This is a genomic window from Serratia sp. 121840015-1, from assembly GCF_053627655.1.
Genome location: NZ_JBSEYF010000003.1, coordinates 109,929 through 339,619 on the forward strand (window position 1 = coordinate 109,929; position 229,691 = coordinate 339,619).

At 60.0% G+C, this 229,691-nt stretch carries 209 protein-coding genes, 1 tRNA gene, 1 other RNA gene, 1 pseudogene, 1 riboswitch and 1 other annotated feature (2 of these 214 cut by a window edge); of the genes and pseudogenes, 111 read left to right on the plus strand and 101 right to left on the minus strand.

Annotation, left to right across the window (positions count from 1 at the left end):
* The 3 genes from ACUXAC_RS16815 to ppnP all read left to right on the plus strand — a co-directional run.
* On the plus strand, positions 1-888 hold the 3' portion of the coding sequence (locus ACUXAC_RS16815; RefSeq protein WP_387443413.1) for a DUF1177 domain-containing protein. 42 nt of this gene lie to the left of the window's left edge; the window shows 888 of its 930 coding nt (coding positions 43-930); its start codon lies off the left edge, out of view; its stop codon occupies positions 886-888.
* Positions 889-892: 4 nt separating this feature from the next.
* Entirely contained in the window at positions 893-1,570 is a 678-nt protein-coding gene (locus ACUXAC_RS16820; protein WP_197862280.1) for an AroM family protein, read from the plus strand.
* A 211-nt stretch (positions 1,571-1,781) separates the two neighbouring features.
* Positions 1,782-2,072 (plus strand): pyrimidine/purine nucleoside phosphorylase, encoded by a 291-nt coding sequence (ppnP, locus tag ACUXAC_RS16825; RefSeq protein WP_004940463.1) that lies wholly within the window; start codon positions 1,782-1,784, stop codon positions 2,070-2,072.
* Positions 2,073-2,137: 65 nt separating this feature from the next.
* On the opposite strand, the gene rdgC is transcribed toward ppnP, so the two are convergent.
* Positions 2,138-3,049, minus strand: coding sequence for a recombination-associated protein RdgC (gene rdgC, locus ACUXAC_RS16830; protein ID WP_004940461.1), 912 nt, complete (start codon positions 3,047-3,049; stop codon positions 2,138-2,140).
* Between the two features lie 216 nt (positions 3,050-3,265).
* Between rdgC and mak the strand changes: the two genes are divergently transcribed.
* The 3 genes from mak to ACUXAC_RS16845 all read left to right on the plus strand — a co-directional run bounded on the left by mak (position 3,266) and on the right by ACUXAC_RS16845 (position 4,899).
* The gene (gene mak, locus ACUXAC_RS16835; protein ID WP_421115127.1) at positions 3,266-4,180 is read left to right on the plus strand and encodes a fructokinase; all 915 of its coding nucleotides are present in this window, start codon (positions 3,266-3,268) and stop codon (positions 4,178-4,180) included.
* A gap of 102 nt (positions 4,181-4,282) precedes the next feature.
* Positions 4,283-4,516, plus strand: coding sequence for a type II toxin-antitoxin system Phd/YefM family antitoxin (locus tag ACUXAC_RS16840; protein ID WP_107227174.1), 234 nt, complete (start codon positions 4,283-4,285; stop codon positions 4,514-4,516).
* Complete coding sequence (locus ACUXAC_RS16845) at positions 4,513-4,899, plus strand: type II toxin-antitoxin system VapC family toxin (protein WP_038873221.1); 387 nt, start codon at positions 4,513-4,515, stop codon at positions 4,897-4,899. Before ACUXAC_RS16840 ends, ACUXAC_RS16845 begins: the two co-directional genes overlap by 4 nt.
* On the opposite strand, the gene licT is transcribed toward ACUXAC_RS16845, so the two are convergent.
* From licT to sbcD, 3 genes are all read right to left on the minus strand, one after another.
* A complete protein-coding gene (licT, locus tag ACUXAC_RS16850; RefSeq protein WP_049270780.1) occupies positions 4,896-5,744 on the minus strand; it encodes a BglG family transcription antiterminator LicT in 849 nt (282 codons plus the stop codon). The genes ACUXAC_RS16845 and licT overlap by 4 nt on opposite strands.
* 231 nt (positions 5,745-5,975) lie before the next feature.
* Positions 5,976-9,227: an exonuclease subunit SbcC gene (gene sbcC / locus ACUXAC_RS16855; protein ID WP_387443426.1), complete on the minus strand. Its 3,252-nt coding sequence runs from the start codon at positions 9,225-9,227 to the stop codon at positions 5,976-5,978.
* Positions 9,224-10,456, minus strand: coding sequence for an exonuclease subunit SbcD (gene sbcD / locus ACUXAC_RS16860; RefSeq protein ID WP_060440586.1), 1,233 nt, complete (start codon positions 10,454-10,456; stop codon positions 9,224-9,226). The genes sbcC and sbcD overlap by 4 nt, the downstream gene beginning before the upstream one ends.
* A 215-nt stretch (positions 10,457-10,671) precedes the next feature.
* Here sbcD and phoB point away from each other — a divergent pair, with 215 nt between their 5' ends.
* From phoB to proY, 5 genes are all read left to right on the plus strand, one after another.
* The gene (gene phoB, locus ACUXAC_RS16865; RefSeq protein WP_004940438.1) at positions 10,672-11,361 is read left to right on the plus strand and encodes a phosphate response regulator transcription factor PhoB; all 690 of its coding nucleotides are present in this window, start codon (positions 10,672-10,674) and stop codon (positions 11,359-11,361) included.
* A 24-nt stretch (positions 11,362-11,385) separates the two neighbouring features.
* The gene (phoR, locus tag ACUXAC_RS16870; RefSeq protein ID WP_004940434.1) at positions 11,386-12,702 is read left to right on the plus strand and encodes a phosphate regulon sensor histidine kinase PhoR; all 1,317 of its coding nucleotides are present in this window, start codon (positions 11,386-11,388) and stop codon (positions 12,700-12,702) included.
* A 14-nt stretch (positions 12,703-12,716) separates the two neighbouring features.
* On the plus strand, positions 12,717-13,679 hold the full coding sequence (locus ACUXAC_RS16875) for a PstS family phosphate ABC transporter substrate-binding protein (RefSeq protein ID WP_049199839.1): 963 nt from the start codon (positions 12,717-12,719) through the stop codon (positions 13,677-13,679).
* A 485-nt stretch (positions 13,680-14,164) separates the two neighbouring features.
* Positions 14,165-15,481: a branched-chain amino acid transport system II carrier protein gene (brnQ, locus tag ACUXAC_RS16880; protein WP_038873241.1), complete on the plus strand. Its 1,317-nt coding sequence runs from the start codon at positions 14,165-14,167 to the stop codon at positions 15,479-15,481.
* A 73-nt stretch (positions 15,482-15,554) separates the two neighbouring features.
* Positions 15,555-16,961: a proline-specific permease ProY gene (gene proY, locus ACUXAC_RS16885; protein WP_019454218.1), complete on the plus strand. Its 1,407-nt coding sequence runs from the start codon at positions 15,555-15,557 to the stop codon at positions 16,959-16,961.
* A gap of 32 nt (positions 16,962-16,993) precedes the next feature.
* Here the strand turns inward: proY and ACUXAC_RS16890 are convergent, their stop codons facing one another.
* The gene (locus ACUXAC_RS16890; protein ID WP_038873243.1) at positions 16,994-17,257 is read right to left on the minus strand and encodes a hypothetical protein; all 264 of its coding nucleotides are present in this window, start codon (positions 17,255-17,257) and stop codon (positions 16,994-16,996) included.
* Between the two features lie 132 nt (positions 17,258-17,389).
* The gene (locus tag ACUXAC_RS16895) at positions 17,390-18,646 is read right to left on the minus strand and encodes a mechanosensitive ion channel family protein (protein WP_454266789.1); all 1,257 of its coding nucleotides are present in this window, start codon (positions 18,644-18,646) and stop codon (positions 17,390-17,392) included.
* A gap of 247 nt (positions 18,647-18,893) precedes the next feature.
* On the opposite strand from ACUXAC_RS16895, the gene malZ reads away from it, so the two are divergent.
* Positions 18,894-20,717: a maltodextrin glucosidase gene (gene malZ / locus ACUXAC_RS16900; RefSeq protein ID WP_060423330.1), complete on the plus strand. Its 1,824-nt coding sequence runs from the start codon at positions 18,894-18,896 to the stop codon at positions 20,715-20,717.
* A 53-nt stretch (positions 20,718-20,770) separates the two neighbouring features.
* Here malZ and ggt read toward each other — a convergent pair whose 3' ends face one another.
* The 3 genes from ggt to ACUXAC_RS16915 all read right to left on the minus strand — a co-directional run bounded on the left by ggt (position 20,771) and on the right by ACUXAC_RS16915 (position 24,182).
* Positions 20,771-22,534, minus strand: a complete 1,764-nt coding sequence (gene ggt, locus ACUXAC_RS16905) for a gamma-glutamyltransferase (RefSeq protein WP_060423334.1) — start codon at positions 22,532-22,534, stop codon at positions 20,771-20,773.
* Between the two features lie 234 nt (positions 22,535-22,768).
* The gene (locus ACUXAC_RS16910; RefSeq protein WP_019454212.1) at positions 22,769-23,371 is read right to left on the minus strand and encodes a peroxiredoxin C; all 603 of its coding nucleotides are present in this window, start codon (positions 23,369-23,371) and stop codon (positions 22,769-22,771) included.
* A gap of 229 nt (positions 23,372-23,600) precedes the next feature.
* The gene (locus ACUXAC_RS16915) at positions 23,601-24,182 is read right to left on the minus strand and encodes an ACP phosphodiesterase (RefSeq protein WP_046688353.1); all 582 of its coding nucleotides are present in this window, start codon (positions 24,180-24,182) and stop codon (positions 23,601-23,603) included.
* A 120-nt stretch (positions 24,183-24,302) separates the two neighbouring features.
* Between ACUXAC_RS16915 and queA the strand changes: the two genes are divergently transcribed.
* The 5 genes from queA (at position 24,303) to secF (ending at position 29,787) form a co-directional block, all read left to right on the plus strand.
* A complete protein-coding gene (gene queA / locus ACUXAC_RS16920; RefSeq protein ID WP_016928878.1) occupies positions 24,303-25,373 on the plus strand; it encodes a tRNA preQ1(34) S-adenosylmethionine ribosyltransferase-isomerase QueA in 1,071 nt (356 codons plus the stop codon).
* A 72-nt stretch (positions 25,374-25,445) separates the two neighbouring features.
* Positions 25,446-26,570, plus strand: coding sequence for a tRNA guanosine(34) transglycosylase Tgt (tgt, locus tag ACUXAC_RS16925; protein ID WP_033647322.1), 1,125 nt, complete (start codon positions 25,446-25,448; stop codon positions 26,568-26,570).
* Positions 26,571-26,603: 33 nt separating this feature from the next.
* Entirely contained in the window at positions 26,604-26,936 is a 333-nt protein-coding gene (gene yajC / locus ACUXAC_RS16930; protein ID WP_004940391.1) for a preprotein translocase subunit YajC, read from the plus strand.
* Between the two features lie 24 nt (positions 26,937-26,960).
* Positions 26,961-28,808 carry a protein translocase subunit SecD gene (gene secD / locus ACUXAC_RS16935; RefSeq protein WP_071845295.1) on the plus strand — a complete coding sequence of 616 codons (1,848 nt, stop codon included), beginning with the start codon at positions 26,961-26,963 and terminating at the stop codon, positions 28,806-28,808.
* A gap of 10 nt (positions 28,809-28,818) precedes the next feature.
* Positions 28,819-29,787, plus strand: coding sequence for a protein translocase subunit SecF (gene secF, locus ACUXAC_RS16940; RefSeq protein WP_019454209.1), 969 nt, complete (start codon positions 28,819-28,821; stop codon positions 29,785-29,787).
* Between the two features lie 64 nt (positions 29,788-29,851).
* On the opposite strand, the gene ACUXAC_RS16945 is transcribed toward secF, so the two are convergent.
* Complete coding sequence (locus ACUXAC_RS16945) at positions 29,852-30,412, minus strand: SadB/YajI family lipoprotein (RefSeq protein WP_187322077.1); 561 nt, start codon at positions 30,410-30,412, stop codon at positions 29,852-29,854.
* 175 nt (positions 30,413-30,587) lie between these two features.
* On the opposite strand from ACUXAC_RS16945, the gene nrdR reads away from it, so the two are divergent.
* The 6 genes from nrdR to pgpA all read left to right on the plus strand — a co-directional run bounded on the left by nrdR (position 30,588) and on the right by pgpA (position 34,703).
* A complete protein-coding gene (gene nrdR / locus ACUXAC_RS16950; protein WP_004940387.1) occupies positions 30,588-31,037 on the plus strand; it encodes a transcriptional regulator NrdR in 450 nt (149 codons plus the stop codon).
* Between the two features lie 10 nt (positions 31,038-31,047).
* Entirely contained in the window at positions 31,048-32,157 is a 1,110-nt protein-coding gene (gene ribD, locus ACUXAC_RS16955; protein WP_087763278.1) for a bifunctional diaminohydroxyphosphoribosylaminopyrimidine deaminase/5-amino-6-(5-phosphoribosylamino)uracil reductase RibD, read from the plus strand.
* Positions 32,158-32,264: 107 nt separating this feature from the next.
* A complete protein-coding gene (gene ribH / locus ACUXAC_RS16960) occupies positions 32,265-32,735 on the plus strand; it encodes a 6,7-dimethyl-8-ribityllumazine synthase (protein ID WP_004940385.1) in 471 nt (156 codons plus the stop codon).
* 20 nt (positions 32,736-32,755) lie between these two features.
* Positions 32,756-33,172 (plus strand): transcription antitermination factor NusB, encoded by a 417-nt coding sequence (nusB, locus tag ACUXAC_RS16965; RefSeq protein ID WP_004940384.1) that lies wholly within the window; start codon positions 32,756-32,758, stop codon positions 33,170-33,172.
* A gap of 51 nt (positions 33,173-33,223) precedes the next feature.
* A complete protein-coding gene (gene thiL / locus ACUXAC_RS16970) occupies positions 33,224-34,216 on the plus strand; it encodes a thiamine-phosphate kinase (protein WP_060440581.1) in 993 nt (330 codons plus the stop codon).
* On the plus strand, positions 34,209-34,703 hold the full coding sequence (gene pgpA / locus ACUXAC_RS16975) for a phosphatidylglycerophosphatase A (protein WP_004940382.1): 495 nt from the start codon (positions 34,209-34,211) through the stop codon (positions 34,701-34,703). Before thiL ends, pgpA begins: the two co-directional genes overlap by 8 nt.
* Before the next feature lie 32 nt (positions 34,704-34,735).
* On the opposite strand, the gene ACUXAC_RS16980 is transcribed toward pgpA, so the two are convergent.
* The 4 genes from ACUXAC_RS16980 to xseB form a co-directional block, all read right to left on the minus strand.
* Positions 34,736-35,710, minus strand: coding sequence for an aldo/keto reductase (locus tag ACUXAC_RS16980; RefSeq protein WP_387443461.1), 975 nt, complete (start codon positions 35,708-35,710; stop codon positions 34,736-34,738).
* Between the two features lie 113 nt (positions 35,711-35,823).
* Positions 35,824-37,689 carry a 1-deoxy-D-xylulose-5-phosphate synthase gene (gene dxs / locus ACUXAC_RS16985; protein WP_084826751.1) on the minus strand — a complete coding sequence of 622 codons (1,866 nt, stop codon included), beginning with the start codon at positions 37,687-37,689 and terminating at the stop codon, positions 35,824-35,826.
* Positions 37,690-37,723: 34 nt separating this feature from the next.
* Positions 37,724-38,644 carry a (2E,6E)-farnesyl diphosphate synthase gene (gene ispA, locus ACUXAC_RS16990; RefSeq protein WP_197788179.1) on the minus strand — a complete coding sequence of 307 codons (921 nt, stop codon included), beginning with the start codon at positions 38,642-38,644 and terminating at the stop codon, positions 37,724-37,726.
* A gap of 5 nt (positions 38,645-38,649) precedes the next feature.
* Positions 38,650-38,913, minus strand: coding sequence for an exodeoxyribonuclease VII small subunit (xseB, locus tag ACUXAC_RS16995; protein WP_015376838.1), 264 nt, complete (start codon positions 38,911-38,913; stop codon positions 38,650-38,652).
* Positions 38,914-39,073: 160 nt separating this feature from the next.
* Between xseB and thiI the strand changes: the two genes are divergently transcribed.
* Positions 39,074-40,522 (plus strand): tRNA uracil 4-sulfurtransferase ThiI, encoded by a 1,449-nt coding sequence (thiI, locus tag ACUXAC_RS17000; protein WP_047728729.1) that lies wholly within the window; start codon positions 39,074-39,076, stop codon positions 40,520-40,522.
* Positions 40,523-40,588: 66 nt separating this feature from the next.
* Here the strand turns inward: thiI and yajL are convergent, their stop codons facing one another.
* Together yajL and panE are read right to left on the minus strand one after the other, a co-directional pair.
* Complete coding sequence (gene yajL, locus ACUXAC_RS17005) at positions 40,589-41,179, minus strand: protein deglycase YajL (protein ID WP_063918839.1); 591 nt, start codon at positions 41,177-41,179, stop codon at positions 40,589-40,591.
* Positions 41,142-42,053: a 2-dehydropantoate 2-reductase gene (gene panE / locus ACUXAC_RS17010; protein ID WP_089185561.1), complete on the minus strand. Its 912-nt coding sequence runs from the start codon at positions 42,051-42,053 to the stop codon at positions 41,142-41,144. Before panE ends, yajL begins: the two co-directional genes overlap by 38 nt.
* Before the next feature lie 182 nt (positions 42,054-42,235).
* On the opposite strand from panE, the gene ACUXAC_RS17015 reads away from it, so the two are divergent.
* Positions 42,236-42,727: a YajQ family cyclic di-GMP-binding protein gene (locus tag ACUXAC_RS17015; RefSeq protein WP_025301759.1), complete on the plus strand. Its 492-nt coding sequence runs from the start codon at positions 42,236-42,238 to the stop codon at positions 42,725-42,727.
* 34 nt (positions 42,728-42,761) lie between these two features.
* On the opposite strand, the gene ACUXAC_RS17020 is transcribed toward ACUXAC_RS17015, so the two are convergent.
* From ACUXAC_RS17020 to ACUXAC_RS17055, 8 genes are all read right to left on the minus strand, one after another.
* Positions 42,762-44,126: an MFS transporter gene (locus ACUXAC_RS17020; RefSeq protein ID WP_060423360.1), complete on the minus strand. Its 1,365-nt coding sequence runs from the start codon at positions 44,124-44,126 to the stop codon at positions 42,762-42,764.
* A 198-nt stretch (positions 44,127-44,324) separates the two neighbouring features.
* On the minus strand, positions 44,325-45,215 hold the full coding sequence (cyoE, locus tag ACUXAC_RS17025; RefSeq protein WP_015376842.1) for a heme o synthase: 891 nt from the start codon (positions 45,213-45,215) through the stop codon (positions 44,325-44,327).
* A gap of 17 nt (positions 45,216-45,232) precedes the next feature.
* Positions 45,233-45,571: a cytochrome o ubiquinol oxidase subunit IV gene (locus ACUXAC_RS17030; protein WP_159317702.1), complete on the minus strand. Its 339-nt coding sequence runs from the start codon at positions 45,569-45,571 to the stop codon at positions 45,233-45,235.
* A complete protein-coding gene (locus ACUXAC_RS17035) occupies positions 45,571-46,185 on the minus strand; it encodes a cytochrome o ubiquinol oxidase subunit III (protein ID WP_100396221.1) in 615 nt (204 codons plus the stop codon). Before ACUXAC_RS17035 ends, ACUXAC_RS17030 begins: the two co-directional genes overlap by 1 nt.
* Positions 46,175-48,166 (minus strand): cytochrome o ubiquinol oxidase subunit I, encoded by a 1,992-nt coding sequence (gene cyoB / locus ACUXAC_RS17040; protein WP_033637313.1) that lies wholly within the window; start codon positions 48,164-48,166, stop codon positions 46,175-46,177. Before cyoB ends, ACUXAC_RS17035 begins: the two co-directional genes overlap by 11 nt.
* A 3-nt stretch (positions 48,167-48,169) precedes the next feature.
* Positions 48,170-49,120, minus strand: a complete 951-nt coding sequence (gene cyoA / locus ACUXAC_RS17045; RefSeq protein ID WP_060423364.1) for a cytochrome o ubiquinol oxidase subunit II — start codon at positions 49,118-49,120, stop codon at positions 48,170-48,172.
* A 440-nt stretch (positions 49,121-49,560) separates the two neighbouring features.
* The gene (gene ampG / locus ACUXAC_RS17050; protein ID WP_060423369.1) at positions 49,561-51,039 is read right to left on the minus strand and encodes a muropeptide MFS transporter AmpG; all 1,479 of its coding nucleotides are present in this window, start codon (positions 51,037-51,039) and stop codon (positions 49,561-49,563) included.
* 51 nt (positions 51,040-51,090) lie between these two features.
* Positions 51,091-51,669, minus strand: coding sequence for a lipoprotein (locus tag ACUXAC_RS17055; protein ID WP_025160064.1), 579 nt, complete (start codon positions 51,667-51,669; stop codon positions 51,091-51,093).
* A gap of 314 nt (positions 51,670-51,983) precedes the next feature.
* Between ACUXAC_RS17055 and bolA the strand changes: the two genes are divergently transcribed.
* The 9 genes from bolA (at position 51,984) to ACUXAC_RS17100 (ending at position 62,631) form a co-directional block, all read left to right on the plus strand.
* The gene (gene bolA, locus ACUXAC_RS17060; RefSeq protein WP_004940361.1) at positions 51,984-52,298 is read left to right on the plus strand and encodes a transcriptional regulator BolA; all 315 of its coding nucleotides are present in this window, start codon (positions 51,984-51,986) and stop codon (positions 52,296-52,298) included.
* A 367-nt stretch (positions 52,299-52,665) separates the two neighbouring features.
* Positions 52,666-53,970, plus strand: coding sequence for a trigger factor (gene tig / locus ACUXAC_RS17065; RefSeq protein ID WP_004940358.1), 1,305 nt, complete (start codon positions 52,666-52,668; stop codon positions 53,968-53,970).
* A 438-nt stretch (positions 53,971-54,408) separates the two neighbouring features.
* Entirely contained in the window at positions 54,409-55,032 is a 624-nt protein-coding gene (gene clpP / locus ACUXAC_RS17070) for an ATP-dependent Clp endopeptidase proteolytic subunit ClpP (RefSeq protein WP_004940356.1), read from the plus strand.
* Positions 55,033-55,175: 143 nt separating this feature from the next.
* Positions 55,176-56,447 (plus strand): ATP-dependent protease ATP-binding subunit ClpX, encoded by a 1,272-nt coding sequence (clpX, locus tag ACUXAC_RS17075; RefSeq protein WP_004940354.1) that lies wholly within the window; start codon positions 55,176-55,178, stop codon positions 56,445-56,447.
* A gap of 194 nt (positions 56,448-56,641) precedes the next feature.
* A complete protein-coding gene (lon, locus tag ACUXAC_RS17080; protein ID WP_019454189.1) occupies positions 56,642-58,996 on the plus strand; it encodes an endopeptidase La in 2,355 nt (784 codons plus the stop codon).
* 216 nt (positions 58,997-59,212) lie between these two features.
* Positions 59,213-59,485 carry a nucleoid-associated protein HU-beta gene (gene hupB / locus ACUXAC_RS17085; protein ID WP_004940351.1) on the plus strand — a complete coding sequence of 91 codons (273 nt, stop codon included), beginning with the start codon at positions 59,213-59,215 and terminating at the stop codon, positions 59,483-59,485.
* Between the two features lie 178 nt (positions 59,486-59,663).
* Positions 59,664-61,547, plus strand: a complete 1,884-nt coding sequence (gene ppiD / locus ACUXAC_RS17090; protein ID WP_454266790.1) for a peptidylprolyl isomerase — start codon at positions 59,664-59,666, stop codon at positions 61,545-61,547.
* Positions 61,548-61,685: 138 nt separating this feature from the next.
* Positions 61,686-62,063, plus strand: coding sequence for a ComEA family DNA-binding protein (locus ACUXAC_RS17095; RefSeq protein WP_197862295.1), 378 nt, complete (start codon positions 61,686-61,688; stop codon positions 62,061-62,063).
* A 154-nt stretch (positions 62,064-62,217) separates the two neighbouring features.
* Positions 62,218-62,631 carry an acyl-CoA thioesterase gene (locus tag ACUXAC_RS17100; RefSeq protein WP_060423376.1) on the plus strand — a complete coding sequence of 138 codons (414 nt, stop codon included), beginning with the start codon at positions 62,218-62,220 and terminating at the stop codon, positions 62,629-62,631.
* Between the two features lie 35 nt (positions 62,632-62,666).
* Here ACUXAC_RS17100 and queC read toward each other — a convergent pair whose 3' ends face one another.
* Both queC and ACUXAC_RS17110 read right to left on the minus strand, forming a co-directional pair.
* The gene (queC, locus tag ACUXAC_RS17105; protein WP_087763283.1) at positions 62,667-63,365 is read right to left on the minus strand and encodes a 7-cyano-7-deazaguanine synthase QueC; all 699 of its coding nucleotides are present in this window, start codon (positions 63,363-63,365) and stop codon (positions 62,667-62,669) included.
* 114 nt (positions 63,366-63,479) lie between these two features.
* Positions 63,480-65,195: an SgrR family transcriptional regulator gene (locus ACUXAC_RS17110; protein ID WP_100396218.1), complete on the minus strand. Its 1,716-nt coding sequence runs from the start codon at positions 65,193-65,195 to the stop codon at positions 63,480-63,482.
* A gap of 104 nt (positions 65,196-65,299) precedes the next feature.
* Between ACUXAC_RS17110 and cof the strand changes: the two genes are divergently transcribed.
* Complete coding sequence (gene cof / locus ACUXAC_RS17115; protein WP_033647299.1) at positions 65,300-66,124, plus strand: HMP-PP phosphatase; 825 nt, start codon at positions 65,300-65,302, stop codon at positions 66,122-66,124.
* Between the two features lie 60 nt (positions 66,125-66,184).
* Here cof and ACUXAC_RS17120 read toward each other — a convergent pair whose 3' ends face one another.
* The gene (locus ACUXAC_RS17120; protein WP_454266791.1) at positions 66,185-67,225 is read right to left on the minus strand and encodes a PLP-dependent cysteine synthase family protein; all 1,041 of its coding nucleotides are present in this window, start codon (positions 67,223-67,225) and stop codon (positions 66,185-66,187) included.
* A 122-nt stretch (positions 67,226-67,347) separates the two neighbouring features.
* Between ACUXAC_RS17120 and ACUXAC_RS17125 the strand changes: the two genes are divergently transcribed.
* From ACUXAC_RS17125 to amtB, 5 genes are all read left to right on the plus strand, one after another.
* Positions 67,348-67,809 (plus strand): Lrp/AsnC family transcriptional regulator, encoded by a 462-nt coding sequence (locus ACUXAC_RS17125; protein ID WP_004940330.1) that lies wholly within the window; start codon positions 67,348-67,350, stop codon positions 67,807-67,809.
* A 92-nt stretch (positions 67,810-67,901) separates the two neighbouring features.
* Complete coding sequence (gene smdA / locus ACUXAC_RS17130) at positions 67,902-69,677, plus strand: multidrug efflux ABC transporter permease/ATP-binding subunit SmdA (protein WP_454266792.1); 1,776 nt, start codon at positions 67,902-67,904, stop codon at positions 69,675-69,677.
* Complete coding sequence (gene smdB / locus ACUXAC_RS17135) at positions 69,670-71,448, plus strand: multidrug efflux ABC transporter permease/ATP-binding subunit SmdB (protein WP_055312256.1); 1,779 nt, start codon at positions 69,670-69,672, stop codon at positions 71,446-71,448. The genes smdA and smdB overlap by 8 nt, the downstream gene beginning before the upstream one ends.
* A 278-nt stretch (positions 71,449-71,726) precedes the next feature.
* The gene (gene glnK / locus ACUXAC_RS17140; RefSeq protein WP_004940327.1) at positions 71,727-72,065 is read left to right on the plus strand and encodes a P-II family nitrogen regulator; all 339 of its coding nucleotides are present in this window, start codon (positions 71,727-71,729) and stop codon (positions 72,063-72,065) included.
* Between the two features lie 36 nt (positions 72,066-72,101).
* Positions 72,102-73,388, plus strand: a complete 1,287-nt coding sequence (gene amtB, locus ACUXAC_RS17145) for an ammonium transporter AmtB (protein WP_084826745.1) — start codon at positions 72,102-72,104, stop codon at positions 73,386-73,388.
* 90 nt (positions 73,389-73,478) lie between these two features.
* On the opposite strand, the gene tesB is transcribed toward amtB, so the two are convergent.
* Positions 73,479-74,342, minus strand: coding sequence for an acyl-CoA thioesterase II (tesB, locus tag ACUXAC_RS17150; protein WP_004940320.1), 864 nt, complete (start codon positions 74,340-74,342; stop codon positions 73,479-73,481).
* A gap of 231 nt (positions 74,343-74,573) precedes the next feature.
* On the opposite strand from tesB, the gene ACUXAC_RS17155 reads away from it, so the two are divergent.
* Positions 74,574-75,065 carry a YbaY family lipoprotein gene (locus ACUXAC_RS17155; RefSeq protein WP_016928846.1) on the plus strand — a complete coding sequence of 164 codons (492 nt, stop codon included), beginning with the start codon at positions 74,574-74,576 and terminating at the stop codon, positions 75,063-75,065.
* Positions 75,066-75,129: 64 nt separating this feature from the next.
* On the opposite strand, the gene ACUXAC_RS17160 is transcribed toward ACUXAC_RS17155, so the two are convergent.
* Positions 75,130-75,444 (minus strand): MGMT family protein, encoded by a 315-nt coding sequence (locus ACUXAC_RS17160; protein WP_033642088.1) that lies wholly within the window; start codon positions 75,442-75,444, stop codon positions 75,130-75,132.
* 156 nt (positions 75,445-75,600) lie between these two features.
* Between ACUXAC_RS17160 and ffs the strand changes: the two genes are divergently transcribed.
* From ffs to ACUXAC_RS17240, 16 genes are all read left to right on the plus strand, one after another.
* An RNA gene (ffs, locus tag ACUXAC_RS17165) (signal recognition particle sRNA small type) lies at positions 75,601-75,697 on the plus strand.
* Between the two features lie 358 nt (positions 75,698-76,055).
* Positions 76,056-76,853 (plus strand): winged helix-turn-helix domain-containing protein, encoded by a 798-nt coding sequence (locus ACUXAC_RS17170; protein WP_060423389.1) that lies wholly within the window; start codon positions 76,056-76,058, stop codon positions 76,851-76,853.
* Positions 76,838-77,332 (plus strand): FidL-like protein, encoded by a 495-nt coding sequence (locus tag ACUXAC_RS17175; protein ID WP_047728690.1) that lies wholly within the window; start codon positions 76,838-76,840, stop codon positions 77,330-77,332. Before ACUXAC_RS17170 ends, ACUXAC_RS17175 begins: the two co-directional genes overlap by 16 nt.
* A gap of 403 nt (positions 77,333-77,735) precedes the next feature.
* Complete coding sequence (locus tag ACUXAC_RS17180; RefSeq protein WP_141958125.1) at positions 77,736-78,221, plus strand: winged helix-turn-helix domain-containing protein; 486 nt, start codon at positions 77,736-77,738, stop codon at positions 78,219-78,221.
* 30 nt (positions 78,222-78,251) lie between these two features.
* Entirely contained in the window at positions 78,252-78,755 is a 504-nt protein-coding gene (locus ACUXAC_RS17185) for a type II secretion system protein N (protein WP_072265459.1), read from the plus strand.
* A 126-nt stretch (positions 78,756-78,881) separates the two neighbouring features.
* Positions 78,882-80,771, plus strand: coding sequence for a type II secretion system secretin GspD (gspD, locus tag ACUXAC_RS17190; RefSeq protein WP_070914181.1), 1,890 nt, complete (start codon positions 78,882-78,884; stop codon positions 80,769-80,771).
* On the plus strand, positions 80,768-82,264 hold the full coding sequence (gene gspE / locus ACUXAC_RS17195; RefSeq protein ID WP_060423399.1) for a type II secretion system ATPase GspE: 1,497 nt from the start codon (positions 80,768-80,770) through the stop codon (positions 82,262-82,264). The genes gspD and gspE overlap by 4 nt, the downstream gene beginning before the upstream one ends.
* Entirely contained in the window at positions 82,254-83,465 is a 1,212-nt protein-coding gene (gene gspF, locus ACUXAC_RS17200) for a type II secretion system inner membrane protein GspF (RefSeq protein WP_147839400.1), read from the plus strand. Before gspE ends, gspF begins: the two co-directional genes overlap by 11 nt.
* Positions 83,466-83,506: 41 nt before the next feature.
* Positions 83,507-83,941, plus strand: a complete 435-nt coding sequence (gspG, locus tag ACUXAC_RS17205; RefSeq protein WP_047730782.1) for a type II secretion system major pseudopilin GspG — start codon at positions 83,507-83,509, stop codon at positions 83,939-83,941.
* Complete coding sequence (locus ACUXAC_RS17210; RefSeq protein ID WP_123193169.1) at positions 83,938-84,516, plus strand: prepilin-type N-terminal cleavage/methylation domain-containing protein; 579 nt, start codon at positions 83,938-83,940, stop codon at positions 84,514-84,516. Before gspG ends, ACUXAC_RS17210 begins: the two co-directional genes overlap by 4 nt.
* Positions 84,428-84,775: a type II secretion system minor pseudopilin GspI gene (gene gspI / locus ACUXAC_RS17215; RefSeq protein WP_264299389.1), complete on the plus strand. Its 348-nt coding sequence runs from the start codon at positions 84,428-84,430 to the stop codon at positions 84,773-84,775. Before ACUXAC_RS17210 ends, gspI begins: the two co-directional genes overlap by 89 nt.
* Positions 84,772-85,383 (plus strand): type II secretion system minor pseudopilin GspJ, encoded by a 612-nt coding sequence (gene gspJ, locus ACUXAC_RS17220; RefSeq protein ID WP_060440570.1) that lies wholly within the window; start codon positions 84,772-84,774, stop codon positions 85,381-85,383. The genes gspI and gspJ overlap by 4 nt, the downstream gene beginning before the upstream one ends.
* Positions 85,380-86,285 (plus strand): type II secretion system minor pseudopilin GspK, encoded by a 906-nt coding sequence (gene gspK / locus ACUXAC_RS17225; RefSeq protein ID WP_227818377.1) that lies wholly within the window; start codon positions 85,380-85,382, stop codon positions 86,283-86,285. Before gspJ ends, gspK begins: the two co-directional genes overlap by 4 nt.
* Before the next feature lie 3 nt (positions 86,286-86,288).
* The gene (gene gspL / locus ACUXAC_RS17230) at positions 86,289-87,419 is read left to right on the plus strand and encodes a type II secretion system protein GspL (protein ID WP_454266793.1); all 1,131 of its coding nucleotides are present in this window, start codon (positions 86,289-86,291) and stop codon (positions 87,417-87,419) included.
* Positions 87,416-87,862, plus strand: a complete 447-nt coding sequence (gene gspM / locus ACUXAC_RS17235) for a type II secretion system protein GspM (protein WP_308343065.1) — start codon at positions 87,416-87,418, stop codon at positions 87,860-87,862. Before gspL ends, gspM begins: the two co-directional genes overlap by 4 nt.
* Positions 87,863-87,898: 36 nt before the next feature.
* On the plus strand, positions 87,899-88,714 hold the full coding sequence (locus ACUXAC_RS17240) for a prepilin peptidase (RefSeq protein ID WP_308343064.1): 816 nt from the start codon (positions 87,899-87,901) through the stop codon (positions 88,712-88,714).
* On the opposite strand, the gene gspS is transcribed toward ACUXAC_RS17240, so the two are convergent.
* Positions 88,711-89,073: a type II secretion system pilot lipoprotein GspS gene (gspS, locus tag ACUXAC_RS17245; RefSeq protein ID WP_060423419.1), complete on the minus strand. Its 363-nt coding sequence runs from the start codon at positions 89,071-89,073 to the stop codon at positions 88,711-88,713. The two genes, ACUXAC_RS17240 and gspS, sit on opposite strands and share 4 nt — an antisense overlap.
* A gap of 252 nt (positions 89,074-89,325) precedes the next feature.
* On the opposite strand from gspS, the gene gbpA reads away from it, so the two are divergent.
* Together gbpA and ACUXAC_RS17255 are read left to right on the plus strand one after the other, a co-directional pair.
* Positions 89,326-90,753, plus strand: coding sequence for an N-acetylglucosamine-binding protein GbpA (gbpA, locus tag ACUXAC_RS17250; protein ID WP_197833075.1), 1,428 nt, complete (start codon positions 89,326-89,328; stop codon positions 90,751-90,753).
* A gap of 52 nt (positions 90,754-90,805) precedes the next feature.
* Complete coding sequence (locus ACUXAC_RS17255) at positions 90,806-91,324, plus strand: cytochrome b (RefSeq protein WP_197833074.1); 519 nt, start codon at positions 90,806-90,808, stop codon at positions 91,322-91,324.
* A gap of 289 nt (positions 91,325-91,613) precedes the next feature.
* Here ACUXAC_RS17255 and ACUXAC_RS17260 read toward each other — a convergent pair whose 3' ends face one another.
* From ACUXAC_RS17260 to ACUXAC_RS17270, 3 genes are all read right to left on the minus strand, one after another.
* Complete coding sequence (locus ACUXAC_RS17260) at positions 91,614-91,817, minus strand: HHA domain-containing protein (RefSeq protein WP_004940313.1); 204 nt, start codon at positions 91,815-91,817, stop codon at positions 91,614-91,616.
* Positions 91,818-91,867: 50 nt separating this feature from the next.
* A complete protein-coding gene (gene tomB, locus ACUXAC_RS17265) occupies positions 91,868-92,236 on the minus strand; it encodes an Hha toxicity modulator TomB (protein ID WP_004940312.1) in 369 nt (122 codons plus the stop codon).
* A gap of 158 nt (positions 92,237-92,394) precedes the next feature.
* Positions 92,395-92,748 (minus strand): hypothetical protein, encoded by a 354-nt coding sequence (locus ACUXAC_RS17270; protein ID WP_342120971.1) that lies wholly within the window; start codon positions 92,746-92,748, stop codon positions 92,395-92,397.
* A 272-nt stretch (positions 92,749-93,020) separates the two neighbouring features.
* On the opposite strand from ACUXAC_RS17270, the gene ACUXAC_RS17275 reads away from it, so the two are divergent.
* The 4 genes from ACUXAC_RS17275 to ACUXAC_RS17290 are packed head-to-tail and all read left to right on the plus strand — an operon-like array spanning position 93,021 to position 95,629.
* Positions 93,021-93,161 (plus strand): hypothetical protein, encoded by a 141-nt coding sequence (locus tag ACUXAC_RS17275; RefSeq protein ID WP_154292170.1) that lies wholly within the window; start codon positions 93,021-93,023, stop codon positions 93,159-93,161.
* Positions 93,158-93,871 (plus strand): metal ABC transporter ATP-binding protein, encoded by a 714-nt coding sequence (locus ACUXAC_RS17280; RefSeq protein WP_454266794.1) that lies wholly within the window; start codon positions 93,158-93,160, stop codon positions 93,869-93,871. The genes ACUXAC_RS17275 and ACUXAC_RS17280 overlap by 4 nt, the downstream gene beginning before the upstream one ends.
* The gene (locus tag ACUXAC_RS17285) at positions 93,868-94,725 is read left to right on the plus strand and encodes a metal ABC transporter permease (protein WP_038874980.1); all 858 of its coding nucleotides are present in this window, start codon (positions 93,868-93,870) and stop codon (positions 94,723-94,725) included. The genes ACUXAC_RS17280 and ACUXAC_RS17285 overlap by 4 nt, the downstream gene beginning before the upstream one ends.
* A 25-nt stretch (positions 94,726-94,750) precedes the next feature.
* Complete coding sequence (locus ACUXAC_RS17290) at positions 94,751-95,629, plus strand: metal ABC transporter substrate-binding protein (protein WP_197833073.1); 879 nt, start codon at positions 94,751-94,753, stop codon at positions 95,627-95,629.
* A 108-nt stretch (positions 95,630-95,737) separates the two neighbouring features.
* Here ACUXAC_RS17290 and ykgO read toward each other — a convergent pair whose 3' ends face one another.
* The 4 genes from ykgO to sdeX all read right to left on the minus strand — a co-directional run bounded on the left by ykgO (position 95,738) and on the right by sdeX (position 100,683).
* Positions 95,738-95,878: a type B 50S ribosomal protein L36 gene (gene ykgO / locus ACUXAC_RS17295; protein WP_004940304.1), complete on the minus strand. Its 141-nt coding sequence runs from the start codon at positions 95,876-95,878 to the stop codon at positions 95,738-95,740.
* A gap of 12 nt (positions 95,879-95,890) precedes the next feature.
* Positions 95,891-96,145: a type B 50S ribosomal protein L31 gene (locus tag ACUXAC_RS17300; RefSeq protein ID WP_004940303.1), complete on the minus strand. Its 255-nt coding sequence runs from the start codon at positions 96,143-96,145 to the stop codon at positions 95,891-95,893.
* Between the two features lie 186 nt (positions 96,146-96,331).
* Positions 96,332-99,478 carry a multidrug efflux RND transporter permease subunit SdeY gene (gene sdeY, locus ACUXAC_RS17305; protein WP_060440562.1) on the minus strand — a complete coding sequence of 1,049 codons (3,147 nt, stop codon included), beginning with the start codon at positions 99,476-99,478 and terminating at the stop codon, positions 96,332-96,334.
* Between the two features lie 17 nt (positions 99,479-99,495).
* On the minus strand, positions 99,496-100,683 hold the full coding sequence (sdeX, locus tag ACUXAC_RS17310) for a multidrug efflux RND transporter periplasmic adaptor subunit SdeX (RefSeq protein WP_049199912.1): 1,188 nt from the start codon (positions 100,681-100,683) through the stop codon (positions 99,496-99,498).
* A 142-nt stretch (positions 100,684-100,825) separates the two neighbouring features.
* On the opposite strand from sdeX, the gene acrR reads away from it, so the two are divergent.
* The 3 genes from acrR to mscK all read left to right on the plus strand — a co-directional run bounded on the left by acrR (position 100,826) and on the right by mscK (position 105,349).
* Entirely contained in the window at positions 100,826-101,500 is a 675-nt protein-coding gene (gene acrR, locus ACUXAC_RS17315) for a multidrug efflux transporter transcriptional repressor AcrR (RefSeq protein ID WP_049235198.1), read from the plus strand.
* A gap of 11 nt (positions 101,501-101,511) precedes the next feature.
* A complete protein-coding gene (locus ACUXAC_RS17320; protein ID WP_033647269.1) occupies positions 101,512-101,865 on the plus strand; it encodes a DsrE/DsrF/TusD sulfur relay family protein in 354 nt (117 codons plus the stop codon).
* A 100-nt stretch (positions 101,866-101,965) separates the two neighbouring features.
* Positions 101,966-105,349 (plus strand): mechanosensitive channel MscK, encoded by a 3,384-nt coding sequence (gene mscK, locus ACUXAC_RS17325; protein WP_454266795.1) that lies wholly within the window; start codon positions 101,966-101,968, stop codon positions 105,347-105,349.
* Between the two features lie 41 nt (positions 105,350-105,390).
* Here the strand turns inward: mscK and rsmS are convergent, their stop codons facing one another.
* Together rsmS and priC are read right to left on the minus strand one after the other, a co-directional pair.
* Positions 105,391-105,570 (minus strand): pleiotropic regulatory protein RsmS, encoded by a 180-nt coding sequence (gene rsmS / locus ACUXAC_RS17330; RefSeq protein ID WP_016928837.1) that lies wholly within the window; start codon positions 105,568-105,570, stop codon positions 105,391-105,393.
* Between the two features lie 108 nt (positions 105,571-105,678).
* Positions 105,679-106,215 carry a primosomal replication protein PriC gene (priC, locus tag ACUXAC_RS17335; protein WP_038875000.1) on the minus strand — a complete coding sequence of 179 codons (537 nt, stop codon included), beginning with the start codon at positions 106,213-106,215 and terminating at the stop codon, positions 105,679-105,681.
* Positions 106,216-106,349: 134 nt separating this feature from the next.
* On the opposite strand from priC, the gene ACUXAC_RS17340 reads away from it, so the two are divergent.
* From ACUXAC_RS17340 to ACUXAC_RS17395, 12 genes are all read left to right on the plus strand, one after another.
* On the plus strand, positions 106,350-106,730 hold the full coding sequence (locus ACUXAC_RS17340) for a DUF454 family protein (protein WP_019454167.1): 381 nt from the start codon (positions 106,350-106,352) through the stop codon (positions 106,728-106,730).
* A 278-nt stretch (positions 106,731-107,008) separates the two neighbouring features.
* A complete protein-coding gene (gene apt / locus ACUXAC_RS17345; protein ID WP_087763293.1) occupies positions 107,009-107,560 on the plus strand; it encodes an adenine phosphoribosyltransferase in 552 nt (183 codons plus the stop codon).
* A gap of 92 nt (positions 107,561-107,652) precedes the next feature.
* Positions 107,653-109,611: a DNA polymerase III subunit gamma/tau gene (gene dnaX / locus ACUXAC_RS17350; RefSeq protein ID WP_060423453.1), complete on the plus strand. Its 1,959-nt coding sequence runs from the start codon at positions 107,653-107,655 to the stop codon at positions 109,609-109,611.
* Positions 108,944-109,008, plus strand: a sequence feature (DnaX frameshifting element). It overlaps the preceding gene by 65 nt.
* A 41-nt stretch (positions 109,612-109,652) precedes the next feature.
* A complete protein-coding gene (locus ACUXAC_RS17355) occupies positions 109,653-109,982 on the plus strand; it encodes a YbaB/EbfC family nucleoid-associated protein (protein WP_025301790.1) in 330 nt (109 codons plus the stop codon).
* Positions 109,982-110,587 (plus strand): recombination mediator RecR, encoded by a 606-nt coding sequence (recR, locus tag ACUXAC_RS17360; protein WP_025301791.1) that lies wholly within the window; start codon positions 109,982-109,984, stop codon positions 110,585-110,587. The genes ACUXAC_RS17355 and recR overlap by 1 nt, the downstream gene beginning before the upstream one ends.
* A gap of 143 nt (positions 110,588-110,730) precedes the next feature.
* Entirely contained in the window at positions 110,731-112,596 is a 1,866-nt protein-coding gene (gene htpG / locus ACUXAC_RS17365; protein WP_049199924.1) for a molecular chaperone HtpG, read from the plus strand.
* A gap of 202 nt (positions 112,597-112,798) precedes the next feature.
* Positions 112,799-113,443, plus strand: coding sequence for an adenylate kinase (gene adk / locus ACUXAC_RS17370; protein WP_004940261.1), 645 nt, complete (start codon positions 112,799-112,801; stop codon positions 113,441-113,443).
* Positions 113,444-113,609: 166 nt separating this feature from the next.
* Positions 113,610-114,743, plus strand: a complete 1,134-nt coding sequence (locus tag ACUXAC_RS17375) for a sugar diacid recognition domain-containing protein (RefSeq protein ID WP_060423460.1) — start codon at positions 113,610-113,612, stop codon at positions 114,741-114,743.
* A gap of 119 nt (positions 114,744-114,862) precedes the next feature.
* Positions 114,863-116,128 carry a GntP family permease gene (locus tag ACUXAC_RS17380; protein ID WP_149571623.1) on the plus strand — a complete coding sequence of 422 codons (1,266 nt, stop codon included), beginning with the start codon at positions 114,863-114,865 and terminating at the stop codon, positions 116,126-116,128.
* Positions 116,129-116,137: 9 nt separating this feature from the next.
* Positions 116,138-117,301 carry a glycerate kinase gene (locus tag ACUXAC_RS17385; protein WP_197756892.1) on the plus strand — a complete coding sequence of 388 codons (1,164 nt, stop codon included), beginning with the start codon at positions 116,138-116,140 and terminating at the stop codon, positions 117,299-117,301.
* Positions 117,302-117,420: 119 nt separating this feature from the next.
* Positions 117,421-118,383, plus strand: coding sequence for a ferrochelatase (gene hemH / locus ACUXAC_RS17390; RefSeq protein ID WP_197756894.1), 963 nt, complete (start codon positions 117,421-117,423; stop codon positions 118,381-118,383).
* Between the two features lie 90 nt (positions 118,384-118,473).
* Entirely contained in the window at positions 118,474-119,778 is a 1,305-nt protein-coding gene (locus tag ACUXAC_RS17395; RefSeq protein ID WP_049199930.1) for an inosine/guanosine kinase, read from the plus strand.
* Between the two features lie 57 nt (positions 119,779-119,835).
* Here ACUXAC_RS17395 and ybaL read toward each other — a convergent pair whose 3' ends face one another.
* Both ybaL and ACUXAC_RS17405 read right to left on the minus strand, forming a co-directional pair.
* A complete protein-coding gene (ybaL, locus tag ACUXAC_RS17400) occupies positions 119,836-121,527 on the minus strand; it encodes a YbaL family putative K(+) efflux transporter (RefSeq protein ID WP_004940247.1) in 1,692 nt (563 codons plus the stop codon).
* Between the two features lie 245 nt (positions 121,528-121,772).
* Positions 121,773-122,993 carry an MFS transporter gene (locus tag ACUXAC_RS17405; protein ID WP_049272288.1) on the minus strand — a complete coding sequence of 407 codons (1,221 nt, stop codon included), beginning with the start codon at positions 122,991-122,993 and terminating at the stop codon, positions 121,773-121,775.
* Between the two features lie 178 nt (positions 122,994-123,171).
* On the opposite strand from ACUXAC_RS17405, the gene ushA reads away from it, so the two are divergent.
* Together ushA and dacB are read left to right on the plus strand one after the other, a co-directional pair.
* Positions 123,172-124,824, plus strand: a complete 1,653-nt coding sequence (gene ushA, locus ACUXAC_RS17410) for a bifunctional UDP-sugar hydrolase/5'-nucleotidase UshA (protein WP_087763297.1) — start codon at positions 123,172-123,174, stop codon at positions 124,822-124,824.
* 149 nt (positions 124,825-124,973) lie between these two features.
* On the plus strand, positions 124,974-126,440 hold the full coding sequence (dacB, locus tag ACUXAC_RS17415) for a D-alanyl-D-alanine carboxypeptidase/D-alanyl-D-alanine endopeptidase (RefSeq protein WP_421115149.1): 1,467 nt from the start codon (positions 124,974-124,976) through the stop codon (positions 126,438-126,440).
* Positions 126,441-126,450: 10 nt separating this feature from the next.
* Here the strand turns inward: dacB and ybaK are convergent, their stop codons facing one another.
* From ybaK to copA, 3 genes are all read right to left on the minus strand, one after another.
* On the minus strand, positions 126,451-126,930 hold the full coding sequence (ybaK, locus tag ACUXAC_RS17420) for a Cys-tRNA(Pro)/Cys-tRNA(Cys) deacylase YbaK (protein ID WP_049272291.1): 480 nt from the start codon (positions 126,928-126,930) through the stop codon (positions 126,451-126,453).
* 228 nt (positions 126,931-127,158) lie between these two features.
* A complete protein-coding gene (locus tag ACUXAC_RS17425; RefSeq protein WP_060423470.1) occupies positions 127,159-127,965 on the minus strand; it encodes a TraB/GumN family protein in 807 nt (268 codons plus the stop codon).
* 133 nt (positions 127,966-128,098) lie between these two features.
* Positions 128,099-130,810, minus strand: a complete 2,712-nt coding sequence (copA, locus tag ACUXAC_RS17430; RefSeq protein ID WP_100396201.1) for a copper-exporting P-type ATPase CopA — start codon at positions 130,808-130,810, stop codon at positions 128,099-128,101.
* A gap of 108 nt (positions 130,811-130,918) precedes the next feature.
* Between copA and cueR the strand changes: the two genes are divergently transcribed.
* Complete coding sequence (cueR, locus tag ACUXAC_RS17435; protein WP_060423476.1) at positions 130,919-131,332, plus strand: Cu(I)-responsive transcriptional regulator; 414 nt, start codon at positions 130,919-130,921, stop codon at positions 131,330-131,332.
* Between the two features lie 118 nt (positions 131,333-131,450).
* Complete coding sequence (locus ACUXAC_RS17440) at positions 131,451-133,205, plus strand: hypothetical protein (protein ID WP_387443550.1); 1,755 nt, start codon at positions 131,451-131,453, stop codon at positions 133,203-133,205.
* A 56-nt stretch (positions 133,206-133,261) separates the two neighbouring features.
* Here ACUXAC_RS17440 and ACUXAC_RS17445 read toward each other — a convergent pair whose 3' ends face one another.
* The 3 genes from ACUXAC_RS17445 to allS form a co-directional block, all read right to left on the minus strand.
* Positions 133,262-133,732: an NfeD family protein gene (locus ACUXAC_RS17445; protein ID WP_197757365.1), complete on the minus strand. Its 471-nt coding sequence runs from the start codon at positions 133,730-133,732 to the stop codon at positions 133,262-133,264.
* Between the two features lie 2 nt (positions 133,733-133,734).
* On the minus strand, positions 133,735-134,640 hold the full coding sequence (locus tag ACUXAC_RS17450) for an SPFH domain-containing protein (protein ID WP_004940203.1): 906 nt from the start codon (positions 134,638-134,640) through the stop codon (positions 133,735-133,737).
* Positions 134,641-134,712: 72 nt separating this feature from the next.
* Positions 134,713-135,627: an HTH-type transcriptional activator AllS gene (gene allS / locus ACUXAC_RS17455; RefSeq protein WP_100396199.1), complete on the minus strand. Its 915-nt coding sequence runs from the start codon at positions 135,625-135,627 to the stop codon at positions 134,713-134,715.
* A gap of 353 nt (positions 135,628-135,980) precedes the next feature.
* Between allS and ACUXAC_RS17460 the strand changes: the two genes are divergently transcribed.
* The 7 genes from ACUXAC_RS17460 (at position 135,981) to ACUXAC_RS17490 (ending at position 143,715) form a co-directional block, all read left to right on the plus strand.
* Positions 135,981-136,466 carry an ureidoglycolate lyase gene (locus tag ACUXAC_RS17460; protein ID WP_033647245.1) on the plus strand — a complete coding sequence of 162 codons (486 nt, stop codon included), beginning with the start codon at positions 135,981-135,983 and terminating at the stop codon, positions 136,464-136,466.
* A gap of 70 nt (positions 136,467-136,536) precedes the next feature.
* A complete protein-coding gene (gene allR, locus ACUXAC_RS17465; protein WP_421115155.1) occupies positions 136,537-137,352 on the plus strand; it encodes an HTH-type transcriptional repressor AllR in 816 nt (271 codons plus the stop codon).
* 119 nt (positions 137,353-137,471) lie between these two features.
* On the plus strand, positions 137,472-139,253 hold the full coding sequence (gene gcl, locus ACUXAC_RS17470; RefSeq protein WP_033637372.1) for a glyoxylate carboligase: 1,782 nt from the start codon (positions 137,472-137,474) through the stop codon (positions 139,251-139,253).
* 11 nt (positions 139,254-139,264) lie between these two features.
* Complete coding sequence (gene hyi / locus ACUXAC_RS17475; protein WP_033647243.1) at positions 139,265-140,044, plus strand: hydroxypyruvate isomerase; 780 nt, start codon at positions 139,265-139,267, stop codon at positions 140,042-140,044.
* Positions 140,045-140,054: 10 nt separating this feature from the next.
* Positions 140,055-140,936, plus strand: coding sequence for a 2-hydroxy-3-oxopropionate reductase (gene glxR, locus ACUXAC_RS17480; RefSeq protein WP_047025733.1), 882 nt, complete (start codon positions 140,055-140,057; stop codon positions 140,934-140,936).
* A gap of 167 nt (positions 140,937-141,103) precedes the next feature.
* Complete coding sequence (locus tag ACUXAC_RS17485; RefSeq protein ID WP_043146761.1) at positions 141,104-142,444, plus strand: MFS transporter; 1,341 nt, start codon at positions 141,104-141,106, stop codon at positions 142,442-142,444.
* Positions 142,445-142,572: 128 nt separating this feature from the next.
* Positions 142,573-143,715: a glycerate kinase gene (locus ACUXAC_RS17490; protein ID WP_387443559.1), complete on the plus strand. Its 1,143-nt coding sequence runs from the start codon at positions 142,573-142,575 to the stop codon at positions 143,713-143,715.
* Positions 143,716-143,772: 57 nt separating this feature from the next.
* Here the strand turns inward: ACUXAC_RS17490 and allE are convergent, their stop codons facing one another.
* From allE to allD, 4 genes are all read right to left on the minus strand, one after another.
* Positions 143,773-144,558, minus strand: coding sequence for a (S)-ureidoglycine aminohydrolase (allE, locus tag ACUXAC_RS17495; protein WP_043146762.1), 786 nt, complete (start codon positions 144,556-144,558; stop codon positions 143,773-143,775).
* Positions 144,559-144,615: 57 nt separating this feature from the next.
* Positions 144,616-145,875, minus strand: a complete 1,260-nt coding sequence (locus tag ACUXAC_RS17500) for an MFS transporter (protein ID WP_387443562.1) — start codon at positions 145,873-145,875, stop codon at positions 144,616-144,618.
* Positions 145,872-147,119, minus strand: a complete 1,248-nt coding sequence (gene allC / locus ACUXAC_RS17505) for an allantoate deiminase (RefSeq protein WP_159317721.1) — start codon at positions 147,117-147,119, stop codon at positions 145,872-145,874. Before allC ends, ACUXAC_RS17500 begins: the two co-directional genes overlap by 4 nt.
* Positions 147,120-147,291: 172 nt before the next feature.
* Positions 147,292-148,341, minus strand: coding sequence for an ureidoglycolate dehydrogenase (gene allD, locus ACUXAC_RS17510; protein ID WP_060423493.1), 1,050 nt, complete (start codon positions 148,339-148,341; stop codon positions 147,292-147,294).
* A 358-nt stretch (positions 148,342-148,699) separates the two neighbouring features.
* Here allD and ACUXAC_RS17515 point away from each other — a divergent pair, with 358 nt between their 5' ends.
* From ACUXAC_RS17515 to cfa, 5 genes are all read left to right on the plus strand, one after another.
* Entirely contained in the window at positions 148,700-150,367 is a 1,668-nt protein-coding gene (locus tag ACUXAC_RS17515; protein WP_387443566.1) for an acyl-CoA synthetase FdrA, read from the plus strand.
* A gap of 9 nt (positions 150,368-150,376) precedes the next feature.
* Positions 150,377-151,642, plus strand: coding sequence for a YlbE family protein (locus ACUXAC_RS17520; protein ID WP_055312589.1), 1,266 nt, complete (start codon positions 150,377-150,379; stop codon positions 151,640-151,642).
* A gap of 16 nt (positions 151,643-151,658) precedes the next feature.
* Positions 151,659-152,528 (plus strand): DUF2877 domain-containing protein, encoded by an 870-nt coding sequence (locus ACUXAC_RS17525; protein WP_387443569.1) that lies wholly within the window; start codon positions 151,659-151,661, stop codon positions 152,526-152,528.
* A gap of 21 nt (positions 152,529-152,549) precedes the next feature.
* Positions 152,550-153,452: a carbamate kinase gene (locus tag ACUXAC_RS17530; RefSeq protein WP_197833056.1), complete on the plus strand. Its 903-nt coding sequence runs from the start codon at positions 152,550-152,552 to the stop codon at positions 153,450-153,452.
* Between the two features lie 194 nt (positions 153,453-153,646).
* Complete coding sequence (gene cfa, locus ACUXAC_RS17535) at positions 153,647-154,798, plus strand: cyclopropane fatty acyl phospholipid synthase (RefSeq protein WP_049199945.1); 1,152 nt, start codon at positions 153,647-153,649, stop codon at positions 154,796-154,798.
* A gap of 283 nt (positions 154,799-155,081) precedes the next feature.
* Here the strand turns inward: cfa and ACUXAC_RS17540 are convergent, their stop codons facing one another.
* The 3 genes from ACUXAC_RS17540 to tesA all read right to left on the minus strand — a co-directional run bounded on the left by ACUXAC_RS17540 (position 155,082) and on the right by tesA (position 157,455).
* Positions 155,082-155,936, minus strand: a complete 855-nt coding sequence (locus ACUXAC_RS17540; RefSeq protein WP_025160052.1) for a co-chaperone YbbN — start codon at positions 155,934-155,936, stop codon at positions 155,082-155,084.
* 77 nt (positions 155,937-156,013) lie between these two features.
* Positions 156,014-156,790: an SDR family oxidoreductase gene (locus ACUXAC_RS17545; protein ID WP_060423505.1), complete on the minus strand. Its 777-nt coding sequence runs from the start codon at positions 156,788-156,790 to the stop codon at positions 156,014-156,016.
* A 26-nt stretch (positions 156,791-156,816) separates the two neighbouring features.
* Positions 156,817-157,455, minus strand: coding sequence for a multifunctional acyl-CoA thioesterase I/protease I/lysophospholipase L1 (tesA, locus tag ACUXAC_RS17550; protein ID WP_164268474.1), 639 nt, complete (start codon positions 157,453-157,455; stop codon positions 156,817-156,819).
* Between tesA and ybbA the strand changes: the two genes are divergently transcribed.
* Positions 157,426-158,112 (plus strand): putative ABC transporter ATP-binding protein YbbA, encoded by a 687-nt coding sequence (gene ybbA, locus ACUXAC_RS17555; protein WP_004940192.1) that lies wholly within the window; start codon positions 157,426-157,428, stop codon positions 158,110-158,112. The genes tesA and ybbA overlap by 30 nt on opposite strands.
* The gene (gene ybbP / locus ACUXAC_RS17560) at positions 158,109-160,541 is read left to right on the plus strand and encodes a putative ABC transporter permease subunit YbbP (RefSeq protein ID WP_336947843.1); all 2,433 of its coding nucleotides are present in this window, start codon (positions 158,109-158,111) and stop codon (positions 160,539-160,541) included. Before ybbA ends, ybbP begins: the two co-directional genes overlap by 4 nt.
* Before the next feature lie 69 nt (positions 160,542-160,610).
* Here ybbP and purK read toward each other — a convergent pair whose 3' ends face one another.
* The 4 genes from purK to ppiB all read right to left on the minus strand — a co-directional run bounded on the left by purK (position 160,611) and on the right by ppiB (position 163,576).
* Positions 160,611-161,678, minus strand: coding sequence for a 5-(carboxyamino)imidazole ribonucleotide synthase (purK, locus tag ACUXAC_RS17565; protein WP_043146773.1), 1,068 nt, complete (start codon positions 161,676-161,678; stop codon positions 160,611-160,613).
* Positions 161,675-162,199 (minus strand): 5-(carboxyamino)imidazole ribonucleotide mutase, encoded by a 525-nt coding sequence (gene purE, locus ACUXAC_RS17570; protein WP_454266797.1) that lies wholly within the window; start codon positions 162,197-162,199, stop codon positions 161,675-161,677. The genes purK and purE overlap by 4 nt, the downstream gene beginning before the upstream one ends.
* 149 nt (positions 162,200-162,348) lie before the next feature.
* Positions 162,349-163,071: a UDP-2,3-diacylglucosamine diphosphatase gene (locus ACUXAC_RS17575; protein ID WP_060440541.1), complete on the minus strand. Its 723-nt coding sequence runs from the start codon at positions 163,069-163,071 to the stop codon at positions 162,349-162,351.
* Positions 163,072-163,081: 10 nt separating this feature from the next.
* Positions 163,082-163,576, minus strand: coding sequence for a peptidylprolyl isomerase B (gene ppiB / locus ACUXAC_RS17580; RefSeq protein WP_004940183.1), 495 nt, complete (start codon positions 163,574-163,576; stop codon positions 163,082-163,084).
* Between the two features lie 309 nt (positions 163,577-163,885).
* Here ppiB and cysS point away from each other — a divergent pair, with 309 nt between their 5' ends.
* Positions 163,886-165,271, plus strand: a complete 1,386-nt coding sequence (gene cysS / locus ACUXAC_RS17585) for a cysteine--tRNA ligase (RefSeq protein WP_038875101.1) — start codon at positions 163,886-163,888, stop codon at positions 165,269-165,271.
* Between the two features lie 61 nt (positions 165,272-165,332).
* On the opposite strand, the gene ybcJ is transcribed toward cysS, so the two are convergent.
* Both ybcJ and folD read right to left on the minus strand, forming a co-directional pair.
* Positions 165,333-165,545: a ribosome-associated protein YbcJ gene (gene ybcJ, locus ACUXAC_RS17590; RefSeq protein ID WP_049278727.1), complete on the minus strand. Its 213-nt coding sequence runs from the start codon at positions 165,543-165,545 to the stop codon at positions 165,333-165,335.
* Positions 165,546-165,555: 10 nt separating this feature from the next.
* The gene (folD, locus tag ACUXAC_RS17595) at positions 165,556-166,422 is read right to left on the minus strand and encodes a bifunctional methylenetetrahydrofolate dehydrogenase/methenyltetrahydrofolate cyclohydrolase FolD (RefSeq protein ID WP_004940177.1); all 867 of its coding nucleotides are present in this window, start codon (positions 166,420-166,422) and stop codon (positions 165,556-165,558) included.
* 205 nt (positions 166,423-166,627) lie between these two features.
* Here folD and ACUXAC_RS17600 point away from each other — a divergent pair, with 205 nt between their 5' ends.
* The 6 genes from ACUXAC_RS17600 to ACUXAC_RS17625 all read left to right on the plus strand — a co-directional run bounded on the left by ACUXAC_RS17600 (position 166,628) and on the right by ACUXAC_RS17625 (position 169,705).
* Positions 166,628-166,837 (plus strand): hypothetical protein, encoded by a 210-nt coding sequence (locus tag ACUXAC_RS17600; protein WP_060423714.1) that lies wholly within the window; start codon positions 166,628-166,630, stop codon positions 166,835-166,837.
* Entirely contained in the window at positions 166,828-167,154 is a 327-nt protein-coding gene (locus ACUXAC_RS17605; RefSeq protein WP_127554709.1) for a hypothetical protein, read from the plus strand. The genes ACUXAC_RS17600 and ACUXAC_RS17605 overlap by 10 nt, the downstream gene beginning before the upstream one ends.
* A 96-nt stretch (positions 167,155-167,250) precedes the next feature.
* A tRNA-Arg gene (locus tag ACUXAC_RS17610) sits at positions 167,251-167,327 on the plus strand.
* Between the two features lie 132 nt (positions 167,328-167,459).
* Positions 167,460-167,786 carry a gamma-glutamylcyclotransferase family protein gene (locus ACUXAC_RS17615; protein WP_387443586.1) on the plus strand — a complete coding sequence of 109 codons (327 nt, stop codon included), beginning with the start codon at positions 167,460-167,462 and terminating at the stop codon, positions 167,784-167,786.
* A gap of 108 nt (positions 167,787-167,894) precedes the next feature.
* A complete protein-coding gene (locus tag ACUXAC_RS17620) occupies positions 167,895-168,038 on the plus strand; it encodes a hypothetical protein (protein WP_016928795.1) in 144 nt (47 codons plus the stop codon).
* Positions 168,039-168,163: 125 nt separating this feature from the next.
* A complete protein-coding gene (locus tag ACUXAC_RS17625) occupies positions 168,164-169,705 on the plus strand; it encodes a glycosyltransferase family 39 protein (RefSeq protein ID WP_387443590.1) in 1,542 nt (513 codons plus the stop codon).
* 75 nt (positions 169,706-169,780) lie between these two features.
* On the opposite strand, the gene cysE is transcribed toward ACUXAC_RS17625, so the two are convergent.
* From cysE to ACUXAC_RS17680, 11 genes are all read right to left on the minus strand, one after another.
* Positions 169,781-170,548 carry a serine O-acetyltransferase gene (gene cysE, locus ACUXAC_RS17630; RefSeq protein ID WP_197779368.1) on the minus strand — a complete coding sequence of 256 codons (768 nt, stop codon included), beginning with the start codon at positions 170,546-170,548 and terminating at the stop codon, positions 169,781-169,783.
* Positions 170,549-170,608: 60 nt separating this feature from the next.
* A complete protein-coding gene (locus tag ACUXAC_RS17635) occupies positions 170,609-171,829 on the minus strand; it encodes an aminotransferase class V-fold PLP-dependent enzyme (RefSeq protein WP_060440537.1) in 1,221 nt (406 codons plus the stop codon).
* Complete coding sequence (locus ACUXAC_RS17640; RefSeq protein WP_060440536.1) at positions 171,826-173,109, minus strand: phenylacetate--CoA ligase family protein; 1,284 nt, start codon at positions 173,107-173,109, stop codon at positions 171,826-171,828. The genes ACUXAC_RS17635 and ACUXAC_RS17640 overlap by 4 nt, the downstream gene beginning before the upstream one ends.
* Positions 173,106-174,113, minus strand: coding sequence for a TauD/TfdA family dioxygenase (locus tag ACUXAC_RS17645; RefSeq protein WP_387443596.1), 1,008 nt, complete (start codon positions 174,111-174,113; stop codon positions 173,106-173,108). The genes ACUXAC_RS17640 and ACUXAC_RS17645 overlap by 4 nt, the downstream gene beginning before the upstream one ends.
* The gene (locus ACUXAC_RS17650; protein ID WP_080440239.1) at positions 174,110-177,220 is read right to left on the minus strand and encodes a non-ribosomal peptide synthetase; all 3,111 of its coding nucleotides are present in this window, start codon (positions 177,218-177,220) and stop codon (positions 174,110-174,112) included. The genes ACUXAC_RS17645 and ACUXAC_RS17650 overlap by 4 nt, the downstream gene beginning before the upstream one ends.
* A gap of 6 nt (positions 177,221-177,226) precedes the next feature.
* The gene (locus ACUXAC_RS17655) at positions 177,227-177,805 is read right to left on the minus strand and encodes a DUF6817 domain-containing protein (RefSeq protein WP_060440533.1); all 579 of its coding nucleotides are present in this window, start codon (positions 177,803-177,805) and stop codon (positions 177,227-177,229) included.
* A gap of 18 nt (positions 177,806-177,823) precedes the next feature.
* Positions 177,824-182,845 carry a non-ribosomal peptide synthetase gene (locus ACUXAC_RS17660; RefSeq protein WP_197783407.1) on the minus strand — a complete coding sequence of 1,674 codons (5,022 nt, stop codon included), beginning with the start codon at positions 182,843-182,845 and terminating at the stop codon, positions 177,824-177,826.
* Between the two features lie 13 nt (positions 182,846-182,858).
* Complete coding sequence (locus ACUXAC_RS17665; RefSeq protein ID WP_387443601.1) at positions 182,859-190,448, minus strand: hybrid non-ribosomal peptide synthetase/type I polyketide synthase; 7,590 nt, start codon at positions 190,446-190,448, stop codon at positions 182,859-182,861.
* Complete coding sequence (locus ACUXAC_RS17670) at positions 190,441-191,223, minus strand: thioesterase II family protein (protein ID WP_072271038.1); 783 nt, start codon at positions 191,221-191,223, stop codon at positions 190,441-190,443. The genes ACUXAC_RS17665 and ACUXAC_RS17670 overlap by 8 nt, the downstream gene beginning before the upstream one ends.
* Before the next feature lie 81 nt (positions 191,224-191,304).
* On the minus strand, positions 191,305-192,528 hold the full coding sequence (locus tag ACUXAC_RS17675; protein ID WP_060440528.1) for an MFS transporter: 1,224 nt from the start codon (positions 192,526-192,528) through the stop codon (positions 191,305-191,307).
* Between the two features lie 1,045 nt (positions 192,529-193,573).
* Positions 193,574-194,638 (minus strand): aldo/keto reductase, encoded by a 1,065-nt coding sequence (locus tag ACUXAC_RS17680; protein WP_048322375.1) that lies wholly within the window; start codon positions 194,636-194,638, stop codon positions 193,574-193,576.
* 97 nt (positions 194,639-194,735) lie between these two features.
* On the opposite strand from ACUXAC_RS17680, the gene ACUXAC_RS17685 reads away from it, so the two are divergent.
* The 3 genes from ACUXAC_RS17685 (at position 194,736) to ACUXAC_RS17695 (ending at position 198,389) form a co-directional block, all read left to right on the plus strand.
* Entirely contained in the window at positions 194,736-195,641 is a 906-nt protein-coding gene (locus ACUXAC_RS17685; protein WP_336843193.1) for a LysR family transcriptional regulator, read from the plus strand.
* A 118-nt stretch (positions 195,642-195,759) separates the two neighbouring features.
* On the plus strand, positions 195,760-196,311 hold the full coding sequence (locus ACUXAC_RS17690; protein ID WP_041033835.1) for a flavodoxin family protein: 552 nt from the start codon (positions 195,760-195,762) through the stop codon (positions 196,309-196,311).
* A 629-nt stretch (positions 196,312-196,940) separates the two neighbouring features.
* Complete coding sequence (locus ACUXAC_RS17695; RefSeq protein ID WP_038877558.1) at positions 196,941-198,389, plus strand: GGDEF domain-containing protein; 1,449 nt, start codon at positions 196,941-196,943, stop codon at positions 198,387-198,389.
* Between the two features lie 24 nt (positions 198,390-198,413).
* Here ACUXAC_RS17695 and ACUXAC_RS17700 read toward each other — a convergent pair whose 3' ends face one another.
* Positions 198,414-198,893: a cold-shock protein gene (locus ACUXAC_RS17700; protein ID WP_038877408.1), complete on the minus strand. Its 480-nt coding sequence runs from the start codon at positions 198,891-198,893 to the stop codon at positions 198,414-198,416.
* 166 nt (positions 198,894-199,059) lie between these two features.
* On the opposite strand from ACUXAC_RS17700, the gene ACUXAC_RS17705 reads away from it, so the two are divergent.
* Positions 199,060-199,569: a VOC family protein gene (locus tag ACUXAC_RS17705; protein ID WP_049199972.1), complete on the plus strand. Its 510-nt coding sequence runs from the start codon at positions 199,060-199,062 to the stop codon at positions 199,567-199,569.
* 36 nt (positions 199,570-199,605) lie between these two features.
* Here ACUXAC_RS17705 and ACUXAC_RS17710 read toward each other — a convergent pair whose 3' ends face one another.
* The 6 genes from ACUXAC_RS17710 to ACUXAC_RS17735 form a co-directional block, all read right to left on the minus strand.
* Entirely contained in the window at positions 199,606-200,433 is an 828-nt protein-coding gene (locus tag ACUXAC_RS17710) for an amino acid ABC transporter ATP-binding protein (RefSeq protein ID WP_015376924.1), read from the minus strand.
* A 9-nt stretch (positions 200,434-200,442) separates the two neighbouring features.
* Positions 200,443-201,330: an amino acid ABC transporter permease gene (locus tag ACUXAC_RS17715; protein ID WP_049199974.1), complete on the minus strand. Its 888-nt coding sequence runs from the start codon at positions 201,328-201,330 to the stop codon at positions 200,443-200,445.
* 30 nt (positions 201,331-201,360) lie between these two features.
* Positions 201,361-201,894 (minus strand): GNAT family N-acetyltransferase, encoded by a 534-nt coding sequence (locus ACUXAC_RS17720; RefSeq protein WP_454266798.1) that lies wholly within the window; start codon positions 201,892-201,894, stop codon positions 201,361-201,363.
* Positions 201,895-201,903: 9 nt separating this feature from the next.
* On the minus strand, positions 201,904-202,824 hold the full coding sequence (locus ACUXAC_RS17725; RefSeq protein WP_070914120.1) for an ABC transporter substrate-binding protein: 921 nt from the start codon (positions 202,822-202,824) through the stop codon (positions 201,904-201,906).
* A gap of 26 nt (positions 202,825-202,850) precedes the next feature.
* The gene (locus tag ACUXAC_RS17730; protein WP_342121002.1) at positions 202,851-204,176 is read right to left on the minus strand and encodes an LLM class flavin-dependent oxidoreductase; all 1,326 of its coding nucleotides are present in this window, start codon (positions 204,174-204,176) and stop codon (positions 202,851-202,853) included.
* Between the two features lie 188 nt (positions 204,177-204,364).
* The gene (locus tag ACUXAC_RS17735; protein ID WP_060440527.1) at positions 204,365-205,528 is read right to left on the minus strand and encodes a M20 peptidase aminoacylase family protein; all 1,164 of its coding nucleotides are present in this window, start codon (positions 205,526-205,528) and stop codon (positions 204,365-204,367) included.
* Positions 205,529-205,874: 346 nt separating this feature from the next.
* Between ACUXAC_RS17735 and cspE the strand changes: the two genes are divergently transcribed.
* Positions 205,875-206,084 (plus strand): transcription antiterminator/RNA stability regulator CspE, encoded by a 210-nt coding sequence (cspE, locus tag ACUXAC_RS17740; protein ID WP_004940030.1) that lies wholly within the window; start codon positions 205,875-205,877, stop codon positions 206,082-206,084.
* 57 nt (positions 206,085-206,141) lie between these two features.
* Here cspE and ACUXAC_RS17745 read toward each other — a convergent pair whose 3' ends face one another.
* The 3 genes from ACUXAC_RS17745 to crcB all read right to left on the minus strand — a co-directional run bounded on the left by ACUXAC_RS17745 (position 206,142) and on the right by crcB (position 208,609).
* Complete coding sequence (locus tag ACUXAC_RS17745) at positions 206,142-207,332, minus strand: multidrug effflux MFS transporter (RefSeq protein WP_060423550.1); 1,191 nt, start codon at positions 207,330-207,332, stop codon at positions 206,142-206,144.
* A 6-nt stretch (positions 207,333-207,338) separates the two neighbouring features.
* A complete protein-coding gene (locus ACUXAC_RS17750) occupies positions 207,339-207,935 on the minus strand; it encodes a TetR/AcrR family transcriptional regulator (protein ID WP_060423553.1) in 597 nt (198 codons plus the stop codon).
* 290 nt (positions 207,936-208,225) lie between these two features.
* Complete coding sequence (gene crcB / locus ACUXAC_RS17755; RefSeq protein ID WP_004940022.1) at positions 208,226-208,609, minus strand: fluoride efflux transporter CrcB; 384 nt, start codon at positions 208,607-208,609, stop codon at positions 208,226-208,228.
* Positions 208,610-208,688: 79 nt separating this feature from the next.
* Positions 208,689-208,751, minus strand: a riboswitch (Fluoride riboswitch).
* A gap of 82 nt (positions 208,752-208,833) precedes the next feature.
* Between crcB and ACUXAC_RS17760 the strand changes: the two genes are divergently transcribed.
* The gene (locus ACUXAC_RS17760; RefSeq protein WP_100396182.1) at positions 208,834-209,262 is read left to right on the plus strand and encodes a GNAT family N-acetyltransferase; all 429 of its coding nucleotides are present in this window, start codon (positions 208,834-208,836) and stop codon (positions 209,260-209,262) included.
* A gap of 1 nt (position 209,263) precedes the next feature.
* Here the strand turns inward: ACUXAC_RS17760 and ACUXAC_RS17765 are convergent, their stop codons facing one another.
* A complete protein-coding gene (locus ACUXAC_RS17765) occupies positions 209,264-210,331 on the minus strand; it encodes a diguanylate cyclase (protein ID WP_387443621.1) in 1,068 nt (355 codons plus the stop codon).
* Positions 210,332-210,549: 218 nt separating this feature from the next.
* Between ACUXAC_RS17765 and tatA the strand changes: the two genes are divergently transcribed.
* Positions 210,550-210,765 carry a Sec-independent protein translocase subunit TatA gene (tatA, locus tag ACUXAC_RS17770; RefSeq protein ID WP_060440524.1) on the plus strand — a complete coding sequence of 72 codons (216 nt, stop codon included), beginning with the start codon at positions 210,550-210,552 and terminating at the stop codon, positions 210,763-210,765.
* A 94-nt stretch (positions 210,766-210,859) separates the two neighbouring features.
* Here tatA and lipA read toward each other — a convergent pair whose 3' ends face one another.
* The 13 genes from lipA to leuS all read right to left on the minus strand — a co-directional run bounded on the left by lipA (position 210,860) and on the right by leuS (position 224,355).
* Entirely contained in the window at positions 210,860-211,825 is a 966-nt protein-coding gene (gene lipA / locus ACUXAC_RS17775; RefSeq protein ID WP_025301835.1) for a lipoyl synthase, read from the minus strand.
* Positions 211,818-212,486 (minus strand): lipoyl(octanoyl) transferase LipB, encoded by a 669-nt coding sequence (gene lipB, locus ACUXAC_RS17780; protein ID WP_049199992.1) that lies wholly within the window; start codon positions 212,484-212,486, stop codon positions 211,818-211,820. The genes lipA and lipB overlap by 8 nt, the downstream gene beginning before the upstream one ends.
* 134 nt (positions 212,487-212,620) lie before the next feature.
* On the minus strand, positions 212,621-212,887 hold the full coding sequence (gene ybeD / locus ACUXAC_RS17785; RefSeq protein WP_004940012.1) for a DUF493 family protein YbeD: 267 nt from the start codon (positions 212,885-212,887) through the stop codon (positions 212,621-212,623).
* A gap of 104 nt (positions 212,888-212,991) precedes the next feature.
* Positions 212,992-214,203, minus strand: a complete 1,212-nt coding sequence (gene dacA / locus ACUXAC_RS17790; RefSeq protein ID WP_004940010.1) for a D-alanyl-D-alanine carboxypeptidase DacA — start codon at positions 214,201-214,203, stop codon at positions 212,992-212,994.
* Positions 214,204-214,383: 180 nt separating this feature from the next.
* Entirely contained in the window at positions 214,384-215,463 is a 1,080-nt protein-coding gene (gene rlpA, locus ACUXAC_RS17795; RefSeq protein ID WP_060423563.1) for an endolytic peptidoglycan transglycosylase RlpA, read from the minus strand.
* 10 nt (positions 215,464-215,473) lie between these two features.
* Positions 215,474-216,586 carry a peptidoglycan glycosyltransferase MrdB gene (mrdB, locus tag ACUXAC_RS17800; protein ID WP_004940006.1) on the minus strand — a complete coding sequence of 371 codons (1,113 nt, stop codon included), beginning with the start codon at positions 216,584-216,586 and terminating at the stop codon, positions 215,474-215,476.
* 8 nt (positions 216,587-216,594) lie between these two features.
* Positions 216,595-218,490 carry a peptidoglycan DD-transpeptidase MrdA gene (gene mrdA / locus ACUXAC_RS17805; protein WP_060423566.1) on the minus strand — a complete coding sequence of 632 codons (1,896 nt, stop codon included), beginning with the start codon at positions 218,488-218,490 and terminating at the stop codon, positions 216,595-216,597.
* Positions 218,491-218,528: 38 nt separating this feature from the next.
* A complete protein-coding gene (gene rlmH, locus ACUXAC_RS17810; RefSeq protein ID WP_004940002.1) occupies positions 218,529-218,999 on the minus strand; it encodes a 23S rRNA (pseudouridine(1915)-N(3))-methyltransferase RlmH in 471 nt (156 codons plus the stop codon).
* Positions 219,000-219,002: 3 nt separating this feature from the next.
* Entirely contained in the window at positions 219,003-219,320 is a 318-nt protein-coding gene (gene rsfS / locus ACUXAC_RS17815) for a ribosome silencing factor (protein WP_016928774.1), read from the minus strand.
* 194 nt (positions 219,321-219,514) lie between these two features.
* Positions 219,515-220,177, minus strand: coding sequence for a nicotinate-nucleotide adenylyltransferase (gene nadD, locus ACUXAC_RS17820; protein WP_015376938.1), 663 nt, complete (start codon positions 220,175-220,177; stop codon positions 219,515-219,517).
* Positions 220,167-221,201 (minus strand): DNA polymerase III subunit delta, encoded by a 1,035-nt coding sequence (gene holA, locus ACUXAC_RS17825; protein ID WP_055316089.1) that lies wholly within the window; start codon positions 221,199-221,201, stop codon positions 220,167-220,169. The genes nadD and holA overlap by 11 nt, the downstream gene beginning before the upstream one ends.
* Positions 221,198-221,758, minus strand: coding sequence for an LPS assembly lipoprotein LptE (gene lptE / locus ACUXAC_RS17830; RefSeq protein WP_060440523.1), 561 nt, complete (start codon positions 221,756-221,758; stop codon positions 221,198-221,200). The genes holA and lptE overlap by 4 nt, the downstream gene beginning before the upstream one ends.
* A 14-nt stretch (positions 221,759-221,772) precedes the next feature.
* Complete coding sequence (gene leuS / locus ACUXAC_RS17835) at positions 221,773-224,355, minus strand: leucine--tRNA ligase (RefSeq protein WP_159317739.1); 2,583 nt, start codon at positions 224,353-224,355, stop codon at positions 221,773-221,775.
* Positions 224,356-224,640: 285 nt separating this feature from the next.
* Between leuS and ACUXAC_RS17840 the strand changes: the two genes are divergently transcribed.
* Positions 224,641-225,123 carry a zinc ribbon-containing protein gene (locus ACUXAC_RS17840; protein ID WP_025301844.1) on the plus strand — a complete coding sequence of 161 codons (483 nt, stop codon included), beginning with the start codon at positions 224,641-224,643 and terminating at the stop codon, positions 225,121-225,123.
* A 128-nt stretch (positions 225,124-225,251) separates the two neighbouring features.
* Here the strand turns inward: ACUXAC_RS17840 and ACUXAC_RS17845 are convergent.
* From ACUXAC_RS17845 to ACUXAC_RS17870, 6 genes and pseudogenes are all read right to left on the minus strand, one after another.
* A pseudogene (locus ACUXAC_RS17845) lies at positions 225,252-225,854 on the minus strand (FMN-dependent NADH-azoreductase); the annotation flags it as partial.
* 148 nt (positions 225,855-226,002) lie between these two features.
* Complete coding sequence (gene rihA / locus ACUXAC_RS17850) at positions 226,003-226,935, minus strand: pyrimidine-specific ribonucleoside hydrolase RihA (RefSeq protein ID WP_454266799.1); 933 nt, start codon at positions 226,933-226,935, stop codon at positions 226,003-226,005.
* 99 nt (positions 226,936-227,034) lie between these two features.
* Positions 227,035-227,496: a hypothetical protein gene (locus ACUXAC_RS17855; protein WP_060423582.1), complete on the minus strand. Its 462-nt coding sequence runs from the start codon at positions 227,494-227,496 to the stop codon at positions 227,035-227,037.
* 194 nt (positions 227,497-227,690) lie between these two features.
* Positions 227,691-228,416: an amino acid ABC transporter ATP-binding protein gene (locus ACUXAC_RS17860; RefSeq protein ID WP_454266800.1), complete on the minus strand. Its 726-nt coding sequence runs from the start codon at positions 228,414-228,416 to the stop codon at positions 227,691-227,693.
* Entirely contained in the window at positions 228,416-229,090 is a 675-nt protein-coding gene (gene gltK, locus ACUXAC_RS17865) for a glutamate/aspartate ABC transporter permease GltK (RefSeq protein WP_004939982.1), read from the minus strand. Before gltK ends, ACUXAC_RS17860 begins: the two co-directional genes overlap by 1 nt.
* On the minus strand, positions 229,090-229,691 hold the 3' portion of the coding sequence (locus tag ACUXAC_RS17870; protein ID WP_454266801.1) for an amino acid ABC transporter permease. Its footprint extends 139 nt past the window's final position; 602 of the gene's 741 nt are visible here — the last part of the coding sequence; the start codon falls outside the window, past its right edge; it ends in the stop codon at positions 229,090-229,092. The genes gltK and ACUXAC_RS17870 overlap by 1 nt, the downstream gene beginning before the upstream one ends.

The following is a 229,691-nucleotide window of genomic DNA, read 5'->3' on the forward strand; positions in this document are numbered from 1 at the left end:
AGCGCATTCGTCAGCGGCCAGGACGTCGTCGATCTGTTTGCGCCTTACCCGGTGATCCGGGCCAGCACCTTGCGCGCCGACGGGCCGAAGGGTGGCACCGATTTCGTGCGCATCGAGATCCCCGGTAGCGCAGGCAAATTCGCTGGCGGTGCGGCGCCGACGCTGGGCATTATCGGCCGCCTGGGCGGCATCGGCGCGCGGCCGACGCGTATCGGGCTGGTGTCCGACGGCGACGGCGCGATCGCTGCCATTGCCGCCGCGCTGAAGCTGGCGGAGATGCAGCGTAAGGGCGATACGCTGCCGGGCGATGTGATCGTCACCACCCATATTTGCCCGAACGCGCCGACCCGCCCGCACGATCCGGTCGATTTTATGGATTCGCCGATCGATGACGTGACGATGAACGATAATGAAGTGGTGCCGGAGGCGGACGCCATCCTGTCGATCGATACCACCAAAGGCAACCGTATCATCAACCACAAAGGCTATGCGCTGTCGCCGACGGTGAAAGAGGGCTACATCCTGCGGGTGGCGGAAGATCTGTTGCGCATCATGGAGATGACCAGCGGCCGCCCGGCGGTGACCTTCCCGATCACCACGCAGGACATCACCCCTTACGGCAACGGCGTGCATCACCTCAACAGCATCCTGCAGCCCTCGACCGCTACTGCGGCGCCGGTGGTTGGCGTGGCGATTTGCAGCGAATCGGTGGTGCCGGGCTGCGGCACCGGCGCCAGCCACGAAACGGACATCGCGCTGGCGGCCAAATTCGCGGTGGAAGTCGCCAAAGAATTCGGCCGCGGCACCTGCCGGTTTTACGATGCCGCCGAATACGGCCAGCTGCTGGCGCTGTACGGCAGCCTGAGCCACCTGCAAAAAAGGAGATAGACCCATGACGGCTTCATTCGCCACGCTGACCCTCGGTCAGGCGCCGCGCAGCGATATCATGCCGCTGCTGTCTGCTTATCTGCCGGCGGAGCGGGTGAGGCACGTCGGTTTGCTGGACGGCCTGGATGCCGGGCAGATCGCCGAGCGTTATGCGCCGCAACAGGGTGATAAGCTGCTGGTGTCGCGCCTGTTGGACGGCACGCAGGTGACGCTCGGTGCCGCTCGCGTCGAAAGCGGGTTGCAGCAGAAGATCCGCGAGCTGGAGGCGGCGGGGTGCCAGGTGATCCTGCTGCTGTGCACCGGCGAATTCGGCCGCTTGCAGGCGGAACAGGCGCTGTTGCTGGAGCCGGACCGCATTATTCCGCCGTTGATCTCCGCGATTGTCGGCGCACACCGCGTCGGCATCGTGGTGCCGATGGCGGAACAGGTTGGGCAGCAGGCGGGTAAATGGCGGCAGCTGGCGACGCCGCCGAGCTATGCCGTCGCCAGCCCCTATCTGGCAGATGAAGCCGCGCTGGAGCTGGCGGCTTGCGCACTGCTGCGGCAGGGGGCGGAGGTGGTGGTGCTCGACTGCATCGGTTATCACCAGCGCCATCGCGCCTTTTTGCAGGCGCGTCTGTCGGTGCCGGTGCTGCTGTCGAACGTACTGGTCGCCAAGCTGGCCGCAGAGTTAATCGACTGATTCAAATAGCGATAAGTCACCGCTCGACGCGGCCTCAGGCGCTTTACGCCCAGGGATCGCCCAGGGCTTCAGCAGCCCTGGCTGCCGGTGAGAGGCCCGGCAGCGTTTTCCTCTGCGCCGCGATCGCATTTCGCGCGAAAAACCAGTGACAGATCAACCGCAATCCCCCAATATGGATTTTCCATCAAGATGATTACGCGGGTGCCAGTCTATGCTGAAAGTGAATGAGTATTTTGCCGGAAAAGTGAAGTCTATCGGTTTTGACAGTAGCAGCATCGGTCTTACCAGCGTGGGCGTGATGGAAGAGGGGGAATACACCTTCTCCACCGCGCAACCGGAAGAAATGACGGTGATCACCGGGGCGCTGAAAGTGCTGCTGCCGGGGGCGCCGGACTGGCAGGTGTTTACGCCGGGCGAGAAGTTCTTCGTGCCGGGGCACAGCGAGTTCAACCTGCAGGTGGCCGATGCGACCGCCTATCTGTGCCGCTACCTGAGCAAATAAATTTTGTTCGTTAGGGGAACGCAGGGCTCAGCGGATGCTGGGCCCTGGTCGTTTCTGCGGCGGGATTAACGCTGGGCTTCGCCGCCGAGCGCTTCGATGGTGTTTTTGATCAACGCCGCCAGCTCGCTGGTCATCAGGATAAAGTCGGCGTCAAAGCGCTGAGCGAAGTCATCGCGATCGATATCGTCGTTCTGCTCGCGCAGCGTGTCGGCGAACTTCAGGCGCTTGAGCGAGCCGTCGTCCGACAGCATCAGCTGAATGCGCTCCTGCCAGTCCACCGCCAGTTTGGTCACCAGCTTGCCGGCTTCGATATGCACCGCGATTTCGTCGCTGATCAGATTCTGTTTCTTGCAGCGGATCACGCCGCCTTCTTCCAGAATCGCTTTCAGTTCCGCTTCATCCTGAATGGCGAAGCCGGCCGGCATCTCGCCGGAACGCACCCATTCGGTCAGCGTCAGTTCGATCGGGCTTTCCATGGTCAGCGGTACCACCGGCAGCGAGCCGAGGCTTTTGCGCAGCAGCGCCAGCGTATCTTCGGCGCGTTTGGCGCTGGCGGCATCGACCATGATCAGATCGTTGACGGTGTCTATCCACATGAAGGTCTGATTGAAGCGGCTGAACGCGCGCGGCAGCAGGCTGTGCAGCACTTCGTCCTTCAGCGCGTCTTTCTCGGTTTTCTTCAGTTTGCGGTGTTGTTCCGCCTCCAGGCGCTCAATCTTGGCCTGCAGCTCTTGCTTGATGACCGGCGACGGCAGGATTTTCTCTTCCTTGCGCGCGCAGATGACGATCTGGCCGTTGACCGCGTGCGTCAGCGCATCGCTGTGCGAGCCCATCGGGGAGACCCAGCCGGTCTTCGCCATGTCCTGGCTGCCGCACGGCGTGAAGGCGAACGCGCTGAGTTGTTTTTCCATTTCATCCGCGTTTAACGCCACTTCGCGGCTCAAACGGTAAACCATCAAATTCTTAAACCACAGCATAATGTTATCCCTGGCTGGGCGTGCGTTCGGCACGCTGATTCGTCAAAAGCAGGGCGGCATGATAACGAATTGACGCTGAAAAATCGCCCCATTCTCTCCGAATTGCGTCGCCGTACGCAGCGGAAAAGGCCTGGCCGGGGAGAGGGAAACAGGTGATTCATCCGCGCGCTTACATTAGGCTGTGGCAACGCTGCGCTGCATCGAGGAGAAAAAAACGTGCGCATTGGCATCGATTTGGGCGGGACAAAAATTGAAGTGATTGCGTTGGCGGACGACGGGCGGGAGCTGTTTCGCCATCGTATCGCCACGCCGCGCCATGACTACGGGCAAACCTTGGCGGCGATCGCCGGGCTGGTGAAACTGGCGGAAGATCATACCGGCGAACAGGGATCGGTCGGGATCGGCATTCCCGGCACGCTGTCGCCGTTTACCGGGCGGGTGAAAAACGCCAACTCGGTATGGCTCAACGGCCAACCGTTGGACAAGGATCTGTCGGTGCTGTTGGCGCGCGAGGTGCGTATCGCCAACGACGCCAACTGCCTGGCGGTGTCGGAAGCCACCGACGGCGCCGGTGCCGGCGCGCAAACCGTGTTTGCGGTCATTATCGGCACCGGCTGCGGCGCCGGCGTGGCGCTGAACGGCCTGGCGCATTCCGGCGGCAATGGCATCGCCGGCGAGTGGGGCCACAACCCGCTGCCGTGGCAGGATGACGATGAGCTGCGCTACGCCCGCGACGTGCCGTGCTACTGCGGTAAGCCGGGCTGCATCGAAACCTTTATTTCCGGCACCGGTTTCGCCACCGACTATGCGCGCCTGAGCGGCAACGCGCTGCAAGGGCACGAGATCATGGCGCTGAGCGAGCGGGGCGATGCGCTGGCGGAGCAGGCGATCGTTCGCTACGAAATGAGGCTGGCGAAAGCGTTGGCGCACGTGATCAACATTCTGGATCCGGACGTGGTGGTGCTCGGCGGCGGCATGAGCAACGTGGATCGCCTGTACCGCACGGTGCCGCAGCGGGTGAAAGATTGGGTGTTCGGCGGCGAATGTGAAACGCCGATCCGCAAGGCGGTTCACGGCGACTCCAGCGGCGTACGCGGTGCGGCCTGGCTGTGGCCGCAACAGCAGCGCTAAGCGTTGCAACAAAGCGCGAGGCTGCTCGCGCTTTAAACCCTTTCCTGTACAAAAACTGGACGGCGCCTTATGCTTTAGCTAACTTAGCTAAGGAGGACGCGTATGCCGATTCAGGCCAATATGCACGAAGCCAAATCCAATCTGAGCCAGTTGGCGGACAGAGCCGCGGAGGGAGAAACCGTGATTATTGCAAAAGCAGGGAAGCCGTACGTACAGCTGGTCGCCATCCAGGGCGAAGCGCGCCGCCCCGGTGCCGCCAAGGGCAAGTTCACCGTACCGGCGGATTTCAACGCGGGGGATGCGGCCATTGCGGCGCTGTTTGAGGGCGATGAATGAAGCGTCTGCTGCTGGATACCCACACATTGCTGTGGTGGCTGATTGATGACGCCTGCCTGGGCGCGAACGCCAAAAGGCAGATCGCCGATCCGGGCAATGCGGTGTACGTCAGCGCGGCCAGCATTTGGGAGATCTCGATCAAACAGGCGCTGGGCAAGCTGGCGCTGCCGGAAGACATCTTTGCGATCATCGAGGCCGAAGATTTTCTGGCGCTGCCGATGGACGCCTTTCACTGCCAACAGGCCGGGCAACTGCCGCCCTATCATCAGGATCCTTTCGATCGCATGCTGATCGCACAGGCGCAGGCCGAAGGCCTGACGCTGATCTCCGCCGACGCGGTGTTTCCGCAGTACGGCGTACGGGTGGCGGACGCCCGCCGTTAAGCCGGTTTTTCCTCGCTTTCGCTGCGCACCCGTTCGATATGAATGGTCAGGAACATCATCTCTTCCGTGGTGAGCTGATGCTGATAGTGCTTTTCGATGTGGCGGTTGATCTTGCCGGCGCAGGCGAATGACTCACGGTATTTCTCTTTCACCACCTGATACAGCGAGTCGTCGTCGCTGTCGACGTAGTTTTTCCCCAGCAGGCGCTGGGCGAAGAATTTCAAATGGGTGACGAAACGGTGGTAGCTCAGGGCTTCCTCGTTGTAATCAAAGCGGAAGTGGTATTTGACCAGGTTGAGGATCTCTTGCATCACGCGGGTGATGTGCAGCGTATTGTGCATCTCGTCGTTAAGCTGGGCGTTGACCAGGTGCAGGGCGATAAATCCGGCTTCGTCTTCCGGCAACGCGGTATCCAGCCGTTGGGCGATCAGGGCCAGCGCCTCCAGGCCGACGGCGAACTCGGCCGGATAGAGCTTTTTAATCTCCCACAGCAACGCATTTTTGATATCCAACCCTTCCGCATGGCGCTGCAGGGCGAAGTGGATATGATCGGTCAGCGTGATGTAGACGATGTTGTGCAACTTGCCCGGCAGCCGTTCGCGGGCGAGGGTAATAATCCTGTCGGCGGTGGTGACGCAGGCCAGCGGGATCTCGGAGAGCAGCTCTTTATAGCGCTCGGCGATTTCGCCGCCGTTATGGGTGAACACCTTTTCGATCAGGCTTTCGTCCAGCGTGTCGCCGGGCTTCTTTTTAAAGCCGATTCCTTTTCCCATTACCACCGTCTCTTCCTGACGGTCGTCCAGCGTAATCACCACGTTATTATTGAGTATTTTAGCGATTTTCATGGTCTTTCCCGGTGTTTCAGCATCCTGAAAACGAAAAAACCTGACGCCCGGAAGCGATCCCGGGCGTCAGGTTTTGCCTGTATTTTATGTTTCTGTCCTGCGGCCTGAGCGGCGGAGGGGATACAGTAACAATCCTGTTATGCCTGCATAATAACCCGTGCTCGCCGCGGCTCAACGCTTTTCACCGCGGAGTGCCGCCGCGGTCACACTTCTGTGCCGCGCACGGCGGGATCATTCCAGCCTGAAGTGCGCCTCCAGCCGGCTGACGCCGAGCCCGTTGACCTTTTTCACTTTGATCTGCACCGGAATGCGCTCTTTCATCGCCTCGACGTGGCTGATCACGCCAATGGTTTTACCGGAAGCATTCAGGCTGTCCAGCGCGTCCAGCGCGGTATCGAGGGTTTCGGCGTCCAGCGTGCCGAAGCCTTCGTCGAGGAACAGCGAGTCGATGCTGGTTTTGTGGCTGACCAGATCGGACAACGCCAGCGCCAGCGCCAGGCTGACCAGGAAGCTCTCGCCGCCGGACAGGGTACGGGTATCGCGCAGCGCGTCGGCCTGCCAGGTGTCCACCACCTGCAGCTCCAACGCGTCGCTGGTTTTGCGCTGCAGCAGGTAGCGCCCGTGCAGCCGGCCGAGCTGAAGGTTGGCCAGATAAACCAGATGATCGAGCGTCAGCCCCTGCGCGAAGCGGCGGAACTTGTCGCCTTCTTTCGAGCCGATCAGCTGGTTGAGGTAGCTCCAGTCGTCGTAGTCTTGCTGGCTGCGGGCGATTTGCTCGAACAGCGCCTGTTGATTGAGACGGCGGGCGGCGTCGCTTTCCAGCTGGTTGCGCAGCTCGCCCTGGCTCAGCTGCAGCGCCTTCAACTGCTGTGCCAGCTCGGCCAACGATTGGGTGAGTGCGTCGAGATCCGCGTTGGCTTCATCCACCCCTTCCGGGCGGTTCTGCCGATGCTGCTCCAGCGTTTGCGTTGCCTGAGCCAGCAGGGCCGCAGCCTCTACCTGCCGCTGCTGCAGCTGCTCTTTGCGCTGCTGCAATTCGCGGCGCAGGGCGTCGTCCAGGAGCGCGGCGGCGAAGGCAGTTTCATCGGCGAATTCGCTGTCGGCCAGCGCCTGCTGCCATTGCTGCTCCGCCTGCTGCAGCCGTTCCTGCATTTGGGTGTGCTGTTGTTGCAACCCGGCCTGCTGGCCGGCCAGGCGCTCGCGCAGTTCCTGCGCCTTTTGCCACTGCTCGGCGGCCTGCAAGCTGGCCTGTTCACAGGCGGTTTGTTTGGCGCGCAGCTGTTCCCGCACCTCGGCGACTCGCTGTTCGCCGAACAGCGCCAGCCGCTGCGCGCGCCGCTCGGCGAGGGTCTTCTCGCCTTCCTGCCAGCGTTGAAGCAGGTCTTGCTGCTGTTGCAGGCTGTCGGCGTGGGTTTTCTGCAGCAGCGTAAAGCGCTCTTCGAGCAGCGCCAGCTGTTGCTGCGCCTGCTGCTGCTGCGTTTGCAGAGCGGCGAGCGCGTCTTTTGCCTGTTGCACCGCCTGCGCCGCCTGTTCATGCTGCTGCAGCGCGTGCTGCCCGCGCCGCTCTTCGTCGTCGCAGCCGCTCAGCCAGGCGCTGAGTTGCTCGCCCTCCGCCAGGGTAAAGTCGAATGCCAGCGGCGCGCTGAGCTGCTGCCATTGCTGCTGTTGGGCAGCCAGCTGCTGCTCATCCTGCGCGATAGCCTGCTGCTGGCGTTGTTGCTGCTCTTGCAGGCCTTCACAGCGGGTGCGCAGCTCGGTGCCCTGGGTTTGCAGTTTCTCGGCGAGGGTGCGCATCTCAACCAAGCGTTGTTCCGTCGCCGAAGGCTGCACGGCCTGATATTGCTCCACCGCCGGATGGCTGGTGGAGCCGCACAGCGGGCAGGGTGCGCCGCTCTGCAACAGGGCGCGCTCCGCTTCCAGGCTGACGATGCGTTTTTCCAGCTCGTGGATCCGCTCCACTTCCTGCAGCTGCGCCTTGTGCTGTTTGAATTGCTGACGCGCGTTCTCCAGCTGGTGTTGCAGCCCGGCGAGCTGCGTTTGCCGCTCGGCGTGCTCTGCCTGTTGCCGGGCCAGACGCTCGCGGGTCTGACGGTAAAGGGAAGCGAGCGTGAATAACTGCTGGCGCGTCGGGCGCAGATCCGCCAGGGCGCTCAGGCGCTGGCGCAGCGGGGCCAGCGGGGTTTGCGCCTCCAGCGCCTGCTGCCGTTGCCGTTGAGCGGCCAGCGCTTCGGTCAGCGCGTTCAACTGCTGCTGATGCTGTGCGGCCTGCGCCGTCAGTTGGCTGCGCTGGGCGGTGAGCTGCTCCAGTGCGGTCTGCTGCTGGGCGCACTGCTGCGCGGCGGCATCGCCGGCCTGTCGCCGCTCGGCCTGCGTCGATTGCAGTTGGGCGATCTGATGGTCGAGCGGGGCGACCTGGTCATCGATCAGCTGTTGCTGCTGCCGCATATGCTCGGCATGGGCTTGCTGCGCCAGACGGGCCTTTTCCACCGCCTGCTGCAGCGGCGCCAGCTGTGCCGAGTGCTGCTCCTGTTGCTGCGTCAGCTGGGCTGCCTGCTGTTGTATCGTCTGCAGCTCGACGCGGCAGCGATCGCGTTCGCCGCGCAGCGGCCGCAATTTCTCGGCCGGTTCGCTCAGCGCCAGCCGCTGCAGCTGCGGGGCGGCCTCGGCCTGCTCGCGCTGGGCGGTTTCCAGCCGCCGTTGCCCCTCGTTTTGCTGTTGCTGGAGGCGCTGCCATTGCTGCAACCAGCTCAGCGCCTGTTGCTGTTGCTGGGTTTGCTTGCCGAGAGCGCTTTCCTGCGCGCTCAGCGCCGTCAGCCGTTCAGTCAGGGAGTGGCGCTGTTCATCGCTCAGCAGCTCGATGCCGCTGGCGCGCTGGTGCAACGCATCCAGGTCGGTTTTGGCCTGCTTGTGGGATTCGAACACCTGTTCGGACAGCCGCCCGTAGATTTCGGTGCCGGTCAGCTCTTCCAACAGCTCGGCGCGATCGTTGGCGTCGGCGTTGAGGAACGCGGCGAACTGCCCCTGAGACAGCATCATCGATTTGGTGAAGCGGCCGAAGTCCAGCCCGGTGATGGCGGCGGTGATCTCCAGCTTATCGCGCACTTTATCCGCCAGGATCTTGCCGTCCTCGCGCCGCGCCAGTTCGACCTTCGGCGCCTGCAGATTGCCGTCCGGCGCGTTTTTGGCGCGGCGCTGGCTCCAGAAGGCGCGATAGCCGACGCCCTTGACCTCGAATTCGACCTCCGCCAGCGATTCGGCGGTGTGGCGGGTCATCAGTTCATTCTGGCTCGGCGTGACGTTGAGACGCGGCGTCTGGTGGTACAGCGCCAGGCAGATGGCGTCCAGCAGGGTGGTTTTGCCCGCGCCGGTCGGGCCGGTAATGGCGAACAGGCCGTTGCTGGCGAACGGCTCGGCGGTGAAGTCAATTTTCCACTCGCCCTGCAGCGAGTTGAGGTTTTTTAACCGCAGGCTGAGGATCTTCATGGGTGGGTCTCCTCAGGATTGTGCTGCACCGCATCGACCACCTGGCGGAACAGTTGATGCATCCGCCGTTGGCGCGCTTCGGGCATGTCGGCCTCCTGCGCCAGGCGCCGTTCGAACACCTCGTTGACGCTCAGCTCGTTCAGCGTTTCCTTGTCCTGCTGCGCGATCGCCTGGCGGCGTTGCTCCTTGCTGCGCCGCAGCAGCACCACTTCCACCGGCAGCTCATCCGCCATCAGCTGGATACGGCGCTGGATATCGCTGAGGTAGTCCTGCGTCGCCACTTCGATATCCAGCCACACCGGCAGCTCGCCGGCATAGTCGGCAAATTGCTGCAGCTGCCGTTCGATCTCGGCCAGATCGCCTTTGATCAGCTGCATGGGCTGGAACTGCGGGATCGTTAACGCTTCTACCTGCTGCAGGGCACCGTCGGTGAAATCCACTAGGAAGACGCTTTTGGCTTTGCCCAGTTCATCGAAGCTGAGCGGAATCGGTGAGCCGCTATAGCGAATATGTTCCGACTTGGCGACGTTCTGCGCGCGGTGAATGTGGCCCAGCGCGATGTAATCGGCAGGGGGGAAGGCCTGCGCCGGGAAGGCGTCCAGGGTGCCGATATAGATGTCGCGCACCGAGTCGGAGGTGGTGACGCCGACGGTGGTCAGGTGGCCGGTGGCGACGATCGGCAGCGGCAGGCCCAGCTGCTCGCGGCGTTCGCAGGCCGCCTGATACAGCGCTTGGTAATGTTCGGCAATGGCTTCCTGCAGCGCCTGCTGTTTCTGCGCGCCGGATTCGCCGGCGCGGCTGGTGAGCAGATCGCGCGGCCGCAGAAAAGGAATGGCGCACAGCACGGCGCCCGGCTGGCCGTCGCGCCGGTTAAGCACCACGATCTGCTGCTCAAGGGAGCCCTGCGCACTCGCGATCACCGTGGTGTTCAGGCAAGAGAGCAGTTCCCGCGATTCGTTCAGCGTCGCTACCGAGTCGTGGTTGCCGCCCAACACCACCAGTTGGCAGCCGGTGCGCTGCAGTTCCACCACGAAGCGGTTGTACAGCTCGCGGGCGTAGCTGGGCGGCGAGCCGGTATCGAATAGGTCCCCGGCGACGATCAGCGCATCCACCTGCTGCTGCTCGATCTGTTCGATCAGCCAGTTCAGAAAAGCCTGGTGCTCGGCGGCGCGGCTTTTGGTGAAAAAGTACTGGCCAAGATGCCAGTCAGAGGTGTGGATCAGGCGCATGACACTCCCGGATGCAAAGGTAATGGCGATGATTATAAAGGCCGCGGCGGCGCCTGTCCCGGCGCAATGGCGACGACTACGGAATGATTTTTCTTTGCACCGGGAAATAATCGCTATGCTTACTGCCTATAACAGCCGCTTTTTTTCATAAAAGTGTCACAAAACTGACGCATAATGGCGCCCGCAAAGTCGCTAACACATTGGCAGGATTGACGATGGCAAGACGCATACTGGTGGTGGAAGACGAAGCGCCGATCCGTGAGATGGTGTGCTTTGTGTTGGAACAGAATGGTTACCAACCGTTGGAAGCCGAGGATTATGACAGCGCCGTGACGCGCCTGTCTGAGCCGTTCCCTGATTTGGTGTTGCTCGACTGGATGTTGCCCGGCGGTTCCGGCATTCAGTTTATCAAACATATGAAGCGCGAAGCGCTGACCCGCGATATTCCGGTCATGATGCTGACCGCGCGCGGCGAAGAGGAAGACCGCGTGCGCGGCCTGGAAGTGGGGGCGGATGATTATATCACCAAGCCGTTCTCGCCCAAGGAGCTGGTGGCGCGCATCAAGGCGGTCATGCGCCGCATTTCACCGATGGCGGTGGAAGAAGTGATTGAAATGCAAGGGCTGAGCCTGGATCCGTCCTCCCACCGCGTGATGGCTAACGATCAGGCGTTGGACATGGGGCCGACCGAGTTCAAGCTGCTGCACTTCTTTATGACCCACCCAGAGCGGGTTTATAGCCGTGAGCAGTTGCTTAATCACGTCTGGGGCACTAACGTTTATGTGGAAGACCGTACCGTTGACGTGCATATCCGTCGGCTCCGCAAGGCGTTAGAAACCAGTGGGCATGATAAAATGGTTCAAACCGTTCGGGGCACCGGCTACCGGTTCTCAACGCGCTACTGATCGCGCCGCGCTGGAGAATATGTCGTGTTAGAACGTCTGTCGTGGAAGAGGCTGGCTCTGGAGCTGGCTCTTTTTTGTCTGCCCGCCTTACTGCTGGGGCTGATTTTCGGTTATCTGCCCTGGTTCCTGCTGGCCTCCGCGCTGGCTGCGCTGGTGTGGAATTTCTACAACCAGCTCAAACTTTCCCATTGGCTGTGGATCGACCGCAGCATGACGCCGCCGCCCGGCCGCTGGAGCTGGGAGCCGCTGTTCTATGGCCTGTATCAGATGCAGCAGCGCAATCGCCGCCGCCGGCGTGAGCTGGCGCTGCTGATCAAGCGCTTTCGCAGCGGGGCCGAATCGCTGCCTGATGCGGTGGTGATGACCACCGTCGAAGGCAATATCTTCTGGTGTAATGGGCTGGCGCAGCATCTGCTCGGCTTTCGCTGGCCGGAAGACAACGGCCAGCACATCCTCAACCTGCTGCGCTATCCGGAATTCAGCCACTACCTGCAACAGCAGGAGTTCTCGCGCCCGCTGACGCTGCAGCTGAACAATGAACACTACGTCGAATTCCGCGTAATGCCTTACTCCGAAGGGCAGCTGCTGATGGTGGCGCGCGACGTCACCCAGATGCGCCAGCTGGAGGGCGCGCGGCGCAACTTCTTCGCCAACGTCAGCCATGAGCTGCGCACGCCGCTGACGGTGCTGCAGGGCTACCTGGAGATGATGGGCGATGAAGAGCAGGACGGCTCGCTGCGCAGCAAGGCACTCAGCACCATGCAAGAGCAGACTCGCCGGATGGACGGGCTGGTCAAGCAGCTGCTGACGCTGTCGCGCATTGAGGCGGCGCCCAATGTCGACATGAACGAGCGGGTAGATATCCCGCTGATGCTGCGGGTGTTGCAGCGCGAGGCGCAGTCGCTGAGCGGTGGCAATCACGAGATCACCTTCCGGGTTAACGAACAGCTCAACGTGTTCGGTAATGAAGACCAGTTGCGCAGCGCGGTGTCTAACCTGGTGTACAACGCGGTCAACCACACGCCGAAGGGCACCCATATCGAAGTGAGCTGGCAGCAGACGGCGCACGGCGCGCAGTTCCAGGTCAGCGATAACGGGCCGGGCATCGCCGCCGAACACCTTCCGCGCCTGACCGAGCGTTTTTACCGCGTCGACAAGGCACGTTCGCGCCAAACCGGCGGCAGCGGGCTGGGGCTGGCGATCGTCAAACACGCGCTCAGCCATCACGACGCGCGGCTGGAGATCCTCAGCGAGCCGGGGATCGGCACGCGCTTTATCTTTACCTTACCCAACCGGTTGATTGTTCCCGCCGCTTTATCAGAGAATGCGGTGAAAAATTAACGCGAGACACCGGTATGACCCGAATAACCCGAGGGCTGTTGCTTTGCCTGGCGCTGCTGGCCGGACGCGGCGCGCTGGCGCAGCCCGATGGCATGTTGGCGGGCAACCTGTCCAGCGTCGGCTCCGACACCCTGGCGAATCTGATGGCGTTGTGGGCGCAGGATTTCAGCCGGCATTACCCCAACGTTAACCTGCAGATCCAGGCCGCCGGCTCGTCGACCGCGCCGACCGCGTTGGCGGCGGGCGCCGCGCAGCTGGGCCCGATGAGCCGGCCGATGAAGGCGGCTGAGGTTTCGGCGTTCGAACACCGTTACGGCTATGCGCCGCTGGCGGTGCCGGTGGCGGTGGATGCGCTGGTGGTGTTGGTGCATCAGGACAACCCGCTGCGTGGCCTCAATCTGCAGCAGCTCGATCGCATTTTCTCCGCCACCCGGCGCTGCGGTGAGAGCAAACCGCTGACGCGCTGGGGCGAGCTGGGGCTCAGCGGCGATTGGGCGACGCGCTCGCTGCAGCGCTTCGGCCGCAACTCGGCTTCGGGCACCTACGGCTATTTCAAACTGCGCGCGCTGTGCGGCGGCGATTTTATGCCGCGCGTCAATGAGCTGCCCGGCTCGGCCTCGGTGGTGCAGGCGGTGGCCGGTTCGCTCAACGGCATCGGCTATGCCAGCATCGGCTTTCGCGCCAGCGGCGTGCGGCTGCTGCCGTTGGCGGAGTCGGGAGAGGACTATGTCGCACCTACCGCCGCCAACGTGCGCAACGATCGCTACCCGCTGTCGCGCTATCTCTATATCTACATCAACAAAGCCCCCAATCAACCGCTCGAGCCGCTGACCGCCGCGTTCCTCGACCGCGTGCTGTCGACCGCAGGGCAGAGCCTGGTCAATCACGACGGCTATCTGCCGCTGCCGCCGGCCGCCCTGCAGAAGACCCGCCAGGCGCTCGGCTTGCAGCCGCTCGCGTCGGCTACGGTGCAATAAGCGGCAAAAAGCGGCGTAATTTTCGCCTTTTTTCACGGCCAAACGGAGCTTATGCCACGCGAAAACCGGGCATTTATTGGCGTTTTCGCGCGGTAAAGTGATATATGCTTCACGTTTCGTGAATCTGTTGTTCAAAAATGATACAAATCATGTAGTGTATATTTATTGATAGCCAATATGATCGACTGGTGGCAAAAGTTTATATGGTCGATAGCTCTGCTTTTCGCCGTGCGCCTTGCCTTGAAGCGCTATAAACGTTTACCTTAGCCTTCGTTGTCGGATTAAACCTCCATTTTTATAACTCCTAAAATTTTGCCCATCTTCATGAGCGGCCACTTTCGAATAGGGACATAAACGCCGGATCTATTGCGTTTAGGGTGCTTATTTGGCGCTGCAACGATCGGGCATGCCGGCAACCGGGTGGGGCGTCACGCCACCACGCTATCGGACACTATTTTTCATTTGAACAGGCAACACGACATCGTATGAGTCATCGTTTAACGTCAAAAGATATCCTGGCACTGGGCTTTATGACCTTTGCCTTATTCGTCGGGGCCGGGAACATCATCTTCCCGCCGATGGTCGGCTTGCAGTCCGGTGAACACGTCTGGACCGCGGCGCTGGGCTTCCTGATCACCGCCGTCGGTCTGCCGGTCATCACCGTCATCGCGCTGGCGCGCGTCGGCGGCGGCATCGACGCCCTCAGCTCACCGATCGGCCGTGGCGCCGGCCTGCTGCTGGCGACCGTCTGCTACCTGGCCGTCGGCCCGCTGTTCGCCACGCCGCGTACCGCCACCGTGTCCTTTGAAGTGGGTATCGCCCCGCTGACCGGCGACGGCGCCATGCCGCTGTTCATCTACAGCCTGGTGTACTTCGCGCTGGTGATCGGCATCTCCCTGTATCCGGGCCGCTTGCTCGACACCGTCGGCCACGTGCTGGCACCGCTGAAGATAGTGGCGCTGGCCGTATTGGGCATCGCCGCGTTGCTGTGGCCTGCCGGCGCGCCGATCCCGGCGACGGCGGCTTACCAGAGCGTGCCTTTCTCCTCCGGCTTCGTTAACGGCTATCTGACCATGGATACGCTGGGTGCGCTGGTATTCGGCATCGTTATCGTCAACGCGGCGCGCTCGCGCGGCGTGAAAGACGCCGGTCTGTTGACCCGTTACACCATTCTGGCCGGTTTGATCGCCGGCGTGGGCCTGACGCTGGTTTACCTGAGCCTGTTCAAGCTGGGCTCCGGCAGCGGCGCGCTGGTGCCTGACGCCACCAACGGTGCGGTGATCCTGCACGCTTACGTTCAGAACACCTTCGGCGGCCTGGGCAGCTTCTTCCTGGCGGCGCTGATCTTCATCGCCTGTATGGTGACCGCAGTCGGCCTGACCTGCGCCTGCGCCGAGTTCTTCGCGCAATACCTGCCGTTCTCGTACAAGACGCTGGTATTTATCCTGGGCCTGTTCTCGATGGTGGTGTCCAACCTCGGCCTGAGCCACCTGATCCAGATCTCCATTCCGGTGCTGACCGCGATTTATCCGCCGTGCATCGTGCTGGTGGTGCTGAGCTTCACCCTGCGTTGGTGGCACAGCGCGCCGCGCATCATCGCGCCGGTGATGCTTGTCAGCCTGTTGTTTGGTATCCTTGACGCGGTGAAAGCCTCCAGTTTCCAGCAGCTGCTGCCGGCCTGGACCACTCACCTGCCGCTGGCGGAGCAGGGGTTGGCATGGTTGCCGCCTTCGCTGCTGATGCTGGTGCTGGTCGCGATTTATGATCGGGTGTGCACGCGTTCCCAAGTGACCGCGCACTGATAATTCCCCGGCTTAATCCAGGGCCACGGACATGTCCGTGGCTTTTTTACGTTTAAAACTATGGGTCATCTTCATGCAACAACAGTCACCCACCACTGCCCCCGACAATAAGCTGAAACGCGGCCTCAGTACGCGTCATATCCGCTTTATGGCGCTGGGATCGGCCATCGGCACCGGGTTGTTCTACGGCTCGGCGGACGCCATCAAAATGGCCGGCCCGAGCGTGCTGCTGGCTTACCTGATCGGCGGCATCGTGGCCTTTATCATCATGCGCGCCCTGGGGGAGATGTCGGTCAACAACCCGCAGGCCAGCTCGTTTTCCCGCTACGCGCAGGACTACCTCGGCCCGATGGCGGGTTACATCACCGGCTGGACCTACTGCTTTGAAATCCTGATCGTCGCCATCGCCGACGTGACCGCCTTCGGCATCTATATGGGGGTCTGGTTCCCGGAAGTGCCGCACTGGATCTGGGTGCTGAGCGTGGTGCTGATCATCGGCGCCATCAACCTGATGAGCGTCAAGGTATTCGGTGAGCTGGAGTTCTGGTTCTCGTTCTTCAAGGTCGCCACCATCATCATCATGATCGCGGCCGGCATCGGCATCATCATCTGGGGCATCGGCAACGGCGGGCAACCGACCGGCATTCATAACCTGTGGTCGAACGGCGGTTTCTTCAGCAACGGCTTTATCGGCATGATCCTGTCGCTGCAGCTGGTGATGTTCGCTTACGGCGGCATTGAAATCATCGGCATCACCGCCGGCGAAGCCAAAGATCCGAAAAAATCGATTCCTAAAGCCATCAACTCGGTGCCGTGGCGCATTCTGGTGTTTTACGTCGGCACGCTGTTCGTCATTATGTCTATCTACCCATGGAACCAGGTGGGCACCAACGGCAGCCCGTTCGTGCTGACCTTCCAGCATATGGGCATCACCGTGGCGGCGGGCATTCTCAACTTCGTGGTGATCACCGCTTCGCTGTCGGCGATCAACAGCGACGTGTTCGGCGTCGGTCGCATGCTGCACGGCATGGCCGAGCAGGGCCACGCGCCGAAGATGTTCAGCAAGGTGTCGAAACGCGGCATTCCCTGGGTGACGGTGGTGGTGATGATGCTGGCGCTGCTGCTGGCGGTATACCTCAACTACATCATGCCGGAGAGCGTGTTCCTGGTGATCGCGTCCCTGGCGACCTTCGCCACCGTGTGGGTGTGGATCATGATCCTGTTCTCCCAAATCGCCTTCCGCCGCAGCCTGAGCAAAGAGCAGGTGAAGCAGCTGGCGTTCCCGCTGCGCGGTGGGGTGTTCACCTCGGTGGTGGCGATCGTGTTCCTGGTGTTCATCATCGGCCTGATCGGCTACTTCCCGACCACGCGCGTCTCGCTGTACGCCGGCCTGGTCTGGGTGGTATTGCTGCTGGCGGGATACTGGTTCAAGGTCAACCATCAGAAAAAACGCGCGCCGCTGGCGACGCAGCAAGACTAAATGGAAAAACACCGGCTGAGGCCGGTGTTTTTTTAGCGTTTGTCTTCCACTTCATCCTCCCCGGCGGCGCGCGCTTCGATACGCATGTCGCCGCCGTTAAGGCGTTCTTCCTCTTCCTCGCCGGCGCAGCGCGCCAGCACTTCGCGAATGTCCTGCATGTTGCTGCTGAGGGCGCTCAGCGAAGGTTGCAGATTGCGGGGCATGCGGCTTTCGTCCAGCGAAGCGCTGTGCAGGCAGCCGATAAACAGCAGGGTGGCCATCAGGGTAAACAGCCGATGACGTAACCGTTTCAGCAAGGGCTTTCCCTCTCGGTGGTGAAGGTGATGGCGCATTAACGCCGTTTTCGCCGGGGAAAAGAAGGGGATGGAGATATCTGCTGGCAATTGAAAGAACATCATTACCAGCAGACACAGTTACGTCAGCCGACGTCAGGAAGCGTTCGCGTTCTGTAGCAGCATGCCGCGCAGGTCATTGCCGGTTGGCGTCTGGTGCACGCGCAGGCCGAACTCGTCGATCACCGCCAGAATATGGTCGAAAATATCCGCCTGAATGCTTTCGTACTCCGCCCAGACCGTGGTGTTGGTGAAGGCGTAGATTTCCAGCGGCAGGCCTTCCGGCGTCGGCGCCAGCTGGCGCACCATCAGCGTCATGTTCTGGTGAATGCGCGGGTGAGCGCGCAGATAGGCTTCCAGATAGGCGCGCAGCGTGCCGAGGTTGGTCAGGCGGCGGCCGTTGAGCGGCGAGGCCAGATCGACGGCGATCTCCTGGTTGTGCTGGCTCAGCTCCTGGGTCTTGACGTTCAGGTAGCTGTGCAGCAGCGGGTTGCGCTGCAGGCGGCGCTGTTCCTCTTCCGACAGGAAGTGCACGCTGCCGGTGTCGATATTCAGGCTGCGCTTGATGCGCCGCCCGCCGGATTCCGACATCGACCGCCAGTTTTTGAACGAGTCGGAGATCAGCGCGTAGGTGGGAATGGTGGTGACGGTGTTGTCCCAGTTACGCACTTTGACCGTGGTCAGGCCGATGTCGGTGACCGCGCCGTCGGCGCCATATTTCGGCATTTCCAGCCAGTCGCCGATCTTCAGCATATCGTTGGCGGAGAGCTGAATGCCGGCCACCAGCCCGAGGATCGGATCCTTGAACACCAACATCAAGACCGCGGTCATGGCACCCAGGCCGCTGAGCAGCAGCAGCGGCGATTTGCCCATCAGCAACGAAACGATCATGATGCCGATCAGGATCGCCGCCACCAGTTTCAGGCCCTGGAAAATGCCGCGCAGCGGCAGCTGATTGGAGATCGAACTTTGGCGCAGCAGCGCCAGCAGCGTATCCAGCAGCGAGAACAGCGACAGCAGGGTGAAGGCGAGGATCCACACCTGCGCGCCGGTGACGATCACCGCCTGGGTCTGGCTGCCGCTCTGCAACCACAGCGTCGCCTGGATGCTGATGATCACCCCTTGCAGCAGCAGCGCCACGCGCTGGAACAGTTTGTATTGGGTGATGGCCTGTTGCCAGACGCGCTGCGATTGCTGGCCACGGCGCTGAAGGGCGGCCAGCACCACCCGGTGCAGCACCAGGTGGATCGCGACCGAGATCAGGACAATCAACCCCAATACCATCAACAGCGACATCACTCCGCCGAATTCCAAACCAAACTGTTCCAGCCAGCGCGTTATCTGTTGTTGCATTACCGCTCCTTAAAAAATGCGCAAAAAATATCCTGTAAACTTAAAACGCGTTAGCCTAAGGGGTAACGTGCAGGATTTGTGCCTGTTTACCTTTTTTTACATCGGGTTAGCGTTATTTTTCGGTCTCCGCCCCCCGGCTCATCCCCGGGTTTTGCGGCCAGAGAGGAGGGGGAGTTGCACTTAACGTGGCATTGTTCGCTTCTTGAAGAACGCCGTCGATTTCGTTTGGTACAGCAGGAGAAACAGTATGCTTAACGCCTGGCATCAACCGGTCCCGCCTTTTGTGGTGAAGCAAGGGCAACGTTTGGATATCACGCTGTGGTTACAGGGGGATGAACTGCCGGAACGGGTGTTTTTGCGCGCCGAACCGGACAACGAAGAGTGGCTGCTGGTGATGAAAGCGCAGCGCCACGAGGGAATGCGGCGCTACCAGGCCAGCCTGACGCTGAATGAGGGCGAGCCGACGCGGCGTTACTGCTTCAAGCTGCTGTGGGCCGATCGCCAGCAGTGGTTCGGCCCGCAGGGCTGGTCGCCAACGCCGCCGGGCCAGCTGGCGCAGTTCGCCGTCGACGAGCCCGACCATGGCCCCGAGTGGGTGGCGGATCAGCTGTTCTACCAGATTTTCCCCGATCGCTTCGCCAGCAGCGGCGGCGAGCACGGCATCCAAAGCGGCAGCTACCGCCATCACGCGGCCGGCGCCGAGGTGATTCGGCGTGACTGGCAGCACCCGTTGGAGGATCGCCACGCCGCCTCGACCTTTTACGGCGGCGATCTGGACGGCATCAGCGCCAAACTGCCGTATTTGCAGCAGCTGGGCGTGACGGCGCTGTATCTGAACCCGATTTTTACCGCGCCGAGCGTGCATAAGTACGATACCGAGGACTATTACCAGGTCGATCCGCACTTTGGCGGCAACGCGGCGCTGCAGCGTTTGCGAGTGAGCACTCACAAGGTGGGCATGAAACTGGTGCTGGACGGGGTATTCAACCACACCGGAGACTCGCATCCGTGGTTCGACCGCCATCGCCAGGGCGAAAACGGCGCCTGTCACCACCCTGATTCACCGTATCGCGGCTGGTTCAACTTTTACCCGGACGGCCGCGCGCTCGACTGGAAGGGCAACGCCAGCCTGCCGAAGCTCAACTTCGCCGAGCCGCAGGTGGCGGAAGCGATCTATCGCGGGGAAGGCAGCGTGGTGCGCCACTGGCTGCGCCCGCCGTACAGCATCGACGGTTGGCGGCTGGACGTGGTGCATATGCTGGGGGAGAACGGCGGCGCCACCGGCAACCTGCACCACCTGGCTGGCATCTATCAGGCGGTGAAGCAGGAGAACCCGCAGGCCTACGTCTTGGGCGAGCACTTCGGCGATGCGCGCCGCTGGCTGCACGCCGGCGTGGAGGATGCGGCGATGAACTACATGGGGTTCGCGCTGCCGGTGCGGGCATTTTTGGCGGGGCTGGACGTGGCCTATCACCCGGTGCGGCTGGACGCCGCCGGGTGCGCGCAGTGGATGGACGGTTACCGCGCCGGGCTGCCGCACGGCCGCCAGCTGATCCAGTTCAACCAGTTGGACAGCCACGATACCGCGCGTTTTCTCACGCTGTTGCAGGGGAACGCGGCGCGCATGCAGATGGCAGCGGTGTGGTTGCTGAGCTGGATTGGCGTGCCTTGTCTCTACTACGGCGATGAGATTGGTCTGGACGGCGGCAACGATCCGTTCTGCCGCAAGCCGTTCCCGTGGGACGTCGGCGACTGGGACCGGCCGCTGTTGGCGCTGTTCCAGCGCATGGCGGCGCTGCGTAAACAGAGCGTGGCATTGCGTCGCGGCGGCTGTCAGGTGCTGTATGCCAGCGGAGAAACGCTGGTGTTCGTGCGTCTGTATCAGCAGGAGCAGGTGCTGGTGGCGCTGCAGCGCGACGGCAGCGGCCAGGCGCAGCTGCCGCACAACCCGCTGTTGGCGCGCGGTCCGTGGCGGCGTGTGGAAGGGCGGGGAGAGTTGAGCGAAACGGCAGGCGGGCTGCGCCTGCAGCTGGCGGAAGAGTCGGCCACCGTGTGGCGCTGCGAAGGCTAAAGCAACTGCGGGGGCCAAAGGGCCCCCGCGATAAAAGTGAGTAGGCGTTTACATCAGTAACCGACCGCAGAACCTGCCGGGCGACGCACGTCGTTGGCGCCGTACAGATAGCCTTCGCGCACCTTGCCGGAAACCGCCGAGTCGTTGCCGGAGTTGGCCGGGCTGACGCCCGCCGCGCCCGGCAAACCGACCAGAATCAGTTCGGCGGCGCCCCACGGCGTTTGCTCGACCATCTTATAGCCCATGCCGCTCAGCAGCTTCAGCGTATCGGCGGAAACGCCGCGCTGTTCGTAGTACACCTCATCCGGCAACCATTGGTGATGGATGCGCGGTGCGTCCACCGCTTCCTGCGGCGCCATGCCGTGGTCGATCACGTTCAACGCGGTCTGCAGGGTGATGGTGATGATGCGCGAACCGCCCGGTGAGCCCAGTACCATAAAGATCTTGTTGTCCTTGGTCACCAGAGTCGGGCTCATCGACGATAGTGGGCGCTTACCGGGGGCAATGCTGTTGGCTGTGCCCTGCACCAGTCCGTACAGGTTTTTCTCGCCCACTTTGACCGTAAAGTCGTCCATCTCGTCGTTGAGGAAGAAGCCGGTGCCCGGTGCGATCACCACGGCGCCGAAGCGGCCGTTGACGGTATAGGTGGTGGAGACGGCGTTGCCATCGTGATCGACGATCGAATAGTGGGTGGTTTCCGGTTTTTCATGCGGTTCCATGCCGGGCTGCACGTTTTCCGACGGCGTGGCCTTGTCTGCGACGATTTTCTTGCGGATCTGCTCGGCGTAGCTCTTGCTCACCAGCCGGTCGATCGGGTTCTTGATGAATTCCGGGTCGCCGAGGTAGGTGTTGCGGTCCATGTAGGCATGACGCATCGCTTCGGTCATGGTGTGAATGGCCGCCGCCGAGTTGAAGCCCATGCTTTTCAGGTCGTAGCCTTCCACCACGTTGAGGATTTCGCACAGCGTCACGCCGCCGGAGCTGGGAGGCGGCGCCGACACGAACTTGTAGCCGCGATAGCTGCAGGTAATCGGCGGCGTTTCGGTGACCTTGTAATTGGCGAAGTCGGCGGCGGTCAATATGCCGCCGCTCTGTTTGGCCGCCGCCTCCACCGCCTGCGGGATCTTGCCTTTATAGAAGGCGTCGGTTCCCCCTTTGGCGATGGCTTCCAGCGTATTGGCCAGATCGGTTTGCACCAGCTTGTCCCCCGGCTGCAGCGGGCTGCCGTCCGGGCGCAGGAAGATTTTGGCCGACTCGGGATCCTGTTTGAAGCGTGCGACGGTGGTGTCGAGGATATCGGTATCGGCGCGGGTCAGCACAAAGCCTTCGCGCGCCAGCCTGATGGCCGGCGCCAGCACCTGTTCGCGGCTCAGCTTGCCGTACTTCTCACGCGCGGTTTCCATCCCCAGCACGGTGCCCGGCACGCCCGCCGCCAGATAGCCGTACAGGCTGGCGTCTTTCTTTACCTTGCCGTCGGCATCCAGATACATGTTGGCGCTGGCCGCCGCCGGCGCGGTTTCACGGAAGTTGATGAAGGTGTCGGTGCCGTCCGCCAGGTGGACGGTCATAAAGCCGCCGCCGCCGATGTTGCCGCAGCAGGGGTTAACCACCGCCTGCGCATAGCCCACCGCCACGGCGGCGTCGATGGCGTTGCCGCCCATCTTCAGGATATCCACGCCGACCTGCGAGGCCAGGTGTTGCGAGGTGACCACCATGCCGTTTTTGGCTTCCACCGCCGGGTTGGATGCCGCATACAGGCTGCCGCTGACCAGCAGCGCCGCCATGGTCAGGGGTTTGCTCCATTTCTGTAAAAACATAGTTATTCCTACCCTGTCAGTTTTTTATTGTGTTGTGTTTGCTTGCCGCTGTTCACTTGCAAAGCGCGAGCCAGCGTTATTGATAGTAGCCGCAGATGGGCGTGCGCGCGGCGAGCAGGGTGGGAAATGTGAGCGGAAACAGGGAAATAAAGCACTGAAGGTGGGCGGTCTGCCCCATAAAGGGGCATAAAAAAACCGGCCGCGTGGGCCGGTTGATTCACTATCAGGCTGAAATTACAGCTTGGCAGCGTTTTCAGACAGGTATTTTGCAACGCCGTCTGGGGAAGCGCCCATACCTGCTTTGCCTTTTTCCCACTGAGCCGGGCACACTTCACCGTGCTCTTCGTGGAATTGCAGCGCGTCAACGGTACGGATCATTTCGTCGATGTTACGGCCGATTGGCAGGTCGTTAACAACCTGAGCACGCACGATGCCGTCTTTGTCGATCAGGAAGGAGCCGCGCAGCGCAACGCCGGCTTCCGGGTGTTCGATGCCGTAAGCTTTCTGGATTTCACGCTTGATGTCAGCAACCATTGCGTATTTCACTTCACCGATGCCGCCTTTGTCGACAGGGGTTTTACGCCATGCGTTGTGGACGAACTCTGAGTCGAAGGAAACGCCAACCACTTCAACGCCACGCTTCTGGAACTCTTCATAGCGGTGATCGAAAGCGATCAGCTCGGAAGGGCATACGAAGGTGAAGTCCATTGGCCAGAAGAACAGCACGGCCGGTTTGCCGTTCAGGTGCTTCTTCAGGTTGAAGTTTTCAACGATTTCGCCGCTACCCAGTACGGCAGCTGCAGTGAAGTCAGGGGCTTGACGAGTTACCAGGACCATAATTACTCCTGTAATAGGTGTTAAAGGGTGGATGTAAAAACAAGGGCCAGTATAGGGGCCGCGACTTGGTGAATAAAGGGTAAAAGACCAATCGATGAGATAGCTTTCACCTATCAAAGTCGTTGATATAATTTAGCGAGCTTTAAAAATAACCTTTTCCCACAAAAGGGCAAGCGGCAAAACGTAAATTCTTGCAAGGCGTTGCAATTTCAATGGCTTGGGCTTGACCTCAGAGCGCTTTGTCCTTCGCCTGCCGCATCATTTGCGGGTAAAACTGCCAGAACTGTGTTTCAAGCTGATGATAATGTTGCTCGACGTCGGCGAACGAGCCGGCCAGCGCATCGAGGCGCGGGCGGCGGCTGGCCATGCCCTGCAGCACCCGGGCGATGAACGGCAATTCGGCGTAGCGCTCCAGCCAGCGTTCCGGCCACAGGTAGCCGTTCAGGTTTTGAAAGCGCGGCGGCGTGAGTGGCAGAAAAGGTTCGATCTGGCTGCGGGCTTCCTGGGTAAACTGGTGCAGGTCGCGCGAAGGCTCCAGCTGCTGCCAGTGGCGCGCCAGAAAATGGTCCCACACCACGTCGAGGGTGATCGGCGCCACGCGGCGGTAGGGGGCGCTGAAATAGTCGCGGCTGGCTTTGACCTGCGGCAGGCTGTCGGTCAGCACGTCGACGCGGCGGTGCATCATGATGCCGGCCACCACGTCGGGCTGGTAGTCGGCGGCGGGGTTGCCGCGCACGAAATCGGCCAGCAGGTTGCCCAGCAGCGAGCTGTCCGCCAGCATGGCCAGGTGAAGATGAGCGAGAAAATTCATCCCTCAACTATACCCGAAGTCAGGCAAATCCTCCTTATTTCTTGCCGCTGACCGCCCCCGGCTTTAGACTAGGCCGCCTGTTTTTTACCAACCAGCCCTAAATTGAAGAAGTGAATACCCATGCGCGTCGCTGATTTTTCGTTTGAACTTCCCGAATCCCTGATTGCCCACTATCCCCAGGCCGAACGCAGCGCATGCCGCCTGCTGCAGCTGGACGGGCCGAGCGGGGCGCTGACGCACGGCGTATTCACCGATCTGCTGGATAAGCTGGAAGCCGGCGACCTGCTGGTGTTCAACAATACCCGCGTGATCCCGGCGCGCATGTTCGGCCGCAAGGTCAGTGGCGGCAAGATTGAAGTGCTGGTGGAGCGCGTGCTGGACGACCATCGCGTGCTGGCGCACGTGCGCGCGTCGAAAGCGCCGAAGCCGGGCGCCGAGCTGCTGTTGGGGGATGACGAGAGCATCGCCGCCACCATGGTAGCGCGCCACGAGACGCTGTTCGAGCTGCGCTTCAACGACGAGCGCGACGTGTTCACTATCCTCAACGCCGCCGGCCATATGCCGCTGCCGCCTTATATCGCCCGCCCGGATGAAGACGCGGACCGCGAGCTGTATCAGACGGTCTACAGCGAGAAACCCGGCGCGGTCGCCGCGCCGACCGCCGGCCTGCACTTCGACGAACCGCTGCTGGCGGCGCTGCGCGCCAAGGGCGTGGAAATGGCGTTCGTGACGCTGCACGTCGGCGCCGGCACCTTCCAGCCGGTGCGCGTGGAAACCATCGAAGATCACGTGATGCACGCCGAATACGCCGAAGTGCCGCAGGACGTGGTCGATGCGGTGCTGGCCTGCAAGGCGCGCGGCAAACGCGTCGTGGCGGTGGGCACCACCTCGGTGCGCTCGCTGGAAAGCGCCGCGGCGGCCAGCAAAGAGGCGCTGATTGCGCCGTTCTTCGGCGATACCAGCATCTTTATCTATCCGGGCTATCACTATCAGGTGATCGACGCGCTGGTGACCAATTTCCACCTGCCGGAGTCGACCCTGATCATGCTGGTGTCGGCCTTCGCCGGCTATAAAAATACCATGAACGCCTATCAGCAGGCGGTGGCCGAGCAGTATCGCTTTTTCAGCTACGGCGATGCGATGTTCATCAGCCGTAACCCGCAGGCGGAAAACGAGTCCGTCGGCGGTTAATTTCCCGGGCTGCGCCCACGGCGCGGCCCCGTTTCAACGACATCAGACTGTTTCTCTGATGCTGGAGGCTTTGTGAAGTACGAACTACAAACTACCGATGGCCGCGCGCGTCGCGGCCGCCTGATCTTCGACCGCGGCGTGGTGGAAACCCCGGCCTTTATGCCGGTCGGTACCTACGGCACGGTCAAGGGCATGACGCCGGAAGAAGTGAAAGAGACCGGCGCACAGATCCTGCTGGGCAACACCTTCCACCTGTGGCTGCGCCCGGGCCAGGAGATCATGAAACTGCACGGCGATCTGCACGACTTCATGCAGTGGCATGGGCCGATCCTTACCGATTCCGGCGGTTTCCAGGTATTCAGCCTGGGGGCGATGCGCAAGATCAAAGAGGAAGGCGTGTACTTCCGCAACCCGATCAACGGCGACAAGGTGTTCCTGAGCCCGGAAAAATCGATGGAAATCCAGTATGACCTGGGTTCCGACATCGTGATGATCTTCGACGAATGTACGCCGTATCCGGCCGACTGGGACTACGCCAAGCGTTCGATGGAAATGTCGCTGCGCTGGGCGGAGCGCAGCCGCAAGCGTTTCGACGAGCTGGAAAATAAAAACGCGCTGTTCGGCATCATTCAGGGCGGTGTTTACGAAGATTTACGTGATGTTTCCGTCAAAGGGCTGGTGGATATCGGCTTTGACGGGTACGCTGTGGGCGGCTTGGCTGTAGGCGAGCCGAAAGAGGATATGCATCGCATTCTTGAACACGTTTGCCCGCAAATTCCGGAAGATAAGCCACGCTATTTGATGGGCGTCGGCAAGCCGGAAGATTTGGTGGAAGGCGTGCGTCGCGGCATCGACATGTTCGACTGCGTCATGCCGACCCGCAACGCCCGCAACGGCCATCTGTTCGTGACTGACGGTGTGGTAAAAATCCGTAATGCCAAGCACAAGGATGATACTTCTCCGCTGGATAAGGACTGTGATTGCTACACGTGTCGCCATTACAGCCGCGCCTACTTGCACCATCTCGACCGTTGCAACGAAATATTGGGTGCTCGACTGAACACGATTCATAACCTGCGTCACTACCAGCGCCTCATGGCGGGTTTACGCCAGGCTATCGAAGAGGGTAAATTAGAGCAGTTTGTTGCGGATTTCTATGGTCGGATCGGCAAGCCGATTCCGCCTTTAAACGCTTGATCTAATAATTGATAACTTAATGAGGGAATTTCAATGAGCTTTTTCATTTCTGACGCCGTCGCATCCGCAGGGGCCCCGGCTCAGGGAAGCCCGTACTCTCTGATCATTATGCTGGTGGTGTTCGGCCTGATCTTCTACTTCATGATCCTGCGCCCACAGCAGAAGCGCGCTAAAGATCACAAGAAGCTGATGGACTCCATCGGTAAAGGCGACGAAGTGCTGACCACCGGCGGCCTGATCGGTCGCGTGACCAAAGTGGCCGACACCGGCATCATCGCCATCGCGCTGAACGACACCACGGAAGTGATGATCAAGCGTGATTTCGTGGCGGCCGTTCTGCCGAAAGGTACCATGAAGGCCCTGTAATCTTTTTTCCCGAAGGGAATTGCCGTGCTAAACCGTTATCCTTTGTGGAAGTATCTGATGTTGATCGTCGTGATCCTCGTCGGTCTGCTTTATGCGCTTCCCAACATCTACGGTGAGGATCCGGCCGTACAAATCACTGGCGCGCGCGGCGTCGCCGCCAGTGAAACTACGCTGGACCAGGTCCGTACCGTATTAGAAAAAGACAACATCGCGAGCAAGTCGATTGCGCTGGAAAATGGCGCCATCCTGGCTCGCTTTAAAGATCCTGACGTTCAGCTGCGCGCCCGCGAAGCGCTGGTGACCGAGCTGGGTGACAAATTCGTCGTGGCGCTGAACCTGGCGCCGGCCACGCCGACCTGGCTGGCCATGCTGGGCGCAGAGCCGATGAAACTCGGCCTGGACCTGCGCGGCGGCGTGCACTTCCTGATGGAAGTGGACATGGACACCGCGCTGAGTAAGCTGCAGGAACAGACCATGGATACCCTGCGCAGCGAGCTGCGTGAGAAGGGCATTCCTTACGCGTCTATCCGCAAGCTGGACAACAACGGCGTGGAAGTTCGCTTCCGTGACGATGCGGCTCGCGACCAGGCCATCAGCTACATCGGCCCGCGTCAGCGCGATCTGGTGCTGTCCGCCAACGGCGCCAACACCATGAAAGCCAGCCTGACGGACGCCCGTCTGAGCGAAGCGCGCGAATACGCCGTCCAGCAGAACATCACTATCCTGCGTAACCGCGTCAACCAGCTCGGCGTCGCCGAACCGCTGGTGCAGCGCCAGGGCGCCGACCGCATCGTGGTCGAGCTGCCGGGCATTCAGGACACCGCGCGCGCCAAAGAAATTCTGGGCGCCACCGCGACCCTGGAATTCCGTCTGGTGAACACCAATGCGGACGCCACTGCGGCGGCCAACGGCCGCGTGCCGGGCGACTCCGAGGTGAAATACACCCGTGACGGCCAGCCGATCGTGCTGTACAAGCGCGTGATCCTGACCGGTGACCACATCACCGACTCTACCTCGAGCACCGACGAATACAACCAGCCGCAGGTTAACATCTCGCTGGACAGCGCCGGCGGCACGTCCATGTCCAACTTCACCAAGGATAACATCGGTAAGCCGATGGCGACCCTGTTCGTGGAGTATAAGGACAGCGGCAAGAAAGACGCCAACGGCCGTGCGGTGCTGGTGAAACAGGAAGAAGTGATCAACGTGGCGAACATTCAGTCGCGTCTGGGCAACAGCTTCCGCATCACCGGTATCGGCAACCCGAACGAAGCGCGTCAGCTTTCGCTGCTGCTGCGTGCGGGCGCGCTGATCGCGCCGATTCAGATCGTCGAAGAGCGCACCATCGGTCCAACCCTGGGTCAGCAGAACATTACCCAAGGTCTGGAAGCCTGTCTGTGGGGCCTGGTGGCGTCCATCGTCTTCATGGTGGTCTGGTACCGTAAGTTCGGCGTGATCGCCACCACGGCGCTGGTCGCCAACCTGGTGCTGATCGTCGGCGTGATGTCCCTGTTGCCAGGGGCGACGCTGACCATGCCGGGCATTGCCGGGATCGTGTTGACGCTGGCGGTGGCGGTTGACGCCAACGTACTGATTAACGAACGTATCAAGGAAGAGCTGAAGAACGGCAGGTCCGTTCAGCAGGCGATCCATGAAGGCTATAAAGGCGCGTTCTCCAGTATCGTCGACGCCAACATCACCACGCTGATCACCGCGGTCATCCTGTACGCAGTGGGCACCGGTTCGATCAAAGGCTTTGCGATCACCACCGCTATCGGTGTGGCGACGTCCATGTTCACCGCGATTGTCGGTACCCGTGCCATCGTCAACCTGCTTTACGGCGGCAAACGCATTAACAAGCTGTCTATCTGAGGAGTGCGTTGTGGCACAGGATTATACTGTTGAGCAACTCAACTACGGCCGTAAAGTCTACGACTTTATGCGCTGGGACTACGTGGCCTTCGGCATCTCGTTGGTGCTGTTGGTCGCGTCGATCGCCACCATGTCGGTGCGCGGGTTTAACTGGGGTCTGGATTTCACCGGCGGTACGGTGATTGAAATCAACCTGGAGAAACCGGCCAATCTCGACCTGATGCGCGATACGCTGGAGAAGGCCGGGTTCCAGGATCCGATCATCCAGAACTTCGGCAGCAGCCGCGACGTGATGGTGCGTATGCCACCGGCGACCGGCACCGCAGGCCAGGAACTGGGCAACAAGGTGATCGGCGTGATCAACGACTCGGTGGATAAAAATGCCACTGTGAAGCGCATCGAATTCGTCGGCCCGAGCGTGGGCAGCGAACTGGCGCAAACCGGCGGCATGGCGCTGCTGGTGGCGTTGATCTGTATCCTGATCTACGTCGGTTTCCGCTTCGAATGGCGCCTGGCGCTGGGGGCGGTTATCGCGCTGGCGCACGACGTGATCATCACGCTGGGCGTGTTGTCGCTGTTCCACATCGAGATTGACCTGACCATCGTCGCGTCCCTGATGTCGGTTATCGGTTACTCGCTGAACGACAGCATCGTGGTCTCCGACCGTATTCGTGAGAACTTCCGCAAGATCCGCCGCGGTACGCCTTACGAAATCATGAACGTGTCGTTGACCCAGACGCTGAGCCGTACGCTGATGACTTCCGGGACCACCCTGATGGTGGTGCTGATGCTGTACATCTTCGGTGGCGCGATGCTGCAAGGCTTCTCGCTGGCGATGCTGATCGGCGTGTCGATCGGTACCGTTTCCTCCATCTACGTCGCGTCCGCGCTGGCGTTGAAGCTGGGGATGAAACGCGAACACATGCTGCAGCAAAAAGTGGAAAAAGAGGGCGCAGATCAGCCTTCGATTCTGCCTTAACCGTCGCAGTATTCAGCGAAATGAGAAGGAGCGCCGATGGCGCTCCTTTTTTTTGCTTCGGGTTTCAGTGCGGCTGCACCACCGCCGGTTGGGCGGTCGAAACCAGACTGTGCAGGCGGATATAGCCCAGCTGTTCCGGCGTCAGGCCGCTGAAGCGCAGTTCGAAGTCCTGGCCGGGCTTCGGCAGCAGCGAATCGGCGCTGGCGATCGGTTGCGACAGCGCCTCGGCGGTCAACGGCCGGCCGGTGGCTTCATCCAGTGGGCCCCATTCTACCACTGCGTTGAACGGCGGCAGCGTGGCCTGCGAGAGGATGCGCACATGCAGCTGCGCCTGCGTGCCGTTGGCTTCGCTCTTGATGTGGCTCAGCGAAACGCTCAGTTCGCCGAGGCTGCTCTGCAAACGGGCGGCGCTCCGGGCTGCCGGCAGCAGGTAGACGCCGTTGTCGGAGTGCTGATTGAGCTGATTCTGCCGCTCCAGCGCGGTGGTTTGATCGGTCAGCACGCTCACTTTCTGGTTCAGCGCGGCGACCTGATGGCGCAGCTGAGGCACGGCGGCGTTGTGCGCGCAGCCCGCCAGCAACACGGCGGCGGCGAGCAGGGCGATTTTGGGGTAACAGGTTGTCATGACGGCGATTTCCTATGCTGAATCTCCTGCTATCAGCTTAGTCCGCCCGGAGGGGAAAGTCATATCGGCGCCGCTTCCTGGCCGCGTGTCGCAACAAATGGCCGCCGCCCTTTGTTGTGGCTGCACTTCGGGGTAAACTGCATTTATCTATAAAAAACGTTTATCAGGACGTGTTATGCATTGCCCTTTCTGCGCCGCCGTTGATACCAAAGTCATTGATTCCCGCCTGGTGGGGGACGGTTCGCAAGTGCGCCGTCGCCGCCAGTGTCTGGTGTGCAATGAACGCTTCACCACCTTTGAGGTGGCCGAGCTGGTGATGCCGCGAGTGATTAAAAGCGATGAGGTGCGCGAGCCGTTCAACGAAGACAAACTGCGCCGCGGCATGCTGAAAGCGCTGGAAAAGCGCCCGGTCAGCTCGGACGACGTGGAAAACGCCCTTAACCATATCAAATCCCAACTGCGCGCCACCGGCGAACGCGAAGTGCCGACCAAGTTGGTGGGCAATCTGGTGATGGACGCGCTGAAAAAGCTGGATAAGGTCGCCTATATTCGCTTCGCGTCGGTGTACCGCAGCTTCGAAGACGTGCGCGAGTTCGGCGAAGAGATTGCCCGCCTGCAAGACTAAAGGATCTTTCATGCATCACGACGAATTTTACATGGCGCGCGCCTTCGAACTGGCGCGGCTGGGGCGTTTTACCACCGCGCCCAATCCGAACGTCGGCTGCGTTATCGTGCGCGACGGCGAAATTGTCGGTGAAGGCTACCATCTGCGCGCCGGCGAGCCGCACGCGGAAGTGCACGCGCTGCGCATGGCGGGCGACAAGGCGCGCGGCGCCACCGCCTATGTTACGCTCGAGCCGTGCAGCCATCACGGCCGCACGCCGCCCTGCGCCGATGCGCTGGTGGCCGCCGGCGTGACGCGGGTGGTCGCGGCGATGCAAGATCCTAACCCGCAGGTGGCGGGGCGCGGGCTGTACAAGCTGCAGCAGGCCGGCCTCGAGGTGCGGCACGGCCTGATGCTGGCCGAGGCCGAATCGGTCAATCTGGGCTTCCTCAAGCGCATGCGCACCGGCTTCCCTTACGTGCAGCTGAAGCTGGGCGCGTCGCTGGACGGCCGCACGGCGATGGCCTCCGGCGAGAGCCAGTGGATCACCTCACCCGAAGCGCGTCAGGACGTGCAGCGCCTGCGCGCGCAGAGCGCCGCCATTCTCAGCACCAGCGCCACTGTGCTGGCGGACGATCCGTCGCTGACGGTGCGTTGGGATGAATTGGACGCCGAGACGCAGCGCCTCTATCCGCGCGACAATCTACGCCAGCCGCTGCGCATCCTGCTCGACAGCCAAAACCGCATTACCCCGCAGCACCGCGTGGTGCAGCAGCCGGGCGCCACCTGGCTGGCGCGCCTGCAGGCGGATGAACAGACCTGGCCGCAAGACGTTGAGCAGTTTATCTGCCCGGCGCACGGCGGCGGCGTCGATCTGGTGGTGATGATGATGCTGTTGGCCAAGCGCCAGGTGAATTCAATCTGGGTGGAGGCGGGCGCATCGCTGGCCGGCGCGCTGCTGCAGGCCGGCCTGGTGGATGAGCTCATTTTGTACATCGCGCCGAAACTGTTGGGCGATAATGGCCGTGGCCTGTGCCACCTGCCGGGCCTGGAGCGATTGGCCGACGCGCCGGAATTCGTCTTTAGCGACGTGCGTCAGGTCGGCCCCGATCTGCGTTTGCGCCTGCGGGCGAAACACTGAATCTCGCGCCCGCGCGCCGGTTTTACAAAAGCGCCGCGCAGGCGATGAAAGAATATGATAGAATCCGCCCCCCTGCGGGGTATTGAACCCATTTTTAAGGAAAGCCCATGAAAGTTATCGAAGGTGTTGTTGCTACTCCAAATGCCCGTGTGGCGATCGCAATTGCACGTTTTAACAATTTCATCAACGACAGCCTGCTGGAAGGCGCCATCGACGCGCTGAAACGCATTGGTCAGGTTGCTGACGACAACATCACCGTTGTCTGGGTCCCGGGCGCTTACGAGCTGCCGCTGACGGCGAGCGTATTGGCCAAAACCGGCAAATACGACGCGGTTATCGCGCTGGGCACCGTTATCCGTGGGGGCACCGCGCACTTCGAATATGTGGCGGGCGAAGCCAGCTCCGGCATCGGCAACGTTGCGATGAATGCCGAAATCCCGGTTGCTTTTGGCGTGCTGACCACCGAAAGCATCGAGCAGGCGATCGAACGCGCCGGCACCAAAGCGGGCAACAAGGGCGCTGAAGCCGCGCTGACCGCACTTGAAATGATTAATGTTATCAAAGCTATTAAAGCCTGAATTTAGTTAAGGGGAATTCCGTGAAACCTGCTGCTCGTCGCCGCGCTCGTGAGTGCGCTGTTCAAGCGCTTTACTCTTGGCAGTTGTCTAAAAACGACCTTGCCGATGTTGAACACCAGTTCCTGACGGAGCAGGATGTCAAAGATGTTGACGTCGCCTATTTTCGCGAGTTGCTGTCCGGCGCGGCAGTGAATGCAGGTATGCTGGACGAACTGATGGCGCCTTACCTGTCGCGTCAGCTCGAAGAGCTGGGCCAGGTGGAGCGCGCGGTGCTGCGCGTCGCGCTGTTTGAACTGAAAATGCGCGAGGATGTCCCTTACAAGGTGGCAATCAACGAAGCGATCGAACTGGCGAAAACCTTCGGCGCGGAAGACAGCCACAAGTTTGTGAACGGGGTGCTGGATAAAGTGGCGCCAACCCTTCGCAAGAAAAAGTAAAACTTTAAGGCCGGCATTCCCGGCCTTAATTTCTTCTAGTGGAATATCGATATGGCATGCGGCGAATTTGACCTCATTGCCCGCTATTTTGACCGGTTTAAGCGCGTGCGCCGGGATGTACAGTTGGGCATTGGAGATGACTGCGCACTGCTGGCAGTGCCGGAAAAACAGCTGGTGGCCGTCAGTACCGATACGTTGGTCGCGGGCATTCACTTCCTGCCGGACATCGATCCGGCCGATCTCGGCTATAAGGCGCTGGCGGTCAATCTGAGCGATCTGGCGGCGATGGGCGCCGATCCGGCCTGGCTTTCGCTGGCGCTGACCCTGCCGGAGGTGGACGAGCCCTGGCTGAAGGCCTTCAGCGACAGCCTGTTCGACCAGCTCAACTATTACGGCATGCAACTGATCGGCGGCGATACCACGCGCGGCCCGCTGAGCATGACGTTGACCATTCAGGGGCTGATCCCGGCCGGCCGGGCGCTGACCCGCAGCGGTGCGCGCATCGGCGACTGGATCTATGTGACCGGCACGCTGGGCGACAGCGCCGCCGGTCTGGCGATCCTGCAGGATCGCCTGGCGGTGAAGGATGCGGCGGCGCGCGATTATCTGGTCGCCCGCCATCTGCGGCCGCAGCCGCGGGTGCTGCAGGGGCAGGCGCTGCGGGATCTGGCCAGCTCGGCGATCGACATCTCCGACGGCCTGATTTCCGATCTGAAGCATATCCTGAAGGCCAGCGACTGTGGCGCGCGCATCGTGCTGGACGAGCTGCCGATGTCGCAGGCGCTGAGCGGCCACGCCGATGCCGAGCAGGCGCTGCGTTGGGCGCTGGCGGGCGGCGAAGATTATGAGCTGTGCTTCACCGTGCCGGAGATCAACCGCGGCGCGCTGGAAGTGGCGCTGAGCCACCTCGGGGCCGACTACACCTGCATCGGCCAAATTGGCCCGCTGTCTGAAGGCATCCGCTATTATCGCAACGACGAAGCGGTAGAGCTGGATTGGATTGGGTTCGATCATTTCAACGCGGAGCCGGGCACCCATGGATGAAGCCAAGCGTCGGCTGCGGATGAGCAATCCGTGGCACCTGCTGGCCACCGGGTTTGGCAGCGGTTTGTCGCCGGTGATGCCGGGCACCATGGGATCGCTGGCGGCGATCCCGTTCTGGCTGCTGCTGATCCAGCTACCGTGGCAGCTTTACTCGCTGGCGGTGATGTTCAGCATCTGCATCGGCGTCTATATTTGCCACCGCACGGCAAAAGACATGAAGGTGCACGATCACGGCAGCATCGTCTGGGACGAGTTCGTCGGCATGTGGATCACGCTGATGGCGCTGCCGGTCAACGACTGGCGCTGGGTTGCCGCCGGTTTCGTCATCTTCCGCATTCTGGATATGTGGAAACCGTGGCCGATCCGCTGGTTCGACCGCAACGTGCATGGCGGCATGGGCATCATGGTCGACGATATCATCGCCGGCGTGCTGTCCGCCGGCATCATCTACCTGATTGGGCACCACTGGCCGATCGGGCTGTTCTGACAGACGGGCGCGCTGTTTCGCGCCCGTCTCTCTTATTCAAATCCCGTCACCCGATGCGGCACGTAAGCCGTCTCCAGCTCCGCGACCTCTTGCGGCGACAAACTCAAATCGACCGCGGCGATGGCGTCGTCCAGCTGTTCGCTGCGCGAAGCGCCGACGATCGGCGTGCTGACCGCCGGTTTGTTCAGCAGCCAGGCCAGCGCGATCTGTGCGCGTGAAACGCCGCGTTCCTCGGCGAGGCTGGCGACGCGCTCGGCGATAATGGCGTCGATGCCTTCAGTTTCCTCATACAGGCTCTTGCCGAACCGGTCGGAAACCAGCCGCGCGGTGGTTTCGCCCCAGGGGCGGGTCAGGCGGCCGCGTGCCAGCGGGCTCCACGGCAGCACGGCGATGCCTTCGGCGGCGCACAGCGGATGCATTTCGCGCTCTTCTTCGCGCTGAATCAGGTTGTATTGATCCTGCATGCTGACGAAGCGCGTCCAGCCGTGCAGATCGGCGGTATACAGCGCCTTGGCGAACTGCCAGGCGTACATCGAGGAGGCGCCGATGTAACGCGCCTTACCGGCTTTCACCACGTCGTGCAGCGCTTCCAGCGTCTCTTCCAGCGGCGTTTCGTAATCCCAGCGATGGATTTGCAGCAAATCGACATAGTCGGTGCCCAGGCGCCGCAGGCTGTCGTCGATGGACTGCATGATGTTGACGCGCGATAAACCGCGCTTCAGGTTGCTCAGCGGGAAATACACCTTGGTGGCGATCACCACGTCTTCGCGGCGCGCATAGTCGCGCAGCGCCCGGCCGAGGATTTCCTCGCTGCTGCCGTCGGAATAGCTGTTGGCGGTGTCGAAAAAGTTGATGCCGGCTTCCAGCGCCTGTTTCAGCAGCGGACGGCTGCTCTCTTCCGGCAGCGTCCAGGCGTGATTGCCGCGGTTTGGTTCGCCGTAGGTCATGCAACCCAGGCAGATGCGCGAGACGTTCAGATCGGTGTTGCCCAGTTTCAGGTACTTCATGCTTGCCTCCCATTCACAGCTCAGACAGTAACTGTAGCGCGGATCTCGGCGAGAGGGGGCGGAAACAAAAACGCCCCCGAGGGCGGAGGCGTTTTGTCAGGCGCGAGTGGCGATTACTGCGCCAGCCAGGTTTCGATTTGGCGCTGAATGCCAGCAGCATCCAACCCCAGATCGGCGCGCAGTTCTTCCTGGGTGCCCTGCGAGACGAAGCTGTCCGGCAGGCCGAGGTTCAGCACCGGCACCGGACGGCGTTTGGCCATCAGCAGTTCGTTGACGCCGCTGCCGGCGCCGCCCATGATCGCGTTCTCTTCCAGCGTGACCAGCGTTTCATGGCTGGCGGCCAGTTCGAGCACCAGCTGCTCGTCCAGCGGTTTGACGAAGCGCATGTCGACCAGCGTGGCGTTGAGTGCTTCCGCCGCTTGCGCAGCCTCCGGCAGCAGGGTGCCGAAGTTGAGAATAGCGATCTTTTCCCCCTGGCGGCGCACCACGCCTTTGCCGATCGGCAGCAGGTTGAGCGGCTCCAGCGCCGCGCCGGTGCCGGTGCCGCGCGGATAGCGCACGGCGCTCGGGCCGGCATTGTAGTGATAGCCGGTATACAGCATCTGGCGGCATTCGTTCTCGTCGCTCGGCGTCATGATCACCATGGTCGGGATGCAGCGCATGAACGACAGATCGAACGCCCCCTGGTGAGTCTGGCCGTCGGCGCCGACGATGCCGCCGCGATCGATGGCGAACATCACCGGCAGGTTCTGGATCGCCACGTCGTGAATCAGCTGATCGTAGGCGCGCTGCAGGAAGGTGGAATAGATCGCCACCACCGGTTTGTAGCCGCCGATCGCCAGCCCGGCGGCGAAGGTAACCGCGTGCTGCTCGGCAATCGCCACGTCGAAATATTGCTGCGGGTAGTCGCGGGAGAACTGCACCATGCCGGAGCCTTCGCGCATGGCCGGCGTGATTGCCATCAGCGAGCTGTCTTTGGCGGCGGTTTCACACAGCCAGTCGCCGAAGATTTTCGAATAGGTCGGCAGACCGCCGGCACTTTTCGGCAGCGTACCGCTGGCAGGATCGAACTTCGGTACGGCGTGGAAGCTGATCGGATCCTTCTCCGCCGGTGCGTAACCGCGGCCTTTCTTGGTCATGATGTGCAACAGCTGCGGGCCTTTCAGATCGCGCATGTTTTTCAACGTGGCAACCAGCCCCTGCACGTCGTGCCCGTCTACCGGACCGATGTAGTTAAAGCCCAGCTCTTCGAACAGCGTGCCCGGCACCACCATGCCTTTCAGGTGCTCTTCGGTGCGTTTCACCAGCTCCTTGATCGGCGGCACGCCGGCCAGCACTTTCTTGCCGCCTTCGCGCAGGGTGGAGTAAAGCTTGCCGGACAGCAGCTGCGCCAGGTGATTGTTCAGCGCGCCGACGTTTTCCGAGATCGACATCTCATTGTCGTTCAGCACCACCAGCATGTCCGGATTGATGTCGCCCGCGTGGTTCATCGCTTCGAACGCCATGCCGGCGGTGATGGCGCCGTCGCCGATCACACACACCGTGCGGCGGCCTTTGCCTTCACGCTCTGCCGCCACCGCCATGCCGAGGCCGGCGCTGATCGAGGTCGATGAGTGGCCGACCGACAGCACGTCGTATTCGCTTTCGGCGCGCCACGGGAACGGATGCAGGCCGTTCTTTTGCCGAATGGTGGCGATACGGTCGCGGCGGCCGGTCAGAATTTTGTGCGGGTAGGCCTGGTGGCCGACGTCCCACACCAGGTGATCGAACGGCGTGTTGTAGACGAAATGCAACGCCACCGTCAGTTCGACGGTACCCAGCCCGGAGGCAAAGTGGCCGCTGGAGCGACTGACGCTGTTCAGCAGGTATTGCCGCAGCTCATCGCACAGCTTCGGCAAGCTCTCTTTGGGCAGCGAGCGGAGTTCCTCGGGGTTTTCCGCTAGCGCCAGGGTTGGGTATTTGGCTATATCAAGACTCATTCGATACTCATATCAGAGGAGTTAACGTCACACGTTAATTGTCGCGTTCAATAATGAAGCTGGCTAACGCTCGCAATGGCGCTGTGTTATAAGATTGCGCTGCCAAAGTGTCCAATGCAGCTAATGCTTCCTGATAGAGATCCCACGCTTTTGCTTTCGCGCTGTCAAGCCCGAGTAACGCCGGGTAGGTACTCTTTCCGTGTTGTTGGTCCGCTCCCTGGCGCTTGCCGATTTTCTCAGTCTCGCCGACAACGTCCAAAATGTCATCCTGCACCTGGAACGCCAGGCCGACCGCGGCGGCATAACGATCCAGCTGCGGCAGCGCCGCTCGCCCGGCTTCGCCGGCGCTCAGCGCGCCCAGGCGCACCGCCGCGCGGATCAGCGCGCCGGTTTTATGGCGATGGATCTGCTCCAACGCCTGCAGATCAACGCGCTTGCCTTCGGCTTCCAGATCCAGCGATTGGCCGCCGCACATGCCGGCTACGCCGCTGGCGGCCGCCAGTTCAGAGACCATCGCCAGCCGATCGCGCAGGGCCACGTCAGGCATTTCGGCATCGGCCAGGATCGAAAACGCCAGCGTTTGCAGCGCATCGCCGGCCAGTATCGCGTTGGCTTCGCCGAATTTAATGTGGCAGGTCGGCTGGCCGCGGCGCAGATCGTCGTCGTCCATCGCCGGCAGATCGTCGTGGATCAGCGAGTAGGCGTGAATGCATTCCACCGCTGCCGCCGGCGCGTCCAGGTTAGCCAGCGACACGCCGAACATCTGGCCGGTGGTGTACACCAGGAACGGGCGCAGGCGCTTGCCGCCCAGTAAGGCGCCGTGACGCATCGCCGCCACCATGTTGCCATCGTTGAACGGCAGCGGGGCGATGAAGTCCAGCAGCGCGCGATCGGCGCGCTGGCGGAAAATCTGCAGTTGATCGGCAAAAGCGGCCGATGGGGCGATCTCAGACATGTCGGTTACTCGGCATCCGGTGTGAAAGGCGCCAGCGCCGCATCGTCGGCGCTGTCGTTAAGAAGTATCTGCACACGCTGTTCCGCCTGTTGCAGTTTCTGCTGGCCCTGACGCGCCAGCTGTACACCGCGTTCGAACTCGTTTAGCGCGTCTTCCAGCGGCAGTTCGCCTGACTCCAGGCGCGTCACGATGCTTTCCAGCTCGCCGAGGGCGCTTTCAAAGCTGGCAGTTTGCTCTGTACTGGCTGATTGTGCTGGTTTTTTCGGCATAATTTTCTTTTTACGTCATCATGTGAACCGTGGCGCCAGAGCCTATCCTAGCGGATCTTGATTAGCAAATCATGGCGCTCATGTGTGGTTTTGTGCGCAGAGCACGGCGATATGGTGATATACTCCGCGCCGTAATTCTTATCTGACAACAAAGACCGCCATGAAGTTTATCATTAAATTGTTCCCGGAAATCACCATCAAGAGCCAATCTGTGCGCTTGCGCTTTATCAAGATTCTCTCGACCAATATTCGCAACGTCCTGAAGCAGTATGATGAAACGCTGGCGGTCGTCCGTCACTGGGATCATATCGAAGTTCGCGCCAAAGATGAAAACCAGCGGCCGATCATTGCTGACGCCCTGACGCGTATTCCCGGTATCCACCATATTCTGGAAGTGGAAGATCGCGCTTATACCGATATCCACCACATCTTTGAGCAGACGCTGGAAGCCTACCGCGCCCAGCTGGAAGGCAAAACCTTCTGCGTGCGCGTCAAGCGCCGCGGCAAGCAGGCGTTCAACTCGCAGGACGTGGAGCGCTACGTCGGCGGCGGCCTGAACCAACACATCGAAAGCGCGCGCGTTAACCTGACCCGCCCGCAGGTCACGGTAAACCTGGAGATCGAAGACGACAAGCTGATGTTGGTCAAACGCCGCCTCGAAGGCATCGGCGGTTACCCGGTCGGCACTCAGGAAGACGTAATGTCGCTGATTTCCGGCGGTTTCGACTCGGGCGTGTCCAGCTACATGCTGATGCGCCGCGGCTGCCGCGTGCACTTCTGCTTCTTCAACCTGGGCGGCGCCGCGCACGAGATCGGCGTGAAGCAGGTGGCGCACTACCTGTGGAATCGCTTCGCCAGCTCGCACAAGGTGCGCTTCGTTGCCATCGACTTCGAGCCGGTGGTCGGTGAGATCCTGGAGAAGGTCGACGACGGCCAGATGGGCGTGGTGCTCAAGCGCATGATGGTCCGCGCTGCTTCGCAAGTGGCCGAACGCTACGGCGTGCAGGCGCTGGTGACCGGAGAGGCGCTGGGGCAGGTCTCCAGCCAGACGCTGACCAACCTGCGTTTGATCGACAATGCGTCCGATACCCTGATCCTGCGTCCGCTGATCTCGCACGATAAAGAGCACATCATCAAACTGGCGCGCGAAATCGGCACCGAAGACTTCGCCAAAACCATGCCGGAATACTGCGGTGTGATTTCGAAGAGCCCGACGGTGAAAGCGATCAAGGCCAAGATCGAAGAGGAAGAGAGCCACTTCGATTTCAGCATTCTCGACCGGGTGGTGAGCGAAGCGAAGAACGTCGATATTCGCTCTATCGCCGAGCAGGCGCAGGAGCAGGTCACCGAGGTGGAAACCGTCGCGGCCTTCGGCGCCGACGAGGTGATCCTGGATATCCGCTCCAACGACGAGCAGGAAGAGAAGCCGCTGCAGCTGGAACAGGTTGAAGTGAAAGCGCTACCGTTCTACAAGCTGAGCACCCAGTTTGGCGATCTGGATCAGAGCAAAACCTATCTGCTGTATTGCGAGCGCGGCGTGATGAGCCGCCTGCAGGCGCTGTACCTGCTGGAGCAAGGCTTCAGCAACGTGAAGGTTTATCGCCCGTAACGCACGCAGCGGCATAAACGACAAGGGCTGAACCGGTGTTCAGCCCTTTTTTTATCGGCAAGCCGCTCAGTCGCGAAAATCGTACATCCCCGGGATCAGCACCAGCTGCGCGGCGATCTCCGCCGCTTTGGCCTTGCCGAGCAGCAGGTCTATCAGCTTCAGCGCGAACTCCATCGCGGTGCCCGGCCCCTGGCTGGTGAGCAGGTTGACGCGGGCGTCGTACACCACGCGGCGCTCCATCCATTTATCCGCCGGGATCTGGTCTTTCAGGCCAGGGAAGCCGGTCATGTTGCCGACCGGGAACAGATCGTGGTGCTGCAGCACCAGCGCCGGTGCCGCGCAGATGGCGGCGACGATGTTGCCCTGCAGATGCATCTGCCGCACCTTTTCTACCAGCAGCGGGCTGTCGCGGAAGCATTCTGCGCCTTTCAGGCCGCCGGGCAGCACGATGGCGTCGAACGGCTCATCGACGATCGCCACCAGCGGCGCGTCGGCCAGCAGTTTGACGCCGCGCGAACAGACGATAGTCAGCTCGCCGTCGCCGGCAACGCTGGCGGTAGTGACTTTTACGCCCGCCCGCACCAGCAGATCGATGGCAGTGACGGCTTCGGTTTCTTCGCTACCAGGTGCCAGGCAGACCAGCGCCGATACGCTCATATTCATTTTCCTTTCGTTTAATCAGTTCAAACAGCCGCGCATTCTCCGGCAGCGTGAGGCCGTGGCTGCGCGCGCGGCGCAGCAGATAGCCGGTGATGTAGTCGATCTCGGTGTGCCGCTGGTTGCGGATGTCCTGCAGCATCGACGAAACGTTGTCGGCGGTGCTATGGATCACGTCCATCACGTATTGCATCAGGCCTTCGCAGGAGGTGTGGTAGCCCTCCATCGCCATCACGCTGGCGACTTCACGGCACAGCGTTTCGATCTGTTCCGGGTAGCGCTGCAGATCGCCGTTACGGCAGCCGTACAGCGCCGTCAGCGGGTTGATCACGCAGTTGACCGCCAGCTTGCGCCAGTTGGCCGAGGCGATGTTGTTGTGCCAGGCAACGTCGGGCAGCGCCTGATGCAGCACTTCCGCCAGGTGGCTGAGGTGCTGGGCGGCCGGCGAGGTCGGGCCGATGTGGGTGATGCCGGTGGCGACGTGGATAATGGTGCTGCCTTCGTGGCGCGCGGCGTGGGTGGTGGTGCCCTGCAGGATCGGCTGGCCGTTCGGCGGTAGCTCCTCTTGGGTGCCCATGCCGTTGTGCAGCAGCAAAATGGCGCACTGGGGGTTCAGCTTCGGCAGCAGTGCGCTGACCGCGCTGGACACCTGCCAGGCTTTCAGCGTCACCAGCAGCAGCTCGCTTTGCGCAAGGTGCTCTGGATCGTTAGTGGGCAAGTTGCGATTAAACGAGACGCCTTCCGGCTCTATCACGTTCACCGCGCAAAAAGGCTGCGGCACTCTTAGCCATCCCTGTACATCGTGGCCCTGCTGATACAGCCGGGAGAGCCACAGTTGTCCGAGCGCGCCGCAACCAAGAATGGTTATTTTCATTCAGTCTCCTTGGAAACACGGGAATACCGCTCAATTACCGTGAATTAACTATAGGCTTTATGGCAGCCCGAAGCGCTATCCCTGCGTGCGTTCAGCAGATTTTGTCTGAGGCGGCAAAGCGGTTATCATGCTCGGCATCAAAATCGCCTAAGCTATTAGGCACTCATTCAGGAGGAAGAAGTATGCCATCTTTCGACATCGTTTCCGAAATTGATATGCAGGAAGTGCGTAACGCCGTTGAGAACGCCACCCGCGATCTCGGCACCCGCTGGGATTTTCGCAACGTGCCGGCCAGCTTTGAGCTAAACGAGAAAGACCAAAGCATCAAGGTTGCCACCGAGTCTGATTTCCAGGTGCAGCAGCTGCTCGATATTCTGCGCGAAAAGCTGAGCAAGCGCAGCATCGACGGCGCCGCGCTGGAGATCCCGGAAGAGTTTACCCACAGCGGTAAAACCTACAGCGTGGAAGCCAAGCTGAAGCAGGGGATTGAAACCTCTGTGGCGAAGAAAATCGTCAAGCTGATCAAAGACAGCAAGCTGAAGGTGCAGGCGCAGATCCAGGGCGAAGAAGTGCGGGTGACCGGTAAGTCACGCGACGATTTGCAGAGCGTGATGGCGCTGGTGCGCGGCGGCGATCTGGGGCAGCCGTTCCAGTTCAAGAACTTCCGCGATTAATCTCTACGGGGCCGGCATTGCCGGCCCTGATTCTTTACAGCGAATTGACCAGCGCTTCCAGCTGACCGCGATTGGTCTGCTTGGTATCCACCTTGACGTAGGCGCTGCGCTCTTCCGGCACTACGATCGCCTCGGCCACGCCGGGCTGCGCCTTCAGGCGGCTTTCCAGCGCCGAATCTTTCACCGCCAGTTCCGACAGCGTAATGCGCAGGCTGCTGACATACGGCGGTTCTTTCATGGTGCTGCTGACCAGGAACCAGAGCGCGGCTAGTACGGCGCCGGCGATAAACACCAAGCCCGCCCCCTGCAAACCGTACAGCCAGCCGCCGAGGCTGCCGCCGATCGCCACGCCGATAAACTGGCTGGTGGAGTAGACCCCCATCGCGGTGCCCTTGTAGCCGGCCGGTGACTCTTTGCTGATCAGCGAAGGCAGAATGGCTTCCATCACGTTGAAGGCCATGAAGAACAGCTGCACGCCGGCGATGATGCCCCACAGGTGCGCGCCGGAGAGCCACAGCAGCACTTCGGCGCAGAACAGCACCGCCACGCAGCCCATAAAGACCTGCTTCATGCGGCGATATTTTTCGGCATAGATGATGAAAGGCACCACGGCGGCGAACGATACCAGCATGGTGACCAGGTAGACGATCCAGTGCTCGCTGGCCGCCAGCCCGGCTTTTTCCATCGCCAGCGGCAGCGCCACGAAGCTCGACATCAGCAGGATATGCAGGCACATGATGCCGAAGTTGAGCTTCAGCAGGCGCGAGTTGCTCAGCACTTTGCGGAAGCTGCCGCGCACGATGCTGGACTCGCGGTTCAGCAGGTGAGTGTCGGCGGAAGGCACTACCGCCAGGGTGATGACAATGCCGGCCAGCGCCAGTACGGCGATCATCCAGAACAGCGCATGCAGGCCGAAGGCGTGGGTGATGATAGGGCCCAATACCATGGCGATGGCAAAGGTGATGCCGAAGCTGACGCCGATAAACGCCATCGCCTTGGTGCGGTTCTGCTCGCGGGTCAGATCGGAGAGCAGCGCCATGACCGCGGCGGCGATCGCGCCGGAGCCTTGCAGCGCGCGGCCGAGGATCACGCCCCAGATCGAATCGGTCGCGGCGGCGATCACGCTGCCGAGGGCAAAGATCAGCAGGCCGCCGACGATCAGCGGCTTGCGGCCGATGCGATCGGACACCAGGCCGAACGGGATTTGAAACACCGCCTGCGCCAGGCCGTAGATGCCGATGGCGATGCCGATCAGCGCTTCGCTGGCGCCGTTGAGCGCCATGCCGTAGGTGGTCAGCACCGGCAGTACCATAAACATGCCGAGCATGCGCAGGGAGAATACGGTGCCCAATCCCCAGGTGGCGCGGCGCTCCTGCGGGGTCATTGAATTATCGTTCACATCAAACCTCGGTAAAAACCATGCCATCAGACGTTGAAACAGCGCCTGATGGCATGACTTCTGTAAAGCTGCGTCATTTTAGTGTGCAGGGCAGGGGGGGTAAATCGAATGTTGTTTAACAGATATTACAGTTCGGCCGCTTTTCGGCGTGACAAATAAAATGGGCCGCAAAAGCGGCCCATTCACAGATGATTTGGCTTACCAAACGTAGGTCACCAGCGCTTCAGGCGCCGCCGTGGCGCTGAAGTCGATCGACATCATCACGCTCAGCGAGGTGATGGCGACGATGGAGAACACGAACAGTTTACGCGCCCAGACGCTGTCGTTTTCGGTCTTGTAACCGCGCAGCGCCATGCCGAGCCACCATACGCTCACCGCCGCAGCGACGATCAGGTACTTGTAGCCGGCATAACCTACCAAGGTCAGCATCAGCGTGGCGATCATAAACGCCAGGATGTAGACCGTGATGTGGTTCTTGGCGACGGAAATGCCTTTCACCACCGGCAGGACCGGAATGTTGGCCGCCTGGTAATCTTTAAAGCGGAAGATAGCGATCGCATAAGAATGCGGCATCTGCCACAGGCTAAAGATAGCCAGCAGGATCAACGCGCCGGCGTCGAACTCGTTGGTCACCGCGCAATAGCCGATAACCGGCGGCGCGGCGCCCGACAGGCTGCCGATCAGCGTGCCGTAGACCGAGTGGCGTTTCATGTACAGGCTGTAAACGCCGACATAAACCACGAAGCCCATCACCGCCAGCCACATGGCCAGCGGGTTGGCCGCGATATACAGCAACGCGAAGCCCGCAATACCCAACACGGTCGCATAAACCAGGGTGACACTCGGCGCGATCAGGCCTTTTACCAGCACCCGATTCTTCGTTCTCTCCATTTTCTTGTCGATGTCGCGGTCGATGTAGTTGTTAAACACACAGCCCGACGCGACCACCAACGAGACACCCACCAGGGTGGCGAGAAACAGGGGATAGTCGATGCTCCCTTTGGAAGCGAGCAGGAATCCCCCAACGACAGAAATTAAATTGCCGAAAATAATTCCTGGTTTAGTGACTTGCAGGTATTGCTTAATCATCACGTGCAGCTCAGCTCTTAATCGACCATCATATTGATGTTGAGGTTGTACATAATCCAGAGTGAACCTACAACAACGATACCGATGATCATAGCGGTGAACAGCAATGCCACCAGGTTCCAGCGCTCTTCCGATGAGGTGTTCATGTGCAGGAAGTAAACCAGGTGAACAACCACCTGGATAACCGCCATACCGACAACAACCGCCAGGATGGTGGAATGAGAGGCAGTGCCGTTCATTACCATCGCAAATGGAATTACCGTCAGGATGATCGACAGGATAAAGCCGACCAGGTATGACTTCACGCTGCCGTGGCTTGCGCCGCCGTGAGAGGTTTCATGGGATGAATGGCTCATTACATAACCCCCAGCAGGTAGACAACGGTAAATACGCAGATCCAGACCACGTCCAAGAAGTGCCAGAACAGGCTCAGGCACATCAGGCGGGTTTTGTTGGTCGCGGTCAGGCCGAACTTGCTCACCTGAATCATCATCACGATGATCCAAATCAGGCCGGAAGTTACGTGCAGACCGTGGGTGCCGACCAGCGCGAAGAAGCTGGACAGGAACGCGCTGCGATCCGGACCGAAGCCTTCGGCGATCAGGTGATGGAATTCATAGATTTCCATCGCCACAAAGCCCAGACCAAACAGGAAGGTCAGGAACAGCCAGGTGTTTACACCGCCAACTTTACCCTTGTTCATGGCGATCATCGCCATGCCGTAGGTGATGGAGCTGAACAACAGCAGGAAAGTTTCGACCAGGACAAACTTCAGGTCGAAGATGTCTTTGCCTGAGGGACCGCCGGCGGTCCCGTTCACCAGGACTGCATAAGTCGCGAACAAGCTCGCAAACAAAATACAGTCGCTCATCAGGTAGATCCAGAATCCGAAGACCTTGGTTCCACCCGCGTCGTGGTGCCCATGCTCTGCATGGGCTGCGTTATGATTGGTCAGAGTTTCAGTTGACATGGTTCACGCCTGCTTTACGGATTTGTTCGTAGTGTTGGTTCTCAATGCGCTCGATTTCATCAACCTGCACATAGTAGTCAACATCGTGATCGAAGCTCTTGCCGATCCAGACAACGATCATACCGATGAAGCCGGCCAGAGCCATCCACCAGATTTCCCAAATCATTGCGAAACCGAAGACCAGGCTGAAGAAGGCGATGATCACGCCGGCGCCGGTGTTCTTAGGCATATGAATCGGTTCGTATTTAGCCGGTTTCTTATACGCTTCGCCTTTTTCTTTCATGTCCCAGAATTCATCACGGTCATGAATCTGCGGCACTACGGCAAAGTTATAGAACGGCGGTGGAGACGAAGTTGACCACTCCAGAGTACGAGCGCCCCATGGGTCACCGGTCAGATCGCGGTTCTGTTCGCGGTCACGGATACTGACGAAGATCTGGATCAGCTGGCACAGGATGCCGCAGGCGATCAGCGCCGCACCGCCGGCTGCAACCAGCAGCAGAGGGTGGAACTCAGGGTTGATGTTCTGGCTGATACGACGGGTCATGCCCATAAAGCCCAATGCGTACAGCGGCATGAAGGCGGTGAAGAAGCCGATGATCCAGAACCAGAACGCGCGGATGCCCCATTTTTCGTTCAGCGTGAAGCCGAAGGATTTCGGGAACCAGTAGGTCAGGCCCGCGAAGCAACCGAACACCACGCCGCCGATGATGACGTTGTGGAAGTGAGCGATCAGGAACAGGCTGTTGTGCAGCACGAAGTTCGCGCCCGGCACCGCCAGCAGAACGCCGGTCATACCACCTACGGAGAAGGTGATGATGAAGCCAACGGTCCACAGCATCGCGGAGTTGAGTTTGATACGGCCCTGATACATGGTGAACAGCCAGTTGAAGATTTTCACCCCGGTCGGGATGGAAATGATCATGGTGGCGATACCGAAGAAGGCGTTAACGTTCGCGCCGGACCCCATGGTGAAGAAGTGGTGCAACCAGACGATGAACGACAGAACGGTGATCGCGATGGTTGCCCATACCAGTGAGGTATAGCCGAACAGGCGTTTTCTAGAGAAGGTCGCGGTGACTTCAGAGAACACGCCGAACACCGGCAGAACCAGGATATACACCTCTGGGTGACCCCAGGCCCAAATCAGGTTGATGTACATCATCATATTGCCGCCCATATCATTGGTGAAGAAATGGGTGCCCAGATAGCGATCCAGGGTCAGCAGCGCGATGGTGACGGTCAGAATTGGGAAAGAAACGATGATCAGGACGTTAGTACACAGGGCCGCCCAAGTGAACACCGGCATCTTCATCATAGGCATGCCAGGGGCACGCATCTTCAGAATGGTGGCGAAGAAGTTCACGCCGGTCAGCAGGGTACCCAGACCGGAAATCTGCAGACTCCAGATCCAGTAATCGACCCCGACGCCAGGACTGTACTCTTTACCGGACAGCGGCGGATACGCCAGCCAACCGGTCTGAGCGAACTCACCGACCCCCAGGGAGATGTTGATCAGCACAACGCCCACCACGAAGAACCAGAAGCTCAGGGAGTTCAGGAACGGGAAGGCGACGTCGCGCGCACCGATTTGCAGCGGCACCACGACGTTCATCAGGCCGACTACGAAAGGCATCGCCATGAAGAAGATCATGATAACGCCGTGCGCGGTGAAGATCTGGTCGTAGTGGTGCGGTGGCAGGAACCCGGCTTCGCCGGCGGACGCCAACGCCTGCTGGCTACGCATCATGATGGCGTCGGCGAAGCCGCGCAGCAGCATGACCATCGCCACGATGATGTACATGATACCAATTTTTTTATGGTCGACCGAAGTCAGCCATTCGCTCCACAGCCACTTCCATTTGCCGAAATATGTCAGCAGCGCCAGCACTGCCAGGCCCCCGACAATAATTGCGGCTACGGTGACCATGATGATCGGTTCGTGGTACGGAACCGCATCAAGTGTTAATTTTCCCAACATCAGTTATTCCTCGGCTCCGGCGTGAGCAGCATGTTCACCCATGTCCATACCTTGGCTCATGTCCATGCCTTCGTGCGCGCCAGCGCCCTTGTGCATATCCATGTCGCCCATGAATTTGGCAATTGTTTCTTTGAACAAATTCGGTTTGACAGCGGCAAAGTACTCAACCGGGTTGTTTTCACTCGGCTCTGCCAGTTTGTTAAAGTCGTCGGTGGTGTTCAGGTTTTTAGACGATGCCTTCACCTTGGCCACCCACTGATCGAAGTCGCCTTCGGTCGGGGTAACGATCGCGGTGAATTTCATACCGGAGAAGCCTGCGCCGCTGTAGCTGCTGGAGATGCCCTTGTAGGCACCGGCTTCGTTGCCGATCAGGTGCAGTTTGGTCTGCATGCCGGCCATCGCATAAATCTGTCCACCCAACTGCGGGATAAAGAACGAGTTCATTACCGAGTTAGAGGTGATCTTGAATTCGACTGGAACATCTTTCGGGAAAGCCAGCTCATTAACGGTCGCAATGCCTTGTTCCGGGTAGATGAACAGCCATTTCCAGTCGAGCGACACCACTTCGATCGTCATCGGCTTCTTGTCGGTGACAATCGGCTTGAACGGGTCGAGTTCGTGGGTAGTCTTCCAGGTAATGGTGCCAAGGATGGCGATGATAATGATAGGAATGGTCCAGACGACCGCTTCGATCTTGTTGGAGTGGGCCCAGTTCGGACTGTACTTGGCGTCTTTGTTGGAAGAACGATACTTCCAGGCAAAGGCGAACGCCATGAAGATAACTGGCACCACCACGATCAACATCAACGCGATTGCAGTGATAATCAGTGTCCGTTGCTCAACACCAATTGCTCCTTTGGGATTCATCAAAACCATATCGCAGCCACTGAGCAATACAGTGCCTGCGATTAATGACAGCATCCCAATACTTTTATTGTATTTCTTAAGTCTCATCTAACGACCTCAATAACAAAGGCTCAATTGTCGTTTCATGTGTGCGGGCATTTTACGGGAAGGTTGCAGTACTGTAAACATGCTTAAGGGAGTGTCAGCGGCTTGTTGACACTTTCTGTTAAGGGGGTCACAGATGTAACCCTGCGTGACAATTTACCAATGACAACAACGCGTTGGCACGCTGAATCGTGACGAGCAGCCCGTATGTTAAGGAAAACTAAAGGTATGATGAATTTGGCGAAGAAATGCGCGGCGGGGAAATACGCAGAAAAGGTTTATTTAATGTAAAATAATTGTGTCTTAAAGGTGAATTTAATTTTATTTCCGAGTGCGGCAGTCGGATAAAAAAATAATTTCCGCGTCGATTATCTTTTTTTACCAAAATAAATATACCCGCGGATCGCTTTTTTTTCGGCCGGCGAAATCGCCGGCCGGTCAGATTATGCCAAACGGGTGCGGCGCAGGGCCAGGTAGTCCAGCGCGCTGCCCATCGCGACGCCGAGCAGGCTCAGCGCGGCGCCGACCTGCAGCAGCCGATCGGCCAACAGCGGTGCCTGCGTCCAGTCCAGCGCATTGGCGATCAGCAACAGCAACCACAGGCCCAACAGCGAACAGCCCAGCGTCAGCAGGCGCAGCGCCCAGCGGTAAGATCCGGAAAACTCGGTGCGCGGCATAAAGTCGCCATGTTGCTGGGTGTGTTCCAGCGTCTGGCGGCAGATGCCGAGCAGCAGCAAGCCGGGCAGGGCGGCGGCGATAGAGAACAGGTAGAACAACGGCCAGCCGTGGGCTTCGACGAACCAGCCGGCGATCGGGCCGACATAGACGCGCCCCACGGCGGACAGCGCCGACAGCAGCGCGAACTGGGTGGCGGAGAACGAACGGTTGCACAGCGTCATCAGCAGCGCTACGAAGGCCGCGGTGCCCATGCCGCCGCACAGGTTTTCGAGGAAGATGGCGCTGCCCATGGTGAGCAGGCTCTTGTCGGTCACCGCCAGGATCCAATACCCGAGGTTGGAGACCGCCTGCAGGACGCCGAACAGCATCAGTGCGCGGAACAGGGTGAGACGCTGCATCAGCACGCCGCCGAACAGGGCGCCGACGATGGTGGCGAACAGGCCGAGCGTTTTGTTGACCAGCCCGACTTCACCGGCGTCGAACCCCACGCCGCGGATCAGGAACGTGGTGCTCAGGCTGCCGGCGAAGGCGTCGCCCATTTTGTACATCACGATCAGCAGCAGGATCAGCCAAGCGTTGTTGCGGCCGAAGAAATCACGCAGCGGCGCGACGACCGCCTGTTCCATGGTGCGCGGCGCCGGGATGCTTTCATCCGGCTCCGGCGCCATCAGCGTGGCAGCCACGCCGATCAGCATCAATCCGGCCATCAGCCAGTAGGTGGCCTGCCAGCCGAAATAGCGATCCGCCAGCCACAGCGCCAGGCCGCCGGAAACCAGCATCGCCAGCCGGTAGCCCAGCACCGAGATCGCCGCACCCGCCCCGCGCTCTTCGGCTTTCAGCAGGTCGGTTTTATAAGCGTCGAACACGATATCTTGCGAGGCGGAGCAGAACGCCACCAGCACCGCCAACGCCGCCAGCCACCACAGGTGCTGCGCGGGCTGCATGAAGCCCATCGCCACGATCGCCGCCACCAGCAGCAGCTGGCTGATCAGCAGCCAACCGCGCCGCCGCCCGAGAAACGGCGGGGTATAGCGGTCCATGAACGGCGACCAGAGGAATTTGAAGACGTAGGCCTGGCCCACCAGCGAGAAAATGCCGATGGTCTTCAGATCGATATTTTCGACGGTCATCCAGGCTTGCAGCGTGCCGGAGGTCAATGCCAGCGGCAGACCCGACGCGAAGCCCAGCAGCAGCAGAATGGCGGAGTTACGCTGGGTGAAGATGTTCAGATAGTGTTTCGACATGAGTTCCCTGTCTGCGCCGCCCGATCCGCCGGGCGGCGCAAGGCGCGTCGATTAGCGCGCGTTTTGCTTGATAAAGTCGTTGACGCTGGTGTCCTGCGCCATGTCGGCGATCACGTCGCCCAGCACGGAGTTGACGGCGTCGGTGATCTTCTCGTTGGTGGCCGTGAAGGCGCCCTGCACGTTATACGTCGAGCGGTAATTTTTCACCTGCTTGTTGCCGTTCTTCGCCTGGGCGATGATCGAGATGTCGGCTTTGGTGGTGATGTTGTAGCGCAGGTTCCCTTCGGAAACGTCCGCGTACAGGTTATTGACGACGATCTGCAGCGCCACCGGGCCGTCGGCGCCGATCATGTAGCCGCGAGCGCCCATCTGTTTCTCCAGCACTTCCTGCAGCAGGAAACGCAGATCGCGCGATGGCGTCAGCGTGACCAGTTGGCCGTCGCGATTCACCTTGGCCAGCGCCTGATCGGTGCGCTGATCCGCGCCGTTGATGCTGATGGTGATGCCCTGCAGGGTAGGATCCTGCTGCGGCAGAACGATTTTCGGCGTGACGTTCAGGGTGTTGCTGCTGGTCGCGCAACCGGCCAGCAGCAGGGCGGCCAGCAAAGGAAGACAAAGTTTCTTTAACATGCTTTCTGTCTCATTCTCGATGGATTTAGCAATAATCAGAGCGGGATAGCCGACAACAAATTGCCGACATCATAGCATCGCCGCCGTGCGGTGGAAGCGCGGAAGGCGCCTGAGTGACAAATTTTTACCTGCCGTTGATAAAAACACGCTTTTTTGGCCCGCTCAATCGGATAATCCCCCAAGCGGCGGGGATGACGCTCATCATCTGACCGCAGAAAAGAGAAATTTGTCCCGGTGATGGTCTAAACGGGGGAAAACCGGCTAATATTGAACTAGATGGGCACGGTCCTCTGCCGGTGTTGTAAGGAGATCCTATGATTCGCGAGCAAATAGAAGCAAAGTTAAGGGCGGCGTTTGAGCCCGCGTATCTGGAAGTCGTTGATGAAAGCTATCGTCATAACGTTCCGGCGGGTTCAGAAAGTCATTTCAAAGTGGTATTGGTCAGCGATCGCTTCGTCGGCGAACGGTTTTTGACGCGTCACCGCTCTATCTACGGCGTACTGTCGGAAGAACTGGCCGATGGCGTACACGCGCTGGCGCTGCACACCTATACGCTCAAAGAGTGGGAAGGATTGCAGGATACCGTGCCGGCCTCGCCGCCGTGCCGCGGCGCCGGGACGCTGGCCTGAGGGGGAAATTTTCAGGTATCAGTGGAACTTTGCCCTCGAATTAGGGTATTACTACTGACGAATTTTGAAACGGCCTGCGGGCCGTTTCTGTTTTTGACGACGACACGGCCGACGCGCAATATGGCCAACGTTCGGTCTGTTTTGGCGGCCTTTTGGCGATTGAATCGGTAAAAGTGTGAGTTTTAGCGCGCCTGCGCCGCCTAGCTTTCCTCGACTCGCCATGCATGCGCCGCTATAATGTCGCGTCTTATTTTTCCGGAATGGTTTCGGGACGCTTCTGTCATCAGGGAACTCGGTTCTTATTTGTAGCCGTCCTGGTTCTTGGAACGGAGTTGACCGAGCACTGTGATTTTTTTGAGGTAACAAGATGCAAGTTTCAGTAGAAACCACTCAAGGCCTTGGGCGCCGTCTCTCTATTACTGTACCGGCTGATACTATCAAGCAGGCGGTGAAGAAAGAGCTGATCAACGCAGCGAAAAGCGTGCGTATCGACGGCTTCCGCAAAGGCAAAGTGCCGATGAACATCGTGGAACAGCGTTACGGCGCCTCTGTTCGTCAGGACGTGCTGGGCGAAGCGATGCAGCGCAGCTTCGTTGACGCGATCATCAAAGAAAAGATTAATCCGGCCGGTGCACCAAACTACGTGCCGGGCGAGTACAAAGAAGGTGAAGACTTCACTTTCGCCGTTGAATTCGAAGTGTATCCAGAAGTTGAGCTGAAAGGCCTGGAAAACATCGAAGTTGAAAAACCAGTGGTTGAAGTGAACGACGAAGACGTCGACGCGATGCTGGACACTCTGCGCAAGCAGCAGGCGACCTGGAAAGAAACCGATCGCGCAGCGGAAGCTGAAGATCGCGTGACCGTTGACTTCACCGGTTCTATCGACGGTGAAGAGTTCGAAGGCGGCAAAGCGTCCGACTTCGTACTGGCAATGGGCCAGGGCCGCATGATCCCAGGCTTCGAAGAAGGCCTGGTCGGTCACAAAGCGGGCGAAGAGTTCTCCATCGACGTGAACTTCCCAGAAGATTACCACGCGGAAAACCTGAAGGGCAAAGCGGCCAAGTTCGCTATCGTGCTGAAGAAAGTTGAAGAGCGCGAGCTGCCGGAACTGACCGAAGAGTTCATCAAGCGTTTCGGCGTGGCGGACGGTTCCGTTGCCGGCCTGCGCACCGAAGTTCGCAAGAACATGGAGCGCGAGCTGAAAGGCGCCGTGCGTAACCGCATCAAGTCTCAGGCGATCGACGGTCTGGTGAGCGCGAACGAAATCGACGTGCCTGCTGCCCTGATCGACGGCGAAATCGACGTACTGCGTCGTCAGGCTGCACAGCGTTTCGGCGGCAACGAGAAGCAAGCGCTGGAACTGCCACGCGAGCTGTTCGAAGAGCAAGCGAAACGCCGCGTAGTGGTTGGCCTGCTGCTGGGCGAAGTGATCAGCACCAACGATCTGAAAGCTGACGAAGACCGCGTGAAGACGCTGATCGAAGAAATGGCTTCTGCCTACGAAGATCCGAGCGAAGTCATCGAGTTCTACAGCAAAAACAAAGAGCTGATGAACAACATGCGCAACGTGGCTCTGGAAGAGCAAGCGGTTGAAGCCCTGCTGGCAAAAGCGAAAGTGACTGAAAAAGCCACTACCTTCAGCGAGCTGATGAACCAGACTCAACAGGCGTAATGCCGGCGTGCCGGGCGCGATGAACGGCGCCCCCGGTTTCGCCTGGCGAACCGGCGCACGATGAAAAAGCCCGCAACCTCAGGTTGCGGGCTTTTCTTTTTGCCACGTTGCTGATTAATCTCAGGTTAAGCGGGGCAATATGCACTATATTTACCCTGTTGCCTGGGGAACTGGCTGGCATGATAACGGTCAGAATAACGGCATCGTTTTCGGCGCGCGGAGAAAATCGGCCTCTGGGCTTGAAATCGCGCCGGGATCCCCCAATCTGTTAAGAATAATTCTGGGGCTGTTTGCCAAAGTGCGCGGGATGAAATAACCGTCGGGTACGTGTGGCGCGGGTCGAATGCTTGAGCATAGTCATCATGGCCGTTCTCAAGTAGAATCGGCGTATTAGGGTGATACCCTGGCCGCCAAGGCAATTTCTATTAGGAGACGGTAATGTCATACAGTGGCGAACGAGATCAATTTGCACCGAACATGGCGCTGGTGCCGATGGTGGTAGAGCAGACTTCACGCGGGGAGCGTTCTTACGACATCTATTCCCGCCTGCTGAAAGAGCGCATCATTTTCCTGACCGGCCAGGTGGAAGATCACATGGCCAACCTGATCGTGGCGCAAATGCTGTTCCTCGAAGCGGAAAGCCCGGAAAAAGACATTTACCTCTACATCAACTCGCCGGGTGGGGTAATTACCGCGGGCATGTCGATTTACGACACCATGAAGTTCATCAAGCCGGACGTCAGCACCATCTGTATGGGCCAGGCGTGCTCGATGGGCTCCTTCCTGCTGACCGCGGGTGCCAAAGGCAAACGTTTCTGCCTGCCTAACTCGCGCGTGATGATTCACCAGCCGCTGGGCGGCTACCAGGGCCAGGCGACGGACATCGAAATCCATGCGCGTGAAATCCTTAAGGTGAAAGCGCGCATGAACGAACTGATGGCCGAGCATACCGGCCAGCCGCTGGAGCAGATCGAGCGCGACACCGAGCGCGATCGCTTTATGACCGCGGAAGAAGCCGTGGAATACGGCCTGGTTGACGGCATTCTGACACACCGCAGCTAGAACCACGCGGCGCCGATGGACTATAGTAATCAGAGTGGGCAGGGGCTCGCTCTGTTGTGGCCCCTCGGCGTTCCCGATATGAGTTTGGGCGCACTGCCGCCGTGATTTTCCTGCGGGACAAGACTAAAGAAGAGGTTTGACTGATGACAGATAAGCGCAAAGACGGTTCAGGAAAGCTGCTGTACTGCTCTTTTTGCGGCAAAAGCCAGCATGAAGTGCGTAAGCTGATTGCCGGGCCGTCAGTGTATATCTGCGATGAATGTGTCGATCTGTGTAACGACATTATTCGCGAAGAGATTAAAGAAGTTGCCCCGCATCGTGAGCGCAGTGCGCTGCCGACGCCGCACGAAATTCGCCACCACCTGGATGACTACGTCATCGGCCAGGAGCAGGCGAAGAAAGTGCTGGCGGTTGCGGTGTACAACCACTACAAACGCCTGCGCAACGGCGATACCAGCAACGGTATCGAGTTAGGCAAGAGCAACATCTTGCTGATTGGCCCGACCGGCAGCGGTAAAACCCTGCTGGCGGAAACGCTGGCGCGCTTCCTGGACGTGCCGTTCACCATGGCCGACGCCACCACGCTGACCGAAGCCGGTTACGTGGGCGAGGACGTGGAAAATATTATCCAGAAGCTGTTGCAAAAATGTGACTATGACGTGCAGAAAGCGCAGCGCGGCATCGTTTATATCGATGAAATCGATAAGATTTCCCGCAAGTCCGATAACCCGTCGATCACGCGTGACGTCTCGGGTGAAGGCGTGCAGCAGGCGCTGCTGAAGCTGATTGAAGGCACCATCGCCGCGGTTCCGCCGCAGGGTGGGCGCAAGCATCCGCAACAGGAGTTCCTGCAGGTTGATACCTCCAAGATCCTGTTTATCTGCGGCGGCGCTTTCGCCGGCCTGGATAAGGTGATCGGTCAGCGCGTCAACACCGGCTCCGGCATCGGCTTCGGCGCGACCGTCAAGGGCGAGTCCGAGAAGGCGACCGAGGGCGAACTGCTGCTGCAGGCCGAACCGGAAGATTTGATCAAGTTCGGTCTGATCCCAGAGTTCATCGGCCGTCTGCCGGTGGTGGCGACACTGAGCGAGCTGAGCGAAGATGCGCTGATTCAGATCCTGAAAGAGCCGAAGAACGCCCTGACCAAGCAGTATCAGGCGCTGTTCAATCTGGAAGGCGTGGAGCTGGAGTTCCGCGACGAAGCGCTGAACGCCATCGCCAAGAAAGCCATGGCGCGCAAAACCGGCGCCCGCGGCCTGCGTTCCATCGTGGAAGGCGCGCTGCTCGACACCATGTACGATCTGCCGTCGATGGACAGCGTAGACAAAGTGGTGATCGACGAGTCGGTCATCGCCGGCCAATCCAAGCCGCTGCTGATTTACGGCAAGCCGGAAGCCCAGGCATCTGGCGAATAATTAGCCAGTTAAACCAGAGCGTTATCAGCAAAATGGGGGATTTCATCCCCCATTTCTTTTTCCTGCATTCTTGCCGTTGAATGTAAGAGATTCATCCCCATATACTCATTAACCAGATTTTATGAAACGTTAGATGCTTGCGTCTCATGAGATTCCCCCTCAACCTGGCGGAAATTAAACTAAGAGAGAGCTCTATGAACCCTGAGCGTTCCGAACGCATTGAAATCCCCGTCCTGCCATTGCGCGACGTGGTGGTTTATCCGCACATGGTGATCCCGTTATTTGTTGGCCGGGAAAAATCGATTCGGTGCCTCGAAGCCGCAATGGATCACGATAAGAAGATCATGCTGGTGGCACAGAAAGAGGCCTCAACGGATGAACCTGGCATTAACGACTTGTTCTCGGTTGGCACCGTAGCGTCGATCCTGCAGATGTTGAAGCTGCCGGACGGCACGGTAAAAGTGCTGGTCGAGGGGCTGCAGCGCGCACGCATCACTACGCTGTCCGACAGCGGTGAGCATTTTGCCGCGCAGGCGGAATACCTTGAGTCGCCAGCGATCGACGAGCGCGAGCAGGAAGTGCTGGTGCGCACCGCGATCAATCAGTTTGAAGGCTATATCAAGCTGAACAAAAAAATCCCGCCGGAGGTGCTGACTTCACTGAACAGCATCGACGACGCCGCGCGCCTGGCGGACACCATCGCTGCCCATATGCCGCTGAAACTCAGCGACAAGCAGTCGGTGCTCGAGATGTCCGACATCACCGAGCGTCTGGAATACCTGATGGCGATGATGGAGTCGGAGATCGACCTGCTGCAGGTCGAGAAACGCATCCGCAACCGCGTCAAGAAGCAGATGGAGAAGAGCCAGCGCGAGTACTATCTGAATGAGCAGATGAAGGCGATTCAGAAAGAGTTGGGCGAGATGGACGACGCCCCGGACGAGCACGAAGCGCTGAAGCGCAAGATCGATGCGGCGAAGATGCCGAAAGAGGCGCGCGAGAAAACCGAAGCGGAACTGCAGAAGCTGAAGATGATGTCGCCGATGTCAGCGGAAGCGACCGTGGTGCGCGGCTACATCGACTGGATGCTGCAGGTGCCGTGGAATGCGCGTAGCAAGGTGAAAAAAGACCTGGTCAAGGCGCAGGAAGTGCTCGATACCGATCACTACGGCCTGGAGCGCGTCAAGGATCGCATCCTCGAGTACCTCGCGGTACAGAGCCGCGTCAGCAAAATCAAGGGGCCGATCCTGTGTCTGGTGGGGCCGCCGGGCGTGGGTAAAACCTCGCTGGGGCAGTCGATCGCCAAAGCGACCGGCCGCCAGTACGTGCGCATGGCGCTGGGCGGCGTGCGTGACGAAGCGGAAATCCGCGGTCACCGCCGTACCTACATCGGTTCGATGCCGGGCAAACTGATCCAGAAGATGGCCAAGGTTGGGGTGAAGAACCCGCTGTTCCTGCTGGATGAGATCGACAAGATGTCTTCCGACATGCGCGGCGATCCGGCCTCCGCTCTGCTGGAGGTGCTGGATCCGGAACAGAACGTGGCGTTCAACGACCACTACCTGGAAGTGGATTACGATCTGTCCGACGTGATGTTCGTCGCCACCTCGAACTCGATGAACATTCCTGCGCCGCTGCTGGACCGTATGGAAGTGATCCGCCTGTCGGGTTACACCGAGGACGAGAAGCTCAACATTGCCAAGCAGCACCTGCTGCCGAAGCAGCTTGAGCGCAACGCGCTGAAAAAAGGCGAGCTGACGGTCGACGACAGCGCCATCATCGGTATCATTCGCTTCTACACCCGCGAAGCCGGGGTGCGTAGCCTGGAGCGTGAAATCTCCAAGCTGTGCCGTAAAGCGGTGAAAACGCTGCTGATGGACAAGAAGCGCAAGCATATCGAGATCAACGGCGACAACCTGAAGGATTACCTGGGCGTGCAGCGCGTCGATTACGGCCGTGCGGATACCGAAAACCGCGTGGGCGAAGTCACCGGGCTGGCGTGGACGGAAGTGGGCGGCGATCTGCTGACCATCGAAACCGCCTGCGTGCCGGGCAAAGGCAAGCTGACCTACACCGGTTCTCTGGGTGAAGTGATGCAGGAATCGATTCAGGCGGCGCTGACCGTGGTGCGCGCGCGCGCGGAGAAATTGGGCATCAACGCCGATTTCTACGAGAAACGCGACATCCACGTGCACGTGCCGGAAGGGGCGACGCCGAAAGACGGCCCGAGCGCCGGTATCGCGATGTGCACCGCGCTGGTCTCCTGTCTGACCGGCAACCCGGTACGCGCCGATGTGGCGATGACCGGCGAGATCACGCTGCGCGGCCAGGTATTGCCGATCGGCGGCCTGAAAGAGAAGCTGTTGGCGGCGCATCGCGGCGGCATCAAAACCGTGCTGATCCCTTACGAGAACAAGCGCGATCTGGAAGAGATCCCGGACAATGTTATCGCCGATCTGGAGATTCATCCGGTGCAGCGAATCGATGAAGTTTTGAACATTGCGTTGCAAAACCCGGCCTTCGGCGCACTGCCGGTAGCGGCAAAATAGTGACGAATCGCAAAAACCATTGATAAAACTTATACTGGCAAGCCATTTCGGACTTGCCAGTATTTTTTTGTACCGCTAAGTTAGATCTCTGTCGGCCCGCGTTTTGCCACCCAGTCGGTGGCTTGCTAAGGCTCGATGGGATTGATATAACAGCTGCGCTGTCGCAACCGTAGGGATTTTTCGGTGCGACGATAGAATTCTAGAGGGGATGATAGAGTGAATAAGTCACAACTGATCGACAAGATTGCCGCAGGTGCTGATATTTCCAAAGCGGCAGCGGGACGTGCTTTAGACGCAGTAATCGCTTCCGTTACCGACTCTCTGAAAGCAGGGGATGACGTGGCTCTGGTAGGTTTCGGTTCCTTCACCGTGCGTGAACGTTCGGCTCGTACCGGCCGCAACCCGCAGACCGGTAAAGAGATCAAAATCGCGGCAGCCAAAGTACCGGCCTTCCGTGCAGGGAAAGCGCTGAAAGACGCTGTAAACTGATTTAGCGTCTAACCGTTTAGCGTAACAGGGTTTTGTAATAAACAATCACCTGACGCAGCGGTGCTGGTAAGGTAAGATACAAGGCGCATCGGACTGATGCGCTTTTTTTATTTTTGTCGCAGGGAACGCGCCTGCACAAGGGTTGTTAATCCACATCACAGCGGAGTGTTGTCACACTATGATGGACAATTTACGCGCGGCTGCTAATCACGTCGTGCTCAAAATCATCCTGGCCCTGATCATCCTGTCATTCGTTCTGACCGGGGTGGGTAACTACCTGATCGGCGGCTCCGGCGATTATGCTGCGAAAGTAAATGGTCAGACGATCGAACGCGCTCAGCTGGAACAGGCTTTCCAAAGCGAGCGTAGCCGCATGCAGCAGCAGCTGGGTGACCAGTTCTCCGCGCTGGCCGGCAACGAAGGCTACATGCAGCAGATGCGCCGTCAGGTGTTGTCCCAGTTGATCGACAACATGCTGCTCGACCAGTACGCCAAGAAGCTGGGCCTGGCGGTCAGCGACGATCAGATCAAGGACGCCATCCGCAAGGCGCCTTACTTCCAGACCAACGGCCAGTTCGATAACGCCAAATACCTCGACCTGATCGGCCGCATGGGCTACACCGCCGACAACTTCGCGCAGTCGATGCGCCAGCAGCTGGTCAATCAGCAGCTGATTCAGGCCTTCGGCGAGTCCGGTTTCGTGCTGCCGTCCGAATCGCAAGCCATGGCGGCGCTGGTGCTGCAGGAGCGCGACGTGCGCCTGGCGACCATCGATCTGAAGGCGCTGCAGGCGAAACAGAGCGCTGGTGACGACGAACTGAAGGCGTATTACGATCAGAACAAAAACAGCTTCATCGCACCAGAGCAGGTGAAGGTGAGCTATATCCCGCTGGACGCCGCGTCCATGCAGGACAAGGTGAAAGTGAGCGAAGAAGACATCAGCGCTTACTACGACCAGCACAAGAGCAGCTACGGCCAGCCGGAGCGTAAGAACTACAGCGTGATCCAGCTGAAAACCGAGGCGGAAGCCAACGCCGTGCTGGACGAGCTGAAGAAGGGCGCCGATTTCGCCACCCTGGCGAAAGAGAAATCCACCGATATCATCTCACGCCGCACCGGCGGCGAGCTGGGCTGGCTGGAGCCGGAAACCACCGCCGACGAGCTGAAGCAGGCTAACCTGACCGAGAAAGGGCAGCTGTCCGGCGTGGTGAAATCTTCCGTCGGCTTCCTGATCGTGCGTTTGAATGATATCGAACCTGAGAAAGTGAAGCCGCTGAGCGAAGTGCATGACGCCATCGCCAAGCAGGTGCAGCAGGAGAAAGCGGTAGACGCGTATTACGCGCTGCAGCAGAAGGTGAGCGAAGCGGCGACCAGCGACAACGAATCTCTGGCCTCGGCTGAAGAAGCGGCCGGCGTGAAAGCGGCGCAAAGCGACTGGTTCACCCGTGACAACATTCCTGCCGCGCTGAACTTCAAGCCGGTCGTGCAGGCGATCTTCGACGGCTCGCTGATCGGCGAGAACGGCGCGCCGGGCAGCAACTCCGACGTGATCACCGTAGATGGCGACCGCGCCTTCGTGGTGCGCGTGAGCGACCATAAGCCGGAAGGTATCGAACCATTCGACCAGGTGAAAGACCGCGTGGCCGAGCTGGTGAAGCGCAACAAAGCGGTGCAGGAAGCGAAACTGCAGGGCGAGAAGCTGCTGGTTGAGCTGAAGCAGGGCAAGGGCGACGAGGCGATGAAAGCCGCCGGCCTGAGCTTTGGCGCCGTGCAGAAGATGGCGCGCGCGCCGGAAGACAGCCAGCTGGTGGAGAGCGTGTTCGCGCTGCCGCACCCGCAGGACGGCAAACCGGTGTACGGCATGTCGCAGGATCGCCAGGACAACGTGGTGCTGATCGCGCTCGATGCGGTGAAGCCAGGCACGCTGCCGGAAGACGAAATGAAAACCTTCGTCGGCAAGATGGAAGAGGGCGCGACCGGCGTTTCCTTCGATTCGCTGCTGGCGAGCCTGCGTAAAGAAGCCAAGATCAAAATGGGCGCCGCTGAGCAACAGCCTCAGTAATCGCCGCATTTTTCTGCAACGCAGTGCAACAAACAAAGGCCGCTTTCGCGGCCTTTTCCACATCTGATATCCGCCGATTGCTGAATATTCGCCGCCGCGGCAAGGTAGCCGTGCTGTCACACACAAGGAGGATACAGCATGCAACATACAGAGAAAAAAGCGTTATCAGGTTACCGTCATCACGTCAAAGCTGCGCTCACCGCGCTGCTTTTGTGCCTGGCGGGGCCGGCCGCCGCGGTGGATAAAGCCGAGGCGCCGGCACCCATGCTCTCAGCACCGGCGAGCAATGGCGGGCAATCGGTGATGACCAAGACAGCCGAGGAGGCGGTCAGCATCAATCAGGCCACCGCCGAACAGCTGGCCGCCGCCTTGAGCGGCGTCGGTTTGAAGAAGGCGGAAGGCATCGTGCGCTACCGCGAGCAGAACGGGCCGTTCACCCAGGTTGAGCAGTTGCAGGAGGTGCCGGGCATCGGGCCGGCGCTGTTTGAGAAGAACCGCACCCGGCTGAAAATGTGATCCCGGTCGCGGCTGCGTGGCAAAATGCCGCTGAGGCCGTCACTCCTCTGCTACATTTTACAGGTCTTACCAGTTTGGCGCGTTGACCAAACGGGCGAGGGAGCCGCTGCGGCTCCCTCTTTCTGTAATCACCAGGCAGGAGCGATCGTTCCCTATGCAAACCTTTATCAAAGTTCGCGGTTATCACCTTGATGTTTACCAGCACGTTAACAACGCCCGCTATCTGGAGTTTCTGGAAGAGGCGCGCTGGGAATGGCTGGAGAACGAGGCCGGGTTCCGCTGGATGACGGAAAACAACATCGCTTTCATCGTGGTGAACATCAATATCAATTACCGCAGCCCGGCGGTATTGGGGGATAAGCTGCGTATCGACAGCCAGATGGTGCAGCTCAATGGCAAGAGCGGGGTGCTGAGCCAAAAGGTGACGCAGGATCCGGCGGGGACGCCGGTGGCTGACGCGCTGCTGACTTTCGTGTGCGTCGATCTGAAAACGCAGCGTGCGCTGCCGATCGAAGGAGAATTGCGCGAGCGCCTGGAGGCGCTCACGCCGAAGGATAATCTGCAGTAAGCTCACGGGCGGCAGAGGCTGCCGCCGTCACTGCCTCAGACCAGAGCGGCCTTCTGTTTCAACGCCGCCATCACTTCCGCCTGGTTGGCCCGGTACTGCATCAGGCCATTGGCGCGCAGGTTGCAGGCGGCACATTCGCCGCAGCCGTCACCCTTGATGCCGTTGTAGCAGGTCAGCGTATCCTGGCGCACGCGATCCAGCTGGTGGTAATAATCCGCCAGCGCCCAGGTCTCGGCCTTGTTTAGCCACATCAGCGGCGTTTCGAAGCGGATATCGCGGGCGATGCCCAGCGTCACCGCCTTGTTCAACGCTTTAACAAACTCGTCGCGGCAATCCGGATAGCCGGAGAAATCGGTTTCACACACGCCGGTGATCACCGCTTCCGCTTCCACCTGGTAGGCGTAGATCGCCGCCAGCGTCAGGAACAGGATGTTGCGGCCCGGCACGAAGGTGCTCGGCAGCGCATTTTTCTGATTGGGATCGTAGGCGGGAACCGGAATATTGTCGCGCGTCAGGCTGCTGACGGCCAGCTCATTGAGCAGCGTTACGTCCAGCACTTTGTGTGCCTTGGCGCCGAGGGCGACCGACAGCTCTTGAGCCACTTCAATCTCGGCGCGATGGCGCTGGCCGTAATCGAACGTGACGCAGTGAACTTCATCATACTGTTGCAATGCCTGGATCAAGCAGGTCGTGGAGTCTTGTCCACCGCTGAAAACGACAACCGCGCGCTTCATAAAATCACCTTTTTGGGCTTTGGCCTCTCCCGATACACATTCGGGCGGCAGGATAAAATTGCGTTGCGGCGACAATAGTAGCAGAAAGGGCCGCCAGGCGCAGGGCGGTTCGGCTCAGGCCGGTGCGCTGTCCACCGGCGGCGGCAGCCACGCCTGGCAAAAATCGAACCAGCCGTGGGCGGTTAGCGTGACGCCATGCATGCGCGGCGGCGCGCTGATCTGATACTGGTAGTGAAACAGCGGCGTGATGATGGCGGCGGCCATCAGCCGTTGATAATAAGCCTGCAGCTGTGCGAAGCGCGGTTGCTGCGCCTGCAGCTGCTGGATCTGTCGCAGCGTGTCCTGCTGCTGCTGCCAGCGGCTTTCCGTCAGGATACCGCGCCACAGCGTATCCTGCCGCAGCCAGCTCTCCAGCGTCGCCTCCGGCGCTTCACCGATCAGGTTGTCTGCCAGCAGCAGGTCGGCCTGGGCGATCTGCGCCTCGCTTTGCCAGCGTTTACCGGCGTAGTAACGCACCTCCAGCTCGCAGCCGTGCTGCGCCAGCAGCCGCTGCAGCGCGACCGTCACCGTTTCCAGCTCGACCGGCGGCCGATACAGCAGCGTCAGCCGGGCGGGCAGGGTGACATCTTCCTCAATCCGTTGGCTGGGAATACGCCAGCCGGGCAGCATTTCATGGCTGGGGGTGATCACGCTGTTGGGAATAGGTAGACGGCTCAGCAGGCCGGACTGCTGGATCAGCATCAGCAGCTTTTGCCCCTGGGCTTCGCTCAGCACGCCGTGGCGCAGGTTCAGCGCCAGATAACACCAGCCCAGGCTCATGCTGCGCTGCACCGGCCTGGCCTGCGCCAAATCGTCTTGCTGACCGATGGTGATGCGCACCGGATGCTGGCAACTGGTGTCGGCGCCGGCGGTGGGCAGGTCGGGGGTGATCCAGTACTCGATGGTGTCCAGATACGGGTGCTGCAGATGGTAACCGGCGTGCTGTTCCAGCCGCACTAGCTGCGGTTCATTCAGCGCCAGCTTGAACGGGCCGGCGCCGATGCCCGGCAGCTCCGGGTGGGTCATCAGGCAAGGCAGCTCCGCCAGCCGGTGAGCCAGCCAATAGTCCGCCAGGTGCAGATCGAACTGGATGCACAGCGGATGCGGCAGGCTGATGTGCGCGACGTTGGCCAGGCTGGGTTGGCTGCGCGGGTGGCGCTGCAGTTTTTCCAGCGTTTGCAGCAGCTGTTGGCCGGTCAGCGGTTCACCGTTATGCCAGCGCAGCTGACTGCGCAGAAAGAAGCGCCAGCGCAGGCCGTGCTCGCCAATTTGCCAGTGGTGCGCCAGATCGGGCTGCGGTTCCGGGTTACCGGTCATCAGGCGCGTCAGCCCGGCATGCAGGGTCGATACCAGATGTTGCTCGGCGCGGCCGGTCAGCGTGAGTGGGTCGAGCGCTTCCAGCGTGCGGTAATAGGGAATGCGCAGCGTCGGGCTGCCGGCCTGCCATTGACCGCCGAGGTGCGGGCTGAGCAGATCCTGCAGGTGCTGCGGATCGAGCTGCGCCATCTCCAGCGCCCCCTGATGGTTGCCCTGTTGCAGCAGCTGTTGCAGCAGCTGCGCGCGCAGTTCATCCGGGGTTTTCAGGCAATGCAGGCGGGCGCGTTTGCCGCGGCCGGGCTGCGAATGCCAGCTCAGCCAGCCCTGATCCTGCAGCTGTTGCACCAGCGTGCGGGCGTGCCGTTCGCTGCAGTAGAACATCGCCGCCAGCTCGCCGATGGTCACGGCGACCGGCGCGCTGCCGAGCTGTTGGTACAGGCGTTGATATTGGCTGAGACGGTGAACCAGGCGCATGGGCAGAAATCCGGAACAGTTTTCTCAAATTGTTCACTATTACTTCCGCAAATACCATCCCATACTGCACGGATTGTAATCGCGTTCACATTCAAGAGGTCTTTATGTATCGCCTGGCAGCTTTCGATATGGACGGCACGCTGTTGATGCCGGATCACCGGGTTGGCCCGGAAACGCTGGCGGTGCTGAACCAGCTGGTGGAGCGGGAAATGGTGGTGACGTTCGCCACCGGGCGGCACTACCTCGACGCGCAGCCGATCATGGCGCAGCTGGGGCTGCAGGGTTACCTGATCACCGGCAACGGCACGCGAGTGTATGACAACCGCGGCCAACAGCTGCACGCCACCGATTTGCCGGCGGCGGTCGCCGAAGAGGTGCTGCATCATCATTGGCGCACCCGCGCCAGCATGCATGTGTTCCGCGATGAAGGTTGGCTGACCGAGTTTCCCGTGCCGGAAGAGATGCTGCGGGCGCACCACCTGAGCGGCTTTCGTTTTCAGCTGGCTGACGTGCGCCGCCTGCCGGCGTTCGGCAACAGCAAGGTGTGCTTTGTCGCGCCGCACGAGGAGCTGCTGGCGTTGCAGGTGCAGCTGCGGGCACAGCTGGGCGACGAGGCAGACCTGTGCTTTTCCGCTTACGACTGTCTGGAAGTGCTGCCGCTCGGTTGCAACAAAGGCACGGCGCTGGACCGGCTGAGCCGTCATCTGGGGCTGACGATGGCCGACTGCATGGCGTTCGGCGACGCGATGAACGACAAAGAGATGCTGGGGGCGGTGGGGCACGGCGTGGTGATGGGCAACGCCCTGCCGCAGCTGAAATCCCTGCTGCCGCAGCTACCGGTTATCGGCCATTGCCAGCAACAGGCGGTGGCCCACTATTTACAACATTGGCTGCGTTCACCTTGCCTCACCTATTCCCCCGAAGAATGAGGTTCTCCTTACAGCCGGCCGGGTATGACTACCCGGCTTTTTTTTATCCGGAGCCTGGCGTTACAAATCCGCCAGCTGCGCCAGATACGGCTGCAGATCGCCGATGTTGTTGCTGACCCATTCCGGGTTGTAATAGGTATCCAGATAACGCTCGCCGTTGTCGCACAGCAGGGTGACGATCGACCCTTGCTCGCCGTTTTCCCGCATCTGTTTCGCCAGCTGCAGCGCACCCCAGACGTTGGTGCCGGTGGAGGCGCCAACCTTGCGGCCTAACACGCCTTCCAGCCAGTGAATGGTGGCGACGCTGGCGGCATCCGGCACCCGCAGCATGTTGTCGACCACCGACGGGATGAACGACGGCTCGGCGCGCGGGCGGCCGATGCCTTCGATACGGCTGCCGCAGCTGCCGATCAGGGTGCGATCGCCGTGGTGGAAGCAGTCATAGAACACCGAATTTTCCGGATCGACCACCGTCAATTGGGTGTCGTGCCCCTGATAGCGGATGTAGCGCCCCAGCGTAGCGGAGGTGCCGCCGGTGCCGGCGCTCATCACGATGTGTTTCGGCACCGGGAAAGGTTCGCGTGCCATCTGGCGGAAGATGCTGTCGGCGATGTTGTTGTTGCCGCGCCAGTCGGTGGCGCGTTCGGCATAGGTGAACTGATCCATATAGTGGCCGTTCAGCTCTTTCGCCAGCTGTTCGGAGGCGGCGTAGATCTGGGCGGCGTGATCGACGAAGTGACAGCGGCCGCCGTAAAAGGCGATCTGCTCCACCTTGCGGCGCGCGGTGCAGGATGGCATCACCGCGATGAACGGCAGGCCGATCAGACGAGCGAAGTAGGCTTCGGACACCGCGGTGCTGCCGGAAGAGGCCTCGATGATGGTGGTGTTCTCGGTGATCCAGCCGTTGCACAGGCCATAAAGGAACAGCGAGCGCGCCAGGCGGTGTTTCAGGCTGCCGGTCGGGTGGGTGCTCTCGTCCTTCAAATACAGGCAGATGCCTGGAAACGCCGGCAGGTTCAGGCGAATCAGGTGCGTATCGGCGGAGCGCTGAAAATCCGCTTCTATTTCACCGATAGCATATTTTACCCAAGAGTTTGTCATGATTTGGCCTCAAAATAGGGGGCTGGTTTATGGCGTAGCATAGCCTGTCGGCAGGAAAAAAGGATTGCCATTTCCCCTGTTTAATCGCCTAATGAGAGAAAATTTTTCTCCTGGTGGCCGCTATGTTAGATAAAACAGACCGTAAGCTGCTGTGCATGCTGCAGCAAGATTGCACCCAGTCGCTGCAGGCGCTGGCCGATGCGGTCAATTTGACCTCGACGCCGTGCTGGAAACGGCTGAAGCGCCTGGAAGACGAGGGCTATATCCGCGGCCGGGTGGCGCTGCTGGATAACGAAAAGCTCGGCCTGGGGTTGACGGCGTTCGTGCTGATCAAGACCCAGCAGCACAGCAGCGAGTGGTATCAGGCGTTTGTGCAACTGACCAGCCAGATGCCCGAGGTGCTGGCGTTCTACCGCATGGCGGGGGAGTACGACTATCTGATGCAGGTCGAAGTGGCAGACATGAAAAGCTACGACGGCTTTTATAAGCGCCTGGTGAACGGCGTCCCGGGCCTCATCGATGTCACCTCAAGCTTTGCCATGGAAAAAATCAAATACACCACCGCGCTGCCGGTGCCGGAGTGAAAAGTTCACCGGACGGGCGGCTCAACGGTGGTATCCTGCTCTACTGAAGCAGAAAAAGAGACAAATCCCATAAAACCCTGGAATCAAACTGCGTGAGATTATTTGCTCAAATCGGCTGGTACTTCCGCCGGGAGTGGCGCCGCTACCTCGGGGCGGTGGTGCTGCTGATCGTCATCGCCATCCTGCAACTGCTGCCGCCTAAGCTGGTCGGTATCATCGTGGACGGCGTCACCGAAAAACAAATGTCTACCGGCGTGCTGATGGCCTGGCTCGGGCTGATGATCGGCACCGCGATCGTCGTTTACCTGCTGCGCTATGTGTGGCGGGTGTTGTTGTTCGGCGCCTCCTACCAACTGGCGGTTGAGCTGCGCGAAAACTTTTACCGCCAACTCAGCCGGCAAAATCCGGCGTTCTACCTGCGCCACCGCACCGGCGATCTGATGGCGCGCGCTACCAACGACGTGGACCGCGTGGTGTTCGCCGCCGGCGAAGGCGTGCTGACGCTGGTGGACTCGCTGGTGATGGGACTGGTGGTGCTGGTGGTGATGAGCACCCAAATCAGCTGGCAGCTGACGGTGCTGGCGTTGATCCCGATGCCGCTGATGGCGATCGCCATCAAATATTACGGCGACCAGCTGCACCAGCGCTTTAAATCGGCGCAGGCGGCGTTTTCCAGCCTGAACGATCAGGCGCAGGAAAGCATGACCAGCATCCGCATGATCAAGGCCTTTGGGCTGGAAGATCACCAATCCAACCGCTTCGCCGAGGTGGCGGCGCAGACCGGCGCCAAGAACATGCACGTGGCGCGGGTGGATGCGCGCTTCGATCCGACCATTTATATCGCCATCGGCGCCTCTAACCTGCTGGCCATCGGCGGCGGCAGCTGGATGGTGGTGAACGAGTCGCTGACGCTCGGGCAGCTGACCAGCTTTGTGATGTATCTCGGCTTGATGATCTGGCCGATGCTGGCGCTGGCCTGGATGTTCAACATCGTCGAACGCGGCAGCGCGGCCTACAGCCGCATCCGCAGCCTGCTCGACGAGGCGCCGGCGGTGCAGGACGGCCCGCAGGCGTTGCCGGCCGGCCGCGGCGTGCTGGACGTGGATATCCGCGCGTTCCACTACCCGGAAAACCCGCATCCGGCGCTGCATGACGTGGCGCTGACGCTGAAGCCGGGGCAGATGCTGGGGCTGTGCGGGCCGACCGGTGCCGGCAAGTCGACGCTGTTGTCGCTGATCCAGCGCCAGTTCGACGTCGACCAAGGGCAGATCCGCTATCACGGCCTGCCGTTGCCGCAGGTCAAACTCGACGACTGGCGTTCGCGGCTGTCGGTGGTGAGCCAGACGCCGTTCCTGTTCTCCGATACCGTGGCGAACAACATTGCGCTGGGCCATCCGGGGGCGACGCAGGCGCAGATCGAACAGGCGGCGCGGTTGGCCAGCGTCCATGAGGACATTCTGCGGCTGCCACAGGGCTATGACACCGAAGTGGGCGAACGCGGCGTGATGCTGTCGGGCGGGCAGAAACAGCGTATCTCCATTGCGCGTGCGCTGCTGCTGGATGCGGAGATCCTGATCCTCGACGACGCGCTGTCGGCGGTGGACGGCCGTACCGAACACCAGATCCTGCACAACCTGCGCAGCTGGGGGCAAGATCGCACGGTGATCATCAGCGCGCACCGGCTGTCGGCCTTGACCGAAGCCAGCGAGATCCTGGTGATGCAGCACGGCGGCGTTGCGCAGCGCGGCGATCCGGTGGCGCTGGCGGCGCAGCCGGGCTGGTATCGCGATATGTACCGTTATCAGCAGCTGGAAGCGGCGCTGGATGAAGCGCCGGAAAACGGCGAGGAGGCGTTGGCCGATGAATAAAGTGCAAAAGCTGTGGCCGACGCTGAAGCGGCTGCTGGCCTATGGCTCGCCGTACCGCAAACCGCTGGGGCTGGCGGTGCTGATGCTGTGGATAGCGGCGGCGGCGGAAGTCGCCGGGCCGATCCTGGTGAGCTATTTTATCGATAATTACGTCGCCAAAGGGCAACTGCCGCTGACGATCGTCGGTGGGCTGGCGGCGGCTTACATTCTGCTGGAGCTGCTGGCGGCGGCGCTGCACTACTTCCAGGCGCTGCTGTTCAACCAGGCGGCGGTGGGGGTGGTCCAGCGGCTGCGCACCGACGTGATGGACGCCGCGCTGCGCCAGCCGCTCAGCGCCTTCGACACGCAGCCGGTCGGGCAATTGATCTCGCGCGTCACCAACGACACCGAGGTGATCAAGGATCTGTACGTGATGGTGGTCTCCACGGTGCTGAAAAGCGCCGCGCTGATCGGTGCCATGCTGGTGGCGATGTTCAGCCTCGACTGGCGCATGGCGCTGGTGGCGGTCTGCATCTTCCCGGCGGTGTTTGTGGTGATGGGCATCTATCAATACTACAGCACGCCGATCGTGCGCCGGGTGCGCAGCTATCTGGCGGACATCAACGACGGTTTCAACGAAGTGATCAACGGCATGGGCGTGATTCAGCAGTTCCGCCAGCAGGTGCGCTTCGGTGAACGCATGAGCGCCGCCAGTCAGTCGCACTATCTGGCGCGCATGCAGACCCTGCGGCTCGACGGTTTCCTGCTGCGACCGCTGCTCAGCCTGTTTTCGGCGCTGGTGCTGTGCGGGCTGCTGATGCTGTTCGGCTTCAGCGGCGAGGGGGTGATTGGCGTCGGCGTGCTCTATGCCTTCATCAACTACCTGGGGCGCCTGAACGAACCGCTGATCGAGCTCACGTCGCAGCAGTCGATCCTGCAGCAGGCGGTGGTGGCCGGTGAACGCATTTTCGAGCTGATGGATCGCAGCCAGCAGAGTTACGGCGCCGACGATCGTCCGCTGGCCGGTGGCCGCATCGACATCACCGATCTGAGCTTCGCTTACCGCGCGGACAAAAAGGTGCTGCAGCACATTTCGCTGGCGGTGCCTTCGCGCGGTTTCGTGGCGCTGGTTGGGCATACCGGCAGCGGTAAGAGCACCTTGGCCAACCTGCTGATGGGCTATTACCCGGTCAGCGAGGGGGAAGTGCGTCTCGATGGCCGCCCGATCTCCAGCCTGTCGCACCGCACGCTGCGCCAGGGCGTGGCGATGGTGCAGCAGGATCCGGTGGTGATCGCCGATTCGGTGCTGGCCAACGTTACGTTGGGGCGCAACATCGAGGAAGACGCCGTGTGGCAGGCGCTGGAAACGGTGCAGCTGGCGAGTCTGGTGCGCGGCTTCCCGCAGGGTATTCACACCCGGCTGGGAGAGCAGGGCAATAACCTGTCCGTCGGGCAGAAACAGCTGCTGGCGATGGCGCGGGTCTTGGTGCAGGCGCCGCAGATCCTGATCCTCGACGAGGCGACCGCCAATATCGACTCGGGCACCGAACAGGCGATCCAGCGCGCGCTGCGTGCGATCCGCGAGCACACCACGCTGGTGGTGATCGCCCACCGGCTGTCGACCATCGTCGATGCCGATTCCATCCTGGTGCTGCATCGCGGCCAGGCGGTAGAGCAGGGCAACCATCAGCAGCTGCTGGCGCAGCAGGGGCGCTACTACCAGATGTACCAGCTGCAGCTGGCGGGCGAGCAGCTGGCGGAAGCGGTGCGCGAAGAGAGCCAACCCGCCTGAGCATGGGCCGCGATCGCGGCCCTTCTTTTTTTCCCACGCACCACAAGCAGGCAACCCGCCTGCGCCATGCCCCCTTTCTGCACTTTTTCGACGCGATGCGCACCAAATCAGTGCGCGATATTTAATCAATTCAGGGTATCGGTATGGCGCCGCGGTCTGATGGTGCCCGCGTTCCCGCTAATCCGCTGAATCGTCATGCAAAATCAAATCTGGCACAGGCCTTGCTACATATGACGCGTACCAGGGGTGAGTTTGGGTTTAATTCGTGGAGGGGCAATATGAAGCTGGTGACCGTGGTAATCAAACCGTTCAAGCTGGAGGACGTGCGCGAGGCTCTGTCCTCCGTGGGCATTCAGGGGTTGACCGTAACCGAAGTGAAGGGCTTTGGCCGCCAGAAGGGGCACGCCGAGCTGTATCGCGGCGCCGAATATAACGTCAACTTCCTGCCCAAGGTCAAAATCGACATCGCCATCGCTGACGATCAGTTGGATGAAGTGGTTGATGTGATTAGCAAAGCCGCCTACACCGGCAAAATCGGCGACGGCAAAATTTTCGTTGCCGAGTTGCAACGCGTGATCCGCATTCGCACCGGCGAAACCGACGAATCGGCACTGTAACCGCGAACTCAGCTAAGTGATGGGGATGGATTGATAATGAAAAGACTGTTATCCATGTTGGGCCTGAGTTCGGTAACCCTGGTTCCTTCTTTGGCCCTGGCCGCCCCGGCGGTCGCTGATAAGGCCGACAACGCCTTTATGATGATCTGCACTGCGTTGGTGCTGTTCATGACGCTGCCGGGCATCGCGCTGTTTTACGGCGGCCTGCTGCGCGGCAAAAACGTGCTGTCGATGCTGACGCAGGTCACCGTCACCTTCGCGCTGGTCTGCGTGCTGTGGGTGCTGTATGGCTACAGCCTGGCGTTCAGCGAGGGCAATGCGGTATTTGGCGGGTTCGAAACGGCGATGCTGAAAGGCATCGGCATCGACAGCGTCACCGGCAGCATCAGCCAGATGATCCACGTCGCCTTCCAGGCGTCCTTCGCCTGTATCACCGTGGCGCTGGTGGTGGGCGGCTTCGCCGAACGCATTCGCTTCTCGGCGGTGCTGATCTTCGCGATTGTGTGGTTCACGCTGTCTTATCTGCCGATCGCGCACATGGTGTGGGGCGGCGGCTACCTGGCCACCGATGGCGCATTGGACTTCGCCGGCGGCACCGTAGTGCACATCAACGCCGCCAGCGCCGGGCTGATTGGTGCCTACCTGATCGGCAAGCGCGCCGGCTTCGGTAAAGAGGCCTTCAAACCGCACAACCTGCCGATGGTGTTTACCGGAGCGTCCATCCTGTATATCGGCTGGTTCGGCTTTAACGCCGGCTCCGCCAGCGCGGCCAACGGCATTGCGGCTCTGGCATTCCTCAATACCGTGGTCGCCACCGCGGGCGCCATTCTCTCCTGGACCTTCGCCGAATGGGTGCTGCGCGGCAAGCCTTCGCTGCTGGGCGCCTGCTCCGGCATGATCGCCGGGTTGGTTGCGGTGACGCCGGCGGCGGGCACCGTGGGCGTGGGCGGGGCGTTGATCATCGGCCTGGTGGGCGGCGTCGCCGGCCTGTGGGGTGTCGTGACGCTGAAAAAATGGCTGAAGGTGGACGACACCTGCGACGTGTTCGGCGTGCACGGGGTGTGCGGCATCGTCGGCTGCCTGCTGACCGGCGTGTTCACCGCCTCTTCACTGGGCGGTACCGGCTACGCCGAAGGGGTGACGATGGGCCATCAGGTCTGGATCCAGCTGGTGAGCGTGCTGATCACGCTGGTGTGGTCGAGCGTCGTCGCCTTTATCGCTTTCAAGATTGCGGGCGCGATGGTGGGCCTGAGAGTACCGGAAGAGCAGGAACGCGAGGGGCTGGACGTCAACAGCCACGGCGAGAGCGCCTACAACCAATAAGACTCGAAGCAGGGCAGTGCGCTAAAGACTAAAATAATGATGAAGCCGACAGGGGCGATGGAAACATCGCCCCTTTCTTTATGCTGCGGATCAGGCGTCGCGCTGGCGAATCACCCCTTCCTGCACGGTGGTGGCGACCAGTACGCCGTCGCGGGTGTAGATTTGGCCGCGTACAAAGCCGCGTGCGCCGGAGGCGGAGGAGCTCTCCACCGCGTACAGCAGCCAGTCATCCATGCGGAACGGGCGATGGAACCACATGGAGTGGTCAATGGTGGCCACCTGCATGCCCGGCTCGAGGAAGCCGACGCCGTGCGGCTGCAGCGCGGTCGGCAGGAAGTTAAAGTCCGACGCGTAGCCCAGCAGGTATTGGTGGATGCGTTGATCGTCCGGCATGCTGCCGTTGGCGCGGAACCAGACGTAGCGATGCGGTTCTTCCACGCTGCCTTTCAGCGGATTGTGGAATTTCACCGGGCGCATTTCGATCGGCTTTTGGCCGATAAATTTTTCGCGCACTTTTTCCGGCAGCATATGCGCCAGCTTCTGGGCGATCTCTGATTCGGACAGCAGCCCTTCCGGCGGCGGCACGTCCGGCATCAGGTTCTGGTGCTCGAAACCCGCCTCCGGGCTCTGGAAGGAGGCGGTCATATAGAAGATAGGTTTACCGTGCTGGATGGCGCTGACGCGGCGCGCGCTGAAGCTGTTGCCGTCGCGCAGGGTTTCCACGTCGTAAACGATAGGCTTGCTGCTGTCGCCCGGGCGCAGGAAGTAGCTGTGGAAAGAATGCACGCTGCGTTCATCCGGCACCGTCTGCTTGGCGGCGTACAGCGCCTGGCCGACCACCTGCCCGCCGAACACCTGGCGCAGCCCCAAATCTTCACTCTGGCCGCGGAACAGCCCTTCTTCGATTTTCTCCAGATCCAGCAGATCGAGGAGGTTTTGCAATGCCTGGCTCATAAAGTTGTTACCTTTCTAATAATCATTTTGCGTAGTGTGCGGAATATCACGGCGCGGCGTCAACATCTTGCGTTATAGGGCCGATGAGAATGCTCTTAATAGTGGGCGCTTTGGACAGGCTAAGTGATTAATAGGTGGAGCAAAGTGGATTTGTCAGTGTTTTGTGCTAAGTTTAATAGGTGCGGTGGTGAAAGCCACCAACATGTTGATAATAAAAAAGGAGACCGATCCATGAAACTCTGGCAAATCGTAGGCGGTGCCGCGGCACTGACGATCACGCTGGCAGGATGCGCGCAAAAGAGTGCTGATGTGCCTACACAGGCGGCCGGTAACCCGGCGGCTGCGCAAACGCAGATTCAGGGCCCGGCGGTGACAGGTTCGGTTAATATACGTCAGCGCATTGCGCTGCCGCCGGACGCGGTACTGACGGTCACCCTTTCTGACGCCTCGCTGGCGGATGCGCCGTCTAAAGTGATTGCACAGCGCGCGGTACGCACTGAAGGGCAACAGGCGCCGTTCAGCTTTACGCTGCCGTATAACCCGTCCGACATCCAACCGAATGCGCGTATCATTCTGAGCGCGGCGGTGACGGTCAACGGGCGACTGATGTTTATTACCGACACCATCCAGGAAGTGGTCAACCGCAACGGCACCCGTGCCGATCTGCTGCTGGTTCCGGTTCAGGGTGTGCCGATTCAGGCTGCGCCAACCGCCATGCAGTAATCTTACTGCGGTACAGCAAGATGAAATCAACAGCCTTTGCGCTTCGGCCAAAGGCTGTTTTGTTTTACCAGCGCCAGCCGTAGCGATCGAAATCGACCGTGCTGTGCGGGCCGAAAATAATCCCCTCCGCCAGCAATGCCTGCCGCTGCCGTTGAAAATCCTCCCCTTGCTGCGATATCTGCCCGTGGCGGTTGATCACCCGGTGCCAGGGCAGCGTGCTGCCTTCCGGCAAACGCCGCAGCACGCCGCCGACCTGACGTGCGGCGCGCGGTGAACCGGCCAGCCGGGCAACTTCGCCGTAGGTGGTGACTTTGCCGTAAGGAATGGCGGCCACGATGTGGAATACCCGCTGGCTGAAAGAGGCGTCTTCTGGTTGCATGTTGCTGTTCCTGCGCGAGTCAAAACCCAGGCGGAGAGTGTGCCACAGCGCAGGTGGGTAAGAAAACAGCGGTTGGTCCCGGTTGGCTTGCTATTTGATAGGGCATCGCCGATAATGCCCACCGCTTCGGAGTACAGAAGCCGTCAATGGGGGCCCTGTTGGTTCTCCCGCAACACTAACTTGTGAACTCGGTCAGGTCCGGAAGGAAGCAGCCGCAGCAGGTGACGTGTGTGCCGGGATGTAGCTGGCAGGGTCCCCACCCATTTGCGGCCCGCAAAAACGTTTTTCCCCGTTATTCTTCCTGTCGACAGCTGCACAAGCGTCATTTCGTACGCCGCGAGCGAGCGTCTTTTCCTCTGCGCCGTTTTTGCCCTTCTCCCCCTATAGGGTTGCCAACAGATCCGATGACGGTGAAAAAAATAGCGTTTATATCGTTATTTGTGGGGCAAATAATGGCGCAGGCATAGGGAAAATTCTTAAAGTTGCACGCCTGTTGGGATGGCGTTAGTATTGTTTATTCTCTGTGCGAAAAAACTATCCGCGCTTCGCGGCGGTCGTCGAACTCGCTGAATAAGTTTAAATAATAACCCGTGTGCGCTGTCAGGCTGAACATGATTTATATCATTGATAAAGATATTACATTTAACACTGAAAACGGTTCATTGAAGAGTATAAAGAAGGGACGGGAAGTTTTCTTATCCAGCGTTAATTCTAGAGTATTCAAATGTTTGCTTGAGCATGGCCACGAGGCGGTGAGCCGGGATACGCTGTTGCAGCAGGTGTGGACCGATCACGGCCTGAGCGCCTCTTCGGCGACGTTGAATCAATATATCAGCCTGACGCGGCGGGCATTGACGTCTGTCGGTTTCAATGAACGCCTGATCGTTACCCTCTCTAAAAAGGGGTATAGACTCAATAGAATAATACCGATCGACCGACTGCGGATTGATTTACCCGATCCCCCACCGCTTGCCGATGCCCCGGTTCCCTTGGCTGCGCCGACCGCAACGTCAAAAAACACCCACCACTATTTTTTTATTCTGCTGCGCAGCTTATCGATCGTCGTGCCATTATCTTTTCTGGCGCTGTGCTTTATCTATTACAAACATCATCGCGACAGTGAAAAGAAGCAGGTATTGTCTTACGTGGGGACGGTAAACGGCTGCCCGATCTACTATGCCGGCCATTTTTTGGAGAATCATCAGGACGACTATTTGCAGTTCTTGGTCAGGAAGGATCTTTATGGCCAGCGTTGCCGCCCCGGTGAGATTGTCATTACCAAGGTTAACCGTTCTCATAATGCCAATGAAGACAGCGGACGCCAGTTTATCGCCAAATGCACGAAGGACAGTGCGGCCGTTTTGCATAATTGTGAGAGCGAGTACATCCGGGCATGGAAAAAAAGTTAAATATTTTGTCAGCCACGCTGGTCGGCCTGTGCGTGTTGACTGGCAGCGTGGTGTATTCCCTGGTTCGCAGCCATCATGAGTTCGGTGATTTTTCCTGCGAAGCGAACGCCACGTTCAATTATTTCAATTCGCTGGACGCGCAGGCGGCACACGATGACATCCAGCTGTCGCTAAAAATAAACTACATCTTTTTGTCGGGCGATAAGGGCGTGATGATCTTGTCGGGCCTGGCCAACGACGGTGAAGAGAAGTATTTCGTCAACCGACGGGTTAATTTCAGCTATGTCTCGCAAGGCAGTTTCTATCGTTTCCACTATGGTGAGGTGAATTATTCACCGCGCGATACCTTGCCGGAAGAGGTGTATACTTACTTTTTCAGCAATGAATCGACGTTTTATCATATTCGCAGCGTAGACAAGAATACGTTGATGTTCAGCAATGCCTACTCGCCGATGTTTTTATGTAATATCGAATCCTGATTTTTATCTCGTTTTTTATGTGAGCTTAAGGTGTATTTCTGTTACCCTTTACATCCTCGCCTCCTGCCTTTTTAGCACGCAACTAATAACATGGGTTATTATGCGTGAATGTCTATTTTCTTTATCATTAATCAAATTTAATGGTGGTTTAGCTATTTTATAAAACCTGCTATCGTCATGTTTTTAAATGATTTAATGAATCTAAGGTAATGTGATGTGACCATATTAATTTTATATTGTTTATTTTAAAGAAATAAGTTGCATGAATGTTTTTCGCATGATTAATTGAGGCCGCTCTTGAAACGGCGAACCATTAATTTTCATTGAAAATGCATCTCGCCGCATGCGTGCAAAGGTGATGGCACAGAGGGCCTTTGAACTTCATTAAACTGATAGGCGAGAGATGGACATACATAACATTGCCCTGAACGAGACTCTGTTGGAAAATGAGTTGGTAATATTAAACAACAATGAAAAAACGCTGTTGTTTAAAAAAGAGAATGTGCTCATTGAAATGACCGAATTACAGCGGCGCTTCATGCTGTGCCTGTTGAGCGGTATTTATAAGAAGAACGACATTATTCGCGCTGTCTGGTTTTGCAACCATGAGACCATCAGCGACAATAACTATTATCAGATGATATTCCAATGCCGCTCTTTGCTCTCCCGCCACGGTATTCCTGGCGAGGTGATCAAGACCATTCCCCGATTTGGCGTGATGTTGAGCTTTCAAGCCTGCGAGCGTGCGGCCGCTAATTTGCAGGGGGAATGCCCGTCGTCATCGGTTAATAATCGCCGGCGAACGTGGCTGGACGCCGTGAATTATAAAGTGGCTCTGGTCATCACGCTGCTGTTTTCCGTCGCGATGGTGGTCGGTATTTCCGCTTAGCGTTGGCGCCGTTGAATAACCGGGGGTGCCGTGAGCAAACGGTTGATAGATTTTTTTATGCTTCTTTTTTTTCTGACGAATCTGGCGTTCATGCTTCAGCTGGGATGGCGAATGATGGCCGGGGATGGCGCGCCCGTTGAGCCGAGCCGTGAAAACGCGCCCGGGCCGGGGCGCCATATTGTCTTTCCTCAGGAAGAGGACATCGGAAAAATTAATGACGCGCACTGGTTTGGCCGCTATCAAGCGGCGAAAGACGGCGAAAAGGCGCACGGGTATAAAGTCGGCGAATGGGCGATCGGTGCCGAGCTGCTGGCTAACGCACCGGAAGCCGCTGCGCTTGGCAAGATAGCGGGTTTGCTGTTCAGCGATAACGCCAAAAAAAGCCTGGTCATCGTCGAGCATGGCGGCAAGCAAACCGGTTATGGCGTTGGCGACCGTCTGGCCGGCAGCAATGCTGTCATCGTGCGGATAGTGAAAAATAAAATACTGCTCGATGAAAACGGCTATTACGCCACGCTGACGTTTAAAGAGTAGCCGGCGCGCCGTTTCGGCGCGGGGTGTTTTATAGCATAAGGCGACATTGTGATTACGCATTTTATTTATCGTTCCGGCCCAGGCTGGAGCGCCGGCTTATGGCGCGCGTTAGCGGCGGTGGCCGTCATGATTGTGCTGGCTGGCGCGGCGCGCGCGGAGCAATTCTCCGCCAATTTCAAAGGCACGGACATTCAGGAATTTATCAATACGGTCAGTAAAAACCTGGGCAAAACCATCATTATCGATCCGGCGGTGAAAGGTAAGGTCACGGTGCGCAGCTATGAACAGCTCGACGAGAAGCAGTATTACCAGTTCTTTCTCAACGTGCTGGATGTCTATGGCTATACGGTCATCGGCATGCCCAATAACGTCTTGAAGGTGATCGCCGCCAAAGAGGGAAAAAGAGCCGCGCTGGCACAAAACGGCGGCGAGGCGATCGCCGAAGGGGATGAAGTGGTGATGCGCGTGGTACCGCTGCGCAATATCGCGGCCAAAGACGTTTCGCCGATATTGCGCCAGCTCAACGACAGCATCGGCGTGGGCAGCGTGGCGCATTACGAGCAGGGAAACGCGTTGTTGATCACCGGCCGGGCCAGCGTGGTCAATGGCCTGCTCGAGCTCGTCAGGGAGATGGATCAGGACGATGGCAATCGGGTCGAAACTCTCGCGCTGAAGCATGCGGCGGCGCCGGAAATCGCGCGCATGGTGAATGAACTGTTTCGTGAAGAGGGCAAGCGGCGCACGGCCGGCGCGAGCTCGCTGCGGCTGGTGGCGGATGAGCGGACCAACAGCGTGATGATCGCCGGGGATGATCGGAGCCGCGAACACGCCAAAGAACTGATTGACCAGCTGGATAACAAGAGCGTCACCCAGGGCAATACCCAGGTTATCCCTCTCAAATACGCCAAGGCGCAGAGCCTGGTCGAGGTGCTGACCGGCGTGAGTGCGGGCCTGCAAAACGAGAAGGAGAGCGCCGCCGCCAACGTGGCGCTGCTGAAAAATGTGGTGATCAAGGCCGATGAGCAGACCAATGCGCTGATCATCACCGCCGCGCCGGATGTGATGCGCGATCTGGAGGCGGTGGTCGCCAAGCTCGATGTGCGCCGCGCGCAGGTGCTGGTCGAAGCGGTGATCGTCGAAGTGCAGGATGGGCAGGGGCTGAACATCGGCGTGCAGTGGGCCAACAAATACGGTGGTGGCACGCAGTTCGCCGGCCAGATGCCCGGGGTGTCGGCGGGGTTCGAAAACGGCATGAGCGACGTGTTCGGCAAGGCCAACGGCCTGATGACCGGTTTCTACAGCGGTAACTGGGGCGTATTGCTGACCGCCATCGCCAGCAACAACCAAAATAATATCCTGGCCACGCCGAGCATCGTCACGCTGGATAACGCCGAGGCGGAATTCAGCGTCGGGCAGGATGTGCCGATCCTGACCGGTTCGCAAACCACCAATAGCGATAACGTCTTCAATACCGTGTCGCGCAAGACGGTGGGGATCAAACTCAAGGTCAAACCGCAGATCAACCAGGGCCAGTCCGTGCTGATGCAGATCGAACAGGAGGTCTCCAGCGTTGCCGACAGCGCCGGCGCTACGCCGGATTCGCTGGGGGCGACCTTCAATATCCGCACGGTTAACAACACGGTGCTGGTGGACAGCGGCGAAACCGTAGTGGTGGGCGGCCTGTTGGACAAGTCCAACTCGGAGCTGGAGAGCAGCGTGCCGATCCTGGGCAAGATCCCGCTGGTGGGGGCGCTGTTTCGCTCGACCGCCACCAAAGCGAGCAAGCGTAATTTGATGCTGTTTATCCGCCCGACCATCATTCGCAGCACCGAGGGATATGCCCGGCAGAGCCAACGCAAGTTAGGCAAGTTCGACGCCGAACAGCAGGACGATCGTGAGCTGAATGACGCACTGCGCGGCGAGATCGCCGGCGATAAGAAGGCGCTCGACAATCGGGCGTTTCTCGCCACCGTTGCAAGTATCGACGCGTTTTATTCGCGGGGAGTGCGCCCGTGAAGCCCCGTTCTGCGGGGCCGCTGCTGCCTTTTTCCTGGGCGCGCCAGCATGGCGTGCTGGCCGTTGACGGGCAGCACGGTATCCAGATTTATTGTCACCCTGACACAAGCCACGCCGCATTGATGGAGGCCTACCGCTGCCTGCCCGGCGAGCCGGCGCTGGCCCGGCTGGAGGCGGAGGCTTTTGATCAACGGCTGGTGGCGCACTACCAGCAGGAAAGCGGCCAGGCGCAGAAAATGATCGACGACCTGGGTGGCGAACTGGATTTTTACGCGCTGGCCGAGGAGCTGCCGCAGCAGCAAGACCTGTTGGACGAACAGGACGATGCGCCGATTATCCGCCTGATCAACGCCTTGCTGAGCGAGGCGATCAAAGAGCGCGCCTCCGATATCCACATCGAAACCTACGAGAGCGAGCTGGTGATCCGCTTTCGCATCGACGGCGCGCTGCGGCGGATTTTGGCGCCGCAGCGCAAGCTGGCGGCGCTGCTGGTGTCGCGCATTAAGGTGATGTCGAAGCTGGATATCGCCGAGAAGCGCGTGCCGCAGGATGGGCGCATGGCGCTGAAGGTCGGCGGGCGGGCGATTGACGTGCGGGTGTCGGTGATGCCGGCCAGCCACGGCGAACGCGTGGTCATGCGCCTGTTGGACAAACAGGGCGTGCGGCTCGAACTGCCCAGCCTGGGCATGGCGCCGGCGCACCAGCAGGCGTTGCTGCGCCTGATCCGCCAGCCGCACGGCATCATTTTGGTCACCGGGCCGACCGGCTCCGGCAAGAGCACCACGCTCTATACCTTGCTGAGCCAGATCAACGATGAACAGCGCAACATCATGACGATCGAAGATCCCGTCGAGTATGAGTTGGCCGGCATTGCGCAGACGCAGGTGAATCCCAAGGTGGACATGACCTTCGCGCGCGGGCTGCGCGCGCTGCTGCGTCAGGATCCCGACGTGGTGCTGATCGGTGAGATCCGCGACGGCGAAACGGCGCAGATCGCGGTGCAGGCCTCATTGACCGGGCATTTGGTGCTGTCGACCCTGCATACCAACACGGCGATCGGCGCCGTGACCCGGCTGCGGGACATGGGGGTCGAACCGTTTCTGCTTTCGAGTTCGCTCAGCGGCGTGTTGGCGCAGCGCCTGGTGCGCCGGCTGTGCCCGCAGTGCCGTGAGCCTTATGCGTTGCCTGACGCGCAGCGGCACCTGCTGGGGCTGCCCCCGACGCCGGCGGTGACCTGCTGGCGCCCGTTGGGGTGCGAGGCCTGCGGCGGGCAGGGATATCACGGCCGAATCGGCTTGCACGAACTGTTGGTGCTGGATGAACCGATGCGCATGGCGATCCATCGCGGTGACGGCGAGCTGGACATCGCGAAACTGGCCGCCGAACGCTATCTGCCGCTGCGCCAGGATGGGATCGCCAAAATGCGCGCCGGGGAGACCAGCCTGGAGGAAGTGCTGCGAGTGACGCGCGAAGGGGACGGCGATGAAGTTTGATTATCGCGCCTGCGATCGTGAGGGGCGCGCCCAGCGCGGCGTGTTGGAGGCGGATTCTCTGCGCCACGCCCGCGATCGCCTGCGTGAAAAGGGGTGGCAGGTGCTGGCGGTGCAAGCACGCAGGCGGCCCGCTTTCGCCGGCATGTTTGCCGGCCGCTGGATGAGCGGCGTGAGCAGCGGCGATGTGGCGCTGTTGACCCGGCAGCTGGCGACGCTGCTGTCCGCTGCGCTGCCGCTGGAGGAAGCGCTGATGGCGGTGGCGCGGCAAACGGAGAAAAAAGGTCTGCAGGCGGCGTTGTCTCAGGTGCGGCAGCGCATTCTGGAGGGCTTTCCGCTGGCGCAGGCGCTGGGTCAGCATCCGCAGATTTTTGACCGCCTCTATTGCGCCATGGTGGCCGCCGGTGAGATTTCCGGCCATCTGGCGCCGGTGCTGGAACGGCTGGCCGACTACGTCGAACAGCGCCAGCAAATGAAGAACAAAATCGTGCAGGCGCTGGTGTACCCGATGGTGCTGACGACGGTGGCAATCGGCGTGGTGGCGATCCTGTTGACGGCGGTGGTGCCGAAGGTGATCGAACAGTTTGTGCATATGAAGCAGACCTTGCCGCTGTCGACCCGGATGCTGCTCGGCGCCAGCGACGGGCTGCGTCGATGGGGGGCGTTGGCGCTGATATCGGTGCTGACGGGCCTTGGCGCGTTCCGCTATCGCCTGCGGGATCCGGCGCGGCGCGTGCGCTGGCATGCGTTCATCCTGCGGTTGCCGGTGGTCGGCAAGCTGTCGCTGGCGGTGAACACGGCGCGCTACGCCAAAACGCTGAGCATTTTGAACGCCAGCGCGGTGCCGTTGCTGGAGGCGATGCGCATCAGCGCCGGCGTGTTGGGCAACGATGCCGCCCGCGAACGGCTGCTGGCGGCGATGGAGCGGGTGCGGGAGGGCGAAGGATTGTCGCCGTCGCTTGAGGGCACCGCGCTGTTCTCACCGATGATGCGGCACATGATCATGTCCGGCGAGCGCAGCGGTGAGCTGGACATGATGCTCGAACGGGCGGCGACGATGCAGCAGGAGGCCTTCGGCCGGCAAGTCACGCTGGCGCTGGGGCTGTTTGAGCCTTTATTGGTGATCGCGATGGCCGGTTCGGTGCTGTTTATCATTTTGGCCATCCTGCAGCCGATATTGCAGCTCAATAATATGGTCGGCTAATCATGCCGTTAATGGAGAGTAAAGTGAGTCATATCAGCAAGATGCGCAGGTCGCGGCAGCGAGGGTTTACGCTGCTGGAAATCATGGTGGTGATCGTCATTCTGGGGCTGTTGGCCAGCCTGACTATTCCAAGCCTGATGGGAAACAAGGAGAAGGCCGATCGGCAAAAGGCCGCCAGCGATATCGTCGCGTTGGAGAACGCGTTGGATATGTACAAGCTGGACAACGGGCGTTATCCCAGCGCGGAACAGGGGCTGGCGGCGCTGGTGACCCGGCCGGCGCTGGCGCCGATCCCGAGAAATTATCCCGAAGACGGTTATATCCGCCGGTTGCCGCAAGATCCCTGGGGGCAGGAGTATCGTCTGCGTAATCCGGGGCGTCACGGCAAGCTGGACGTGTTTTCTCTGGGGCCGGACGGCATCGCCGACACCGATGACGATATCGGCAACTGGGTGGCCGACGCCGACGCGCCATGAGGCGCATACGCGGCTTTACGCTGCTGGAGATCATGCTGGTATTGCTGCTGCTGGGGGTGACCAGCGGCCTGGTGATGCTGAGTTTTCCGGCGGATGAGAAAGCGTTGGCACGGCAGGGGGAGCGGCTGAACCATTGGTTGAATGCCCTCGCCGAGCGGGCCGAGCGCGAAGGGGTGAGTTATGGCGTGGCGTTCGGCAGCGGCGGTTGGCGCAGCGTTGCCGCTGCGGGGCAGGCGAGCCGGGAGGCATACGCCCTGCCGGACGGCATCGCGCTGTGGCTGAGCGTTGAAGGGCAAACCGTCGCGCTCGATGACGCGGCGGCGCGGCCGCCGCAGGTGTGGCTGCATCCGGGGGGCGAAACCACGGCGTTCAGCGTAGCGCTGTCGCAGGGGCGGTGCCTGTGGCGATTGCAGGCGCCCGGTTACTTCGTATTTGAAACGACGGACATTCGTTGCGATGACGCGGAAAATGAGACGCCAGCAGGGCATGACACTGCTGGAAGTGATGGTGGCCTTGATGATCTTCGCCATCGGTTGCCTGGCGCTGATCAACAGCACCGGCGGCCAGGTGCGTAGCCTGAGCGAGATTGAAGCCAAGACCGTTGCGCTGTGGGTAGCGGACAACCAGCTGATGCTGCTGCAGCTCGATCCGCAGCCGCCGACGCTGGCCTGGCATTCGGGCACTACGGTGATGGCCGGTGAGACCTGGCACTGGCGTTATCGTGGGCAGGAGACCAGCGACGCCGGAATGCGGGCGATCGCGATCGAAGTCAGGCGCGATCCGCAGGATCGCAACGTGCTGGCGGAGTTACAGGCTTACCGGGGGTTGCCATGAAGCGCGCTTTACAACGCGGCTTTACGCTGGTGGAAATGCTGCTGGCCATCGCCCTGTTCGCCATGCTGTCGCTCACCGCCCTGGCGGTCTTCAGGGGCGTGCTGAAAAACGACGAAATTACCCAGCGCAAATCGACGCAGCTGACCCAGCTGCAACGGGCGCTGGCGATCGTCGAGCGCGATTTTGCTCATGCACAGGCGCGTGCGCCGATCGGTGATAAACGCAGGCCGGCGGCGCCGGAATTCGCGGTGCTGCAGACGGCGGAGGGGGAAGACGTGGATTTTCAGCTGTTGCTGATCCGAAGCGGCTGGTCGAATCCGCAGGCCCGGCTGCCGCGTGCCACGCAGGAGCGGGTGGCCTATCGCCATCGGCAGGGGCGGCTGGAGCGCCTCAGTTACCCGAATTTGAGCAGCCCGCAGGCGACGGCGCGCAGCGTGCTGTTGCTGCCGGAGGTGACGCGGTTCCGCCTGCGTTTTTACCGGCAAGGCGAATGGTTGACGGCCTGGCGCGCCGGCGGGCTGCTGCCGCAGGCGGTGGAGATCACCGTCGAGACCCCCGCGTTGGGGGAAATACGGCGCATCATCGCGCTGCCCTCGGCGAGGCCATGATGAAAAAACAACGCGGTATGGCGCTGTTGATGGTGCTGCTGATGATGTCGCTGATGGCGATCGTGGCGGTCAATATCAATGACCACTGGCAGCGTTCGCTGGCGCGCACCCAGTCTCAGCAGGATCGGCTGAGGGCGAAATGGCTGCTGTTGGGCGGGGAGATCTACGCCCAACAGCGGTGGCGGCAGGCAGGGGAGCAGCGCAAGGCCTGGGGAGCCTCTGGGGCGGCGTTCAGTATGCGTACCGAAGAGGGGGAAGTGGCGATACGCCTGCGCCGGGTCGATGCCTGTTTCAACGTAAACGCCCTGATCCGCGCCGCCGGCCCAACGGAGGTCGGAGATAGCGAGGGGGCTCCCCCCAATAAAGAGAGGCGGATATTCATGCTGTTACTGAACAACCTGGGCATCGCCGACGCGCAGGCGGGCGCGATTGCCGATGCGATCGTCGCCCGGGCTTATGGCGAAGGGTACCTGATGGGGGATATCAGTGAACTGCGGGAGCTGGCCGGTATCGATCGTGAGCTATACCTGCGCCTCGCACCGCAGCTTTGTGCGGCGCCGGATGCTGAATTGCAGATCAACCCGGACGCCGTGGATGAGGCCCGGTTGCCGCTGCTGCGGGCGATGCTGATGAACGCCCTGGGCGGAGAACGGCTGCGGACGTTGCTGGCGGCCCGCCCGCCGCAGGGGTGGCAGACGCTGACGTTTTTGTCGCAGGAAAAAGCGCTGCAAGCCTTGGATGACGACGTTCTCGACGAGCGATTGAAGTTCGACGACAGCCGCTGGATTGCGCAGCTGCAGCTGACGCTGAATGACGGGCGCTATCGGCTCGTCAGCGCGTGGCAACCGGGCCAGTCAGGCATCACGGTCAGCGGACGCCAGTTCGACAGAGGGGAGGGGTAAAGGGTGGCGAACACAATCCTGCTTATCGCGCTGAGCGAGGACTCGATGGCCGATGTGCGCTGGGGCCACGTCGGCGAGACGCGCTGCCGCTTTGGCGCCCGCCTCGATCTGACCGACGGCGGCGGCGAGTTGGCAGCCATGGCGCAGGGCAGCCGAGTCGTGGTACTGGTGCCTGCCCGTCATGTGGTGCTGAGACAAACGACATTCCAGGGCAAGGCCCGGCAGGCGACGCCGCTGGCGCTGGCCTACACCCACGAGGCCGGGCTGTTGACCGATACCGAGCAGATGCACTGGGCGGTGCTGGGCAAGGCGCAGCGTGATTTCACCCTCGCCGGCGTCGCGTTGGCGCAGATGCAGGGCTGGGTCGAGCGCCTGAGCGCCTGCGGCATTCGCGCCGATAAAATGCTGCCCGACGTGCTGGCATTGCCGCTGCCGGGCCAATGCAGCGCGCTGCGCTGGCGCGATCGCTGGCTGATCCGAACGGGGAATGGGCAGAGCATGTCGCTGCCCGATGCCTGGTGGGATTGCACTCCGCTGCCGACGCCGGATTGGTGTCTGCACTGCGGCGGGGAGATTCCGGCGGACTGGGAAGCGGTGCGCATTGACGAGGATCCGCTCTGGCAACTGGCGCAAGAGGCCTGGAGCAGCCCCGCCACGCTGCTGCAGGGGCGTTTCAAACCGAGCGTACGCTGGCCGCGCCGTCTGCCCGATAAGACCGCCTGCGCGCTGCTGTTGCTCAGCGGTTCGCTGCTGGTGGGCGGTTTGCATCACCAACAGATGGCCCGGCAGAACGAGAGCCGGATAGCGGTACTGTCTCAGCGCCTGCTGCCTGGTCAGACCGCGCCGGCGTTGGTGGAACAGGTGGCTAAAGCGCAGGTGCGGCGTATGCAAGACGTCCTGAATGCGCCGCAGCTGTTCAGGCTACTGCCCTACGCGGCCGGGGCGCTCGCTTTATGGGCGCCCCCGCAGCTGCAGGCGCTGGCTTTCGACGCTGCCGACGATCGTCTGGTGGTGACGGTGAACAGAAACGACGTGCCGCTGCCGGCACCGGTTAACGATGGCGAGGTCAGTATGACGTTCAGCGAAGGCGGCGCACCCAACCAGGCGGTCCTGACGGTGAGAGGTGAGCGATGAATATCGGGTGGCACGATAAGGCGTTGCGGCGGGCGGTGTTGTTAAGCCTGTTGTTGTTGGTAGCCTGCGGCTACTGCCTGTATCAGTTTTCACAGGCGCAGAAAAGCGCACAACGGCTGGCGGCGCTGCAGGGTCAGGCACGTGTCATCCAGCAACTGCAGGCTCGCTTGCCGCCGGGCGCCGCTGCGCGCGAGCAACTGCCGGAGCGGCTGCGGCAGAGCGCGCAAGCGTACCGCATTCCCATCGCCGACCTGACGGAAAGTGACGCGGAGATGGGGGTGAGGCTGCCGCCCGTGCCGTTCGAAAGCTTGTTGTCGTGGCTGGCGGCCCTGCAGCGCGAGCACGGTATCCGCGTGCTCGCGCTCACCGTGGAGCGCGCGGGGCAGGCGCCGGGCGTAGTGCAGGTCAGCCGGCTGCAGGTGACGACGCAGCCGCCGATGTAACCCACGCTAACGAATCATCAGGAATCAGAAAAAATCATGCTATTCGCCCTAAACGCGGCGGCGGATGAACACTGGCTGTTATTTAGCGCCGTGTTGAGTCTGTGCGTCGGCAGTTTTATTAACGTGGTCGTTTATCGGCTGCCTATCATGCTTGAGCGTGAAATAGAAACGACGCAGGCCGAGCGATTTAATCTCGTTTGGCCGCGTTCATTTTGCCCGTCATGCATAAAACAATTATCGGCGTTCGATAATATTCCGTTATTAAGTTGGCTGCTGTTGCGTGGCCGCTGTCGTTATTGCCGCAGCCCTATTCCCGTGCGTTATCCACTGGTGGAGTTATTTCTGATGCTGATGGGAATCATGCTGGCCTGGCGTCTTGGCATCGGGGTTGATTGGTTTTTCATGCTGGCGTTTGTTGCGTTGTTGCTGGCGCTGGCGGCGATTGACAGCGAGCGCCAACTCCTGCCGGATTGCCTGACGCTGTCGCTGTTGTGGGGCGGGTTGCTGTGGCATTGCCTGGCGCACCCGGCCTTTTTGCCGGCGGCGGTGGTCGGCGCGATGGCGGGCTATCTGACGCTGTGGCTGCTGTATTGGGCATTTCGTCTGGCGACCGGCCGCGAGGGGCTGGGATACGGCGATTTTAAACTGTTGGCGGCGCTTGGCGCCTGGGGCGGGTATGCCGCTTTGCCGTCGATCCTGCTGTTTGCTTCCGCCGGCAGCCTGCTGTGGCTGTTGTTGCGCGTATGGCGCGGCGGTGATGGAACTCAGCCCCTGCCTTTCGGGCCGGGGCTGGCGACGGCGGGCGCAGGCGCGGTGGCCTGCCAATGGTTTGCGCTGCCGCTGGGGGGTTAACGGAGCTGGGCTAGAAAGGGCGCCAGTGACCGATTGAATTCGCTGCACTTCTCCTGCAGCGGCGTGGCGTCGGCCGCCAGCTGTGCGGCGACGCGTTGACCTGCAGCAAGCAACTGGGCGCGATTGAGCGCCGGCGACCACCCTTTTTTCTCTGCTTCCTGCAGCGCCGCAGCCGTGAGCTTATCGTCGGCCGGGATGTCGGCGCGGTTGCAACGCTCTCTCAAAAACAAGCCGGCGCCGACCAGCGACGACAGCTGGTCGCGTTGGGCGGCGGCGTCAGGGGCCGATTTGGCGGCGTGCTGGCAGCCGGAGAGCAGCAGGGAGGCCAAGACCGCTGCGGCGATATTTTTCAATGTCACGTTATTCTCTCTGTGGAATAGGAACGGTGCGCTTATTTCTTTCGCCGCAAGGCGGCGCTTCGCGATTTCCGGATTATTTTAAACGTTTGTCATGCCATTTAATATCTTGGCCGTATTAGGTTTTATTATTTTAATGCATTCTAAGTGCCGGGCGTTCAGGGCTTCTACTTATTATTCCTCTCGCGGTATCGCCGCATCTCTTTGAGTTTCTTCTCACTCAGTTGGAATCCAATAAATTTAACTGGAGTCGTAATGAAATTATCCAAAATCGCCCTGATGATGGCAACGCTTGCTGCCTCGTCGGCCGCCTGGTCGCATGGGTATATCGAAGTTCCCGAAAGCCGCGCCTACAAGTGCAAGCTGGGCAGCAACACCGACTGCGGCCGGGCGCAGTGGGAACCGCAGAGCGTTGAGCAGATTTCCGGCTTCCCTGGCGGCGCTACGCCGCTCGACGGCCAGCTGGCCAGCGGCGGGGTTAATGGCTTCGAACCGCTGGATCGCCAGGGCGTCAACGTCTGGGCGTTGAACACCATGAAGCCGGGGCCGCAGACGTTCACCTGGTACCACACCGCCAAGCACAAAACCAATAACTGGCGTTACTACATCACCAAACAAGACTGGGACGTGAACAAGCCGCTGTCGCGCGAGGCTTTCGAAAAAGAGCCGTTCTGCGAGGTTGATGGCCATGCTCAGGCGCCAAAAGATCGCGAAGTGCACCAGTGCGTGGTACCGGAGAGAACCGGCTATCAGGTGATTTACGGCGTGTGGGAAATCAATGACACGGTGAACAGTTTCTATCAGGTGGTTGACGTCAACTTTGAGGACGACGGCGTCGTATCCGAATGGCGCAAGCAGCTGCAGGGATCCCTCACCGGTAAAAACCTGCAGGTTGGCGACAAAGCGATCGCTCGCTTCTTCGACGCAAACGGCGAAGTGCTGGCGATGAAAACCGAGCTGGCGATCGACAGTGAGGCGCTGACCGACAAAAACCGCTGGAGCCACGCACTGGCTACCAAGATCAACGCCGAACAGAAAGCGGTGCGCGCCGGGGTGAAGGACGGCAAAGGCAACGTCAACCCGGTATTCGGCAACAACGCGGTCTTCGCCAAGCAGGGCAGCACGATGAAGAGCGTGGTGATTTCCTATGATGAAAATACACCTGAGATTACCGAAGAGATTCGTATTGGCAATCTGTCCAGCACCAAGATCAAGGATGGTAAAGCCCAGCTGACCTTCAATGCCGAGGTTAAAGGCAAGCTGACGGTTGAAGCGCGCGTTTACGATCACGGTCAGACGGAGAAAGGCTATGTGAAAGAGACGCTGGAAGACGCAAGCCAGCCGCTGACCATCGCGCTGAGCAACGTCAGCGAGGGCCACCACATGCTGAAAGTGATCGCCAGCAACGATAACGGGCAGAGCATTCAGCCTGATATCGAAAACTTCAATCTGGAAGCAGACTCCACCGGCGGTGGCGGCAATGGCGACTACAACTTCGTCTTCCCGAACGAGCTGAGTAAATACACCGCCGGCACCACGGTGCTGCAGCAGAAGGACGGCAAGGTGTATCAGTGCAAACCTTTCCCTTACAGCGGTTACTGCATGCAGTGGAACAGCGGCGCGACTCACTATGAGCCGGGCGTGGGCTCCAACTGGCAGGATGCCTGGGTTCTGAAAAAGTAAGCGTAAATCGGATAGCCAAGCGGCCAGCGATGGCCGCTTTTAAAGGAGTTTTATGTCACACGAACCTGCCCGTTACGATCTTTTCAGTCGGTTACTGCATTGGGGCATTGCCGCGGTCATGATCTACGTAATGATTGTCGGTTATTCGCTGCATTTTATGACGGATGCGCGCATCTTCGCTTTTTTCTCCGTGACCAATATGTCGTTGGCCTTGGTGCTGACACCGCTGATGGCGGCGCGCTTTATCTGGCGCTTTTTCCGGCCGAAGGTGCCCTATGGCGATATGCTGCAAGGGCACGAGAAGGGATTGGTGCATTTGCTGCACGAAATATTCTACCTGCTGATTTTCGTGGTGCTGATCAGCGGATTCCTCATGCTGGAGCACGGCTTTGCCGTTTTCGGTGCGATTGACTTCCCACGCCCGATTGCAAATCTCGACGTTAACCGCTTCTTTTTCGCCGTGCACCGCTATTCGTGTATCGCGCTGTCGGCCATGATCGTGCTGCACGTTGCGGCGGTGATTAAACACCACTGTTTTGCCCGGCAGGCGATTTTGCGCCGCATGCTCTGATTTTACGGGGCGATCACGCCGCCCGGAGGCAGTGCGGCGGCGTGGCCGCGAGGGGTATAGGTTAGGAGGGATTGGCTGCATGGCCGTTACGCTGGTGGCCGTTAAGAAGGGGGCGAGAGTCATCACGCGTTAATCGCGTTATACCCCGAACAGGAACAGAGAAGTGTTGCTATTTATTATTAACGATAAAGATGAACGTAATTAACATTTCATTGTCAATAGGAAAAATACGTATTTAACGTGGACATTGAAGCCGATAAAAGCATCGGCTCAACGCGTTGGGGTCTGATTACCTGACATATTTCCAAACGGAGGTGGGGATTTTGTCATACAGTTTGTTCATGGTGAGCTCCGCCAGACGGTGATCGGCCGCTGAGTAAAACAGCTCCAGTTCATCATCGGAAAGCTCGTACTTATTTTTCTCAATAACACGTTCGAGAGTATCAATCGTGGTGCATTTACGTAAACGCATCAGATAGTCGGTTTTAGTCATGGTGGCCTTTTAGTTTAATAACCGTAAAATAGCTCGGGAATAATTATCCCCTAAGTTTTCATTGTCGTACAGATGTCCTCTCCTGAGAACATTCTGAATAATCTCGCCTTGGTCTTTTGCCAGCGGCGCAGGTCGGAATCATTGATACCGTAGCTGCTGAACAGCGTATAAGTATCGTCGAGATATTCTTCGACTAACTCCGACAGGTCTGATTCGTCCATGTATTTAATTTTATAACTCATCACAAACGAAGCGATATGTTCGATCAACTCATTAAGCTGCAGGTTGACGGAGGATGTCGGATCGTTGACCCACCCGTGGTGGCTGTCTCCCAGGGTAGCGATACCTTCATCATACAAATTTTCGCACAAGAATTTGAGCTGAGCAATGTCGTGTCGCTTAGGCGAATACTCATCCATATCATCCCCTCCGTAAGTCTTAATTGCGGTGTGATAACACTATGTGAGTAAGCTGATTTACATCATGAACGGAGGCAGCTTAACGGTGGTTAAATAAACTTCCCGTAAAATGAATATAAATCATTTTTTCGCGTTTGGCCTGCAGTTATTACGTAAACTTACAATTCATCCGCAGTTGATGGACGTGAGTTATCAATGATGTCGAAGATTAAACCCCGCTCCGTCACTCGAAACCGGACGCTGTCGTTGATGATATCTTCGCTGTTGATATCCAGACAGGCATTAAAAATGCCCCACTTATAGCGATAACTCATTGAATAACCGCCGTCACCTTGTGGCACTATATCAAGTATTTCTAATGAATCCTCGGCATAGCGTGCGCTTTCAGAATAAAAACTGAGTCCGCTGGTCAGCGCCGGCACTAACTCCGCTATATTGTCATTAATCACTTTCTTTAATTTTTTAACAGAAAGTGCGTTCACTTCCAGGCTACAGGCAAGGGTAACAAGCATTAATCTCGGCCAACAGCAATGTTATCTGCTTATCTTACTCCTTTTCCGGCCTCGTCGGTAAATTTTTCGATTTACCGCAGTTCTTTACCCTATGCCAACATTTCTGTCGAACGGGAATATCCCTGAGGTTGATAAGGGGGAACGTGGCGGGGGAGAGCGCGCTGCGCGGGGCTGTTACGTTCCGTTGCATTAATTGGCACGGCAGAGCTTGAGACGTCGCAGTGAGTGTGATGTTATATTATAACCATTAATTCATCGCGTTGATCACGACATTGACTCCCTCTTCACAACATGACGCCGCGTCGTCACTGAATTCGCTGTTTACCACCTCCGCTGCCGTGCGCTGTGCGGGGGCCGTTGCGCTGCTGGCCCTGCTGTGGCTCGGCATTTTCTGGGCGGTGTCGCTGCCATGATCACCTTGCGTCAGTTGGCGATAGGCTATGGGGCCACGCCACTTTTCCCGCCGCTGAGCGGGCAGTTTACTGCCGGATCGTTAACCGCGGTGGTGGGCGTCAACGGGGCGGGTAAGTCGACGCTGCTGAAAACCTTCGCCGGATTGTTGCCGCCGTTGGGGGGCTGCCTGAGTTTTAGCGGCGGAAAGCCACCGCGCAGAGCGTATTTACCGCAGCAGGCGGAACTGGATCGGCAGTTCCCCATCGCGGTGAGCGATCTGGTGGCGATGGGCTGTTGGCCGCAAAGCGGCATGTTCGGCGGCATGAACAAGCGTGCGACGAGCCGGGTCAATGAGGCGCTGGCGAACGTTGGCATGAGTGCGCTGGCGCGCAGCCCGGTGGGCGAGCTGTCCGGTGGCCAGCTGCAGCGAGTGCTGTTTGCGCGCCTGCTGGTCCAACAGGCGCCGCTGATCCTGCTGGATGAGCCTTTTACCGGCATCGACAGCGCCACCACGCAGATTTTGCTGCAGGCGATTGCGCAACTGCACCGGCAGGGGAGAACGGTGATTGCCGTGCTGCACGATATGTCGATGGTTGCCGAGCATTTTCCGCAGGCGCTGTTGCTGACGCCGCAGGCTTGCCACTGGGGCGCGGCTGAGCGGGTGCTGGAACAGGTGCCGAGGTATCATGCCGCCGAACGGCAGCCTGACCTGCGGGCGGTGGCGCCATGATGCTGTGGCATGCGCTTATCGATCCTTTCCTCTCTTTCGGTTTTATGCGCCGCGCGCTCATGGCGTGCCTGGCGTTGTCGCTCAGCGCCGCCCCGCTGGGCGTGTTTCTGCTGCTGCGCCGCATGAGCCTGGTAGGGGATGCCTTGTCACACGCGGTGTTGCCGGGCGCGGCGATCGGCTATCTGATCTCCGGCATGTCGCTGGTGGCGATGGGCGTGGGCGGCTTTATTGCCGGGCTGGCGGTAGCGATGCTGTCCGGCCTGGTGAGCCGCCGCACGCCGCTGAAAGAGGATGCCAGCTTTGCCGGGTTCTATCTGGGGTCGTTGGCGCTGGGGGTCACGCTGGTCTCGCTGCGCGGTTCCAGCGTGGATCTGCTGCACGTGCTGTTCGGTTCGATTCTGGCGGTGGATGCGCAGGCCATGGTGATGGTCGGTGCGATCGCCTCGGTTTCGCTGCTGGCGCTGGCGGCGCTGTATCGTGCGTTAGTGATCGAATCCTTCGACGTGACTTTTCTGCGCGTCAACGCGCCGCGCCGCTTGGCGCTGATCCACGGCCTGTTTCTGGCGCTGGTGGTGGTCAATCTGGTGGCGGGATTCCAGATCCTTGGCACCTTAATGTCGGTGGGGCTGATGATGTTGCCCGCCGCCAGCGCGCGCTTCTGGGCGCGCAATCTGCCGCAGACGCTGGCGACGGCGATGGGCATCGGCGCGCTTTCCAGCGTGATTGGGCTGGTGTGGTCCTATTACGCGTCATTGCCTGCCGGCCCGGCGATCGTGCTCAGCGCCAGCGTCATCTTTTTCGTCTCGATCCTGTTTGGAACGCGCGGAGGCATTTGCGCCTTCGCGCGCCGTTGAGAAGTGCCCTTTGCAAGGAGAAAGTATGAAACGTTTACCTATATCGCTGGCGGTTGCTGCTCTGCTGGCCAGCCCATTGGCGATGGCGAAGACCGTCGACGCCGTCGCCAGCTTTTCCATTCTGGGCGATATCGTCAAACAGGTGGGAGGCGATCACGTCAAGGTTAGCACGCTGGTAGGGCCGGATGGCGATCCGCACAGTTTCGAGCCTTCGCCGCAGGACGGCAAGACGCTGGCTCAGGCTGATGTGGTGTTCGTCAGCGGCCTGGGACTGGAAGGGTGGATCGATCGTCTGGTCAGCGCTTCGGGTTATAAAGGGCAGGTGATCACCGCTTCACAGGGGATCAGCACCCGCCAAATGGAGGAGGACGGCAAACCGATTACCGATCCTCACGCCTGGAACAGCATGAAAAACGGCGTGCAGTACGCCACCAACGTGATGAACGCCCTGATTGCCGCCGATCCCGAAGATGCCAACTATTTTCGTCAGCGCGGAGCCGAATATATTCAGCAACTGCAAAAGCTGGACCTGTGGGCCAAAACCCAGTTCGCGGCAGTACCGCCACAGAAACGCAAGGTGCTGACCAGCCATGATGCGTTTGGCTACTTTGGGCAAGAGTACGGCGTCACCTTCCTTGCCCCGGTCGGGTTTTCCACCGAGGCCGAAGCCAGCGCCAGCGACGTGGCGGGCCTGATCAAGCAGATCAAGCAGGAAAAGGTCAACGCTTACTTTATCGAAAATCAGACCGATCCGCGGTTGGTGAAACAGATCGCCGCCGCCACCGGCGCCAAGGCGGGCGGCGAGCTGTACCCTGAAGCGCTCTCCCGCGCGGGCGGCCCGGCGGCCACCTATGAGCAGGCGTTCAAGCACAATGTCGACGCACTGCTGAGCAGCATGAAGTAATCTCCGCCCCCGCCTGCCGGCGGGGGACGGCTTGCAGGCACTTTCTCGCCATAAAAAAAAAGCCCCGTTGAGCAGCAACGGGGCTTTGCGACAGATGACACTTTGGAGTTAACGCTTTTTCTTACGTCCCTGTACCGCTTTGAATCGCGGATTGCTTTTACAGATCACATAGATGCGGCCACGACGGCGCACGACTTTGCAATCAGGGTGGCGGTTTTTCGCCGAACGCAATGAACTCAATACCTGCATGGGATTTCCTTGTTACTTATTGCCGATAAAGCGGCCAAAGCGCTGCTGGAAACGCGCCGTGCTGCCTTCTTTGGAATAGTCTTTCTGCTTGCCGGTGTAATACGGATGCGAAGCAGAAGAGACGTCAAGGGTGACATACGGCCAGCTTTCGCCGTCCAGCTCGATGGTGCGATCGGTTTTGATGGTCGATCCCACTTTGAAGTAGGCATTGGCGCTGACGTCGTGGAACACCACGGTGCGATAATCGGGATGGATGCCGGGTTTCATAATGGCTCTCTCATGTAATGTTATACTATAACAATAATTATGCGCCGACCTGGCATCGCGATCAAGCGCAAATTGCACACAAGAGTGAATTAATGAGAACGGTTTGCATTAAGCAACTGAAGCAAAAGAAAAAGGCCGCATGCGCGGCCTTTTCGATTATCGGGTGGAGCTTACATCACTGAGCGATCAGTGGTGCTCTACCGGATGGCTGTGTTCCAGGTCCTCGCTCTTCTTGCTGAAGCGGCGGCGAACCACCACGAAGAACACCGGTACGAAGAAGATCGCCAAGACGGTGGCGGTGATCATCCCGCCCATTACGCCGGTACCTACCGCGTTCTGTGCGCCGGAACCTGCACCGCTGCTGATAACCAGCGGCAGAACCCCGAGGATGAAGGCCAGAGACGTCATCAGGATTGGACGCAGACGCATACGCACCGCTTCCAACGTCGCTTCGATCAGGCCTTTGCCTTCTTTCTCCATCAGGTCTTTGGCGAATTCCACGATCAGGATGGCGTTCTTCGCCGACAGGCCTATGGTGGTCAGCAGCCCCACCTGGAAGTACACGTCGTTGTTCATGCCGCGCATCGTCGCGGCCAGCAACGCACCGATAACCCCCAGCGGCAATACCAGCATGACCGAGAACGGCACGGACCAGCTTTCATACAGCGCCGCCAGACACAGGAACACCACCAGAATCGAGATGGCGTACAGCGCCGGCGCCTGGTTGCCCGACAGACGTTCCTGATAGGACATGCCGGTCCAGTCGTAACCGATGCCGCTTGGCAGTTTGGACGCCAGCTGTTCCATCAGGTTCATCGCTTCACCGGTACTCTTGCCCGGTGCGGCCTGGCCCAGAATTTCCATCGACGGCAAGCCGTTATAGCGTTCCAGACGCGGTGAGCCGTATTCCCATTTCGCCGAAGAGAAGGCGGAGAATGGCACCATCTGGCCGCTCGTACCGCGCACGTACCATTTGTTGATGTCTTCCGGCAGCATACGGAACGGCGCCTCGGCCTGTACGTACACTTTCTTCACACGACCGCGGTCGATGAAGTCGTTGACGTACGAACCACCCAGGGCGGTGCTCAGCGTGCTGTTGATGGTGGTGATGCTGACGCCCAGCGCCTTGGCTTTCTCCTGATCGACGATCAGTTTGAACTGCGGCGTATCTTCCAGGCCGTTCGGGCGCACGCCAACCAGCACGTCCGGATGTTGAGCAACCATGCCCAACAGCTGGTTACGTGCTTCGGTCAGTTTCTCGTGCCCCAGGCCGCCCTGGTCAATCAGCTCGAAGTCGAAGCCGGTTGCGGTACCGAGTTCGATAATCGCCGGCAGGTTGAACGGGAACACCAGGCCTTCTTTAATCTGCGAGAACGCGCCCATGGCACGGCCCGCGATCGCTTCGACCTTGTTCCCGGCCCCTGGACGCTCGCCCCAGTCTTTCAGGCTGACGAATGCCAGGCCGTTGTTCTGGCCGTTACCGTTGAAGCCGAAGCCCGCGACGGTAAACACCGAAACCACGTTGTCCTTTTCCTTGTTCAGGAAGTAGTCGGAGACTTCTTCCAGCACTTTGTTGGTGCGGGACTCGGTGGCGCCGGCAGGCAGCTGCACCATGGTCAACAGGATGCCCTGATCTTCGTCCGGCAGGAACGAGGAAGGCAGGCGCAGGAACAGCAGGCCCATGCCAACCACGATCAGCAGGTAGATGATCAGATAACGGCCGGTGCTGCGCAGGATGTTGCCCACGCTGTCGGTATAGTGATGCGTGCTCTTCTCGAACATGCGGTTAAACCAGCCGAAGAAGCCTGTTTTAACCCCGTGATCGCCTTTCGGGATCGGTTTGAGCATGGTGGCGCACAGCGCCGGCGTCAGGATCAAGGCCACCAGCACCGACAGCGCCATCGCGGACACGATGGTGATCGAGAACTGGCGATAGATGGCGCCGGTTGAACCGCCGAAGAACGCCATCGGCACGAATACTGCCGACAGCACCATGGCGATACCCACCAGCGCGCCCTGGATCTGGCCCATCGATTTACGGGTCGCTTCTTTCGGCGGCAGCCCCTCTTCGGACATGACGCGCTCGACGTTTTCCACCACCACGATGGCGTCATCCACCAGCAGGCCGATCGCCAACACCATGCCGAACATCGTCAGGGTGTTTATCGAGAAGCCGAACGCCGCAAGGATCGCAAAGGTCCCCAGCAGTACCACCGGCACCGCGATGGTTGGGATCAGCGTCGCGCGGAAGTTCTGCAGGAACAGATACATCACCAGGAATACCAGGATGATGGCTTCGATCAGCGTTTTCACCACTTCGTTGATGGAGATTTTCACGAACGGGGTGGTGTCGTACGGATAAACCACTTTCATCCCTTGCGGGAAGAATGGCGCCATCTTGGCCAACTCGTCTTTCACACCTTTGGCGGTGTTCAGGGCGTTGGCACCGGTAGCCAGTTTGATACCCAGACCGGCGGCAGGCTTGCCGTTATAGCGAGCGGTAACCGCGTAGCTTTCCGCGCCGCGCTCGATGTGAGCGACGTCGCGCAGGCGCACCTGGGAACCGTCGGTATTCACCTTCAGCAGGATCTTGCCGAACTCTTCCGGTGAAGTCAGACGGGTCTGCGCGATGATCGAGGCGTTCAACTGCTGCCCCGGCACCGGCGGCAGGCCGCCCAGCTGGCCAGCGGCGATCTGGTTGTTCTGCTCGGTGATGGCGGAGGTTACGTCCGTGGTCGTCAGTTGGTAGTTGTTCAGCTTGTTCGGATCCAGCCAGATACGCATCGCGTACTGGGCACCGAACAGCTGCACTTCACCTACGCCGGACGAACGGCTGATCGGGTCCTTGATGTTGGACGCCACATAGTCCGCAATATCGTCCTGAGTCATGTTCGGATCGTCGGAAACGAAGCCGGCCACCATCAGGAAGCTGCTGCTGGATTTTTCTACTTTCAGGCCCTGTTGCTGAACTTCTTGCGGCAGCAACGGGGTGGCCAACGACAGTTTGTTCTGGACCTGAACCTGCGCGATGTCAGGATCGGTGCCGGAATCAAACGTCAGGGTAATGGTGACGCTACCAGAGGAATCACTGGTGGAGGACATGTACATCAGGTTATCGATACCGTTCATGTTCTGTTCGATAATCTGCGTGACGGTATCCTGCACCGTTTTGGCATCTGCGCCCGGGTAGTTGGCGGAAATGCTCACCGCCGGCGGTGCAATAGTGGGATACTGCGCGATAGGCAGTTTCATTATTGCAAGCACCCCCGCCAACATGACGATGATGGCGATTACCCAGGCGAAAATTGGGCGATCTATAAAGAACTTAGCCATGTATTACAGGCTCCTTTTTATGACTTCTGCGCTTCAGACTGCGGCTGTTTTTGCGCCTGAGTGTCAACTTCCTGCACTTTTACCTGCGCGCCCGGATGCACTTTCATCAGGCCGGAGACGATCACGCGATCGCCGGCTTTCAGCCCATCGGTAACCAGCCATTTGTCGCCAATCGCCTGGTCTGCCTTCAGCGTGCGCAGCTCAACTTTGTCGTCTGCCCCGACCACCAACGCCGTCGCGTCGCCGCGCGGGTTGCGGGTAACGCCTTGCTGAGGCACCAGCAGCGCATCGCTGCGTACGCCTTCGTCCAGACGGGCGCGCACGAACATGCCCGGCAGCAGCGTATCGTTCGGGTTAGGGAACAGGGCGCGAATGGTGATGGAGCCGGTGGTCTCATCGACGGTGACGTCGGAGAACTCCAGCGTACCTTCCTGCGCGTATTCAGCGCCGTTTTCCAGCATCAGTTTCACCTTGGCCTTGCCGTTTTCCTGCTTCAGCGCGCCGCTGGCCAGTTCTTGCTTCAGGCGCAGGAAGTCGGTGCTCGACTGGGTGACGTCGACATACATCGGATCCAGCTGCTGCACGGTGGACAGTGCGGTCGCCTGGCCGTTGCTGACCAGCGCGCCTTCGGTCACGGCGGACTTGCCGATGCGGCCGGAGATCGGGGAGGTCACCTTGGTGTATGCCAGGTTGATGCGCGCGGTTTCCACGGCGGCCTTGGCGGCCACCACGGCGGCATCCGCCTGCTGCAGCGTGGAGACGGCGTTGTCGTAGTCCTGCTTACTGATGTAGCTGGTACCCAGCAATGGCTTGTAGCGGTTTACCGTCACGCGCGCGATGGAAGCGCTGGCCTGTGCTTTGGCCAAATCGCCTTTTGCGCTGTCGTAGCTGGCCTGATAGGTGGCGGGATCGATTTGGTACAGGGACGTCCCGGCCTTGATATCGCTGCCTTCAACGAAATTGCGCTTCAGGATGATGCCGCTGACCTGAGGGCGAACTTCGGCGATACGATACGCAGCGGTACGGCCAGGAAGATCGGTAGTGATGTTGAGAGGCTCGGCCTTCAAGGTCACCACGCCCACTTCAGGAGCCTGCTGGTGGGCGCCTTGCTGTTGGGTTTCTTTATCGTTACATCCTGTTAGCACTAAGCTGCCTGAAAGCATCAGAACGGCCGCCAGAGGCGTTAACCCTCTGTTTTTGTTCATAGAAAAACCTCAAGTGTCCGATTTCAAAATGATCAATGGATCACAAGCTTTAAAACCCATTGCTGCGTTAATTATATGTGCGTGCTATGGTACATACATTCGCGAATGTATGTAAATCACACTCCCCCTAAATAACAATGCCATGGCACGAAAAACCAAACAGCAGGCGCAAGAAACCCGACAGCAAATCCTTGATGCTGCGGTGAGAGAGTTCTCTGAACGTGGCGTTGCTGCAACGTCACTGACAGATATTGCCACCGCTGCCGGGGTTACGCGTGGAGCCATCTACTGGCACTTCAAGAATAAGGTAGACCTGTTTAATGAAGTTTGGGAATCTACCGAGCCGAAAATTGACCAGCTCGAAACAGAGTATCAGGCAAAGTTTCCCGATAATCCACTGCGGGTTATCCGAGAAATTCTGATTTACATTCTGACGTCTACGGTTGAAGACGGCCGTAGACGGGCGTTGATGGAAATTATATTCCACAAATGCGAGTTTGTCGGTGAAATGATGCCGCTGCTGGATTCGCGCAAGGTGCTGTACCTCGCCGGCTACGAACGCATTGAAGCGGTGCTGTATAACTGCATTCACCACGAGCAATTGCCCGCCGATTTACATACCCGCCGTGCGGCGATCATCCTGCGCGGTTATATTACCGGCCTGATGGAAAACTGGCTGTTTATGCCGGAAAGTTTCGATCTGCGGGCCGAAGCCGAAGCGCTGGTGGACGCGTTTCTGGAGATGCTGCAGTTTTGCCCCACCTTGCGCCTCAAACCCGACGCGGCGACGCCTGACGCCGACCGCCTTCCTTTATAAGGAGAGATTTCATGTCATCCATCGTTCTCATCGCCAATGGCGCCGCCTATGGCCATGAATCCTTGTTCAATGCGCTGCGGTTGGCCATCGCCATGAAAGAGCAGCAGAGTAGCCTCGACCTGCGGCTGTTTCTGATGTCCGACGCGGTGGTGGCCGGGCTGGCCGGACAGCAGCCGCACGAAGGGTATCACCTGCAGCAGATGCTGGAGATCCTCACCGCGCAGCAGGTGCCGGTCAAGCTCTGCAAGACCTGTGCCGACGCGCGCGGCGTCAGCCGCTTGCCGCTGGCGGACGGCGTGGCGATCGGTACGCTGGTCGAGCTGGCGCAGTGGACGCTGGCGGCGGAGAAAGTGCTGACGTTCTGATTTCGCGACAACGAGACATCACCGGCAACGTTTTTGTTGTTCGTTGCCCGCCGGCGGTCGTGATAATCTTCAGGCTTCTTTACCGATCCGAAGCCAAATCATGCATCGCTGGTTGACTCTGCCTTCTCTGACGCCGCTCACGTTTGTCGGCGCATGCCGGCGGCGCATCGCCGCCGTGACACTCCTTTTCCTGATTTTTGCGTGTTGCTTGCCGGCACAGGCGGCGCTGAACGGCGATCTGCCGCAGCGCAGCGAAGTGCAAAGCCAGCTGGAAACGCTGAACAAGCAAAAAGCCCTGACGCCGGTCGAAAAGCTCTCCCAACAGGATTTAACCCGTACGCTGGAGCTGCTGGACGCCATCGAGCGCAACCGGCAGGACGCCGCACAGCTTAAACAGCAGGTGCAGCAGGCGCCGGCGAAGCTCAATCAGGTCACCGCCGAACTGGATGCGCTGAAGCGGCCGACGGACAACGCGGCCGCGCGCGCCGCGCTGCTGCCGCTGTCGCTGCGCCAGCTGGAAAGCCGGCTGTATCAAACGCTCGACGAGCTGCAAAGCGCGCAGGAGAGCCTCTCCACCTACAACAGCCAACTGGTGTCGCTGCAAACCCAGCCTGAACGGGTGCAGAGCACCATGTATGCCGCTTCGCAGCGCCTGCAGGAGATCCGCAGCCAGCTCAGCGGCCAGACGCCGGGGCAAGATTCGCTGCGCAACAGCCAGCAGGTGATGCTGAACACCGAACAGGCGCTGCTCAACGCGCAGCTGGAGCTGCAGCGCAAGAGCCTGGAAGCCAATACCACGCTACAAGATCTGCTGCAAAAACAGCGCGATTACACCACGGCGCATATCGACGCGCTGGATAGGTCGGTGCAGCTGCTGCAGGAGCTCGTCAACAGCAAGCGCCTGACGCTGTCTGAAAAAACCGCCAAAGAGGCGCAGAACCCGGAAGACGCCACCGATATCCAGCACGATCAGTTGGTCAGCAAGCAGCTGGACGTCAACCGCCAGCTGAGTCAGCAGCTGATCGCCGCCACCGAAGAGAGCAATACCCTGTTCCAGCAGAATATTCGGGTCAAAAACTGGCTCGATCGCGGTCTGCAGGCGGAACGTAACCTGAAAGAGCAGATTCAGGTGCTGAAGGGCAGCCTGGTGCTGTCGCGCATTCTGTATCAGCAGCAGCAGAGCCTGCCGCAGGGCACGCTGCTGGCGGATATAGACACGCGCATCGCCGATCTGCGGCTGGAGCAGTTCGATATCAATCAGCAACGCGACGATCTGTTCAAGGGGGAGGATTACATCAATCAGTTGGTGGCCGAAAGCAAGGAAAAGGCGGGCCCGGAAGTGATCGACGCGCTGAACGAAATTGTCGACATGCGCCGCGAGCTGTTGGATCAGTTGAACAAGCAGCTCAGCAACCAGCTGTCGTTATCGATCAACCTGCAGATCAACCAGCAGCAGCTGACCAGCGTCTACGGTTCGTTGCAGGATACGCTGACCCAGCAGATTTTCTGGGTCAACAGCAACAAGCCGGTCGATCTGGCGTGGCTGAAGGCGATGCCTGAGGCGGTGCGCGATCAGCTCGCCGGGCTCGATATCAAATTCGATGGCGGCAAGCTAGTGCAGGGCGGTTTGAATGCGCTGGTGTTCCTGATCCCGATGCTGGTGGCGATCGGGCTATTGCGCTGGCGCTACCGGCTGATCGACGGCCATCTGCAAAAGCTGGCCAACGATGTGGGGCAGCTTAAACGCGATGGCCAGCTGCATACGCCGAAGGCCATCGCGCTGACCTTGCTGAAGGTGTTGCCCGGCGCCGCGCTGCTGCTCGGCGTCGGTTTCTGGATGTATCGCGCGGACTTCGGCATCAGCGACTTTATCTGGGCGCTGTCGCAGCAGCTGGCGCTGTCATGGCTGGTGTTCGGCTTCAGCTACCGCATGCTGAAACCGGGCGGCATCGCCGAGCGGCATTTCAACTTCGGCGCCAACCTGTGCGCGCATTACCGCCGCCAGACGCTGCGGCTGGGGCTGGCGCTGCAGCCGCTGATCTTCTGGTCGGTCTTGGGCGAAAAAGCGCCGCTGCGCCTGGTGGAAGACGTCATCGGCCAGATCGTGGTGATGTTGACGCTGGCGCTGCTCACGGTGCTGGTGTTCCCGCTGTGCCGCGACAGCTGGCGTGAAAAGGGCTCGCACGCCGTGCGGCTGGTGGTGGTCACCGCGCTCGCCGCCACGCCGCTGATCCTGCTGGGGCTGATGTTCGCCGGCTACTTCTATACCACGCTGCGGCTGGCCAGCCGTTGGATAGACAGCCTGTATCTGTTCTTCCTGTGGAATATCGTGTACCTGACCGCGCTGCGCGGCCTGAGCGTGGCGGCGCGGCGTCTGGCCTACCGGCGCGCGTTGGCGCGGCGGCAAAACGTGGCGAAGGAGGGGGCCGAAGGCGGCGAGCCGGTGGTGGAGGAGCCGCCGTTGGCGCTCGATCAGATCAACCAGCAGTCGCTGCGCCTGACCACCCTGGTGCTGTTTGCTATCTTCGCCAGCGCCTTCTACGCCATTTGGTCGGATCTGGTGACGGTCATCGCTTACCTGGACAGCATCACGCTGTGGCATTACACCAGCACCGTGGCGGGCAGCAGCGTGTCGCAGGCGGTGACGCTGGGCAACATGATGGTGGCGATCGCCGCGGTGATCGTCGCCTACGTGCTCACCCGCAACCTGCCCGGTTTGCTGGAGGTGGTGGTGCTGTCGCGGCTGCAGCTGCGGCAGGGGGCATCCTATGCCATCACCACCGTGCTCACTTACTTGATCACCGCCGTGGGCGCGGTGGTCGCATTGGGATCGCTGGGCGTCTCCTGGGACAAACTGCAATGGCTGGCCGCCGGTCTGACGGTCGGGCTGGGCTTTGGCCTGCAGGAAATCTTCGCCAACTTCGTCTCCGGCCTGATCATTCTGTTCGAACGCCCGATCCGCATCGGCGATACCATCACCATCGGCACCTTCTCCGGTTCGGTCAGCAAGATCCGCATTCGCGCCACCACCATTACCGACTTCGATCGCAAAGAGGTGATCATTCCGAACAAGGCGTTCGTCACCGAGCGGTTGATCAACTGGTCACTGTCCGACACCATCACCCGCGTGCTGATCAAGGTGGGCGTGGCCTACGGTTCCGATCTCGACAAGGTGAAAAAGGTGCTGCTGCAGGCGGCGCACGACAACCCGCGGGTGATGACCGATCCCGAACCGCAGGTGTTCTTCCTCAACTTCGGCGCCAGCACGCTGGATCACGAACTGCGGCTGTATGTGCGCGAACTGCGCGATCGCAGCTACACGGTGGACGAACTGAATCGCTCAATTGACCGCTTGTGTCGGGAAAACGACATCGACATCGCCTTCAATCAGCTGGAGGTCTATCTGCATAACCAGCAGGGCAACGAAGTGCAGGAAGTGAAAAGAACGCTGTCGCCGGATGAAGGCGGCCAGACGGCGGGCTGATAAGCGTTGAAAGACGAAAGGGACAGCGGCGCTGTCCCTACTCACTGTCCGGCAGGCAGATAGGGAGAGGTGACGCCGGCGCGCTGCAGCTTTTCCTGATAGTCCCGTTTGACGATATCCAGCGCCGCCAGCGCGGTGGCCGGATCGATCTCGTTGCATTCCAGCAGGTAAATCAAGTCTACCGCCAGCTGCAGTTCGGGTGACGCGTTTTCCAGAGACATAGCACCTGCGCTTATATTAATTAATGGGATGAATAACTCGCGTACCGGCAGAGTATAGTGAACCCGGCGCGCAACCGGGAATAATCATTAAAATATTGTGATAAATCTTCAAAAACCGTTTTCTTTGCGCTCGATATTGCGCTCGATGCGCGCCAGCGCCTGGCGGCAGCGCATCAGTCTCCCCTCCAGCGCCGCCAGCTCGTGCTGCAGCTTTTGCTGCGCCGCCAGCGTGGTCTGGCGCCCCAGCAGGCTTTCCCGATCCTGAATCATGCCGATCAGCCGGCGTTCGTAGTCCTGATGCTCTGCCAGCTTGTGGTACAGATCGGCCTCGGGGGCTTCTTTCGGCTGGTTCTTGCGCCGCAGCGCCTGGGTTGCCAGCTCGCGCTGCAGGGCGGCGATCTGAGCCACCAGTTTTTCGGCCAGAAAAGCCACCTGGCTGGTGCGGCTGTCATTAGCGGCGCTTTGCAGCTGGGCGAAATTCTTCTCCACCTCGGCCAGGTAGTCGCGCAGCCGCGTGCCGCGATTGGCGAACAGGGCGGCGTCGAAGCGCGCCTGCGGGATTGGCACATCGCCGCGCGGGGTCACTTCGGCCGCCAGCGCCGCGATCTGCTGTGCCAACACCTGTAATAGACGCTGAGTGCTCACATAAGCTCCCTCTTGATTTCAACAGGCGTAAGCTTGCCCGCGATCCTGCCGTGAAACAAGCGCCGCACGCATATTCCGCCGGCGCGGCGCCGATGCTACAGTAGGCGGCAACCGATTGAGGAGCGAAGAGCCGCATGACGCGTGGGTTATTGATCATTTTAGGCTGGCTGGCGGTGGTGCTGGCAACGTTGGGCGTGGTGCTGCCGCTGCTGCCGACCACGCCGTTCCTGCTGTTGGCCGCCTGGTGCTTCGCCCGCTCTTCGCCGCGCTTTCATCACTGGCTGCTGCACCGCTCCTGGTTCGGTCCCTACCTGCGCCACTGGCAGCAGCATCGCGCGCTGCCGCCGGGGGCGAAATGGAAGGCGGTGCTGGTGATCGTGCTCACCTTCGCCTGTTCGCTGTGGCTGGTGAAAATCTGGTGGGTGCGCGGGCTGTTGCTGCTGATGCTGGCCATTTTGCTGACCTTTATGCTGCGCCTGCCGGTTATTGACCTGTCGCAACAAAAACAGCGCTGATTGTGCCTTAAACTCCCCAATAGCTTTCAAGCCGCAGCCAGGCGACAAACGCAGGCATCCCCGGGAGCTTACTTAGGTAAGTGACCGGGGGGAATGCGCGCAGTCAACAACGCTGCGGGTTGAAAGATGCAGGGGAGAGTTGCATTTGTCCGCCAGTTTGCATAGATTTGGGCGTTTTCGTGCGCGGATCGCCTGCCATTTCTTCTCCGGTGTGTTTCACCCGGGGGCGGTGGGTGAGCGGCGCGCCGGTTTTCAGGCAGTTTTATCAGGCAACAATTATGACCGCTACTGCGCAGCAGCTTCAGTTTATTAAAGACAGTATCAAAACCATCCCGGATTATCCGAAGCCGGGCATCCTGTTCCGCGACGTGACCAGCCTGCTGGAAAACCCGTTGGCCTACGCCGCCAGCATCGAGCTGCTGGTTGAGCGCTATCGCGAAGCGGGCGTGACCAAGGTGGTGGGTACCGAAGCGCGTGGTTTCCTGTTCGGCGCGCCCGTCGCGCTGGCATTGGGCGTCGGTTTCGTGCCGGTACGTAAACCGGGCAAACTGCCGCGCGCCACGCTCAGCGAAAGCTATGAGCTGGAGTACGGCACCGACAAGCTGGAGATCCACACCGACGCCATCACCACGGGTGACAAAGTGCTGGTGGTGGACGATCTGCTGGCGACCGGCGGCACCATCGAAGCGACCACCAAACTGATCCGCCGCCTGGGCGGTGAAGTGAAAGACGCCGCGTTCATCATCAACCTGCCGGATCTGGGCGGGGAAGCGCGTCTGAACAAGCTGGGCATCGACTGCTACTGCCTGGTGGACTTCGCCGGCCATTGAGGCGGCATCGCCCCTTGGGCACAACGGCCTCGCGGATCGCCGCGGGGCTGTGTTAGCATGACCCTCCAGATTCCTCGACTTCTCCGGTATTAATGAGCTATCAGGTTCTCGCCCGTAAGTGGCGCCCTCAAACGTTCGCAGACGTGGTCGGCCAGGAACATGTCCTGACCGCGCTGGCCAACGGCCTCTCGCTGGGGCGGATCCATCACGCCTATCTGTTCTCGGGCACCCGCGGCGTGGGGAAAACCACCATCGCGCGCCTGCTGGCCAAAGGCCTGAACTGTGAAACCGGCATCACCGCCACGCCGTGCGGCCAATGCGACAACTGCCGCGAGATCGAGCAGGGGCGCTTCGTCGATCTGATCGAGATCGACGCCGCTTCCCGAACCAAGGTGGAAGATACCCGCGATCTGCTGGACAACGTCCAGTACGCGCCGGCGCGCGGCCGCTTCAAGGTCTACCTGATCGACGAAGTGCACATGCTCTCGCGCCACAGCTTCAACGCGTTGCTGAAGACGCTGGAAGAGCCGCCGCCGCACGTCAAATTCCTGTTGGCCACCACCGATCCGCAAAAGCTGCCGGTGACCATTCTCTCGCGTTGCCTGCAGTTCCACCTCAAGGCGCTGGACGTCGATCAGATCCGCCAGCAGCTGGAAACGGTGCTGACGGCGGAGCAGATCACCAGCGACGCTCGCGCGCTGCAGCTGCTGGCGCGCGCCGCCGACGGCAGCATGCGCGATGCGCTGAGCCTGACCGATCAGGCGATCGCCATGGGGCAGGGGCAGGTGACCGCCGCCACCGTCAGCCAGATGCTCGGCACGCTCGATGACGAGCAGCCGCTGGCGATCCTCGAAGCGCTGGTCAGCGCCGACGGCGAAAAGGTGATGGCGCAGGTCGCGCAGGCCGCTTCGCGCGGCGTGGACTGGGAAAACCTGCTGGTGGAGACGCTGGCGCTGCTGCACCGCATTGCGATGGTGCAGCTGCTGCCTTCGATGCTCGACAACCACTACGCGGCCGTGGAACAACGGCTGCGCGAGCTGGCGCGCACTTTGCCGCCGGCCGATGTGCAACTTTACTACCAGACGCTGCTGGTGGGCCGCAAAGAGCTGGCCTATGCGCCGGATCGCCGCATGGGGGTTGAGATGACCCTGCTGCGCGCGCTGGCGTTTCACCCGAAAGCGGTGATCCCGGAGCCGGTGGCGTTGGTGCAGACCGCGCCGGCGCCGATGGCGCAGCCGCAGGCCGCCGCAGCGCAACAGCCGCCGCAGTTTCAGGACGCGCCGCCGCCGCTAGGGCAGCCGGCCGCGCCACCGCGACAATCATCGACCCCATTACCGGATGCCACCGCCCAGCTGTTGAAAGCGCGGTCCCAGCTGCAGCGGCAGCAGGGAGCATCCACACCAAAAAAGAATGAGCCGGCGGCGCCAGGAATAGCGCGGCCGGCAAACTCGGCGCTGGGGCGTTTGGCTTCCGTGACCGAGCGTAGCCAGCAGCGTCTGGCAGAGAAGAAGGTGCCGGAAAAACCGGCCAAGCCGGAAGCCTATCGCTGGCGCGCGCAGACCGAGCCGGAAGCGGCGCCGGAACCGCTGGCGACGCCGAAAGCGCTGCGCACGGCGTTGGAGCACGAGAAAACGCCGGAGCTGGCCGCCAAGCTGGTGGTGGAGTCGCTGGAGCGCGACGCCTGGGCGGCGGAAATCGACAGGCTGAAGATCCCGAAACTGGTGCAGCAGCTGGCGTTGAACGCCTTCAAGCAGCAGCCGGAAGCGGGCAAGATTTGCCTCCATCTGCGGTCTTCGCAGCGTCATCTGAATTCGCCTTCGGCGCAGAAGACGTTGGCCGAAGCGCTCGGTGAGCTGTACGGCAGCCCGATCGAGCTGACCGTGATAGAGGACGATAATCCGGCGGAGCGCACCCCGCTGGAGTGGCGACAAGCCATCTATGAAGAAAAGCTGGCGCAGGCGCGCCAGTCCATCGTTGCGGATACCCATATTCAGACGCTGTGCCGGTTCTTCGACGCGGATCTGGATGAAGAGAGTATCCGCCCCCTTTAAACGCCGCGCGAGGTGCGCGGCCCTAGCGACGAGAGACGACTATGTTTGGTAAAGGCGGTCTGGGCAACCTGATGAAGCAAGCCCAGCAAATGCAAGAAAAAATGCAGCAGATGCAGGAAGAAGTCGCCAAATTGGAAGTGACCGGCGAATCTGGCGCGGGCCTGGTGAAAGTCACCATCAACGGCGCGCACAACTGCCGCCGCGTGGAGATCGATCCTAGCCTGATGGAAGACGACAAAGACATGCTGGAAGATCTGATCGCCGCCGCGTTTAACGACGCCGCGCGCCGTATCGAAGAGACCCAGAAAGAGAAAATGGCCTCCGTCTCCAGCGGCATGCAGTTGCCGCCTGGCTTCAAGATGCCGTTCTGATGCAAACCAGCCCGCTCCTTGAATCCCTGATGGAGGCGCTGCGCTGCCTGCCGGGCGTCGGCCCGAAATCGGCGCAGCGCATGGCGTTTCAGCTGCTGCAGCGCGATCGCAGCGGCGGCATGCGCCTGGCGCAGGCGTTGACGCGCGCGATGTCGGAAATCGGCCACTGCGCCGACTGCCGCACCTTCACCGAGCAGGACATCTGCACCATCTGCGCCAATCCGCGCCGTCAGCAAAACGGCCAGATTTGCGTGGTGGAAAGCCCGGCGGATATCCACGCCATCGAGCAGACCGGCCAGTTCGCCGGGCGCTACTTTGTGCTGATGGGCCATCTGTCGCCGCTGGACGGCATCGGGCCGGGCGATATCGGTCTCGATCGCCTGGAGCAACGGCTGGAAAAGGAAAGCATCACCGAAGTGATCCTCGCCACCAACCCGACGGTGGAAGGGGAGGCGACCGCCAACTACATCGCCGAGATGTGCGGCCAGTATGGCGTGCTCGCCAGCCGTATCGCCCACGGCGTGCCGGTGGGCGGCGAGCTGGAGATGGTCGACGGCACCACGCTGTCGCATTCGCTGGCCGGGCGTCACGCCATCAAGTTCTGATGTTTTCCCGGACGGGGCCATTCGGCCCCGTCGTTTTTTTGCCAAAAATTTCCCGCCGTCCGCTTGAAAAACAAGACCCTGACCCTCATCTGATCCTCATTGTTCGATTTTGGTAGCCATTGTCTTTGAGGTAATCAATGAGTATGAAAGGTCAAGAAACCCGCGGGTTCCAGTCTGAAGTAAAACAGCTGCTTCATTTGATGATCCATTCGCTGTACTCCAACAAAGAAATTTTCCTGCGTGAGCTGATTTCCAACGCCTCTGACGCTGCCGACAAGCTGCGCTTCCGCGCCCTGTCCGCACCAGAGCTGTACGCCGGCGACGGCGAGCTGCGCGTACGCTTGTCCTTCGATAAAGAGCAGCGCACCCTGACCATCGCCGACAACGGCATCGGCATGCGCCGCGAAGAAGTGATCGAAAACCTCGGCACCATCGCCAAGTCGGGCACCAAAGCGTTCCTGGAATCCATCGGTTCCGACCAGGCGAAAGACAGCCAGCTGATTGGCCAGTTCGGCGTCGGTTTCTACTCGGCGTTCATCGTGGCGGATAAAGTGACCGTGCGTACCCGCGCCGCCGGCGCTGCCGATGATGAAGGCGTGTTCTGGGAGTCCGCCGGCGAAGGCGACTACACCATCGCCGACATCACCAAAGAGACCCGCGGCACCGAAATCACCCTGCATCTGCGCGAAGGCGAAGATGAGTACCTCGACGCCTGGCGCCTGCGCTCGGTGATCGGCAAATATTCCGATCACATCGCCCTGCCGGTGGAGATCGAAAGCAAAAACGAAGAAGACGACACCGTCACCTGGGAGAAGATCAACAAGGCGCAGGCCCTGTGGACCCGCAGCAAGGCTGACGTGACCGACGAAGAGTACAAAGAGTTCTACAAGCACATCGCCCATGATTTCACCGATCCGCTGAGCTGGAGCCATAACCGGGTGGAAGGCAAGCAGGAGTACACCAGCCTGCTGTATATCCCGGCGCAGGCGCCGTGGGACATGTGGAACCGCGATCACAAACACGGCCTGAAGCTGTACGTGCAGCGCGTGTTCATCATGGACGACGCCGAGCAGTTCATGCCGAACTACCTGCGCTTCGTGCGCGGCCTGATCGATTCCAACGATCTGCCGCTGAACGTGTCGCGCGAGATCCTGCAAGACAGCCGCGTGACGCAAAACCTGCGCGGCGCGCTGACCAAGCGCGTGCTGCAGATGCTGGATAAGCTGGCCAAAGACGACGCCGAAGGCTACCAGAAATTCTGGCAGCAGTTCGGTCTGGTGCTGAAAGAGGGCCCGGCGGAAGACAACGGCAACCAGGAAGCGATCGCCAAACTGCTGCGTTTCGCCTCCACCCACGGCGACAGCTCGGCGCAGACCGTGTCGCTGGAAGAGTACGTCGGCCGCATGGCGGAAGGGCAGGAGAAGATTTACTACATCACCGCCGACAGCTACGCCGCCGCCAAGAGCAGCCCGCACCTGGAGCTGTTCCGCAAGAAAGGCATCGAAGTGCTGCTGCTGTCCGATCGCATCGACGAGTGGATGATGAGCTACCTGACCGAGTTCGACGGCAAGCCGTTCCAGTCGGTCAGCAAAGCGGATGAAACGCTGGATAAACTGGCGGATGAAACCGAAGAGCAGAAGGCCGCCGAGAAGCAGCTGGAACCGTTCATCGAACGCGTGAAAACCCTGCTGGGCGAGCGCGTGAAGGATGTGCGCCTGACGCACCGCCTGACCGATACGCCGGCGATCGTGGTGACCGACGCCGACGAAATGAGCACCCAGATGGCCAAGCTGTTTGCCGCCGCCGGTCAGCAGGCGCCGGAGGTGAAGTACATTTTCGAGCTTAATCCCGAGCATGCGCTGGTCAAACGAGCATCCGATGTGGGCGATAACGAACATTTTGCCGAATGGATCGACCTGTTATTGGATCAGGCGCTGCTGGCTGAACGCGGCACGCTGGAGGATCCGAACCTGTTCATCCGTCGCATGAATAAGTTGCTGTCCGCCTAAAGCTGAAGATATGCGCCCTTAACGGCACCGTTAGGGGCGCATTGCCGATTTTTCCCCGCTTTTTCTCGCCTTTTGCTTGCCCGCTTTTTTGCACATTCCGCAATCGATTTCCTTCGCGCGCCTTGAGCCTGCCCCCCCTGAAATGGTATCGTTGAGCGTTTTCGCAATTTTATAAAAACTACATAGCAAGGGGATTTACGCAATGCGTATCATTCTGCTGGGCGCTCCGGGCGCTGGTAAAGGTACTCAGGCTCAATTCATCATGGAGAAATACGGCATTCCGCAAATCTCCACCGGTGATATGTTGCGCGCAGCCGTGAAGGCCGGCAGTGAACTGGGCAAGCAGGCGAAAGAGATCATGGACGCCGGCAAGCTGGTGACCGATGAGCTGGTGATCGCGCTGGTCAAAGAGCGCATCGCTCAGGAAGATTGCCGCAAGGGCTTCCTGCTGGACGGTTTCCCACGCACCATTCCGCAGGCTGACGCGATGAAAGAAGCCGGCATCAACGTGGACTTCGTGCTGGAGTTCGACGTGCCGGACGAGCTGATCGTTGACCGCATCGTTGGCCGCCGCGTGCACGCGCCGTCCGGCCGCGTATACCACGTGAAGTTCAATCCGCCGCAGGTGGAAGGCAAAGACGACGTGACCGGCGAAGAGCTGACCACGCGCAAGGACGATCAGGAAGAGACCGTGCGCAAGCGCCTGGTGGAATACCATCAGATGACCGCGCCGCTGATCTCTTACTACAGCAAAGAAGCGGCAGCGGGTAACACCCAATACCGCAAAATCGACGGCACCCGCAAGGTCGCCGAAGTGAGCGCAGAGCTGGCGACCATCCTCGGTTGATCGCAAGCGGATTGTGCATGACGCCGGGCCTGTGGCCCGGCGTTTTTTTTTGCCGTTTTCCCGCCAAATTGTGATCGCGGCGGCTTGTTGCGGCCGTGCCCATTAATCGCCCGCGCCAAATGGCGTATAACAAGCCTGCGTTTTCACCCTCAGCAGGGAGCCGGGCATGCTCAGACAAACCAATCTTCTGGCGGAAGCCACCGCGCGCCAGATCGTCCAGCGGGCGATGGGCATCATCAGCCATTCCGTCAACGTGATGGACAGCAACGGTGTGATCATCGCCTCCGGCAACCCGCAGCGCCTGTTCCAGCGCCATGAAGGCGCGGTGCTGGCGCTGGCCGAGAATCGGGTGGTGGAAATCGACCGCGCCACCGCCGAGCATCTGAAGGGTGTGCGGCCCGGCATCAACCTGCCGTTCAGCTTTCGCAACCAGCGGGTGGGGGTGATCGGCATCTCCGGCGAACCGGCCGAGGTGCGCGCCTACGCCGAGCTGGTGAAGATGGCGGCGGAGTTGATGGTGGAGCAGGCGGCGCTGCTGGATCAGCACCAGTGGGAAAAGCGCTACCGGGAAGAGCTGGCGAACCAGCTGCTGCAGCCGCAGCCGAACACCGCGTCGCTGCAAGCGATGGCGGCGTATCTGGGATTGGATCTGCGCCAGGCGCGCATCGTGTGGATCGTCGAGCTGCAAGAGGCGCAGCCGCACCTGCTGCGCGAGCTGCTGGCGGAGCTGGAGGCCACCCAGCGCGATGCGTTGATCGCCATTACCGGCTTCAATGAAATGACCCTGCTGCGCCCGGCCTGCATGGCGCAGGGTGAATGGAGCCTGAAGCTGGAACGCCAGCAGGCGCAGCGTTTGCAAAACCAACTCAAACACCGCTTTCGGGTGCGCTTGATCGTCGGCGGTTTTTATGACGATCCGCAAAGCGCCTACCGTTCCAGCCTGACGGCGCGCGCCACCCAGGCGATGGCGCAGCGCCTGAAACTGCGTCACGCCACGCTGTTCTACCACGACTACCCGCTGCCGTCGCTGTTGTGCGATTTGGGGGAGGACTGGCGCGCGCAGGAGCTGGGGCGCCCCTGGCGAACGCTGGGCGAACAGGACGAAAAAGGCGTGCTGCGCGGCACGCTGCGCCACTATTTTTCGCAGAATTGTGATCAGACGCAGACCGCCGCGCAGCTGCATATCCACGTCAATACCCTGCGCTATCGCCTGCAGCGCATCGAAGCGATAACCGGCATGAAAATCAATCAATTAACCGACGCTCTGCGGTTGTATATCGGCATGCTGATGCACGACTGAGTTGTGCCAACCCACAAATTCCACGCCGTTCACCCGGCGATTTTTTGTTGTTTCCCCTCAGGCCAACGCCGGGCGCGCGGGATATGTTGGCCTGCACATCAACCACGGAGAAAACAACAATGACAACCGTATCCACGCTGGGGGCACTGGTGGCGTTAGCCGTCGCCATCGTCCTGATTCTACGCAAGGTGCCACCGGCTTACGGCATGATCGCCGGCGCGCTGGCGGGCGGGCTGTGCGGCGGCGCCGACCTGGTGCAGACCGTAACGCTGATGATCGGCGGGGCGCAGGGCATCACCAACGCCGTGATGCGCATTCTGGCGGCGGGGGTGCTGGCCGGAGTGCTGATCGAATCCGGCGCGGCGCACACCATCGCCGAAACCATCGTGCGCAAGGTGGGTGAAACCCGCGCGCTGCTGGCGCTGGCGGTGGCTACACTGATCCTGACGGCGGTGGGGGTATTTATCGACGTGGCGGTGATCACCGTCGCACCGATCGCGCTGTCGATCGCCCAGAAGGCCGGCATTTCGCGCGCGGCGATCCTGCTGGCGATGATCGGCGGTGGCAAGGCCGGCAACGTGATGTCACCTAATCCGAACACCATTGCGGCGGCGGACAACTTCCACGTGCCGCTCACTTCGGTGATGATGGCCGGCATCGTGCCGGGGCTGTGCGGCCTGGTGGTGGCCTATCTGCTGGCGCGTCGCCTGAGCGATAAAGGCAGCAAAGTGATGGCCGAAGAGCTGACTCAGCATGCCGAAGGGGCGCGGCCGGGCTTCGCTGCGGCGATCAGCGCGCCGCTGGTCGCGATCCTGCTGCTGTCGCTGCGGCCGATCGCCGGTATCGCCGTCGATCCGCTGATCGCGCTGCCGGCCGGCGGGTTGGCGGGCGCGCTGCTGATGGGGCGTATCCGCCAGTGCAATCATTTTATGGTCTCCGGCCTGTCGCGCATGGCGCCGGTGGCGATCATGCTGCTCGGCACCGGCACGCTGGCGGGCATTATCGCCAACTCGGCGCTGAAGGATGTCTTGATTAACGGCTTAACGCACACCGGGCTGCCGGCCTGGCTGCTGGCGCCGCTGTCCGGCGCGCTGATGTCGATGGCGACCGCATCGACCACCGCCGGCACCGCCGTGGCTTCCGGGGTGTTCAGCTCTACGCTGCTCGAACTGGGTGTGAGCGGGCTGGCCGGTGCGGCGATGATCCATGCGGGCGCCACGGTGCTGGATCACCTGCCGCACGGCAGCTTCTTCCACGCTACCGGCGGCAGCGTCAATATGGCGGTGCACGAGCGGCTGAAGCTGTTGCCGTATGAAACGCTGGTGGGATTCACCATCGCGACGATCTCGGCGCTGATGTTTGGCGTATTTAACCTGGCGGGATAAGGAACAGTGATGAAAACGCTGAAAAAAGTGGTTATTGCCCCGGATTCTTTCAAAGAGAGCCTGAGCGCGCTCGGCGTTGCCGACGCCATCGAGCGGGGATTCCGCCAAATTTATCCGCAGGCGCACTACGTGAAGCTGCCGATGGCAGACGGCGGCGAAGGCACGGTGGAGTCGATGGTGGCGGCCACCGGCGGCGAAATCGTCCAGGTGACGGTCACCGGGCCGCTGGGGGAGCCGGTGCAGGGGTTCTATGGCCTGCTGGGCGATGGCGCAACCGCAGTGATTGAAATGGCCGCGGCTTCCGGGCTGCATCTGGCACCGCCTGGCCGGCGCGATCCGCGCATCACCACCAGTTACGGCACCGGCGAACTGATGCTGGCGGCGCTGGAGCGCGGCGTGAAGGCGATCATTCTCGGCATCGGCGGCAGCGCCACTAACGACGGCGGCGCCGGGATGATGCAGGCGCTGGGCGTTAAATTGTTGGATAAGGATCGCCGGCCGCTGCCGGTGGGCGGGGCGGCCCTGGCGCAGCTGGCGCACCTCGATCTCGCCGGGCTTGATGCGCGTTGGCAACGGGTGAGCGTAACCGCCGCCTGCGACGTCGATAACCCGCTGTGCGGTGAAAAGGGCGCCTCGGCGGTGTTCGGGCCGCAGAAGGGGGCGACGCCGGAGATGGTGGCGCAGCTCGATGCGGCACTGCATCACTATGGCGAACTGCTGGAACGGGAAACCGGCCGCGCCGTGCTCACCCAGCCGGGCGCGGGGGCGGCGGGCGGCATGGGGGCGGCGTTGCTCGGCATGCTCAGCGCGCGCTTGCGGCCGGGCATCGAGATCGTCACCGAAACCCTGCGTCTGGATGAGGCGGTGCGCGATGCCGATTTGGTGATCACCGGCGAAGGGCGGCTGGACAGCCAGTCGATCCACGGCAAAACGCCGATCGGCGTGGCGCGGGTGGCCAAGCGCTACGGGGTGCCGGTGATCGCCATCGCCGGCAGCCTGACGCCGGATTACCAGGTGGTGCATCAACACGGCATCGACGCGGCGTTTTCGGTGCTCGACCGCATCGTGACGCTGGAAGAAGCGCTGGCGGACGCCGATCGCAATCTGCAGGTGACGGCGCGCAACGTGGCGGCGGTGTGGCAACTGGCGCAAAGGGAAGGCCCACAGGCATAGCCTGTTGCTGTTATCGGTTTCGACGCAGGACTTTTCCGTTACAATAGCCGGCATTAATGGCTGCTGACATCCCGACCCAGAACGGAATGCCGGCCGGAAAGGAAATGAGGGGAACTGAGATGAAGCAAGAGAAACACGGCGTATTGCTGGTGAACCTGGGCACACCAGATGCGCCGACCTCGTCGGCGGTCAAACGCTATCTGAAGGAATTCCTCAGTGACGATCGCGTGGTCGATACGGCGCCGCTGATCTGGTGGCCGATCCTCAACGGCGCGATCTTGCCGATCCGTTCGCCGCGCGTGGCGAAGCTGTATCAGTCGGTGTGGATGGAAGAGGGCTCGCCGCTGTTGGTGTACAGCCGCCGCCAACAGCGGGCGCTGGCGGCGCGCATGCCGAATACGCCGGTGGAGCTGGGCATGAGCTACGGCTCGCCGAGCCTGGCGGAAGCCATCGACAAGCTGCTGGCGCAGGCCGTGACCAACCTGGTGGTGCTGCCGCTCTATCCGCAATATTCCTGTTCCACCAGCGCGGCGGTATGGGATGGCGTGGCGCGGGTGCTGAAAGGCTATCGCCGTTTGCCTTCTGTGGCCTTCATCCGCGATTACGCCGAACATCCGGCCTACATCGCCGCGCTGCAGCAAAGCGTGGAGCGCTCGTTCGCCGAGCACGGCCAGCCGGATCGGCTGGTGCTGTCGTTCCACGGTATTCCCAAACGTTATGCGCGCCTGGGCGACGACTACCCGCAGCGCTGCGAGGACACCCTGCGTGCGCTGAGCGCCACGCTGCCGCTGGCGCCGGAACGCGTGATGATGACGTACCAATCGCGCTTCGGCCGCGAGCCGTGGCTGACGCCGTACACCGATGAGACCCTGAAGGGGCTGCCGGCGCAGGGCGTGAAGCACATTCAGCTGATTTGCCCCGGTTTCTCGGCGGACTGCCTGGAAACGCTGGAAGAGATCAAAGAACAGAACCGCGAGATCTTCCTCAAGGCCGGCGGCGAGAAGTTTGAATATATCTCGGCGTTGAACGACGAGCCGGCGCATATCGATATGATGCAGCAGCTGGTGGCGCAGCGCCTGTAATCATCCATAATCTGTCTATTAGATGCATCGTGATCGGGCGGGGATGTGTTAACATTCTCCGCTTGTTAAACCGTCACCACCGCCAATCACATGAAATTTCCTGGTAAACGCAAGTCCAAACACTATTTCCCGGTGAGCGCCCGCGATCCGCTTCTGCAGCAGGCCCAGCCCGAAAGTGAAATCAGCACCTCGTATATCGTCGGCATCGATCAGACGCTGGTGGATATCGAGGCGAAAGTGGACGACGCTTTTGTCCAGCGCTACGGCCTGAGCCTGGGCCACTCTCTGGTGATCGAAGACGACGTCGCCGAGGCGCTGTATCAGGAACTGAATGACAACAACCTGGTTACCCATCAGTTCGCCGGCGGCACCATCGGCAATACCATGCACAACTATTCGGTGCTGGCGGACGATCGCTCGGTGCTGCTCGGCGTGATGTGCAGCAACGTGAAAATCGGCAGCTATGCCTACCGTTACCTGTGCAATACCTCCAGCCGTACCGATCTTAACTATCTGCAGGGCGTTGATGGCGCCATCGGCCGCTGTTTCACGCTGATTGGCGAGAGCGGCGAGCGCACCTTCGCCATCAACCCGGGCCAGATGAACCAGCTGCGCCCGGAAAGCATTCCTGAAGAGGTGATCGCCGGCGCGTCGGCGCTGGTGCTGAGCTCTTATCTGGTGCGCTGCAAGGAAGGGGAGCCGATGAAGGCCGCCACCCTGCAGGCGATCGAATACGCCAAAAAACACGACGTGCCGGTGGTATTGACGCTGGGCACCAAGTACGTGATCGCCGACAACCCGCAGTGGTGGCGCGACTTCCTGAAGGAAAACGTGACGATTCTGGCGATGAACGAAGACGAAGCGCTGGAGCTGACCGGGCTGAGCGATCCGTTGACCGCCTCGGACATGGCGCTGGAGTGGGTGGATCTGGTGCTGTGCACCGCCGGGCCGAACGGCCTGTATATGGCGGGCTACACCGAAGAGGCCAACAAGCGCCAGACCCAGCACCCGCTGCTGCCGGGGCATATCGCCGAGTTCAACCGCTACGAATTCAGCCGCGCCATGCGCCGTGAACACTGTGAAAATCCGCTGCGCGTTTATTCGCACATCGCGCCGTATATGGGCGGGCCGGAGAGGATCATGAACACCAACGGCGCCGGCGACGGCGCGCTGTCGGCGTTGCTGCACGATATTGCCGCCAACGGCTATCACCGCCATAACGTGCCGAATTCCAGCAAGCACGTGCGCAGCTACCTGACTTATTCCTCCCTGGCGCAGGTGTGCAAATACGCCAACCGCGTCAGCTACCAGGTGTTGAACCAGCATTCGCCGCGCCTCACCCGTGGCCTGCCGGAGCGGGAAGACAGCCTGGAAGAGTCCTACTGGGAGCGTTAACCCGCTGAAAAAGAAAAGGTCCGGCAATGCCGGACCTTTTTTGTGCGCCGTGGCGCTTCAGATCGGACAGCCGCCCATTTTTTCTTCTTCGCTCAGGGTGTCCAGCTGCAGGATGTTCAGCATGCTGTTGGCGATCTCCCGTTCGCCCATCACTACCTGATTAGCGCCGCGATCGGTGATGTAGGCCACTTCGTCGTCGTAGTGGGCGCGGGCGATGATCTCGATGTTCGGCCGCTTGGCGCGCGCCGAGGCGACGATCTCGCCGGCCTCATAGCCGTTGGGGATGGTCAGCAGCAGCCAGCGCGCGCAGTCGAGCCGCGCCAGATCCATCACTTCCGGATTGGCGGCGTTGCCCAGCACCGTCTTGATGCCCTGTTCGCGCAGCGCTTCCACCCGTGGGCGGGAGTTCTCGATCACCACCAGCGGAATGCCCGCCTCGGCCAGTTTGCCGCCCAGCAGGCTGCCGACGCGGCCGTAGCCGACCACCAGCGCGTGGTTGCACATGTCCACCGGGATCTGCTTCTCTTCTTCCACCGCCTCTTCGAGAATTTGCTCTTCGATGGTTTCGGTTTTGGCCAGATAGCGCTCCAGCAGGGTGAACAGCAGCGGGTTGAGCATGATGGACAGAATGGCGCCGGCCAGCACCAGATTGCGCCCGTGTTCCGACATCATGCCGAGCGCGATGCCGAGGCCCGCCAGAATAAAGGCGAATTCGCCGATCTGCGCCAGGCTGGCGGAAATGGTCAGCGCGGTGCGCTTGGAATGACCGAACATTTTCACCAGCAGGAACGCGGCGGCAGATTTGCCGAACACGATGATTGCCAGCGTCGCCAGCACCGCCAGCGGTTCGTTAATCACGATCATCGGATCGAACAGCATGCCGACCGAGACGAAGAACAGCACCGCGAACGCGTCGCGCAGCGGCAGGGTGTCGTGCGCCGCACGGTGGCTCAGTTCGGACTCGTTCAGCACCATGCCGGCGAAGAAGGCGCCCAGCGCGAAGGAGACGTCGAACAGCTTCACCGCGCCGTAGGCGATGCCGAGCGCCAGCGCCAATACCGCCAGGGTGAACAGCTCGCGCGAGCCGGTGCTGGCGGTTTTCGACAGGATCCACGGCACCAGGCGGCGGCCGACCACGATCATCAACGCAATGAAGGCGATGACCTTACCGATGGTCAGCGCCAGCTCCATCAGCAGCTGGCTGCTGCTGGCGTTGTCGTTGCCCAGCATATTGCCGAAGGCGGGCAGCAACACCAGCGTCAGCACCATCGCCAAATCTTCGACGATCAGCCAGCCGATGGCGATTTGCCCGCGCTGGCTGTCGATCAGCTGCCGTTCCTCCAGGGCACGCAGCAGCACCACGGTGCTGGCGGTGGAGAGGCAGAGGCCGAACACCAGACCGGAGATCAGATCCCAGCCGAGCAGCTTGGACAGCCCCATACCGAGCAGGGTAGCGACGGCTATCTGCGCCACGGCGCCGGGAATGGCGATAGATTTTACTGCGAGGAGGTCTTTCAAAGAGAAGTGCAGGCCAACACCGAACATCAACAGGATAACGCCGATTTCCGCCAGTTCCGGCGCCAGTGAGGTATCGGCGACGAAACCGGGGGTGAACGGGCCGGCGAGCACCCCTGCGGCCAGATACCCCACCAGAGGGGAGATGCGCAGGCGGTTCGCCAGCATGCCGAGGAGGAAGGCGAGTACTAACCCTCCGACGATGGTGGTGATGAGCGGTGTTGAATTATGCATCCATACTCCTTCTGGCTATGCATCGCGGCACGGGAGAAACGCAACAAAGTTACGAAAAGATACATTTAGTTTATTGCATTTGTTCGCGGCTTGCTTGGCTAATTTGGCCTTTTTTGTAAAAAAGCAGAGGATTTCACTTAAGGCGCGGCAATGAGGAGATTTTGTGTCAGATAAGCCAAATAACATTGGTTTATCCGTGGGATAACCCGGATGAATAAATAATGTCATCCGGGCATTCAGCGGGGTTATTGCGCTTTATGCTCCATATTGGGCAGTAGCGCCGTGATAATGCCGATCAGCGGCAGGAAAGCACAGATTTGGTAGACCAGCTCGATACTGGTCAAATCGGCGACATAACCAAGAACTGCCGCACCTAACCCACCCATACCGAAAGCAAAACCGAAGAATAAGCCGGAAACCATGCCGACTTTACCGGGGATCAGCTCCTGCGCATAGACCAGGATGGCGGAGAACGCCGAGGCGAGAATAACCCCGATGATCACCGTCAAAATGCCGGTCCAATACAGGGATGCATAGGGTAAAACAAGGGTAAACGGTGCAGCGCCGAGAATGGAGCCCCAAATAACATATTTACGCCCTATCTTGTCGCCGAGAGGCCCGCCGATAATGGTTCCAGCCGCCACTGCGAACAGGAAGGCGAACAGGTGAATCTGTGCATTCTGCACCGAAACGCCGAACTTATGTATCAGATAAAAGGTGTAATAGCTGCTGATGCTGGCCAGATAGAAGTATTTGGAGAAAATCAGCACCAGCAGGATGCCCAGCGAGTAGGCAACGGTACGTTTTGGCAGCGGTTTCAGCAGCGACGGGCTTTTCGGCTGCCCTTTAGTTGCCCGGTGCTGATGTTGATACCACTTGCTGACCTGTAGCAACACCACGATCGCCAGCAGCGCCGCCAGCGAGAACCAGGCGACGTTGCCCTTGCCGTAAGGCGCGATGATCAGCGCCGCCAGCAGCGGGCCGAGCGAGCTGCCGAAGTTGCCGCCGACCTGGAACAGCGACTGTGCCAGGCCGTGCCGGCCGCCGGAGGCCATGCGCGCCACGCGCGAGGATTCCGGGTGGAAGACCGATGAGCCGGTGCCCACCAGCGCCGCCGCCAGCAGCACCAGCGGAAAGGTGCTCGCCACCGACAGCAGCAGCAGGCCGGACAGGGTAAAGCCCATGCCGATCGGCAGCGAGTAAGGCTGCGGGTGTTTATCGGTGTAATAGCCAATCAGCGGCTGCAGCAGCGAGGCCGTCAGCTGATAGGTCAGGGTAATCATGCCGATCTGCACGAAGCTGAGGTGAAAATCGGCTTGCAGGATCGGGTAAATCGCCAGGATCAGCGACTGGATCATATCGTTGAGCAGGTGAGACACGCTGATGGCGCCAAGGATGGAGAAGGCGGTTCCCTTCACCGCGCTGCCCTTGGCGGGCGGCATCGCGCTTTGGCTACTGTCGGTCATATTATTATTAGCCTGATAAGTTGTTGAGCACAGAGATGACATCTTAGGCAGGGCGCTCAATTTTTACCATATCTGAAATAATTAGACTCACATCGCAAAAATTTGAAATCAGCTGTCATTAATTCGCGCTACAATTTCGCCCTCATCATAAAAGCCATTTAATACACGGAGATCCGCCATGCGCTTTTCGCTGAAAACCACCGCATGCGCGTTGGCCGTTTCCCTGACGTTGCTGTCGGGGGCTGCCAGTGCCTGGGAAAAGGATAAGACCTACGCCATCACCATTCTGCACACCAACGATCATCACGGTCACTTCTGGCAGAACGATCACGGCGAATACGGCCTGGGCGCGCAGAAAACGCTGGTGGACGGCATTCGTCAGGAAGTGGCGGCGCAGGGCGGCAGCCTGCTGCTGCTGTCGGGCGGCGATATCAACACCGGCGTGCCGGAATCGGACCTGCAGGACGCCGAGCCGGACTTCCGCGGCATGAACCTGGTGGGTTACGACGCGATGGCGATCGGCAACCACGAATTCGACAACCCGCTGAGCGTACTGCGCCAGCAGGAAAAATGGGCGACCTTCCCGCTGCTGTCCGCTAACATCTATCAGAAAAGCACCGGCCAGCGGCTGTTCAAGCCTTACGCCTTGTTCGACAAGCAGGGCATCAAGATCGCGGTGATCGGCCTGACGACCGACGACACCGCCAAGATTGGCAATCCGGAATACTTCACCGACATGGAGTTCCGCGTGCCGGCGCAGGAAGCGAAGCAGGTGGTGGAGCAATTGCGCAAGGACGAGAAGCCGGACGTGATCATCGCCGCTACCCACATGGGGCACTATGACAACGGCGAGCACGGCTCCAACGCGCCGGGCGACGTGGAGATGGCGCGCAGCCTGCCGGCCGGGTATCTTGACATGATCGTCGGCGGCCACTCGCAGGATCCGGTGTGCATGGCCGGCGACAACCGTAAGCAGGTGGATTATGTGCCGGGCACGCCGTGCTCGCCGGATCGCCAGAACGGCACCTGGATCGTGCAGGCGCATGAGTGGGGCAAATACGTGGGCCGCGCCGACTTCGAATTCCGCAACGGTGAGCTGAAGCTGGTGCATTATCAGCTGATCCCGGTGAACCTGAAGAAGAAGGTGGAGAAGGCGGACGGCACCAGCGAGCGCGTGTATTACACCCAGCAGATCGCGGAAGATCCGACCATGATGAAGCTGCTGACGCCGTTCCAGGAGAAGGGCAAGGAGCAGCTGAGCGTGAAGATCGGCAGCGTTAACGGCAAGCTGGAGGGCGATCGCAGCAAGGTGCGCTTCGTGCAAACCAACCTGGCGCGGGTGATGTTGGCCGCGCAGAGGGAGCGCGCCGATGCCGACTTCGCGGTGATGAGCGGCGGTGGGGTGCGTGATTCCATTGAAAGCGGCGATATCACCTACAAAAACGTGCTCAAGGTACAGCCGTTCGGCAACACCCTGGTGCATGTCGATATGAAAGGCCGCGAGGTTGAGCAGTACCTGGCGGTAGTGGCCAACATGAAGCCGGATTCCGGCGCCTACGCCCAGTTCGCCAACGTCAGCCTGGTGGCGGACGGCAAGGGCGTCAGCGAGGTGAAGATCAACGGCCAGCCGCTGCAGGCGGATAAAACCTACCGCATGGCGACGCTGAACTTCAACGCGCTGGGCGGCGACGGCTATCCGAAGCTGGACGGGCTGCCGAGCTACGTCAACACCGGCTTTATCGATGCCGAGGTGCTCAAGCAGTACATCGAGAAACACTCGCCGCTGGATGCGGCGGCTTATGAACCGAAGGGCGAGATCGTTTATCGCTAATCGCCACCGCAGCGGCCTGCTCCCCATGGGCAGGCCGCCTGTTTTCCCGCCGAAATCCTCCTTCAAACGCACGCAAAAGTCGCCGCCGCCGCCTTCCAATGATAGCCTGAGCAACAATTTGGTTTTGATAACGCAAGCAGGGAGATGACATGTTGAAAACCGCAGGCTGGCTGCTGCCCGCCATCCTGGCGCTGGCGGGGTGTTCGTCATCCGGCCAACGCCATGAGCAAACGCTCAGCCAGGCGCTGGCGGCCATCGGCCAAGACAAGGCGCTGGTTGGCGCGTCGAGCGGCGTGATGGTGCGTGATGCCGACAGCGGCACCGTGCTGTATCAGGCGCACGCGCAGCAGCGCCTGGCGCCGGCTTCCAACATGAAGATGTTCACTTCTCTGGCGGCGTTCGGCGTGCTGGGGGCGGATTACCGGTTTGAAACCCGGCTGCTGACCACCGGCGAGCAGCGCGGCGACACCTTGCAGGGGGATCTCTATCTGCAGGGCAGCGGCGATCCGACGTTGCACCCTGACGATCTCGACACCTTCGCCGCCACGCTGGCGCAGCGCGGCATTCGCCATATTCATGGGCGGCTGATCCTGGACGCCAGCGCGTTCGATCAAACGCCCTTCGGCGCCGGCTGGAGCTGGGACGACGAACCCTTCGCTTTCGGCGCGCCGATCTCGGCGCTGAACTACGCCTTTACCCCCGCTGGCGATATCAACGTGGTGCGGGTGGACGTGCAGCCGGGTGCCCGCGCCGGTGCGCCAGGGCGGGTGGGTTTCTATCCCGCCAATGACGCGGTGACGCTGGTCAACCGCACCACCACCGGCGGCGACACCGCACTGACGTTCGATCGCCAGCCGGGCAGCAACCGAATCGTGGTCAGCGGCACCATCGCCGCGCAGGCGGAGACCCGCTCGCGATTGATCACCGTCGATCAACCGGCCCGCGTGATCGGCGCCTTATTGCAACATGCGCTGCGCGCGCATGGCATCACGCTGCGCGGTAACGCGGAAGAGGGCGTGACCCCTGCCGATGCCCGGTTGCTGGCCGAAAAAACCTCGCCGCCGCTCTCCCGCCTGGCCGTCACCTTCCTGAAGGTGTCCAACAACGGTTACGGCGAGGTACTGACCAAGGCGATGGGCCGCAAGACGCAGGGCAAGGGGGATTGGGCCGCCGGCCTGCAGGCGATCGGCCAGTTTGTGCAAAGCCAGGGCATCGCGGCCGGCGCGTACCGTCAGGTAGACGGTTCCGGGCTGTCACGCATGAACCAGATCACGGCGCAGCAGCTGACGACGCTGCTGCTGGCAGCCAGGAAACAGCCGTGGTTTGCCGCCTGGTATAACGCCTTGCCCATCGCGGGCCAGCCGGGGTTGCTGGTGGGCGGTACGTTGCAGAGCCGCATGGTGAAGACGGCGGCGGCGGGCCGCGCCCACGCCAAGAGCGGCTCCATGACCGGGGTCTCGTCGCTCAGCGGCTATGTCGACTCGGCGACCGGACGGCCGCTGGCGTTCGCCATCATCAGCAACAACTATCTGGTGCCCGGCGCGGAGGTGAAGGCGCTGGAGGACCGCCTGGTCGAGACGCTGGCGGCCTGTGACGCCACGGTAGTGTGCCGCTGAGCGCGCGGCGTCAGTCGCGCTTGGCGATGTCGGCGAAGCTGCCGGCCAGCAGGCGGCACAGATCGGCGGCGGCCAGCTCGATGTCCAGCCCGCGTTTGCCGCCGGAAACGTAGATGGTGGCGAACGCTTGCGCCGGGCTGTCGATCACCGTCGGCAGCCGTTTTTTCTGCCCCAGCGGGCTAATGCCGCCCACCAGATACCCGGTGACGCGCTGCGCCAGCTGCGGATCGGCCATCTCGGCCTTTTTGGCGCCGAGGGCGCGGGCGACCTTTTTCAGATCCAGCTGGGTGGCGACCGGCGTGACCGCCACCGCCAGGTGTTTGGCGTCGCCGTTCAGCGCCACCAGCAAGGTTTTGTAAACCCGATCGGCATCCAGCCCCAGCTTTCTCACCGCTTCGTCGCCGAAATTAGTTTCGTCGCTGTCGTGGTGATACGGATGAAGGGTAAAGGTGACCTTTTGTTTTTCGAGCAGAACGACTGCGGGCGTCATGATGTGTTGTCCAGAATGCCCCCTGCGGGGGAAGGGTGATAACCAGCTTTAAAAATACAAAAATCCGACCTGCCCGGCAACCTGAGCGGCTGTTACATAAAGCGGGTTGCCAAGATATTCACCGGGTTGCTACCCTGTTTACTGTAACCGTTAACACGGTTGCTATGCGTATAACTAGAATACAAGAAATTCCTCTTTGACTGGCCAATAGCGATATTGGCCTCTTTTTTAGCCCTGCGGCTGCAGCATCGCCGGCAGGTTATCCTCGCCGTACAGGTGCAATGCGCCAACCGCCACCACATAGTCCCCGGCCGGCAGCGCCTCCAACTGACGCCGCCAGTCGCGATTGCGCTGATGCATCAGCACGTCGTACAGCCCGGCGCTGAAGGTGGCGGGCAGGGTGTCCAGCGTGCCGCGCGGTTTGGCGTCCAGCCACCAGCTCACCATGGTTTGCAGCAGCCGCGCGTTGGTGTGCCAGTGCTCCAGCGTATCGCGCAGCAGCGCAATGCCACCTTCCGGCAGCTGTTCCAGCATCGCCAGCTGCTGCTGCGCCCCTTCCAGCTCGATCACCGGTTTGTCCTGCGCCCGGGCGGCCTGCAGCAGCTGATAGTCCACGCCGTACTCTGCCCGCAGCCCCAGACGCTGAGCCTGGCGCGCCTGCATCATCAGCGCGACCTGCCAGCCGGGCAGGGTGGCGAAGGCGTATGGATCGGCGCCCAGCTCATGGCACAGCGCCAGCAGCCGTTGATATTCTTCGGCGGACAGGCGCTGTTCCAGCGCCGGCTGCAGCTCGGCGTGGTCGAAAGGCGAGGCGGAATCGGTGATATCGGCTTCGACGATCAGCGCGTCGGCCTGTTGCAGCCGGGCGGCGAGCCGGGGCGGCAACGGCGACATATCGACGGTGCCCATATGGATGCTGCCCACCAGATGCAGCCGACGATCGCCCGGCAGAGTGATGTCCAACGCCGGATAAGCGTAACGTTTGGGCGAGATCAGGCCGAGAAAGGCGGCGAGGCGGCGTAACAGTTGACCCATACGGCGTGGCTCCTGAATAACGGGTGCGCGTTTCAGCATGAAAGGCGAGGGAAAATCGTCATTCATGCTAAACGCTATCCGCCGCGCAGGAAAGCCCGGAAAACAGCGGGGCGCCATGACGGCGCCCCGGCGATCACTTCCTGGGTTTAAAACGCAGCAGCCGGTTGGCGTTGCTGACTACGGTAATCGACGACAGCGCCATCGCCGCGCCTGCCACTACCGGGCTAAGCAGCGTGCCGGTCAGCGGGTAGAGCACGCCCGCGGCGATCGGGATACCCAGCGTATTGTAGATAAAGGCGCCGAACAGGTTCTGCTTCATGTTGCGCAGGGTGGCCTTCGACAGCGCTACCGCATCCGCCACGCCGTGCAGGCTGTGGCGCATCAGGGTGATGGCGGCGGTTTCGATGGCGATGTCGCTGCCGCCACCCATCGCGATGCCCACGTCGGCCTGCGCCAGCGCCGGGGCGTCGTTGATGCCGTCGCCGACCATCGCCACGCGCTGGCCCTGCGCCTGCAGCTGCTTGATCGCCGCCGCTTTGCCGTCCGGCAGCACCCCGGCAATCACCCGATCGATGCCTGCTTCTTTGGCGATGGCGTTGGCGGTCACCGGGTTGTCGCCGGTCAGCATCACCAGCTGATAGCCCTGCTGGTGCAGGCGCTGCAGCGCCGCGACGCTGTCCTCGCGCAGCGGATCGCGAATGGCGAACAGTGCGGCCGGTTTACCGTTAACGGCCAGCAGCACCGGCGTCACGCCGCGTTCGGCCTGGGCGCGCATCGGCGCTTCCAGTTCGGCGGTCGCAACCTGATGCTGCTCCAGCAGCGCGGCGTTGCCCAGCAGCACCGGCACACCGTCGATCTCCCCGCTGACGCCGGCGCCGCGCAGGGTGCGGAACTGCGCGACCTGCGGCAGCGTTTGCCCGGCGGCGCGTTCCATGATGGCGCGTGCCAGCGGGTGGTTGGAACCTTGCTCCAGCGCGGCGGCCCAGCCGATCGCCTGCTGCTCGCTGACCTGATTGAAGGTCAGGATCTCTACCACCTGCGGCTTCCCTTCGGTCAGGGTGCCGGTTTTGTCGAACACCAGGGTGTCCAGCTGGCTGGCCTGCTGCAGGGCGTCGGCGTCGCGTACCAGCACGCCGAACTCCGCCGCGCGGCCGACGCCGGAGATGATCGACATCGGCGTCGCCAATCCCAATGCGCACGGACAGGCGATGATCAGCACCGTGGTGGCGATCACCAGCGTATAGACCAGCTGCGGCTGCGGGCCGAAGAAGTACCACATCGCTGCGCTGAACAGGGCGATCGCTACCACCGCCGGCACAAACACCGCCGAGACGCGGTCGGCCAGTTGACCGATCGCCGGTTTACTGCTCTGCGCCTGGCGCACCAGTTTGATGATGCGCGCCAGCGTGGTTTGGCTGCCGATGGCGGCGGCGCGGAACAGCACGCTGCCGTCGTCGACCACCGTCCCGGCATGCACCGTATCGCCGGGGCCTTTCTGCTGCGGCACCGCTTCGCCGGTCAGCATCGCTTCATCGAGCCAGACTTCACCCTGCACGATTTCACCGTCGACCGGCACGCGATCGCCGGTGGTCAGCCGCAGCGTCATGCCGAGCTGCACCTCCGCCAGCGGAATATCGCGCTCGCCGTCGTCGGTTACCAACCGCGCGGTAGGCGGCGTCAGATCCAGCAACCGCTCCAGCGCCTGCGAAGAACGCTGACGGGCGCGCTGCTCCAGCGCATGGCCGAGGTTGATCAAACCGATGATCATCGCGCTGGCCTCGTAATAGAGGTGGCGCGCCTCCATCGGGAAGAAATCGGGCCAAATGTTGACGGCGATCGAGTAAAGCCAGGCGGCGCCGGTGCCGAGCGCCACCAGGGTGTCCATGGTGGCGCTGCCGTTCATCAGCGCGCGCCAGGCGTTGCGGTAGAAGTGCCCACCGGCGAACACCATCACTGCCAGGGTGATGACGCCGACCAGCAGCCAGGGTCGCTGGGTCTCCGGCGTCAGCGTCATGCTGCCGCCGAACAGCCCCCAGGCCATCAGTGGGATACCCAACGCCAGACCCAGCGCCGCCTGCCAGCTAAAGCGCTTCATGTTGGCGCGTGCGGTCTGCTGCTGGCGCTCGCGGCGTTCGGTTTCATCCTGAATCATTTCGGCGCCGTAGCCGGCTTTTTCCACCGCCGCCACCAGCGCCTGCGCATCGGCGGCGCCGGTCACCAGCGCGCTGCGTTCCGCCAGGTTGACGCGCGCATGCTCTACGCCGGGAACGCTTTGCAGCGCCTGCTGCACTTTATTGACGCAGCTGGCGCAGGTCATGCCGCTGAGCAGCAGCTGTACGCTGTCGTCCGCGCCGTCGGTTGCCGGAAGGGGAGATTGCGCCGCTGGCTGAACGTCCGGCAACGAAGGTGTTGCGTCAGTCAACGGCTCAGTTTTTGGGGCGACGGCGCCCGCTACGCTGGCGTGATAGCCGGCATCTTCCACCGCGGCGATCAGCGCCTGCGGATCGGCATCGCCGTATACTTTCGCGCCGTCGATAGCGACATCGGCGGCGAACACGCCCGGCACCGCTTCCAGCGCCTTGCGGGTGGTGCCGACGCAGTGCATGCAGCTCAGGCCGCTCAGCTGCAGTTCGGTATCGGCGTGCGGCGCGACTTCGGCCTGATAACCGGCGGCGATCACGCTGTCGATCAGCGCGCTGTCCGGCGCGTCGCCGGTCACTTTGGCGTAATGCACGTTAACGTCCGCCTGTTCGACATCGCTGCGGCTTTCCAGGGCTTTTTTCACCCGTTGCGCGCAGTTCATGCAGGACAGCCCCTGCAATGCCAGCATAGTGGTGTGTGACATGATTGAACTCCTTGCTTAAAGGGCGGTGTTTAAAGGTTGACCGCCTGACCTGTTTTCACTAAGAATGGAGCTTAAACCTTCCAGCAAGGGTAAGGTCAAGGAGGGAAAATGAATATTAGCGACGTCGCGAAAAAAACCGGGTTAACCAGCAAGACGATTCGTTTTTACGAAGAGAAAGCGCTGATTACCGCCCCTATCCGCAGCGACAACGGTTACCGCCACTATTCCGCCAGGCACGTTGAAGAGCTGACGCTGCTGCGCCAGGCGCGGCAGGTGGGCTTCAACCTGGACGAGTGCCGTGAGCTGGTGGCGTTGTTCAACGATCCGGCCCGCCACAGCGCCGACGTGAAGGCGCGCACGCTGCAGAAGGTGGCGGAGATCGAAAGGCACATCAGCGAGCTGGGCGACATGCGCCAGCGCCTGCTGGCGCTGGCCGACCAATGCCCGGGGGACGAGGGGGCGGAGTGCCCCATCATCAACAACCTGGCGGGGTGTTGTCATCAGGTGACTGCAGCCAAATAATCCGGACGCCGGGTTGTCCATCTGCGTGTGGCACAACCCGCTGTTTTGGCGCTATGAAGGACCGAGTTTTAGAGTCTTGGTGTCGATTGCGACGCGCAGACTTCAAAGAGGAGGTTCTATGAATATCGGTTCTGATCGTGCTACCGCGTTTGCTGTTATCTCGAGTTTTGAGGCTTTAAGAGCCTATGTGCCCGCGCAAGCGGGAGTCAGGGTTACGCTTAATGCGTGGAAGGACGGTGGGATATACGGTGGCGGTGATTTCATCTCTGTTGCTGGTGTAAAAGCCGATGATGGCGGCCACGTTGCGCAAACGACCGGATTTTATTGGGAAAGGATTGCCGGCACGGTTAATCTTTATGATTACGGGATAGAAGCTACGGATAGAACGACATCAAATTATATTGATGTCACCGTCAGCTTGCAGGCGGCTATAAACAAAGCGATTGAAAAGAAATGCACTCTGGTGAGCGAGTTTCCCAAAGCGGGCTCGTATGCCCAAGTGGGCTTATTTATTTCGTCTTCTATCAATATTAGTGGGCTGACTTGTTTATCTGGAGCCCTGCATTTATTCATTAAATCTTCATCATTTACTCCAAAGACTGATATCGGGTTAAAATTGCCTTGGGTCGTGCTCAATCAGAATGGTCAGTATGACGGAAAAGGTTTAGTGTATGGAACGACTCAGGGTAATCAGGATCTGGATACCATCACGATTTACAATATGGATGGTTACACGGGTAAAGAGATTAATGGTCAACTGCACACGCTTTCAGGTTCCAGAGTTCAATTTCTCTCTTCAATGCACATGAATGGCGCAGGCGTCTATTTTGCTTCTACGTTTGATAACGTATTTAATGACGTCAGGGCACTGTTCTGTGGCAATGAGACGATGTTCGGTATCGACTTTACCAGTTACCCCGCTGCAACCGGATCGACGTTTGATGAGTCTAATGCCAATACGATCCACTCTTTAATGGCTCATGACTGTAGAGAGAAAGCTTGGCGAGTATCAGGCTCAAAAAATTGGCTGGCCAAAGTTCATGAAGAAGGCACGTTAGTCACCAAGGCAACTGTTGAAACTCCCAACTCTGCCGAAAAAAGAAACGGATATGGCTATATGAATAGCTACTTTTCTTCCGTCGGTGGCGGTGCCGGCGTGATTAATATCTATGCCTCTAAAAATAGCACGGTTGAGCATGTTCATACTTTCGGTGCAACGGCAACTGCTGTCGGGAATGTTTCGTCAACCGCGAATGTGTCAATTATACCTGGTGATCCCGCTCCGAATGGGGGGGCTATAGGGACAGTCTTTGCCAAAGACATTGTGGTTATGGCTAATGCCCGCGTCAATTTAGATTCTGTCAGAACGGTAGGGGGAGTAGATATTCGTGACGATAACTCATCAGTATCCAGAGGCAATATTGCGGGTAACCTACAGCTCTCTTCTGCCGCCAAGATTTTGAATAGTTACATCGGTGGCGATGTAATTTCTACGTCGATGCCAAGACTCACCAATTGCGACCTGCAAAAGAGCTTTACCGGCGGCGGAAGCCTGCAAAATACGAGAGTCGTTGGTGATGTCACAACGGTCGATGCATTACGCTTGGTTTTGATTGATGTCTCTTTAGCGACGCTGATGGTCACCGGGAAGGGGGTTTTGTTGGATGTGCAAGGGGGCAACTTTAACCGGATTACCTTTGTTAACGGCGTTACGGGGCGATGGATAATTTTCCCGTCACCCAGGGTGAATGTGACGGTAGATAATTGGTTACCTCCCACCTCTGCCGCTGGTTACGGATTATTCACTATCAACCCGCTGTCGAACAAGATTTACACGACGCGTAGCGGAGTGTGGGTCGATTATAAAACGTAAAACACGGATCTGCTGAAAGGATGAGTGAGCCGGGGTGAGTCAACCCGGCTTACTCGTTAGCGCAATGATGAAGGCAGGGCGCGGATCACCAGCGTGACGCCTTCCACCGCCACCACTTCCACTTCGGTGCCGGCGGGCAGATCTTCTGCCGCCTGCGCGCGCCAGCTGCTGTCGCCGATATTGATGCGCCCCATGCCGTTGTGCATCGGCTCCGTCAGCGTAGCGCGGGTGCCGATCAGCTGGCGGTTGCGCTGGTTGAGCACCGGCGATCCGCCGGATGCGGTCGCCGGGCGCCGGCGCAGCCAGTACCACCACAGGTAGGCGACGACGACGGTCAGGACGGCGAAGATCATGCCCTGCCACGCCCAGGAGAGCGGCGGCAGCAGCCAGATCAGAGCGCCGACCAACAGCGCCGCCACGCCGCTCCACAGCAGGTAGCCGCCGGCGCCGAGCATTTCTGCCGCCAGCAACACGCCCCCGAGGGAGAGCCAAAACCACAGCGGATTCGCCGCGATCAGTTCGAGCATGATTATTTGCCTTTGCTTTCTTTCAGCAGTTCGGTAATGCCGCCGATCGAGCCGAGCAGGCTGCTGGCGTCCAGCGGCATCATCACCACTTTGCTGTTGTTGGAGGAACCGATCTTCTGCAGCGCGTCGGTGTATTTCTGCGCCACGAAGTAGTTCACCGCCTGAATGTTGCCGCTGGCGATGGCGTCGGACACCAGCTGGGTGGCGCGCGCCTCGGCCTCGGCGGCGCGTTCACGCGCTTCCGCCTGCAGGAACGCCGACTGACGTTCGCCCTCGGCCTTCAGGATCTGCGATTGCTTCTCCCCTTCGGCGCGCAGAATGGCCGCCTGGCGCACCCCTTCCGCCTCGAGGATGTCGGCGCGTTTGGTACGTTCGGCCTTCATCTGGGCGTTCATCGAGGCGATCAGTTCCGCCGGTGGCCGCACGTCGCGGATCTCGATACGGGTGATTTTCACCCCCCACGGATTGGTCGCTTCATCGACGATGTGCAGCAGGCGGCTATTGATGCTGTCGCGTTGCGACAGCATTTCGTCCAGCTCCATCGAGCCGAGCACGGTACGGAAGTTGGTCATGGTCAGGTTGACGATCGCCTGTTCGAGGTTGCTGACCTCGTAGGCGGCGCGCGCCGGATCGACCACCTGGATAAAGCACACCGCGTCGATGGCGACGTTGGCGTTATCGCGGGAAATCACCTCCTGCGAGGGAATGTCCAGCACCTGCTCCATCATGTTGATTTTGCGGCCAATGCGGTCCATGAACGGCACCACCAGGTTCAGGCCCGGCATCAGCGTTTTGGTGTAGCGGCCGAAGCGTTCTACCGTCCATTGGAACCCCTGCGGCACAATTTTGACGCCGGCGAACACCACAATCAGTGCGACGACGATCACGATGGGAATAAAAGTAAGCATGCAAACCTCCTGTCAGACATATGTAAACAGATATTACGTCAGCGCCGGAAAAATGCCTACCGTTACCGCGACTTAATCCAGGGCGCTGACCAAACCCGCGATCAGCGGATCCCGCGTCTGGAACAGGCCGATCAGGGTACGCACCGCCTCACCGCCGCGAGCATCGGACCAGGCCAGCGACAGGGGAGAGGGCTGGCGCGGATATTTGAGCTGCTTAGCCACCAGCTCGCCGCTATCAAGGTAAGTTTGGCACAGCTGGCGCGGAAGGAAACCGATCCCGAGACCGCGCAGATGGCACTCCAGCTTGGTGCGCAGGTCCGGCACTTTGATCTCCTGCTGGCCCGACAGCAGCCAGGCGGTGCGCTTGGCCAAATGGCGCGCGGTATCTTCGACGTTGATCGCCGCGTAAGGGCGCAGCTGCGTTTCGTTCAGCGGATCGGCGGCGTCGGCCAGCGGGTGCGTCGGCGCGATGGCGAACACCCAATCGATCTTGCCCAGGGGCAGCACCTTGATGCTGTTTTCCAGCGATTCATTGCCCGCCGCCCCGATCGCCAGATGGCAATCCTCATTCAGCAGCGCGTCCCACACGCCCATGTACACCTGGCGGGAAATGTGAAATTGGGTGAACGGGTATTTGGCGTGCAGGTGGGTCAACAGCCCGGCCACGGCGGCGGCGTCATACAGCAGGTTGTTGACAACGATATTCACCTGGTGCTCTACGCCGTCGTTGATTTGCCGCAGTTCGCCCGGCATGGCGTCCAGCCAGGTGTGCCACTGGCGGCAGCGCTCCAGCAAATACTCTCCGGCCGGCGTCAGGTTGACGGTGCGGGTGGTGCGGATAAACAGCTGCGTGCCGATGCTCTCTTCCAGCGTTTTGATGCGGTAGCTGATGGTGGCGGTGGTTTTGTGCAGCAGCTCCGCCGCGCGGGAGAAACTTTGGCACTCGGCAACTTTGATAAACGAACGAATGGTTTCGTGATCCAGCATGAGGGGTCCTTGGCTGACACCGCCTTTTCGGTTATCGGTGAGAAGAATCTACTGATGTTGCGGCGCGATAGGCAGCGGCAAAGCCCAACCCCACGATCCCGGTCACAGAATCACCCGATAGCGATGAACGCGCGCCGCCCCATTTTGCCCGATGATGAATTGGGCGGTTTTTTAATTCATTGATTTAAAGCAACTAATATGGCTCTTCGATCGAAAAGTGTGCGGGTGATCTTGTTGTGGAAAAATTTTCCAAAAAAATGCTGTCAAATTCACCACGCGCTGTCTAGAGTGAAGGCGTTGGGTGAAATATCGCCGTTCAATCGCCGTCTGGGTCATGCGCTTGGGAGAATCACATGGATTTAGTCATCGAAGAATTAACGCCGGCGGCCTTTGCGCCTTACGGCGATGTATTGCAGATAGAGGGCTCGCGTTTCTTTCATATCAATGACGGAAAAACCGAGCGTTATCACGATCTCGCCAAGATAGAGGTGTCCGACGGCAACCGGGTGCTGGCCAGCATCAACCGGGCGGAACCCTGCGATCTGCCGATGACCTTTTCCCTGTTGGAAAAGCATCCGCTCTCGTCGCAGGCCTTTGTGCCGATGAACGGCGAACGCTTCGTGGTGATCGTCGCCGAACCGGGCGAAACCATCCCCATCGGCACGCTGCGCGCCTTTATCACCAACGGCAAGCAGGGAATTAACTATCACCGCAATGTCTGGCACCATCCGCTGTTTGCCTATGCGAAGGTCACCGACTTTTTCACCATCGATCGCGCAGGTGCCGACAACTGCGTGGTCAGCCGCTTGCCGGAGCCGTATCGCATAGTTTTGGCATAGCGCTGGCCGCACGCCGCGCAGGGCGTTTATCATAGCGTCACCCATGCCGTTACTGACAAAGGAAGCTTGAATGACCGAATTACGCAGGAAAGGACGACCCGCCACCGAAGCCGGCGCCACCAAAGGGGCGCAGGCGTTGGATCGCGGGCTGGAGATCCTCCAGTACCTGGCCAACGCCGGGGGGAGTTCGTCGGTTTCCGTGCTGTCCGAAAAGCTGGAGCTGCCGCTGTCCACCACCTTCAGATTGTTGAAAGTGCTGGAGAAATCGGAATTCGTCTTTCAGGATCCACAGCTGGGCTGGTGGCACATCGGCATTCAGTCGTTCACCGTCGGTTCCGCTTACATGAACGATCGCGACGTGGTATCGGTGGCCGGGCCGTTCATGCGCCGGCTGATGCTGCTGTCCGGCGAGACCGCCAACCTGGCGATCCGCAACAATTTCGACGCGGTGCTGATTCGTCAATGCGAGTGCCAGGCGATGGTGCGCATGTGCGCGCCGCTGGGCAGCCGCTTGCCGCTGCACGCCTCGGGCGCCGGCAAAGCGCTGCTGTACCCGCTGGCGGAAGAGGAGATGCTGGATCTGATCGTGCGTTCGGGGCTGCAATCCTACACGTCCAAGACGCTGACCAGTGTGAACCTGCTGCGCAAGGATCTGCATCAGTCGCTGGCGCAGGGCTACACCATCGACGATGAAGAGCACGCGCTCGGCCTGAACTGCCTGGCTTCGGCGATTTTCGATCGCAACAACAACGTGATCGCCGCCATTTCCATCTCCGGGCCCAGTTCGCGGGTCGGCAAGGAGCGGTTCAAGGAGCTGGGCGAACTGGTGGGTGAGGTGGCCAGAGACATCAGCGCCGCGCTGGGCGAATCGCGCAGCAAGGCATAAACGTCGCGCGCCGGGCTGAACCGGCGCGGAGCAAGACTCCCCGTTTGATGAGCAAACGGGTTTTTTTGACCGTAATTTTAAGTTGGAAAAATTTTCCAATAAATTAAGGAGAACATCACATGGCAATTATGCGAGCGGTAGACGCGGCAATGCACGTGCTGGAAAAAGAAGGGATCACCACCGCGTTCGGCGTGCCCGGCGCGGCGATCAACCCGTTCTACGACGCGATGCGGCGGCACGGCGGCATCAAACACTACCTGGCGCGGCACGTGGAAGGGGCCTCGCACATGGCGGAAGGCTACACTCGCGCCGCCGCCGGCAACATCGGCGTGTGCATCGGCACTTCCGGCCCGGCGGGCACCGACATGATCACCGGCCTTTACTCCGCCTCCGCCGATTCGATTCCGATCCTGTGCATCACCGGCCAGGCGCCGCGCGCGCGTTTGCACAAAGAAGATTTTCAGGCGGTAGACATCGAATCGATCGCCAAGCCGGTGACCAAGATGGCGGTCACCGTGCAGGAACCGGCGCTGGTGCCACGCGTGCTGCAGCAGGCGTTCCACCTGATGCGCTCCGGCCGGCCGGGCCCGGTGCTGATCGACCTGCCTTTCGACGTGCAGATGGCGGAGATCGAGTTTGATCCGGACACCTACTCTTCACTGCCCGCCTATAAGCCGGCGGCCACCCAGGCGCAGATCGACAAAGCGCTGGATCTGCTGTGCGCGGCGAAAAAACCGCTGATCATCGCCGGCGGCGGCATTCACAACGCCGACGCGGCGGATCTGCTGCAGCAGCTGGCGGAGATCTGCAACGTGCCGGTAATCCCGACCTTGATGGGCTGGGGCGCCATTCCGGACGATCACCCGCTGATGGCGGGCATGGCGGGCCTGCAAACCTCGCACCGCTACGGCAACGCCAACCTGCTGGATTCGGATCTGGTGTTCGGCATCGGCAACCGCTGGGCCAACCGCCACACCGGCTCGGTAGACAAGTACACCGCCGGGCGCAAGGTGGTGCACATCGATATTGAGCCGACGCAGATTGGCCGGGTGATCTGCCCGGATCTGGGCATCGTCTCCGACGCGCGCATTGCGCTGCAAATGCTGGTGGATACGGCAAAGCGCCGCTTCGAGCGCGGCGAGTTGCCGAATCGCGACGCCTGGTGCGCTGCCTGTCTGCAGCGCAAGCAAACGCTGCTGCGCAAAACCCACTTCGACAACGTGCCGGTCAAGCCGCAGCGGGTGTATGAAGAGATGAACCGCGCCTTTGGTCGCGATGCCTGCTACGTCACCACCATCGGGCTGTCGCAGATCGCCGCCGCGCAAATGCTGCACGTTTTCGAGCCGCGTCACTGGATCAACGCCGGCCAGGCCGGCCCGCTGGGCTGGACGCTGCCTGCGGCGCTGGGCGTATGCGCCGCCGATCCGCAGCGCAAGGTGGTCGCGCTGTCGGGCGACTATGATTTCCAATTTATGATTGAAGAGTTGGCGGTCGGCGCACAGTTCAAGCTGCCCTATATCCACGTGCTGGTGAACAACGCCTATCTGGGGCTGATCCGCCAGGCGCAGCGCGGGTTCGATATGGATTACTGCGTGCAGCTGTCGTTTGAAAACATCAACAACGCGGAGATTGGCGAGTACGGTGTCGATCACGTCAAGGTGGCGGAAGGGCTGGGTTGCAAGGCGCTGCGGGTGTTCAAACCGGAAGAGATCGCGCCGGCGTTCCGTCAGGCCCAGGAACTGATGCAGCAGCACCGGGTGCCGGTGGTGGTGGAAATCATCCTGGAGCGCGTCACCAATATTTCCATGGGCACCGAGCTGGATAACGTCAACGAGTTCGAACCGGTGGCGGCAACGCCGGAAGATGCGCCGACCTCGGTCAACTTCTTTGATTACCGTTGAGGAACCTTACCATGCCGAAATTTTCAGCCAACCTGTCCATGCTGTTCACCGAAGTCGATTTCATGCAGCGCTTCCGCCGGGCGAAGGAGCAGGGCTTCAGCGCGGTGGAATACATGTTTCCCTATGACTACCCGATCGCCGCGCTGCGCAGCGAACTGGAGGCGCATCGCCTGAGCCAGGTGCTGTTCAACCTGCCGGCCGGCGACTGGGCAGCGGGCGAACGGGGCATCGCCTGCTTGCCGGGGCGCGAAGCGGAGTTCCGCGACGGCGTCGGGCGCGCGATCGAGTATGCGCAGGCGCTGGGCTGCGATCGCATCAACTGTCTGATCGGCAATCCGGATCCCGCCGTCGGCCGCCACGCCACCGACGAACGGGTGAAAGAGAATCTGAGCTACGCCGCCGACGCTCTGGCGCGGCAGAATATCCGTCTGCTGATCGAACCGATCAACCGTTACGACATGCCGCAGTTCTACCTGCAAACCTCCCGGCAGGCGATCGAACTGATCGAGGCGATCGGCAGCCCCAACCTGTATCTGCAGTACGACCTTTACCACATGCAGCGCATGGAGGGAGAGCTGACGCAGACCCTTGAGCGCCTGCTGGCGAAGATCGACCACATTCAGGTCGCCGACAATCCGGGGCGGCACGAGCCGGGCACCGGTGAAATCAACTGCGAGTTTATCTTCGCGCAGCTGGATCGCATGGGTTATCGCGGCTGGATCGGCTGTGAATACAAACCGCTCACCACCACGGAAAGCGGCCTGTCATGGATTAAAAAATACCTGTCTTGAGGAGATGAAAATGAACGTGGGATTTATCGGTCTGGGCATCATGGGCGCGCCGATGGCGGAAAAGCTGCTGGCGGGTGGGCACACGCTTTACGCCCACACCCGGCATGAGGTGCCGGCGGCGCTGTTGCAGCAAGGGGCCATCGCCTGCCGCGATCCGCAGCAGGTGGCGGATGAGGCGGACGTGATCTTTATCATGGTGCCGGATACGCCGCAGGTGGAGGAGGTGCTGTTCGGTGAACGCGGCTGCGCCGCCGGCAAGCTGAACGGCAAAGTGGTGGTGGACATGAGCTCCATTTCACCGCTGGAGACCAAGCGGTTTGCGCAGCGCATCAACCAGCTGGGCGCCCAGTATCTGGACGCGCCGGTTTCCGGCGGCGAAGTGGGTGCCAAACAGGGCACGCTGACCATCATGGTGGGCGGCGAGGAAGCGACCTTCGAACGGGTGCAGCCACTGCTGGCGCTGATGGGCAAGAACATCACGCTGATCGGCGGCAACGGCGATGGGCAAACCTGCAAGGTAGCCAACCAGATCATCGTGGCGCTGACCATTGAAGCGGTCTCCGAGGCGCTGGTGTTCGCCTCGCGCGCCGGCGCCGATCCGGCCCGGGTGCGCGAAGCCCTGATGGGCGGCTTCGCCTCGTCGCGCATTCTGGAGGTGCACGGCGAGCGAATGATCAAGCGGGCGTTCGCGCCGGGATTCCGCATCTCGCTGCACCAGAAGGATCTCAACCTGGCGCTGCAAGGCGCGAAGGCGCTGGCGCTCAGCCTGCCGAATACCGCCACCTGCCAGGAGCTGTTCAACGTCTGCGCCGCCAATGGCGACGGCGAGCTGGATCACTCCGCGCTGGTGCGGGCGCTGGAAATCATGGGCAACCACCGAGTGGCCGGCTAAGGCGCCCGCCGGCATTTAATTTGCCGGCTTATCGTTAGAATCAGAGATGTTCGACATTAATAACGCCCTCTTTATGATAAATAAAGAGGGTCCCCGCCAATCCAATAAAAAATGATTCAGCACAATAAAAAGTAAAAAGCAGGATGCCAACCGAGGAGACACTGAATATGGCAACCGATAATGCTGTTATTGATAAAGATATTCTTACCGCCCCTGACAAAAACCGTTTATATCGAAAAATCGCCTGGCGCATTATGCCCATTTTATTAGTGAGCTATATAGTCGGTTATCTCGATCGGGTTGGGATCTCATTTTCGAAATTCCAAATGATGCCCGATATTCTGAACGGCAATGTCTCGATGGCCGAAGCCGTTTACGGGCTGGGCGCCGGGGTGTTTTTCATCGGCTATATCATCGCCGGGGTACCCAGTAACATTCTGCTGAGCCGCTACGGCGCCAGAAAGATCATCGCGCTGCTGATGGTGGTGTGGGGGGCGATTTCGATGCTGAGCATCTTTATCACCAATCCCTGGCAATTCTACCTGGCGCGTTTCCTGCTGGGGCTGGCGGAGGCCGGCTTCTACCCCGGCGTGATCCTCTATCTGACGCTGTGGTTCCCGTCCAGCCAGCGCGCCAAGATGACCGCGCTGTTCGTGTGTGGCATCCCGGTCAGCAACATCATCGGCGGCCCGCTGTGCGGGTGGATCATCGAGCACATGAACGGCCTGATGAACCTCTCCGGCTGGCAGTGGCTGTTCTTTATCAGCGGCCCGCGCGCGCTGCTGATCGCCGTCGTCATCTTCTGTTTCCTGGATAATACCTATCAGAGCGCCAAGTGGCTCAGCCCGCAGGAGAAGGCGCTGATCAAAGAGGATATGGCGCAGAGCGCGCCGCGCCAGGGCTGTGCCGGCGGGCAGGAATGGACGATGAAAAGCATGCTGAGATCGTCCGCGTTCACCAAAATGTGGCTGATTTGCTTCTGCACCGTGATGGGCCAGGGCGGGCTGGCGTTTTGGGTTCCGACCATCATTCGCGACACCGGCGTGACCTCGGTGATGGATATCGGGTTGCTGACCATGCTGCCGTACATGCTGGCGGTGGTGGCGATGCTGGTAGCCGCGCGCAGTTCGGACAAGCATCGCGAGCGGCGCTGGCACATCATCGTGCCGTTCTGCATCGCCGCGGTGTCGCTGATCTTTATCGGCCTGTTCCCGGACAACAAGCACGTGGTGATGGCGGCGCTGTGCGTGGCGGTGGCGTCGAGCCTGGTGCCGTCGCCGCTGTTCTGGAGCCTGCCGAACGCCATCTTTACCGGCACCTGCGCCGCGGCGGGCATTGCGCTCATCAATTCCATCGCCAATATCGGCGGTTTTATTTCGCCTTATATCATCGGTTATTTCAAACAGCTGACCCACAGCAATTTGGCGGCGATGTGCGTCTTATCGACAATGATGATACTGGGGGCGATATTAACCTACAGCGTGCCGGCGAAATGGGTCAATAAATAACACTTCCCATTATCTTCATTAAATGGTCGGCAACAGTTTTATTTTATTTCGCCATGCATTTCTCATCTGATTATTTCAGCGGGGGAAGGCATGGCCATTTTTATTTCGTCTCGAATAAAGGAGGCATCATGAAAATTGTTATTGCACCGGATTCATTTAAAGAAAGCGTCAGCGCGGAGCGGGCGGCACGGGCGATCGCGCGCGGCTTTCACGAGGTTTATCCCGATGCCGAGTGCGTGTGCCTGCCGATCGCCGACGGTGGCGAAGGCACGGTGGACGCGCTGGTGGCCGCCACCGGCGGGCGCAAAGTGAGCGTGGCCGCCACGGGGCCGCTGGGGGAACGGGTGGCGGCGTTTTATGGCGTCAGCGGCGACGGCAAGACGGCGGTGATCGAAATGGCGGCGGCCAGCGGGTTGATGCTGACGCAGGCGGAGCGCCGTAACCCGCTGCTGGCGACCAGCTACGGCACCGGCGAACTGATCCTGGATGCGCTGGATCAGGGCATTCGCCACCTGATCCTCGGCATCGGCGGCAGCGCCACGGTGGATGGCGGCGTCGGCATGGTGCAGGCGCTGGGCGGGTGCTTCTACCGCCCGGACGGCAAGGCGCTGCCGTGGGGCGGCGGCGAGCTGGCGACGCTGAGCGGAATCGATCTCAGTACGCTGGATGCGCGCCTGCGGCAGTGCCGAATAGAGGTCGCCTGCGACGTAGACAATCCGCTGGTGGGGCCGCGCGGCGCAGCGGCGGTGTTCGGGCCGCAGAAGGGCGCGACGGCAGCGATGGTGGCGCAGTTGGAACAGGGCCTGACGCAGTATGCCGAGGTGATCCGCCAGAGTACCGGCCGCGACGTGCGACAGGTCGCCAGCGGCGGAGCGGCGGGCGGCATGGGGATCGCCTGCCAGGTGTTTCTCGGCGCAACGCTGAAGCCGGGCATCGAGATCGTGATGGCGGCGCTGGGCCTGGAGCAGGCGCTGGCGGAGGCCGATCTGCTGATCACCGGCGAAGGGCGCATCGACAGCCAAACGTTGGGCGGCAAGGCGCTGTCCGGCGTCGCTCGTCTGGCGCGGGCGCATGGCCTGCCGGTCATCGCGCTGGCCGGCGTGGTGGAGGACGGGGCGGAGGCGCTGCACGCGCAGGGGATCGACGCGATGTTCAGCATTCTGCCGCGCCTGAGCACGCTGGCGGTCGCGCTGTCGCAAGGGGAACTCAACCTGCAGCGCAGCGCCGCCAACGTCGCCCGCGCGATGCGTATCGGCCGGCGATTGGGATAAATAAAAAAGAAGGCCACGCTGCGCGAGCAGGTGGCCTTGGTTTTGGCGGCGAAGCGCTTACGGCTCGACGTCGCGGTTGCAGTCCTTGGAGTAGATATAGCTAAAGGTTTCCTGGCCCACCGCATAGCCCGCCTGTTGCACATAGGCGCCCATGAAGATGTAGTCGCCTTGTTTCACCGGCATCCATTCATTGTCCAGGTTGTACACGCCGGCACCGCTGAGAATGTAGGCGCCATGCTCCTGCACGTGGGTCTCGATGTAGCCGTGGCTGGCGCCGGGGGCGAAGGAGAGGATGTGCATATTCATGTCGAAGCCCAGATCTTTCGGCAGCAGATCCTGCAGGATCACCTCGCTCATGCCCTCGTAGTGGATCTTCTCCAGGTTGGCGACGTTGTTGCTGACCACGTGTGCCTCGTAACCCTTGATGCGCTGATAGCGGCGCTTGTAGAGGAACAGGCGGCTGGATTGGCCACCGTTGGCGTTTTCCAGCCGCAGGGTGACGCCCGCCGGGCAGTAAAGGTAGCCGCCGGCGGTCAGCGGATAGTCGGTGGCGTCGGCGGAAGCGGTGATGGCGCCGTCGATGACGTACACGAAGGTTTCGAGCTCTTCGCCGCCAAAGCCTTTGGTGTTGCGGCCGCAGTCGTGCAGCGTCACCAGATAATCGACGAAGGTGGCGCCCAGTTTCGGCGTCGACAAGATGGTGACGTCGCAGTTTTCAAAACCGGGAATGACGTTGCGCACCAGGCCGTTCGGTGGGATCAGCGCATAGTTGCCGCGTTTGATGATGGCGCGCGTTGACAGAATGTCGGTTGGATAACCGGTTTGATTGTTGAAGTAACCCACGTTGATTCTCCTGATCGTTGAAAGGGCGCCGCGGCGGCGCCCGGTAAAAAAGCGCCGTCAGGCCTCGGTGGCCGTTCGGGCTGCCGTAGTGCGTTTCATCAAGACGTTGACGGTGAAGAAAATGGCGGTGCCCACCAGCAGGATGGCGGCGGAGATGTAAAAGCCCATCACCTTGGAGCCGGTGCTGTCGGAGATCACGCCGGTGAGGAAGGGGGCGATCACCGACGAGGACATGCCGAAGAAGTTGAACACGCCGAAGCTGGTGCCATAGCCTTTCTTCGGCGCGTTGTCGGCGACGAAGGAGATCATGATCGGATCGACCGCCAGCTTACCCAGCAACCCGTACAGGATCAGGCTGATCAGCAGCATGGTGGAGTCCGGCGAAATGACGGTGCAAACCAGCATCACCGCCGCGCACAGCTCGAGGAAAATGATCAGCTGCACCTTCTTGTTGCGGAAACGGTCGGACATGCGGCTGAAGAACAGCGCGCCCGGCACCGAGGCGAACGCCACCAGGGCGGAGGAGAAGCCGATGGCCACCCCTTCAAAGCCGCGCTCTTGCTGCAGGAACGAGGGCAGCCAGGTGACTATCATGTAGTAGCCGTAGCAGGTGGCGAAGTACATCGCGTAGGCGGAGATCATGCGCAGGCTGAACAGGCCGCTGGGCTGGCCGTCCTCTTCGGGCTCGGCAGTCGTCGGCGCAGCGGTCTGGCTGACGGCCGCCGGGGCTTGAGGCTGCGAGCCTTTGATGACCACGGCGAACACCAGCGTCATCACCACCAGCAGGCCGGTGATGATGAACAGCATGATCTGCCAGTTCATGTTGAAGCTTTTCACCAGCAGGCTGGAGGCGATCAGGCCGATGGCCATGCCGAGCGCCGAGCCGCTGTTGATCACCGCGGTCGCCAGGCCACGGCGTTCCAGCGGGATATTCTCCGACGACAGGGAGTAGGCCGAGCCGTAATAAGAGCCGCAGCCCATGCCCGCCAGCAGGCTGCCGGCATAGACCATGGTCAGGCTGGTGGCGTTGCCGATCAGCAGCGTGGCGATGATGAACAGGCAGAAGCCCGGGATCAGCACCACCTTCTTGCCGAATTTGTCCACCAGGATGCCCGCCGGGATCTGCATCCCGGTGTAGGCGAAGAAGTAGAAGCTGGCGATCAGCCCCATTTCCGCATTGGAGTGCGCGCCGATGGTTTGTTGGATCTCGGGGAAGATCGGCGTCAGGACGGTGCGATAGATCCAGATCACCGCCCAGCCCAGACAGAGCACGACGACGATCTTTTTCCAGTAGCGCGGGTCGATGTCGTTGCTCATGCCTCGGCCCCCTGTTCGGTGTAGGCCAGCTGATACAGCGTCTGCGCCAGGATTTTCACCCCTTCGTTCAGATCGGCGACGGCGGTTTTTTCCGCCGGATTATGGCTGATGCCGGCGATGCTCGGCACGAACATCATCACCGTCGGCACGCGCGGGGCGAAGATTTGCGAGTCGTGTCCGGCACCGCTGTGCATCATGCGGTAATTCAGCCGCTGCGTTTCGCACAGGCGGCTGACGCAGGCCACCAGCTGTTCGTTCATCGGGATCGGCGCTTCGTCCATCCACAGATCGATCTCGGCCTCGATGCCCATCTCGGCGCAGATGCGCTGGATATCCTGCTCGATCTCCTGCGTGAAGCGCAGCAGCGCGGCCTGATCGGTGTGGCGGCAGTCGAGGGTGAAGTGGGTGAAGCCCGGCACCACGTTGACGGTGTTCGGCTTCGGCTCCACCTTGCCGAAGGTCAGCACCAGCGGATCGCCCTCGGCGCGCGCCTTGGCGATCGATTCGCAGCAGATGCGGCTGAAAGCGTGCACGGTATCCCGGCGATAGCTCATCGGGGTGGTGCCGGCGTGGTTGGCTTCGCCCTGCAGACGCACGTCATAGCGCCGTTGGCCGACGATGCTGGTCACCACGCCGATGGTTTTGCCTTCGGTTTCCAGCACCTTGCCCTGCTCGATGTGGATCTCGACGAAGGCCGCGATGTCGCTGCGCAGCGGCTGATGCGGCGGAGGGAAATCGAAACCGGCGTCGTGCATGGCGTTGACGAAGCCGACGCCCTTGGCGTCCGTAATGTGCTGCACGTCTTCCCGCCGGGCCAGGCCGACGATGTTCTTGCTGCCCCAGAACACATAAGGGAAGCGGCTGCCTTCTTCTTCCGCCAGCGCGATGACTTCCAGGCTGCGCAGCGGCGGGCCGTAGGTGTCCTTGAGGTGTTTGATCGCCATGAAGGCGGCTTCGATACCGAACTGGCCGTCGAGGTTGCCGCCGTTGACCACCGTGTCGATGTGCGAACCGGAGAGAATCACCTGGTCGGGGTATTTGCTGCCCTCCAGTCGGCCGAACAGGTTGCCGACCGCATCAAAATGGGTGCTCAGCCCGGCGGCCTCGAAGGTATTTTTCAACGCGTGCTGCGCTTCGATCCATTCCGGAGTATAAAGCAGACGTGTCATGCCGCCGCTGGGATCGGCGCCGATTTTCGATAACCAGCCGGAAATATCACGGATTTCTTGTTGGAAGTCTTTCATGTTTACCTGCCCGCATGTTGTGTCTCAGCGGCGATGCGGCCAGGGCTGATGCTATTCGCCGCCGGCCGGCCTATTGCGCTGAGCGCGCTGATGAAGGTTTTCTTTTTTCTCCCCGGCTCTGACATATCAACCGCGAGCCGCGGCGTAAAAAGCCCACGATAATAAGAGTGCGTTAACTGGCGAAGGGATCTTTATGGTCGTAAGAACGCTGGTAAATAGCATTTGAAATTAAGTATTGATAAATATCGTCGACGATTTCGATGCCGTTTTTCTCGCTTTCCATTTCACGCGCATGGCTGTTCTGCCCTGGATAAAGCACTTTGCTGACGCCCGGCGCCGGCTTAACGGCATTCAATTCTTTCATGACCTGGCTGATATTTTTACGGAATGCGGATTCGTTGGTGAAATAACCCGGGTTCAGCACGATATGCAATTGGCCCAATTCCCGGCCGGCGCTGAGATCGTGATACATCGAGCTGACGTGTTTGCCGAACGGCAGGCCGAGCAAAATGCCCGACAGCACGTCGACCATCATCATCAGGCCGTAGCCTTTCGGCCCGGCGATCGGCAGCAGCCCGCTGACGGCGAACGGATCGGTGGTGTGCTTGCCCTCGGCGTCCACCGCCCAGGTATCCGGGATGGCGGCGTTGCGCGAGCGGGCGTCCAGCACTTTGCCCCAGGCCTGTACGGTGGTGGCCATATCGAAGGTGATCAGCTCGTCGCCTTCGCCCGGCGCGGAGAAGGCGATGGGGTTGGTGCCGTAGTAGACTTCGGCGCCGCCGTACGGCACCACCATCGGATCGGACTGGCACAGCGAAATGCCGATCATGCCGGCGCGCGCCGCCTGTTGCACGAAGTACGACAGTGCCCCGCTGTGGCCGATGCGGCGTACGCCCACCACCGCCACGCCGTTCTCTTTCGCCATCTCGATGGCGCGATCCATGCTCAGCTTGGCCGCCACGTGCCCGGCGCCGTTGTCGCCGTCGAAAATGGCGCTGCAGGGACCGGTTTTTTCAAAGGTGAAATGCGGGTGATTGTTGGTGCCGCCTTTGCTGATGCGTTCGGAATAGTATTCGACCCTGACCGCGCCGTGAGAATGAATGCCGCGCGCATCGGCATGAACCAGCACGTCGGCGACGATGCCGGCGTGTTCCTGGCTCAGGCCGGCGGCGTGAATTTTTTGCTGGATAAGCTGATGTAATTGTTGTTTAGAGACCTTCATATACAGTCCTTTTATCACTACGGTTTATTTAATTCGCCTCTGCGTTGTAATGTATAAATACCGGGTGGGAATAATGTGATCCAGATGCGTTTTATCCGATTGGATTAAAAATTCGTTGAATTAAATCGCCATTGTTAGAAGTTTTTTTATAAATGCTTTTTTTCGTCTGGATTAACTAATATTCAGGCGATTAAGTTATTTTTTCTAACAATAGATAAAGTGTGACCGTACTCACCTCTGGGCGTGGTTTTAATTTGTAGCTTGATCATTAACCTTTTCGCTGGATTCAATGCATCGCCGCGCCGCCGGTGCGGGAAATATTGCCGATATTATTAAATGCTGTCTTAAGGATATCACCATGATCCATGCTTTTATTAAAAAGGGGAGCTTTCAGGATTCCGTCAGCCTGATGTTGATCTCCCGCAAACTCAGTGAATCTCCCAAGGTCGAGGAAATATCCGTCATGATGGGGACACCGGCCAATAAATCCTTATTGGAGGTGACCGGTTTCTGGCACCCGCAGTTTAGCGAAGCGACGCCGAACGATATTTGCGTGGCGATCAAAGCGGAGTCCGCCGACGAGACGATCGCCGAGGAGATCGGCGCGGCGCTGGAGACGGCGCTCAAGGCGATTGCGCAGGGGAGCCAGGGCGGCAAAAAACTGCTGCGGGCGCGCAGCTGGCGCACCGCCAGGCAGAAGCTGTCCGCCGCCAATCTGGCGCTGATCTCGATCGCCGGCGAATACGCGGCGGAGCTGGCGGATAGCGCGCTGGAAGACGGCTGCAACGTGATGATGTTCTCCGACAACGTCAGCGTGGCGCAGGAAGTGGCGCTGAAAACCAAGGCGCGCGAACGCGGGCTGATCGTGATGGGGCCGGACTGCGGCACCGCCTGCATCGCCGGCGCGCCGCTGGCGTTCGCCAACGTGGCGCCCGCCGGATCTATCGGCGTAGTGGGCGCCTCCGGCACCGGCATTCAGGAGCTTATTTCGCAAATTACCCTGGCAGGCCAGGGCATCTCGCACGCCATTGGCCTCGGCGGGCGGGATTTGACGGCGGAGATCGGCGGCATCAGCGCCATCAGCGCGCTGCGCATGCTGGCAGCGGATCCGCAGAGTCTTGTGCTGGCGTTCGTGTCCAAACCGCCGGCACCCGAGGTGCGCCAACGGGTGATCGACGAGATGAAAGCGCTCGGCAAGCCGGTGGTGGCGCTGTTCCTCGGCGCGCAGTCCGCCGTGCGCCAGGAGGGCAACATCACGTTCGCCGCCACGCTGGATGAAGCGGCGCGGCTGGCGGCGATGCTGGGCTGCGTGCAGCAACAGGTGGCGCAGCAGCCAGCGGTGCCCGGCGGCAAAATCGCCGGGCTGTACGCCGGCGGCACGCTGGCGGCCGAATGCGCGATGCTGCTGGCGGAAAAACTGTCCCTGCCGGTGGATAGCGAACACCCGCGCGGCGCCATGCTGGTGGCCGACGGCCATCGCATTATCGACATGGGCGATGACTTTTATACCCAAGGGCGCCCGCACCCGATGATTGACCCGACCGCCCGCAATCAAGAGATCGCCCGCCTGGCGCAGCAGCCGCAGACCGGCGTCTTGCTGCTGGACGTGGTGATCGGCTTCGGCGCTCAGGACGATCCGGCGGCGTCGCTGGCGGCCGAGGTGGCCAACGTGCGCGCGGCGCGCGGCGCGGCCCACCCGCTGGCGGCAATCGCCACCGTCACCGGCACCGAACAGGATCCGCAGCAGCGCTCGCGGCAAATCGCCACCCTGCAGGAAGCCGGCATCGCGGTGATGCCGTCGCTGCCGGCGGCGGTCGCGCTGGCGCATCAGCTGATTACCCCCGTCTTAGCCGCACCCGAACGCGAACGGCCGGCCTTGCTGGACGGCGTCGCGGTGATCAACGCCGGGCTGCGTAGCTTCGCCGATGACCTGCAAACCAGCGACATTCCGGTGGTGCATTACCAGTGGGCGCCGGTAGCCGGTGGCGATCAACGATTAGCCAACATCTTGAAAAAATTAAAGTAAGGAACCGCTATGTACGCAACGATTGAGCAAGCAAACGCCGCCGTTATCGCCCGTATCCGCGAGGCGCGCCCGCACTGGCAGGATGTGGATCTGGCGCACCGCTTGATCCCGCAGCTGGCCGAAGGGCGCAAGCTGCTGCACGCCGGCCCGCCGGTCACCTGGCAAGAGATGAGCGGCCCGGTGCGCGGCGCCTGCATCGGTGCCTGCCTGTTCGAAGGCTGGGCGCAGGATGAGCAGCAGGCGCTGGCGCTGCTGGCGCAGGGGGAAATCGAGTTTATTCCGTGCCACAGCGTGAGCGCGGTGGGGCCGATGGGCGGCATCACCTCGGCCCACATGCCGATGGTGGTGGTCAGGAACACCGTTCACGGCAATTACGCCTACTGCAACATGAACGAAGGCATCGGCAAAGTGATGCGCTTCGGCGCCTACGGCGAGGACGTGCAGCAGCGCCTGCGCTGGATGCGCGACTCGCTGGCCCCGGTGCTGAAAGCGGTGCTGGCGACGCTGGAGGAAGGGATCGATCTGACCGCGCTGATGGCGCAGGCGATCAGCATGGGGGACGAATTCCACCAGCGCAATATCGCGGCCTCGGCGCTGCTGATGCGCAGGCTGGCGCCGGAGATCAGCCTGCTGCCGCGCGATAAGGCGGAGCTGGCGCAGGTGATGCAGTTCCTCAGCATCACCGATCAGTTCTTCCTCAATCTGGCGATGGCCTACTGCAAGGCGGCGATGGACGCCGGGGCGGAGATTGAGCAGGGTACCATCGTCACGGTAATGACCCGCAACGGCAAGAATTTCGGCATCAAGATCAGCGGGATGGGCGATCGTTGGTTCACCGCGCCGGTGAACACGCCGGAAGGGCTGTTCTTCTCCGGCTTCAGCCAGGCAGACGCCAACCCGGACATCGGCGACAGCGCGATCACCGAAACCTTCGGCATTGGCGGCGCGGCGATGGTGGCGGCACCGGGCGTGACGCGCTTCGTCGGGGCTTCCGGCGGCATGAGCGCCGCCACCGACATCTCCGAGGAGATGGCGGAAATCTACCTCGAACGCAACATGATGCTGCAGATCCCGACCTGGGACTTCCAGGGCGCCTGCCTGGGGCTGGATGCCCGGCGGGTGGTGGAAACCGGCATCACGCCGCTGATCAACACCGGCATCGCCCACCGCGAAGCCGGGGTCGGGCAAATTGGCGCCGGTACGGTGCGTGCACCGCTCGGCTGCTTCGAGAAAGCGATCGAAGCGCTGGCCGATAAGCTCGGCATTACGGCGTAAGCGAACGGAGGCGCATATGGACATTATCGCGTTGGCCGGCAGCCGCCATGCGACGCAGGATTACGGCGCGCTGCGCTGCGTCGGCAGCTTCAACAACGCGATCAATTTCCTGACGGAAAACGCACGGCTGCTGACGCTGCACCGCGCCGGCAGCGGCCTGAGCCCGATGGGGTGGCAGCTCGGCGCGCGGGATTTCGATCGCGTGCGGCGTGCGGTGCCGTCCGTACGACGCTGCGCTTTCTCCGCCGCAGGCATCACGTTGGATGCGCTCCTGGTGCGGCCCGCCGCGGCGGCGCGGGATCTGGCGCTGGCGCCGCGTGCGGCCATTGCCGATCGGCCGCTGACGGCGGTATTGCAGCGCTGCACGGCGCAGTGCGGGTTGCACGGCGAGCTGGGCCGATTGGTGAGGCAGCCGTTAACGCCGGAGCCGGCCGCGCTGGTGCGGGATTTTTCCCGTTGGCTGCGGGGCGACACGGTCGACTGGCACCAGGCGCTGGGCAAGGGGCCGGGGCTGACGCCGAGCAACGACGACACCTTGCTCGGCCTGCTGCTGAGCGCCCACCTCGACAGCCGCATCCAGGTTAGCGGGCTGGCGCCGTTTTTCGCCCAGACGCCACCGCTGGACGCGCTGACCACGCTGGTGAGCGCGCACTACCTGCGTTACGCCGAGCAGGGCCTGTTCGCCACGCCGCTGCATGCGTTGGCGCAGGGGCTGCGGGCGCCTGAAGGCGTATCGGCGGCGGTGGCGGCGGTGCTGAGCCTGGGGCACTTCTCGGGAGCGGACACGCTGCTGGGCGTGTGGCTGGGGGTGACGACGATTAACGCACTGTGCGGCGCGCGGTGTGAACACGAGGGCCGGATCGCGGATCCGGCCGGGACGGTATGATTTCAACTACGGGTGCAAACCATGAAAACCTTGGTCATTGCGTTGGGCGGCAACGCCCTGTTGCAGCGCGGAGCCGTGCTCTCTGCGGAAAATCAGTATAAGAGCATCGCCCTCATCGCCGACGCCATCGGCAAGCTGGCGCAGAAATACCGCATCGCCATCGTGCACGGCAACGGCCCGCAGGTGGGGCTGCTGGCATTGCAGAACCTGGCGTACCGCGACGTGCCGCCCTATCCGCTGGATATTCTGGTGGCCGAAAGCCAGGGCATGATCGGCTATATGCTGGCGCAGCAGCTGATCGCCAGCCATCCGCAGCAGCCGGTGTCCACGCTGCTGACGCGGGTGCTGGTGGATGCGCAGGATGCGGATTATCAGGCGCCGAGCAAGTTCATCGGGCCGGTGTATGCGCCGGAACAGCGGCAGGCGCTGGAGGCCAAATACGGCTGGACGCTGAAGGCGGACGGCAACTACATCCGCCGGGTGGTGCCTTCGCCGGCGCCGCAAAAGATCCTCGACATCGAGGCGATCACGCTGCTGCTGTCGCAGCGGCACATCGTGATCTGCAACGGCGGCGGCGGTATCCCGATGATCGCCGGCGAGCATGGGCTGACGGGCAGCGAAGCGGTGATCGACAAAGATCTGGCGGCGGCGCTGTTGGCGGAGCAGGTGGGGGCCGATCATCTGGTGATCCTCACCGATGCCGACGCGGTGTACCAGGAGTGGGGCACGCCGCGCCAGCGCGCTATCCGGCGCGCCACCACGCAGGAACTGGCGCCGATGGCGGTGGCGGACGGCGCCATGGGGCCGAAGATCATGGCGGTCAGCCGCTTCGTCGATCGCACCGGGCGGACGGCTCATATCGGTGGCCTGCAGGATATCGACGCGGTGCTGGCGGGCCAGGCCGGCACCTCTATTTTGCCTTAGCCGCCGTCGGTTTATCCGCGCCCGCGCTGGCGCGGATAAGTATGCCTAAATGGCATGATTTCAATAATTTTTATTCATTTCATGATGTTGCTCGCCTTGGCTAGAGTAAAAACACCCCCGTATTTACCGTCAAAAATTTGTCATTTTTATTTGCGACTATGCTTTTTGAAATGACATTTCGGCCAAGGATTGTTATGGATTCGCTCAGTGTTGATGAACTCGCCCAGAAGAAGGATCGCTGGTATCGCATTGTGGAGGAGATGTTGGCGGAAGCCGGCGTCGCCATCAACGGCCCGCGCGCCTGGGATATCCGGGTGCACAACCCGGCGCTGTTCAAACGCATTTTGCAGGAAGGCTCGCTCGGTTTCGGCGAAGGCTATATGGACGGCTGGTGGGAGTGCGAACGGCTGGACATGCTGTTCACCCGCATTCTGCAGGCCGGCGTCGATGAGCGGCTGCCGAAAAGCCTGAGCGACATCGCGCGCGTTGCCTATGCCCGGCTGTTCAACCGCCAATCGCGCAAGCGCGCCTGGCAGGTGGGCAAAGAGCACTACGACATCGGCAACGACCTGTTCCGGGCGATGCTCGATCCTTACATGCAATACTCTTGCGGCTACTGGAAAGAGGCGCAGACGCTCGAGCAGGCGCAGCAGGCCAAGCTGCGGATGATCTGCGAAAAACTGCAGCTGAAACCGGGCATGACGCTGCTGGATATCGGCTGCGGCTGGGGCGGGTTGGCGCAGTTTGCGGCGCAAAACTACGGCGTCTCGGTGCACGGCGTGACCATTTCCGCCGAGCAGCAGAAGCTGGCGCAGGCACGCTGCGCGGGGCTGGACGTCGAGATCTTGCTGCAGGACTACCGCGATCTGGATCGCCAGTTCGATCGCATCGTGTCGGTCGGCATGTTCGAGCACGTCGGGCCGAAAAACTATGAGACCTATTTCAGCGTCGCGGCGCGCAACCTGAAGCCGGATGGCCTGTTCCTGCTGCACACCATCGGTTCCAATCAGACCGATCTCAACGTCGACGCCTGGATAGACAAGTACATCTTCCCCAACGGCTGCCTGCCTTCGGTGCGGCATATCGCCGAGGCCAGCGAAGGGCGTTTTGTGATGGAGGATTGGCACAACTTTGGCGCCGATTACGATCGCACGCTGATGGCCTGGCTGGAGAACTTCAAACGGGCGTGGCCAGAGTTGGCCGGCGGCTATTCCGAGCGCTTCGAACGCATGTTCACTTATTACCTGAACGCCTGCGCCGGCGCGTTCCGTTCGCGCAATATTCAGCTGTGGCAGGTGTTGTTCAGTCCGGCGGGCGTGGAAGGTGGGGTGCGGGTCTATCGCTGATATCCCCGTCATATTTCAAGCTGCATCTGTGTTGGCTGCGTTTGCGCGCCCCGCTCGCTTACTTGAGTAAGCTCCCGGGGACTTACAAACTTGCCTCCTTGATGCAACTCGAACTATTTAGGGGATACCCTTCAATATTTACTTTGGGACAACAGATATACCCAATGGATTTCCAGTTGCGTCCAGGCGGCAAACGTGACAAACCCCAGGAGCTTAGATAACTAAGTGACTGGGGTTCGAACATGCAGCCGATAACGATGCGGCTGGAAAGAAGAAGGGTATATCAGTACAGCAGGGAGTACAGCTGGCGGCGATACTTAGCGGCCAGCGCGTCGCCGGTGCCGAGCGCGGCCAGAATGTCCATCAGGGTCTTGCGCGCGTTGCCGTTGGCGGCGGCCAGATCTTTCTTCAGATGCCCCATCAGCAGCTCCAGCGCTTCTTCGTTACGCCCGACCTGATGCAGCTGCAGCGCCAGCTGCACTGCCAGCTCGACGTTGTCCGGCTGCTGCTGCACCTGCTGTTGCAGCTGTTGGATTTCCGGCGTGTCCGCCGCCTGCTTCAACAGTTCAATCTGCGCCACCAGGCCCTGATAGCGGGTATCGCGATCCTGCAGCGGGATGGTTGCTAGCACCGCTTCGGCGTCTTCGCTACGGCTGAGCGCGATCTGGGTTTCGGCCAGGGTCAGGCCGATGTCGCTGCGCTGTTGGCTACTCTGCCAGGCGTCTTTCAGCAGCGGCAGCGCTTCGGCGGCGTTGCCGGCGGCCAGCAGTTCCTGCGCCTGCGCCAGTTTCAGGTCTTCTTCCTTCGGCAGGAAACGCTGCAGCAAGTCGCGGATCGCTTCTTCGGGCTGCGGGCCCTGGAAGCCGTCGACCGGCTGGCCGTCTTTGAACAGGTAGACCGTTGGAATGGAGCGCAGCCCGAATTGGGAGGCGATCATCTGTTCGGCGTCGCAGTCCACCTTGGCCAGAATAAACTGACCGGCGTATTCCGCCGCCAGCTTGTCCAGCACCGGCGTGAGCTGCAGGCAGTGTTGGCTGCGCTCGGACCAGAAGTAGAACAGCACCGGAATGGACATCGATTGTTCCAGCGTCTGGTGCAGGTTAGTTTCGTTAATATCAACAACAGCTTGAGCTAGCATCTTTTTTCTCTCTGATCGTGCGGAGCCATGGGATGTAGATGGGGGCGCACCGCCATTCTTCAACCCCGGCGGGCGAATTAAGCGTTGCTGCGCAGCAGCCAATCCAGACAGCGGCCCGGCAGAATGCGGCGCAGCACGCTCATGGCGTGCGCCAGCAGGGTCACCGGGTAGCGCAGTTTGGCGCGCGGGCTTTCCAGCGCGTGGCGCAGCTTGGGCAGAATGGCCTCCGGCGGCAGCGTCAGGCGCTTGGCGATGCCGGGGTTGTGCACCGGCTTGTCGCTCTGTGCCTGGTTGACGTTCTGGCTAAAGTGGGTAGAAATCGGCCCCGGTTCGATCAGGCTGACCTGAATGCCGCTGCCGTGCAGCTCCATGCGCAGCGCGTCCGACCAGGCCTCCAACGCGAACTTGCTGGCGGCGTAGGCGCCGCGCCCGGCGCTGGAGACCAGCCCCATCACCGAGCTGGTCTGGATAATGCGCCCTTCGCCGTGCGGCAGCATTGCCGGCAACAGCAGCTGGGTCAGCTGGTGGGTGCCGAACAGGTTGGTGGCGAACTGCCGCTCCAGCTGGCTGCGCGAAATGCGGCTGAGCGGGCCGTAAACGCCGAAGCCGCCGTTGTTGAACAGGCCGTACAGGCGGCCACCGGTCAGCGCGATCACCTCGGCGGCGGCGCGCTCGACGCTGGCGCTGTCGTCCAGATCCAGCTCGATGCCTTCCAGCCCGAGCTGGCGCATGTTTTCCACGTCCTGCGGTTTGCGGCAGGCGGCTAGCACCCGATAGCCGCGGTTGCGCAGATCCTGCGCCGCAATCAGTCCAATCCCGCTGGAGCAGCCGGTTATCAATACTGCTTTTTGCATAACTTTACCTAGTGTACGACCCTAATTTAGTTAGACTCATGTTTTACTAGCGGTTCCAGGCGCTCCGCCATCCAGGTGGCGATAAACGGCTGGGCGTCCCCATTGGGGTGCAATCCGTCATCCTGCATCCATTCCGGCTTCACCACCACCTGTTCCATATAGAACGGCAGCAGCGGAATGTTGAACTGCTTGGCCAGCGCCGGGTAAACGGCGCTGAACGCTTCGGTATAGCGGCGGCCGTAGTTCGGCGGGATGCGGATCTGCATCAGCAGCGGCTGTGCGCCGGCCTGCTGCACCTGTGTGATGATCTGGCCGAGATCGCGCTGTACGTCCTGCGCCGGGAAACCGCGCAGGCCGTCGTTGGCGCCCAGCTCGATCAGCACCCAGCGCGGCTGATGCTGTTTCAGCAGCGCGGGCAGACGCGCCAGCCCCTGTGCGGCGGTGTCGCCGCTGATGCTGGCGTTGACCAGCTGTGGCGCGCCCGGTTTTTTCTGCCACTGTTCGGCCAACAGCGTCGGCCAGGCCCGCTCGATCGGCAGGCGGTAGCCGGCGCTTAAACTGTCGCCCAAAATCAACAAGGTATCGGCGGCGACAGCGCGTAAACTGAATAATCCCAACAGCAAAAGGAAGGGAAGATGCCAGCGGAAAACGTTCTTGAAGTTCATCATCTTAGTAAACACGTTGGTCAGGGTGAGCATCAGCTCACCATCCTTACCGGAGTCGAGCTGCTTGTCAAACCCGCGCAGACGATCGCCCTGATCGGCGAATCCGGATCGGGGAAATCGACCCTGCTGGGCATTTTGGCCGGGCTGGATGACGGCAGCGAGGGCGAGGTGCGCCTGCTCGGCGAGTCGTTGACCGCGTTGGACGAAGAGGGCCGCGCCGCGCTGCGCGCCAGGAACGTCGGCTTCGTGTTTCAGTCGTTCATGCTGGTGCCGACGCTGAACGCGCTGGAAAACGTGCAGCTGCCGGCGCTGCTGCGCGGCGAGAGCGACAGGCAAAGCCGCGAGCAGGCGGTGCAGCTTCTGGAACAGCTGGGATTGGGCAAACGGCTCGATCACCTGCCGGCGCAGCTGTCCGGCGGCGAGCAGCAGCGCGTGGCGCTGGCGCGCGCCTTCAGCGGCCGGCCGCGGGTGCTGTTCGCCGATGAACCGACCGGCAACCTCGATCGTCAGACCGGCGATCGCATCGCCGACCTGCTGTTTTCCCTCAATCGCGATTTTGACACCACCCTGATCCTGGTGACCCATGACGAAACCCTGGCGGCGCGCTGCCAGCGGCGGCTGCGGCTGCGCGAAGGCAAGCTGTGGGAGGAAGCATGATCTGGCGCTGGTTCTGGCGCGAATGGCGCTCGCCGTCGCTGCTGATCGTTTGGCTGGCGCTGACGCTCTCCGTGGCCTGCGTGCTGGCGCTGGGCAGCATCAGCGATCGTATGGACAAAGGGCTCAGCCAACAGAGCCGCGACTTTATCGCCGGCGATCGGGTGCTGCGCAGCGCGCATCCGGTGCCGGAAGGCTGGCTGCTGGACGCGCAGCAGCAGGGGCTGAAACTGAGCCGTCAGCTGTCGTTCACCACCATGACCTATGCCGGCGATCGGCCGCAGCTGGCGGACGTGAAAGCCACCGATCTGGCCTATCCGCTGTACGGCAAGCTGGAAACGCGCCCGGCCAACATCAAGCCCGAACCGGGCAGCGTGCTGGTGGCACCGCGTCTGCTGGCGCTGCTGAACGTGAAAGTCGGGGATTCGCTCGAGGTGGGCGACACCACGCTGCGCATCGCCGGTGAAATCATTCAGGAGCCGGACGCCGGCTTCAACCCGTTCCAGACCGCGCCGCGCATCATGATCAACCTGGCGGACGTCGATAAGACCGGCGCGGTGCAGCCGGGCAGTCGCCTGACCTACCGCTACATGTTCGCCGGCGCCGAGCCGGATATTCAACGTTACGAAGAACGGCTGACGCCGCAGTTGACGCCGGATCAGCGCTGGTTCGGGCTGCAGGAGTCCGGCAGCGCGCTCGGCAAGTCTCTGCAGCGATCCCAACAGTTCCTGCTGTTGTCGGCCCTGCTGACGCTGCTGTTGTCGATCGCCGCCGTGGCGGTGGCGATGAGCCACTATTGCCGCAGCCGCTACGATCTGATCGCGGTGCTGAAAACCCTCGGCGCCGGGCGTGGCGCGCTGCGTAAGCTGATCGTCGGCCAGTGGCTGGCGGTGATGGCGCTGGCGGCGGTGTGCGGCGGGGCGATCGGGCTGGCGTTCGAAGCGCTGTTGATTCGCCTGCTGAAACCGGTGTTACCGGCCGCATTGCCTGCCGCCGGCGCCTGGCCGTGGCTGTGGGCGCTCGGCGCGCTGGTGCTGATTTCACTGCTGGTCGGGCTGCGGCCGTACCGTCAGCTGCTGGCTACCCAACCGCTGCGGGTGCTGCGCCGCGACGTGGTGGCCAACGTCTGGCCGCTGCGCTACTTCCTGCCGGTGACGGCGGCGGTCGTGGTGGCGCTGCTGGTGACGCTGATGGGGGCCAGCACGCTGCTGTGGGCGATCCTGGCCGGTATGGCGGTGCTGGCGCTGCTGCTGGGCGGCATCGGCTGGGGCAGCCTGTTGTTGCTGCGCCGCATCACGCTCAAGAGCCTGGCGCTGCGGCTGGCGGTTAACCGCCTGCTGCATCAGCCGTGGGTGACCATCAGCCAGCTGGCGGCATTTTCGCTGTCGTTCATGCTGTTGGCGCTGCTGTTGGTGCTGCGCGGCGATCTGCTCGAACGCTGGCAGCAACAGCTGCCGCCGGACAGCCCGAACTATTTCCTGCTCAACATGACCGAGGCGCAGGTGCCGCAGGTGAAAACCTTCCTGCAGCAGCACCAGATCAAGCCGGAAACCTATTATCCGATCGTCCGGGTGCGCCTGACCGAGATAAACCAGCAGCTGGCGACCGAGCGGGTGCATGAAGACGATCCGGGCGGCGAGGCGGTGAACCGCGAGCTGAACCTGACCTGGCTGGCCGATCTGCCGGATCATAATCCGCTGGTGGCGGGCAGCTGGCCGCCGAAAAGCGGCGAAGTCTCGATGGATGAAGGCATTGCCGGGCGGCTGAAGATCACGCTGGGCGACACGCTGACCTTCAGCGGCGATACCCAGGCGTTCAGCGCCAAGGTCACCAGTCTGCGCCAGGTGGATTGGGAAAGCCTGAAGCCGAACTTTTACTTTATCTTCCCGCCGGGCGCGCTGGACGGCCAGCCGCAGACCTGGCTTACCAGCTTCCGCTACGACGGCGACGGCCAGATGCTGACCCAGCTCAACCGCCAGTTTCCGACGCTCAGCCTGCTGGACATCGGCGCGATCCTGAAACAGGTCGGCGGCGTGCTGCAGCAGGTCAGCCGCGCGCTGGAGGTGATGGTGGTGCTGGTGGTGCTGTGCGGTGGCCTGCTGCTGCTGGCGCAGGTGCAGGTCGGCATGCGTCAGCGCCGCCAGGAGCTGGTGGTGTACCGCACGCTGGGGGCCGGCAAACGGCTGCTGCGCCGCACACTGTGGTGCGAGTTCGCCCTGCTGGGGCTGGTGGCGGGCATCGCGGCGGCGGTGGGCGCCGAGGCGGCGCTGTGGCTGCTGCAGAGCCGGGTATTCGACTTCCCGTGGACGCCGACGCCGGTGCTGTGGTGGGCGTTGCCGCTGGCCAGCGCGCTGCTGCTGTCGCTGTGCGGCGGCTGGCTGGGCGTGCGCCTGCTGCGCGGCCGGGCGCTGTTCCGCAGTTATGAGGGGTGATGTTGACTTAGCGGGATGAAAAAAGGGGTTAGCCTAAGGCTAACCCCTTTTACTTTCGGCGGCGGCGCTTTAGGCCAGCTTCTGCTGTGCCCAGGCCAGCCCGCTTTGGTATTCGCCCGGCAGCAGCGGCGCCAGCGCCTGCAGCGCCTGGCGCAGATCGGCGGCGCTCGGGTCGTTCAGATTGAGGTGGCCGACCTTGCGGCCCGGGCGCACCTCTTTCTCATACCAGTGCAGATGCACCAGCGGCAGCGACAGCCACTGTTCGTTGACGGCGGTGCCGATCAGGTTGACCATCACCGACGGCGTGCTCACCACCGGCTGCGGCAACGGCAGGCCAAGGATGGCGCGCAGATGCAACTCGAACTGACTGATGGACGCGCCGTTTTGCGTCCAGTGGCCGCTGTTGTGCACGCGCGGTGCCAGTTCGTTGATCAGCAGCCGATCGCCGACGATAAAGCACTCCATCGCCATCACGCCGACGTAGTTCAGCTCGTTCAGGATCGCCGCCAGCATCTGCTCGGCCTGTTGCTGCAGCGCCGGGTTGGGCTGCGGCAGCGCCACGCTAGTGCGCAGGATGCCGTCTTCATGCAGGTTGTGGGTCAGCGGGTAGAATACCGAACGGCCGTCGTGGCCGCGCGCGCCCACCAGCGACACTTCGCCGGAGAAATTGATGCCTTGCTCGACGATGCACTCGCCATAGGCGTCGGCCGGCAGTTCGGCTTCCTGGCCCGGGCGCAAGCGCCATTGGCCGCGGCCGTCATAGCCGCCGACCCGGCGTTTGACGATCGCCAGCTCGCCCAGCGAAGCGAATACCTGCGGCCATTCGGCGGCGCTCGCCAGCAGCTGCCACGGCGCGGTCGCCAGGCCGAGCTGGTCGAGCAGCTGTTTTTGCGTCAGGCGATCGGCCAGGCGCGGGAAGATGTCGCGGTTGACGAAGGCGCTGTGGGTCGCCAGCTCGCGCGTTAGCGCGGTTTCCGGCCAGCGTTCGATCTCGGCGGTAATGACGCTGTTCTGATACGGCACCGCCTCGGGCTCGGCATCGATGCCGACGGGGTAAACGGCGATGCCCAGCGGTTCGCCGGCCTGGCGCAGCATGCGCCCCAGCTGGCCGTTGCCCAGTACGCAAACTGGCTTCATGCGTCCTCCCGCGGATCGGGGTGGTTCAATACCTCTTCGGTCTGCGCCCGACGCCAGTCCGCCAAACGCTGCGCCAGCGCGGAGTCGTGCAGCGCCAGGATCTGCATCGCCAGCAGCCCGGCGTTGGCGGCGCCGGCTTTGCCGATCGCCAGCGTGCCCACCGGAATGCCGCGCGGCATCTGTACGATGGAGTACAGGCTGTCTACGCCGCTCAGCGCGGCGCTTTGCACCGGCACACCCAGCACCGGCACCAGGGTTTTCGCCGCCAGCATGCCCGGCAGGTGCGCCGCACCGCCGGCGCCGGCGATGATCACGTCAAAGCTGTTGGCGGTAGCCTGCTCGGCGAAGCTGAACAGCTTGTCCGGCGTACGGTGGGCGGAAACGATTTCGACATGGAAGGGGACTTCGAGCTGGGTCAGGACTTCGGCGGCGAACTGCATGGTGGCCCAGTCACTTTTCGATCCCATTACAATTGCGATTTTCGCCCCGGTAGTGGCGGCTGAAGCGGCGTTGGCTCCCATGGGTGTAAGGCTCCTGTGATTTGTCTGGCGTCGGCTGAGGGCCGAATGAGGGCGTAGAGCATACCATGAGCGCACGGCGAGGAAAACGGTTGCGTCGCCGGTTTTCACCGCCGAAAGCGCGAATTTTCACTCGCGCGCCAGTCCGGGGCTCAGAATGGGAATTGGATCAGCTCGACGGCGTCGGCGCTGACTTTGACCATCGATCCTTCGACGTGCCAGGCGCCCAGCACCGCGCGATGGGCTTCGCCGTTGCTCAACGCCAGCCGGTGCACCGCCGGGCGATGGGTATGGCCGTGGATCATCCAGTGCACGTCGTGGCGCAGCATCGTCTGTTCGACTGCCTGCGGGTTGACGTCCATGATGGCTTCCGACTTGTACTGGTTGGATTGCTGGCTGCGGGCGCGCATGTTGGCGGCGATCTTCAGTCGCCAGCGCAGCGGCAGCGCCAGGAACAATTTTTGAATCAGCGGGTTGTGCACTTTACGGCGGAATTGCTGATAGGCCTGATCGTCGGTGCACAGGGTGTCGCCGTGCAGGATCAGGATCCTGCGGCCGTACAGCTCCAGCACTTTCTCTTCCGGCAGCAGCTGCATGCCGCTGGCGCGGGCGAAGCGCTTGCCGAGCAGAAAATCGCGGTTGCCGTGGATGAAGTAGCAGGGCACGCCGGCCTGTTGCAGCGCTTTCAGCGCCGCGGCGATCTCCGCGTGCAGCGGCTCGGGATCGTCGTCGCCGATCCAGGCTTCAAACAGGTCGCCGAGGATGTACAGCGCGTCGGCGTGAACTGCTTCGCGCCGTAAAAAACGCAGAAAACCGGCAGTGATTGCCGGTTCCTGTGCGCACAAGTGCAGATCTGCGATGAACAGCGTACTCATGCAGCCGCGATTACTCGCTGACGGTCACGCTGTTGATCACGACGTCTTCTACCGGTACGTCCTGGTGCATGCCGCTGCGGCCGGTTTTCACGCCTTTGATCTTGTTGACCACGTCCATGCCTTCAACCACTTCAGCAAACACGCAGTAGCCCCAGCCCTGCACGTTTTCGCCGCGGAAGTTCAGGAAGTCGTTGTCAGCCACGTTGATGAAGAACTGTGCGGTGGCGGAGTGTGGATCGTTGGTGCGCGCCATTGCCAGGGTGCCGATGGTGTTTTTCAGACCGTTGTTGGCTTCGTTCTTGATGGTCGCGTTGGTCGCTTTCTGGTTCATGCCCGGCTCGAAACCGCCGCCCTGGATCATGAAGCCGTTGATCACACGGTGGAAGATGGTGTTGTCGTAGAAACCGGCGCGGCAGTAGTTCAGGAAGTTTTCAACGGTAACCGGCGCTTTGTCAGCAAAGGTCTTGATAACGATATCGCCGTGATTGGTGTGGAAAGTAACCATAGTTTTAATCCTAACAAGGTGAAGTGAGACGTCACGTAAAGCGAGTGAACATTCAGACCGCCCTTATAACATATCCGCCCCAGCGAGTCAGCAGCGGCTCAACCGTGCACTGTCTGTGGTAATTGCATTTATGTTATATTATAACAATTGCGCCAGCCGCCGAATTTCGCGCATTTTATTCGCGTGAAATCAGCAAAGCATGGCCTTAACCTTGCAATAGATCAGGCTTCAGGTTTCAATACGCTACCGGGCGGAAAACCTGAAGCCCGGTTATCTTTTTTGTTATCACGCACACCACGGAATCTCCCGATGCTAAAGATTTTTAATACCCTGAGTCGTCAAAAAGAGGAATTCAAACCCATTCATGCCGGGAAAGTGGGCATGTACGTGTGCGGGGTAACCATCTATGACCTGTGTCACATCGGCCACGGTCGTACCTTTGTCGCTTTCGACGTGGTGGCGCGTTACCTGCGCTATCTCGGCTATTCGCTGAACTACGTGCGCAACGTCACCGACGTGGACGACAAAATCATCCGCCGCGCGGCGGAAAATCATGAAACCTGCGACCAGCTGACCGAACGCATGCTGGCGGAAATGCACGCCGACTTCGACGCGCTGCTGATCGACCGCCCGGATCAAGAGCCGCGCGCGACCCAGCACATCGCCGAGATCATCGAGATCACCCAGCGCCTGATCGATCGCGATCACGCCTATGTGGCCAGCAACGGTGACGTGATGTTCTCCATCGACAGCGATCCGCAATACGGGCTGCTGTCGCGCCAGGATCTGGATCAGCTTCAGGCCGGCGCGCGCGTAGAGATCGACGATGTGAAGCGCAACCCGATGGACTTCGTGCTGTGGAAGATGTCCAAGCCGGGCGAGCCAAGCTGGCAGTCGCCGTGGGGGCCGGGCCGTCCGGGCTGGCACATCGAATGCTCCGCCATGAACTGCAAGCAGCTGGGCACCCACTTCGATATCCACGGCGGCGGTTCCGATCTGATGTTCCCGCATCACGAGAACGAGATCGCACAGTCGAGCTGCGCCCACGACGGCCCGTACGTCAATTACTGGATGCACTCCGGCATGGTGATGATCGACAAAGAGAAAATGTCCAAATCGCTGGATAACTTCTTCACCATTCGCGACGTGCTCGGCCATTACGATGCGGAGACGGTGCGTTACTTCCTGATGTCCGGCCACTATCGCAGCCAGCTGAACTACAGCGAAGAGAACCTCAAACAGGCGCGCACCGCGCTGGAGCGCCTCTATACCGCGCTGCGCGGCACCGATGCCGACGCCGCGCCGGCCGGCGGCGAAGCGTTCGAAGCCCGCTTCCGCGAAGCGATGGACGACGACTTCAACACCCCGGAAGCCTACTCGGCGCTGTTCGATCTGGCGCGCGAGGTTAACCGCCTCAAGGGTGAAGACATGGCGGCGGCCAACGGTATGGCGGCGGAACTGCGTAAGCTGGCGAACGTGCTCGGCCTGCTGCAGCAGGAGCCGGAGCAGTTCCTGCAAGGGGGCGCTCAGGTTGACGACGGCGAAGTGGCGGAGATCGAAGCGCTGATCAAACAGCGTAACGAAGCGCGCGCCGCCAAGGACTGGGCGCTGGCGGATGCTGCCCGCGATCGGTTGAACGAGATGAACATCGTGCTGGAAGACGGCCCGCAGGGCACGACCTGGCGCCGCAAGTAATCCGGCCGCAGGGAAAAACAAAAAAGGCGCTGAATTCAGCGCCTTTTTCTATGGCTGCGGGTTAGGGTTTAACCGTGACCTTGCCGCCGTTGAATTCCACCACCTGATCGGCGACGATCTTGCAGCGCTTGCGGGTTTCGACCTTGCCGTCGACTTTCACCTGCCCTTCGGCGATGACTTCTTTGGCGGCGCCGCCGCTTTCACACCAGCCCTGGAACTTTAGCAGATCGCACAGTTCGACGTGGGGATGATTGTCCAGATTGAAAATTTCCATACTGCCTTACTTATTTAGGTTGAACGTCGTGATATTCCTCGCAGGCCTGCAAGGTATTTTGGATCAGTGTAGCAACGGTCATCGGGCCGACGCCACCCGGCACTGGGGTGATGTAGGCGGCGCGCTCGCTGGCGGCGTCGAAATCGACATCGCCCACCACTTTACCGCTTTCCAGACGGTTGATGCCGACGTCCACCACGATGGCGCCCGGTTTGATCCAGTCGCCCGGAATGAAGCCCGGCTTACCGACCGCCACCACCAGCAGATCGGCGTTCTCGACGTGATGACGCAGATTCTTGGTGAAGCGGTGGGTGACGGTGGTGGTGCAGCCGGCCAGCAGCAGCTCCATGCTCATCGGACGGCCGACGATGTTGGAAGCGCCGACCACCACGGCGTTCAGGCCGTAGGTATCGATGTTATAACGCTCCAGCAGGGTGACGATGCCGCGCGGCGTGCACGGGCGCAGTTTAGGCGCGCGTTGGCACAGGCGGCCGACGTTGTACGGGTGGAAGCCGTCGACGTCTTTGTCCGGGTGGATGCGTTCCAGCACCTTGACGTTATCGATGCCGGCCGGCAGCGGCAGCTGCACCAGAATACCGTCGATTTCCTCATCGGCGTTCAGCTGGTCGATCAACGCCAGCAGCTCGGCTTCACTGGTGGCAGCGGGCAGATCGTAGGAGCGGGAAAGGAAGCCGACTTCATCGCAGGCGCGGCGCTTGCTGGCGACGTAAATTTGCGAAGCCGGGTTCTCGCCGACCAGCACAACCGCCAGCCCTGGGGCGCGTTTGCCGGCCGCCAGACGTTGTTTCACTTGCTCAGCCACTTCGTTTCTAACCTGCTGCGCAATCGTTTTACCATCAATAATCTTTGCTGACATCAGTGTGGAAATCCATCAATTAAGAAAAGCGGGGATGCCGCTATTCTGGCAGAAGCTGAGCGCGCTGTCAGGCGCAGAATCACCCTCGTGGCCGTTGCCGACGCCGATTTACGCTTTTTTTATGCCGGCCTCAGGATCCTCTACGTCATTTTTACCTGTATTTGGATACGCTGGGGCTGTTCACAGGGCGAAAGAGGGCAGGATCATGAGAGCGATAACCCGGCTTTACCCGTTGCATCATCAGCCTGACGAGCAACCGACGGAGCCTAAACATGTGGGGGAAACGGTGTTCGATTCTTCACTGCATCCGGCGGACAGCGCGCAACTCACCGCGTTGCATCAGCTCGGCAAGCATGAGGCGGCGCCATCGTGGCGGGCACGCCTGAATGCGCTGTGGCGGAAGTTATGCGCATGAAGGGCTGCGCCTGGGCAGGCTGCACGCTGTTGCTGGTTTGGGCATCGGGGAGCCAGGCTTCTTTAAACAGCGCCCGCCCCGACGCCACACTGGAGGAAAGGGTGGCGGTGACCTGCAACGCGCGGGTGGTTGAGCATGCCGATTGGGGCGACATCGCCGCAGTCGTGCAGTCCGCTCGCCTTTGCCGGTGGAGGGAGGATGGGCGGCGGTGGTCTGAACGCGCGCCGATTTACGTAGGTGTCGGCTTGGTTCAGCATGGCGGCGCCCGGTTGACGGGAACCCTCGCCGCGCGGGCGCTGGCGGAAAAAACGCCATAAAGCACGGCCGCCGCCGTAACGTCATGAAAAGGCATTGACTCGCTAACCTCTGACCGTATAATCCCAACCCGCAGCCGCAGGTTGCCGCATCTCAATGCGCCCTTAGCTCAGTTGGATAGAGCAACGGCCTTCTAAGCCGTAGGTCATAGGTTCGAATCCTATAGGGCGTGCCATTACTCCCTTGATTTTCTTCCCCCTACTCGTTCCCTTGAAAACTCGACTGCGTAACCCGTACTCCCGTTGGCTCGCCGCTGAGCGTCGTGCTATGTTCATGCGCTAACTTTCAGTCAGTGGCAGAGTGAAAAATGCAAAGCTTATTCGTATACGGCACCCTGGGGCCGGGCAGACCCAACGCGCACATCATGGAAGCCATCGGCGGCAGCTGGGAAGAAGGCAGCGTTGGCGGATCGCTGCTTAACGAAGGCTGGGGCGCCGAGATGGGCTACCCAGGCATCGTGTTGGATAACAGCGGCAATCGGGTGAAAGGTTTTCTGTTCCGTTCAGCGAATCTCGTCAACCACTGGCCGACTCTCGATGCGTTCGAAGGCGAGGGGTATGAACGGGTAGCGGTCAGCGTCACCACCGCTGACGGCGAAACCGTCGATTCGTTTATCTACATGTTGAAGAAATGATACGAGCCGCCTCGCCGAATGAGTGCGAGGCGCTCGACCCGCCGGCAATTGAACTTTCGTTTATTTTGCCGCGCTACAATAGGCGAAAATTTCCCCATGGAGCCTATCGTGCGCAAATCCAGATTCCTGCTTGTGACCTTGCTGTGCCTGTGCGCCGCCGCCGTGCTGTACGTGATGGCTTACCGGGCGCTGGGGCATTACCTCAGCGACGGCGAGAAGGCCTACCCGGATATCAGCGTTGAAATCCGCTGAGAGTCGTGCGGCGCCGTGGTGACTGTGCCGACTTTTTCGTACTGATTTACCCGCCATTTACCCGCCGTCGGCAATGATGACGCTGCGTCTCCACACTGTGTGGTTCTCTTGGGCGGAATGCGGTTATGTCACTGCAACAGGTTTCGAATGTCTCTTTGAGCAACAACGGCTTAAAGGGCATCAGTTACAAACATTACGCGTTGGCGATCGTGGCGTTTTCGGCGATCGTGCGGTTTATTTCCTTAACGGATCGGTACTTTTGGTGTGATGAAGCCTCCAGCGTGCTGACCAGCCGCTATGATGTGGGCGCTTTGCTGTACCACGCTTCCTTCGACGTTCACCCGCCGCTTTATTATCTGTTGCTGCATGCCTGGATGGTACTGTTTGGCGACGGCATCATGGCCGCCCGTTTGCTGAGCCTGGTGTTCGGCGTGGCGACGGTAGCGCTGGCGATGCGCTTTACCCGTTGGTTGGCCAGCGAGCGGGCGGCGCTGATAGCGGGATGGCTGATGGCAATCATGCCGATGGCGGTGCGTTACAGCCAGGAGGCGCGCATGTACGCGCTGATGGGGATGCTGGCGATCGCCGCCGCCATGGTGCTGGCTAAGTGGCTGAAAACGCCGGATAACCGCCGCTATCTGGCGCTGTATGCGTTGTTGATGACGCTGAGCTTTTATACCCATTACTTCACCATTTTCACGCTGATCGCCCACTGGCTGGTGGTGTTGGCGCTGTCATGCCGCCGAGAAGGCGTACGTTACATCAAGCAGCCGGCGTGGTGGCTGGCCAATGTGGCGATTGGGGTGGCCTACATTCCCTGGCTGCTGGTGCTGTTCAATCTGCTGGCGCATATCGCCGAACTGCGGGTCGGCGGCGACGTCGGTTGGATCCCTCAGGTTTCCTGGGGCGATCTGCCGGCAATGTATTGGCGTTTTCTCACCGGCCATGACGGCAGCAACTATCCCACGGCGATTCTCTGGCTGCTGCCGGCGATGTTTATCGCGTTGTGCGCGCTGCTGCTGAAACGGCGCGTGATGCCAAGGACATTCTCGCTGTTGCTGCTTGGTGGCATTCTGATCCCGGTGACGCTGGTATTCGCCATTTCCTGGCGCACGCCGCTGTTTGTCGATCGCTACCTCTATTCCGCCGCGCTCGGCATTCCGCTGGTGTTGGGCGTGCTGATCGCCGGAACGAAAAGCCGGGTGCGCGGGATCTCTTTGCTGTTGTTCTTCAGCCTGCTGTTCGGCTGCGGCGTGCGTAACGACTACCCGGTCGAGAAAGATGAGTTCAAGGTGATGGTGCACTATATCAACAGCCACTATCAGCCTAACGATGCGGTAGTGGTCAGCAACATGTTCAACTACCTGAGCTACGTGTATTACAACAAGAAGGGCTATCGCGCCCTGCTGTATACCCCGGCCAGGCCCAACGGCATTTCGGGCAAGCCCAATGCCTATGGCTTCGGCACTTTTTTCCACGATCGGGCGGCGCAGACCTATGTCGATAAGCTCAGCGTTTTATCGAAAGGCCATCGCCGGGTCTGGCTGGTCAGCGGCGGGGATTTCAATCAGGACTTCGGCCATTCGCCGCCGGGGTGGGTCAATACCGGCACCTTCAAGAGCGGCGGTTTCGAGTCGCGCCTGTTCGTGGTGCGCGACCTCAGATAGCCGGATAAATGCCCAATGTCTCGGAAGCCCCCACACGCCGATAGTTTTTCGCCGCTACCGGAGTGTGGGAGGCGCTTAGAGGCCGACAATCCGGGCGGGAATGCCCACTGCCGTGGCCGATGGCGGAATGTCCTTGAGCACAACGGCGCCGGCGGCAACACAGCAACTGTCGCCGATCCGCACATTACCCAATATTTTGGCTCCGGCGCCGATAACGGCGCCATTACCCACCTTGGGATGGCGATCGCCGCCGGCTTTTCCTGTTCCTCCCAGCGTCACCGAATGCAGCAGGGAGACGTTGTCGCCCACCGTCGCCGTTTCACCGATGACAATCGCGTGAGCATGGTCGAGCATGATGCCTTTGCCCAGCTTGGCGGCCGGATGGATATCGATACAGAAGAGTTCTGATACCCGGCTTTGGATGTGATAGGCCATTTCACGGTGCTGGTGCTGATACAGCGCATGTGAGACACGATAGGCTTGCAATGCGATGAATCCCTTGAAGAAAAAAAATATCTGTATCGTACTGTGGCAGGCGGGATCGCGTTCGTAAACCGCGCGCATGTCCGCCAATGCGGCGTCGACAATGTCGGGCGCGCGTTGCAGCGTTTGTTCAACAACGTTTCTCAGGCTCGTTGCATCGATATCGTCATTGGCCAGTTTCAAGGCCAGGCGGTTTGCGAGCGCCTCGTTGAAGGTGGCATGCTGCAATACTCCTTGCTGCAGGAGTTTGCTCATCACCCCTTCTCTTTCGGCCAAGGCTTTTGCCTCTTGCCGGAGCTGTACCCAGAAGGGGTCAGAGAACGTCAGGTTCGGAAAAATGGCATAGTTCATCAATCGCATCTTTTTTTCCTTGTCGCGTTATAGCGATAAAACGCCCGGCAAACGCCGGGCCGTTTTTCATCAGTTTACCGTGGGCAGCCCCATGCACTCCGCCAGGTCATCAAGGGCCTGATACAGGGCATCGATATCAGCCGTCGTGTTGTATAAATAGGCGGATGCTCGCAGGATTTCTCCACCGGCCAGAGTGCCGACGAAAGGTTGCGCGCACAGGTAACCGCTGCGGCACATGATGCCGTAGGCGTCGCTGAGCAAGCGGGCGATTTCTCCGACCGAAACGCAGCTCGAGAACTTGAAAGCGCCTATGGCATGGCGGTTTTCACCGTCAGCGGGGCCGACAAGTTTGAGATAAGGGCGAGAGGCCGCCCCGGAAAGCAGCGCGTTGACCAAACCTTTGTCGTGTTCACGCCGTGTCGTCTCATCGAAGCCGGCTAACAGACGAAAAGTCGCGCCGGCGCCGATGACGGAGGCAATCGCCGGCGTGCCGGCCTCGAGATGATAGGGCGCCCGACGATTGACCTGGCTATCGGCATCCACCCAGTCAACCGTACCGCCACCGAATTGCAGCGGTTTAAGTGCATCGAGGCGATGCTGGTTCGCGTACAAAAAGCCCAACCCGGTTGGGCCCAGCATTTTGTGTGCGGAGAAGGCGACAAAGTCGGCGCCCAGCGTATGGAGGTTGAGACGGCCGTGCGGGAGAGACTGTGCGGCGTCCAGCACAATAACGGCATCGCTTTGTGTGCGGATCATCGCGATCATCTGCTCAATGGGATGCACAACGCCGGTGACATTGGAGCAGTGCGTCAGGGCGACCACTTTCGGTCGTTGCGCGAGCAGCGTCTGGAAATGATCCAAATCGATCCTGCCCTGATCATCGGTTTGGATGAACCTCAGGGTGGCTACTTGCCGCCAGGGCAATAGTTGGGAATGATGTGAATCGATGCCAGCGATAACCAGATCCGATTTTCTCAGCGCCAATCCTTGCGCCACGATGTTCAGCGCATGGGTCGTATTGTGGGTAAACACGACTTCGTTGGCCTGTGCGCTGATGTAGTCCGCTACTGAGAGGCGCGCGGCTTCATAGGCATTGGAGGCTTCGTCGGAGAGACGGTGTTTGCCGCGATGGATATTGGCGCCGTTCTGGCTGTAATACTCCGTTACGGCATCAATCATGACGCGCGGCTTTAGGGTCGTCGCGGCGCTGTCGAGATAGTTGAGAGGCCGTCCGTCTATTTCCTGCATCAGCGCAGGGAACTGACTGCGGTCAATAAAATGATTCGTCATGGATGAGATGCCCCGTTATATCTGGAAATGCAGGATTGGAATTTTCCGCTGCGTTCGCAGGCGATGTAATCCACGGCTTCGAAAATGATGTCGCGGGTTTGGCAAAGTGCGCTGATGCGCTGTTGCAATGCGAATAGCTCAGACGATGATGCTTGATTGAGGATATAGCGAAAACGAAGATTCCCGAGCTCGTCTTGTTCCAACTTATATAAATCTATTCTTGGGCAATCGGTCACCGCCAGATCGACCTCGGCAGGCGTCACTATCGCCCCGTTTTTACCGATGACGTTGTGGGTGGCGCGCCCTTCGATGTTGACTACCGGCAAAGTGGCGCCACAGGTGCAGGGTTCTGACGACAGGCGGTACAGGTCGCCGGTGGCGTAACGAATGCGCGGTAGCAAGCTGTCATCAATGGTGGAAATGACCAACTCACCGACTTCATCCAAGGCCGATTCCAGCTCCCCGCTTAAAAACTCCAGGAAAAAGTCTTGGTTGTTGATGTGCAAACAGCCGTGGTGGCATTCGAAACCGAGGTAACCCAGTTCCGACATGCCCAGCATGTTGCCGATTGGTGTTCCGTCACCGAAGAAGTGCCGAATTTGACGTCGTGCAACCTGCGTCAAATGGGTATAGCCACAAACGATATGCAGCTTGTTAGTGGTGACGATAGTGCGTCCCAACTTGGCGGCCTCTCGAGTTAAAAAGGCTAAATGCGTCGGGTCCACCACCAAAATTTCCGGATCGTAGGCGGCGATTTCGTCCAGCGCTTGCTTGATCATCCTGGCTGGGGTCGCCAATAAGTCGTGAGCGACAGGCAAGACCAGCGTGCCGTCGGCCAGCGTGCGTTCCTCCATGGTCGTCAGACCGATGCCGCACTCTACGTCGGAGCAGTTAGGCGGGGCATAGCGGCAAATGCGCGGCCGGGCACCAGGGCGCCACAGCGCGTTGAAGTTTGCATTAACGCCCATGCTGGTTGCCTGTCGCCGCGCCAGGTCATAGGAAAGGATCGCGCTGTTCAAGCGCTCTCCTGAGGTCCCCGAACTTTGAAAGCGCATCACATGCGGCCCGGTCAGCGTAAATCCGGCAGCTAACACCCCTGACGGATAGTTGCGCCGATAGTGCAGTTTGCGTGTGACGGGGATGCGTTTAAAGTCCGCCAGGGTTTTAATGTCGTCGGGCCGTAGGCCCGACATTTCCATGTGAGTTTTAAAAAACTTTACCTTTTCATAAGCGTACGCCACTTCACGACGTACATCTTTAAATGAACCTGATTCGCTCATGTCATTGCCACCATGATGTTACGCGGCGGCGTAAATGGTCGCCGGCCGTGGGAAATGGTTTCGTTATCCAAAATTAGAATGTCGCCCTGTTCCCAGTCGAACAGGATTTCTTCTTGTTGATAGGCTTGTCGAATCAGCGTCAGGTCGGTTGACGGGATGGGACTGCCGTCGCCAAACAGAGCATTGCGCGGCAGCTCATGCTCGGCGAATTCGCGTCTTAACTCACGTTCTGCTTCCGCCGGCAGATTGCTGATATGGAACAGATGCGCCTGATTAAACCAGATCCCCGCCCCCGTTCGCGGGTGGGCAAGGGTCGCCTGACAAATTTGGCGTGTGCGCAGGCGTCCTTCCCCCAACCATTGGCATTGGATGTCGTTCGCTTGGCAATAAGCCTCAACCTCCGCCTGATTTTCCGTTTGGAATACCTGCTGCCAGCTGAGATCCAAACCCTGTCCAAAATTGCGCACGTACATCACGCCATGGGCTTCAAAACGCGCGCGCAGGTCTTCCGGCAGGCGCGCATAGACACCCTGACTGTCGGCAAGCGGAGTCTGCCCCTGAGTGCCTGGTTTGACGGCGCAGTGGAAGAACAGCCGCTTGGGCCAACTGCGGGTGTAGGACATCTCATTGTGTTGGGGAATATGTTGGTCGGCCGGATACTCGGTCGAAGTGTATATCCCTTCGCTGATATTGCTCCGCGGCGTGGAGCGGTGGGTGTATCCCAACAATGCGCCTGCCGACGTTTGCACAAAAGCGCGAAAAGCCGCGACATCCGCGACCTTGAAGCCACGAAGCAAAACGGCGCCAGATTCGGCTAACAGACTGGCGATATAATCCCAGCTGTTTTGTCCCCACTCGGGGGCGGATAGGTTGGCTAGCACCGGGCGCAACATGACACCTTTAGCGCCGGCATGGGTCAGTGGTGACGCGGTGACCAGACTGGTGATGGATACGCCTTGGCTCTGGCGCCGTCGGGCGAATAAACCGCTTGTTGTTTCGTTCATATTGCCAGTTCCTGAGAGTGACGTTGCTTATCAATGTTGCGGCTGAGGCCGGCTACGGTCGCATCCATAAACACGCTGCGCAGATTGAACGGAATATCGAAGGTGGAACGGATTTGAGCGACCAACTTTGTGGCGATAAGCGAATGCCCACCGATGTCGAAGAAGTCGTCGTGTATGCCTACACGGTTGGCCAGCAGCAACTCCTGGAAAATGGCCGCGACACTTTTTTCCGTTTCGCTTTGCGGCGCGACATAGTCATCGGCGTTGGCGGCGATAAGTGTATCCGGTGCCGGTAGCATGCGGTGATCGACTTTGCCGTTGTGGTTTAACGGGAAGCGGGAGAGCGACACGATTTGTGAGGGGATCATGAAATCCGGCAGGTAAGCGGCGAGATGCTCACGCAACCAATCGGCATTGCCGTTGTCGCCGCTTTGTAGGACCACGTAAGCCAACAGATGCGCGCTGCCGGATTCGCCTTGTTCAACGACGCAGCTGTCCAAAACTTCCGCATGTTTGCGCAGCGTTCTTTCTATTTCGGCCGGTTCTACCCGGAATCCGCGGATTTTCAACTGACGGTCGATACGGCCAAGGAACTCCAGGCTGCCATCGGGAAGCCGGCGAACTTTATCCCCTGAACGGTAAAGCCGGGCATTGGAGCGCGGGCTCCAGGGATCGGCGATAAAACGGGGACGCTGATCTTCAGCGCTCTGCACGTAGCCACAAGCGACCGTTTCGCCGCCAATATATAACTCACCCGCGACGCCGATGGGAAGCAATGCGCCATGCGGGTCGACGACATAGCAGCGGGCATGCGGCAAGGGGGTACCGAGGGGAACGGTGGAAGCCAGCCTGGCGTATTTATCCGACGCTACCTGCTGCGCAATGGCGCCCACGCAGGTTTCGGTTGGCCCATAATGGTTGTAGATGCGACAACCGTTCGCAAAATCGTTGAACAGGCGCCACATCCCCCAGCTCAACACTTCGCCCCCCAGCAATAAGGCCTTGCCAGGCATCAGGCGCGCTGGCGCGTCCGCCAGCGCGAATAGAGATGCCATATGAGAAGGGGTCAATTTGAGGACGTCATACTCGCTTTGCTCCATATAGCGAATTTGCTCCTGAATATCCTCGGCGTGTGTGAACGGTGAGATGTCGATGCAGCCACCGGTGACCAGTGCGGGGAACAGGGTGGTATTGCCCAAGTCGGTGGTGATGGGGCCAATGGAGAGATAGGTGAGCGCTGCACCCAGTTCCGCACGCTCAATAATGCCGGACACATAGTTCTGCAATTGATGATGAGCGATCTTGACGCCTTTTGGCTCTCCGGTAGAGCCGGAGGTGTAGAGCACATAAGCGAGGCTGTCGGCAGACGCGGTGAATGGCAGCGCGGAGTCATCCAGCACGCCAATGTCATTCCACTGTGCATCCAGCGCCATCACGGGGAGGGTGAGCTTTGCCTGGCGATGTTGCGTTTGAGCGACAAGCATCAGTGCCGGCCTGGTTTGCTTCAGAATGGTCTCCACCCGCTGCTGGGGCAGTTGAGGGTCGAAAGGGACATAGCAGGCTCCGGCTTTGTGGATGGCGATGATAGCTGCCAGCGCCAGATCGCTGCGTTCAAGCATCAGGCCGACCGCTGCGCCCTGTTCCACCCCATTGTTCAGCAAATGGCGAGCCAACTGATTGGTGAAGGCATCCAGCTCGGCGTAGCGCCAAATTCGCGAGTTGTACTTTAACGCCGGCGCATCGGGAGTCTGCGCCGCCTGGCGGCTGAAAGTATGGTACCAACAACCGAGGGCTGGCGATGACGACAGCGCGTTATGAGTGCTTTCAATCAGAATGCGTGTTTCATCGTCAGTCATAAGCGGAAAGCGATCGAGCATGGCCTGCGGTGTCTTGAGCAGCGCCTGCAGCGTGGCGCGGAACGCTTGTTCAATCGTTGCGATCCCTGCCGCATCGAAGACGCCTTGCTGTATCTGCAACTCAAGGTGGAGGCGTTCACCGGCATTCACCTGCAGAGATAATTTGCAGTGTTCCGGTACAGGGATGGCGGTACGGTTTTCCCAATGTAGCAGGGGCGTTTCGATTGCCGACGCCGCATTGAAGAATTGATAGCCGATCTCGCCGGCTGAATGCGCATCACCCGGCTGGCGGCCGTCTTGTTGCTCGCTCAGTCGCAGCGCTTGCTGACAATGTTCAGCGAACTGCAGCAACGTCATGTCAGCGTTGGGCTGCACGATCGTATGCACTGCATATTCGAAGCGACCCAAAGCCTGCTGAAGTTCCGCAAAAGGGCGGCCGGCAAGGTTTGTGCTGAGCGCAACACGGTCGGGATATTCCGCTATGCGCCATAACGCAGCGCTCCAACAAGCGTAAAGCAGAGCGCGAAGGGACAATGCGTTACCTGTTGCCAGCGCTTGTAGCTGAGATTGTGTTTCCCTCGCCAGCGTTATGGGGCGGCATTGCCTATCCTGGCTGTCGGACTTGAACTCGAGCGGCAGGCGCAAAGAAGAGTTGGGCTCGACATGAGCAACGGCGGTTTGCGGGATGAAATCCTCACGCTGCCATTGGGCAAAATCGACGTATTGTACGATGGGGGACGACGCGCCAGCCTCACCGGCATAGAGGCGGCTCAGCACCGCCATCATCGCGTCGGCGGAAACATAGTCCAGGCTGGCGGCGGGTAGTGAAATCACCAGCGTATGTCGGTCGGCTGTCATGCGGTAAAGCGCGGCTTTGAGTGGCCGTGCTGTAGCTACGGGGCTTACGCATGCCGATGCCGCTTCTCCCTCGTTGAACGGGTTAACGTCAGAAGGCTCACCGTCCGCCATAATCAGCTCGGGCTGATAGGGTTCATTGATGACCATCAGCACATCGCTGTGTTCTCCCAACACGTTTCTGAAGGACGTTCGCAAAATCTCATGTTCAGTAATCAGCGTGGACAAGGCCGTGATTAAACGGTTAGGGTCCAAAGATCCTGACAGAGAATACGTTGCGGTGAAATATTTCGGGCTATTTCGAGTATTTTGCTTAATCAGCTGTTGCTGTTGAAAAGACAGGGGAAACCCTTCCCAGTTATTCTCTGGTAATACCATGTTTTCTGCAGTTTTCATTTTTTATTACCCGTTAATGGTTTTGTTCCAAATGGACAAGGGTTTTTCACCTAGATATTCCGCGACTAACTCCCAAAACATGCCGTATTCCGCCGGCAGATTTAGGCAGGTGTGATATTTCTGCGTAGGGGTGTGTGCCAGCACGTCCGCCAGTTTTAAGGCTAACAATGCTTGGAAATGACCTAATGAAACGTTGAGTGTTCGGCCGTTCCTACGATCCTTCAGACAAGGTTGTCCTTCCGGTTTGAGGATATTACGGAAGCTTTTACTCAATGATTCGTAACTCATGACAGAGAAGTGATAAACCAGCTGTTCGGCGCTTTCGCCGATACTGGCTCTGACAATTTCCCTTTGAGATGACGGAATGTCACCAATCTCATCAGTATGTAATCCCTGTGTGCCGTATGCGCCGTGAAATAATCCGGATAAGCATATCGTCTCGTCACATTCCATTTCCCTGAGAAGATGGTGTGTTCGTATTAAATGATTCATTAGTGGCTCATCTAAATGAGCCACTTTATGTGCGCCCAACTTCACCAGCTGCGGCTGGTATTGCGCGATAAGCTTGGCATCTGCATCCATCATTTTTTCCTGTGAATAAGATCAGTCGTTGGCGGTGATTCGTTGTTTTCTTTGTTGCATTAGACGTTGTCGGCCGGAGAGCCGCTGTGCGGTTGCCTGAGACGCGCCCGCTGCATCGTTCTCTATGTGACCGGCCAGCCACTCGGCGAGGCTGCGCAAAGTGGTGTACTGAAAGAGCGTGACGATGGGGATCGTGCGATTCAGCGCGTTCTCCAGCGTTTTGTGTGTCCTTATCAAGCTGGCGGAGTTGCCGCCGAGATCAAAAAAGTTATCCGTAGCGTTCAGTGCCTCGCAGTTAAGTTCGTCCTTCCAGATATCGGCAATCGTCATCTCATAGCGTCCTGACGGGGGGGCGTGCCGATCGCCGGCACCGTTCATCGTTGTTGGCTCCGGGAGCCGCTGTTTATCCAATTTGCCATTGGCAGTTAAAGGAAATGCTGACAGACAGGTGAATACGGCGGGGATCATGTATTCGGGTAATTTGGTGCGCAGATTGGCGCGTAGCCGTGCAATCGCCTCCTGATTGTGTTCCTCGCTGACGATATAGGCGCACAGCCAGAGGCGATGACGCTCACCTTTAATCACGACGCAAGCGCCGTTTACGCCGGGTTGTGTGAGTAGCGCAGCTTCGATTTCGCCCGTTTCAATGCGGTATCCATTGATTTTTATCTGCGTATCTTGCCGTCCCAGGAATTCGATGGTGCCATCCGGAGAGAATCGGGCTCTATCGCCGGTTCGATACATTCTGGCGGTTGGCGTCAGGCCATATGGATCGGGCAGATAACTGCGCACCGTTTTCTCTTGATCGCCGAAGTAACCTTCGGCCAATACCTCGCCGCCGATAAACAGGTCGCCCTCGACCGCGATAGGAACGGGCTGCAGTTGCTTATCCAGTATGTAGTAGCGAGCATTTTGAATCGGTTTGCCGTAAGGGATGCTGCTCTGCTCCGGCGCTACCCGCTCGATGATAAAGAAGTTGGACCAAATGACGGCTTCAGTGGCGCCGCCCAAGCCGACCAGCTGCAGGTTGGGGAACGTTTTACGCAGCTTGTCCGGCAGCGATACGGGGATCCAGTCACCGGACAAGAAGGCCAGGCGTAATGTGGGAATCGGGTACGACGGGAAATAGGACTCGCATTGATCGAGCGCGATGGGCGCTGAGTTCCAGAAGGTGATGCCCTCTGCACAGACGATGTTGGCCAGTGTACTCGGATCTCTGGTTTCATCTCGGTCGGCGAGGCGAATCGTTCCGCCTGCGGCAAGCATGCCCAGCAGATCGTAGACGGACAGGTCGAAGGCCAGTGACGTGACGAACAGCGACTTGTCGCTGGCGTTCACGGTGAAGGTCTTGTTTACCCACTCGATCAGATTGATTACCGGTTTATGCCTGACGGCGACCGCCTTGGGATCGCCGGTCGTTCCTGATGTAAAGATGATGTAAGCCAGCGCATCCGATGTGATGCGGCTCTCCACGGGAATCGAAGGCCAGGAGAGGTCCTCGCTTATTGCGACGTGCACGTGCGCCAACGAGGTAGGCGCTTGTGCAATCAAGGCGGCGGCGGTATCGGCAAACAGCGCGTCAGTTGCGATACCGGTGATGCCGGCGATACGGATCATCGCTTGAAAACGAGCGGGAGGGCTGGCGGGATCGAAAGGCACATAAACACAGCCCGCTTTCAGAATAGCCAACATGGTGATGACCATCGCCGGGCTGCGATCGCACAGGATAGCGATGCGTGCGCCGGCGTCGAATCCCTGGGCCAGCAAATAATGGGCCAAACGATTGGCACGCGCATCCAACTCAGCGTAACTCATCTGGTTCCGCGCATTGCATAGCGCGATGTGGTGAGGTACCTGACTGACTTGCGCTTCGAACAGCTGATGAACCAGCCGATCGCCGGCATAATCGCATTGCGTGGCATTCCAGCCGTCGAGCATGTTGCGGCGCTCATCGTCAGAGAGCAAAGGCAGGGTATTGACGACGGCCTCATCGTTTGCGAGCGCTGCACTCATCAGCGTGAACCAATGGCCGATCAGGCGCTGAACCGCGGCATCGGTAAAGCGTTCCGTGTCGTATTCGAGATTCAGCTCAAGGCCGCCGTTGCTGAGACGGAAAAAGAAGCCCAGGCTGAAACGGCTGGTCAACAAGTCGATGGGCAGGTGGCTGGAGCCGGTATCCCTCATCGTCCACAGTGGCTGTTCTTGCTGCAGTGATAGCATGACGTTGAGCGCCGGCGCGCCATTGGCGGTGCGTAGTCCTTTGACGTTATCGATCACCGTTTCATAAGGAACCTGGCCGAACTGCATGGCTTCCTGGGTACATTGCCTGGCCTGACGCAATAATTCACCGACGCGCGGCTGGTGCCGCATATCGCCGCGCAAAATAACCGTATTGACGAAATTGCCGATAGTTGCGGCAAAATCGTGGTTGTTTCGCGTATGTAGCGGTGCGGTCAACAGGACATCGTCGGTATCCGCCAGGCGCCCCAAATAAGCCCAGGTCAGCGCCAGTAACCCGTGGAACAGAGAGACTTCGTGTCGGCGGCAAAGCTGAGAGATCGCGATGAATTTATCTTCTGGAATGGAGACGCTTAACTGGCGACCTTGCCCCCGCTCCTGGCGCGGCAGCGGTCGATCGCAGGGAAGTTGCGGGGCGGCCGGTGGTTCGGCCAGCTGTCGTTGCCAATAAGCCAGAGCCTCGGTTTGCCGGCTTTCACAGTGTGTCAGCCAGTGGCAATAGTCTTGGTAACTGAGGGGCGCTGGAGAGGTATCCGAGGTCGTATTCTCATAGGCCGCGGAGAGTTCGGCCAGCAAGATGTCCATGGAGCCGTCAACGGCGATGTGGTGCGTCAGCACCACCACCAGATGCAGGTCTTGCTTGATCTTGAGGGCCAGCACCTTGAACGGGATTTCTCCGGTCAGATCGAACGCCGTGCGAGCGAAGGCATTCGCGCGGTTCCAGGCCTGTTCCCAGGCTGCTTTTTCATCCCACTCACACAGGTTTTCATGATGGACCACCGGCGGGTAGGTTTGGGCGATGCATTGCCGCAGGCCCTGCGCGCCTTCTGCATAGCGCGTACGCAAGATGGCATGTTGCATCACGACTTGTTCCGCCGCGTTGGAAAGACGGCTCAGATCCAGTGGCCCCACGATTTGAAAAGCGGTGGGAATGTTGTAGCGAGGCGAGCCGGGCAACAGTTTTTCCAGCATCCACATTCTCGATTGCGAGGGCGAACAGGGTGCTTCGAGAGTGATTTGTCGCGTATGGCCGACGCACGGCGGCGCATCGGCGTTTTTCGTCCATTGTTCAATAAGCCGTGCCTGATGTGAGAGCGTATCGGCAGCCAGGAGCTGTTCTATCGCAAGGTCAGCAGAAAACTGCTTTTTGATCTCATGAGCCAGTCGGGCGAGCAGTAAAGAATGCCCGCCGAGACCGAAGAACGTATCGGCGCGATAGACGTCAGCACAGTCCAGCAGCTGGCGCCAAAGTCCAGCCAACGATAGCTCTGTGGCGCCTTCAGGCGCTTGGCCCGCACGATTTTCATGTTGCATTCGGCAGTGTCTTAAGGCGCCTCTGTCAATTTTTCCGTTAGGCAAACGGGGAAGTTCATCGAAGGTCATCCACTCCGCCGGTAGCATGTAGACCGGCAGTTGGGTTGCAGTCCAGGCGATAATGGCATGACGATCCGCCGGAGAGTGCAGTTCCAGCGCGCAGCGTAAAGATTTGCCCTTGTTCGCTGATTCGACCACCACCACCGCCACTTCTCGCACACCGGGATGCCGACGGAGCAGGGCGTCAATCTCACCGATTTCGATACGATGGCCGCGGATCTTGACCTGGTCGTCGCGACGGCCGAGGTAGAGCAGGCGCCCATCTTCAAGCTGCTTGCCATAATCGCCTGTACGGTACATTCGCGCCCCTTTGGGGCCGGCGGGGTCGGGCAGGAAGGCGTCGTTGAGTTCTGGGCGATGGTAGTAACCGCGAGCGACGCCAGGGCCGGCCACGTAGATTTCCCCCGTTTCTCCTGGCGCTACGGCGTTGCCTTCCGCGTCAAGCAGGTAACAGCGTCGGCCCGTCAGTGGCGTGCCGATGGTGGGATGCGGGTCTGAGGCCAAAACTTCACCGCCGGTGGAGTAGGTCGTATCTTCCGAGGGACCATAGAGATTAAAGATTTTTGCCGTCGGGCATTGCCGCCTGAGCGTATGCACCAGGTGCATCGGCAGCGGTTCCCCGGCTAAGTTGATAATCGGCAAATGGGATGGCAACTCGCCGATTTTAACTATCTCGTTGATGACCGAAGGTACGGTATTGAACAGCGTAATATCGTCACGCTTGTGCCACTGTAATAACGCTAGGGGATCTGCCAGCATATGCACGCACCCGCCCTGAGTAAGCGGAGCAAAGATTTCAAAGACGGAGAGATCGAAGGTGATCGACGTGCCACAAGCGACCTGCGACAGTTGTTCGTCAGTATAGGTTTGGTGGGCCCAATCGATAAGCGACAGGGCGTTGCCGTGTTCGATCATCACCCCTTTGGGAACGCCGGTGGAACCGGAAGTAAAGATAAAGTAAGCCAGTTGGGTGGCGCAGGCGTTTCGCTGCAGTATGGCTGCCTCGGGGCGCACGCTTTCGTCGATGAAAACGGGCGTAATGGCGTCGGGCAGCCTGCTCGCTAGCGCCGCTGTTGTAATGACGTATTTGGCCTGGGCGATCTCCAGCAACAGTTCGGTGCGTGCCTGGGGATGCTTGGGATCGAGCGGCAGATAAGCGCAATCCGCCGCCATGATGCCCAATAAGCTGGCGGGGATATAGCGATCGCGCGGAAGATAGACGCCGACGGCCGTTTCTTTCGCCAGATTAAGCGCGGACAATTGCTGTGCGATACTCAACGCAGCATGCCGTAAGCATTGATAGTCCATTATGCCGCTTTCGTCGATCACGGCCGGGCGTAGTGGCGTTGCCATCGCCTGAGTGAAGACGGCTGCGTGCAGCGTATGGGATTGCGTCTGGTTTTCCGGTCCAATACCTTTCATGCTTTGCATTGTTAACCCTTATTTATTTGCGGCGATTAACCGAAAAGTCCCAAGAGGGCAGTTCGTCTGAACAGGCTGATGTGTTATCGACTTTTGGTTGTTGTGCATCGAGATAGCCTTTTATTTCCGGCAAGGCGATCGTCATGTCCTCAGAAACCTTCTCGATTAACTGCGTAAAGGCGACGGCAAGATTTGCGATTACGTCGGGTGTAAACAAGGCTGTGCGGTAATCCAGCCCGCCTTCCATTGCACCCTGTATGGTAACCAGCGACAGTTTTATGTCGTGCACGTCCAGCAGAAATTCCGCATCGAGCAAGGTGGCCTTAATGCCTGATAACGTCCATGGCGGGGTCGCTACGTCATGCAAGACGAACCACGAGCGGTAAATCGGCGCCGACTGCGACATTTTTCGCTTCGGTCGCAGCGCGTTGACGATTTGATCGAACGGCAGATCCTGATGCCGGTAGGCATCCAGACAGGTTTGTTTGACGCGCAGGCACAGATCTGCAAAGACGTCATGGCGTTGGAAGCGAGTGCGGATGGCGAGGCTGTTCACCATAAATCCGATGACGCCGGCGAGTTCGGGACGGGAACGATGGCCTGCCGCCGTTCCCACCACGATGTCGTCTTGTTGACACCACCAATGCAGCAGCAACTGCCAGGCGGTCATATACCCCATGAAAGGCGTGACACCCAGTTTGGCGCAGAGTGCATCGAAGCGTGCGGTGAGCGTCGCGCTTAAATGGAAAGGATGACGCGCGCCGGTAGCGGTCAGACGGCCGGTATCGACAGGCGTTGTCGGCAAAGCCAGCACCGGCAGATTATCGCCGAGCTGATTGACCCAGTAATCCAATTGGGTGTTAAAGGTCCGGGATGCGCATTGCGTTTGCTCCCATTGCGCGACGTCAAGGAAATTGAGCCTGTCGGACGATTCGGCAGGTGTCCTCCCTGCGACGAGAGCGTTATATATCTCGCTGATCTCACCCGCCATAATGGCAGTGGACCAGCCATCCCATACGATGTGATGCACGGCGATGATCAGGAGGTGACACTGTGCGGAGAATGCGATGAGGCTGGCTCTGAACATATCGCCGCAACGGGTATCGAACGGGCGTGTCGCCGCGGCCGCAAGTGCGCGCTGCATGTAGCCCTCTCGCTCGTGAGAGGGGATGTCGAACGCCTCTTCCAACTGCAGCTGAAATGAGGTCTCCAGCGACGGGGACATATAGGCGTCAGCCCTATCGTCGAGAATGCGGCATGTCAGCACCGAATGTCTGGCGACAAAGATTCGCAGGGCCTGGGACAAGGCATCCACATTAAGCAAGCCGTTCAGTTCGAAAGGTTCCACCAGGTTGTAGGTGCAGTTTCCCGGATGAAGCTGATCATGGAACCACAGCCGCTGTTGGGCGGAGGAAAGCGGCCAGCGGGACATGGCCGGTACCTTGACGATAGGCGGCAGTTCGTCCTCGGTGCGCTCCACATCCAGCGCATTCCTGACGGCTTCAGCAATGCCCCGCATGTTGGGCGTTTCAAAGGCGGCGCGAAGCGGGAATGCCGGGGTAAATTCTCGGCGAATTTGGGTCACCAAATCGGTGAGACGGCGTGAGTCAATCCCGGATTTAAACAGATCTTGGGTAACGCTCAACGCCTCGCCACCCAAAATATTCTGGCCAAGCCGGCAGAGACGACGCTCGATATCGTCCGCCGGAGCGATAAATTCACCGCTATGGCGTGACAGTTGCGGCGTCGGCAGCTGTGAAATATCGACTTTGCCATTGGCTGACAGCGGCAACGTCGGCAGGATTATAATGACGCTTGGCACCATGTAGTCCGGCAGTTGTTCGGCAAAATGACGATGAAGCTGCATTTCGTCGAGCGTGGCATCTTGCCTCGGGCAAAGATAGGCGAGTAGCAGCGCTGAGCCGTCCTGGCGGTGAAGACGAACCACACAGCGATCGACTCCCGGGTATTTACCGGCGGCGCGCTCTATTTCACCGGTTTCAATACGGAATCCATTGATCTTTAGTTGATTGTCTCTGCGCCCCAAAAATTCGATGGTGCCGTCAGGCAACCAGCGTCCCAGATCGCCGGTTTTGTATAATCGCTCGTCGCTTTGCGGATGGGTGATAAAGCGCGCTGCCGTTTCTTCGGGATTGTTCAGGTAGCCGGCGGCCAGCCCTTTGCCGGCGATATAAAGCTCGCCCGCAACGCCTTCGGGCCGGTGGCGAAGATGGGTGTCCAAAACATAGAAACGTTGGTTTGCCAAAGCCTTGCCATAAGGAATGCTGGTCATCGTCGGATCGATATCCTGGATGAGGTGGAAAATGGACCAAATGGCGGCTTCGGTGGCGCCGCCAAGGCTGACGCGCAGGGCGTTTGGCATTGCGCGGTGAATTTTCTCCGGTAAAGCAACGTTGATCCAATCGCCGCTCATCATGACCAGCCTGATGCTCCTCAGCGTTTCGCTTTGATTGGCGGACAGATGATTGACCAAGAGTTCAACCAAGGCCGGCACCGAGTTCCAGACGGTGACCCGGTATTTCTGCACGCAGGTTTCCCAGTGCGCAGGATCTTTGGCAAGCTCATCTTTCGGCATCACGATGGCCGCGCCGCGCGTCAGTGGCCCGAAAATGTCGTAAACCGACAGATCGAAAGAGAGTGAGGAAAGTGCCAACACGCGATCGTCCTCGCCGATAGCGAAACGCGAATTGATATCGATAACGGTGTTAGCGGCGGCGGCATGGGTGACAATGACCCCTTTGGGCTTACCGGTCGTGCCTGAAGTAAAGATAATGTAAGCCGGCGATGCCGCGTCGATCTCGCCATCGCGCCATTCGTCCGTGAATGCATTCATCGCTTCAGTGATGGGCAGATGCGCGACGGTTGCCGGCCACTCAACGCGCCCGTCGCTGGCGGGCGTCGTTAGTGCGACTCGAATGTCGGCCTCGCTCAAAAGCGCCTGCATACGCCCCTTCGGTAGGGTTGGATCAAGTGGAACATAGACGCAACCGGCGCGCAAAATACCTAACACAGCGGCGACTTGCTGCCAGCCTTTTTCTGCGACTACGGCTACGCGTGCACCGGGCTGGAGCGCCTGCTTGGTCAGCGACAGCGCCACATGGGCGGAGATATTCGCCAAATCCGCATAGGTGAGGACGGTTTCCCCCAGGATAGCGGGCGCCGACGGCTTCTTGTTTGCATAGGCCAAGAAACCCTGATGCAAGCAACTTTCGTCAAAGGCGACGGCCGTACGATTGGCTTCGGCGATGGCGCCGCTGTTGACGCGTTGAGCCAGAGCATCGCGCCAATTGTTTTCATGCCAGATGGCTTCTTCTTTGGGCAAACGCATCAGCAATGCGCGATAGTCCATAAACATGGTGTCAAGCATGTCAGGATCGAAAAGGCCGTCGACCGCATCCCAGTTGATGAGGAGATTGCCTTTTTCTTCGTAAACCTGGCAGTCGAGCCATACGTGTGGCGTTTGCGATATCCCTTCCACCAATTTACCGAGCCGGCTCACAATCGGTTTATCATCGGCGGACGGGAAGATCAGGCTGGTAAAGACATAGGGCATGGTTGGCCGTTCGGCGCTTTTTTCCGCAATGTCTCGCAACATTTTTACGCCGCTGTACTGCAAGGCAGAAAGATCGTCCCAGAGGCGTTTTTGCGTTTTTTTTGCGCGTTGAGTAAAGGTCTCCTCCTGCCGCAGATCGGCTTCGAACAGCAGAACCGAGGTGAAATCCCCCATCACCTGATCGACCTGTGGATGCACCTCCAGACGATTGAAAGCCGGCAGATTCAGGCAAAAATGTGGTGTTTCGCTCCAGTTAGCCAATATCTCCGTATAGGCGGTGAGCAATATGGTGGACGGCGTGAGGCCCTGGCGTGCGGCGGCGTCTTTCAGTTTGCGCCAGACGGCGTTAGGTATCGTCGTTTCCCGGCGAATGAAGCGGCGATGCTCCAGGCTTTGCGGAGCGATTCGCTGCGGCAGGGACGGGGCAGAAGGGAAAGTGTCGACGCGTTTAAGCCAATAGTCGCGAGCGCGCTGATAGGCGGCGCTCTGCTCCAGGCGCTGTTCGGCCAGCACGTAATCTCTGAATGTGATGGCCACCGATTCGGGCTGGTAATCGGCGTGGTAATAACGCTCCTCCAGTTCGCGCCAGAATAACGTAATGCTCCAGGCGTCCATAATCAGCAGATCGAAGCTGACGTGCAGCCGTACGGTGCCATCGGGCAATCGCGAGGCGGAAATATCAAACAGCGGCCATTGATCACAGGGCATCAGCTGATGAGATTTCTGCTCCCTGAGCGCCGTTAACTGAGCCACGGCGTCCTTAGGTTTCAACTGACTAAAATCGTTAGTGTCAATGATATATCGGGGGACGTGGGGGAGAACGCGCTGCATGCCGTCGTGCGTCATGACGGCTCTAAGCATATCGTGTTGAGCGATCAAGGCGTTGAGTGCCTGTTCTAGACGTGCAAGATCCAGATCGGCGCATTCAAACTCTTCATAGGCATGCGCTGCAACATTGCCCGAGTTATTGCCCGCGTTACGTCCAACCCAATATGCGTGTTGAATATCGGTAAGTGGGAACGGCAAGAACGCCTCGTCCGGACGGATTTCCAAGGCGCTTGCATAAATGCTGGCCAGATCTTCTTCCGGTTGCGCCGCTGCGTCGCGTTGCACTGCACGGCTCTCCAAAGCGGCGAGCAAGCTTTCCACCGTCGGAAATTCGAGGATGTCTCCGGGGCCAAAATGCAACCCCAGCGTACGCGCGCGGTTAGCAATCTGGATGCTGAGAATGGAATCGCCACCGAGGTCGAAGAAGTTTTCTTTCGGCTCAATATGCGCGACTCCCAGCGCTTCGCTCCACAGCTGCGTCAGTTTTTCCGCCAGGGTGTTCGCCGGTTTCGCCTGTTCAGGCGCATTTTCGTTGTCGACGGCGCTGATGGCCGGCACCGCGTTAGTGGTTTGCGGTTCGGGGTCGACCCAGTGACGGGCGCGATCAAAGCGGTAAGTCGGCAGCGGAATTTTGTTGCCCCGCGATGAGTGGGGTATCGTCTGGCCGTAACACCAGCGCTGCTCCTGGATGCGCAGAAGTGACGCCGGGCCACTTAATCCCGTGTGCTCGGGCGATAGCAACGGGATGGCGTTGACATCTTTGCGGCCGGCGCCAATGGCGCGCGCAGCTTGGCTCAATGAGGTGCCTGGCCCGCATTCGAACAACAGGAAGGCGTGTTGATCGATAAGCGTTGCCAACCCATCGGCAAAACGCACGGTGCCACGCAGATGACGCACCCAATAATCAGGGGCCGTCGCCTCTTCATCAGTGATCCATGTTCCGCTGAGATTGGAGATAAAGCGCTGACGCGGCGGTGTCAGGGTGACCTGAGCCAGCACGTCACCAAAAGCCTGCAAGCAAGGTTCCATCATGGCCGAATGGAAAGCATGAGAGGTTTCAAGGGCTCGGCAACTGATGCCCTCGCGCTCCAATGACCGGCGAAACGTGTCCATAACATGGGCGGGGCCAGAGATGACGGTCAACGCCGGCCGATTGACGGCCGCGATGGATAGGGCGGAGGGTAGCCGAGAGTGCAGGCTTGCCTCGTCAGACATGACGGCCAACATCTCGCCGTGATCCATGCTTTGCATCAAGCGGCCGCGTGCCGAAACGACCTTGACGGCATCTTCAAGCGTAAAAACGCCGGCGAGGCAGGCTGCGACATATTCGCCGATGCTGTGTCCTATCATGCCTTCGGGGATCAGGCCGGAAGCCAGCCAATGTTTCGCCAGCGCATATTCGACGGCGAAAATCGCCGGTTGCGAAAGCCGGGTTTGCGCCAGCAATTCGTCATTGTCCTGCGCCTTGTTGAACAACAGTGAGCGTAAGTCGTGGTCGATAAACGGTTGGAACAGCTGCGCCAGCCGATCGAACTCTTGGGTGAAGATGTCGCCGGTGTGATACAGGTTGGCTCCCATACCCTGATATTGTGTTCCCTGGCCAGGAAACATAAACGCTATTTTCATCGGCGCGTCGCAGGCTTCTCCGAAGCACATGGTTTTGGCTCGCTCGGTTTCCAGCTGCGCGATGGCCTCTTCCACACTGTCGGCCGTTATGGCGGCGCGCACGGGAAACGCTTTTCGACCTGTCGCCAACGAATAGGCGACATCGGCGAGAGATGCCTCGGTATGGTTGCGTAAATAATGGGCTAGTTGCTGCATTGTCGCGCGCAAGGCGACCTGGTTTTTGGCCGAGAAGCGTAATGCGCAGGTGGCGGGTTCTGCGGCAGGGGAGACGGTGGAAACCGGGGGTTGCTCCATGACGACATGGACATTAGAGCCGCCGATGCCGAAGGCGCTGACTCCCGCCCTGCGTGGCGAGCTTCCTTCCCAGGAAGTTCCTTTACTCGTCACGGTAAACGGGGTACCGGCGAAATGGATGGCGGGGTTGGGCGTCCGGTAATGCAGCGTAGCGGGAATATAATCGTGATAAAGGCTTAGCGCGGTCTTGATAAATCCGGCAATACCGGCACCGGCGTCAAGATGGCCTATATTGGATTTGACCGAACCGATCTTACAGCTTGCGGCTGGACAGTCGTCGCCAAAAGCGGCCGCCAGCGCGGCGATTTCTATCGGATCGCCCAAGCTGGTGGCCGTGCCATGGGTTTCAACGTATCCGATAGCGTCGGGCGTCACGTTAGCAACAGCGTGCGCCATTTGGATAACACGGGTTTGGCCTTCGACGCTGGGGGCGGCATATCCCACTTTTTGTGCGCCGTCATTGTTGGTTGCAGAGCCGCGGACGATGGCATAAATATGATCCCGATCGTTGATCGCATCATCCAGGCGTTTTAATACCACGATCCCTCCGCCATTCCCGCGCACTGTGCCGCTGGCATGTTCGCTGAACGGTTTGCAATGCCCGTCCTGTGAGAGAATGCTGCCCGGTTCATACCGATAGCCTTCTTCAGCCGGGTATTCCAGTGAGATACCACCGGCCAGGGCGATATCACACTCTCCTGCCAGCAGGGACTGGCCTGCAGTGTGTACGGCCAGCAATGAACTGGAACAGGCAGATTGAACGACGATGCTCGGGCCTTTCAAATCGAGTTTGTAGGAGATGCGGTTGGCCGCGTAATCCTTGTCATTGCCAATCAGCAATTGCATTTTGCTGGTGGTGGCGCAAAGCTGCCTATTGTTCGCGAGATTATGCAACCAATACCCGCTGGGACCGCTGCTGACATAGACACCGACGTTTTGTTGGTGACATGTGGCGGCATAGCCGGCGTTTTCCAACGCTTCCCACGCGCACTCAAGTAGCAGGCGTTGCTGTGGGTCAGTGATCGCCGCCTCTTTTGGCGACATAGCGAAAAATTTTGCGTCGAATTGATCGACATCGGTTAGCAGGTAGCCTGCGGGGACGTGCCAGGAACCGTCCGTGGAGGCTTGCGGCGCAAAATCAGCGTGCCAAGTAACGGAATCGATCTCCTGACAGAGATTATTCCAGTAAGCGTCGATGTCTCCTGCCCCGGGAAAACGCCCGGCCATTCCTATGACGGCCAGTTCGATGCCGGTAAATTCATTGTCGAGAGTTTTTTCTAATTCAGGCATGAGCATGATTCCCCTGGGATGTCGGCGGCATGTGCCGAGATAATCTGGCGAGTACGTTTTTCACGTCTTGCAACCAAATATCTTTTTGTTCGTCAAATAAGAAATGGCCAGCATTAAATTCGCGCCATTCGACGGTATTGGCGGTAACGTCTAGCCAGCCGCGAGTTGCCTGGCGATCGATCACCTGGTCGTGCAAGCCGTGGCAAACGTGTATTGGACATGTCAACGGGGCTTTACCCGTTGGTGCATAGCCGTCACTCGCCTCCAAATCTGCGCGGATGGTTGACAGAAAAAGCTCATAAAATTCCGGTGTCGCGGCATCCTGTGCGTTGATGCCACCCAGTTTGACCAGGCAATCGATCAGCTTTTCCGCCGACATCTGATGCCAGTTTTGTCGAGTTTTGTGATAGTGGGGAGACCTCTGGCTGGCGATCAATAGCGCGTGAACGCAGGCACCATGCTGTTCCAGCCGCGTTGCCATCTCATAGGCCAGCAGGCCGCCGTAGCTGATGCCAGCCAACACCAGCGGCGCATCGAGATAGGGTTTAATACGAGCGAATACGTCATCGACCACTTGCTCCAGCGTGGAAAAGGCAGGTTCAATAAAACGTTCTTCTCTGCCGGGAATAACGGGAATAAGAATATTGGCATATTCCTGTAATTCGGCATGCCAGGTACGATATCGGCTGGTACCCCCACCGGCATGAGCAAAGCAAATTAAATTTATGGCCGACGGCCGTGATGCAGACAGCTCACGGATAAAATGATTACCCATGCTAAGTCCTTAATTATTTTATGTGAAAAGGGGAAATAGCTGGCGGGCTGTATTCCCGCCGTGATGCCATTTTTCCTATTTTTATTCAGATTTTTTTAGCGTGACAATTGCGGCAATTAACGAGAGCAACGCCAATAAGGCCAGGCTAAAAGTAATAACCAGGGGAGTTCCGCTATTAAACTCGGCAATAAACTGCGTGGCAACGCTTGCGAGAAGCATACTGATGAACATGCTCAATCCTGCCGCGGTGCCCGCCAGAGGCTTGATCGCACCAATGGCACCGGCCTGCGCTGCCGGGCTGGTGATGCCGTAGAAAATACTGAATACCATCGTTGGGATGACCAGTGCGGGAATCGACCAGATGTTTATCAGGCTTAGCGTCAGAGCGAGCAAGCTGAAAATAAAGCCGATGATGCTGCCCAACAGCAAACGGCGCCGTAGCGACAGACTTTGCGGTAAACGGCTGGCCGACAAGTTACCGATAATGGCGCTGCCAGACACCATCAATAGCAGTAAACTGGCGCCAGAGGCGGAAAGTTGGAAGGTCTGCGTCAGCACGATGGGTGCGGCAGCCATAAAGGCCATAAAGGCCGACTGAGCGAAACCAAATTGAAAGGCATTGCCGAGAAAGGTGGCGTTTTTCGCCAACTGCCCATAGTCATGGAACAGATTGCTTTTGCCTGCTTCTACGCCAGTTTGCGCTTTGCGGGTTTCGGGGAGACTGAACAAGATGATAATAAACACGATGACTGCAATAGCGCCGATCAGAATGAAATTGGAACGCCAACCAAAGTTATCCGTTAATAAACCACCCAATGGCACGCCCAGTAGAGGCGATATCATCATAGAAGCGACCAGTTTCGACATGACATTTGCCGCTTTTTCGCTGTGATAGATATCCATGACGATAATTCGCGCCGCAATAACGCCGGCCGCCCCGCCCGCCGGTTGAATAATACGGCCCAAAATTACGGCTTCAATGGACTGCGCCGATAAACAAATGAAGCTACCAATAATCAGGATCGCCATGCCTAACAGTAATATTGTTCTGCGTCCCAGTCGATCAGCCAATCTTCCATATACCAGACAAGCAAGGGCAAAACTGATCATCGATAGAGAGACTGTCAGGTTGGCGGTCGCAGGTGTTGTTTCAAAGTATTTAACCAGGCTAGGCACTGAAGGCAGGAAAATTTGGAATGAGGTTGGCCCCAAACCTGACAATAGGATGAGAATGAATTGCAATAGGGCGTGATTGACGTGCGTTTGCTCGCTGGCGTTATCAGAGGACATCTGTCTTCCGTTCATTGCTTCTTCCTGTATTGAATGTGAGAGACAGCTAAATACCCGCGACATACCGCAATGGGCATTCACTGCCAAAAACAAATTATTAGAATCTATTTAATTACCTTGCTAACCATTTGTGCCTGTGTTTGGCGAAGTGATTAGGTTTTTTTTGTTGTTTTTAAAAGACTTTTATCATCACGCTGCTGCTGGTAGGGATTGTGATGTTATGTAAGGTTAAGTCCTCTTTTGTTAATCAAAGGTAAATATATGCAAATATTATTTATCTATAAGCTATATCCAAGTCAATCAGTAAGGTTAATTTATTTTAATGTTTTTTCTGCTGATTTAAGGTGAATGTCGCTGCAGGCCTTGATAAGTCTGCAATCAGGCTGTCGTTGAGTATTCCTTGATTTTTTAATAATGAGTGGGCGGTCACAGAATAAAAAGGATGAAAAAAAGAGCTATTTTTATAGCTTATGAAAATAGAAAAAATTGATGTTTTGGTTTTTTGTATTGTTAAATTCGCATAGTGTTGGTTTTAAAAACTGCCTTGTTGTTGCTATTTGGCGATTTTAATCGACTGCGATAATGGGGTTTCTCTCCCGAGCCCTTCCTGTCGTCCATGTTTCCGGGGGCGAAAGAAAAAATGGCGGTCTGATAGGGCGGACTCTGGTTCACGAATTGGGTGATTAATACTTTTTGTGATTATTATGATTGTTAATTATTTGTGCTGATGTTTAATGCTATTGTTTGCGCAAGGATGAATGATTGAACAACGAATTCAGTAAATGTTTGCATGGTATGACGAGGGCTTAGTGACATCTTCACATTCAAACGGGTTTAAGGGGGCGCGTCACTCTCGGCTATATGGCCGTGGATGAGTTTATCGGTTGTTTCATCTCCCCATTCGGCGTTACATCTGGCCGAGCAAACTTACGCGGGGATGACAGTTCTATACATTGGGATTGGTACTGTAGCTCTACCCGATGATGTTGTGTGTTATCCATTCCCTGTAGTGTATTACCCCATCCCTGTTAAGTTTATCCCGCCTTGCGCGGGATTTTTTTTATCTGCGCCGGGCGAGATGCACGCCGCCGGTCATGATGTTGCGGGTGGCTGGCAGGGCGAGAAAATCGTGCGGGAATCCCAGCTCGATGGCGCTGAGATCGTCCAATCGTCGCCAATGATCTTCCGCCAGCGCCACCTTCAATGCGCCGAGGTTATCTTCCAATTGCGCCAGGGTTCGGGCGCCGACGATCGGCGCGGTGACCATCGGGTGACGCAGTGTCCAGGCCAGAGCGATTTGTGATGGGGAATATCCAGTCTCATCAGCTATCTGGTTGACGGCGTCGGCGATATCAAGATTGTGTGCGTTCAATGTCCCCTTGGCGCGCACGGCTTCACGCCGAGAGCCCGCTTCATCGGGCGACGGTTGCAGATCCTGCCGCCGGTATTTGCCGCTTAATACGCCGCCGGCCAGCGGCGACCAAGGGATCACGCCCATCCCCAATTCTTGCGCCATCGGCATCAGCTCGCGTTCGACGGTGCGCTCCAGCAGACTGTACTCGATTTGCAGAGCGATCAGCGGCGACCAGCCACGCAGGTCCGCCAGCATTTGCATTCTCGACGCCTGCCAGGCGGGAAGGTCCGATACTGCCACATACAGCACTTTTCCGGCGCGTACCAAATCGTCCATGGCGCGCATGATCTCTTCCACCGACGTGGTGAAATCCCAGGCGTGCAGATAGAGCAGGTCGATGTAATCGGTATTGAGCCGTTGCAGGCTTCCCTCAACCGATCGCAGCATGCTTTTGCGGTGATTGCCGCCGGAATTGGGATCGTCCGGCTGCATCGGCAGGGTGTATTTGGTGGCGATCACCAACCGATCGCGGCGCCCGGCGGCGAATTCCCCCACGAAACGTTCGGCGCTGCCCTCGGTATAGCGGTTGGCGGTATCGATAAAGTTGCCGCCGCGTTCGACATAAACGTCAAACAGACGGCGGGCTTCGGCCAGTTCGGCGCCCCAGCCCCAGTCGGCACCGAAGGTCATGGTGCCCAGCGCCAGCGGTGAAACGCGCAGGCCGGAACGGCCCAATAAACGATAGTGATCCAGCGATAGTGACGTGTTCATAGGCATTCTCCCGTGTAGGTAGCGTCTACAGTAGCGCCCGCAGGTTGTTTAAGGAATGCGCTATAATCTTCATGAATTATTAAGGAGGGAGAGCATAATGAGGGGCAGTGATTTCGCCGAGTTGCGCGCCTTTGCCGCGATTGTTGAGCACGGCGGTTTCGCTCGCGCCGCTGCACATTTGGGCATGTCCGCTTCGGCGCTCAGCCAAACGCTGCGCAACCTGGAGGCGCGTTTGGGTGTGCGTTTACTGAATCGCACCACTCGCAGTGTGGCGCTGACTGAAGCCGGAAGACAGATGTTTGCGCGCCTGACGCCCGCGATGGCCGAGATTGACGCGGCGGTGGCACAGGCGGTCGAGCAACGCCAGAACCCCTCGGGTCTTTTGCGGCTTAATGTAACCCGCGTGGCGGCGTTACATTTTCTGGCGCCTTTGATCGCGCCGTTTCATCATCAATATCCTGATATTACGCTCGATCTCAATGTTGAGGAGCGGTTGGTGGATATCGTTGCCGGCGGTTTTGACGCCGGCGTGCGGCTGCACGAGAAACTGGCGAAAGATATGGTGGCGGTCAAGCTGGGCGGGGAGGTGCGGATGCGCGTCGTTGCTTCACCGGCGTATTTGGCGCGTCACGGCCGGCCGTCAACACCAGGCGATCTGCATCGACATCGCTGTTTGAATTACCGCTGGCCGACCAACGGCAGTTTGTATCGCTGGGAGTTTGAGTGCGACGGTGAAAAGCAGGAGATCGCCGTGGAAGGGCCGGTGATAGTCGATGAGCCGGAAGTCTTGGTGCGGGCTGCGATGGATGGGGCAGGCATTGCCTACCTGTTTGAGCAACAAATTGCCGCCGGTTTGGCCGATGGCCGGTTGTTGCCGCTGCTCGATGCCTGGACGCCGCCGTTCCCCGGTTTCTATCTGTACTATCCGGCAAACCGCCAAATGCCGCGCCCGCTGCGTGCTTTTATCGACTTCGCCCGTCAACAGGCAGAGCAGGGCGCATAACGCGATTTTTTTGAATAACACCGTCAGTTTTATTCGGTATTCAGCCGCTGCGCGCTTGATTAGATTGAACGCGAGAGGGGCGCCGTCGGCGCCTTTGTGCAATGAGTGGAGAATTTCTATGGCGAAGACAGTAGTGGTGTTTCATTCCGGCTACGGCCATACCGAGCGTTTGGCGAAAGTGGTGGCGGAAGGCGCCGGGGCGGCACTGATCGCCATCGACCAGAACGGTGATATCAGCGACGAAGCCTGGCAGACGCTGGATGAGGCGGACGCCATCATCTTTGGTTCGCCGACCTATATGGGCGGCCCATCCTGGCAGTTCAAGAAATTCGCCGACGCCAGCTCCAAGGCCTGGTTCGGCCGCAAGTGGCAGGACAAAGTGTTTGGCGGCTTTACCAACAGCGCCAGCCTGAACGGCGACAAGCAGGTCACGTTGATCGCGCTGCAGACGCTGGCTTCGCAACATGGCGGCCTGTGGGTCAGCCTGGGGCTGCTGCCGGCCAACACCAAATCGGCGCAGCGCACCGACGTCAATAACCTGGGCGGTTCGGTGGGGCTGCTGGTGCAGACCCCGGCGGATGCCGGCGTGGATGAGATGCTGTCGGGCGATCTGGCGACCGCCAAGCTCTATGGCCAGCGCGTAGCGGGTTTTGCCGCCAAACTGGCGTAAGGTCTTCCGTGCGGAGAGGGCAGTGACGCGACTGAACGGACGCCGCGTTCATTTTCTCTGCACAATTGGCGTGTAAGCTGCGAAATGTTATTAGCCTGCTTGGGCTAACACTGCATTTCGTACAAATATTCCCGGTTCCTAGGCCGGGTTTTTTGTTGCTAAGGTCTGCTTAAGCTTTCACCGCTATACTGCGCGGCAGCACAGGCATGCAACGTATGGCTGTGTCGTAACTGTCGATTTGCTGTTGTTCAAGCAAGCCCGCGCTATGCGGGCTTTTTTTGGGTTGTTATTGCACGGGCGGCCCAGTTGCAGGAAAATAATCGCGTAGTTATTCAAACATCATTCAACGACCAATAACCACAAACTTATTAATGTAATTAACGCCGTCGGCGGCCTATTACGCTATGCGCTATGCTGACAGCAGAGTCGGCATTATTTGCTGACGCTATGCGGGTGAGCCCGCCGCGGTCGCATCAGGCTAAGAAAAGTCTGTTAATTAAATGTTAACGTTTTTTATTATTGATTTGTCTGGCTTTTTTGGTTGAAATCCGAGTTGACTATCCCTCACTGGCCGGGCGAGAGAGTATGCACATTATTATTCTGGTTATTAGCGAAATATGGGCGAGGCGATGAACGTCAGAATAAACGCCAGGCATGGCCTGCCTCTGACGGTTCAGCTGATCAATCTTTTCATGCTGGCCTTTTTACTTTCTCTGGTGGGTATTCTTAGCCGGCCAATTGGTTCGCTTTCTTTATTTTGGCCGGTGAATGCGATTCTGCTCGGCCTGCTGCTGCGCAAACCCGTTTACGCCACGCCGCTCGGCTGGCTTACCACCTATCTGGGCATGGTTGCCGCCGATCTCAGCACCGGCGAAGGCTGGTCCCTGGCGCTGTGGCTGAATGCCTGCAACATGTCGCTGATCGCCGTCGGTTACGGCATCATGCTGATGCTGCCCCAGTCGCAACGGCGCATGGGTAAACCCCAGGCGATACTCTATATGTTCAGCGCCAGTCTGGCCGGTGCGGCGGTGGCGTCGACGCTGTCGGTGCTGCGCAACGACAGCCTGTACAACAACACGGTGGTGGTCGCGTGGCTGGCCTGGTTCAGCGAGCAGTTCTCGACGACCTTGCTGCTGTTGCCGGTGCTGATGGCGGCACCGCGGCTGAAGCAGCTGTTGCGCATACAGGTGCGTTGGCGTTTGAAAGGCTGTCTGCCGCTGCTGGCGCTGCTGCTGTCGCTGATATTCAGCGTCTATATCGGCGGGCCGGGCGCTATCGCCTTCCCGATCCCGGCGCTGCTGTGGTGCGCGGTGCGTTATCAGCTGTTCCCCGTGACGTTGCTGACGTTGCTGACCGGCATGACCGAGATCAGCAGCATTTCCGCCAACCTGGTGCTGTACGAAACGCCGAACAACCACAACGCCTTCCTCGACACGCTGATGTCCGCCCGCTTGGGCATCGCCATGCTGGTGATGGGGCCGCTGATCCTCGCCAGCTCTATCGCCGCCAACCGCAAGCTGATGCGGCGTCTGGAGCACAGCGCCAACCACGATTTTCTGACCGGGGTGCTGGCGCGCAGCGCGATGACGCGCAAAGCGGGCGAGCTGCTGGAGCACAAGCACCGCTCCAAAGAGGCGGTGTCGCTCCTGCTGATCGACATCGACCATTTCAAGCAGATCAACGATACGCATGGCCACAGCGCCGGCGATCAGGTTTTGGCGTCGTTCGCGCACATCGTGCGGCGCGAGCTGCGCCACGATCAGCTGTTCGGCCGCTTGGGCGGGGAAGAGTTCGCCATCATGTTGCCGCGCGCGCTGGCGGCACAGGGCGTGGCGCTGGGGGAACATCTGCGCCGGCTGGTGGAGCAGGCGGAACTGCAGGCGGAAGGCAAACAAACGTTGAAAATTACCATCAGCGTCGGCGTAGCCAGCCTGGCGATGAACGAAGTGAAATCGCTGGAGCAGCTGATGAATATGGCGGATATCGCGCTGTATCGCGCCAAATCGCAGGGGCGTAATCGGGTGGAGTCGTTCAACGTGGTGAACGGCAACAGCGTCGAGCATATCCTGTTCCGCTAGGGCTCGACGCTGGGCAACCGGCGCTTACAGGCTTTTCAGCGCCTTGATGGTCTCATCCATATCGATCTCGTGCTCGGAGAAGGTATGGGTGGTGTTCTGGAAAGTGGTAATGGTCAGCATGCGCAGCGTTTGCATGGTCTGCGCCTGGTCTTCGGACTGCGGGCGAATGCGGTTCATCAGCAGGCCGACCGACAGCACGGTGTTCTCTTTATCCACGTCGGCTTTGACCGGCACTTCCTTGGTGAAAGTGTTGAAAGACTTGATGCTGGCGATCTTGATTCTTTCGTTGGCGATGATGATGTATTTGCTGGGCGCCAACACTTTGACCGCATAAGCCGACGGGCCTTTGGTGTTATTGGTCGGTTCGAAGGTCACCGCCGCATTTTTCTTAATCAGCTCCGGGTTCTGCACTTTAATCACGTGAAAATAACGATTTTCTCCGTTCTCGTCGGTAATAAAGCCGAAGCCTTTGTCTTCAAAAAAAGTCGTTATCTTGCCGTTCATCGCTATTCTCACAAAAGGGTTCTATACAGCGCTTATGATAGCGCGGAATGCCTTGCAGCGACAGATTGCGCGGGCGGCATTTAGTCATGCGATAACGGCATTTAGCGGCTTTCTCCCCACATGCTATGTTCATGCTGACTTCATTCAATGCGAAAAAGGAATAGCGATGGGCATCAAACGTCTCAATCACGCCGTGCTGTATGTCAGCGACGTGCGGCAGAGCGCCGACTTTTATCATCAGGTGTTGGGGTTCAAGCTCAAGCCGTCCGACAGCCCCGATCGGGCGGTGTTTACCCAGGCCGCCGATTCGGACAACGATCACGATTTGGCGCTGTTCAGCAAGAACCTGGGCCAGCAGCGCGCCGGGGTATTTCGCGCCAACAACGAGCCGCCGGCGGAGCATGAGCCACCGGCCGGGCTGTACCATCTGGCCTGGGAAGTGGACAGCCTGGAGGAGCTGGAGCGCATTCGTCACCAGCTGGCCGAACGCGGCATTCTCGGGCTGGAAGAAGATCACGGCGTGCACAAAAGCATTTATGGCCACGATCCGGACGGGCTGCTGTTCGAGGTGACCTGGTTTATTCCGCCGGCGTTGCTGACCGAAGAGGACAAAAACCAGCAGGGGATCCGCCCGCTGGATTTCGCCGCCGAGAAACGGCGTTTCGCCGGCCGGTAAGCGGCTCGGGTACGGGGCGCCGCGGCGCCCCGACGATCACAGCACTTTGTTGAGAAAGTTGACGGTGCGCGGATGCTGCGGCTGAGCCAGCACTTGCCTGGCGTCGCCCTGCTCGACGATCTGCCCGTCGACCATAAATACCACCCGATCCGCCGCTTCGCGCGCAAAGCCGATTTCATGGGTGACCACCACCAGCGTGACGCCCAGATCCGCCAACCCCTTTATCACGTCTAGCACTTCGCCGACCAGCTCGGGATCGAGCGCGGAGGTCGGTTCATCGAATAGGATCACCTTAGGGTTCAGCGCCAGCGCACGCGCGATGGCGATGCGCTGCTGTTGGCCGCCGGAGAGGTGGCGCGGGTAGGCGTCCGCCTTATGGCGCAGCCCGACGGTATCCAGCAGCTCATAGGCTACCGCTTTCGCCCGTTCGCGGGAGTGGATCTTGTGCACCACCGGCGCTTCGATGATGTTTTCCAGCACCGTCAGGTGCGGGAACAGGTTGAAATTCTGGAACACATAGCCGACGTTGATGCGTTGCCGAAGGATGGCCTTTTCCTTCAGCTCATACAGCCGGTTGCCCTTGCGGCGATATCCGACGTAGTCGCCGTCGATGCGGATAAAGCCTTCGTCCACGCGTTCCAGGTGGTTGATCGCCCGCAGCAGCGTCGACTTTCCGGAGCCGGAAGGGCCGAGGATCACGGTGACGGTGCCCGGCTGCAGCGTCAGGCTGACGTCGTCCAGCGCCTTGTGTTTGCCGAAGAACTTGCTGACGTTGCTGATTTCGATTAGGCCGCGCGCCGGCACTGGGGTGAGGTTGCGCGCCGGCTGCTCGGGCAAGGCGTAATAATCAATGGCTTCAGACATACGGGTCTCCTAACGTTTTAGCCAGCCGGCCAGTTTCTGCCAGGGCGTCGGCGGCAGTTCGCGCACCGCGCCTCGGGCGAAATAGCGCTCGATGTAGTATTGGATCACCGACAGCGCGGTGGTGATGAACAGATACCAGACGGTGGCGACCATCAGCAGCGGTATCACCTGCTGGGTGCGGTTATAGATAACTTGAATGGTATAAAACAGCTCCGGCAGCGCCAGCACGTAAACGATCGAGGTGCCTTTCGCCAGGCTGATGATCTCGTTGAAGCCGGTCGGAATGATGGAGCGCAGCGCCTGCGGCAGAATGATGCGGAAGGTGCGGCGATAGCCCGGCAGGCCCAGCGCCGCCGCCGCTTCGTGCTGGCCGTAATCCACGCCCAAAATGCCGCCGCGGATGATCTCGGCGGTGTAGGCGGACTGCACCAGCGTCAGGCCCAGCACCGCCACGGCGAATTGGCCGAGAATGTCGATGGTCGGATAGCTGGCGAACACCACCGAGGTGAAGGGAATGCCCAGCGAGATGGCGTCGTACAGGTAGGAAAAGTTGTACAGGATGATCAGCACCAGAATCAGCGGCAGCGAGCGAAACAGCCAGATATAACCCCAGGCCAGCGACGCCAACAGGTAAGAGCGCGACAGTCGCGCCAGCGCCAGCAAGGTGCCGAACAGGATGCTGAACAGCGTGCCGAGCAGCGTCAGCAGCAGGGTTTGCCCCAGCCCCGCCAGCACCGCCGGCGCGAAGAACCACTCGGCGAACACGCCCCATTCCCAGCGCGCGTTGCCCGCCACCGATTGCACGATGGCGGCCAGAATAAACAGCGAAAACAGCGCGCCGATCAGCCGCAGCGGATAGCGGGCGGGCACCACTTTCAAGACGTCTTGTTTGGACATGTCATGTCTCCTGATACAGATAAAGGGGCCTTAGGCGATTTTCCTTTCCGACGCGCAACAACATGCGTCCTCTGCAATCAGGCTTTTGCGGAACGGCAGGCGGCCATCGTAGGGTGGGCGGCTGTAAACCTCGCTGTCGACGGTGGGATCGAACTGCGGCTGATACCCGTTGCTCAGATACAGGCCCACCGCTTCGGGCTGGCGAAAACCGGTGGTCAGATAGAGCCGGCGATATCCCTGCGCCAGCGCCAGCGCCAGCGTTTCGAGCTGCTGCAACACCCGCTGCGCCAGGCCCTGGCGCCGCAGATCGCCCCGCGTCCAGATGCGCTTCAGCTCGGCGGTTTGTGCGTCATAGCGTTTGAAGGCGCCCATGGCGATCGGCGCACCGGCGCGCAGCAGCACGATGAAGGCCCCCTGCGGCGGCGCGTACAGATCCAGCGGTTCCGGTTCCTGGTCACCAAAATAGTCGCCGTAACGCTGGCGATATTCGCCGAACAGCCCCTCGATTACCGGCGCGATCAGCGGGTCGGTCGGCAGCGTCTGAATGAAGGTGTCTTGCGTCATCGCGCGCTCCTAGTCGCCCAGGCCGGGCGGGTTGATTTCCGACTGCGCAAGGCGTTCGACGCTCTCGCCCCAGCGGTTGAGCACCTGATCGTACTGCCCGCCGCGGATCGCGCCGTTCAGCGCTTCGTTCACCGCCTGCACCAGGCCGTTGCCTTTACGGGTGGTGACGGCGATGTGCGCCGCCTTGGGCCAACCGCCTTCCACCGTGCCCGCCAGCCGGGTGCGGCCGTTCAGCGCCGCTTTATAGGCGCCCAACACGTTCGGCCCGAAGTAGGCGTCGGCCCGGCCGGATTGGATCGCCAGCGTGGCGGCTGCATCGTCGGTCACGTAGATCGGCTGGAAAGGTTTAAGCCCCTGCTGTCGATTCTGCTTGTCCCATGCCAGCAAGATGGCTTCCTGATTGGTGCCGGAGCCGACGATAATTTTTAATCCGGCGATATCGGCAGGCTGTTTGATCGTCGCGATCTTGCCGCCGGTTTTGACGTAAAAGCCGAGCGAGTCGATGCGGTAGGTGGCGAAGTCGAAGCGGGTTTTGCGCTCTTTGGTCACGGTGACGTTAGTGATGGCCGCGTCATACTTGCCGGAAACCACCCCCAGCGGCCAGTCTTCCCACGAGGTTTGCACCACGTTAAGCGTTAGGCCCAGGCTGTCGGCCACCAGCTGTGCGATATCCACTTCGCTGCCGATCAGTCGCCGGTTGTCGGCGGCGAACAGCGCCAGCGGCGGCGTGTTGAGTGCGGCGATCGCGACGGTGAATTGGCCCGGCTTCACGAAGTGGAAATCGGCCGGCAGTTTGGCGATCGCCTGCGGGTTTTTCGGCGCGTGGATCGGGGTTTCATTGGCCTGCAAATCGATGCCGGTGCCCGCCAGTGCGGCGCCGGTCAGGCTCAGCAAGGCCGCCACGAGGGCGGCGGTAACGGTTTTCTGCATAGCGGGTATCCCTGAAAGCGATCTTATTATTGGGTGAATCTGTTCAACGGGCGCTTCAGGCCCAGGTGCTCGCGCAGCGTGTCGCCGTGGTACGCCTGGCGGAACAGGCCACGTTGTTGCAGGACGGGCACCACCCGATCGACGAAGTGGCCGAAGGCGTTGGGCGTACCGCCGCTGATGATGAAACCGTCGGCGGCTTCGCCGTCGAACCAGCGCTGCAGACCGTCCGCCACCGCTTCCGGCGTGCCGCTGAACACCGGGCGCGGCGAGGCGGCTTCCAGCGCCACCTGGCGCAGCGTGAGATTGCGCTCGCGGGCGCTGCGCTTGATGGCGTCGGTGGTGCTGCGGAAGCTGTTTTGCCCCAGATCGCCGATGTCCGGGAAGGGCGCGTCCAGCGGATGGCGGGCAAAGTCGTAATGTTCGAAGTAGCGGCCGAGATAGTTGAGGGCGTTCTCGATGCTGACCAGGCGGGCGGTCTCCTGGTACTGGCGCTCGACGTCCGCGTCGTCGTCGCCGACGATCACGCTGACGCCCTGGAAGATGCGCAGATCGTCCGGTTCGCGCCCCTGTTCCACCAGCTGCCGCTTCACGTCCTGATAGAAATCCTGCGCCTGTTCCAGCGTGTCGTGATGGGTGAAGATCGCATCGGCGTGTTGGGCCGCCAGCCGTTTGCCGTCTTCAGAGGCGCCGGCCTGGAACAGGATCGGGCGCCCCTGCGGCGTGCGGCCAATGTTCAGCGGCCCCTGTACCGAGAAGAACTCCCCCTGGTGATTGAGAGTGTGCAGTTTGCCGGTGCGGAAGAATTCGCCGCTGGCCTTATTACGCACGAAGGCGTCGTCTTCCCAGGAGTCCCACAGCCCTTTGGCGACGTCGAGAAATTCGCCGGCGATGCGGTAACGCAGGCTGTGTTCCGGGTGTTCTTTGCGCGAGAAATTTTTGGCCGAGCCTTCCAGCGGCGACGTCACCACGTTCCAGCCGGCGCGGCCGTTGCTCAGGTGATCGAGGCTGGCGAACTGGCGGGCGACGGTGAACGGATCGCTGTAGGAGGTGGAGAGGGTGCCCACCAGGCCGATTTTATCGGTGGCGGCGGACAGCGCGGCCAGCAGGGTGAGCGGTTCGAAACGATTAAGAAAATGCGGAATGGATTTTTCGTTGATATATAACCCATCGGCGATGAAGACGAAATCAAATTTTCCCTGTTCGGCTTTTTTCGCCGAGGCGATATTAAATTCGAGGTTAATGCTGGCGTCGGCGGTGGCGTCCGGGTGGCGCCAGGCGGACATATTTCCCGATGCGCCATGCAGAATGGCGCCCAGGCGCAATTGCCGTTGATTATTCGCGTTGTCGCTCATCGTGATTATCCTGTCATGCGCCGCAGAGGCGCGCGGTGTCTGATGGGTTCACTATTGATGAGCGGCGGCGGGATGTAAAACAACAAAACAGCATATTCAAATGTTGAAAATTGCAAATATCACGGCGAGCGAAATAATAAGGCCCGACGCGGCATGTGCGGCGTCGGGGAAATAATATATTCCGTTATTCAGGCGTTGCTGAGGGCTTTTTCTGGCGCGGTGGTTAATTGTTGCAACGTGCGTTCCGCCAGCAGCGTGAAATATTGCGCCGCCGGGAAAAGAGCCCGTTCATCGGGATTGAAACGCGGATGATGCAGGCCGAACTCGCTGGCGGAGCCGATGCTGACAAATACCCCCGGTACGTGATGCAGATATAGCGCGAAATCTTCGCCCCCCATCTGCAACTCCGCTTCTTCGACCCGGTAGCCGGCCTCGGCGGCAACGGTTTTGCTGAACGCCGCCCAATGCGGGTCATTGATCACCGCCGGCGGCCCCGGTTGCCAGCGCAGTTCGGCCTGCGCACCCAGCGCGGCGGCTATGCCGTCGATCACCTGGCGAATCTTGTCCGGCACCTGGCGGCGCACCGCGTCGCTGTGGGTGCGCACCGTGCCTTCCAGCTCCACGGTTTGCGGCAGCACGTTCCAGGTATTGCCGCCTTCGATGCGCGTTACGCTCACCACCAGCGATTCCAGCGAGCTGAAGCTGCGGCTGGGCAGCGTCTGGAGCGCGCCGACGATCTGGCTGGCGGTGACGATGGTGTCGACGCCCTGTTCCGGTTTGGCGGCGTGCGCGCCCTTGCCGGTGATGAGGATCTGGAAGCGATCGACGTTGGCGTAGAACGGCCCGGCGCGGGTGGCGAAGGTGCCGGTGGGCAGCTCCGGCGCATTATGCAGGCCAAACACCGCGGCGACGTTATCCAGCGCGCCAGCGTCGATCAGGTGTCGGGCGCCGTTGAAGGTCTCTTCTGCCGGCTGGAAGAAGAGGCGTACCGTGCCGGGCAGGTCGGCCTCACGCGCTTTCAACAGGTGTGCGGCGCCGAGCATCACCGAGGTATGAAAGTCGTGGCCGCAGGCGTGCATCACGCCGCGGTTTTGCGAGCTGAAGGGCACGTCGGCGATTTCGTCGATCGGGAGGGCGTCAATGTCGCCGCGCAGCGCGATGATCGGCCCCTTGCCGCTGCCGATCTCCGCCACGACGCCGGTTTTCAGCGCCAGCGGCAGCAGGCGAATGCCCGCTTCTTGCAGCCAGCGCGTCAGCCGGGCGGTGGTGGCGAATTCGTGATTGGAAAGCTCCGGGTTTTGGTGCAGCTCACGCCGATAGGCGATGATTTTGTCTGCCAACTGGCTGGTCATAGGCTTGGCTCACAGTGGGAAATAAACCCTAACCCTAGTGCAGCGGCCGCCGAAGCAAAAAGACCATCTGGTTATATTTCATAGCGATTGCGTCTGCGCGGGAGCGTCAACGCTGGGGGAAGCGGGCGAGTTTGGGCGTTCGCTCGTTGTTCGCCGGCGCGTGGAGAGGATTGACCTGGCACGGTAACTTATCGCAACCGGTGCAATCAATTTACACCGGACAACACGGATTTTTTCACTCTTTATCGGATTTCTGTGATCGCGGTGGTGGACAAAATCCTGCCTGCTTGCTGTACTGTAATAGACACAGGTTTTGTGTCTTTCATTCACGTTAAAGGTAAGTTTGATGTCTAAGATTAAAGGTAGCGTTAAGTGGTTTAATGAATCCAAAGGCTTCGGTTTCATTACTCCGGAAGATGGTAGCAAGGACGTTTTCGTTCACTTCTCTGCCATCGTTAGCAACGGTTTCAAAACGCTTGCTGAAGGCCAGCGTGTAGAATTTGAAATCACGAACGGTGCCAAAGGCCCATCTGCCGCTAACGTTACTGCTATCTAAGCTGCGTAGCTGAATTTCTTAAAACCCGCTCATTGAGCGGGTTTTTTATTGGGCGCGTTATGCCTCGCTGCGGCGGCCTAACAGGCTGAACAGCAGGATGGCGACGGCGTAGCAGCCGACGATGGTCAGCGCCATCGACAGGCTGGACGTGCCGCCCAGCCCGGTGAGCGGCACGGCGCAGGCACCGAGCGCGAACATGCACACGCCGATTAAGGCCGACGCGCTGCCCGCTTTGTCACCCTGGCTTTGCATGGCCAACGAAGAGGCGGTTGGGCCGACGATGCCGATCACCGCCACCGAAAAGAACAGCGGCACCAGCAACAACACCAGCGGCGCATGCAGCGCGGCGGCCAACAGCAGCAACAGCGATGCGACGGCCGCCAGCGTTAACCCACTCCTCAACACCCGGCGCTCCCCCCAACGCGAACTGAGGCGGCTGGCCAGCTGCGCCGCAATGATTAGCCCGACGCCGTTAATGGCGAAACACAGGCTGAACATCTGCGGGCTGAGGCCGTAGATCTGCTGCAGGACGAAAGGCGAGGCGCCGATATAGGCGAACATGCCGGCCATCACGAAGCCCTGCGTCAGACACAGGCCCATGAAATAGCGTTGGGTCAACAGACTGCCCAGCGACATCAGCATCGCCAGAATGCCGCCCTGGCTGCGGCGCTCGGCCGGCAGGGACTCGCGCAGCTTCAGCGCCGACAGGCTGAACAGCAGCACGGCGATGGCCGCCAGCACGCCGAAGATGCCGCGCCAGTTCATCACCTGCAGCATAACGCCGCCCAGCACCGGCGCGACGATCGGCGCCAGACCGTTGACCAGCATCAGCAGGGCGAAGAAGCGGGTCAGCTCATGACCGGCATACAGATCGCGGGCAATGGCGCGGGAAATCACCGCGCCACCGGCGCCGGCGATGCCCTGCAGCAGGCGGGCGATCAGCAACTGGTCGATGGTGGGCGCCAGCGCGCACCACAGCGAAGCGCCCAGCAGCAGGATCAGCGACAGCAACAGCGGGCGCATGCGGCCCAGTTTGTCGCTGTAAGGACCGAAAATCAGCTGGCCGACGCCCAGGCCGAGCAGCCCGGCGGTCAGGCTGAGCTGCGCGGCGGCGGTAGAGGTATTCAGTTCGCCCGCCATTTCCGGCAGGGCGGGCAGATAGAGATCGGTGCACAGCGGCCCTAGCGCGGCCAACAGGCCAAGCACGACGGCGTACACCAGACGTTGTCTGGCTAAGTGTTTGGTCATGGGAGATTAGAGTTTCCTGAACAGGTGAGAAATGGCCTGCTGATACAGATCGCGCAGCAGGGACGCATCGGCTTTTTGCGTGGTAAGGATGCGGTAACCGGTGCCTTCGCTCATGACGGCGATAAACTCCACCCGCGCGGCGATCTCTTCCGCGCTGAAATGGGGATACAGCCGCTGCAGGTTGTGGCACACGTGGCGAAACAGCCGCGCTTCCGCATCGCTGAGCATTTTGGCCACCACCGGGTTGCGCGTGGCCTCGGCGGTCACTTCAAGCATCAGCATGTGATCGGTTTCGCTCTCGCCCGGCTGCTGAAACAGCGTGCGCGCCGCCAGCGTGCCGGCGATCAGGTTGATGTGATCGCCAAGGTTTTCCAGCCGCTGCATCTTGCTGGCGATGATGCGGTTGACGATTTCCTCGATAATCGCGTCTTTGTTGGCGAAATAGCGATAGATTTGCCCGACGCTGAGCTGCGAGCCCTGGGCGATTTCCGCCATGCTGGCGGCGTGGAAGCCGTGGCGGCGGAAGCTGGTTTTCGCCGCTTCGACGATCTGATCGCGGCGGGCCTGCACCTTGGCCTGTTTACTGTCGTTGGGGGGGAGCATTTGCCCGATCCTTTGCTACACGTGAGCCGGGTTCACATTTTTGGGTGTGAACGTTCATTCTCAATTGTAGTGCAATCGGCCGGAAAGGCGCAAGATGAACGCGTGCGGTGGGGAAAAGGCGCTTAAGCGAACAGGTAGGATTTGATAAAGGCGGCGACGATCAGCACGCACAGCGCAACGGCAATCGTTTCGGCGGCGGTTTTCGGCAGGCTAAACATAGCGGTTTCTCATCCAGTCAGGAGTTACTGGATGAGATTATGCGCATGCAAGATTAAGGAAACATTAAGGGCTTAGCGCCCGTTGACCCACATCACCAGCATGAAAGCCAGCAGCGTCATCGCCAGCGAGCCGGCCAGGTTGAGCAGCATGTTGGCCAGCGCCCAGCCGAAGCGGCCATCCTGCATCAGGTACACCACCTCCAGCGAAAAGGTGGAGAAGGTGGTTAGGCCGCCGCAGAACCCGGTGGTGATCAGTAATTTCCAGGTGGGGTCCAGATGCGTCATGCGGGTAAAAATCGCCATCGCCAGGCCGATGATAAAACCGCCGATCAGATTGACCATCAGCGTACCGAGCGGAATGTGGGCGTTCAGCGGATTCATTTTCATGCTTACCGCCCAGCGCAAAACGCTGCCGACGCCGCCGCCGATAAATACGGCCAGTAAAGAGCTCAACATGGGGCAACTACCTTTCAATCAGAGAAATTCACGGGACTCGGAAAGAGACAGGCGTAACGCTACGCGCCTCTCTCCGAGAGGTTACGTAGACATCATCAGCCTGTGAAGGCGGTTAGGGAGGAATGTCATCTCCAGCGTGCCGCACGGCCTTTTTTGCCGTACCCGGTGGATGTTACACCTAACGCTGCCTATTTTGTAGTATCGACAATCTGCGAGGTCACCCCATGGAAATCAGAACGGCGCGCCTGAGCGATCGCCAGGCTATCGCCGAATTAATGACGGCGTTGGATTATCCCGGCACCGAGGCGTTTCTGCCGCAGCGAATGCGCCAGCTGCTGGCGCATCCGGACGAGGCGCTGCTGGTGGCCGTGGAGGGCGAGCGGGTGCTGGGCGTGCTGTCGCTGCATTTTCTGCCGCAGCTGGCGTTGGCCGGCGACATTGGCCGCATCAGCTATTTTTGCGTCGACGACCGAGCGCGCGGCGCAGGCGTAGGGCGGCGGCTGTTGGCGGAGGGCGAGGCGCTGGCGCGCCGTCGCGGCTGCGATCGGCTTGAAGTCCATTGCCACAGCCGCCGCGAGCGGGCGCATGCGTTTTACCGGCGTGAAGGCTTTGTCGAAGCGCCGAAGTATTTTGCCAAGTTATTAAACCAGTAAGTTATTCGCCCGTCGGCACCGCCGTTTCCAGCCGGTTGCGGCCATTTTGCTTCGCCCGGTAAAGCGCGCCGTCGGCCGCTTTCAGCCAGTCCAGATAACCGCCCAGCGCGGGGTGGTAGTTGGCGATGCCGGCGCTGATCTGCAGCCGCAGCTGTGGCGCCTCTTTGAAGATAACGGCGTCCAGCCGCTGCTGGATGCGCTGCAGGACGGTTTCCGCCTGTTCGGCGCTGGTGTTCGGCAGCACCGCGCCAAACTCGTCGCCGCCGTAGCGCCCGACGATATCCACGTTGCGCAAGCCAATCAGCAGCTCTTCCGCCAGCGCCGCCAGGGCCTCATCCCCCAGCGCATGGCCGAAAGTATCGTTGATGGTTTTGAAACGATCGATATCCATCAGGATCAGCGTGGCGTTGTCCTGGTAGCGGCGGCAACTGTCGAACTGACGATGCAGCAGATGCTCCCAATGGCGGCGGTTGTACAAGCCGGTCAGCCCATCGCGGGTGCTGATGCGTTGCAGCTCCTGTTTTTTTTCCGCCAGCCGTTTGGCGGTGCGGTAGGTCACCAGGCCGAGCAGCGTCGGGTAAAGGTAGATCATCGGCAGGCACAGATAGATTTGCAGCGGCGTGCTGTGCGGGTGGAACGGGAAACCGAGCAGCGCGCCGGTCAGCGCCGCCGCGGCCAATTGAATCGCCAACCCTTTGACAAACAGTGCCTTACCGGCCGAAGCGATGTTGTTCATGCTCATCATCGACAGGATGACGATCGCCGGCAGCGCGTTGAACGCCATCATCGCCGCCCAGAAACCGCCGAAGGCGGAGTCGATCAGCAGGTTGCGGATCTCGGCTTTGAACGGATCTTTGGCGCGGCAGGCCAGGCGGTAGGCGAGATGCGGCCAGAGAAAACCGTGAAAGGCCAGTAACAGCCAGACCGCCGTGGGCGGAGCCAAGGGATAGAGTGCGGCGCAAACGCAGATAAAGCCGAGCCCCAGACCGGCGACGCGGGGCAGATAGGTGCGTTTGGCGAAGCTGAGGCCGGATTTTCGGGCATCGAAAATGGGTGGGGCAATATACATCCGGCATCTCCCTGATAAGTATCACGGCAGCGTATCATGCGGGTGATAAACTAAGAATAGTCTGGGATTCACGCCGTGAGGCGGCGTGGCATTCCTGCGACGGATCTCACTCTGTTACATGTTGCGGTTGTGCGAGCGGGGGGAAAGTCGCTAAATATTCGCAGGCAAGGTCAGTTTTTCTCGCTGTTCACGCAGCGCTCTATGATAAGAAGGTGAGTATGGAAGGTATCAGCATTACCAAACTTCTGGTGATTGCGGTGTTGGTGATTTTACTGTTCGGCACCAGCAAACTGCGTACGCTCGGCGCCGATCTCGGCGCGGCGCTGAAAGGCTTTAAAAAAGCCGTGGGCGACGACAGCACGCCGCCGGCCGCCGGCAACAACACCGCCGAGAGCCAGTCCGCTCAGCAGAGCGTCGAAAAGAAAGACGTTTAATTCCGTCTGACGGCGCGCAATAAAAAAACGGATGCCTTGCGGACATCCGTTTTTTGGCGTTTCCGCCGTCTTTAGCGTAACAAACTATTACGCGTTATTTCACTTCCATCCCTTTGGCCTGCAGATCGGCGTGATAAGACGAACGCACGAACGGGCCGCAGGCGGCGTGGGTGAAGCCCATCGCCATCGCTTCTTCTTTCATCTCGTCGAACTCGGCCGGGCTGACGTAGCGCTGCACCGGCAGGTGGTGGCGGCTTGGCTGCAGGTATTGGCCCAGCGTCAGCATGGTCACGCCGTGGCGGCGCAGATCGCGCATCACTTCGACGATTTCCGCGTTGGTTTCGCCCAGGCCGACCATCAGGCCGGATTTGGTCGGGATATCCGGGTGCGCTTCTTTAAAGCGCTCCAGCAGCTTCAGCGACCACTCGTAGTTGGCGCCCGGGCGCACCTGGCGATAAACGCGCGGCACGTTTTCCAGGTTGTGGTTGAACACGTCCGGCGGCGTGGCGGTGAGGATTTCCAGCGCGCGGTCCATACGGCCGCGGAAGTCCGGCACCAGCGTTTCAATTTTGATGTTCGGGCTCTTGGCGCGGATGGCCGAGATGCAGTCGGCAAAGTGCTGAGCACCGCCGTCGCGCAGATCGTCGCGGTCAACCGAGGTGATCACCACGTAGCGCAGCGCCATGTCGGCGATGGTTTGCGCCAGCTTTTCCGGTTCGTTGGCGTCCGGCGCGATCGGGCGGCCGTGGGCCACGTCGCAGAACGGGCAGCGACGGGTGCAGATGGCGCCGAGGATCATAAAGGTAGCGGTACCGTGGTTGAAACACTCGGACAGGTTAGGGCACGAGGCTTCCTCACAGACGGAGTGCAGGCCGTTTTTACGCATGGCGGCTTTGATGCCCTGAATGCGCGTTGAGTCGGCAGGCAGTTTGATCTTCATCCACTCGGGTTTACGCAACAGCTCCTGCCGTTCGGTGACCACCGTTTTGACCGGGATCAGCGCCATTTTGTCAGCATCGCGGTATTTGACGCCGCGTTCCATCTGAATTGGTTTACTCATAATCGTGCAGGTTCCAGTTACGAAGCTCGACCGTCTGGTAGCCGAGTAAATGAACAAATTCCTGTACCAGGATTGGGTGTATGTCTTCAATGCCAACGCCGGGCGCCAGCGCGCTGACCTGCGTCATTTGCATGCCGGCGTAACCGCAAGGGTTGATGCGTTGGAAGGGGCTGAGATCCATCGCCACATTCAGGGCAAGGCCGTGGAATGAGCTGCCTTTGCGGATCCGCAAACCCAACGAACAGATTTTCTGCTCCCCCACGTACACGCCGGGCGCATCCGGACGGGCGCGCGATTCGAGGCGGAAGTGGGCGAGGGTGTTGATAACCGTATCTTCTATCGCCGTAACCAATTGGCGTACGCCGACCTTGTTGCGTTTCAGATCGACCATCACGTACATCACCTGCTGGCCCGGCCCGTGGTAGGTCACCTGGCCGCCGCGATCGCTCTGGACCACCGGGATATCGCCGGGCATCAGCACGTGTTCGGCTTTGCCGGCCTGGCCCTGGGTGAAGACCGGGTGATGCTGCACCAGCCACAGTTCGTCCGGCGTAGTCTCGGTACGACTGTCGGTGAAGTTATGCATGGCTTGGGATACAGGCGCGTAGGGCTGCAACCCCAGCTGACGCAAAATGATCTTGTCTGGTTGCAAAAGAGTCATCGTCAGGTTACAGAAGTGGTAAAGCCATTATACCGGGCGCTCCGGCCTGCGACCAGCCTTTCGCTGACCAAAAATGCGCAACCCGGGAAGACGCTGCGCCATCCCGGGTTGATAAGCAGGGGTTTATGCTGGAATTACAGCACCATGCGAACAATTTCAATGTTGCCCAACTCTTCGTACAGGGTTTCGACCTGCTCAATGTGAGTGGCGTTAATGGTGATGGAAACGGAGTGGTAGTTGCCTTTGCTGCTTGGCTTAACCTGCGGGTTGTAATCGCCCGGTGCATGGCGCTGCACCACTTCAACTACCTGGTCAACCAGCTCAGGCTGCGCCAGGCCCATCACCTTGTAGGTAAACGAGCAAGGGAATTCGAGCAGTTCGTTCAGTTTAGTTTTTTGCATGTGCGTGCGCTCCAGAGTGCTAGCTAATCTATAAATTATAACTCCCGCCGGGGCGGGAGTTAATGTTATTCAGTATATGGGGGCAATTTCGCCCGATTCAACCGTTAACCGAACCAGTGGTGGAACATCAGTTTGATGTAGTCCACGATGCGGCTGAAGAAACCGCCTTCTTTCACTTCGTTCATCACCACCAGCGGACGCTGGTCGATGGTTTTGCCGTCCAGCTGGAAGTTGATGCTGCCGACCACCTGGTTTTTCGCCAGCGGCGCGTGAATTTCAGGGGTGTTCAGCACGTAGCTGGCCTTCAGATCTTTCATGCGGCCGCGCGGGATGGTCAGGTAGACGTCTTTGTCCACGCCCAGCTCAACGCGGTCGGCATCGCCGAACCAGACCGGCTCGGAGGCGAACTCTTTACCGACCTTCAGCGGCGCCACGGTTTCGAAGAAGCGGAAGCCCCAGGTCAGCAGTTTCTTGCTCTCGGCTTCGCGGCCTTTGTAAGTGCGGCCGCCCATCACGGCGGAGATCAGACGCATCTGGCCTTCGGTCGCCGAAGCCACCAGGTTGTAACCCGCCGCATCGGTGTGGCCGGTTTTGATGCCGTCGACGTTCAGGCTGTTATCCCACAGCAGACCGTTGCGGTTCATCTGGCGGATGTTGTTGAAGGTGAACTCTTTTTCTTTGTAAATCGCGTACTCTTCCGGCACGTCGCGGATCAGCGCCTGGCCGATCAGCGCCATGTCGCGCGCCGAGCTGTACTGGCCCTGGGCATCCAGGCCGTGTACCGTCTGGAAGTGGGTGTTCTGCAGGCCCAGCTTGCTGACGTAGGTGTTCATCAGGTTAACGAACGCGTCCTGGCTGCCGGCGACGTAGTCGGCCATCGCCACGCAGGCGTCGTTACCGGATTGCAGGTTGATGCCGCGGGTCAGTTTGGAGACCGGCACGCGATCGCCCGGCTTCAGGAACATCAGCGAGGAGCCTTTGAACACCGGGTTGCCGGTCGCCCAAGCGTCCTGACCGACGGTCACCAGATCGTCCTGGCCGATTTTGCCCGCTTTCAGCGCCTGGCCGATGACGTAGCTGGTCATCATTTTGGTCAGACTGGCTGGATCGCGACGCGCGTCGGCGTTCATCTCGGCCAGCACCTTGCCGGAGTTGTAATCAATCAGGATGTACGCTTCCGCATCGATCTGCGGGACACCTGGGATCATGGTTTTGATGTTAACGTCATCGGCATGTGCAACGGAGGCTGCGCTCATTGCGATAACGGTGCCGAGTGCGATGCTTTTGATTAAGCGAAAAGAAGTTACTTGTTTCATGATCGGGACTACAACATCCGTGAAAGTAAAGTTAAAAAACGAGCCACACTATAGCAGATGCGATCCCGGCAGGCATTACCCATTCATCTGACTAATTGCGGTTAGAGAACTTTTAGCTGCAAGAAAATGTTTCAGCTAAATAACCGCTTATCAGCCGCGAATGCCCGCCGGGCTTAACGCTTAGGGTGCAGCAGTAACGAAAGACTGTTGTTGCGCTTCGCTGGCCAGGCGTTGCTGCAGCTGGGCCGCCTGCTGACGGCTGCTGAACGGGCCGAGCTGGACGCGATAAACGTTGCCGTTAGCCGCCACTTTGCCCGGCACGCCAAACTGCTGGCTCAGGCTTTGCTGCCAGCTCTGGGCGCGCTCGGCGCTGCTCAGCGCACCGACCTGCACCACGTAGCCGCCGGAGGAAGACGCGGCAGCCATGCCGGCAGCCGCGGCGCCGGCAGCGACCGGTGCGGCCACGGCTTCAGGTTCTGATCCTTCCAGCACGCCGGCCGGTACAGCGCTTGGCGCGCCGAGGAAACCGCTGCGGCCGCCGGTTGCGTTGCCGCCGGCGGCTGGCGCGTTGTTGTCGTCGGTGCGCAGGGTGCTGTTATCGATCGGGCGCACCGCCGCGCCGCTGGCGACCGGCACGTCCTGTTGGATCGGGGTGCCCATGCCGCTGGAGCCGAGATCCGGGCGTGCCGGCAGGGCGTAGCTCTGTTTCGCCACGATGGTGCCGATGGTGCCCGGGCCGCTCAGCGTGCCGTCCGGCGCCACGTTGATGAAATCGACTTTGACCTTGGTGTTGTTGGACAGGTTGAGGCGATCGGCGGCGGCTTTCGACAGATCGATGATGCGGCCCTTGGTGTAAGGCCCGCGATCGTTGACGCGCACCACCAACTGACGGCCGTTGGCCAGGTTGGTGACACGTACATAGCTAGGGATCGGCAAGGTCGGGTGCGCCGCGGTCAGGCCGTTCGGATCGAACTGCTCGCCCAGCGCGGTGGTGTTGCCGTTGGCTTCTTCGCCATACCAGGCCGCCAGGCCGGTCTGCGAGAAGTTCTGCGGATCTTTTACGATGCGGTAAGTATCGCCATTAACCTTATAATCCTGCATGTTATTAGGGTTATAGGGTTCATATTGAGGCTCGACGCCACCGATTTCCACCACCGGGCCGTTGTACGGCTGCTGTGGCGCCTGCTGTTCCGTGGTCGGGGCGGTACAGGCGGAGAGCAACACCGCCGCGACGCCGATCCAAAGCCATTCCTTACGCATTACTCACCTCTTATAAACTTTTAGACAGCATTTTCCGATGCGTGTGGATCGACATGATGATGCCGAAACCGGCCATCAACACTATCAGCGCCGAACCCCCGTAACTGACCAGAGGCAAAGGTACGCCAACTACCGGCAAAATGCCACTGACCATACCGATGTTAACAAAGACATAAACGAACAAAATCAGCATCAAGCCGCCGACCATCACGCGGCCGAAGGTGGTTTGCGCCTTGGCGGCGATCATCAGCCCGCGAATGATCACCAGCAGGTAAAGCGCCAGCAGCACCAACACCCCGATCAGCCCCAGCTCTTCGGCCAACACGGCGAAGATAAAGTCGGTATGGCGTTCCGGCAGGAACTCCAGCTGCGACTGGGTGCCGTGCAGCCAGCCCTTGCCGGACAGGCCGCCGGAGCCGATGGCAATCTTCGACTGAATGATGTGGTAGCCGGCGCCGAGCGGGTCGCTTTCCGGATCGAGCAGCATCATCACGCGGTCGCGTTGATAACCGTGCATCAGGAAGAACCACAGCACCGGGATAAAGGCCGCCAGCGCGACGGCGGCGACGGCGATCAGTTTCCAGCTCATGCCCGACAGGAACAGCACGAACAGGCCGGAGGCGGCGATCAGGATCGAGGTGCCCAGATCTGGCTGCGCGGCCACCAGCAGCGTCGGCAGGAAGATCAGCACCAGGGCGATGGCGGTGTTTTTCAGCGAAGGCGGGCAGACGTCGCGGTTCATAAAGCGCGCTACCATCAGCGGCACGGCGATCTTGGCGATTTCCGACGGCTGGAAGCGCACCACGCCGAGATCCAGCCAGCGCTGCGCGCCTTTACTGATCTGCCCGAAGGCGTCCACCAGGATCAGCAAAATCACGCAGAAGATATACAGATAGGGCGCCCAGCTTTCGTATACGCGCGGCGGGATTTGCGCCATGACGGCCATCACGATCAGCCCCATGACGATCTGCCCGATCTTGCGCTCCATCATGCCGATGTCCTGGCCGCTGGCGCTCCACATCACGAAGGCGCTGTAGACCAGCAGGGCCAGGATCAGCAGCAGGAACGTCGGGTCGATGTGGATTTTGGTCCAGATCGAGCCTTTTTGTTGGCTTTCAGTCATGTTCTACCTTAGTCACCTTCTACGCCAGGCGGCAGTGGGGCCTCGCTTGGCAATTGCGTATTGTTGTCGCCCAGCAGAATATGGTCGAGGATCTGGCGGGTGATGGTGCCCACCGCCGGACCGGCGCCGCCGTTTTCCAGAATGATGGCGACCGACACCGTCGGATTGTTGAACGGCGCGAAGGCGGTCATCAGCTTGTGATCGCGCAGGTGCTCCGCCAGTTTATGGGCGTTGTAAGTTTCGTAGCCGAATACCTGTGCGGTACCCGATTTCGCCGCGGCTTTGTAAGGGGCGTCCGCAAAGTATTTGCGCGCCGTCCCGTTCGGACGGTTGGCCACCCCGTACATGCCGTCTTTGGCGATTTCCCAGAAGCCGGAGTGAATATCGCCGATCTGCGTGTCTTCTTCCTGTTTGAACGGCACCAGCGCGCCGTTGACGCGGGTGCTCTGCAGCAGGTGCGGCGTTTTGACGGTGCCGTCGTTGATCAGGGTGTTCAGCGCCTTAGCCATCTGGATCGGCGTGGCGGTCCAGTAACCCTGGCCGATGCCCACCGGAATGGTGTCGCCCTGATACCACGGCTTTTTATAGCGCTTCAGCTTCCATTCGCGCGTCGGCATCAGCCCGGAGCGCTCTTCGGACAGATCGATGCCGGTGTACTGGCCGTAACCGAATTTGGTCAGCCAGGTCGACAGCCGATCGATCCCCATGTCATAGGCGACCTGATAGAAATAGGTATCTGCGGACTCTTCCAGCGCCTTGGTGACGTTCAGCCGGCCGTGGCCCCATTTTTTCCAGTCGCGGAAGCGTTTTTCCGAGCCGGGCAGCTGCCACCAGCCGGGATCGAACACCACGGTGTTTTTGGTGATCACCCCGGCGCTGAGCGCCGACACCGCGATGTAAGGCTTCACCGTCGACGCGGGCGGGTAAACCCCCTGCGTGGCGCGGTTGATCAGTGGGCGATTCGGATCGTTCAGCAGCCCCTGATAGTCCTTGCTGGAAATGCCGTCCACGAACAGGTTCGGATCGTAACTCGGGTTGGACACCATCGCCAGAATGGCGCCGGTGCGCGGATCGCTCACCACCACCGCGGCGCGGCTGCCTACCAGCAGCTGCTCGATATAGCGCTGCAGGTTGAGATCGAGCGTCAGGTAGACGTCCTGACCGGCGGAAGGCGGCTGCTCGTGCAATTGGCGGATCACCCGGCCGCGGTTGTTGACCTCGACCTCTTCGTAGCCGGTTTTGCCGTGCAGCGTGTCTTCGTAATAGCGTTCGATGCCCAGCTTGCCAATGTCGTGGGTCGCGGCGTAGTTGGCCAGCTTGCCGTCTTTGTCCAGGCGTTCGACGTCGCGGTCGTTGATCTTCGACACGTAGCCGGTGACGTGGGTGAGGGCGGAGCCGTAAGGGTAGTAGCGGCGCTGGTAGCCTTTCACTTCCACGCCGGGGAAGCGGAACTGATTAACCGCAAAGCGGGCGACCTGCACTTCGGTCAGCGCGGTTTTCACCGGAATGGAGACGAAACGGCGCGAACGCTTGCGCTCTTTTTCGAAATTGGTGATGTCGTCGTCGGTCAGGTCGACCACCGTGCGCAGCGCCTGCAGCGTGGCTTTGAGATCGTCAACCTTCTCCGGCATCAGCTCCAGCTGATAAATGGTGCGGTTGAGTGCCAGCGGGGTGCCGTTGCGATCGTAGATAATGCCGCGGCTGGGCGCGATAGGCACCAGCTTGATGCGGTTTTCGTTGGAGCGGGTGCGGTAATCCTCGACGCGGACCACTTGCAGATTATACAGGTTGGCGATCAGGATGCCGGACAGCACCAGGATGACCAAGAACGCCACCAGGGCGCGGCGTACAAACAGGGCGGATTCAGCCGTATAGTCGCGAAAAGGGTTACGTTCTATTTTCATCCCGCTGCTTTATTTCACTCTGTCACGGTCACCACCGGCTATTCCCGGTGGTAAGGATGATTTGTAGTAATACTCCAGGCGCGGTAGAGGCTTTCGGCCACCAGGACGCGCACCAAAGGATGCGGCAATGTCAACGGAGAAAGTGACCAGCTCTGCTCGGCAGCGGCTTTGCAGGCGGGCGCCAACCCTTCCGGGCCGCCGATCAGCAAGCTGACGTTACGGCCATCCTGCTTCCAGCGCTCAAGCTGCTGCGCCAGCTGCGGCGTTTCCCACGGCGTGCCTGGGATATCCAGCGTAACGATGCGGTTGCCTTTGCCCACCGCCGCCAGCATCTGTTCGCCTTCTTTGTCCAGAATGCGCTTGATGTCGGCGTTTTTGCCGCGTTTGCCCGCCGGGATCTCGGTCAGCTCAAACGGCATATCTTTGGGAAAGCGGTGCAGGTAATCCATAAAGCCGGTTTGCACCCAGTCTGGCATTTTGGTGCCGACCGCCACCAATTGCAGTTTCACCGCTTAGCTCCAGAGTTTTTCCAGCTCGTACAGGCGACGGCTCTCTTCCTGCATCACGTGCACGATCACTTCGCCCAGATCGACCACGATCCAGTCGGAGGCTTCTTGGCCTTTCATGCCGTACAGCTCCATGCCTGCAGCACGGGATTCCTGCACCACGTGGCTGGCGATCGACATCACGTGGCGAGTCGAGGTGCCGGTGCAGATGATCATGCAATCGGTGATGCTGGATTTGCCCTGGACGTCCAGAGCGATAATGTCTTGGCCTTTCAGGTCATCGATTTTATCGATGACGAAATCTTGGAGCGCTTTACCTTGCAAAGGTTCCCCCTCGGGTGTGTTCTGTTCAGTCGGCTGCGGCGGGCAAAATGCGCGCGCCGCGGCGTAACCGGATAATGGTTTCGGCAGGCTGCCGCTGAAAGCCAGCTAACTGGTGACTGCCCGGCCAGCTAAGGTTTCCGGGGTTTTCAGCGGATACCTGAAAAATAGCGGCGCAGTATATCACGCACCTTTCGCTAGCGATATAAACCCTGCAACTCGATGTAGCGCTGCACCGGGCGTGGCAGCAGGTCGTCGCAGTTGAGGCCCTGATGGCGGCGCTGGCGAATCTCGGTGGCGGAAATTTCCAGCTCCGGCGTATCGGCCAAATAGATATGGCCGTGTGGGCGACGGCTGAGCAGCGCCGGGTCGGCGGTGCGATGGCGTTCCAGCCACTGCTGCAGCTCCGGCGTGTCCATGCGATCGTTATAGCCCGGGCGCGCCAGCACCAGCAGATGGCAGACGTCCAACAGCGCCTGCCAGCGGTGCCACTTATGCAGCGTCAGCAGCGAGTCCTGGCCAATAATAAACGCCAGCGGCTGGGCGGCGCCACGCTCTTTACGAATCGTTTCCAACGTCTCGATGGTGTAGGAGGGAGTTGTGCGGTGCAGTTCGCGATCGTCGACCGCAAACAGCGGGTTGCCGGCGATCGCCAGCTCCACCATCTTCAGGCGCTGCTGCGCATTGGCCTCCGGCTGCGGGCGGTGCGGCGGCACGTGGTTAGGCAGCAGCGTGACGCGATTCAGGCCCACTTCGGCGGCCAACGCTTCGACCGGCCGCAGGTGGCCGTAGTGGATCGGGTCAAAGGTGCCGCCGAACAGCGCGTGCAAAACGGTGGGGTGTTCCGGATTAGTGGGCATCGCTAAAACTCGTGGCCAGGGGTTTGCCGCACAGCAGCATCGACAGGGTTTCCAGTTCCGGCCAGACCGACTGGCCATAGTCCTGCTTGAGGGTCAGCTCGATTTGCGTCAGCAGCTGTACCGCCTGCTGCAGCTGGGGGCCGGACAGGCGTTGCAACGCCTGGGTCACCAGCGGGCGGCGATTCTGCCAGACCTTGTGCTGATCGAACAGCGTGCGCAGCGGCGCGGAAGCCATGCGGCGCTGCAGCGTCAGCAGCAGCAGCAGTTCGCGTTGCAGAGTGCGCAGCAGGATCACCGGCTCCACGTCCTCTTGCTGCAGCTGCTGCAAGATATGCCAGGCGCGCTTGCTTTTGCCGGCCAGCAGGGCATCCAGCCAGTGGAACGGCGTGAAGTGGGCGGCGTCGTTCACCGCCTGTTCGACGCGCGGCAGCGTGAGCTTGCCGTCCGGGTGCAGCAGCGACAGCCGCTCCAGCGCCTGCGACAGCGCCAGCAGGTTGCCTTCGTAGCAGTAGCACAACAGCTGATTGGCGGCGTCGTCCAGCTCCAGCTTCATCGCCTTGGCGCGCGTGGCGACCCAGCGCGGCAGCTGTGCCTGTTCCGGCGTCTGGCAACTGACGAGGGCACCGTGCGGGCTGAGCGCCTTGAACCAGGCACTGTTTTCCTGCGCTTTGGTGAGGCGTGGGCCGCGCAGGATCAGCAGAATATCCTCGTGCAGCAGCGTGGCGAGTTTGGTCAGCTGTTCGCCGATCGGCGCCGTCGGGCCGTTTTCCGGGAAGATCAGCAGCAGCGTCTGGCGGCTGGCGAACAGGCTCATCGCCTGGCAGATGCCGAAGATGGCGTCCCAGTCGGTATGGGCGTCAAGGGAAATGCTGTAGTGCTCACTGAACTGCTGCTGTTGCGCGGCCTGCCGGAGCAAATCCTGGCTTTCCTGCAACAGCAGCGGTTCATTGCCGCTCAATAAATAACAAGCGCGCAGCCCCTCTCGGAGCTGCGCGGCAAGTTGTTCCGGATAAATGCGGATCATTGTGCGGTTTGGCTTGCCGCTCGTTCGCCGGCGGCAGCGGCTTTCTGCCGGTTCTCTTCTTCCGCCGCATGCACGGTCAGCAGTTTGCGCACCAGCTGTTGCGCCGCCTGCTCACGCATTTCCTGGCGAATGATCTCCTGTTCGGAGTCCTTGGCCAGCGCGGTCAGCGGGTTGTCGAAGAAGGAACGGAACACTTTCACCGACAGCGGATACAGGTCATGGCCCGGGATCAGCACCTGCGCCTGCACGGTCAGCACCAGCTGGTACTCGGCGGTTTTACCGTCCTGGAAGATAGAAGCGGTATCCTGGCTTTCCGTCGCGCCGAGAATGCGCAGGGAAGGCACGTCTTTACGCTTCGGATCGCTGACGATAGTCACATCGTTCAGACGCAGCTGCTCACGCACCGCGCGCGTCAACGGGCCGTAAGGGTCGGCGCTGTCCAGGATCAGCGTTTTCATTTCATTCGGCACCTGCGTGGTGCCACGCAGGTGAAAACCGCAGCCGGCGGTGACCAGCACCGCCAACCCCAGCAACAGCGTCAGAATACGTTGTCGCACAACTCCTCCTTGTGTTAACCCACAACCAGGTTAAGCAGTTTGCCCGGAACGTAGATCACTTTGCGAATCGTGACGCCGTCCAGATATTTAGCCACCAGATGCTCTTCGGCAGCGCGCGCGCGCACCTGCTCTTCGGTCGCATCGGCAGATACGGTGATTTTAGCGCGAACCTTGCCGTTCACCTGCACCACCACCAGCTTGGAGTCTTCGACCATCGCCTGTTCGTCGGCAACCGGCCATGGCGCGGTGTCCACGTCGCCTTCGCCGCCCAGCGCCTGCCACAGGGTGAAGCACACGTGCGGGGTGAACGGGTACAGCATGCGAACCACGGCCAGCAGCGCTTCCTGCAGCAGCGCGCGATCCTGCTCGCTCTCCTGCGGCGCGCGGGCCAGTTTGTTCATCAGCTCCATCACGGCGGCGATCGCGGTGTTGAAGGTCTGACGGCGGCCGATATCGTCGGTTACCTTGGCGATGGTTTTGTGCAGATCGCGGCGCAGCGCTTTCTGATCTTCGTTCAGCGCCGCTACGTCGAGCGGCTGTACCGCGCCTTTTTCCACGTGATCGTAGGCCAGTTTCCACACGCGTTTCAGGAAGCGGTTAGCCCCTTCCACGCCGGATTCCTGCCACTCCAGCGTCATTTCTGCCGGTGAAGCGAACATCATGAACAGACGCACGGTGTCCGCGCCGTATTTTTCCACCATTTCCTGTGGGTCGATGCCGTTGTTCTTCGACTTCGACATTTTGCTCATGCCAGCATAGACCAGTTCACGGCCTTGCGGATCGGTGGCCTTGATGATGCGGCCCTTGTCGTCACGTTCGACGGTGGCGTCAACCGGAGATACCCAGACGCGCTCGCCGCTGTTGCCGGTGTAGTAGAAGGCGTCGGCCAGCACCATGCCCTGACACAGCAGACGCTTGGCCGGCTCGTCGGAATCCACCAGGCCTGCATCGCGCATCAGCTTGTGGAAGAAGCGGAAGTACATCAGGTGCATGATGGCGTGTTCGATACCGCCGATATATTGATCGACCGGCAGCCAGTAGTTGGCGGCGGCCGGATCCAGCATACCCTGATCATACTGCGGGCAGGTGTAGCGCGCGTAGTACCAGGAAGACTCCATAAAGGTGTCGAAGGTGTCGGTTTCACGCAGCGCAGGTTGGCCGTCGACGGTGGTCTTCGCCCACTCAGGATCGGCCTTGATCGGGCTGGTGATGCCGTCCATAACCACGTCTTCCGGCAGGATCACCGGCAGCTGATCTTCAGGCGTCGGCATCACGGTGCCGTCTTCCAGCGTCACCATCGGGATTGGCGCGCCCCAGTAACGCTGACGGGAGACGCCCCAATCGCGCAGGCGGTAGTTGACCTTGCGCTGGCCTACGCCCTTGGCGACCAGTTTGTCGGCGATGGCGTTGAAGCCCGCTTCGTTGTCCAGGCCGTCGAATTCGCCGGAGTTGAACAGCGCGCCTTTGTCGGTCATCGCTTCGGCGCTCACGTCAGGTCGGCTGCCGTCGAGGTTCAGGATCACCGGTTTGATCGGCAAATCGTATTTGGTGGCGAATTCCCAGTCGCGCTGGTCGTGCGCCGGTACCGCCATCACGGCGCCGGTGCCGTATTCCATCAGCACGAAGTTGGCGACCCACACCGGCAGCTGCTCGCCGCTCAGCGGGTGGACAACGAACAGGCCGGTCGGCATGCCTTTCTTCTCCATCGTCGCCATTTCGGCTTCGGCAACTTTGGTGTTGCGGCATTCGTCGATGAAGTCGGTCAGCGCCGGGTTATTGCGCGCGCCCTGTTGCGCCAGCGGGTGGCCCGCGGCGACCGCCACGTAGGTAGCGCCCATGAAGGTGTCGGGACGGGTGGTGTAAACCGTCAGCTTCTCTTTGCTGTCCGCCACGTCGAAGGTGATTTCCACGCCTTCGGAGCGGCCAATCCAGTTGCGCTGCATGGTTTTCACCTGCTCTGGCCAGCTTTCAAGCGTGTCCAGATCGTTCAGCAGCTGATCGGCGTAGGCGGTGATTTTGATGAACCACTGCGGGATCTCTTTACGCTCGACCTTGGTGTCGCAGCGCCAGCAGCAGCCGTCGATAACCTGTTCGTTGGCCAGCACGGTCAGATCGTGCGGGCACCAGTTCACCGCCGAGGTCTTCTTGTAGACCAGGCCTTTTTCATACAGTTTGGTGAAGAACCACTGTTCCCAGCGGTAGTATTCGGGCTGGCAGGTGGCGATTTCGCGATCCCAGTCGTAGCCGAAGCCCAGCAGTTTCAGCTGGTTCTTCATGTATTCGATGTTGTCGTAGGTCCACGGGGCCGGCGCGGTGTTGTTTTTCACCGCCGCGCCTTCCGCCGGCAGGCCGAACGCATCCCAGCCAATCGGCTGCAGTACGTTTTTGCCCAGCATGCGCTGATAGCGCGAGATCACGTCGCCGATAGTGTAGTTACGAACGTGGCCCATGTGCAGTCGGCCGGACGGGTAAGGCAGCATGGATAGGCAGTAGTACTTTTCCTTGCTGTCGTCTTCGGTAACTTTGAAAGTCTGCTTCTCTTGCCAGTGAAGCTGTACGTTCGATTCTATGTCTTCTGGACGGTATTGCTCTTGCATGGCGGCCGGTGGTCCTGTAGGTGTAAACCGTTGCCCCGGTCAGAGGCAACGCAATGAACATTTAGTATTCGTAGATCCGCATAGCATAGCTGATAAGACCTCCCGGCAACAACTCCAAGCGCCTGACTCGGCGCATTTAAAAAAAACGCCGCCATGACGCGGCTCACAACCTGCGGATCCCGCGTCTTGCCAAGTGACATCAGTCATTTACGGCTAAAATAAGAACAAGTAGCTTAGGGGTATCCCTACAGCCAAGTCCGGCGCAGCGTTTATCGAGGAGAGTCTATGAACAAGGTTGCTCAGTATTACCGCGAATTGGTGGCATCGCTGACCGAACGCCTGAAAAACGGTGAACGCGATATCGACGAACTGGTGGCCAGCGCGGAGCGGCGGTTGAACGAGGCCGAAGATCTGACCCGCGACGAAGTACGGCAGGTGACGCAGGCGGTGCGACGCGATCTGGAAGAGTTCGCCCGCAGCTATCAGGAAAGCCGGGATGAGTTTACCGACAGCGTGTTTATGCGGGTGATCAAAGAGAGTCTGTGGCAGGAACTGGCGGATATCACCGACAAAACCCAGCTGGAGTGGCGCGAAGTGTTCAAGGATGTCAGCCACCACGGCGTTTACCACAGCGGTGAAGTGGTGGGGCTGGGCAATCTGGTGTGCGAGCAGTGCCACTACCACCTGGCGTTCTATACGCCGGAGGTGTTGCCGCTCTGCCCGAAATGCGGTCACGACCAGTTCCAGCGCCGGCCGTTTGAACCTTGATGACGTTCCCCGCTGCGGCGGGGAACGTTAAGGCCGGCGTTTAACGGAACAGTTTCTTCAGCAGGTTGCTCAGGAAACCGCCGCTGACGGCTGCCGGGGCGGCTTGCGCTGGCCGCTATGGCAACGCCAGCCGGGATTTTCTGCGCGACCGCGATGCGGCTATCCTGGGCGGCTTTCTCTGCCGCTTCCGGGCCGTAGGCGAAGCCTTCCGCCAGCACGAACTCAACGTCGGTGATGCCGATAAAGCCCAAGAACAGCTTCACGTACGGCGTGATCAGATCCGTCGGCGTGTCGGCGTGGATGCCGCCGCGGCTGGAGATGACGATCGCTTTCTTGCCCGTCACCAGCCCTTCGGCGCCGGCGGAGGTATAGCGGAACGTCTGGCCGGCGCGGGCGATCAGATCGAAGTAGATCTTCAGCTGCGTCGGGATGTTGAAGTTGTACATTGGGGCGCTGATGATCAGCGTGTCGTGCGACTTCAGTTCGGCAATCAGCTCATCGGACAGCGCCAGGGTGCTTTGCTGGTGCGGCGTCAGCGGCTTGTCGCCGGCGGTAAAACCGGCCATCACTTCGCCATCCAGCTCCGGCAGGGTCGGGTTGGCCAAATCGCGCACGGTGAATGTGTCTTCAGGGTGAGTTTTACGCCATTGTTCAACAAAAAAATCGACTAATTTTCCAGACTGGGAATATTCACCCAGAATGCTTGATTTCAGGACCAGTACGCGGCTCATTGGCTTATCTCCAGGCGAAGTCTAATCGGTAACGATGTCAGTCGGTGTAAACGCATGGTAGAGGCAAGCCAGGAACAGTGATAGCGCAAAAATTCGCTGAGTTAAATCAAAAAACTTGAATGAGGGGCGCGAGCGCGCCCCGATGGGATCAATAACGCGCTACGCGCTCGGCCAGCAGATCGATAAAGCCTTCGCGGTTGATGCCGGTCAGCACTTTCACGTTGGCCGCGTTGCCGGTTTGCTGGAAATAGTCCACCACCGTCATGCCGACGGTGTATTCCCCTTTGGTTTCCACCCCTACCCAGCGCTCTACGCCGGTAAACAGCTGCGGCGCCAACAGCCAGGCGATGGTGCAGGGATCGTGCATCGCCGCGCCGGGCAGGCCGCGCGGATGGCTGAGGTACAGCGGCAGGTAAAAATCGAGCATCTCCGCGACCGCCTGCGCGACCGGATTGTCTATCTGGCGAATGCGCTCAATATCCTGCGGCAACACCAGCGCCTGATGGGTGACGTTCAGCCCGGCCATGGTCAGCGGCACGCCGGATTTCAGCACCATTTCGGCGGCTTCGGGATCGACGAAGATGTTGAACTCCGCGACCGGCGTGGTATTGCCGGCGTTCATGCCGCCGCCCATAAATACGATGCGCTCGATGCGGCTTTTCAGCTCGGCATGCTGGGCCAACAGCAGAGCGATGTTGGTCATTGGGCCGGTCACCACCAGGGTTATCGGCTGCGGGCTGGCGCGCAGCAGGTCGGCGATCAGCTCGACGGCGCCGCGGGGATCGGGTTTGATTGTCGGCGTCGGCAGGTGGGTGTTGCCCATGCCGGTTTTGCCGTGGACATAGTCGGCGATCACCAGTTCGCGCATTAGCGGGCCGCCGGCACCGGCGGCGACCGGTATGTCCTCGCGCTGCATCAGGGTCAACAGACCCAGCGCGTTATTCAGGGTTTTCTCCGGCGTCTGGTTGCCGGCGGAGGTGGTGATGGCTTTGACGTCCAGCTCCGGCGAACGCAGCGCCATAGCCAGCGCGATGGCGTCGTCGAGGCCGGGATCGCAATCGATGATAATAGGGCGGGGCATGTTCTTTCTCCTCTGTTTGTTATCCAGCGAGCATCGAATCAAAACCGGGGAGAAACAAGCGCTTTTAGTGCCGGGCGTTTGCGCGACGGGATAAGGCGTTCAGACACCGCAGAGTTCATGAGCGCTGCGTTTCCATTCTTCCACCTCGGTTGGGTGCAAGAAGGAGTAATAGACGGTAGTGCCGTCGGGCAAGATATTTTGCAGTGCCTGCATGCAGTTGGCCTCGCAGGGGCGCAGCTCGATATACACGTTGGTGATCGGCACCTGCTCCTTATCGGCGTCAAAGCGTTCGATGCGCCTTATCGCCGCAACCAGCGCGGCCATTTCGGCATGTAGCTTGACCCAGTTATGGGTGTAGATATCCGGCGGCATCTCCATTTTCATCTGGCTATTGCCAAAGGCATAGCGAGTGCTGCCGCGCAGCTGGTATTCGATGGTGGCGCAACAGGACTCAGGCCCGAAACCCGGTTTTTCAATCAGTTTCTTCTTGTCTTCCAACGTGCGTCGAACAATCGGATAACCGGATTTGATGCTGTACTCCGCTTGTACCAGTTGAATCATGCCAGCCTCTCTGGTGGGTGAGTTAATCATCAAAGGTAGGACAGCCTGCAGGATCGCGCGTTATTTACGGTCATCGCGACGGGGAGTTTAAGATAAATCCTAACTTTGTTGAGGCAGCAATGAGAGGCATTCAGGCGCATGGGCGCCGAAAAACAAGCGCCCCTTGGGGCGCTTGGGTTTAGGGGACTGCGCGATCAGTGCAGGATCTTGGCCAGGAAGTCCTTGGCGCGCTCGGACTCGGGGTTGTTGAAGAAATCGTCTTTGTTGCGGTCTTCGACGATTTTGCCTTCGTCCATAAAGATCACCCGATTCGCCACCTTACGGGCGAAGCCCATTTCGTGGGTCACCACCATCATGGTCATGCCTTCGTTCGCCAGTTCGACCATGACGTCCAGCACTTCGTTGATCATTTCCGGATCGAGCGCCGAGGTCGGTTCATCGAACAGCATGGCGATAGGATCCATGCACAGCGCGCGGGCGATGGCGACGCGCTGCTGCTGGCCGCCGGACAGCTGACCGGGGAACTTGTTGGCATGGGCGGAGAGGCCGACGCGCTCCAGCAGCTTCAGGCCCTTCTCGCGCGAGGCGGTCTTGTCGCGCTTGAGCACTTTCACCTGCGCCAGCGTCAGGTTGTCGATGATAGACAGGTGCGGGAACAGCTCGAAGTGTTGGAACACCATGCCGACCTTGGCACGCAGCTGCGCCAGGTTGGTTTTCTTGTCGTTGACCGGCGTGCCGTTCACCAGGATGTCGCCCTGCTGGATCGGCTCGAGGCCGTTGACGGTTTTGATCAGGGTGGACTTGCCGGAACCTGAAGGACCGCAGACGACGACCACATCGCCTTTTTTCACTTCGGTGGTGCAATCGGTCAACACCTGAAAGTGACCGTACCACTTAGAAACATTTTTCAGGGATATCATCAAACAGTCCTTTTCTTCAAATAGCTTACCAGCGCCGAGGCGGCGAGGCTGATAACAAAATAGACAAAGCCGGCGAACAGGATCATTTCAACCTGGGTGCCGTCGCGTTCGCCGATGGTCGACGCGGTGCGGAAGAAGTCGGCCAGGCTCAGTACGTAAACCAGCGAGGTATCCTGGAACAGTACGATGCCCTGGGTCAGCAGCAGCGGCACCATGGCGCGAAACGCCTGCGGCAGGATCACCAGCCGCATGGATTGCCAATGGGTCATGCCCAGCGCCAGCGCGGCGGAGGATTGGCCGCGCGAGATGCTGATAATGCCGGCGCGGATGATTTCCGAGTAATAGGCCGCTTCAAACAGGGAAAAGGCTACCATAGCCGAGATCAGGCGAATATCGGTTTTCGGCGATAACCCTAGAACCTGTTGTAATAAGCTTGGAACCACCAGATAGAACCACAGCAGCACCATCACCAGCGGCACCGAGCGGAACAGGTTGACGTACAGGGTGGCGAACCAGCTGATCGGTTTGAACGGCGACAAACGCATCACCGCCAGCACGGTACCCCACAGAATGCCGACCACGATGGCGGTCACGGTGATCTTCAGCGTGATCACCATGCCCTGCAGCAAATAAGGGAAGCTTGGGACGATCGACGCCCAGTCAAATTCGTACATTATTTACTCCCCAGGTTGCCAGGCAACTGCACTTTCTTTTCGACCAGACGCATAAACAGCATGATAACGGCGTTGATGCCGATATAAGCCAGCGTGATGGCGGTAAAGGATTCATAGGCGTGTGCGGAGTAATCCAACAGCTTGCCGGCCTGCGCGGCCATGTCCACCAGCCCGATGGTGGAGGCGATGGCGGAGTTTTTGACCAGGTTGAGCATTTCCGAGGTCATCGGCGGCACGATCACCCGGTAGGCGTTCGGCAGCAGCACGTAGCGGTAGGTTTGCGGCAGCGTCAGGCCCATCGCCAGCCCGGCGGCTTTCTGGCCGCGCGGCAGGGACTGAATGGCGGCGCGCACCTGCTCGCATACGCGGGCGGCGGTAAACAGCCCCAGGCAGAGCATGGAGGAGACGAAGAACTGCACGTTGGGATCCAGCTCGCTTTTAAACCAGGTGCCGATATTGGCCGGCAACAGCTCGGGGATCACCAGATACCAGGTAAAGAATTGCACGATCAGCGGCACGTTGCGGAACAGTTCGACGTAACAGGTGTCGAGGGCGGAAAGAAAGCGGTTGGGCACGGTACGCAAGATACCGAACAGCGAAC

Bases quoted from the DNA above. Each gene is read 5' to 3' on its own strand.
- glnK (WP_004940327.1), top strand. From the start codon at position 71,727: ATGAAGCTGGTGACCGTGGTAATCAAACCGTTCAAGCTGGAGGACGTG.
- ACUXAC_RS17055 (WP_025160064.1), bottom strand. From the start codon at position 51,669: ATGTTAAAGAAACTTTGTCTTCCTTTGCTGGCCGCCCTGCTGCTGGCC.
- ACUXAC_RS16820 (WP_197862280.1), top strand. From the start codon at position 893: ATGACGGCTTCATTCGCCACGCTGACCCTCGGTCAGGCGCCGCGCAGC.
- ACUXAC_RS17625 (WP_387443590.1), top strand. From the start codon at position 168,164: ATGTCACTGCAACAGGTTTCGAATGTCTCTTTGAGCAACAACGGCTTA.
- mrdA (WP_060423566.1), bottom strand. From the start codon at position 218,490: ATGAAAATAGAACGTAACCCTTTTCGCGACTATACGGCTGAATCCGCC.
- tig (WP_004940358.1), top strand. From the start codon at position 52,666: ATGCAAGTTTCAGTAGAAACCACTCAAGGCCTTGGGCGCCGTCTCTCT.
- tatA (WP_060440524.1), top strand. From the start codon at position 210,550: ATGGAAGGTATCAGCATTACCAAACTTCTGGTGATTGCGGTGTTGGTG.
- ACUXAC_RS17695 (WP_038877558.1), top strand. From the start codon at position 196,941: ATGAACGTCAGAATAAACGCCAGGCATGGCCTGCCTCTGACGGTTCAG.
- ACUXAC_RS17840 (WP_025301844.1), top strand. From the start codon at position 224,641: ATGAACAAGGTTGCTCAGTATTACCGCGAATTGGTGGCATCGCTGACC.
- ACUXAC_RS17725 (WP_070914120.1), bottom strand. From the start codon at position 202,824: ATGCAGAAAACCGTTACCGCCGCCCTCGTGGCGGCCTTGCTGAGCCTG.
- adk (WP_004940261.1), top strand. From the start codon at position 112,799: ATGCGTATCATTCTGCTGGGCGCTCCGGGCGCTGGTAAAGGTACTCAG.
- gspI (WP_264299389.1), top strand. From the start codon at position 84,428: ATGACACTGCTGGAAGTGATGGTGGCCTTGATGATCTTCGCCATCGGT.
- ACUXAC_RS16845 (WP_038873221.1), top strand. From the start codon at position 4,513: ATGAAGCGTCTGCTGCTGGATACCCACACATTGCTGTGGTGGCTGATT.
- ACUXAC_RS17745 (WP_060423550.1), bottom strand. From the start codon at position 207,332: ATGACCAAACACTTAGCCAGACAACGTCTGGTGTACGCCGTCGTGCTT.
- ybcJ (WP_049278727.1), bottom strand. From the start codon at position 165,545: ATGGAAATTTTCAATCTGGACAATCATCCCCACGTCGAACTGTGCGAT.
- cysE (WP_197779368.1), bottom strand. From the start codon at position 170,548: ATGCGATTGATGAACTATGCCATTTTTCCGAACCTGACGTTCTCTGAC.
- ACUXAC_RS17170 (WP_060423389.1), top strand. From the start codon at position 76,056: ATGATTTATATCATTGATAAAGATATTACATTTAACACTGAAAACGGT.
- tomB (WP_004940312.1), bottom strand. From the start codon at position 92,236: ATGGATGAGTATTCGCCTAAGCGACACGACATTGCTCAGCTCAAATTC.
- ACUXAC_RS17160 (WP_033642088.1), bottom strand. From the start codon at position 75,444: ATGCAACCAGAAGACGCCTCTTTCAGCCAGCGGGTATTCCACATCGTG.
- ACUXAC_RS17120 (WP_454266791.1), bottom strand. From the start codon at position 67,225: ATGACAAACTCTTGGGTAAAATATGCTATCGGTGAAATAGAAGCGGAT.
- ACUXAC_RS17125 (WP_004940330.1), top strand. From the start codon at position 67,348: ATGTTAGATAAAACAGACCGTAAGCTGCTGTGCATGCTGCAGCAAGAT.
- gspG (WP_047730782.1), top strand. From the start codon at position 83,507: ATGCGCAGGTCGCGGCAGCGAGGGTTTACGCTGCTGGAAATCATGGTG.
- sbcD (WP_060440586.1), bottom strand. From the start codon at position 10,456: ATGCGCCTGATCCACACCTCTGACTGGCATCTTGGCCAGTACTTTTTC.
- ACUXAC_RS17635 (WP_060440537.1), bottom strand. From the start codon at position 171,829: ATGACGAATCATTTTATTGACCGCAGTCAGTTCCCTGCGCTGATGCAG.
- rihA (WP_454266799.1), bottom strand. From the start codon at position 226,935: ATGCCCCGCCCTATTATCATCGATTGCGATCCCGGCCTCGACGACGCC.
- ppiB (WP_004940183.1), bottom strand. From the start codon at position 163,576: ATGGTTACTTTCCACACCAATCACGGCGATATCGTTATCAAGACCTTT.
- apt (WP_087763293.1), top strand. From the start codon at position 107,009: ATGACCGCTACTGCGCAGCAGCTTCAGTTTATTAAAGACAGTATCAAA.
- ushA (WP_087763297.1), top strand. From the start codon at position 123,172: ATGCGCTTTTCGCTGAAAACCACCGCATGCGCGTTGGCCGTTTCCCTG.
- ACUXAC_RS17300 (WP_004940303.1), bottom strand. From the start codon at position 96,145: ATGAAACCCGGCATCCATCCCGATTATCGCACCGTGGTGTTCCACGAC.
- ACUXAC_RS16910 (WP_019454212.1), bottom strand. From the start codon at position 23,371: ATGGTCCTGGTAACTCGTCAAGCCCCTGACTTCACTGCAGCTGCCGTA.
- gspJ (WP_060440570.1), top strand. From the start codon at position 84,772: ATGAAGCGCGCTTTACAACGCGGCTTTACGCTGGTGGAAATGCTGCTG.
- hemH (WP_197756894.1), top strand. From the start codon at position 117,421: ATGAAGCAAGAGAAACACGGCGTATTGCTGGTGAACCTGGGCACACCA.
- ispA (WP_197788179.1), bottom strand. From the start codon at position 38,644: ATGTCTGAGATCGCCCCATCGGCCGCTTTTGCCGATCAACTGCAGATT.
- clpX (WP_004940354.1), top strand. From the start codon at position 55,176: ATGACAGATAAGCGCAAAGACGGTTCAGGAAAGCTGCTGTACTGCTCT.
- mscK (WP_454266795.1), top strand. From the start codon at position 101,966: ATGCATCGCTGGTTGACTCTGCCTTCTCTGACGCCGCTCACGTTTGTC.
- ACUXAC_RS17340 (WP_019454167.1), top strand. From the start codon at position 106,350: ATGACGCGTGGGTTATTGATCATTTTAGGCTGGCTGGCGGTGGTGCTG.
- ribH (WP_004940385.1), top strand. From the start codon at position 32,265: ATGAAAGTTATCGAAGGTGTTGTTGCTACTCCAAATGCCCGTGTGGCG.
- ACUXAC_RS17720 (WP_454266798.1), bottom strand. From the start codon at position 201,894: ATGACGCAAGACACCTTCATTCAGACGCTGCCGACCGACCCGCTGATC.
- ACUXAC_RS17375 (WP_060423460.1), top strand. From the start codon at position 113,610: ATGCTCAGACAAACCAATCTTCTGGCGGAAGCCACCGCGCGCCAGATC.
- ACUXAC_RS17860 (WP_454266800.1), bottom strand. From the start codon at position 228,416: ATGATATCCCTGAAAAATGTTTCTAAGTGGTACGGTCACTTTCAGGTG.
- ybbP (WP_336947843.1), top strand. From the start codon at position 158,109: ATGATCTGGCGCTGGTTCTGGCGCGAATGGCGCTCGCCGTCGCTGCTG.
- xseB (WP_015376838.1), bottom strand. From the start codon at position 38,913: ATGCCGAAAAAACCAGCACAATCAGCCAGTACAGAGCAAACTGCCAGC.
- proY (WP_019454218.1), top strand. From the start codon at position 15,555: ATGCAACAACAGTCACCCACCACTGCCCCCGACAATAAGCTGAAACGC.
- cueR (WP_060423476.1), top strand. From the start codon at position 130,919: ATGAATATTAGCGACGTCGCGAAAAAAACCGGGTTAACCAGCAAGACG.
- ACUXAC_RS17485 (WP_043146761.1), top strand. From the start codon at position 141,104: ATGGCAACCGATAATGCTGTTATTGATAAAGATATTCTTACCGCCCCT.
- ACUXAC_RS17605 (WP_127554709.1), top strand. From the start codon at position 166,828: ATGCGCATGAAGGGCTGCGCCTGGGCAGGCTGCACGCTGTTGCTGGTT.
- ACUXAC_RS17525 (WP_387443569.1), top strand. From the start codon at position 151,659: ATGGACATTATCGCGTTGGCCGGCAGCCGCCATGCGACGCAGGATTAC.
- ykgO (WP_004940304.1), bottom strand. From the start codon at position 95,878: ATGCAGGTATTGAGTTCATTGCGTTCGGCGAAAAACCGCCACCCTGAT.
- pgpA (WP_004940382.1), top strand. From the start codon at position 34,209: ATGGATGAAGCCAAGCGTCGGCTGCGGATGAGCAATCCGTGGCACCTG.
- ACUXAC_RS17490 (WP_387443559.1), top strand. From the start codon at position 142,573: ATGAAAATTGTTATTGCACCGGATTCATTTAAAGAAAGCGTCAGCGCG.
- ACUXAC_RS17670 (WP_072271038.1), bottom strand. From the start codon at position 191,223: ATGGGTAATCATTTTATCCGTGAGCTGTCTGCATCACGGCCGTCGGCC.
- ACUXAC_RS17730 (WP_342121002.1), bottom strand. From the start codon at position 204,176: ATGAGCGACAACGCGAATAATCAACGGCAATTGCGCCTGGGCGCCATT.
- ACUXAC_RS17450 (WP_004940203.1), bottom strand. From the start codon at position 134,640: ATGCTTACTTTTATTCCCATCGTGATCGTCGTCGCACTGATTGTGGTG.
- ACUXAC_RS17380 (WP_149571623.1), top strand. From the start codon at position 114,863: ATGACAACCGTATCCACGCTGGGGGCACTGGTGGCGTTAGCCGTCGCC.
- ACUXAC_RS17575 (WP_060440541.1), bottom strand. From the start codon at position 163,071: ATGAGTACGCTGTTCATCGCAGATCTGCACTTGTGCGCACAGGAACCG.
- ACUXAC_RS17425 (WP_060423470.1), bottom strand. From the start codon at position 127,965: ATGGGTCAACTGTTACGCCGCCTCGCCGCCTTTCTCGGCCTGATCTCG.
- ACUXAC_RS17520 (WP_055312589.1), top strand. From the start codon at position 150,377: ATGTACGCAACGATTGAGCAAGCAAACGCCGCCGTTATCGCCCGTATC.
- rdgC (WP_004940461.1), bottom strand. From the start codon at position 3,049: ATGCTGTGGTTTAAGAATTTGATGGTTTACCGTTTGAGCCGCGAAGTG.
- yajC (WP_004940391.1), top strand. From the start codon at position 26,604: ATGAGCTTTTTCATTTCTGACGCCGTCGCATCCGCAGGGGCCCCGGCT.
- smdB (WP_055312256.1), top strand. From the start codon at position 69,670: ATGAATAAAGTGCAAAAGCTGTGGCCGACGCTGAAGCGGCTGCTGGCC.
- ACUXAC_RS17530 (WP_197833056.1), top strand. From the start codon at position 152,550: ATGAAAACCTTGGTCATTGCGTTGGGCGGCAACGCCCTGTTGCAGCGC.
- ampG (WP_060423369.1), bottom strand. From the start codon at position 51,039: ATGTCGAAACACTATCTGAACATCTTCACCCAGCGTAACTCCGCCATT.
- cspE (WP_004940030.1), top strand. From the start codon at position 205,875: ATGTCTAAGATTAAAGGTAGCGTTAAGTGGTTTAATGAATCCAAAGGC.
- purK (WP_043146773.1), bottom strand. From the start codon at position 161,678: ATGAAGCCAGTTTGCGTACTGGGCAACGGCCAGCTGGGGCGCATGCTG.
- gspD (WP_070914181.1), top strand. From the start codon at position 78,882: ATGATTGTGCTGGCTGGCGCGGCGCGCGCGGAGCAATTCTCCGCCAAT.
- ACUXAC_RS17180 (WP_141958125.1), top strand. From the start codon at position 77,736: ATGGACATACATAACATTGCCCTGAACGAGACTCTGTTGGAAAATGAG.
- ACUXAC_RS17715 (WP_049199974.1), bottom strand. From the start codon at position 201,330: ATGTCCAAACAAGACGTCTTGAAAGTGGTGCCCGCCCGCTATCCGCTG.
- lipB (WP_049199992.1), bottom strand. From the start codon at position 212,486: ATGACTCTTTTGCAACCAGACAAGATCATTTTGCGTCAGCTGGGGTTG.
- ACUXAC_RS17260 (WP_004940313.1), bottom strand. From the start codon at position 91,817: ATGACTAAAACCGACTATCTGATGCGTTTACGTAAATGCACCACGATT.
- copA (WP_100396201.1), bottom strand. From the start codon at position 130,810: ATGTCACACACCACTATGCTGGCATTGCAGGGGCTGTCCTGCATGAAC.
- ACUXAC_RS17540 (WP_025160052.1), bottom strand. From the start codon at position 155,936: ATGCTAGCTCAAGCTGTTGTTGATATTAACGAAACTAACCTGCACCAG.
- ACUXAC_RS17270 (WP_342120971.1), bottom strand. From the start codon at position 92,748: ATGCTTGTTACCCTTGCCTGTAGCCTGGAAGTGAACGCACTTTCTGTT.
- allR (WP_421115155.1), top strand. From the start codon at position 136,537: ATGACCGAATTACGCAGGAAAGGACGACCCGCCACCGAAGCCGGCGCC.
- clpP (WP_004940356.1), top strand. From the start codon at position 54,409: ATGTCATACAGTGGCGAACGAGATCAATTTGCACCGAACATGGCGCTG.
- thiL (WP_060440581.1), top strand. From the start codon at position 33,224: ATGGCATGCGGCGAATTTGACCTCATTGCCCGCTATTTTGACCGGTTT.
- amtB (WP_084826745.1), top strand. From the start codon at position 72,102: ATGAAAAGACTGTTATCCATGTTGGGCCTGAGTTCGGTAACCCTGGTT.
- htpG (WP_049199924.1), top strand. From the start codon at position 110,731: ATGAAAGGTCAAGAAACCCGCGGGTTCCAGTCTGAAGTAAAACAGCTG.
- recR (WP_025301791.1), top strand. From the start codon at position 109,982: ATGCAAACCAGCCCGCTCCTTGAATCCCTGATGGAGGCGCTGCGCTGC.
- dxs (WP_084826751.1), bottom strand. From the start codon at position 37,689: ATGAGTCTTGATATAGCCAAATACCCAACCCTGGCGCTAGCGGAAAAC.
- ACUXAC_RS17015 (WP_025301759.1), top strand. From the start codon at position 42,236: ATGCCATCTTTCGACATCGTTTCCGAAATTGATATGCAGGAAGTGCGT.
- ACUXAC_RS17760 (WP_100396182.1), top strand. From the start codon at position 208,834: ATGGAAATCAGAACGGCGCGCCTGAGCGATCGCCAGGCTATCGCCGAA.
- dacB (WP_421115149.1), top strand. From the start codon at position 124,974: ATGTTGAAAACCGCAGGCTGGCTGCTGCCCGCCATCCTGGCGCTGGCG.
- hyi (WP_033647243.1), top strand. From the start codon at position 139,265: ATGCCGAAATTTTCAGCCAACCTGTCCATGCTGTTCACCGAAGTCGAT.
- gspM (WP_308343065.1), top strand. From the start codon at position 87,416: ATGAATATCGGGTGGCACGATAAGGCGTTGCGGCGGGCGGTGTTGTTA.
- ACUXAC_RS17355 (WP_025301790.1), top strand. From the start codon at position 109,653: ATGTTTGGTAAAGGCGGTCTGGGCAACCTGATGAAGCAAGCCCAGCAA.
- ACUXAC_RS17600 (WP_060423714.1), top strand. From the start codon at position 166,628: ATGAGAGCGATAACCCGGCTTTACCCGTTGCATCATCAGCCTGACGAG.
- sdeX (WP_049199912.1), bottom strand. From the start codon at position 100,683: ATGAACAAAAACAGAGGGTTAACGCCTCTGGCGGCCGTTCTGATGCTT.
- sbcC (WP_387443426.1), bottom strand. From the start codon at position 9,227: ATGAAGATCCTCAGCCTGCGGTTAAAAAACCTCAACTCGCTGCAGGGC.
- cysS (WP_038875101.1), top strand. From the start codon at position 163,886: ATGCTAAAGATTTTTAATACCCTGAGTCGTCAAAAAGAGGAATTCAAA.
- dacA (WP_004940010.1), bottom strand. From the start codon at position 214,203: ATGAAACAAGTAACTTCTTTTCGCTTAATCAAAAGCATCGCACTCGGC.
- gbpA (WP_197833075.1), top strand. From the start codon at position 89,326: ATGAAATTATCCAAAATCGCCCTGATGATGGCAACGCTTGCTGCCTCG.
- ACUXAC_RS16840 (WP_107227174.1), top strand. From the start codon at position 4,283: ATGCCGATTCAGGCCAATATGCACGAAGCCAAATCCAATCTGAGCCAG.
- gcl (WP_033637372.1), top strand. From the start codon at position 137,472: ATGGCAATTATGCGAGCGGTAGACGCGGCAATGCACGTGCTGGAAAAA.
- queC (WP_087763283.1), bottom strand. From the start codon at position 63,365: ATGAAGCGCGCGGTTGTCGTTTTCAGCGGTGGACAAGACTCCACGACC.
- ACUXAC_RS16945 (WP_187322077.1), bottom strand. From the start codon at position 30,412: ATGACAACCTGTTACCCCAAAATCGCCCTGCTCGCCGCCGCCGTGTTG.
- gspF (WP_147839400.1), top strand. From the start codon at position 82,254: ATGAAGTTTGATTATCGCGCCTGCGATCGTGAGGGGCGCGCCCAGCGC.
- rlpA (WP_060423563.1), bottom strand. From the start codon at position 215,463: ATGCGTAAGGAATGGCTTTGGATCGGCGTCGCGGCGGTGTTGCTCTCC.
- ppnP (WP_004940463.1), top strand. From the start codon at position 1,782: ATGCTGAAAGTGAATGAGTATTTTGCCGGAAAAGTGAAGTCTATCGGT.
- ACUXAC_RS17095 (WP_197862295.1), top strand. From the start codon at position 61,686: ATGCAACATACAGAGAAAAAAGCGTTATCAGGTTACCGTCATCACGTC.
- ACUXAC_RS16895 (WP_454266789.1), bottom strand. From the start codon at position 18,646: ATGCAACAACAGATAACGCGCTGGCTGGAACAGTTTGGTTTGGAATTC.
- rsmS (WP_016928837.1), bottom strand. From the start codon at position 105,570: ATGTCTCTGGAAAACGCGTCACCCGAACTGCAGCTGGCGGTAGACTTG.
- ACUXAC_RS17640 (WP_060440536.1), bottom strand. From the start codon at position 173,109: ATGAGCGAATCAGGTTCATTTAAAGATGTACGTCGTGAAGTGGCGTAC.
- ACUXAC_RS17460 (WP_033647245.1), top strand. From the start codon at position 135,981: ATGGATTTAGTCATCGAAGAATTAACGCCGGCGGCCTTTGCGCCTTAC.
- ACUXAC_RS17035 (WP_100396221.1), bottom strand. From the start codon at position 46,185: ATGTCAACTGAAACTCTGACCAATCATAACGCAGCCCATGCAGAGCAT.
- ACUXAC_RS17285 (WP_038874980.1), top strand. From the start codon at position 93,868: ATGATGCTGTGGCATGCGCTTATCGATCCTTTCCTCTCTTTCGGTTTT.
- ACUXAC_RS17665 (WP_387443601.1), bottom strand. From the start codon at position 190,448: ATGCCTGAATTAGAAAAAACTCTCGACAATGAATTTACCGGCATCGAA.
- licT (WP_049270780.1), bottom strand. From the start codon at position 5,744: ATGAAAATCGCTAAAATACTCAATAATAACGTGGTGATTACGCTGGAC.
- ACUXAC_RS17100 (WP_060423376.1), top strand. From the start codon at position 62,218: ATGCAAACCTTTATCAAAGTTCGCGGTTATCACCTTGATGTTTACCAG.
- ACUXAC_RS17320 (WP_033647269.1), top strand. From the start codon at position 101,512: ATGTCATCCATCGTTCTCATCGCCAATGGCGCCGCCTATGGCCATGAA.
- folD (WP_004940177.1), bottom strand. From the start codon at position 166,422: ATGTCAGCAAAGATTATTGATGGTAAAACGATTGCGCAGCAGGTTAGA.
- ACUXAC_RS17645 (WP_387443596.1), bottom strand. From the start codon at position 174,113: ATGAACGAAACAACAAGCGGTTTATTCGCCCGACGGCGCCAGAGCCAA.
- phoB (WP_004940438.1), top strand. From the start codon at position 10,672: ATGGCAAGACGCATACTGGTGGTGGAAGACGAAGCGCCGATCCGTGAG.
- ybeD (WP_004940012.1), bottom strand. From the start codon at position 212,887: ATGCAAAAAACTAAACTGAACGAACTGCTCGAATTCCCTTGCTCGTTT.
- ACUXAC_RS17030 (WP_159317702.1), bottom strand. From the start codon at position 45,571: ATGAGCCATTCATCCCATGAAACCTCTCACGGCGGCGCAAGCCACGGC.
- ACUXAC_RS17405 (WP_049272288.1), bottom strand. From the start codon at position 122,993: ATGACCGACAGTAGCCAAAGCGCGATGCCGCCCGCCAAGGGCAGCGCG.
- ACUXAC_RS17155 (WP_016928846.1), top strand. From the start codon at position 74,574: ATGAAACTCTGGCAAATCGTAGGCGGTGCCGCGGCACTGACGATCACG.
- glxR (WP_047025733.1), top strand. From the start codon at position 140,055: ATGAACGTGGGATTTATCGGTCTGGGCATCATGGGCGCGCCGATGGCG.
- lon (WP_019454189.1), top strand. From the start codon at position 56,642: ATGAACCCTGAGCGTTCCGAACGCATTGAAATCCCCGTCCTGCCATTG.
- ACUXAC_RS17650 (WP_080440239.1), bottom strand. From the start codon at position 177,220: ATGAAAACTGCAGAAAACATGGTATTACCAGAGAATAACTGGGAAGGG.
- ACUXAC_RS17685 (WP_336843193.1), top strand. From the start codon at position 194,736: ATGAGGGGCAGTGATTTCGCCGAGTTGCGCGCCTTTGCCGCGATTGTT.
- malZ (WP_060423330.1), top strand. From the start codon at position 18,894: ATGCTTAACGCCTGGCATCAACCGGTCCCGCCTTTTGTGGTGAAGCAA.
- ACUXAC_RS17240 (WP_308343064.1), top strand. From the start codon at position 87,899: ATGCTATTCGCCCTAAACGCGGCGGCGGATGAACACTGGCTGTTATTT.
- ACUXAC_RS17440 (WP_387443550.1), top strand. From the start codon at position 131,451: ATGAATATCGGTTCTGATCGTGCTACCGCGTTTGCTGTTATCTCGAGT.
- ACUXAC_RS17660 (WP_197783407.1), bottom strand. From the start codon at position 182,845: ATGCAAAGCATGAAAGGTATTGGACCGGAAAACCAGACGCAATCCCAT.
- ACUXAC_RS17710 (WP_015376924.1), bottom strand. From the start codon at position 200,433: ATGTCTGAAGCCATTGATTATTACGCCTTGCCCGAGCAGCCGGCGCGC.
- holA (WP_055316089.1), bottom strand. From the start codon at position 221,201: ATGATCCGCATTTATCCGGAACAACTTGCCGCGCAGCTCCGAGAGGGG.
- ACUXAC_RS17700 (WP_038877408.1), bottom strand. From the start codon at position 198,893: ATGAACGGCAAGATAACGACTTTTTTTGAAGACAAAGGCTTCGGCTTT.
- ACUXAC_RS17615 (WP_387443586.1), top strand. From the start codon at position 167,460: ATGCAAAGCTTATTCGTATACGGCACCCTGGGGCCGGGCAGACCCAAC.
- ACUXAC_RS17655 (WP_060440533.1), bottom strand. From the start codon at position 177,805: ATGATGGATGCAGATGCCAAGCTTATCGCGCAATACCAGCCGCAGCTG.
- acrR (WP_049235198.1), top strand. From the start codon at position 100,826: ATGGCACGAAAAACCAAACAGCAGGCGCAAGAAACCCGACAGCAAATC.
- cfa (WP_049199945.1), top strand. From the start codon at position 153,647: ATGGATTCGCTCAGTGTTGATGAACTCGCCCAGAAGAAGGATCGCTGG.
- ACUXAC_RS17735 (WP_060440527.1), bottom strand. From the start codon at position 205,528: ATGACCAGCCAGTTGGCAGACAAAATCATCGCCTATCGGCGTGAGCTG.
- cyoE (WP_015376842.1), bottom strand. From the start codon at position 45,215: ATGATTAAGCAATACCTGCAAGTCACTAAACCAGGAATTATTTTCGGC.
- allS (WP_100396199.1), bottom strand. From the start codon at position 135,627: ATGCTGGATCACGAAACCATTCGTTCGTTTATCAAAGTTGCCGAGTGC.
- crcB (WP_004940022.1), bottom strand. From the start codon at position 208,609: ATGTTGAGCTCTTTACTGGCCGTATTTATCGGCGGCGGCGTCGGCAGC.
- ppiD (WP_454266790.1), top strand. From the start codon at position 59,664: ATGATGGACAATTTACGCGCGGCTGCTAATCACGTCGTGCTCAAAATC.
- tesA (WP_164268474.1), bottom strand. From the start codon at position 157,455: ATGAACTTCAAGAACGTTTTCCGCTGGCATCTTCCCTTCCTTTTGCTG.
- ACUXAC_RS16980 (WP_387443461.1), bottom strand. From the start codon at position 35,710: ATGAAGTACCTGAAACTGGGCAACACCGATCTGAACGTCTCGCGCATC.
- gspK (WP_227818377.1), top strand. From the start codon at position 85,380: ATGATGAAAAAACAACGCGGTATGGCGCTGTTGATGGTGCTGCTGATG.
- bolA (WP_004940361.1), top strand. From the start codon at position 51,984: ATGATTCGCGAGCAAATAGAAGCAAAGTTAAGGGCGGCGTTTGAGCCC.
- allC (WP_159317721.1), bottom strand. From the start codon at position 147,119: ATGAAAGACTTCCAACAAGAAATCCGTGATATTTCCGGCTGGTTATCG.
- ACUXAC_RS17445 (WP_197757365.1), bottom strand. From the start codon at position 133,732: ATGCTCGAACTGATCGCGGCGAATCCGCTGTGGTTTTGGCTCTCCCTC.
- ACUXAC_RS16875 (WP_049199839.1), top strand. From the start codon at position 12,717: ATGACCCGAATAACCCGAGGGCTGTTGCTTTGCCTGGCGCTGCTGGCC.
- cyoB (WP_033637313.1), bottom strand. From the start codon at position 48,166: ATGTTGGGAAAATTAACACTTGATGCGGTTCCGTACCACGAACCGATC.
- nadD (WP_015376938.1), bottom strand. From the start codon at position 220,177: ATGCCCACTAATCCGGAACACCCCACCGTTTTGCACGCGCTGTTCGGC.
- mrdB (WP_004940006.1), bottom strand. From the start codon at position 216,586: ATGACTGAAAGCCAACAAAAAGGCTCGATCTGGACCAAAATCCACATC.
- ACUXAC_RS17395 (WP_049199930.1), top strand. From the start codon at position 118,474: ATGAAATTTCCTGGTAAACGCAAGTCCAAACACTATTTCCCGGTGAGC.
- tesB (WP_004940320.1), bottom strand. From the start codon at position 74,342: ATGAGCCAGGCATTGCAAAACCTCCTCGATCTGCTGGATCTGGAGAAA.
- ACUXAC_RS17705 (WP_049199972.1), top strand. From the start codon at position 199,060: ATGGGCATCAAACGTCTCAATCACGCCGTGCTGTATGTCAGCGACGTG.
- ACUXAC_RS17765 (WP_387443621.1), bottom strand. From the start codon at position 210,331: ATGTATATTGCCCCACCCATTTTCGATGCCCGAAAATCCGGCCTCAGC.
- ACUXAC_RS17280 (WP_454266794.1), top strand. From the start codon at position 93,158: ATGATCACCTTGCGTCAGTTGGCGATAGGCTATGGGGCCACGCCACTT.
- ggt (WP_060423334.1), bottom strand. From the start codon at position 22,534: ATGTTTTTACAGAAATGGAGCAAACCCCTGACCATGGCGGCGCTGCTG.
- ACUXAC_RS17385 (WP_197756892.1), top strand. From the start codon at position 116,138: ATGAAAACGCTGAAAAAAGTGGTTATTGCCCCGGATTCTTTCAAAGAG.
- sdeY (WP_060440562.1), bottom strand. From the start codon at position 99,478: ATGGCTAAGTTCTTTATAGATCGCCCAATTTTCGCCTGGGTAATCGCC.
- purE (WP_454266797.1), bottom strand. From the start codon at position 162,199: ATGGGAGCCAACGCCGCTTCAGCCGCCACTACCGGGGCGAAAATCGCA.
- ybbA (WP_004940192.1), top strand. From the start codon at position 157,426: ATGCCAGCGGAAAACGTTCTTGAAGTTCATCATCTTAGTAAACACGTT.
- ybaL (WP_004940247.1), bottom strand. From the start codon at position 121,527: ATGCATAATTCAACACCGCTCATCACCACCATCGTCGGAGGGTTAGTA.
- ribD (WP_087763278.1), top strand. From the start codon at position 31,048: ATGCATCACGACGAATTTTACATGGCGCGCGCCTTCGAACTGGCGCGG.
- ACUXAC_RS17515 (WP_387443566.1), top strand. From the start codon at position 148,700: ATGATCCATGCTTTTATTAAAAAGGGGAGCTTTCAGGATTCCGTCAGC.
- ACUXAC_RS17255 (WP_197833074.1), top strand. From the start codon at position 90,806: ATGTCACACGAACCTGCCCGTTACGATCTTTTCAGTCGGTTACTGCAT.
- ACUXAC_RS16915 (WP_046688353.1), bottom strand. From the start codon at position 24,182: ATGAATTTTCTCGCTCATCTTCACCTGGCCATGCTGGCGGACAGCTCG.
- ACUXAC_RS17110 (WP_100396218.1), bottom strand. From the start codon at position 65,195: ATGCGCCTGGTTCACCGTCTCAGCCAATATCAACGCCTGTACCAACAG.
- ACUXAC_RS17500 (WP_387443562.1), bottom strand. From the start codon at position 145,875: ATGAGCAACGACATCGACCCGCGCTACTGGAAAAAGATCGTCGTCGTG.
- cyoA (WP_060423364.1), bottom strand. From the start codon at position 49,120: ATGAGACTTAAGAAATACAATAAAAGTATTGGGATGCTGTCATTAATC.
- thiI (WP_047728729.1), top strand. From the start codon at position 39,074: ATGAAGTTTATCATTAAATTGTTCCCGGAAATCACCATCAAGAGCCAA.
- dnaX (WP_060423453.1), top strand. From the start codon at position 107,653: ATGAGCTATCAGGTTCTCGCCCGTAAGTGGCGCCCTCAAACGTTCGCA.
- panE (WP_089185561.1), bottom strand. From the start codon at position 42,053: ATGAAAATAACCATTCTTGGTTGCGGCGCGCTCGGACAACTGTGGCTC.
- ACUXAC_RS17855 (WP_060423582.1), bottom strand. From the start codon at position 227,496: ATGATTCAACTGGTACAAGCGGAGTACAGCATCAAATCCGGTTATCCG.
- ACUXAC_RS17545 (WP_060423505.1), bottom strand. From the start codon at position 156,790: ATGCAAAAAGCAGTATTGATAACCGGCTGCTCCAGCGGGATTGGACTG.
- ACUXAC_RS17290 (WP_197833073.1), top strand. From the start codon at position 94,751: ATGAAACGTTTACCTATATCGCTGGCGGTTGCTGCTCTGCTGGCCAGC.
- ACUXAC_RS17680 (WP_048322375.1), bottom strand. From the start codon at position 194,638: ATGAACACGTCACTATCGCTGGATCACTATCGTTTATTGGGCCGTTCC.
- ybaK (WP_049272291.1), bottom strand. From the start codon at position 126,930: ATGACGCCCGCAGTCGTTCTGCTCGAAAAACAAAAGGTCACCTTTACC.
- allD (WP_060423493.1), bottom strand. From the start codon at position 148,341: ATGAAGGTCTCTAAACAACAATTACATCAGCTTATCCAGCAAAAAATT.
- leuS (WP_159317739.1), bottom strand. From the start codon at position 224,355: ATGCAAGAGCAATACCGTCCAGAAGACATAGAATCGAACGTACAGCTT.
- queA (WP_016928878.1), top strand. From the start codon at position 24,303: ATGCGCGTCGCTGATTTTTCGTTTGAACTTCCCGAATCCCTGATTGCC.
- gltK (WP_004939982.1), bottom strand. From the start codon at position 229,090: ATGTACGAATTTGACTGGGCGTCGATCGTCCCAAGCTTCCCTTATTTG.
- cof (WP_033647299.1), top strand. From the start codon at position 65,300: ATGTATCGCCTGGCAGCTTTCGATATGGACGGCACGCTGTTGATGCCG.
- ACUXAC_RS17675 (WP_060440528.1), bottom strand. From the start codon at position 192,528: ATGAACGGAAGACAGATGTCCTCTGATAACGCCAGCGAGCAAACGCAC.
- ACUXAC_RS17210 (WP_123193169.1), top strand. From the start codon at position 83,938: ATGAGGCGCATACGCGGCTTTACGCTGCTGGAGATCATGCTGGTATTG.
- yajL (WP_063918839.1), bottom strand. From the start codon at position 41,179: ATGAGCGTATCGGCGCTGGTCTGCCTGGCACCTGGTAGCGAAGAAACC.
- lipA (WP_025301835.1), bottom strand. From the start codon at position 211,825: ATGAGTAAACCAATTCAGATGGAACGCGGCGTCAAATACCGCGATGCT.
- brnQ (WP_038873241.1), top strand. From the start codon at position 14,165: ATGAGTCATCGTTTAACGTCAAAAGATATCCTGGCACTGGGCTTTATG.
- nrdR (WP_004940387.1), top strand. From the start codon at position 30,588: ATGCATTGCCCTTTCTGCGCCGCCGTTGATACCAAAGTCATTGATTCC.
- ACUXAC_RS17175 (WP_047728690.1), top strand. From the start codon at position 76,838: ATGGAAAAAAAGTTAAATATTTTGTCAGCCACGCTGGTCGGCCTGTGC.
- ACUXAC_RS17690 (WP_041033835.1), top strand. From the start codon at position 195,760: ATGGCGAAGACAGTAGTGGTGTTTCATTCCGGCTACGGCCATACCGAG.
- ACUXAC_RS17750 (WP_060423553.1), bottom strand. From the start codon at position 207,935: ATGCTCCCCCCCAACGACAGTAAACAGGCCAAGGTGCAGGCCCGCCGC.